Source organism: Methylobacterium sp. BE186 (assembly GCF_031457035.1).
GTDB lineage: Bacteria > Pseudomonadota > Alphaproteobacteria > Rhizobiales > Beijerinckiaceae > Methylobacterium > Methylobacterium segetis.
The window spans coordinates 55,601-219,680 of the sequence record NZ_JAVDVV010000007.1 but is presented as its reverse complement, the minus strand read 5'-3'; the positions used below and the strand labels follow the sequence as shown (position 1 = coordinate 219,680).

Below are 164,080 nucleotides of genomic sequence, written 5' to 3'. Positions count from 1 at the left end.
GATCGGCTCTGGACGGCCGTCGGCGATCTTCTCGACGCCTTCACGCCAGCCGAGTGCGCCAACTACTTCGCCGCCGCCGGTTACGATCCGGAGTAGGTGGAAAGCGCTCTAGTATCTTGATCAGACCAAGCATTTGTTCATCGTTGGAGCGGTCTAACTCGCAGCTCATTTTCCTGCGGGGCGCGCTCAATACTCTGAGCAACGTGGCGCAACCCTCCTCCAAAGTGAGATACTGCTGCAATCCGTCCTTGCGCCAGCCAAGCACAACTGTGTCGCCGCTATGAGACATGAGTTTAGGAGCAGGGACCCCATATAGGGCCAGGAGCATAATGAAGCTTCTCGCGTCTTGCTCGGCCTCGGCGGTAATCGCGAGCTCGTCGCCCTCGGGTAAGGCTGCCATTGCCGCTAAGGTCGAGTACACAGCTTCGTATGACGAACCCTCGGTCCACTCCTGGGCTCGGAATTCAGCGTTGGTGCGGCTGCTCTGATCTTTCCGGAATAGCTTTGGGCGCCGCGTCTGAATGGCGACTCCGCTGGCGGCTGCGCGCATCCACCGGTGTAAGGCCTGGGTAGCGTCATTTGCTTGGTCGGCGATGGCAGGCATGTAGATCTCAGTCGCCTCTATTTCTCCGCTGAAAAGTGGCAGGACCTCGGCCGTTCCGGCAGCCATATCAGTTCTCCAGCGCCTTAAGGGACTGCGATCCGCGAAGCCGCTTCGCTTCCGCGCCCATTTCTCCGATCAACTCCGCCAAGACCCCGGGTTCTATAGGACGGCTGACCGGCATCGTGTTGACGTCTATGTAGTGCGTCGCACCGAACTGCTCCAGCGTGGTTGCGGTCGGGGCGATTGCCATCGGCTGCGCGCCAATCTGCACGTTCAGCATCTGGTATGCGTCTGCGGACCAACGCTGCAGCCTATTCATCTTTTGCCCGCCCTTCGCAAATTCCTTTCTGACATTTGCACTAAATGTTAAATCTGTGGCGCTACGCAAATCTGTAGGAATATTCAACGCCTCACTGACTAAGGAGGCGGCCTCCTCCAATGACGAGGTGGGTTTTACTAGTGTTAAAACGACTGCGCAGCGAACCGCGTCTGGCACAGCACCTGCCGCACCCTGGAAGCGGCTTACCAATTCATCTAGATGCCGTCCGGTGTCGGCTATTGTTGGTAGATCTGCAGTATCTCTCGGCCTCGCGTTCAGGAAAAAATCGACGCGCATCTGCTGCACCTGCACAACGGCGTCGGCATGGTCCAGGGAGCCTTGCGCGATCCCTAAGAAGGGGTTCGTTGGCTGAGGTGCCCGATTGGTTTGAACGCTGTCAGGCTCGCGGCCGGTGAGCGCCTGATAGACCTTCTCTGCGCTCACCTCGCGAGAGCGGGGTGAGAACCACACCACTTGGAGGGTTTGCGCATCCCAGGGTTCATTGTCGGCCATGGGGTCAAACCCACTCAGTCAGGTGGCGAAACATGCGCTACGTGGAGTCGAGCCGTCTAGGAGGCAAAGGGAGGCGGGGGTGTCATTTTGCGGCAGTGGTTAGCAGGCAGAGTGGCTTCGTTGCAAATCAGCTTCACCCTGCGCCATCAGCCACACCGACGCCCGCTCGTGCAACTCGCCGCGCTCACCAGCTCGGCCGCTGTGCCTGCGGGCGCATCGAATGCGCGGTTCCGATCATCATCGCCGCGAACCATCCGCAGCCCGGTAGAACGTCTTCGGCCGCCCGCCCGTCTTCTCGACGAGTTCCTCCAGAGCGCCACTGGTGACGAGGTACTTCATCACCCCGTCGAGTTGCCGCGCGTCGAGCTTGCCGTCGACTCGCCGGTAGATCTCGGATCGCGTCACCGGGCGCCCTACCCCGGCGACGAAGCGCAGGACCAGCTTCAGCCCGGCTTGGTGCTCGTTCTCGGCGAGGTTCTCTCGCAAGCTCGTCATGAACTGGTCGAGCGACCAGTCGACGAGCCGGCGCGCGAAGGCCATGTCGACCTCCTCCACCACCGCCCCGGCGAGCCCGATGTCCGCGTAGCGGCCGCACGCCACGACGAGCGCCACGCGCTTCGTCAGTTCGGCGGCACGGCTCCAGGCTTCGAAGAGGGGATCCGCGTCGGCCCTCGCCAGCATGGCCTCGTCTCGTACCCGGCAGGCGTCGTAGATCGCCTGGGCGCCCGGCGTCATCTCCAGCACGACCATGGGCGGCGGCCGGGTCGGGTCCATCAGCGTGGCGGTCGGCGCGATGTGTCGGCGTGGGTCGACGCCCGCGGGCGGCGCGTCCTGGAACTCGAACAGGCGCTTGGCCGAAGCCACGATGTGGCCTGGGATGTTCTCCTCCGGCGCGACGTGCTCCTGCACCGCCACGCGCTCGTACCGGGGCAGCACGAGGAAGCGATTCAGGAAGCCGTTGGCCAGCATCCTGGCCTTCATGTGCTCGTAGAACGAGACGAAGGTCGTGGCGCCGTAGAGCGACAGGCAGGGCCGGTGCACGAGGAGATCGCCCCGCGTCGTGGTGGCGTTCGGCATGAACGTGCCCATGCCGCGGCCCCAGAGTGTGCAGTAGTCCTGCACGAGCTCGGCCTCCTGCGCGTTCGCCATGCGGCTGCCGGAGCGGCGCAGGATCTTGTCGACCTCGTCGACCACCTGGACCTGCACGGGCCGCTCGGCGAGCCGCAGCGCGAGTGATGAGGCGGAAGCCGCGGCACCGGTGTGCAGGCGATGGCTCGAGGCCGCGTCAAGGATCTGGCGCACGGCCTCCTGCGGCCGTTCCTTGCCGGCGCCGGTGCCCGCGATCGTCATGACGTAGAGGTGCGCGCCGGAGCGCGGCGTGCCGCAGTAGGCGCGCCGGCCGACCAGAGTGCCGACCGTCACGAGCGCGGCCGCCACGGCGAACAGCCGGATCGGCTTCGGCGAGGTCGCCTCGATCCAGTCCGCGATCTCGCCGACGAGACCGGGCACCTGCAGGTGCTCGCGCAGGAAGTCGCGCGCGTCGCCGCGCTCCTCCGCAACTGCATCCTGCAGCACCTCGCCGGTCTCTGCGTCGATCAGGACGCCCTCGCGCATCTCGACCGGGCGGGGCTGCAGATCGAGAGCGACGGTCTCGCCGAACCCGACCCGGCCCGCCAGCCACTCGAAGGCGGCATCGAGATCGCAGTCGCGCGCGCACATCACGAGGTCGAGCGGCGTGTAGGCGCGGTCGCCGTCGTGGAAGTCCCGGATGCCGTCCGGATGGATCTTCAGGTTCGGGCTGCGCTTCTCCAGCGGTCGCCCGCGCTGGGACGGGCGCCAGGAGGCCACGGCTCTGTACCCGTCGCGCGAGCGCCGCAGCTTGTAGAGCCCGAGATCCGGCACCCAGGCGCCGAGATGACCCATGGCGAGGTTGTTGAGGCGTCGGTGCGGGGCCTCGTCGCCGTGCTCCGCCACCTCGCGGCGGGCCGGACGTTCCGGCTCCGGCGCGTAGCCGAAGGGCTTGAGCGCCTCGGCGATGCGCTCGCCGATGTCGTCCTCGATCCAAGGCAGATCCTCGGGCGCGACGCCGTCCAGCGTCTCCGGCCGGGTCCAGCGGTAGGGCTGGCCGGTGTCCGGGTGCAGGGTCGGTGGCAGCACCGTCTGCTTGCCGGGGCCGAGCAGATCGAGCACGCGCACCGGCCTGCCGTCCGGGCCTGGCACGTTGAAGGCGCGCGACGGGAAGCTGTCGCTGCCCCGGTAGAACAGGGTCTCGCCCTTCTGGCCGGCCTTGCCCACCATGGTCTCGGGCAGAACGGAGAGGATCGCAGCGCGAATCGCCGGCTCGTCGGTGTCGATGTCGGCGCTCACCACGCCGCGGGACGGCGGCCCGAGTACGACGCAGACGCCGCCGTCGCTGCCCGACCAGCGGTCGATTTCGGTCTCGATCGGGAGGCGCCCGCGAAACCGAGCCTGCCAGTCGTCCATGCCGATCCAGCCGCCCAGTCCGTTCGGCACGCCGGGTCGCTTCGTGCCCGGGATGATCGGAATCGCGGCGTAGCCCTGCTCGACGAGCTTGGCGCCGATCGAGGCGTATGGGCCAGATGTCGGCATCTCAGAACGGGGCGGCGTTTTCGAGGAACCTGCGGCGCAGGCTCGCCTCGAACCCGACGAGTACTTGATGGAGGAAGGTCTTCCACTCTTCCTCGGTCAGCCTCGCCAGATCGGTCTTGCCGATGCTCTCGAGGTAGGCGCCGGCCATGTCGCCGGCCTCGTCGCGCGCGGCCTGCTCGAACCGGTCCAGGGCTACCTTGGGCATCTCGTACACGCTCCTCGCTAACGTCCCGCACACCGGGCTGTCGCAGAGCCACATCACGGGATGACCCTGCCGTCCGGCCCACCCGAGTCCGATCGCGCGGCGGCGGCAGACCCCGCAGATGACGGGCTCTCGGTCGCCCTTGATGCGCGAGACCGCATTCATCGTGTCGCCTCCAGCCCCTGCTGGTAGGCACGGTTGATGTTCGCCATGGCGGCATGCGAGCCGCCGGTGTCTGGATGATGCTCGCGGGCCAGCCGTCGGAAGGCGGTCTTCACCTCATCCGCGTGCGCGAAGGGGTCGAGGCCGAGCACCCGCCACCACTCCACGTTCTCGCGCGCCTCGACCGGAACGACGACGTAGGCGCGCACGCGCTCCAGCTCGTCGGCCGCGAACCGGCGCCCGACCACGCGGACGTACTGACCGTCCTTCTTCGTGACGATGTCGCTGGGTCGCGCCGTCTCCCCGGCCTCGCAGCGCTCAAGGGCTTCGGCGACGGTGCGCGGCACGGGCATGCGACCGCGCATGTCGCGCCACCACTTCTCGGCCTTGGCCCGCGCCGGCCCGGCGTGCTCGAAGCAGACCCACTCCGATTGGCCCGTGAAGCCGCAGGTGTAGTCGACCCGGAGCGTGGGCGGCGCGCTCGGATCGTTCCGCTTCGTGTGCCGGGCGAACTCGACCGCAGTGACCTTGATCCAAGGGTCCTTGAAGGCAGGGCCTGCGCTGCGCACGCCGGCCATGACGACGCTCTCGGCATCGGCCATGGCCTCGTGCTGCGGCTTGGGGCGCTCCCACTCGTGGCCGCAGCCGGGAGCCGTGCAGGCGAATGCATGCAGGTCGATGAGGGTGCTGCAGTTCGGACAGGCCTTGGCACGCACGGTATCGGGCTTCACCGCAACCTCGACAGGCTTTGCCGCGCGGCGAGCGCCCGGCTCCGACGGCGGCGCGATGGCGTCGACCGGGCCGTGCCGCAGCACGTTGCCCGCGAAGTCGAGCACGAGGCAGTTCGGCTTTGACGAGGCTGCGATCGCGGCGACCCGCTCCTCGGCCGTCGCCGAGTTCGGATCGAACCCGGACGGGTAGACTGGCCGCGTGCCTCGCCCGCACTTCTGGATGTAGAGCCCGGTTGACAGGGTCGGACGCAGCATCGCGATCAGATCGACGCCCACCACGTCGAAGCCGGTGGTCAGCACCATCGCGTTGGTCAGACACCGAATGCGGCCTTCCCGGAACGACTGAATGATCCGGTCGCGCTCCGCGGTCGGCGTCTCGCCCGTGACGGTTTCGCAGGCGACCCCACGGCGGCGCAGGGCGTCCCGCACGTTGAAGGCGTGGTCGACGCCGGAGCAGAAGGCGAGCCAGGACCGCCGTCCCTCGCCCATCGCGACAATCTCGTCGCAGGCGCCATCCGTGACGTCGTCGCGATCAACGGCCCGCTGCAGATCCGCCTCGACGAACTCGCCGCCGCGCCGGGCCACGCCCGATACATCCATGCCGGTCAGTGTCTTCTTGGAGACGAGCGGGGCGAGCCAACCGTCGGCCACGGCGTCGCCGATGCCGTAGCTGTAGACGATGCGCTCGAAGATGCGGCCCTCGCCCTCGTCCAGCCGCCCGGAATCGAGCCGGTAGGGGGTGGCGGTGAAGCCGGCCACGCGTAGATCCGGCACGCGCTCGCGCAGCCTGTCGATCAGCTGCCGGTACATGCCCTCGCCCTTCTTCGGCAGCAGGTGCGCCTCGTCGATCAGGACGAGATCGCGCGGCCCGAGCGAGTAGCCGTCCTCGCGGTAGACGGACTGGATCGACGCGAACAGGATCTTCTGATGCCGATCCCGGCGCCCCAGGCCGGCCGCGTTGATGCCGATGCCGGCGCCGGGCCTCACCCTCAGAAGCGCCTTCACGTTCTGCTCGACGAGCTCGCGGGTGTGCACGAGCGACAGCACCCGCATGTCGGGGTACTCGGCCAAGACCTCGTCGATGAGCCCGGCGATGCAGACGGACTTGCCCGTGCCGGTGGCGAGGTCGACGAGCGGGTTGCCGCCGCCGTCTCGCCAATAGTCGAGCAGCGCTTGAATCGTCTCCAGTTGGTAGGCGCGCGGCTGGATCATCCCCGCGCCTCCATCTCGTCGAGCGCGTGCGTGAGTGCGTCGGCCGCGATCTGCAGGGCGGCGAGCGCCACCTCCTCGGTGGCGTCGGCCAGGATCTCCGCGATGTCGCGCAGGGCGTTCTCGTAGAGCGCCGTGAGCGTGGGATCGGCAGGACGCGTCATGCCGCCCTCCCCGCGCTCTCACCGTCGACCCATGCCGAGCCGTCCGGCATGCGGTAGGTGACGGTGCGGCGCTGTGGGTCGGCGTCGGTCTGCTCGCCCGGCACGACCGCCGGGACGAAGCGATGGTCGGGACAGCCTGCCTGCTGTTCGCTATAGGAGAGCGTCCGGGCGTGCAGGGCGCAGGTCCATTTGGGACCGTCCTGCGGCTCGCTCTCGATGCAGGTGCGGCAGTTCTGCCGCGGGAACGTGCCTTCGTGGCAGAGCGCGCGCGCCGGGCACCACTGGCAGGCGAAGGCCGCCTTGCTCGTCGGGTCGTCGTGCAGGCGAGGCGGCGGGGCCGGCGATGCCACGATCCGCTCGATCCGGTCGACGAGCGCCAGGCAGAAAGCCGGGTCGTACTCGACCCGCTCGACGTAGATCTCGTCGTCGTTCTTGCAGGCCGCGAGATAGAGGCCACGGCGCAGGCCGGTTCCGTGCAGGTAGAGTTGCAGCTGGGCGAAGTGATCCGGCTTCGCCTCTCGCACCGAGCCCGCCTTCGTCAGAGCCTTGAACGCCCGTTCGTTCATGCTCTTGGCTTCGACAACGTGCTCGGCGACGGGCGCCTCCGGCAGACCAGTCACGCGTCCGTCGACCTTGCCGCGGAGGTGCCCGCCGGCGAGCTCGACGCGCAGCTGCTGGCCCGTCGTCTCGTCGATCTCGCGCACCTCGCACCCGATCATGCGAAGCATGTCGAGCAGCCGGCCCTCGTAGATGTTGCCGGTTTCGAAGATGCGCTGGCGCTTGCCGGTCGGCGCCTCCAGCGGCGCGCACCACCGGAATGCGTACCAGAGGGCGCGCTGACACTCGTTGGCGACGCCGGACATCGGCACGCCGGCGCTGTCGCCATCGCGCGCGGCCGCGACGAACGCAGCGTCGATGGCGAGCGCGGTTTGAGAAAGGGGTGGTGGGAGCGCGGCCATCAGGCGGCTCCCTTGTCAGGCAAGGCGGTAGCGTTCATCGAACACGGGCTCCGTGCGATGTGAATCGGGCGGGGAGGAAGGGCGGCCGGTTCAGGAGGGCAAACCGGGGCCGGCCGCCCGGCTACGTCAGGCGGCGCGGTTGCCCCATGGCCGGGTCTGGCCGCCGGACGCAGGTCGCTGCGCGGCGCTCGAAGCCGGCTTCTGTGCCGCGGGCTGAGGTTGCGGCTTGTTGGCCGGGGGAGCGCTGCCGTTCAGTGCCGAGTACTTCTTCACCTCGTTGCGATCGCCATACTGCTCGTCACGCTTGACCACGAGCTGCACCCGCATCGGCCGAAAGTGCAGCACCTCGCTGTCGGTCAGCTGGCCCTGGAAGCCGACCGCGTCGCAGATCTGCTTGATCTGCTCCTGCGCGATGCGCTGAGCGGTCGCATTCGGGTTCCGGAAGTTGAGGTTCGTCCACAGCTTCCGGTTGGCGAACGGCCCGTCCATCACCTCCATGGTGAGCTTCAGAATCAGCCCGGTGCCGGCCTTCGTCTCGGCCACGTCGCTGTCCGTGATCTGGACCATGTACGGGCCGGCCGGCAGCGCCTCGAAGTCGCCGCGCTCCGGGACGATGTTGTCGACGTCGATGCTCTCTCCGAGATGTGCCATGACTCATCACTCCGTAGCGATGCGAGCGGCGTCGGCCGTCGCGAGATGGGGGAAGAAGGGCGCGAGCTCGGCGAAGCCCTTGCCGGGCTCGTAGAGCGTCTTCTCGGGCAGGCCGTAGCGATTGCCGGCGGCGTAGGCCGGGCGCGAGGTGGCATGCATCCAGACAGAGCGGCCGCCCTGCCCGATCGCCCGGGTCTTGTTGAAGCCGGCATCCTCCGACTTCACCGTCACGTCGGGCTTGAGCAGCAGGACGACGTCGGCCTCCCGCTTCAAAAAATCGCGCGCCTTGTCGTGCAGGTCGATCTCGTAGCGCGAGTAGCCGACCGTCTCGGGATCGTCGAAGCGCTCGATCTTGGAGTGCGCGATCAGAATGACCGTCATGCCGCGGTCGCGCCGAAGGGCGTTGAGCCCGTCGAGCACTTCCTGCCAGACGACTAGGGCGTAGACGTAGCCCTTGCCGTAGCCGAAATCCTCGATGCGCTTCTTTTTGTTGCCCTTGTCGTCGCCGCGCTCGCCGGTCTCGGCCCAGACCAGCGCTTGCGCAGCGGTCACGCTGTCGAGCACCACGGTGCCGAACTCGTGCTCGCGCTCGTAGAGCATGCCGATCGCATCCATGAGCTCGCCGAAGCTCTCGATCTTGCCCATGCTCGCGATGTCGAGAATGCCGTCGCCCTCTTCGGTCTGCAGATAGACCGGGTTCGGAAATTCCGAGGCGAGAGTCGTCTTGCCGGCTTTCTCGGGCCCGTAGAGCAGGATGACCGGTGGTCGCGGCCTCTTCTTCTGCGTGAGTTGATCCCAGGAAATAGCCATTCGTTCTCTCCTGTGCGGTCGCCATGTCTTGGGAAGGCCCGGGGGCACCCGGAACAAGACAGGGAATGGCGACCTGACCGCCCGTCGGCGGTGCCCCGGGTGCCCCTCGGCGTTGCTAAGCGGCCAGCTCGGGAGACGACGCCGAAGCGTCGCTCCCGTCGCCGGCGCATCCCGACCGCGCCGCGGTCGTGGAAGGCGGAATTCGATTGGTCTCGAGCAGTCTGACGCGCACGCCGCTCACGTCCGGCGCCCAGGCGGCCTCGACGCGCTGGCAGTCGCAGTCATCGGCAACCGCGCCGGCCAGGACGAGCACGTCGCCGACCGGCTTGATGAGGTTGTCGATGTCGCGGCGACGGCGGTCTGGCCGACCGATGCTGAGCGTCATGGCGTAGGCGCCAGCGAGCCCCTGGCCGCGTGTTTCGAGGCCAATGATCTGCGCGCAGACAGAGCGCCACCGCTCGTACTCGGCCGAGCGCAGCACCTTCTTGCCGACGTGCCGCCACATGCGATTGGCACTCGGCGGATAGGGTAGCGTGACGACTAGAGCGTGCAGGCTCATCGCGCCTGCTCCTCGAACCAGTCGGCGACGCCGTCGCACCAGCGCCCTAGCACTAGGCCGAGGCGTCGGAAGAAGGCTGCGCAGCCAGCGCAGAAAATCCGCCAGAAGCCGCTCATGCGCGCACGCCCTCCAGCTTGGCTTCGAGAGCGGCGATCTCGGCCTTCAGCTGCGCGGCACGCTCCTCGCGCACGGCGCGGTCGAGCCAAGCCGGAGCCGAGGTGAAGACGGCGGAAGCGAATTCTGGCCCGTAGGCTCCCATCAGCCGGAAGACGGCGAAGGCGCTGGGTGCGGACCCGCGATCGAGCCACTTCTGCACGGTACCGGCCGGGATGCCGGTCTCGGCGGACACGTTGTCGGCCGTCTTCAGTGGGTGCGACTGGCGCAGGAAGGCGATGATCCGCTCCGCGACAACTGTCTGGCTCGCGGGAGTCAAATGACTCGCGCGCCGGTGTGAATGTCCCACTCGAACCTCCGATGCTTTGAGCATCGAGGTTGGGGACAGCAGGGGAGCAGAGAGCGCGGATGTGGTCACGCGGCGGACCTTTTGGACAGCGAGATGAGGCAGACGCGCCGCAGACCCTGGCAGCGAGAGCGAGCGCGCGCGAAGGAAGGGCCGGCCGCCCCTGGCAGGGCAGCCGGCAAGTCGAGGAAGAAAGCGCCCACTCGGGCAACGGACGCGCAGATGCGCGAAACGATGAGGCCGCTCATGACCAGACCACCCACGCGAGGGCGGCGCCGTAGAGCGGCAGGATGATGAGGAGACCTAGCCAGACGCCGCGCATTAGGCGGCCTCGTCGGCCTTGACCTCTTCCCGCGGGTAGAGGTCCGGACGAAGCTCGCTGCGTGACACCCCCGAGGCCGCCTCTACGGCCAAGACACGCAGGGGCGGGCAGACATTCCACTGACTGATCGCGGCTGATGAGATGCCGAGCGTGCGACCGAGGGCAGCCGGGCCGCCCGCTTTTTCAATCGCAGATTTAAGAGCCGCTTCGCACATGCGCCGACTTTAAGCATCTCTTAGCGGTGAGTGCAAGCGCGGCTTTGCTTGCGTTTCTGTAAGGCGAGCTTATCGTACTTGTATGGCTACGAAATTAGGTGATGCGCTCAAGGGAGCGCGAGAGGCGAAAGGCCTGAGAAAGGCCGAGGTCGCGCGCAGGCTGAAGATCAGCAGCTCAGCCGTCTCGCAATGGGAGAGCGGCGGCACAAAGCCAGATCTGGATAATTTTCTGAGACTGGCTCAAAGTTATGAGTTGGTTATTTCTAATCCTCCGTTCCGCGAATATTACATCGAAAAGACTGGCGTTGATCCATCAGAAAATAAGGTGAACATCGCGGCAGTATTGGCATTGGAAACAGGGAACGGTGACGCATTCATCGCTGCCGGAGCCGATGAAAACGTTCGCCTCGCGCCGGAAGCCCCCGCGTTCGAGTCCCTCAATATTCTCACCAGAGATATTCCGGTGCTGGGAACCGCAGTCGGTGGCGAAGATGCCGACTTCCAATTGAATGGCCAAGAGACAGACAGGACTGTGCGCCCAGCAGGACTCGCAAACGCGCGCGGCATCTTCGCAATCTATGTCTCTAACGACAGCATGTATCCAGCATGGCGCGAGAATGCTCTTGTGTATGTCACGCCTCACCGGCCTCCAGCAATTGGCGATGATGTCATTATCGAACTTCATCCGATGGAGGATGGAGTGCCCGGCAAGGCATTCCTCAAGCGGTTGAAGGCAAGAACTCCCAGCAAGTATATCGTTGAGCAGTTCAACCCACCCGGCACTCTAGAATTTGAGCGGGATGAAGTGCGGAAAATATATAGGGTCATTCCCTATGAGGAAGCGCTAGGCCTCTCGTAAGCCGCGACTGCACCTGCTTCATCGCAACGGTAGTAGGGCGTGATGGTTACGTTGCGACTGATGCGGCCTTGCTCAGCGCACACCTTGCACCGCAGCTTTCTTCCCAGCTGCTCGACCGTGCCGACGCCTTTTCCGATCAGCCTAGTGATCTGGGTTCGGTTCAAGCGTCGGCGTCGCCCACAGTTCTCGCACTCCACGCCTAGAGCGGTCAGATCATCGAACCCGTCCAAGCGTTGTCCGCTCATTCTGTTCCCCATTTGTTCTCAGAAAGGTAGTGATCGGACGGAGCACGGCACTCTGTCCAGCAGCATTTTCGCAATCCACAGGCATCCACAGATTGCTTACGGAGCGCCGATCGCGCCATGGCAAGCGAACCTTGCAAAGTAGCTCTTGCGGATAAATGTAAGTGATGCTTAAATTAGCTCTATCGCCGCTGCCGCGATGGAGCCCCGCATGTCCTGTGTTCACCCTCTCGACTGGCAGGCCGCGCTACGCGACCTGAAGGCCGATCGATCCGCCCTGCCCGAGGTCCGTGAGGAGCGTTTGCGCACCTCTTCCGTACACCGCGGTCCGTTCGTGCTGCAGCTCAGCGCCTGGCGCGGGCGCTCCGGTCGCCGCTACGTCGTGGGCGTGCACTCGCTGAAGACGCTGCGGGTCGACGACTTCGACAGCTGCGTTGCGGTCGCGGTGCGCCGGAACGGCGACATGATCGCCGAGGTGGAGTTCGTTGCCGAGGTGAGCTGCGAGATGGTGGCTACCGGCTTCATGGCTGTGGCGCGCCGCGCCGGCATCACCGAGGTGCACATCCATCGCCTCGCCGGCAGCTTCGCGGAGCGCGAGGCGATCGCCGCCGATCTGGCGCCTCTCATGGTGAAGGCCGCCTGATGTCCCCGCCCTTCCGCATCTCCGACAACGCCTTCGCGGCGATCCCCGACTTCTCGGTCCCGCCGAGCGACCTGATCCGGCAGAGCCAAGCGGCCCGCGCGCCGAGCTCCGCGCCCTTCGTGTCTCGAGACGAGATGCTGGCCGCCCTGAAAGTGGCTCAGGCGATCCTTGCCATGCTGGTCGAGCCTCGCGAGATCGAAGGCACGTCCGTCTCCAGCGCGTGGGCCGCAGCGGTCGCCGCCGAGAAGGCCCATGGCGCTACCATCCCTGCCACGAGGTCTGCAGCTGCCCATTGCTCTGGAGTTGGAGAGCCATTCGAAGTCTCGGGCATGGTCGTTCCGCGTCGTTCCGCTGTAAGCCGTCGTGGATTCAACCGGGCGTGCTGGCGGGGGTTCGCTTGCATCAGAGCGGCTGGTTCAAGATCGCAGGAGATCGTCACGGCTGAATGCGAAGGGCCAGATCAGGAAGCCGCCGCATGACCCCCGCCAAGCACAGCGCCGGGGGCGGGGGCGAGAGGCTGGCTCAGAGGCGCCTGGAGAGCTCATCCAGCGCGGTAGGCACTCCCGAGTTCGAAGCTGCGGCTCGCGCATCCTTCGTCGCCTCCCGCAGAAGCCTGATAACCTTCTCACGATCGAGTGCGCCTGGAGCGCTGAGGCATTTCACGATGTTTTCCAGGGCGTATTCGATCGCGATGAGGCGTGCCTCCAGCTCGCGCTGCTTCATTTCCATCCCGATCACCATCGTTCTTCTTCTGGTCGGGATGGTAGCTGACGCAGCAGGACGCGTAACCCTCGGCTTCGCCAGCCCTGATCGACCGATCTCCACCCTCACCCGCCCGGCCGGGGCGGCGCGGTCGTGAGCTACCGCGAGCGCACCGGTGCGGGTCTGGCACAGGGCTCGGCCATCCAGGTCGGCACTTATCACAGCGACGCCATGGGCCGCAGCGAGGTCACGCCCGAACTCGGCGTGATGCGCAGCCTCGGCCCGATCTCCACGGACGCCTGGGCCGCACTGACGCCGGCCGAGGCGCGCGAGCTCGCGGACGATCTCTACTGCGTAGCTCGAGAAGCTGAAGGGGAGTCGCGTTGATGATCATCCCGATCCCAGCGCATCGACAGAGGGTTCAACTCGCCGATCTGTGCCTCCCGAAGGACCGCGCAGACGGGCTCAGCCGCCGCCTCGAGCAGCTCAGGGTCGGGAGCGAAATCCGGCTCCACGTCATGGATCGTGCTGAGTCTCAGGACTGTCCGCTGTTCAACGCTGCGCAAAAGTTCGCGGGCCGCTCCCTCCTCGATGCTCAGCAGTCTGTGTGCGAGGTCGATGTAGGCTTCCCGCAGGAGGTCGAAAGAAATTCTGGCTGCGGCGCCATCGTGGACTTGCGGTCGGTCCATCATCGTCTGGACTCCAGAACACACGCTCCCCAGCGCCGGATCAGCTTAGCCGCAGCTGTAGAACGCGGCAAAAGCAACAAATGTTATCACGCTGAGCTAACCTCTTTAGTTCGCTGCTGTGTCGGCTGGCGTACCGGACTGAGATTTTTTCCGCTGTTGCCTCGCCGCTCGGTCGGCCGAGTGCGCGTGGTCGAGCGCAGGCCGCCCTGTGTCGAGCGCCGCCTGGTGCCCCCACTCCATCCCAACGCTGCCCGGGCCGATGCGCCCGCAGAAACTCAGTGCCTGGAGAGGAGGTCGTCGAGCTCGCGTCGCACGGCTTCTAGCCCAGCCTGTCCCGCGACCTCACAGGGCCGAAGCCTCGGGAGACGAAGCTCGAGGCTCTCACGCGGCGGCATAGAAGCGCGCGGCCGGTCTCGCTTCAGCCGAACCGCGACAGCAAATGGCCTGTCCGAGGCGAAGTTGCTCACTGCATCCTCCACGCCGGGAGGGTGCCCGAGCCGCTTTCGTCCTTCCAGAGATCGTGAGGCTTCGCTTCGCCTCAAAAGGCTTAGCGCGCCCAACTCTTTCGGTGAGCTTGCTGCCGCTTCCTTAGCGATTGTGCCGCTCGCCCCCGCCGACGCGCCCGCAGGGAGGCTGTGATGCCCCGACGCCCAGCCACTGTCACGCAGGCGGACGTGGCGCGAATCATCCGCGCTGCGAAGGCTGCCGGGCTGCCAGTCGTCCGCATCGTGGCACGTCCTGACGGGATCTCCGTCGAGACGGCTAGCGAGCAGACGCGGCCCGAGCGATATGACGAGAGGCTTGCCGACGAAGAGCGCGTGGTGGTCCTGTGACCGCCATGCCGAAGCGCCGGCCACCACACCTCACGCGGGAGAAGACCCGTCACGGGACGATGGTCTGGTACGTGCGCGTCGGCCAAGGGCCGCGCATCCGCATGCGAGAGCCCTACGACAGCCCGGAGTTCTGGCGGGACTACCGACTAGCGCTGGAAGGCAAGCTTGAAGCCAAGGGCCAGGGCCCCGCGCCCGGCACACTCTCATGGCTGATCGCTCGATACGTCGAGTCGGCTGAGTGGGCGAACAACATCAAGCCAGCGACTCGCAAGCAGCGGCACGCCTTTTATCGACAGATCGAGAGCACAGCCGGCGGCGAGCCCCTGCGCCTCATCGGCACAAAGGCCATCAAGGCCGGCATCCATCGCCGCAAGGATCGGCCCTTCGCCGCGAACAACTTCCTGAAGGCCATGCGCGGTCTGTTTCAATGGGCCGTGAGCGAGGGGCATGTCCCCAGCGATCCGACGGCCGGCCTGAAGCCTCTCACCCGCTCGGAAGACGACGCCGGCTTTCATGCCTGGACCGAGGAGGAGGTCGCTCTGTTCGAGGCGCACTGGCCCCTCGGCACGCGCCAGCGGCTCGCCTTCGATCTGCTGCTCTACACCGGCTTGCGCCGCGGCGACGTGGTTCGCCTAGGCCGCCCGCACGTTCGCAACGGCGAGTTCACCATCCGCACGGAGAAGACCGGGATGGTGGTGACGGCGCCGATTTTGCCGGCGCTGGCCGCCTCTATCGACGCGTCGAAGACCGGCGAGCTCACCTTCCTCGCGACGGAGCGCGGGCTGCCGTTCGGCAAGGAGAGCTTCGGCAATTGGTTCAGGAAGGCGTGCCAAGCGGCAAAATGCCCCGGCTCGGCGCATGGTCTCAGAAAGGCCGGCGCGCGGCGTGCGGCCGAGGAAGGCGCAACCGAAGCGCAGCTGAATGCCCTGTTCGGCTGGGCCGATGGCAGTCGCGAAAGCGCCGTCTACACGCGCACCGCGAATCGGGCCAAGCTGGCTCGCGCGGCGCGCAAGGCTCCCGCACCCGCCGTTCTGGTGCGGGATTTAGGCGAGAAAGCGTAGACTGTTCAGTGGGTTAAAAAATAGGTGGTGGGCCCGGCAGGACTCGAACCTGCAACCAGACCGTTATGAGCAAACTGGACCCCGGAAATCCTCAATCGTTTCAGCGCAAAGACCTGTCCGTAAACGCGAAGTTCCCGCAAGGGACGCGGTTTGTGCTTTTCGGCGCAGGTTCGTTGGACCTGCGAGCAGTCCGTAAACTGGCGAGGAGGGAAATTTGGGCGAGGGACTTCAGCGTGCATTTGCGGCCACCGCACGGACGCGAGCGGATGCCAGCCTGCGGCGATACTTGGGAGGAGACCGCGACCTTCGACAGCAAGGAGACAGCGGAAGCGCGCATCAACGAACTTCGCTGCAATCAAGAATGCTACCTCGTTGAGCTTTGGCAGCATGACGGTTGCTACCATGCAGTCGGGTAGGAGCCGAACATGACGCTCATCAACCGGCTCATCAAAGAAGCACGCGAGGGAGCCGCCGTGCTTGAAGTGCCTGAGAACCATGTGCGGTCGGTGGCCGAGCACATGCGGCAATCCATCATGATACCAAGCCAGCCGACTTTTGAAGAGTGCGAAGCCGGTCTGCGCTCTGGTGAGGCGAAGCTGATGGGCGTACCGATGAAGGTGGTTCCGAAACGGACCTAACCCCTACCGCCCCTCTCTCCGATCTGTGTGAGAACGGTTCTCAATGGCCTGCTCTCGCTCAATGCGCTCTAGAAGTTCAGTGTGGCGCACGGCCTGCTCCCGCGTGATGCGGGCGCACTCGGCAATCCGGGATAGGTACTCGGATGAGGAGCGCACGCAATCTCGGATCTCGCGCATGTAGTCCAGGGTCTCGCGCGGCCCTTGGGCAAAGATCGGGGGAATGTCGGCGAGGGTGCCGTGAGCAGGCGGCGGCAACTCCTCCTTATCCTGCTTGGCCCTTGTGACCATGTACGCGATCAGAAGGAAAGTTGCCCCCCCAACGAAGACCTGTAGGAATGGCTGCGAAGACAGGATCTCCTTCAGGAACACAAACAACGCTTCCATCACACCGCTTTCTCAAGCTGGTCGAGAGCGCGTCCGAGGCGGGTTCCCCGCCTTTTGGCGGCATCTAGAACCGCGATATAGACTGACAGGGCCTCAAAGCCGGCCGCCGTCCCCAGCACGGGGATGAAGAAGCTGGGGCTCGTGGCGGTGAAGGCGTCGTAGACGAGCGCGAAGGTGAGCTGGCCCATGATGATGCAGCCGCCAGCGGCACAGAAGGCGCGGATGTAGGCGCCTGCCGGGCCGCCCCTGCTGTTGTTTATTTTCCCGTTTAGGAAGAGAGCCAGGACGCGCACGGCGCCCACGGCGGCAAAGAAGGTCGCTAGGTTGGCTTCCGTGAAGCCGGCCGCCACCATCGGCTTGAGGGCTGCGCGCTCCATCGTGTTGCCGGGCAGGGCCAGCGTGAAGGCGATGAGCACCATCGTCACCGCCATGTACCACTCGAACAGGCGATAGGTGCTGTACGGCCCCGCATAAGGCGCGAGGGGTCCATTCATTCCAAGCATCAATCTCGCCACTGCCCCCAGCGGCTTCGGGCGTTTTTCGCTTGCAGGCATGGGGCGTGTCGTACTCTCATGTACGCAGCCATGTGGGGAAACTCGCTTTTCTCTGCATGGTCAGGGGGGATCGGCCGTTCGGCGACCAAACTTAGCGGCTGTCCCCCCGCTGCTTCTGTTTTCAGATTAACCCCTTGTCGGGATTGGTGAAAGGTCAGCGCGGCAGTAGCCACCCGATAAGGCCGCCAGGGCGAGGCCCATCGGGCGCGGTCGTCACAGGCGGGCTCGGCGCAGGGTCGGGCTCGCCATTGTGCAGGCCCGTCCGCTCAGCGAGGACGCGAGCGTTGACGACGCCCTTCGCCAAGAGAGCGTTATAGAGGTTGAAGCCGATCACGAGGACCGGCAGCAGCCACGGCGGCATGAACGGCAGCACGAGGTTGAACGGGAAGGGCAGATCCGGCGTCGCCCCGTTCCAATTCTGGGCCATGTAGACGAACACCCCGCCGATGCTCAGCAGGACCGACCACACGGAGGACCACTGGATGCGGTTGCCGCCAATCGCGATCGTGGAGCCCTGCGCGCGGAGATCCGCCGCCGTCGTCTTGGCGCGGGCCGGGTCGGGCTTGAAGGCGTTGGCGTCATCGAACAGCGCGGCGCGGGTCTGCGGCCCCCAATGCCCGTCCGTCGAGATGCCGGCCTGAAGCTGCAGGGCCTTGATGGCGGCTTCGGTGCGAATGCCCCACTTACCGTCCACTTTTCCAACAATGAAGAAACCCAAATCCCGGAGCCGCTTCTGGATCATCTCCACTTCGGGCTTGAGCAGCACGTCCTCAGCCCACTTGCCGGCAGGGATCGGCGCCATGCGGTCGGATGCCGGCTTGGGCTTGGCGGGCTTTGCCCCCTCGCCCACGCGAGCCCGATCGGTGCTGCGAGCCTTGGGCAGCGCGGCGCTGTAGGGCGTGAGGAACTGATCGCGTTCTGCGGTGCGCCGAGAGACGATCTCAGGCGGCTTGCGCCACTGCATGATCGCCTCCGCGCACCCCGCCCGATCGCCCGCGTTGAGGCGCTTGACGAAGGTGGAGCGGGAGAACGCACCCGGCCCGATGTTGTAGCAGATGGACACGAGGGCATCGCGCTCGTTCTCTGACAGCGGCACCTTCACAGCCTTGTCCACTGCGGCCTCATATTGCGCGAGGTCGCGGGCGAAGATGCTCAGTGCCTCCGCTTCCGTGATGGACAGGCCCGGCGTCACCTTGGGCGCTCCCGCTGCCGAGGTGTGCCCAACGCCGATGGTCCAGACGCCGACGCTATCCTTGTAGGCGGTCGTCTTCAGGGCCTCGCGCGCGACCAGCGCAGCGGTGCCGATGGCGCTCAGTGCCATGTGTAGTCCCTCAGTAAGGCGATGAGAGCGAGCAGGATGCCGCCGACGAAGAAGACGATGCCGATCAGGAGCACGAACAGCCCGGCGCCCTGCTCGCCTACCGTCTCGCCGCGCTCAGACAGGTAGCCGCCCGTGGTCACGAGAAAGAGGCTCGCCGTCATGAAGGCGACGGCGCCCCAAAGCGCGGTCATCCGACGTACACGACATCAAGCATGACGGCGTGACGGGTCGCGAAGGCACCCGCCGAGGTGACGAGCTTGGTGCTCACGGCCTGACCGGCCGTAAAGGGCACGAAACAGGTGGCGCTTCCGCTGAAGGCGCTTGCTCCGCTAGCCGTGATGACCGTAGCCGTATCCACGCCCCCGATGCGCAGCGTGTAGGTGAAGCTCTGCGATGCGCCGGGCGCGTCCGTCGTCACCGTGCGAACGCCCATCACGTAGCCGGCACGGGGCGGGAGGAATGCTAGATCCCCTGCCGACGACGGCAGCGCGCCAGCCGGGCCGAAGAACGTCGTGGACCCGGCCGCGACAGGCGCCGATGCGCCGGACGTGAGCGGAGTGCTGTCCTTCCAGTTCACGGTGCCTTGGGCGAGGAAATTGTAGCTGGGTCCGAACCACTGGCGCGCGTCGATCGAGATTGAAGACGCCGCATCAAGGAAGAAGGCGAGGCCGGTTCCACCCGCGTACGTGTCCGCCGCGGGCGTCCAAGAGGTGTACCAATTCGCTGGCGCCTTGACGTTGGTGCTGGCGATGATGTCCGCGCAGGACGGGGCGTAGCCGAGGAACTTCGGCAGCGTGACATAATCGCAGTTCTCTATGCGGCAGGTCGTAAACTGGCATGTGTCGGAGACGACATCCGTGAGGTCGAGGATCGTCATCTGACGGGCAAAAACGCCGTGCTGGAACGCGATGCTCAAAACGTTTTCGTGGATGTACGTCGAATGCTCGATGGTCCACCCGGTTTGATCGTAGAGCAGGCCAACGGCGCCGGTCTGATAGTAGAAGATTTCGACCAGAGCGCCATTGGCCGGAGCGGTGTTGAATGTAACCTGCGTCGGGCTCGTGAGCGTGTAATCGGTCGTCAGAGCCTTCAAGACCCCGTTCACGTAAACCGTCACGTCCCGCTTGAGGTAAATCGGGTTTGCGCCAAGCGGGTAGTTCGTCGTCGTCCCGTTCCCGGTGAACGTCAGTTTAGGAGTAGATCCACCCCATAGCTGGACCTGATTTAGGAAAACGTTGTGCGTATTGCGCCCAAGGGACAGGGCGACATACTTGCAGCCGTCCACCGTGACGTTTGACAAGAAGCTTTTATTCGTGTCGGTTGCCAGATTGGACGTTACGATACCGAAGGCGCAGTTGACGATGTGCGCGCTATCGACAAGCGCGTAGATTGCATCTCGGATGCTGACGAGCCCGAAGCTCGCGAAAACATCGGCCCCGGTCGCCGCCCCGGAGGGAAGCCCGACCCGAAGGGTAATGACGTTCCCGGCGACAGACAGGATCTCGGACGGGTGCCACCGGCCGGTGGCAAGGCGCACGATGAGGGTCTGTCCCGCCTGGAAGCCCGTCGCGTTCTGGACCGCCAGCGTGTTCGCGCTCGCCGGGGCCGTGAGTTGCGACGCCTTCACCGCCCCGTCGTTGTCCTGAGAGACGAGACCGCGGACGATTGGGCGGTAGCCCGTCAGGCGGATCATCCAGTCGGCGCCCGGCGCCGGGTTGACGATCGCGCCCGAGCAATCAAGGACGCGCTGCCCTGGAACGACGATGTTCTTCGCGGTATAGGTCTTACCCTTCTTCAGGACGACATTTGCCGACGCCGCAAGGGCACGATTGATGGATGGGCCGTCGTCCGTGTCGCCGACCTGATAGAACTGCTCCGGATAGACAGGGAGGCGCTTGAGCGCGGCGGCTACATTGTCCTGAACGGCGCCAGTGCCATCCTGGAAAAAAGTGGTGACGCCGGCAACTTCGGATAGCGGCACGTCCTGCGGCTGCGCGGACGCGTTCGTAGAATTGCCCTTCAGCGTGAGCGCCGGGGCTGCAGCGAGCTTCACATTGCCGACACCGCCGTCCGCGGGGTTGCTGGTCGGCAGATTGCTGAAGTCGATCGCCTGGAACTCGCCCGTGACCGCATCCTGCACCGCGACGAGGCCGGCAGAGGGCGGGCTTTCCGAAGTCTGTAGCGCACGGTATTCCAGCCGAGCGCGGGTCGTGAGCCCGAGCTTATCGACATGGATGCCGGCGCCGTCGCGCTGGTCAGCCGGGTAGGTGCCAAGCGGCGTTCCCCCGAGACGATTGCTCATCCGTGGTTCCTCAAGTCAGCGATGTATGGAGGCCCGTGGTCGGGCTAGGCGGCCTCGTAGATGGCCGTGAAGATCAGGCGCGCCCCGTTTGAACCTGGGTGCGTGCCGTCATAGAAGTAGACGAAGACCTGCGATGCGTTGACCGTCCCACCCAGAGACTTGCCGGTGCTGGCGGCTTCCCGACCAGAAATCGCGGAAAGACTGCTCGTCAGGGCGGCAACGGGCAGCGTAACGACGATGCCGTTGCCGGCGGTGCCGTTCGTCGTGATCGTCACGTCACAGAGCAGGAAAACGATTTTGCCAAGTTGCTGATAGCGACCGGACACGGTCCCCAGCGTCGTGAGCGTGCCGGTCGTTGCCGTGACGGTCGGCGTATAGGTCGTCCAGGCCCCACCGGAGATGTTTGAGATTGAGGGCTGCGCGAACGTCAGAGCGCCCGTGCTGGTGCTGATGCCGGTGACGAACTGATTGGCCGCCCCGGCATTCGCCTGCACCCCGCCCTTGGTCGTCGTCGTGGGATTGGGGAGCTGCGCGGCCGAGGCGGTCCCGGAGATGTCCGTAAAGGCTGGCTGCGCGAAGGTAAGCGCGCCCGTTGCCGTTGAGATCCCCGTTACGAACTGACTTGCCGCGCCGGCGTTCGCCTGAACGCCCCCCTTAGCGCTCGTGGTCGGGTTGGGGAGTTGTGCCGCCGAAGCCGTGCCCGAAATGTCCGTGAACGTCGGCTGCGCGGAAGCCGGGACGCCGGCCGTGCTGATGGCTGTCAGGAACTGGCTTGCGACGGCCGTTTTCGCCTGCACACCGCCGAGGGTCGTCGTGGTCGGGGCTGGCAGCCGGGCGGCAGGGACCGTTCCCGTCGTCAGGTCGGAGGCTGAGCCCGAGGTCGCAATCGCCGCTAGCGTCGGCGCGGTGTAGCTGAGGACGCCCGTCGTGCTGTTGTAGGCGAGCGAACCCGTCGCGCTGATGGACGCGCGAGCACGGGCCTGCGTAAAGTAGAGGTTCGTCGTCCCCTCGGTCAGCCCGTCCGTCGTGCTCGGGATGGTGGGCTTGCCGAGAAGGTCCGCGTACTGGCCCGTGGTTGCCACCGTGGCGAGGGTCGGGGCGGTATAGGAGAGGACGCCGGTCGTGGCGTTATAGGCCAACGAGCCGGTGGCCGAGATGGACGCACGCGCCCGGCTCTGCGTGAAGTAGAGGTTGCTCGTGCCTTCGGGCAGGGCATCCGTGCTGGCAGGGCCAGAGCCGCCGCCTGCGGGCGTGGCATAGGTGATAACGCCATCCGTGCCGATCCCGGTGGCGAACTGCCCCACGCCGGCCGTGGAGGACTTCACCCCGCCGAGCGTCGTGCTGGTCGGCAAGGGCAGTCGGGCCGCCAGCAGGGTGCCCGTGGACAGATCCGAGGCAGAGCCTGACGTGGCAACCGCCGCAAAGGTCGGCTTGCCCGTCAGATCCGCGTAGGCGCCGCTGAATAGCGCGGGCTTGCCGGTCAGGTCGGCATACGCTCCGCTAAAGAGGGCTGGCTTCCCTGTGAGGTCCGCGTAGGAGCCGCTGAACAGGGTGGGGCGCCCAATCAGATCGGCATACTGCCCGCTTGTCGCAACCGTGGCGAGGGTCGGAAGGCTGCCGCCCCCGCTGCCGATGCCGGCGACAAGGGCTTGATATTCCTCCGGCGTGATCAGCCGAGAGATGCGAAGCGTCCCGCTCGTCGTACGCGTGAACAGCAGGCCATCGGCTTCTTGGATGCCCAGCACGGCCTCATCGTCGGCCGCCATCTGCGTGGGCACACGGCCCGAGATCCGAGACCGATAGACCTTGTACGGGTCGGCCATCAGAACTCTTCCACGACGATGGTCTGCGGAGAAGTCGGCGGGGCGACGTTGCCGACGTAGCCCTCACCACCGGCCGGGCTGCTGTCGATCACGAACTCGAAACTCCCGATCTCGCCCGTGTCGTCGCCAATCAGCGCGCCGAGGCTGGCGAAGTAGGCGCCGGGGCGAAGCTGCAGCATCTCGGCGCGCGGAATGCGCCATGCCAGGACGAGCGACTTGTCGGTCGTTACGGGAGCGAGCCGCCCCGTGCCGTCCATGCTGTTCGTGCTGATAACGGCGCGGCAGTTGCGGCCGAGGATGCGCCCATAGTCGCGCACCCAGCCGGCGCCATTCATGGCCCAGACAGTGAAGGTGTAGACGGCGGCCGAGGGGTCCGTGACGCCATCGGCGCTGAACACCTCGAAGGTGTCGTTCCAGTCGCTGCGGCGGGAGACGGGGCCGCGCTGTAGGGTCAGCATGGGCGCCTCACAGCTTCACGTAGGTCGTGACAAGGATGAAGGGCACAAGCGTGCTGAACGCGGCGCCAGAGCCCGTAGCGGTTGCAGACGCCGTGATGTTGTGCGCGTGGTTGCCGACCGAACTTGTCGTGAAGGTGTGGCTGTGCGCGACGCTATCGCGGGTCTGGCCTGTGGCCCCGCCACCGTCGCCGACGCCGCTCGCGCGTGTCGTGCCGCCGGGCGCGGAGGTGCTGTCAAGCGAGTAGTCGATGGCGTGACGGTGAACGCCGCCCGCATCCGTCACGCCCGTGTGATTGTGAGCGCCCTGCGCATCCATGAACGCACTGATCGTGTGCGAGTGGCTGGGCATCTCGTTGAGCGTGATCTGCGACACGGGCGAGCCGCCATAGGCGCCGAGCGTCGTTGCCGTCCCGAAGGAGAACAGGCCGCCGAACAGGCGACCCGAGGGCAAGTTGCCCATGTCCTCAAGCGAGACACGGAAGCGGCCTCGCGCGTCGGGCAGGGTGATTGTCTTGCCGGCCTGCCAGTCGCTCTCGGCGTTCGGGCCGCGCCCGCCGCTGACCGCTAGGTTCCCATCGCGCGTCCAAAGATGCACGAACAGGTCGTGGCAATCGTCGTTGGCGCGTTCGGATGCGGACGACGCCGACGAGCCGATCGTGCGCCCGTTGAACCGCACCCAGCCCTGATGCGTGCCGACATCGTAGCGGTCTTTGATGTCGCCGGTCTGAAAACGGGTCGTCGGGTCGTCGGCGCCACCGCCGCCGCCACCGCCCGATACGGTAATGATCTGCACATCCTCGATCTGATCTAGGACCATGCCGGACGCGTCGGTGATGCGGACGCGATACAACCCGTCTTCCACGTACACGGTCGGGAAGGTGCCGTTGGCACGCGCCGGAACCGGGTAGGCTTGCCGCGTGGACAAGCCGGGCTCATTGTAGGTAGCCACCGGCTGCGTTGTGTTGGCGAGGAAGACGGAGAGACGCGCGTTCATCACGCGGTTTCCGGCTTGATCGTAGGCCGATGTCTGGATCGGGAGTAACAGCCCCATTGGGGTGGGTCTCCACGCGAAAAAGGCCGCCTGTGAGGGCAGCCGGGAGGGTTGATGCGGTTTGTTTGGATGGCGGTTCAGGCCGCCCTGATCGTCGGCCTTTCAGCGGCGATGTATCAGGAGCCCGAACTGCGGAAGAACTTCGGTGCGATGGTGCTGATGAACGTCGTTATCGTGGCGTTCGGAACGGCGCTTGCCGTGAACCTATGGGACTGGCTGCGCCGACCGAGATCCGCTCGCCGCCTGCTCGCCGAGAAACGTAAGGCGCAACGCCAATCCGAGCGCGCGATTGCTGCCGACCGGCGTCCCGGCGAGTTGTTCGAGGAGCGGGCGCGCCGCTGGTTCCGTCAGGATGGACGCAATCTCTGACATGTTGTTGCCGAGGCGGTAGCGCGCGACCCGATCGCTTAGGGCTCGCTTCAAGTTCAGGCCGCCCTGCACAGCCGTGCCGACCGCCTGACCCACCGCGCCCGACGCCTGCCGCGCGTCCTGCTGGATTGCCTGATTGAACGCCGTATCCGACCCCTTGGGCGGGCGGTATCCGGTCGCCTCGAAAATCTCCATCAGCCGATCGAAAGCGGTCGCCCGCGCCTGCCCGCCCGGCAACTGCGTGAGCATGGCGCGGATGTTGTTGCGATCCGCCTCATTCCCATACAGCGACTTGCGGGCTGCGGCGCCTGCGTTCGGGTTTCCGCCCGCCTGAAGGTCGGCCATCGCTCGCTCAAATTTGTCGGCGATGTAGTCTCGCGCGATGGTCTGCGCGGCGCGAGGGTCCTGTCGCACGAGGCGACGGGCTGCCTGCTGCACAACGGCGTCGTAACGGTCGCCCTGGCCCGCTCCTGCCAGCGCCCGCCCCATATTCGCAGAGGCGCCCTCGCTCTCCGGGGCAATGCGCTGAGCGATGCTCCCAAGCGGCCCTTGCTCGGCCGGCGTAACGACGCTCTCCGTGATGTCGGCATACCGCCGCCGGCCGGCCGCCAGATCGGGGCTGTTGGCGACAAGCGTGTCGTTGAGAGAACCAACGCCGCGGTTCGTCAGGCGCCCCGCCTGCCTCTCCGTTGCTGAAATCCCGATAGCGGCGGTGTCGGCCGTGCCGTAGGCGTCGCGCGTGGCCTTCGCAACCGCGTCAAGCTCGCCAACGTTCGTATATGGGCGCTCAGGCACGGCCGGGATCTCCGGGGTGCCGGGCCTCGTCTCATAGCGGATGATTTGCCCGTTCGGCCCCATAACCGGCGTGCGCGTGCCAGGGACGGACGGAACCGCTGCCTGTCCCGGTTCCTCAATCAGACGAGCGCGGAGGTCTCGCAAGCCCGCGACTAGCTCCGGGTTGTTCGCATTGGCCGCGATATCCTGATCAATGCCTGCAATGACCGCCCGCATGTCGGCTTCGGGCACGACATCATTCGCGGCCCGTGCATAGGGCTCGCGAACCTGATCCGTGCGATAGGCCCGAAGGTCGCCCAAGGCGCCCTCTGCCGCGTCCTGCGCGCGTTGGGCGGCCTGATCCGCTGGATAGGGATTAGGGGCGATGCGATCGGTCTCGCCACGCGCAGCGGCCCGCACTTCCTGCGCTCGCCCCGCCGTGATGTCGGCCAGAGGCGCAGCCCCCTCCCCGCCGCTATTCTCGGCCACGCGCCGGATCTGAGAGAGGCGAGCCGCCCGCCCGTTCGTGACTTGGTTCAGGGCCTCATCAAGCGTCAGACGCACCGGATCGGGCCGCCGAGCGGCATCGTCAATCAGGGCGTAGGCTTGTCGCAACTCGCCCTGCGTGATCCGCGCGGACTGCAGGGCTTCGGCCGTCAACGCATTGGCGCCGCGCGGCACTTCGGCGAGCGCCGTGCCTACGCCCCCGACGAGGCCGCCGACGACACGAGCCGCCGTGCCGTACTCAGGCGCGATCTGGTCTGCGATCTGGCCAGAACCCTCGCTGGTGACGGTAGGGACAGCCACGCGGGCGACACGCTGGCCGACAGAGCCGGGCGTGAGGCCGCCCGCGGCGAACTCGCCGGCCACGTTGGCGAACTTGCCTGCCGTGGTCTGCGGCTCATACAGCTTGCCGCCGTAGGTGCTCTCAATGAGGTTCGTTACGCCCTGCGGGGTCGGCAGGGAGATGTTGAAGGGGCCAGCCGCACGGATCGCCTCATCGCGCGCTGCGGTCTCCTCCGCGCTGGGGGCATCAAAGGTGCCCTTCGTCGCATAGTTGCGAATACGACCTGCCGTCTGTCGGGCAAGGAAGCTCATGCCCTCCTGCGCGGCGCCAGGAAGGCCAACGATGCCCGCTACACCGCGAGCCACGCCGGCCGGGAGCGACTGCGCAACGTCATAGGCCGTGCTAGGCGGCGCCTGCTTCTGCTGCCCGCCCGAAAACCCACGGAAGGCCGACAGGGCTGCGCGCTCATCCGGGGCATCCAGTTCGTAGGACGCCCCGTCAGGGCCGGTCAGTTCAAAAGTCGGCATCAGCGAACCCGCTTGATGGTCACGCCGTCGATGACGGTCGAAGCGCCGACGCTGAGGCCGTTGGTCGGGGCCTCGCGGCGGGTGTCGGTGGTCGGCTCAGCCTTGCCCAGCCGTCCGGCCTGCTGAAGCTGCCGCATGCCTGAGGCGAAGCCGGTCTGAACGCTCGGAAGCGCCTTCAGACGCTTAAGCGCCTCCTGCTGCGTGATCCCGCCCTCTTGGTTCGGGCCGAGAAGCGCGGCGTCCGCGATCTCGCCACGGGCCTGCCGATCCTTCGCGACCGCCTCAAGGGTGTCGATGATCAGCTTGTTGCCCTCAGGCGTGTTGATGAGGCGGGGCAGCGACCCTTTGAACATGCGAGCGTCAAAGTCGGAGGTCGCGCCCGCGCCGGGGATGCGCTGCTGAGGCGTCAGACGGTCAAGAAGCGCGTTGTACGCCTCGACCTTGCCCGAGCCCTCCGTCTTGATGCCGTATTCGCCCAAGCGGGCCTGCACGGCGGCTAGCGCGCCTGTGTTGATCTGATCGCCGAGCGCACGCAACTCCCCCAAGAGCGGAAGATCCGCCTGCCCCTGCGCGCCCTGCTCTCCGATCGCCTTGAACCGCTCTGTAAGCACCGTGGAGCCGGCCGCGTCGGTCTTCTCCTGCGGAGTGATGCCCATCTGCCCGGAGCCGGGGAACAGCAACTTGCCGTCCCGATCCAGTTGCGCCGGGCCGCGATAGCTCGCCGGCACACCTGCCGCCGCGCGCTCCTCAGGGGTCAGGAGATTGCGAACCGCGTTGTCGGCGCCGGGCGCCACAAGGCGCGTTTCACCCGTCTGCGGATTGAAGCTGAGTGTCCGGCCTTGATCGTCCTTCACGGTCTGAAGGTTCGGGGCCTTCGGCAGCCCGATCGGTTCGGCCGTCCCGCTCTTGCTCGTGCGGATCAGTTGGCCGTCAACGACCTGAAACCCGTATTCCTGCGGAGCAGTGAGGCGCTGAATGATCGCCTGCGCCTGCGGGGCCGTAACCGGGTTGCCGAGCATCGCGCGAAGCTGCTGCGCCTGCTGAGCACTGATCCGAGGTTGAGCCTGCGTCGGCGCCGCGCCGCTGAGGCCCTGCGCGCCACTGGCGATGGCAGGCGACACGACAGAGCCCGGCGCGTCGGATTGACCCTGCGGGATCTGGAAGCCTGCCGCTTGCGCGCCGGGCATCGGCATGTCGGCAGAAGGCGCCGGCAGCCCCTTGGCGACCGCAAGGACCTTCGCGCCGTACTGCGGATCGGTGGCATAGCCGGACGCCTGCAGGGCCTGAGCCTGCCCTTCAAGCCCCTGTGCGCCCTTCAGGCTGCCGTATCGAGGGTTCTTGTTAATGAAGTCGGCGTATCCCGCCGCGCTCGCGGCCATGCTCGGGAACGCGCGGAAACTGTCGCTGATGCGAACCGGGCTGCCGTTGACAACCTCCGTGGTCGCCATCGTGTTGCCGCCCGGCGCGCCGTGTGACTTGATCCCGAAATAGTTGTTGCCAGGAGCGGACTTGCCCCACCCCGTCTCAATTGCCGACTGCGCGATGATGATGCGAGGGTCAATGCCCGTCGCCTTCGACGCCTCAATCGCATGCGGCATCATCGCCGACACGAAATCCGCATTCGATCCCGCGAGCTTCTTGGACGATGACGGGTTCGCACCGCTCAAGCCGACGAACGTAGGAACGGCCGGGGTCTGTGGCGCGCCCGTCTGGGACGCGTATGCCTGCCCGATGGTGGACAGAGTAGGAGCCGGCGTGGCGCCGACGAGCCCGTCAAGCTGATTGCCCCAAATTTGGCGCGCTTCCTGAAGATTGCGCTCGTCGGCGATAGACTGCCCAAGCTCGGCCAGATAGCCGCCGAGGTTCGTGCGCGGGACGAGAGATACGGTCATCGGTACCCCTTAGGCGAACAGCTTTGCGAAGCCGCTGATGCCGCCGGCCTTGCTAAAGCCCGTGAAGGCACCCCCGAGCGTATCCAACAGGTTAGAACTCGCCTGCGACTGCGAGGCCGCTAGCGTGTTGTTGTTCTCCATGAGGGACTTACCCAAGCCGGTTTGCACGTTGGCAAGGGATTGACCCTGCTGTCCCAAAAGGTTCGCGGCCTGCCCGTAGATGTTGCCGAGGCCGATCCCGAGGCCCGTTCCAAGCCCGCTCAGTCCGTTGCCGTAGGCTTGCGAAGCCGCGCCCTGGCCCGTGATGCCTGCCGCCTGTCCCGCAATCCCCGTCGCATAGCTGTTCGCCGCGTTGCCGAGGTTGCTCGTGTACTGCTGGAACGACTGATCGGCGAGGCCCTGAGAGAACTTCAGGAGGTCGGCCGTCGTGTTCCCGCCCGCGAGGTTGCCGCGAGACGCAGCAAGGCGCTGGATCGTGTCCAACCCCTGCTGCTGCTGGAACTCATAGCCGGGGCCGGCTCGGAACGCCGAGGTCGCGCGGGCCGAGCCCTCCGCACCGTTCGCGCCCGTGGCGTCAAGATACGCGTTGTAGGCGTTGCCGCCGCCCTGAACCATTGGGGCATACAGGCCCTGCAACTGGCCTAGGAAGCCCTGCGTCTGCCCGTACTGGCTGCCAAGGTCGGAGCGTGCGCGGTCGTAGCCCTGGCCTAGCGCCGTCAGGGCGCCGGGGCCGTTCGCATCCGTGAGCGCGTTGACGGCGTTCGTATACCCGCCGTTGATCGCGTTATTGGCCTGTCCAGAGGTGGCCGCGAGCACTGCTTGGTTCTTCCGGGCGGCATTGGAAGCTGCAGCGCCGGTTAGCGCGTCAAAGATGCCCATGTCAGGGGCCTCCTGCGAGTTGGCTCAGGAGCACCATCGCGCGGCGCTTCCACTCATCGTCTCGGTCAAAATACTGCAGCCATGCGGGCGACATGGTGCCATCCGGCCGCATAATCGGCTCTGTGCTCGGAGGCCGGCGTGGCGGATAGGAAAAGTCTACAGGCAGCGCCATTACCCCCGCCTCACGATGACATCAGGCAAATCAGCCCTCTTGAATGCGAAGGACACTGGATCAGAGATCGCGAGACGCAGGCGCAAGCCTTGGTGCTTCGCCCGCCCGAGGCTCGTGACGCCGATTACCCTGGCGTACTGGCCCTGACGGCCGAGAGAGCGGGCTACCGGGACGCTGTAAGCCGCCCCGCCGTTGCCCGACCACGACACAAGCACCTTCGGGTCGGTCTCAATCGGGTCAGTGCCCTCCTCACGCCCCTGTCCGGTTGAGAAGTGCAGGCGAAGGCGTCCAAGGCGTGCCGTTGCCGGCGCCGTCGCCAGATAACCCTCCATGACGCACACAAGCGGGTCGTCGCCCTCGCGCCTAGCAGGCTCGCTGACGGCCATCAGACGGTCGGATAGGGTATCACCCACGATCCAGCGCCCGAAGGCGTTGACGCTCGTCTGAGCGCGCCAGCGAGAAAGCCCGTAGCTCTCCCGCTCGAACCATTCCCCGACGTTGACGTGATACTCCCACGTCCAGTCAGGTCCGCTGAGGCTCAGAACCGAGTTGCCCCCGAAAGTGTACACGCAGGCTGTGAGGGCGTTGCGATTGCTGACGCTAGCGATGGATCGCTCCACAGCGCGGGTTGAGATGGGCGTTGGGGTGTAGCCGTCCCATCGGCGCACCGTGCCATCGGAGGCGACCATGAACCATGCTTTGTCCCATCCGTCCTCGAAACCGGCGACGGCGTGAGATCCGAACAGGCCGGTATCGACAACCTCAGAACGGGCAAGCGGGAAGGGAGTAGATCCAACATCGTCCCAGAACTCCGTAGAGGTCGGACCAAGGGCGATGAACTGGCGCCCCTTCACGATGCCGCGCAGAAGGCCGTCCGGCTTGGCCTCAGCCTTCGCGGTGGCGAGCGTGTTGATGTCGGTGGAGTTGAGGCCCGAGGCGATGATCGTCCCGTCGCCCTTGGTGAAGTAGAACGAGCCGTTGAGAAACGACACGCTATTGACGCTGCCGAGGTCTGGGTCTGGGTAGTCGGAGACCGTCGTCCCATCCGTCGTGAAGGCGTTGCCGTCAGCCACGAACACCACGTCTGGCGTCGGCTGCCGGTTATTGCGGGCCGCCGTGATCAGATCGTCGCCCGGCAGAGCGCCAACCGTCGTGGCAGGCCCGTTCAAGCCCGTCAGGCTGACCAGGGAGCCCGACACGGCCCAATACAGGGTGTTGCCGACGAGAAGCCCGCCTCGAGGACCAGAGCCCACCACGGCGCCCGCCACAAGACCCGGCACAGCGCCGTAAACGATCTCGTCGCCGTCCTTGAAGGCGTAGGTGTTGACCAGCCGCCCCTTGCCCTCGCCAGGACGAGCGCCCGGCGTGGATGAAGTCGGAAACGGGACGCTAACCAAGGCGAGGTTCGCCGTCATAGTATGGCGACGAGTGAGCGCCGAAAGCCTCTAGATGAGCGGCGACGTAGGCTTCTTTAGCCTGCCAATGCCACTCATAGGTGCCGAGGTTGCGGCGCCTCCCCTTCACGTTGATGTAGGCCACCCATTTATCCTTTGTCGGCGACCGACAGACGCCCTTCAGCCCGCTGGTGTTGCGAGTTGGACGGCGCCTATTCGCTTGGTTCTGGGAATTCGTGGCTTCACGCAGGTTTGCGATGGCGTTGTCGGCTTTGTCGCCGTTAACGTGGTCGATGAATGCCACCGGCCACTCCCCGTGCACAAAAAGCCACGCAAGGCGATGGAGCAAATATTCGCGATCCTGAACGCGGACGCGAAGGCATCCGTTGGAGCAGGAACACCCAGCCTTTTCGTTAGGGCGGCACCGGCCTGCATGAACTCGCCAGAAAAAATCACCCGTGGCAGGCTCATATCGCAGCCTTGACATCAGATCGTCGCGGCCAAGGATTGGGCCAATGCCGACCTTGTTTTTGCGAGGCATACAAATCTCCGCTGATGGGCGGAAATTATACCATCAAAGTGGTTTGGCGACCATTAGAAGTAGAGCGCTCGCACGGGCACATCGCTATCGGAGGCGTCCACCATCTGGTGAAACGTCTCCTGCGAAGCCTCGCTCACCGCGGCAAGGGTCTGGTACTCCGCGCTCAGGCTCTCATCCGCCCCGTAGAAGGCGAGGCAGCGGGCAAGCGGGAGGAACCACGCATCCGGCACGATCGGGACGGTATCGCCCACCGTGAGGATGAAGCGCGCATCCACGATACGACGCTCAAACAGCAGTTCGACCACGGGGCCAAGGTCGCCCTTGGCCGCCGTGAAATCCTCAGGCTCGGGGGATTGGCCGGAACCAACCTCCCCCCGAGCCCGCAGAGCGCGAGCGATAAGCTCGGCTTTCGTCTTAGGCATTCTCGGCGCCCGTCACCGCAGCCTCTTCGGCCTTGGCGTCGTCAATCGCCTGCTGCTGAAGCCGAGCGCGCTGCTCAGCATCTGCATCAGCCTTGGCACGCCCGCGGCGAGCTTTCGGGAAGGTTTCCCCGTCCACCTCGTCCGGCTCGTTCTTGCTCTCGAAATGCGGATTGCCCGCAACCTTGAGTGCGAACTTGTCGTCCACCTCGGCCCACTTGCCGGTTTCCAGCGTCACGCCGTAGGCCGTCACGGTGTCGGGCTCGCCCGGCTGAGGAATGTACTTAACCTGCATCAATGCCTCCTCAGTTGGCCGGGAACGGAATGCCCTCAACCTCACGCTTGTTCGCGAAGGTGAGAACGATGGTGGCCTTGCCGGTGGTGGCACCCGTGCCGCCAACTTTCGCGTAGACCACGCGATGGCCCGCGAGCGGGATACCCGTCAGGGCGCCCGAGAGGTTGCCCTTGAAGCCGGTCGTGCCAGGGGCAACGGAGGCCGAAGCCGCGAAGCCCGAGGCGTTGTCGGTGGTGCCGATGTCTAGCGTCGGGGTCGTGCCGTTGAAGGCCGTCTCGATGTAGACATGGACGTAAAGCGGCATGGTGCCGCCTTCCATTGCGCCGATCGGCAGGCCGAGGCCGGTGGTCGCCGCCGCCATGTCGAAGGTCAGCGTGCGGCGAACGTAGCCGATGCCGGTATCCTCAGGATGCCGGACAGAGTTGGTCCAATAATCACCCATGTTCGCGGCTCCTTAGATCGAGGACGCGGCGAAGAAGCCGGTGAAGACACCGCGCTGCTTGCCGTAAACGGTGGTGTCGTTGCCGCCATAGGTCGAGCTATAGACGAGCTTCTTCATGCCCCACTTGCCGATCATGCCGAGACCTTCGACCTGGCCATAATCGTCCTTCTGCTCGCGCGAGGCGTAGCGGGACTTGACCGCCATACCGAGGGCCTCCTGACCGAGCAGGTGCACCGGGTAGACGTTCGTGCCGGCAGCGCCCGCGCCGGTCAGCACGGTCGCATCGTCCATCTCGTGAACGATCACGCCGTCCCACTCGCGATCACCGCCCGAGAACAGCTCCTCGTTCTTCTCGATGATGACCACGCCCGACTGCACGGTCTGGCCGGACTTCTTGAAGTCGCGGAACGGCAGCGGATGGGCGAAGGCGACGAAATACCGGCGGTTCTTGCGCGACTGCACCCGCAGGGGGGTGATGCGCGGAGTGGCCTGCAGCGCCAGCGTCTTCATGTTGGACAGGGCGTCCAGCGTGAAGAGGTCGTTGGTGCTGTCCACGTTGGCGAGCGCCGTCGCCATCGTGGAGGAATAGTTCGTCGTGCTGTTGCCGAAGAGCACGCGATCGGCGTTCGCCGTGACCCACGCATTGCGGTCGGCAGCGGTGGACGTGGCATAGGGAACGTCAGCGTTGGCGCCAACGTCCATGAGGCGATCGATCGCCTCCCACTTCACGTCTTCCTCAGCCCAGGTCTGCAGGGTGCTCTTGGCCGCCTTGCGGAGGTCGATGGCGGCAAGATCGCGATCCAGCTCATGCATGGACACGCCCTTCTTGCGCATCCGCCACATGATCTTGTCGCCGTACTCGCCGAGCACGTCTTCGTGACCGCGCAGGGGCTGGCGGTCGTAGATGGTCCCACGCTTGAAGTTCGTGATGAACTCGAACGTGATGCCGTTGCCGCGCTGGGAGGAGAAATCCTCCTTGACGACGATCGGGTTTGAACGACCCGCGCCCATGTAGGCCGCGAGCGGGTTTGCCTGATAGAACTCGGTGTTAAAGCTGTCGTCCCAAAGGGTAGGCGACAACGCCGAGTTAACGCGGGTTTCGGCCATAGCCGGAGCCTCCTAGGGGCGCCTCAGCGCCCGCCAAAGATTTCTGAGAGTGGCTTCGGCCCCGACGAGGCTGCCGTTCCTCCCCGCGGACCCGCAGAGCGAGCCGTGGCGAAGTTGGAGGGCATGGCCTGAGGAGCGTGAGCCGGCTGCTGTTGAGGAGCGGCCTGTTGCGGCTGGGGCTGGTGGCCCATAGCGGCGAGGCGGCGGGAAACTTCGGCCTCAATGAAGGCGTCAGGGTCGGACCCTACACGCTGCAAGGTGGCCTGCTGCTTGTGCCATTGGACGAGCGCCCCGTAAGGGTGCGGGTCGGCCATGATGCGCTGATAGTCGAACCGGGTTCCGTTCGGATTTGAGCGGACCCGCTGCTCAAGCTCGGCCTGTGCGGCTTGCACCGCCTCAGCGCCGTACTTCTCGACGGCCAGCATCTGAGAGAACCCCTCGCGCTGCGCCTGCAACTGCGTCTGCAGCGGGTCTACCGCCTGCCGAACGTTGTGCTGAAAGGCAGCGTCGGGGTCTTGGAACCAATCTGGCGGGGCTTCCTGCTTCTGCGGCTGCGAGGGCTGCCGCATGAGCCCGATCAACTGCTGGATCTGCTGCTGCTGATCGTTGAAGCGGGCTTCCAGGGTCGTGTACTTCTCCCGGTAGCCCTTGGCCTCCTCTCGCACCGCATGGAGGGCCGAGTGCGGCACCCATCCGTTACGCTCGGAACCCTGTTCTCCCCCTTCAGGCTGTGGCTGCCCCTCGCCTTCGTTCGGCTGCTGCTGCCCACCGGCAAAGCGTCCGCCCTCGTCGCGAGGCTGCCCACCCTCGGGCAAAGCCTGTCCTTCGTCGGCAACGCGCGCGTCAGCGCCCGCGCCGGACAGTTCGTCCAGATCGGTCATGGTGGTTCCTGTTCGTCAGGTTAAAAGCCCGATGCGCCCGGCTTCAGCGTTGGCCCGTTATGGTCGGCCTCACCGTTCAAGCCCGTTGCTTTCGCCCCCGGCTTCGGGATCTCGTTAGGTCGGCGTGTCCTCGCCCGCCATGCAGGCAATCACGCAACCAGCGGCAGAGCCGCCGAACACATCAAACCCCGCCACGGAGGCCAAGAGGTTGATGGCCGGCAACACCTGTTGCCGCTGCCCTCGGATCGTAACGCCCGTCCATTGCCCGGCCGCGTCCTGCGTCCACGAGCCTTTGACGGGAAAGGCGTAGACCGGCCGCCCTCCGTCATCCTCCCATTGGCACCAGATGCCGGGCCGAGTGGCGAAAGGTCGATCAAACTTCCAGACCGCGGAGCCGTTCGCGCCAAGCGTCACGCGCGCCCGCCGAGCGCGAACCTCGTGCGTGTGATCCTCAAGAGCATACCGCGTCGTTTCCGTACCCGTGACGCTCTTGGTCCCCGCCGCGGCCGGCAGCGTCGTTGCGGGCTTCGGCATGATCGCTTGTGCAGCCGCCTCTGCCGCCGCCTGCGCCTCGCTCACAATGCTACGGGGAACGCCGCCCGGTCCCGCCATGTCAGAACGCCATCACCGAGACTGAGCCCCCCTGGGATGCCGCCGCAACGAAAATGGGGCCTGTCATCTTGCCCGCCTCGTCAAAGGTGAAACTCTCACCCACCGGCAGCGGGTGGCCCGTGCCGTAAGCAGCGCCCTTGACCATAACGAGTTCGCAGGCGACCGCACCCACGTTGCGGATCACACGCCGAGCCGTCGTTGGTCCCGACACCAGCACGCCCGTCGTGCCGATCTCATCGGTTTTCTGCACGTCATAGGACGAAGGCATGGCCTACCCAGCGAACGGGATAACGTTGCCGTTGAGTTGCGGCGGCTGGCTGACGGCCTGGAACACGTCCACTTGGCTGCCGACCGCCTCACGGGCTGCTTGGGCCTGCCTGTAAGCGGCATTGGCCGCCTTCTGCGCGGTGTCGGCCTGCTTGTTCTCCATCTCAAGCTGCACAGCCGCTTGCTGCATCGGATCGGGCGGCGGGGGCTGCCGGCTCTCTCTAGCCTGCTGCACCATCCGAAGCGCCTCGCCCTTGTTGCGCAGGTTCGACATGGTGATCCACGCCTCAGCCGGAAGCTGCTGCAGCTCGGGGCTGATCTTGGCGAGTTCCACCATGCCCTGGAACTGCTCGCCTTCGAGCGTCCCAACGTGCGGGGCATCGTCGATGATGATGTCCACGTCGAGATCGGCCACCGAGTTCTGAAGCACGACCTGACCCGTCATTGGGTCCATCGTCGGCTGATTGAGCCCGACCCAACGAAGGTTGCGCTGATCGTCCGTGACGCGGACCCACTCCTCGGCCGTCCAGAACTGACGGATGCGGCGCCAAACCTTCCGGTACACCTCGTGGTCCATGTCGCGCAGGATGTCGAACAACCCTTGCGCCTCGATGCTGCCGCCCTGCTGCTGAGCGAGGATCGACCGGCCTGATGCGGACGAGGCGCCCTTGCCCTGCATCGCAGCGTTCGGGCCAAGCACCGTCATGTCGGCAAGTGCCACGTTCAGCATCTCAAGGTTGCCGGACGTGATGTCGTTGGTGGGCACGACGCCGAAATGCTTCCCGAACTCCTTGCCGGGGCGCATGCTGATATGGCCGTCCGGCTTGGCGAGTTCCTGGCGCATTTGCCGGGTCGTCATGTTGCCGAGAGAGCCTTCCTCGCCGAACGTCTGCCGGGAGTTGATCGCGTGCAGCGCCTTGCTGGCCCGCTTGTTGATCTCGTCCTGAGTGTCGATCATCCCCCGGATTTCGCCGTAAGGGTTGTTCGACCGATCGCGGTAGGCCACGCGCCACGCGAAGCCATGCTCAGGCTGCCCGTCGTCGCCCAGCCACGGCGAGGGACCGGCGTTCAGGATGCCGCCGCCCGTGAACTCACAGAACGACCATACGCCGTCCGCATCGCGGTAATACATCTGCACGACGCGGACGCGATCGCGCTTGCCGCTGCGCCACGTCCACTCGCGGGGCTTGTCGTCGTAGGTGCCGCCGATCTCGCCCGTCAGCACGGTCTCATCGAAGACCTTGCCGGCGTCGTCGCCGTACTGCCTGACGGCCTCCTGTCGATCCATCCAGCGGATCAGGCCCAGATACTCAGCGTCCGAGAAGTCTTGGGCTGCCGAGTGAGGGTCCCAGAACATTCGGTCCCAAGGTGTGCGCTCCACGACGATGCGAGGATTGCGCTCGGGCACGATCTGCCGAACCTGAACCTCGACGCCGCCCCAGCCCGCGTTGGTCACGTCCTTGAAGGCTGCCGAGCGGACCTGATCGAACCGGGCTTGGTCGCACACGAAGCGCAGAGCGTCGGTCGCCGAGTTGGCGTCCTCCTCATGCTGCGGCGTGCGAGGCAGGGCGCGCGGGTCGGTCCGCATACTCTGCTCAAGGCCGAGCAGGTAGTTGACCTTGGCGCGGATCTTGTTGCGGACGATCGGAGGTTGCCCGCGCTTCTTGAGTTCGCGAACCTCCTCCTCGGTCAGTTGCTTGTGGTCGTAATAGTCGATGTCCCGCTCAGCGGCCTCGCGCGTGTAGCGGCTCGCATCCTCGGAGGCGCGGAACTTCTCAACGAGATCGGCGTGCAGGTTGCCCCAATCGGTGGGCTTCGGGTCGCTCACGAAGCCGCCACCGATGGAAGCCGCCAAGGGCTCTACGGACACGGCTAGAGAGCCCGTTGCCGCTACCGGAACGGTCTGAGGCGCGGGCGTGTAGGCCATTAGGCGTCAATCGGCCTTTCTTGGATCTCAATCTCGCCTGGCGCCTCGGCCGCCTTAAGCAGGGCTAGCGCCTTCTCGGCCGCGTTGCTGTCGGCATAGACGCCAAGCACGCGCCACTCGTGGGCATAGTGAGGGTCCTGCATCAGAAGCCAGACGGTCATGCTGCCTTCCAGTTCGTGACGCCCATGTCGTCGTCCTCGTCCTCGCCGTAGTCGCGGCGGCGGCGCTTGGCTTCCTCGGCCTGCGCCCGCGTCGGGGGCTGGATCTGGTCCAGCAACTGCCCAACGAGGCCCAGAGCGTCCACCTGATCATCGTGGACGCCGGCCGGAAAGCGCATCAGCTCGGACACGAAGTCAGACCGCCAAGGCGCCTGCGCGGGGACGTAAAGCCCGCCCATCGACATGCGGGCTCGGATGGACTGTGCCCGAACGCTCTTGTCATGCCGGGACGGGAACTGATGCCGCGTCGTGTAGGCTCGGCGCTCAATCGCGCGTTGCTCAAGGTAAGGCCCGAGCGCCGCGCGGATCTGCCCGCCTTCTTCCGCCCAATCGTAGGGCTGCCACTTCACGACGAGATCGCACCAAGCCTCAATCCAGCCCGAGCTATCCGTCTGCCCCCGCCAGAGATCCAGGACGTAGAGCCGCCCGTCGTAGTCGATGCCGATAACGATATGGACGGTGTAGTCGCCGCCGTCCTTCGTCACCGCGTAATCGCTGGCGCCGTAGACGCGGAGATCGTCGCGGGGCGGGAGGCTTACCGCCGGCTTGATCCAATCCCGCTCGAAATAGGCGCCGCTGTCTGGCGTCGGCTGCTGCTGATAGAGCGCCGACCAAGACCGAGCGTCGGTGTTGGCCTTCTTCTCCCGCAGGCGGTCCGCGTAACCGTACTCGCCTTCCCAAAGCCATTCGCCGGGCTGCCGGCCGAGAGGGTCGCCGGGCAATGCCTCGGCGGCAATTGAGATCACCTCCCAATCGCTTTCGCGCTCAAGGAGACGCCCCGCTAAGTCATCCTCGTGCCAGCGCGTCATCACGAGCGCCTGACGCCCGCCCGGCACCAAGCGGGTGTCCAGATCATCGTTGTACCAATCCCAGACCCGATCGCGGATGAGTTTGCTGTCCGCGTCCTGCCGGGATCGAAAGGGGTCGTCTATCAGCGAGAGCGCCGAGCGGAAGCCTGCGATACCGACGCCGACGCCGGCCGCTAGATACTCGCGCCCCGTCGTCGTCTCCCACCGACCGGCCGCCGAACTCTCGGCCGAGATGCCGTAGCCGAGGAACGTGCTGTGATCCGTGACCAGCCCGCGGACCTTGCGACCGAACCGCTCGGCGAGTTCGGAGCTATGCGAGGCCGCGATCACGTTGCCCGTGCCAGACTGCGCGAGATGCCAAGCCGGGAACAGGATGCTGGTGTACGTGCTCTTTGCCGAGCCGGGAGGCATGAACACCATCAACTTGCGGATTTCGCCGCGTGAAAGGCGCTCAAGCTGCTTTACGAGGATCTTGTGATGCGGCGCAGGCACATAGCCAGCCTGCCGGCAAAACTCAGTGAAACTCCGACGCTTCGCGCGAAGGCTTGCCTCCGCTTCCAGCCTGCCCCTCAGCGTCTCCCGATCGGCCAATGGCATCGAGGAGATCAGAGAGGAGAGCGTCGCTAATGTCGGAGAGGCCCCGACCGTCAAACTTAACCTCCTTGGGCATCAGGGATGCGATGACACGCACGTACTGCGCAGGCTCCTCAATGCGAACCCGCTCAATCGTCTCGGCGCCGTGCTGCTGGAAACTCTCGTGAAGCGCCTCAATGAACGCTTCGCCCAGCTTGTTACGCGACCCCTTCGGCCTACCGGGGCCGCCAGGATTGCCGGGCTGAAATGGTTTAAGACCGCTCGTTTTGGACACGTTACTAAACCCGCAACGCCCGATATGCCTCAACAGCCGCGCGGAACTCCGCAACGCTTCCGTGATACTGCGCCCAATCAGCGTCCGTGTAGGCGCCGAACTGATCCTGCCACTCGCGAAACCCTTCCTCGCCGATCCACGGGCAAGGCGGGCCGAACTGCGGCTTGGCGAGGAGGATAGCTTTCCCCATCGTCGTTACGCAGTGTCTTTCGGCTTGCCATTGATGCGGTGATAGGCTTGTGGGCCACACAACTCCTCAGCAATCGGGAGATGCGCCCGAGACTGGCCGTAATGGCTGCCGAGGGAGTTGAGGCCATTGCGGCCGTAGGCGCCATTAGCGCGAAGGGCTTCAGCCTTCCTCGCCTCTGCGGCTTCGATCTCTTCTCGAAAGGCTGCGCGCAAGGCGTCAAGATCGGCAATGGTGAACGAACGCTGTGCGCTGTCCCATTCGCGCTGTTGGTCCTCGCTGAACCAAGGGAACGCGCTTGCCATCGATTTGATCTCTTCTCGGATGATGGAGCGGAGGCGATCGTCGCTAGAAGGCTGCCGAAGGCCAAGGCTCTCGGAAAGCCTGTGCTCAACCTCAGAACTCAGCGTGCGTCCGTTGGCCTCTGCTGAAGCGTCAAGCGCCTCACGAATGCGGGGCAAAATCTTGAGGTTGAGGACACGGCGGGTTTCTTCGGCCGCCCTTGATCTCCGGCGCATCAGATCCTCCCGAGAATGAGCAGGATCACTAGCACGACGACGAGCAGGCCACCGAGACCCCATCCACCAGCCCGATACGGATAGGTGCCGTCTCCAGGTCCGTAGAAGCCTCCACCGAAGCCGAGGAGGATCAGAACCAGCAGAATGATGAGGATCGCGCTCACTGCTTCGGCTCCTGTCCCATCACGGCCAACACGCTCTCATGCTGGCTGGGATCGCTAGGTGCTTCCATGCCGGCATCATGTCGGATCTGAGCCTCTATGAGCCTGCGGACATGCTCTGCGGCTGAGATGCCGTGAGTGCGGGCCCGCTCCATCAGGGCGATGGCTACGTCCTCAGGGAGGCGGATGGTTGTCGGAGTGAGCCGAGCCATGATGCTATTCCGCAGCCATTAGAAGAGGCATCTGCGCGTCAGCGATGCGCTTCTCCGCAATGGCGAAATAGCCCTCGTCTCGCTCGATGCCGATGAAGCTGAAGCCTTCCAGGGCAGCGGCCTTTCCGGTCGAGCCGGACCCCATGAACGGGTCCAGCACTGTGCCGCCGGGCGGGGTGATCAGTCGGCAGAGGTAGCGCATCAACTCAGTCGGCTTCACGGTCGGGTGCGTGTTGCCCTCGCCGCGGTCGGCCTTGCTCGCTTTCGCGCTGTAGAAGAAGCGAGAGGCGGTGCCAGAGCCGCCAAATCCGACATCCTCTCGGGTCATGCCTGCAGAGCCGCCATAGATCCCGCGGCTGCCGAACTTCTGGCCGCCACCATTGCGCTGAACGGCAACGCCATCCTTCGACGTGCCGAACGCCGCGAACGCCGCCTCGACCTCCTCCGAGCCGTCGTGGATGAGGTTGGCGGGCCAGCGGCCGAGGTTGGACGGGCGCGCATTTGCGACCGTGCCCGTTCTGTATTGCTCGCGGCTGCGATCACCTGCGTGGCGCTCAAAGGTAACTACCTCGTCGCCATCAGCCGCAGTGATCCGACACCCGTCGATGTTCAGCGCCCCCGTGCCGTGCGCGAGCACGCTCTGCGCGATCGTGCCCTGGAGGGGTTTCCTCGCCAGCGTGACGGGCTCCAATGCGGGTTTTAGGCCGGTCCCGAACCCTTCGAACTCTTGTTTGAGTTTGCCACACCGCGGGCACGCGCCACGTCCGTGTAGTGCTCCTCCATCCAGTGCGTCAGATGGTCGGCATACACCTTCAGGTTCTCCTGTCGGTTGTCCGACCGATCCCGGTTGATGTGATGCACTTCCTCGCCCGACCTCAGCGGCCGGCCCAGCATCTGCTCCGCGACCAAGATGTGCTCCAGCACGTACCCGTTCGCGCGTGCCCTCGGGTGCGCCGGGTTGCGGATCATCCGATAGCCCTTCTCGGGCTCGATGTAGCTGCCGCCCCGCCAAGCCGGATTGTTCTCCCCCGCAAGGTTGGGGTTCGGGCCGCGCGTCCCGAAATTCGGGTGCGCCGCATTCCGACAGGCCCGAGAGCAGAACTTCCCCGCGTTTGCCTTCAACGTCGATGGGCGCCGGTACATCGGCGTCTCGCACCTGTCGCAGGTCACATTCGGGTAGCGCCGGGGCTTCGTCATGGCTACATGGTACTGCCTTCCCCCCTCCCGCGCAATCGCACATCGGAGCGCGGCGCAGATTGAAGGACTTGCTAAACCCTACGCCGTAGAGCCAAGCGACCATGTCCCGGATCTCGAAGCCGGCATCCTCGATGGCGACCGTGAGGCGGTGATGCATCCGTGTGCCGCCGAACGCGAGCAAATGCCCGCCCGGCTTCAGAACCCGCAGCACCTCGGCCCAGAAATCAGCCTGGAACGCGATCCCTTCCGGCCCGTCCCAGACCTTGCCCATGAAGTTGATGCCATAGGGCGGGTCGGTCACGACGGCATCAACACTGCGTGAGGCAAGCGTCGGCATCAGGGCGAGGCAATCGCCCTTGAGCAGACGCAGAATGGGCAAGAAGCCTCCGAATAGCAAAAGGGCCGGCAACCCTTCGGTCCCGACCCTCGCGGCGCAATACGCGCGCCTAGCAATTCCGCACATTTTGCACATCGTTCAAGGTGTGTCAAGCGGGCTTTCGGCGGCGGGGCATTTCATACACTGGCGTCCGCGCCGCGTGCGGCATCATTTCGGGAGGGCATACGCACATTCCGTCGTCAGTCGGCTGCGGTACGCTGCTCGCCGCCTTGCGAGGCAAACTGTAATGTTGACGGACAATGAACTCCAACTGAGAACCAATGCTCCGACAATTCGCCTCCGCGTCATCCGCGATGCGGTCGTAAAGCTCAGCAGCGAAACGAACGCCCATCGCTTTATCCTTCCGTGAACTCATCCTCACCTCCACATGCGCGAGAGCGCGTTAAGACCTTCCTTGAGGCTGCCGATCTGTGACGGCAAGCGTATGTCCTCGTCCAGCAGGCAGACGATGGTCAGCATGCGCGACGCCTCTCCGGGCTCTGCCGCGTGGCTGAGGGCGTGCTTGGCGCCGGCCATGTCCTCGCGGATGCGGGCGATGTCGTGATCGTCCGGCCCATCGTCGCAGGCCAGTCCCGCTGCGCGGTTCAGGTCAATGCCCTGGATACGCGGACTGCTGCTGAGTACGAGGCGGGCATACCGGGTCGCCACCATCGTGTACCGGATGCCGATCGCGTGCTGGTCGCGGTCAATCAGCTTCCGCCGGTAGAGGCGGCCGAGGGATGAGCCCAGCAGAGGGTCTTCCGGCTTGCTCTGTCCGCGCCTGTGAGGCTGATTGAGGGCGATGGCGACGACATCGGCCGTTCGTTCTTTGCGGGGCTCGCGCTGATAGTCGCCGTGCGGCTCACGATGCCGGGGACTGATCGCGTGGCGATCCCTTTTGAGACGCTTGCGGGCAGTGGCCATTAGTCCCCCGGCTTGGTTGAAGTGCGCTCAATGGTGCGGCCGCAAGTCGTGCAGACATCGCGGACATACGTACGACGAACCCAATCACGCGGGTCTAAGTGGCTGGCTTTCGTCAGCGACGGGGGGAAAATCGGCTCGCTCTCGTCGTAACGAGGCTCAAAGCGACAGTGCCGAACCCACGCGTCCCGCATTGGGCACTCGTCAGCCATCAGCCCTTCCTCTTCTCTGTGACGTGGAGACGGTAGAGGGGGCGGTATTGCCAAAACCAAATGCAGTCTCCGAAGCCGCCGCAATGGAACTCGCCCTTACGCTCAACTGTCTCAAGCCAGATTGTCTCGCCGTCTAAGCTGACGGGCCGCCAAGCGAACCAGCGATGCCAGTTCGTCAGGCGCTCGTACCGGCGCTCAAGCCAAGCGTGCGAAATGCGCATGGTCAGCACTCTCTCGGCTTCTCAGAGACGGGGGTCATGCGGCCTCCTCAAGCTCAGAGGCGCAGGTCAGGCCGCACTCGGCGTCAAACTCGTCGTCGGGATCGTCAAAGAGGGTCGGAGAGGCGGCGACATGCGCGGCCATCTCAGCGTACGAGCGCGCCCGCTCAAAACGCTTCCCACCGGCCTCCTGCTTCATCCACCAATGGGCCCGGCTGGGGTCATCTCGGATGATGGCCTCTAGGCTGCCGCGCGACTTGAGGAAGCAGAGATCACAGTTCCCCTCATGCCCTTTGAGGGCAAGATCGAACGGTTGGGCCGCCCAAAACTCCATCACATCGCGCTTCGTCACTTTCGCCTTCGCGAGGGGCATGGCCGATTTCCATCGGTGACCGGACTTCTCATTCTCGGCGAGTTTCTTCAAAACCCGCATGCCCTCGTCGTGCCGCAGCCCGATCACGTTCGCCCACCGCTCCCAGCCGAGCGACCGGCAGAACGCCTTTATGGGTTCCACCTTCAACTCACGGCTACAGAAGCGTTGCAGCGGGTTCGGCAGTCGTCCACGCAGCGCAATCAAGCCCTCAAATGGTTCGCCATTACGCGCAGCCGACCGATAGCCGACAACCTCAAATCGCTGCGGCATGGGCCGCCACTCAATCCACGCGATCTCGACACCCCAGCGCACGCCGCAATCGCGCACAAATCGCAACGTCTCCTCGCGCTCCTGCCCCGTGTTGGCGAAAGCCACAACCACGTCATCCGGCAACCGGCCGTCATGCGCGCTCAGGATCTGATGCAGCATGTAGCCGGACGTTCTGCCGCCCGAGAACGAGATCAGCGCCGGCCCCTGGATGAAATACGGGTTCATGCGCTCTCCCTCTCCGCACGGGCTGATGGCTGACGACTGGCCCAGATCGCTAACCATTCGGAAATCGCCGTGGCGTCGTCCGCGTCGAATTCCATGTAGAAGGCAAGGTCATTTCCGCGGACGACAGCGAGATAAGCCCAATCTCCTTCCTCTCCGATCTCTACACGCTCGTCGCCGTGAGTGAATATGAGGACTTCATCGGGCATCATGCGGCGTTCCTTTCCGCTTCCCGGTCATTCAAATCGGCAATCGCTTTCGCAAGGCGCTCTGTCTTAGCCTCACGCAACAGCCGCTCATTCTCAGGCTCACCGTTGCGCATTTCGGCTATCAGCTTGGCGACTGCGGCCACGTTCGCGGCTCGCTCGTCGGCCGTGGTGTCCCGGTCAACGATCTCGGCATCGAGGATCTGGCTGAGGCGGTGCAACTCCGTCTCGATGTCCAGCGTGCCGAGCTTCGCTTCCGCGCGGATCTGCGGCGCGGTCGGTGCCTTATCGGCCTCCCAGCGAACCTGCTGCTTCCCCTTGATGAACCGGCTCGCCGCCGCATTCACTGCCCAGGTCGGGCAATCGTCCAGCGCCCGACACACGAGGCTAGCGTGCTGCTTGGCGCTCTCGGGGCTGATCCCATACGTCGGGAATGCGCTCAGAAGGGCCGTGACGGTCGGCAGCAACGTTTCGGGGCTCGGTGTCAGGCAATCAATCAGATGCCGCCTACGGGCCTCCAATGCGTCGCGTTCAGCATCCGAAGGAGCGATGCCAGCGCTGATCAGCTTATGGCCGGGACGGTCGCCGTCCTCTAGCCGGTTCTGAAACTTGCTGACGAGATCCAGCAGCGGCCTAGTGGCGGGAACCGGCGACGAGCCGGGGGCGGAAGCCGTTTGCGTCAGGGTTCCCATAAAGATCCTCCAGGGCTTCGCGAGTGAGGTCGTGGTACGGGTTGGCGCGGCCTTGCCGGGCAGGAGGCGGCGAAGCGCGCGGGCGGCGACGGCCCACCTCGCGGAGGCGGTTGCGAAGCGTCCGCGGCCAATCCAGCTTCCGGGCTTTCTGACCGCCCTCGGACATCCAGAAATCGCAGAACTCAGCCAGCGCCTCGTCGGCCTCTTGCTCGCCGAGGCCCATCTCGGCGCACACGGCGCGAGCCTCTGGGCTCTGCGCGAAGTCTGCCGGGATGCGGCGGGCCCTCGCCGTGTCGGCTGGCTTCTCAGCCGCGGCAGGGCTTCCGTCAGCCCCCTCGTCACCGGCCCCTTCAGGGGCTGTCGATCCGCTAGGATCGACTGGGGTATCTTCTATCTTGTTAGGGATAGGGATAGGGATAGGGATAGGTGCTTTCGTTTTGCTATCCTGCTGCGAACCGGCTAGGTTCTCGGCATCGTTGTTTTCCAACGACTTAGGCCGCCCACCACGCTTGCCATTCTCGCGCCTGACTTCAGCAAGTTTGCTGACGTGAGCGCGCTCTTTGCTCAACCGCTTCTGCGTCCAGAACCCTCCCTCAAGGGTCCAGAACTCCATCACAACCGGCTTGATGCGGAGCCATGTGCGGCGGTCGAGGCGAGCCCAGCGGGCAAGTTTGTCGTCGTTGTCAGCAAGGCGGCACTCCGGCGAGCGCCACGCCACCATCATCAGCATGAGGTAAGCGCCCGTTTCCTGCGCGGAGAGGTGCCCCGTGTCCGCGATGAACGCGTCGGTAAACAGCGGCAGGTGCGGAAATGCGCTCATTTGCGCTCCAGCTTCTGATAGCGGGCGATGATCGCGCGGCGGGGGATCGCGCCGAACGTGTCGAACTCAGCGAGCGCGGCGGCGCGGCCGGCAGGGTCCGCAATCCGGCCGAGATGAGCGCGCAGGCGCCAGCCCTCGGGAGCCGTCTCGCAAGCCTGAGCGAGCCACTTGCTGCGCTTGGCGCGAAGCTCAGCGCTGATGCCCTCAGCGAACGGACCTAAGCCGCGGAGATCCGGGCCGCTCATGCCGACACCTCTTGCTCTGCGAGAGAGGCGAGGATGGCGTGACCGATCATCTCGGGGATTTGCGGGACGACTGAGTTCCCGCAGCCTTTAAGTCGGTGTGCCCAATCGGAAACCCCATCAACCACTCGGTCAAAGTTGGGTTGATCCATCCCTTGCGCAGAAACTTGAGCGAGAACGGGTGCCACTTGAGGGAAGTGCCGATTTTGGCGCCAGATTTTCGCGTTCCGCCGGCGAGCTTCCGCCGCATCGCGTCGTGTTGGAAAGCTGAATGCCCCAGCGAAGCGTCTGGAGTGGGCAACGATCCAGACCCGATCTCTCGAATGCGGGGCACCAACGGCATCCGCCGTGATGCAATCCCATTCCGCATCGTACCCGAGCGAGGCCAAGTCTCCGAGAACTCGGCCCATTCCGCAACTAAGCAGCGCTGAGACGTTCTCCACGATAATGAAGTTGGGTCGAAGCTCGCCAGAAAGTCGGACGATCTCAGACCATAGACCGCTGCGTTCACCGCCAATGCCGACGTGCTTGCCAGCCGTGCTGATGTCCTGACAGGGGAAGCCGCCGCAGATGACATCCACGGCAATTCCATCTGCGCGGAGACGGTCTGCGGTAAGGGTGCGCACGTCATCGTAGCAAGGAACCTCAGGCCAGGGCTTTGCCAGCACGCGACGGGGAAAGGGTTCGATCTCGCAGAAGGCGACCGTCTTGAAGCCGCCCGTGCGCTCGAGGCCGAGCGAGAAGCCGCCAATTCCTGAAAACAAGTCGAGGACGCGTAGCGGGGTCATGCCGCCACCTTCCTGACCGCCGGAACCGGCTGCGTCGGCAGAGCGAGGACAAAGCAGCCCTCACGGTCAGAGACCCACTGGATCTCAACCCGCTGGCAATCGCTGTCGTCACGGACGGCGCCGACGCGGACAAGCAGATCGCAGATCGGCTTCAGAAGCCCATCAATGTCCCGCTTCCGGTTGTCGGGCTTGCCGACCTTGATCGTGAGAGCGTAGGGGCCTTCAAGGCGCCGGCCGTCCTGGCAGGCGATCTGAACAAGCCACTCGTTCTCAGCGATCCATGCCTTGTAGCGGGGCATTTTCACGCGACCGACGCGGGGCACGTTCCGGTACAGGTTGTTGACCGGCGGCGGCAGGGTGCAGGTGAAGCTAATCACGGCTCGCCTCCACCCACCACCGGCGCAGTCTCTCCCGCTGCCTGTCGAAGAAGAGCACGAGCCTTCGCCACAGAATTGCGGCGAGCCCCGGCGACTTCCTCGGTAACTTTGGTGTCATGGGCGAGCTTCCTAAGCTGGCGTTGGCGCTCGACTTCGTAGGCGTTGGATATTGACGTGAGCACGTCCGCCCAAATGCGCTTGGGCGCGCGATAGCGCAGCGACCAAAGTTGGCCGTACTCTATGCCGTGACGGCGCGCGATGCGCCGCATGGCGTTATCGGTGTCGCCGGGCCCTCGGGTTTCCCAGCGCAGAAGGTCGCCGCACAGGCTCTTGGCCTGCAGCACTTCAGCCGTGACCATTTGCAGATCCCGCAAACAGGTTTTGCACATCGGCAGATCCGTCCGTGTGAGGAATGAACTCACACGGGCAGGAGGCCGAGACGTGAACAGGAAGGGGGACGCGACTTACAACCGTAGACCGGGCGATCCGGTGTTCTTTGACGACGAGTACGTTGACGCCCTTCGGCAGGAGGGCAGGCGGTGGAGACCCGGCAAGGTCCACAACCGCCCTGATGTGACGGAGCGCGGCGGCGGCAACCGCCCGCCCGTACAACTGGAACTGTTCAGTGAAGTGGATCATCGGCCGACCTTCGGCCAATCTGCAGACCAAAGGCGCGCGGTCATCTCGCGAGGATCGGCAACCTCTTCCAGTCCGAGGGCCGCGATCACGCGACCAACGCGCACGTAACCGTGGCGAACCGTGGAATGGTCGAAGCCGCCGAGCCGCTTCCCGATCTTCTCGAAGGACAAACCCGTTTCGCGGCGGGCCAGCCAGAACAGGATATGCCTAGCCCTAGCAAGATCCCATTCGGAGCGACCACCCTGGCTCTGCTCCTCAGCGCGGATCTCAAGAGGCATCAGGCCGACAACCCGGCACACCCTCGCGGTCAGCTTGCTTACGTCGCCGCGGAAGTCGTCTCGGTAACGGGGGCGACCATTGACGAGGCTGTAAACGGCGTTCTGCGAGCACTTCAGTTCGTCGGAGATGCACTTGTACGTCCAGCCCTCACGGCGCCACTGCAGGATCTGCTCTTTCGGCAATCGAGTGGCCTTGCCACCCCGCAGCCAGCCGCCGCGGGGCGGCGGGATGTCGTGAACGTGATCGTGGACCGTGCAGAGGCCGCACCGGAATTTCCGGGCAAGCTCACGCTGCGAAATGCCTTTCGCCCGCAGGCGCCGCATCTCCTTGACCTGAGAGGCGAGCATGGAGCCATCAGGGGCGCGGTCCCAAGGCTGAGCTGGGCGCTTACCCTTCGGCTTCGCGGTGACAAGTTCGCGGTTGACGATCGGCGTGGCGGGCCGGACGTGCGCAAAGCTGGGACGGCTGGTGAGGAAAGGGATGTACCCGGACATCAGGCAGCCGCCTCCGTCTCATTGCTGAGGACGGGGGCAGATGGCGGCGAAACGAAGAACCATTCGTCCCGCCACTTGATGCGGCGCCTGCGAGCCTCCGCACGGATGCGCGCAAGTTCGTCGCGGGACGGCTCGAGAGAGCCCCGCTCCCATTTGGAAACGGTCGATTGGCCGACGCCGGCAATCGCTGCCATCTGCGTCTGCGTGATCTTCAGCACTTGGCTGCGGATGAAGAGAAGCGGCGTCATGAACCTATTCGTAGTCGAATAGGCATGAGCATGTCAATGGCTCATTCGTTTTCGAATTTGCATTCTCGCGGCTACGGTTGCGACATGCACCGCATGGACGTGAAAGAGATCATGAGAGCCCTCCTGGCAGCGCCTGCCACCGGAGGCCGCAAGCCCACGCAAGCGGAAGTTGCAGAGCTTCTAGGCGTGAGCCAGTCCACTGTATCCAAGTGGGCCACCGGCCGGGGCGTCCCCGAGTTCGAGCAGGCGCAGGTGCTGCGTAGGGTCGCGATCGAACGAGGAATTTTAACGGAGGTCACACACGGCCTTGCCACAAACCGTACGGTCGCTATCGTAGGTTGTGTTGGCCTTGGCGAAGAGGTCGAGTGGTTTTCGCAGGGGGATGGCGTGTCCCTGGAACTCGTCGAGCTTCCCTTTCCCGTACCCGAAGGGTGCTTCGCACTAGAGGCTCGCGGAAATTCTATGCACCCCCGCGTGAAAGACGGCGAGGTTATCGTTGCCCGGCAGAACGGCCATACGGTTGAGGACCTAGTAGGCCAGGAGGTCGTGCTGAGGGTGAAGGACGGCCCCTATTTATTCAAGACGCTTCGGCGCGGGATCGGCGCCGGCCGGTACACCCTTGAGAGCTTCAACGCCCCCTCGCGCGAGAACGTCGAGGTAGAGTGGGTCGCCGAGCTTTGGGCGATTGTCCCCAACCGGCGGTGGGTCAAGGTAGGATAACGTCAGGCATAATCGCCATTCGAAAGCGAATAATTGCGCTTGACGGCATATTCCTAGTCGCATAAGAATGGCGGTGTCCACGGAGACACCGCCCCATGTCCATTCGCCCCATCGCCCTGATTGAGGAAGCGCAGAACGCCCGCGTTTCGTCGTTCGCCTCCTTCTCCGACCCTGTTCCTGGAAGTGCCCGGCATTCGGCTGGGGTTGAGCGCCATCTGCGCAAGTTCCGGCCGCTGACGGAGCGCCTTTACGAGGCGACTGGCGACTTGAACCTCGTCGTTGCCGGCCTCGCGGATCGCCAGTTCCTCAGCAATGGCGACATCGCGATCAAGAAGGCTTTCGCTGACTTTCAGTCGCATCTCGTCCTTCTTATGGAAGCCTACTGCGAGGCGACCCGCAGCGACGAGTTCACCAGCAATCCCGCCGACGCGAGCGACATCGAGGACATGCGCCTCGCCATGCTCGACACGTTCGAGGCCATTCGGGAGGGCCGCGCGTCGTGAGGCAGCAGGATCTCCCTCCCTATCGCATTCCTTCCGATGGTCGCAGGGCCATCGTCACGGAAGGCGGGCTGACTGTCGCGACCTTCACCCGGCATGCCGGCGGGACCGACATGCGATCGGCTGAAGACGCGGAGGCGGTCGGCGCCTTCCTCGTCAGAGCCAGCAATGCGCATCGCGACCTCTGCCGAGCGCTGAGCAATTGCCGGGCTCAATTGGCCCTCGTCTCTCAGCTTCTCGCATCGTCCGACAAGAAGCCGAGCGGCGAGCTTCACGCCGAGACGATTGCCATTCTCGAAACCTCTCAGGCCGCCATCGCCAAAGCGGAGCAGCAGCCATGATAGCCTCAGCCTTCATCCTCATGGCCGTCGTCATGGCCGTCTTCGTCGCCCTCTACCTCGTCGTGGTGTCTAAGGACTTCGCGGCGCAGACCGAGGCGGCTCTTTACGACCCGCTCGCTCCCGAGCCTGAGATTGACCAAACGGCTCTCTCGATCTCGGCAGGCGTGCTGATCGCGGCCTTCATCATCGGCTCCTCGCCGCTCTGGCTGGGGCTGTGACCATGAACACGCCACTCAGACATGACGTGCTCATCGGGCAGGCCGTCCTAGACGAGATCCGAGCCGCTGGGATTGACGAGGACGACGCGGATTTCGCCGCCCTTGTCGATGCCGAGTGCGACACGCTGGAACGCCTGCGCCGCATCATCCGCTTTGCGCGCCACACGGAAGCGCAGAGCAAGGCTCTCGGCGAGATCCAGGCCGAGATGCGGGAGCGCAAATGGCGCCTCGACAAGAAGGCCGGGGACCTTCGGGCCGCCGCGCTGTGGGCTCTCGGCGAACTCGGCATGAAGAAGCTTGAGGCTCCCGACTTCACCGCCAGCGTTAGCGAGAGCCGGCCCAAGGTCGTCATCACCGACGAGGCTGCGATCCCCGATCAGTTCTGCCGGATCAAGCGCGAGCCCGACAAGACAGCCCTTCTGGCAGCCCTGCTGCGTGATGAGGTGCCGGGCGCCGATCTCGGTAACGGCGCTCCATCCCTGACTGTGAGGACGCGATGAGCGCCGACCAGACCATCCGTGACGTACTTAAACGCTATGACGTGCCTTACGAGGGCAACGTCTGGCAGGTTCAGAGCGCGCGGGTCATCAAACACGCTGCGCTTGAGCAGGTAGCTGCCAGCGCAGGCATCCGCTTCGACCTTCCGACCATCCTGCGCAATGAGCGCGACGAGGCGGTCATGCTGGTCGCCGGCACGCTCGGCGATGTCCGCGAGTGGTCTATCGGCGAGGCGCTGGTCAACGTCAATTATCGGGTTTCCGGCAAGCAGGCCGCCTACGTCTACGCGATGGCCGAGAAGCGAGCGAAGGATCGAGTGATCCTGAAACTCGTGCAGCTTCATGGCCTCGCCTACAGCGAGGACGAGGCGGACGACTTCAAGCAGGGCGGGCAGGACAAGGCGCAGGCAACCGCCCGGCCGCCGGCCATGTCAGTTGATCACATGCTGCATGAGATCGCCGAATGCCCCGATGAGGCGGCTCTCGCGGCACTCAAGGCCGATCATACCTTCCGGCTTGGCTACAAAGAAGCCGACGAACTCTCACAGCAACGCATCAAGCAGGCCCTCGCCAAGGCAGCAGAGGAGTGCGCAGCATGACTGAGGATCTGTTCAACTGGCAGCCTCCAGAGCAGCCGCCCTTCGTTCGCGGAAGCGACACGTCAGAACGGGCTGCCGACCGCATCGCAGGCTCCGTCTCTCACCTTCGCAAGGTGGTGTTGGACGCGATTGAGCGGGCCTCATCCGGCATGACCTGTGACGAGTGCGAGCACGTCACCGGCCTTCGCCACCAGACCTGCAGCGCCCGTGTCCGTGAGCTGGTCCAACTCGGGCTCATCAAGGACAGCGGCGCTCGTCGCCCTACCCGTTCAGGGCGAAATGCCCGTGTGTATCTGAGGGCTGCGTGATGAGCACACGTCGCAGGCAGGCCATCCTCACTGACAGCTCTGAGAACGTCACGGAAGCGACGTGGCGCGCGACCGACGACGACACCGCTTGGTTTGCCAAGCATCGGCGCCGGACCTTCCGCATCCGCCGTGTCTTCCCCGGTGAGTTCCCCAGCCCTGCAACGCATGTAGTCGCAGCGGCCGTAGAGCCGGGTGTGGTCGTCAAGTCGAGCATCTTCTCACCCGACACGGACCCGCCAAACACCGACATGCTCGGCGAGACGCTTTGGCAGTCGTGGGGACATGAGCCGCTGTCGAAGAAGTGGGGCGAGAAGGTCGCGCTCTTCCGTGCTCAGCCAATGGGGAATGCGTGATGGCCGACGCAATCCAAGCCACCTACGTCAAGATGGCGACCCTTGTAGACGGCACCATGCGGGTCGTCCTTGATGTTGAGCCTAGCGCAGCGGCTGATGCCTTTCGCCTTCTCGGCAGCCCAGGAACGCCTATCGCAGTCGCTAGGCTGACGAACGAGGCTGCACAGGCTGCCACAGGCCCCCTCTCACAAACGAGAGAGGGGGAGCGCAAGCCTCTCAGCCTGCCGCAGAAGGTGGCGCTGACGTGCGAGCGCGGCGACTTCCGCCGCTACCTTGAAGAACGCTTCTCGCGCCGCTGGTCTGCCGAGCAGGGAGATGCCGCCGAGATCGTTCGACAGATCCTCAACGTGAACAGCCGGGCTGAAATAACAGAAGGGTCGGGCGCCTCTTACCGCTGGCGCGACCTTGAGGCCGACTTCCACGACTGGCAGCGGAGGGCCGCGTGATGGCTTCCCGCAAGCGCTGGTCCGCCTCTGCCCGGCTCCGCATCTTCCTCGCCCACAACGGGCACTGCCACGTCTGCGGCGGGAAGATCACGGTCGGAGAGGCGTGGGACCTAGACCACATCATCGCGCTCGCCCTTGGCGGTGACGACGAGGAAGGCAACCTAGCGCCGGCTCACCGGAAGGGCTGCCACGCTGGCAAGACGGCCGCCGAGGACGTGCCCGCGATAGCGAAGGCCAAGCGCCGCGCTCAGCGCCACCTCGGCATCAGGAAGGCCAGCAAGCCCCTGCCGTGTGGCCGCAACAGTCCCTTCAAGAAGCTCTTTTCCGGGGAGGTCGTTCGCCGTGACAATTCCTGAAATCCGCGAGCAGATGCTTGCCGCCGCCGCACAGACCTTCGACCCGGCCATCGCCGAGCAACTGAAGGTTTGGGAGCAGCATCTCCACCGCAGAGCCCCTGTGCGCCGTGCCCCAAGGCATTGCCGGCCGCTCACAGATGCCACCGCAGACGCGATCAAGGAATACGCCGCCGCTCACCCGAGGGCCGGATACCAGATCATGAGCGCCCGGTTCGGGGTTTCTATCGGCAGAGTGTCCGAGGTCCTGGCTGGCAAGAGGATTTGAGGCCGTGACCCTCCCCCCGCACACAGCAGACCGAGGAACCTCAATGTCAGACGTGAGAGAGACGGCCGATCATGAGTTCAAGGCGCATCCCAGTGTGTTCTACCCTGCGAAGCGCGGCGACAAGACCTTCGAGTTCCGCAAGGACGACAGAGGTGGCTTCCACGTCGGGCAGACGGTCCGACTGCGGTGCTACCACCCGGAGGAAGGCTATCTCGACGAGCCCCCGCTGGATCGCGTCATCACTGACATTCTCTACCCCGGCCAGTTCGGCCTGCAGCAGGGCTACTGCATCCTCTCACTGAAGGGTGCAGCCCTCTCAGCACCAGTGGTAGCGGGAGGGGGATCAGGAGTTGCGCCCGTAGTGCCAGAGGGACTGCGAAACCTCCGCACCTATTCAACGGACCACGATCGTAGGCGCGTGTCGTTGATGGTGGTCGGAGGCGACAGCGATAGCGAATGCCTCGCTCGCGTCGTCACAGACGCGCACCTCCTGCATGAGACCATAGAGAGATCCCTCCTCGCCCCTGAGACAGGGAGAGGGGAGTATAGCGCGTCCCCTTCGGGGTCGGACCACTCATCAGAGACCAAGCCCTTCGGTCTTGGCGCTTCGCGTGAGTGTTCCTCGCGCAGAGCCTGCCGGTACTGTGGCGCCACAACTCAAGAGACCTGCACTACAGACGCAGAGCATGCATCGTGCCCCTTCCTGCGCGACATTGAGGCTGATGAGGCTTGGTCGCGCAGATACACCTCCGAGGAGATCCAGTGCGCCCTAGAAGATGTCGCTGGCTGGCTTGAAACGGAGGGCGGCCGGGAGAAGCACGCTCGCACCATCCGCGTCGGTGCCCGGCGGATGCGCGAGGAGGCGAGCATCAGGCGTCACGTCCAGGCATTAGGAGCCGCCATTTCCCGGCGCGAATGGTCTGAGGTCGAGGCTGCACACGCCGCTATCCGCGACGCTGCGAAAGCCTGAGGGGGCAACTATGCGCGCAATAGAATTCGCTGCAACCGTGGGATTTGACGCCTTGCGGGTCGCGATGGGCGGCAGGCCACGACATCACGACGTTGAAACGATCTGCCAGTGGCTCAGGCATGTCGCCGCGCCACGCGATGGAAGCGCCGAAGGCGGCGAGACCGAAGGGCTCGATCCGAAGGACGAGAGCGCGGTGCCCGCGACCAGCGGGCAGGCGCCCGTGGGCATCCCCATGCTCGTCAAGGACGCCCAAGGCTACCACGCGCTAGGCGAAGATGGCACGCGGTTTAATCTTGCCCAGGCGCCCGAACCCCCTCGGACAGGAACAGAAGGTGGGGGCGCGTGATGGTAGGCGGCAAGCTCATTGAGATCATGCCGATGCGGCTTCGTTCGGGTCGCGACGTGCTTCGGCTCTGGGTGGTCGAAACCCAACCCGGCTACGAAGGCGAGTGCGCCGTCTTCTGCGAGCCCACGGACCGTCTGCCGGCCTTGGGCGACACAATCTGGTGGCAGGGCCGCGAGATCCTGTTTGACCGCGACCGGCAGAAGCTTCGCAAGGTCGGATACTCCTTTGACCCGAGCCGCGACAGTGGGGGCGCCTCCCATGACTAATCCCTCAAGCCCCGCCCCCGACACGACAGGGCTGCGGGAAGAGATCGGCGCCTTCTTCCGCAAGAGGCTTGTGGGCTACTGCCCTGACTGGCCTACGCGCGCTGCTGAGTGGACTGATGCTCTCCTCGCTTTGCCGCCCCTCGCATCCCTCTCCGAGAGGCTGAAAGCCGCCGAGGAAGAGCGGGACGCCGCTATCAAAGCGCGAGAGAGCGCGGAGGAATGCGCCAGCCGCTACTACCGCTGCATGGATCGCCGTGCCGACCGCATCATGGAATTGACCGAGGAGAAGGTCGCCGCAGAGGCCCGCGCATCCTCCCTCGCACAGTCGGTAGAGGCTGCCCTGACCGAAGCTCCCAAGCCCGCATCCATCCGTCTCATGGCCGGAGAGATGACCGGCCAAGAAATGCGCACGGCTCAGGCTGTCGCCAATGGGATCGCTGCAAAGGTTCGATCCGCCCTCTCTCAGGAGACTACCGATGCCCAAGGTTGAGAGCGGGGAGATCGTCACGCCTGAGATGCTTGCCGCGGCTTGGGGCGCTTGGCGGTCTCGTCACAAGGACAGGCTAGGGCCTGGGCCAGCATTTCGGGAGGCTCTTGAGGCAGCCCTACAGGTCGCCCTCGCACCCCCTCAGAACACGGGGGAGCGGGAATGAACGCCCGGCCCCTAACTCCTGAACAGGTCGCGGATCGGTGGGGCTGCTCGCCCAACCACGTCCGCAATCTCATCAAGCGCCGTGAGCTTCGCGCTTTCCGGGTAGGCTCCCGCCTGCTTAGAGTGCCCGCAGATGCAGTGACGGACTACGAGCAATGCCAGACTTCAAGATCGGACGCCTCCACGATGGGTTCGTCGTCTCTTGGTGGGCAGACGGCAAGCGACGGCGGTTTCGTCTTAATGCACGCACGCGAAAGGAAGCCGAGAGCGAGGCCCGTGACGTAATCAAGCGGGAGATCCAAGCGCCGGCCGGAAGCACGGTCGCCGATCTCTGGCAGAACTATCGGACGGAGAAGAAGGGTCGGCGCGTGGCGGTCGCGATGGGATTTGAGTGGAAGGCGATGGCGCCCCACTTTGGGCATCTGAGGCCCGACCAGATCACGACGGACGTGTGCCGCGCCTACACGGCCGATCGGCGCAAGGCCGGCAAGCATGACGGCACGATCTGGACCGAGCTGGGCCACCTGCGCACGGTGCTCAAGTGGGCTCTCGGCGATGGGGCTCCACGAGTTGAGCGGCCCGCCAAGCCGGCGCCGAAGGAGCGGTATCTGACACACGAGGAGATCGGCCGGCTGCTCGATGCGCCGGCGCCGCTCCACATCAAGACCGCGATCTATCTCATGCTCGGCACGGCAGCACGCGTCGGGGCGGTGCTGGACCTGACGTGGGATCGAGTGGATTTCACCCGAGAGCAGGTCAATCTTCGCACGAGTGAGGTCGGCCCGCTAAAGGGGCGGGCGATTGTCCCGATGAACGAGGATCTGCGCGCCGTGCTGCAAACAGCGCGAGCCGCCGCCGTCACCGATTATGTGATCGAGTGGGCAGGCCAGCCGGTCGCCAGCATCAAAACCGGGTTCAACGCGACCGTGAAGGCCGCCGGCTTGGAGAAGGTGACGCCGCACGTTCTGCGCCACACGGCAGCCGTCCACATGGTTGAGGGGGGCACCCCGATTGCGGAGGTCGCGCAGTACCTCGGCCACTCAAACCCCAGCATCACGTTCCGGGTCTATGGCCGATATAGCCCGACGCACCTGCGCAAGGCCGCCGCGCTCCTGAACTTCTCGCGGCTGCGTTCTGTGCAGGCTTAGGTTCACGAAACCCGCGAGCAATCCGCTAGTAAAAACCTAAATGTCTGATATGATTGAGAGATAATGGTGGGCCTGGAGGGACTTGAACCCCCAACCAGACCGTTATGAGCGGTCGGCTCTAACCATTGAGCTACAGGCCCGGCCCGAGAGCGCCGCCATGGGCGCCCGCGGTGCCCGCCTGTTTAGCCGGAAGCGGGCGCCGCGTCATCATCTGCAGGGCCGCCTCAGGCCGGCTGTAGGGCCGTGTCGAACAGGAAGCCGTCGACGGCCGGAATCGTCACCGAGAGGCCCGCGCCGTAGGCGGCCTTGCTCAGGCGCCACGGCCGCTCCGCCCGCGCCCGGATCGCCTCGGAGGGGCGCAGGCGCCGGCTCGTGCCGTCCTCGCCCACCTCCTCGATCGTCAGGAAGCCGTAGACCTGGAGCCGCGAGGCGGTCAGCTTGGTGTCGCGGTCGCCCGCCGCCACCGCGAGGCTGCCCGTGGCGTAGACCGCATCCATCAGCGCGCGCTGGTCGCTCCGGCGCTTGGCCTGGCCCTCGCGCAGGCCCGACGGGCGGGGTCCCGCCGTGCCGGCCGGTGGCGAGCGCCGGAAGGGCACGACATTGTCCATCGCCGTCGATACGCGACCCATACGCACTCACCCTCGTGCCCGGCTGCAACAGGGCCGGGCGGTGGCACGCGTCGCTTCGCTGTCCCGGCGGTCGGGAGCATTCGACGAATCGGCTTAATCTTCGCTTAGCCCTGTCGGGGGCCGCCCCGGCGGAAACGTCCCGAAACGGGCCGCCCCGCCGGCTGCGCGTCAGGCGAGCGCGACCGTGTAGGCGGCCTCGGTCTTGGCGCGGATCTCGTCCTCGCTCACGCCGTCGGCGAGCTCGATCAGCCGCATGCCGCCCCCGCCCTTCTTGTCGATCGTGAACACGCCGAGATCGGTGATCACGAGGTCGACGACATGCGTGCCGGTGAGCGGCAGGTCGCAGGCCTTGAGGAGCTTGGCGCTCTCCGAGCCGTCCTTGTTCCTGGCGACGTGCTCCATCACCACGACGACGCGCTTCACGCCCGCCACGAGGTCCATGGCGCCGCCCATCCCCTTCACCATCTTGCCGGGGATCATCCAGTTGGCGAGATCCCCGTTCTCGGCCACCTGCATGGCGCCGAGGATCGACAGGTCGATGTGGCCGCCGCGGATCATCCCGAAGGAATCGGCCGAGGTGAAGTAGCTCGTCGTGGGCAGGGCCGTGATCGTCTGCTTGCCGGCGTTGATCAGGTCCGGGTCCTCCTCGCCCTCGTAGGGAAACGGGCCCATGCCGAGCATGCCGTTCTCCGATTGTAGCTGAACCGACATGCCCTCGGGGATGAAGTTCGACACGAGCGTCGGGATGCCGATGCCGAGATTCACGTAGAAGCCGTCCTCGAGCTCGCGCGCGGCGCGCGCCGCCATCTGGTCGCGGGTCCAGGCCATGATGCGTCTCTCCTTCCCGAACGTCAGACCGCGCCGCCGCCGGCCGCGGCCGGGGCGGCGTCGGCGCGCTTGCGCGTCGTGCGCTGCTCGATGCGCTTCTCGCGGATCGGCACGTGGATGATGCGGCCGACATAGATGCCGGGCGTGTGGATGTGGTCGGGGTCGATCGCGCCCGGCTCGACGAGATGCTCGACCTGCGCCACCGTGACGGCGGCGGCGGTCGCCATCATCGGGTTGAAGTTGCGCGCGGTCTTCCGGTAGGCGAGGTTCCCCTCGGTATCCCCCCGGTAGGCGTGGACGAGGGCGAGGTCGGCCACGAGGCCGCGCTCCATCACGAAGTGCTCGCCGTCGAACTCGCGGACCTCCTTGCCCTCGGCGACCTTGGTGCCGACGCCGGTCTTCGTGAAGAAGGCCGGGATGCCCGCGCCCCCGGCGCGGATGCGCTCGGCGAGCGTGCCCTGCGGGTTGAACTCGATCTCCAGTTCGCCCGCCAGGAATTGCCGGGCGAATTCCTTGTTCTCGCCGACATAGGACGAGATCATCTTGGCGACCTGGCGCGTCTCGAGGAGCTTGCCGAGGCCGACGCCGTCGATGCCGGCATTGTTCGAGATCACGGTCAGACCCTTGACCCCGGAGGCGCGCACCGCGTCGATGAGCTCGTCCGGGATGCCGCAGAGCCCGAAGCCGCCGCACATCAGCGTCATCCCATCGCGCAGGAGATCGGCCAGGGCGGCCGTCGCGTCCGAATAGACCTTCTTCATCAAACCCGTCCTTCCCAGCCGGCGCCCCTCGGCCGGGGCGCCGTGCGGCACCCGCGCCGAGTGGCGGAAGCGCGCGAGTCACAGCTTTGCGGTAGCAGGAAGCGCGCCGTGGAGACAAACCCCGCCGAAGCGTTTAAGGAAATCTCCCGAGTGGACCGAATGGTTACGGCCGGGGGCGGCCTGAAACATCCGGATTCGACGCCGGATCGTCGCGCCAGCCCATCGCGGTCCGCCCGCAACGGCCCATCCGCACGGAGTGCAATGTCGCCGCGCCGTCTCCTGCCCGCCCTCGGCCTCGGAGGGCTCGCGGCCGCCGCCCTCGTCGCGGCCTGCAATCCCTGGCCGGTCGGAACCGCCGCCGCCGCCCGCTTCGTGAGCCGGGGCCTCGGCCCCTACGGGCTCGCCCTCGGCGCGGAGGGAGCGACCGAGATCTCCCTTCTTCCCCTGCCCCACCTGCGCTTCGGCCGCGCCCGCATCGCGGTGGCCGGCGCCGGCGGCCCCGTGCTCGCCGAGGGCGGCCGCCTGACGATCGAGCTGAGCCTCCTGGCCCTGCTCTCGGGCCAGGCCGAGATCGGGGCCATCGCCCTCGACGGCGCGACCCTCCATCTCGATCCCGCGAACGGGGCCTTCGCCGAGCCGATGCGCCGCGTGGGCGAGCGCCTCGCGCAGGGCCGCGCGAGCCACCCGCGCCGCGTCGCGATCAGCCGGGCGACCGTCGTGGGGTCGGTGCCCGCGCAGGACGTCGACCTCGTCCTGTCCTGGCCCGTCTGGAGCGCCAGCCTCGATTGCGCCGGCAGCCTGACCGTCAAGGGCGTGCCGGCCCGCTTCGCCCTGGCGGGGCTCCGCCCGGCCGACCTCGTGGCGGGCTCGGACTCGCCCGTCACCCTCAACGCCTCCTGGGAGGGCGGCAGCCTCGCCGCCGAGGGCATCGGCACCTGGCGGGACGGCCCGCGCCTGTCGGGCCACGGCAGCCTGGAGACGCGCTCCCTGCCCGAGGCGCTCGCCTGGATCGGCGCGGACGTGGCGCTCGCCCCCTTCATCGACCGCTTCGGCCTCGACGGCCCCTTCGAGGCGAGCCGGGCCGGGCTGATGCTCCCCGACGTTCGGGTGAGCGTCGGCAGCAATGCCCTCGAAGGCGCGGTCTCGGCGAGTTTCGGGGAGGCGCGCAGCGCCGTCCAGGCGACGCTCGCCGCCGACAGCCTCAACCTCGCGCCGCTCCTCGGCGGCTTCCTGCGCCTGTTCGGATCCGCCGGCGAGGGCGAGGCCGCGGGCGCGCGGAGCGTCGCCCTGAAGCCGCTGACGGGCGGCGACCTCGACCTGCGCCTCTCGGCCGCCACGAGCCGGCTCGGGCCGGTGGTGCTGCAGGATCTCGCCGCCAGCGTGCTGGTGCGCGGCGACACGATCGAGGCCTCCCTCAACCGGGCGGGGCTCCAGGGCGGCACGCTCAAGGGCCGCGTCGCCCTGGCGCCCTCGGGCGCCGACGGGGCGGAGACGGAGGTGAAGGCCCAGGGCGGGTTCGACCGGCTCGATCTCGGCGCGCTCCTGATCGATCTCGGCCAGTACCGCTGGGTGCTCGGCGGCACGCAGGGCCAGTTCGCCCTCGAGAGCGTGGGCCGGGACGTGGCCTCGCTCACCGAGCACGTCAGCGGGCGGGCCGCCTTCGCCATCGACGACGGCGCCATCGCGGGGCTCGATCTCGCCGACGTGATCCAGCGCAACGGCGGCGTCGCGCAGGGGGCCCTCGCCCGCCGCAACGGACGGACCGCGTTCGAGCGGGCCGCCGTCTCGATCCGCTTCGCGGACGGAGTCGGCGAGATCGGCGAGGGGTTCCTCAGGGCCTCGGCCCTCTCCGCATCGCTGCGCGGCCACGTCTTCCTCACCGAGCGGCGCTTCCGGGCCCGCGCGGAGCTGACGCCCCGCGTCGCGGGCGGCGCCGAGGCGCCGCGGGCCGGCACCCTGTTCGAGATCGCCGGGCCCTGGGACGCCGTGACCGTGCGCCCGGCCGACCGGGAGGAGCCCGCCGCCGCCCCCGACCACCGGGGCGCGCTGCCCTCGCGCGGGCCGCAGCGCCCCCCCGCCGCCGTGGGCCTGCCGCCGGCCGCGCGCGCCTACGCCCCCTGACATCCGCGCGCCCTCTCCGGGACGGGAGGGGTGACCCGCCGCCTCACGCCGCCGCGTCCGGCCGCCCGAGGAGCCGCGAAGCGGCCAGTACGACGAGGCTGACGAGGGCGATCAGCAGCGTCGAGGCGGCGTTGATCTCCGGGTTCACGCCCAGGCGGACCTGGCTGTAGAGGCGCATCGGCAGGGTCGTCGCGCCGGGTCCCGAGACGAAGCTCGCGATCACGAGGTCGTCGAGCGACAGGGTGAAGGCGAGGAGGAAGCCCGCGGCCACGGCCGGCGCGAGCAGCGGCAGGGTGACCGTGCGGAAGACCCGGGCCGGGCCGGCCCCGAGATCGGCCGCGGCCTCCTCCAGGCTCCGGTCGAGGCCCTTGAGCCGCGCCCCGACGACCACCGCCACGAAGCCGGTGCCGAAGGTCGCGTGCGCGATGACGATGGTGGCGAGACCCCGGTCGAGGCCGATCCCGACGAAGAGGAGGAGCAGCGACAGGCCGGTGATCACCTCCGGCATCACCATCGGCGCGTAGACCAGGGCGGTGAACGGGCCGCGCCCGCGGAAGCGCCCGTGCCGCTCGAGAGCCAGCGCCGCGAGCGTGCCGAGGATCGTGGCGACGAGCGCGGCCATCAAGGCCACCCGCAGGCTGACCCAGGCCGCCGCGATCAGCGGCGCGTCGTCGAGGAGCACGCCGTACCAGCGGGTGGAGAAGCCGCCCCAGACGGTGACGAGCGACGAGGCGTTGAACGAGAACACGACGAGCACGAGGATCGGCGCGTAGAGGAAGGCGAGGCCGAGGACGAGCGCCGTGCGGGTGAAGGCGGTCACCGATCCCTCCCCCGCCTCACCGCGCCGCCTCGCCGCGCCGGGTTTCGGCCTCGCGGAACAGCACCACCGGGCCGACCAGGATCACGAGGAGCAGGATCGCCACCGCCGAGGCGAGCGGCCAGTCGCGGTTCGAGAAGAACTCGCTCCACAGGACGCGCCCCAGCATGAGCGTGTCCGAGCCGCCGAGGAGATCGGGGATGATGAACTCGCCGACCATCGGGATGAAGCAGAGGAGCATTCCGGCCACGAGGCCGGGCAGCGAGAGCGGCAGGGTCACGGTCCAGAAGATGCGGGTCGGCGAGGCGCCGAGATCGGAGGCGGCCTCGCGCAGGCTCGGGTCGATCCGGCTCGTCACCGCGTAGAGGGGCAGGACCATGAAGGGCAGGTAGGCGTAGACGAGGCCGATCATCACGGCGGCTTGCGTGTTGAGGAGCTCGAGCGGCTCGCGGATCAGGCCGATCCGCAGGAGGGCGGCGTTCAGGAGGCCCTCCGGCTTGAGGATCGCGATCCAGGCGTAGACGCGGATCAGGAAGCTCGTCCAGAACGGCACCACGAGGAGCGCCACGAGGAGCGGCTGCAGGCGGGCGGGGGCGCGTGCCATCGCGTAGGCGAGCGGCGTGCCGATGCAGGCGAGCAGGCCCGTCGCCGAGAGGGCGAGGAGGAGCGAGGAGAGCGCGGCGTCCCGGTAGAGGGCGTCGCTCGCCAGCATCTCGTAATTCCCGAAATGCAGCGCCTCGAGGAAGCTCGTCCAGCCCTCAACGCCGCCCTGCCAGTCGAGCACCGGCAGGTAGGGCGGCATGGCGGTGGCCGGTTCCGACAGGCTGATCTTCAGCGTGATGGCGAAGGGCACGAGGAAGAAGGCCCCGAGCCAGAGCAGGGGCGGCAGCCGGACGAGGGCGGCGAGGAGGCGCGGCCCACGTGCCGCGGCCGGCTTGGGACGCGCCTCCGTCACGGCGCGAGCACCCGCACGGCCTCGGGCGGTATGGCGAGGCGGACCTCCGCGCCCGGGCCGGCGCCGGGATCGGCCGAGACCGGGCTCGCGGCGCGGATGAGCGTGCCGTCGCGCATCCGCACCTGCCGCCGGATGCGGTCGCCGAGGAAGACGGCGTCCGTGACGGTTCCCTGCAGACCCTCCCCCGGCCCAGCGAGGAGCGCGACGCGCTCGGGGCGGATCGCCGCCACGACCGCCTCGCCCGGCCCGAAGGCCGCCTCGGGAGCGGCCGCGACGAGGGCGCCGAAACCGGTCTCGAGCGTGGCGCGCCCGTCCGGTCCGCGCTCGCCGAGGCGTCCCTCGATCAGGTTGACGTCTCCGAGGAGGCCGGCCACGAAGCGGCTCTCCGGCCGCTCGTAGAGGTCGGCCGCGCTGCCCGCCTGGACGAGGCGGCCCCGGTCCATCACGGCGATCCGGTCGGCCAGGGTCATCGCCTCGGCGGGGTCGTGGGTGACGACGACGAAGGTCGTTGCGAGCCGCCGCTGCAGGGCGCGCAATTCCCCTTGCGTCTCTTCCCGCAGGCCCCGATCGAGGGCGCCCAGCGGCTCGTCGAGGAGGAGCACCCGGGGCTCGCGCGCGAGAGCCCGGGCGAGCGCGACGCGCTGGCGCTGGCCGCCGGAGAGCCGGTCCGGCCGGCGCTCGGACAATCCCTCGAGCCGCACGAGGCGCAGCAGGTCGGCGACGCGCTCGGCGATGGCAGTCCGGCCGAGGCCGAGACCCTGCAGGCCGTAGGCGACGTTCCGGCCCACGCTCATGTGCGGGAAGAGCGCGTAGGACTGGAACATCATGTTGACCGGCCGGCGGTGGGGCGGCAGGCCGGTGACGTCCGCCCCGTCGATCAGGATGCGGCCCGCCTCGGGGCTCTCGAAGCCGGCGAGCAGCCGCAGCAGGGTGCTCTTGCCGCAGCCCGACGGCCCGAGCAGGCAGAGGAAGGACCCGGCCTCCAGGTCGAGGGAGACCCCGTCGACCGCCCTGTGCGCGCCGAAGGTCTTGCTGACCCGGTCGATCCGGACGAGGTGCTCGGGGCGCGGCGGGACGGGTGCGTGCAAGGCTCGGCGAGAGTCAGGAGGGTGGACGCAAGGCTTCGCGGCAGACGCTACAGGCTCTTGGCTCCGCGTGGAACTGGCGGCCTGTGATCTGTCGACGGTGACGCCGAGCGCTTTCCGATGTCTGCAGTGGGTGGGGAGCGGGCATCGTCGACCTCAGTATTTCAAGCCCGTATCGCAGAGCACAGTTGCTGCAATCGTGTCAGCCGGGAGGCGGCCGGAAGACAGCAGCGCAACAGTTGCTGCCACGTTGGCAGCGGCCGAGTAGCCCACGTGCAAGCCCTCCTGAGTTGCAAGTGCCCGACGCCAGCGCTCTACCTCCTCATCGGTCACTGGGATCGACAGATCCATCAGATCGCCATCCCAGTGCGGAGGCACGCTCCCGTAGCTCGTGCCCTGAATGAGATGGCGGTGCTTCGTGACCGGCAATCCCGCCAAAGGCCGACATCCCTCCGGTTCGACGGCAGCGCATATCACGCGGGGATTGCGCTCCTTCAGTGCCGCCGCCACCCCGAGGAAGGTCGCGCCCGTCCCTACGGCAGCCACCCAGGCATCGACCCGGCCAGAGGACTGCTCCCAGATTTCCGGCCCGGTCGCCTCGCGGTGGGTGCGCATACACTCCGGCGCGTGAAACTGGTTAACGTAGTAGCCGCCCCGCTCCGCTGCGATACGCTGCGCCGCGACAGCCGCTGCGCTCACGTCCGCCCCGGTGACTTGCCCCGGTGCCCCATTGATCTGCGGCACCAGAACGACTTCGGCCCCAAGCGCTTCGAGCATACGGGCACGCTGGGGGCTGTTCCCGGCCGACATCGTGACCACCAGGGGATGCTCCAGCGCCGCGCAGGCCACAGCGAGACCGGCACCCATGTTGCCGCTGGTCATCTCCACGACGGGGGCTCCAGGGGCCAAGCGACCGTCTTCACGCGCGGCGAGGACGATGGCGCGGGCAGCCCGATCCTTGACGCTCCCGCCGGGCTGCATGAACTCGGCCTTGGCGAGGATGCGGCCGGGTCCACGATGAACGCGGTCCAGGGCGATCAATGGCGTGTTGCCGATCAGATCGAGGGCGGATGCGATGACCGTGCAGTTGCGAGAGGCGGGGCCGGCGACGACTCGCTCATCGGGTGAACGTAGCAGGCGTGTCACTCCTTCGGCAGGGCAAGAGGTCTGCTCAGGGTTGAAAGCAGCCACCTCCCTCAGACCGATCCGGCTCAAACCCTTAGCTATCCTCGCGCAGGGCCTCGGCGACGCGCGCCTCGAGGAGGTCCGGCCGGCAGATCACGAGGGCGCCGCGGGTGCGGTCGACGAGTCCCTCGCTCGCCATGACGGTGAATTCGCGCGTCACCTGCTCGCGGCGGCAGCCGATGCGGGCAGCGAGCACGTGGTGGTAGGGCGGCGGGGTCACGACCCGCTCCTCGCCGTGGCCGGCCCGCGGCACCGAGAGGCGCAGCAGCTCGGCGTAGAGCCGGTGGCGCAGGTCGAGGAGGGCGTGCTCCATCAGGCGCGTGTTCAACTCGCGCACGCGCTTCGTCAGCAGGCGGAACAGCCGGTCGGCGATCGCCTCCGAGGCGAACACGATCTGCCGGAAGACGGGGGCCGGCACCACGCAGACCTCGCCGCGGGTCAGGGCCGTGACGTTGGCCGAGCGGCCGATCCCGTCGAGGGCGGAGAGCTCGCCGAAGAAGGCGCCGGCCCGCATCTCGCCGAGGATGACCTCCTTGCCCGATTGCGAGCGGTTGAGGATCCGCACCTCGCCGGCGGCCAGGAAGTACACGTCCGTCGAGACGTCGTCGTAATCGACCAGGACCTCGTTCTCGTCGAACCGGCGCCAGTGGCAGCGGGTCTCGTAGGGGCCGAGCTCGATGCCCGGCTCCTTGAAGAACGGTATGGTCCCGAGCCGCCCCATATCTGCCAAGCCCCCAGGAAGCCGACGAGGGTCCGGCCGCGCGGCCCCCTCGCGGGCACCTTCGTCCGTTCCTGCCGTCGTCGTCGCGCTCAAGCCCGCCGACGCCCGGACCCGCGGTTGAACCGGAAAGATGAGATCGTCAAGCTCGGCCGGAGCTTGCCGGCCGGTCCCGGGCGGGTCAAGCCGCCGCCCGAGGTTCGAGGTGGATGGCGGCGAAATCCACCCGCCGGCCCTCGTGCCAGCGCGCATTGATCTGTTCGCCGCAGGGGACAGTCCTTCGGAGGTCTCGGGTTCGGGCGCGCACACTAACGAAGCTTTGATTTTCCTTTCTCACCCGATCCGGCCAGACCAAGCTCCCGGATCCGCCGCGGCGGCGGGCCGGAGCGCGGTCGGGGCTCCTGCGGGGGAGCGGCGGAGGTCGCGCCGGTCCCGCCGCGGCGATCGCGATGCCCACCCCCCTTCCCCTGCCCTCGCCGAGGCTTGCCGCCGGTCCCGCGCTCGGACCCGCGAGCCTTGCCCGCGCCGCCCCGCGCCAGACGACGCTCGCCGCCGCCTTCGACCTCTCGGGCCGCGGCCTGCATACGGGACGGCGCGCCACGGTGCGCGTCTGCCCGGCCGCGGCCGACGGCGGGATCCTGTTCCGCCGCAGGCTGCCGAGGGGCACCTGGACGAGCGTGCCGGCCCTCTGGCAGCACCAGGTCCCGCAGACGCTCTGCACGGCCCTGCAGGCCCCGGATGGTCACCTCGTGCGCACGGTGGAGCACCTGCTCGCGGCGCTCAGCGCGTTCGCGATCGACAACGCCCTCGTCGAGATCGACGCCGAGGAGCTGCCGATCTTCGACGGCAGCGCCCTGCCCTGGTGCGCGGCGATCCGCGCGGCGGGCCGGGCCGAACTCGGCACGCCCCGCCGGCGCATCCGCCTGCGCCGGATCGTCGAGGTGCGCGACGGTCGGCGCTCCCTCAGCATCGCGCCGGCGGACGCCCTCTCGGTAGAGGCGCAGCTGTCCCTCGCCCATCTCGGGGAGATGCGCTGGGAGGGCACGATCACACCCGAGACCTTCGAGGGCGCGCTCGCCCCCGCGCGCAGCTTCGGGCGGCTGAAATGGGCGGTGCCGCTGAAGCTCTACGCGCTCGCGACGGGCCGCCCGATCCTGCGGGGCGCGACGCTCTCCAGCACCGCGGCGATCGTCGGCGGGCGCGTGCTCGGCGGCATGCGCGGCCCCGCCGAGCCGGTGCGCCACCGCGTCCTCGACCTCGTCGGCGATCTCGCGCTGGCCGGACATCCGATCCTCGGCCACGTCCGGGCCGCCCATACCGGCCACGCGCTGAACCACGCCCTCGTGGCCAAGCTGATGCGGGATCCCGGCGCCTGGGAGCTGGTCTGACGGCGTCAGGATTCGTAGCGGCCGACCAGCCAGCGCTCGATCGCGGCGCGCAGGGCCGCAAGCCAGCCTCGGGCGGGCTTCGTGTCGGACAGGGTCGCGAGGAACGGCATCGTCCGGGTCCGCGGGCACGCGAGGCGCGCCCTGAGGGAGCCCCCCCGGAAGCCGCCTTATCGCCTGCCGGAGCGCGTCTCGGCAAGTCGCGGGCCGCACACCGCCGTCATGCGGCGGCCGCGCGCGCCTGTCAGCGTCGGGAGGTCTTGCGCCCCGGCATCTTGAAGTCACCGCGCCACTCGCCGGTGAAGTCCGTCCGCGAGCTGTAGGCCACCGAGAAGCTGCCATTGCCCTTCAGGCCCGCGAAGTCGCCGGTCGATTCGCCCGTCCGGAACTTGCCGCGCGCCGTCACCCGTCCCTGCGGGTCGGTCGTGACCGTGCCGGTGTAAGGGCTGCTCGTGGTGCCGGACGGCGTGATGAAGGTGATGGTGCCCTCGACCGGGCCCTGCCCGTTCGTCAGGGTGACGATCTCGCTCCACTGGACCTTCGCGCCGTCGAGCGGCGTTCCGGGACCGGCATTGAGCCCGTTGGCGGTCTGCTGGACCCGCACCGCGTTGGGTCCGAGCATCTGCGGGGCCTGATTGTCGACCCGGCCGCTGAAGCTGCCCGCCATCGGCATGGCCGCCGCGGGACTCGCGACGGCGAGCGCGAGAAACAGCATCGGCGCGCCCGTGACTTTGAAAGCCATCGTCGCCTCCCTGGATTTTGAGTTTTCGTGTCGGGTTCGGCCACACATCCGAACCGGAGCACAGATGTGCGCTCGAACTATACGGTCGTCAACCGGAGCTCATCTGAATTAGGGCCAGCGCTTGTTACCGCACGCTCTGCGACGGACAGAATCCGCCCGCGCGAAATCGCGGGCCCCGGCGCGGAACCGCGCGACGCGCGAGCGGGCGTCGGGCAAACCCCTGCCGCTGCGGCGCGCCCTCGCGTGCCGTGGCCGCTTGCCTCCGCGCCCGCCTCTCGCCAGAACGCCGCCCATGCTGCGCGTCAACGATCTCACCCACCGCATCGGCGATCGCCTGATCCTCGACCGCGCGACCTTCTCGATCCCGGACGGCGCCCGCGTCGGCCTCGTCGGCCGCAACGGCGCGGGCAAGACGACCCTGTTCCGGGCGATCCTCGGCGACATCCCGACCGATGGCGGCACGATCGGGATGCCGAAGGGCATGCGGATCGGCGCCGTCGCGCAGGAGGCGCCCGCCGGCCCCGAGACGCTGCACGCGGTGGTGCTCGCCGCCGATACCGAGCGCGCCCGCCTGCTGGCGGAGGCCGAGACCGCCGAGGGTCTGCGCCGCGCCGAGATCGAGACCCGCCTCGTCGATATCGGCGCGCATTCCGCGCCGGCCCGCGCGGCGGCGATCCTGCACGGCCTCGGCTTCGACGCGGCGGCGCAAGGACGCCCGTGCTCCGACTTCTCCGGCGGCTGGCGCATGCGCGTGGCGCTCGCCGCGGTGCTGTTCTCGGAGCCCGACCTCCTCCTGCTCGACGAGCCGACCAACTACCTCGACATCGAGGGCACGCTCTGGCTCTACGACTACCTCGAGCGCTATCCCCGCACGGCCGTGATCATCAGCCACGACCGCGACCTCCTCGACACCTGCGTCGACCACATCCTGCATCTCGACCGGGGCCAACTCACCCTCTGGCGGGGGGGCTACACCTCCTTCGCCCGGCAGCTCGCCGAGAAGCGGGTGCTGCAGGCCAAGGCCAAGGCGAAGCAGGAGGCCGAGCGCGCGCACCTTCAGAGCTTCGTCGACCGCTTCAAGGCCAAGGCCACCAAGGCGCGCCAAGCCCAGTCCCGCATGAAGCGGCTCGCCAAGATGGAGCCGATCGCGGCGCTGATCGAGGACGAGCTGCCCGTGATCCACCTGCCGAGCCCGGAGCGGCCGCTCTCGCCGCCGATCGTCGCGATGGAGCGGGTCCAGGCGGGCTATTCCGACCGGATCGTGCTCTCGGGCCTCAACCTGAGCCTCGCCCCCGACGACCGGGTGGCGCTCCTCGGCGCCAACGGCAACGGCAAGTCGACCTTCTGCAAGCTGATCGGCGGGCGCCTGCCGCCGCTGGCGGGCGAGATGAAGCGCTCGTCCAAGATGGAGGTCGCCTATTTCGCGCAGCACCAGCTCGACGAGCTGAACCCCGCCGAGAGCGCCTACGCCCACGTCCGCGCCCGCATGCCGGACGTGCCGGAGGCGCGGGCGCGGGCGGCGACCGCCCGGCTCGGCTTCCCGGCCAACAAGGCCGACACCCCGGTCTCGCAGCTCTCGGGCGGCGAGAAGGCGCGCCTGCTGATGGGGCTCGCCGCCTTCAACGGACCCCACCTCCTCATCCTCGACGAGCCGACGAACCACCTCGACATCGAGAGCCGGCAGGCGCTCGTCGAGGCGATCAACGATTACGAGGGGGCGGTGATCCTCGTCTCCCACGACCGCTTCCTGATCGAGGCCTGCGCCGACCGGCTCTGGCTCGTCTCGGACGGCTCGGTGAAGACCTTCGACGGCGACATGGACGATTACCGCCGCCTCGTCCTCGCGGGTCCCGAGCGGGAGGAGAGCCGCGCGGAGGCGACGGGCGGCCAGAAGGCGGTCGAACGCCGCTCGAATGCCGAGCGGCGGGTGGCGCTGGCCCCGCTCCGCAAGAAGCTCGACGGGATCGAGGCGCGGATGGGCAAGCTCTCGGACGCCATCGCCAAGATCGACGCGGCGCTCGCCGACGGGACCGCCTTCCAGGCGAACGCCGCCAAGGCCGGCGAACTCGCCCGGATGCGCGCCGAGGCTGCGGCCGCCCTGGGCAGCGCCGAGGAGGAGTGGCTCGCGCTCAGCGCCGAGATCGAGGCGGCGAGCTAGCAGATCTCCTCAGGGCACGGCCCGCACGAGCGGGGTCTCGCCCGCCCTCAGGTCAGGCGTTCGAGGACGGGCGTCAGCCCGGAGAGTGCCGCGAGGAGCGCGGCCGAGAGGCCGCGCAGACCCTCGGCCAGGGCGCGGGCCGGGCCGAGGCCGGTCCGCGAGATCCAGCCCCCCAGCCACGCGGCGTGAACGAGCCGGATCTGGACGGGGATGCGGGGAAGGCCGAGGCGCCGCGCGATCGCGGTGCGGTGATGGCCGCCGATCATGCGGATCGGCTCGCCCTCGGCGCCGATCGCGATCCCGATGTCGCGCTCCAGGCGCTCCGCCTTCCGGCTCCGGACGGCCGACCCGGAGAAGGCGCGGGCCGTCCGCGCCGCTACCTCGCTCCGCGGCTTCAGCCCGTCCCGCTCGATGCTCGCCCGGAGTGCCGCGTTGTGGGCGAAATAGGCGCGGATCGTCGCCGCGTCGGCGAGCGCCACGCCGTTGCGGACCTGCGCATGGCCCGCCTCGGCATGGGCGAGGAGCGCGCGGAAGGCCGGTGCCTCCTCCGGCTGCTCCGCGTGGTCGAACACCGCGTCGATCTCGCGGCCGACATCCGAATCGCCGAGCCGCACCAGGGCACCGCTCCAGTCGCCCCGATCGAGGAACCAGTGCGACAGACGCGTCGCCTCGGCGCCCGCCCGCACGGTGTCGATGAGCTGATGCTCCAGGCGCGCCGGGTCGATTCCGATCAAGAGGGCGCTTCCGAACAGGCGCTCGGCCGCCTCGTAGCGCACGGCCCGCTGGGACTGGCCCGCCGCGACCCGAGCATAGGCCCGCCCGAAGGCCGCCTCCTGAAGGCGGCCGGGCCGGACGAGCGGTGCGGCCGCCACGGCGAGCCGGCGCCGGAACGGCATGGCCGGCAAGTCCTCGCTCTGTGTGATGTCGGACAGGGGAACGTATCGCGGGACCGCGGCGGCGGGGCGAGCCTGGGACATGGATGACGGGAATTCCTGTGCGCGAGCCCCCTCCTACGACGAATAGGTGCAACAGGGGAACCGCACGGGCAATGGGCGGAGCACGAGCGGAGCGGCCGTCGCGGGCGACGGCCCGGTCGCCCAGGTGTGAGGCACGCTTCGCGCAACGCGGCCGGACCTCTCCACGTTGTCGCCGCGCAAATGCGAGGATTCCCGATGCCGAGCCGCCCCCACAGCCTACCCTCCTTCATCGCCGGGCGCGCGGCGCGGGGCCTGGGCCTCGCCCTTCTCGGCGGAGCGACGGGCTGGATCGCCTACAGCCGGTTCGGCATCGACCACCGGATGCCGCTGCCCCCGGCGCTTCCCGGCACGCTGCAGCGCCTGCGCACCGCAGCGGGCGCGGTGAACCTCTACGACGACGGGCTGGAGACGGGCGTTCCGCTCCTCCTGATCCACTCCGTCAATGCGGCGGCGAGCGCCTACGAGGTCCGCCCCCTCTACCGGCACTTCGCCCGCTCGCGCCCGGTCTACGCCCTCGACCTGCCCGGCTTCGGCTTCTCGGAGCGGCGCCGGCAGGTCTACACGCCGGGCATCATGGTCGAGGCCATCCACGCGGTCACCGCCGAGATTCGGCGGCGGCACGGGGATGCCCGAATCGACGCGATCGCGCTCTCGCTCTCCGCGGAATATCTCGCGCGGGCGGCGCTGGAGCGGGCGCAGGATTATCGCAGCCTCGGGCTGATCAGCCCGACCGGGTTCGACGCGCGCCTCTCGGGCCGGGGGCCGCTCGGCGGCAACCGCGGCAACGACACCGCGCGCGCGGCCCTCGACCTGCCGGTCTGGGGGCGCCCGATCTTCGATGCGCTGACGAGCCGCCCGAGCATGCGCTTCTTCCTGGAGAAGACCTGGGGCTCGCGCGACATCGATGAGGGGCTTCTCGATTATGGCTACACCTCGGCCCACCAGCCCGGGGCGGAGCACGCCCCCTTCTCCTTCATTGCCGGCCACCTCTTCCCGACCGACGCGACGCGCCTCTACGACGCCCTCTGGCTGCCCGTCTGGATGATCCACGGCACGCGGGGCGATTTCGTGGATTACCGCTACGCCGAGGCCTTCTCCGACCGCCCGAACTGGACGATCGAGACCATGCCGACCGGCGCCTTCCCGCATTTCGAGCGGCTCACCGCGGTCGCGCGGAGCTACGGGCTCTTCCTCGACGAGATCGGCAGGACCCTCCATACCGATCCGGTCCGCGCGCCGGCGAGCGCCTGACCAGGGGACCCGCCGGCATGTGCCGGCGGGGGCCTGATCAGGGAACCCGCCACCGCGTGTAGCCGACGAGCCGGGCGAGCCTGTCCGCGGCGGCTTCGGCGAGATCGGCCGGGATGCTGCGCCAGGCCGAGGGCGGCGCGAGGCCGAAATGCCGGATCGTCTCGGCGACGACGAGGCCGATCTGCGCCTCGATCTCCCTCGGTATCGGCCGGGTCGCGAGCTCGTTGGCGGGTCTGTCCGGGGCTGGGCGGACGATGTCTTCCCAGGGCTGGCCCCACACGGCCTGCGCGAAGCGCTCGTTCGAGGCGCCGTAGGTCTCCTCCAGGCGCGCCCGCATCTCCGGCGCGTCCCCGCGGAACGGCTCGGGATCGAGCCCGCGCGACCAGGCGGCCGCGTCGATGACATGGCCGATCTGGCGCGGGTGCCCGGCCACCTGCCGGTGCGCCCGCAGCCGCCGCAATCGGCGTGAGGCCTCCACCGCCACCGGTCCCGAGCTGCGGTTCGTGACGTACCGGAAGGTCTCGGGCCCCGCGAGGTCGGCGACCCTGTCCGCGAGGCCGAGATCGCGGAACATCCTCTCCAGGAGCGGCGCCTCCGAGCGCAGGTCGCGCAGGGGAATGCCGGTGACCCGCCCGTTCGACGCCTTGAGCCACGGCTCCACGAGGGCGTGGTAGGCGAACCGGCCCGAGCCGCACAGGGCGCCGGCATAGGCGCGGAAGGTCCGGGTCTCCTGCACGAGCTGGGCGCGGTGGGCGTAGGCCGAGTTCATCTGCTCGAGGACGGGCTTGACCACCATCGCCACTTCGAGGGCGAAGCCGTGCCGGCGGAAGACGTCCCGCAAGGTCTCGGGAACGCCGAGCGAGGGCTTCTGGACGGAGAAATCCTCGTAGGAGAGGATCACCGTGTCGGCGCGCGTTCCCGCCAGGGCGCCGGCCAGGCGCGCGAGGCTCGCGCCCCGCTCCACCGCGGGGCGGCGCCCGTCCAAGGCCTCGCCGAGGGGTTGGTGGTTCACCTCCGCGCCCGGCGGGGCGCCCGGCGCCGACAGGTCCGGGTAGAGGATCCCGGCTTCGGCGAGGCGCGGGCGCAGGCCCGTCAGCACCGATTGGAACGAGGTGGACCCGGTCCGCGGCATTCCGATATGGATGATTCCTCGACGCATCGACCCTGCTTTACGCTCCGCCCGATCTCGGCGGCTTGCCACAACCTAAAGCTGCTCTCTAGACGAAGATCCGACCGAAGGTCGTGCAATTCCGCCCTCCGCGAGCCACCGAATGTCAGACCTCTCCCTCGCCGCCGCCCGGACGATCGTCGAGACCGCCCTCGCCACCGCCCGGTCCCGCAGCCTCAAGCCGCTGGCGGTGATCGTCTATGACGGCCGCGGGTCTCTGAAATGTGTCCAGGTGGAGGACGGCGCCTCGCTGCGCCGGGCGGAGGTCGCGCTCGCCAAGGCGAACGGCGCGCTCGCCCTCGGCCTCGGCTCCCGCGCCATCGCCAAGCGCGCCGAGGAGCAGCCGCACTTCGTGGCGGCGGTCAGCCATCTGGTCGGACCGGCGGCCCTGGTTCCGGTGCCGGGCGGCGTGCTGATCCGCGACGGCGAGCGCGTCGTCGGCGCGGTCGGCATCTCCGGCGACACGTCCGACAACGACGAGATCTGCGCGGTCGCCGGCATCGAGGCGGCGGGCTTCAGGCCCGATACCGGCGCCTGAGCCGCATGCGCCCGCGCCGCAGGGACTGCCTCGCGGGCGCCGCCGCCCTCCTCCTCGGGGGCCCGGCCGGCGCGGCGGAGCCCGGCCTCTACCGGCGGGGCAACGATGCCGACCCGGAGACGCTCGATCCCCACAGATCCTCGACGGTGGCCGAGGCGCACATCCTGCGCGACCTCTTCGAGGGGCTGCTGACCTACGACAACCGCGGCGCGATCGTGCCCGGCGCGGCCGGGAGCTGGACCCTCTCGGAGGATGCGCGCACCTACACCTTCGCCCTGCGGGGCGACGGGCGCTGGTCGAACGGCGACCCGGTCACCGCGGCGGATTTCGTGTTCTCCCTGCGGCGCATCCTCAGCCCCGCGACGGCTGCGAAATACGCCGAGGTGCTCTATCCGATCCGGAACGCCGCGGCGGTGAACCGGGGGGAGCTGCCGCCCGACGCCCTCGGTGTCGCGGCCCCGGACGCGGACATCGTGGTGATCGACCTCGCGGAGCCGACCCCCTACTTCCTCGAACTCCTGACGCACCAGACTGCGATCCCCGTCCATCGCGCCAGCGTCGAGCGCTACGGAGACGCCTTCACGCGCCCCGGCAATCTCGTCTCGAACGGCCCGTATCGGCTCCGCGAGATGGTGCCGAACGACCGCATCACCCTCGAGGTCAACCCGCAGCACCGGGATGCCGCCGGCATCTCCATTCGCCGCGTCGCCTTCATCCCGACGCCCGACCTCGCGAGCGCGGTGCGGCGCTACGCGGCCGGCGAGGTGGATTCCCTCGCCGACCTGCCCGGCGACCAGATGCCCTCGCTCAGGAAGCGCTTCGGCGCGCAGGTGGTGCTCGGGCCGGCGCTCGGAGTCTACGCGCTCGCGGTCAACACCCGGAAGAAGCCCTTCGACGACCCGCGCCTGCGCCGGGCCCTCTCGCTCGTGATCGACCGGGAATATCTCGCCGCCGCGATCTGGGGCGAGACCATGGCGCCCGCCTATTCCCTCTGCCCGACGGGCCTCGACCATTACGGCACGCCGCCCGAGACGGGGGGGCGCGAGGCGCTGCCGATCGACAACGAGGAGGAGGCGCGCCGGCTCCTGAAGGAGGCCGGGTACGGGCCCGGCGCCGCGCCCCTGCGCATCGAGTACCGGTTCAACACCACCGACAACAACCGCAACACGGCGATCGCGGTCGCCGAGATGTGGCGCGGCCTCGGGATCGAGACCCGCTTCGTCTACACCGACGCCAAGACCCACTTCGCGCACCTGCGCGACGGGGGGGATTTCGACGTGGCGCGGATGTCGTGGATCGCCGATTATTCCGATCCGCAGAACTTCCTGTTCCTGCTCGCCTCGACGAACGACGGCATGAATGCGGGCCGCTACGCGAATGCCCGCTACGACGCGCTGCTCGCCGGCGCGGCCGCCGAGCGCGACCTGACGCGGCGGGCGGGGCTGCTCGCCGAGGCCGAGGGCATCCTGATGCGGGACCTGCCTTGGATCCCCCTGATGCATTACCGCTCCAAGGCCCTGATCGCCCCGCGGCTCCACGGCTACCACCCGAACCTGCGCAACGCCGCGCCGACCCGCTTCCTGAGGCTCGACGCGTGAGGCGGAGCCGGGTGTCCACATGATCGCCTACGGATTGCGCCGCCTGCTCCAGGCCGTGCCGACGCTGTTCCTCGTCGTCACGCTGAGCTTCTTCCTGATGCGGCTCGCGCCCGGCGGCCCGTTCGACCTGGAGCGGCCGCTGCCGCCGGCCGCCATGGAGAACCTGCGGCGCGTCTACGGCCTCCATCAGCCCCTGCCCGTCCAGTACCTGCGCTACCTCGCGGCGCTGGCGCAGGGCGATCTCGGCCCCTCCTTCTCCTTCCGGGACCTCGGCGTCGCCGACCTCTTCGCCCGCGGGCTGCCCGTCTCGATGACGCTCGGCAGCCTCGCCCTGCTCCTGGCGCTCGGGGCGGGGATCGGCCTCGGCAGCCTCGCGGCCCTCAGCCGGGGCGGGACGGCCGACCGCCTCGTCGGGCTGCTGGCCGCCGCGAGCCTGTCCCTGCCGAGCTTCGTCGTCGCGCCCCTGCTGCAGATCGTGTTCGGCCTCGGCCTCCGCTGGCTCCCCCTAGGCGGCTGGGAGGGCGGCGCCCCGGCCCATCTCGTCCTGCCCGTGATCACCCTCGCGCTCCCGCAGGTCGGCGTGATCGCGCGCCTGACGCGCACCTCGCTCGCCGAGAGCCTCGCCGCACCGCATGTCCGCACCGCGCGGGCCATGGGCCTCGGCCCGGTCCGGGTGCTCGCCCAGGCGCTGCGCGGCGCGCTGCTGCCCGTCGTCGCCATCCTCGGCCCCCTGGCGGCGGCACTGCTCACCGGGTCCGTGGTGGTCGAGACGATCTTCGGCCTGCCCGGCATCGGCCGCTACTTCGTCGATGGGGCGCTCAACCGCGACTACACGCTGGTGATGGGCACCGTCGTCCTCGTCGCCGTGCTCGTGATCCTGTTCAACCTCGCGGCCGATCTCGTCTCGGCGATCCTCGATCCGCGCCTGAGGCTCGGGCGGTGAGCGCGGCGCCGGCGCTCGCTCCCGCCCGGGCGCCCCGGCGGCTCGCTCCCGGGCGCCTCGCCCTGCGCCGGCTGGCGCGGAACCGCGTCGCGCTCGCCGCCCTGGCGCTCCTCGGCCTGATCGCGCTCGCCTGCCTGCTCGGCCCCTTCCTCACCGGGCACGCGCCGGAGCGGAGCTACCCGGACCTGCGCCAGCTGCCGCCCGGCCTCGCGGCCGAGCCGGGGCCGGAGCGCCTGCAAGCGGCCCTCGACCGCCTCGCCTACCGGATGCGGGCGCGCGTGGCGGAGGCCGAGCGGCAGGGCGACACCCTGCACCTCACCCTCACCGCCGACCGGGCGATCGACCCGCGCTCGCTCGCCTACCTGCCCCGCTCGGACCTGTTCGGCGAGCCGCGGATCGTCGCGCGCGAGGCGGAGGGCCGCCGGCTCGTGGCCGAGGTGCCCGTGCGGCGCCTGCACTTCCTCCTCGGCACCGACGTGCACGGGCGCGACCTCCTCACGCGCAGCCTCGTGGCGGGCCGCGTCTCCCTGCTGATCGGGCTCACCGCGACCCTCGTCGCCCTCCTCGTCGGCGTCGCCTACGGGGCGGTCTCCGGGTTCGTGGGCGGGGCGACGGACGCCGTGATGATGCGCCTCGTCGACATCCTCTACGCCCTGCCCTTCGTGTTCTTCGTGATGGTGCTCGTCGTGTTCTTCCGGGCGAGCCTGGCGCTGATCCTGCTCGCCGTCGGCGCCGTCGAGTGGCTCGACATGGCCCGCATCGTGCGCGCCGAGACCCTCCGCCTGCGCCGCCGCGATTTCGTGCGTGCGGCCGAGGCCCTCGGGCTCTCGGCCCTGGCGACGCTGCGCCGGCACATCCTGCCGAATGCGCTCGGCGCGATCGTGGTGGCGGCGACGCTGCTGGTGCCGCGGGTGATCCTGCTCGAGAGCTTCCTCTCCTTCCTCGGCCTCGGCGTGCAGGAGCCGGGCACGAGCTGGGGCGTGCTGGTGGCGGAGGGCGCGCGCGCGATCGAGTCGGCGCCCTGGATGCTCGCCGGCCCGGCGAGCTTCCTCGTCGCGACCCTCGTCGCGCTGAACCTCCTCGGCGACGGCCTCGCCGACGCCCTCGATCCGCGGCAGGCGGGCTGAGCGCCGTCAGCGCGCCTCGACGAGAGCGGGATAGACCATGCGGACGCGGCGCCTCTCCTCGGGGATGTGCGTCGCGGGGCGGTCGCGGGCGGCGCGGGGCGCCGGCACCACGGCGAGGCTCACCTCGGTCGGGCGCAGGGCCCAGATCTCGGCGCCCGACAGCGCCACGGGCGCGCGCTGCCGCGCGAGCGTCGCGTCGGCGCCGTGGGTCGGCACCGCGGCGAGGCCGACGAGCGTTGTCGTCGTCAGCAGGGCGAGCCGGAAGCAGGGATGCAGGGCGGATGTCTTGCGAGCGTTCATGGGGGCGCAGCCGTTCGAGCGCCCTAGATGACCCGCGGACCGGTGAAGCCTCCGGCGTGCGAAGGCGATTCGCACAGGTTCGCCAACAGAGTTCCTGAGGGAGGGTAAACGGTCGATGTCGAGCCGAGCGGAAGGCAAGTCCGGCGCGCTGGCGCCCGAGCGCGTGCCGATGGGCACGGTGATCGACACCGACATCTCGGCGCGCCTCGACCGGCTGCCCTGGGGCCGCTTCCACGTCCTCGTCATCGTGGCGCTCGGCATCACCTGGGTGCTCGACGGGCTGGAGGTGACGCTGGCCGGCTCCCTCGTCGGGGCGCTCCGCCAGCCGCCCATGTCCTTCTCCGAGTTCGACGTGGGGCTCGCCGCGAGCTCCTACCTCGTCGGTGCCGTAACGGGCGCCGTCGGCTTCGGCTGGCTCACCGACCGGATCGGGCGCAAGAAGCTGTTCTTCATCACGCTGGCCCTCTACCTCGCCGCCACCGCCGCGACGGGACTGTCCTGGAATATCTGGAGCTTCTGCCTGTTCCGCTTCCTCACGGGGGCGGGCATCGGCGGCGAGTACACGGCGATCAACTCGACGATCCAGGAACTCGTCCCCGCCCGCGTCCGCGGCTGGACCGACCTCGTCATCAACGGCTCGTTCTGGATCGGGGCGGCGCTCGGCTCCTTCCTGTCGATCGTGGCCCTGCGCCCGGGGCTGATCGACCCGGCCTGGGGCTGGCGCATCGCCTTCTTCGTCGGCGGCGGCATCGGCCTCGTGATCCTGCTCCTGCGCACCTGGATCCCCGAGAGCCCGCGCTGGCTCGTGACGCACGGCTACGCGGCCGAGGCCGACCGCGTCGTCTCAGGCATCGAGAAGCGCTTCACGGACGAGGGCGTCACCCTGCCGCCGATCGACGAGAGCAAGCGCCTCAGGCTCAGGACGCGCAGCCACACGCCCCTCTCCGAGGTGTTCGGGGCGATGTTCCACACGAGCCGGCGCCAGACCTTCGTGGGCCTCGCGCTGATGATCGCGCAGGCCTTCTTCTACAACGCCCTGTTCTTCACCTACGCGCTGGTGCTGGAGCGGTTCTACGGAGTGCCGGGCGACCATGTCGGCTGGTATCTCCTGCCCTTCGCGCTCGGCTCCTTCCTCGGGCCGCTCGTGCTCGGGCGCCTGTTCGACACGGTGGGGCGCCGCCCGATGATCGCCTTCACCTACGGTATCTCGGCCCTGCTGCTCGCGGGCGCCGGCTACCTGTTCCAGATCGGCGTGTTCGGGCCGGTCGGGCAGACGGCGGTCTGGATGGTGGTGTTCTTCTTCGCATCCGCCGCCGCCTCGTCAGCCTACCTGACGGTGGCCGAGACCTTCCCCCTCGAGATCCGGGCGCTCGCCATCGCGGCCTTCTACGCCATCGGCACGGGCATCGGCGGCGTCTCCGGCCCGCTCCTGTTCGGCACGCTGGTCGAGACGGGCTCGCGGGAGATGGTCCTCGTCGGCTACCTGATCGGCGCCGCCCTGATGGCGGTGGCGGCGGTCGTCGGCGGGATCTACGCCACCGCCGCCGAGGGCAAGTCGCTGGAGAGCGTCTCGAAGCCGCTCGCGGCGGCGTGAGGGGACTGCAGGGCCATCTTCCTGTAACATGTTACGGAAGGAGTCGGCATGCCTCAGCGTGACGAGAAGCCACGATCCGCAGCCTCGCGCATGCTCACCTACCGGGAGCGGATGCGCGCCGCTGGTCTGCGGCCTCTCCAGATCTGGGTGCCGGATACCCGCGCACCCGGTTTCGCGGCGACGTGCCGTGCCCAGGCCGAGGCCATCGCGGCCGCCGACCCCGCCGGGGATGAAGCCCTCCGCTTCATCGAGGACACTTATCAGTGGCCGGAGGCGTGATCCGGCGGGGAGACCTGATCACCGTCGTGATCCCGGGTGAGTACGGCAAGCCGCGCCCGGCCGTCGTCGTCCAATCCGACCTCTTCTCGGCGCTGCCCTCGGCAACGATCTGTCCGCTGACGACGACGCTGCGCCCGGACGCAGGCTTGCTTCGCCTGACGATGGAACCGTCGCCGTCGAACGGCTTGCGGCAAACCTCGCAAGTGGTCATCGACAAGATCACGACGATCTCGCAGCAGCGCGTCGGCGGAAGGATCGGGCGGGCCGACGATCATGTCATGGTCGCCGTGAACCGCGCTCTCGCCCTCCACCTCGGCCTGGCTTGAGCCGTCTACTCCGCCCGCCAGACCTGCCCGTGATACACGAAGGCCGCCCCCTCGCTCGCGAGCGCGGCGAGCCCGGTCAGGGCCGGGTCGTGGACCGTGATCACGCTCGTCGGGATCTCGGCCATCATCTGCGCGAACGGCGCCTTGCGCTCGAACGCCTCCCGGAACCCGCCCGCCTGCAGCACCCGCACGATGCGCGGTGCGATGCCGCCGCCGATATACACGCCGCCCGTGGCGAGGAAGGTCAGCGCCAGATCCCCGCAGGCGCGGCCGAGCAGGCGCGCGAACAGGGCGAGCGCCTCGGCCGCGTGCGGGTCCTCGGCCGAAAGCCCGGCCTGGGTGATAGCGGCGGGGTGGAGCTTCTCCCGCGGACTGCCTGAGCGGACGTGGTGGACGGCCGCGTGCAGCCGCGCGAGGCCGGGGCCGGAGAGCAGCGCCTCGACCGTGACGCGCCCCTCGACGCGCTCCACCGCGTGCCAGACCTGCTCCTCGAACGCATCGGTCGGGCCGAATTCGGTGTGCCCGGCCTCCGTCGAGACGATGGCGAGGCGGTCGGCGTAGGGCACGAGCGCCGCGGCGCCGAAGCCGGTGCCGGGGCCGAGCACGAGGCGGGCCCCCTTCGCCTCCTCCCGCGCCGGGCCGATCACGGTGAGGTCGTCGGGGGCGATACCCGCCGCGCCCGCGGCGACCGGCACGTAGTCGTTGACGACGACGGCGCTGGAGAGGGCGAAATCCCGGCCGATCCGCTCGCCCGAGATCACCCAATGGGCATTGGTGAGCTGTACCTCGGGCCCGTCGACCCGGCCCGCGATGGCGAGGATGGCCGAGCGCGGAGCCGGCCCCTCGCCGCCCTTGCCGAGCGCCGCGCGGATCGCGCTCGACGGGTCGGGATGTCCGGCCGTCGCCTCGTGGGACAGAACCCGGGGCGCGGCGCCCTTCTCCGCCACCAGCGCGAAACGCGCGTTGGTGCCGCCGATGTCGCCGACGAGGACCGGAAATTCGAACATGCGCGCGTCGCCCCCTGTTCCGCTCCGCCTCGAGCCTCCGGATGCGGAAGCTTAGTCCCGCGGCCCCACCATCCGGAAGGCCCTCTCAGGCCTCGGGCAGGCCCGAGACGTCCATCGGCGCGCCGTCGGCCCAGGCGTAGAGCAAGGCGCGGACCGCTTCCGGATCGGCCAGCCGCTTGGGCGCCACCGTCTCGCCGGGGCCGACCCGCACGCTGACGCCCCCATCCGCGTTGACGGAGGCGAAGGCGAGTTCGTCCGTGCGGTCGTCGCCCAGGAAGACGGCCCGGCGCCCGGCATAGGGCGGCGCCTCCAACAGGGCGCGGATGGCGTGGCCCTTCGTGGCCGAGGCCGGGACGATCTCGCCGACCGCCTTGCCGAGCTGCAGCCGGTAGGGGCCGTCGAGCTCGGCCGCGATCGCCTTCACCACGGCCTCGGCCCGCCGGGCGTCCTCCGGGTTCGCCAGCCGCCAATGCACCGCGACCGAGGCGCCCTTGTCCTCGATCAGCACGGCATCGAGGTCGGCCACCAGCGCCTGCAGGCGCGGCACCCGGGCGCGCAGGTCCGGATGGTCCTCCGGGCGCCCGCCCGTCACCGCGTCGTTCACGCGCCGCTCGACCCCGTGCAGCCCGGCGACGTCGAACCGGGTTGGCGCCAGGAAATTGTCGATCACGCCGATCGGCCGGCCCGTGACGATGGCGAGCGCTCCCCCGAGCCGCTCCCGCAGCCGCTCCAGGGCGGGCACGAGGCCGGGATCGACCCGCACCGCGTCGGGCCGCGGCGCGATCTCGACGAGGGTGCCGTCGAAGTCGAGGAAGAGGGCGAGGTCGGCCGTCACGGGGCGCTCCTGTCCTGAGGGCGGCCTGCGCTAGCACGCCGCGCGTTCCGGGCAAACGCCGCGATTGCGTGCGGGGATGCGGGCCGGTCTATCCTCCCGTGGCGTTCCCGCGGAGACGTGATGCCGATGCGCCCCCTGCCCCTGCCCGCCGGCCCCGACGAGGAGAGCGTCTGGGACTATCCTCGGCCGCCGCGCCTGGAGCCGGTGCCGCAGCGCCTGCGCGTCGTGCTCGATGCCCGCACCATCGCGGAGACGGGGCGCGGCTGGCGCGTCCTGGAGACGAGCCACCCGCCGACCTATTACTTCCCCCTCGCGGACGTCGCCCCCGGCATCCTCGGACCGCCCCGGCGGGCGGGGATCTGCGAGTGGAAGGGCCGGGCCGTCCTCTTCGACGTGGCGGGTCGCCCCGGCGCCGCCTGGGCCTATCCGGACCCGACGCCACCCTTCCGCTCGATCGCGGGCCACGTCGCCTTCTATGCCGGGCCGATGGATTCCTGCACCGTCGGCGACCAGCGCGCCGAGCCGCAGCCCGGCGCCTTCTACGGCGGCTGGATCACGCCCGGCATCGTCGGCCCCTTCAAGGGCGGCCCCGGGACGATGGGCTGGTGAGAGGGTTTGGCGCGGAGCCCGGCTCCCGCTACATGCCGGGCCGGAACAGGCGAGTGGAGCGGCGCATGCAGGAGACGGACACGGTCGAGCCGGCCTCGGTGGGGTTCAGCGCCGAGCGGCTGGAGCGGATCGACGGCTGGATGCGGCGCCTCGTCGCCGAGGGCAGGCTCGCCGGCCTCTCGGTGAGCGTGATGCGCGGCGGGCAGACCGCCTTCGCCCGCGCGCACGGCCTCGCGGATCTCGCGCGGGAGCGGCCCTTCGCCCTCGACACGATCACCCGCATCTACTCGATGACGAAGCCGCTGACCTCGGTCGCGGTGATGATGCTCTACGAGGAGGGCCGCTTCCAGCTCGACGATCCGGTCGCGCGCTTCCTGCCGGAATTCTCCGAGATGCGGGTGCTGACGGGTGGCAACCGCATCAAGTTCGAGAGCGAGCCGGCCCGCCGGCCGATCACGATCCGCGATCTCCTCACCCACACCTCCGGCCTCACCTATGGCTTCATGGAGGCGACGCTCGTCGACGAGCTCTACCGGCGCAACGGCGTCGACTTCCACCTGAAGGACGCGACGCTCGCCGAGGTGGTGGGACGGGTGGCGGGTCTCCCGCTCCTGTCCCAGCCCGGTGCGCAGTGGAACTACAGCGTGGCGACCGATGTGCTCGGCCACCTCGTCTCGGTCGTGTCGGGGCAGGATTTCGCCGATTTCCTGCGCGAGCGGGTGATCGCGCCGCTCGGCATGACCGACACGGACTTCTTCGTGCCGCCCGAGAAGCTGCCCCGGCTCGCCGCGAACTACACCCTGTTCCGGGACCGCAGCCTGAAGCTCTACGACGATGCGGTCGACACCGCCTTCGCGCGCCCGCCCGCCATCGCGTCCGGCGGGGGCGGCCTCGTCTCGACGGCGGCCGACTACCTGCGCTTCTGCCGCTTCGTGCTGAACCGCGGCGCGCTCGACGGCGTGCGGCTCCTCGGCCGCAAGACGGTCGACCTGATGCTGACGAACCACCTGCCCGGGGATCTCGCCAGCATGGGCACCCCGCGCTTCGCCGAATCCTCCTACACCGGCATCGGCTTCGGGCTCGGCTTCTCGGTGATGCTCGACCCGGCCCGCGCGCAGATCCTCGGCAGCCCGGGCGAGGTCGCCTGGGGAGGCGTGGCGAGCACGGCCTTCTGGATCGACCCGGCGGAGGATCTCGCGGTCGTGCTCCTGACCCAGCTCATCCCGTCCTCGGCGCTGCCGATCCGCCGGGAATTGCGGGTGCTGACCTACGCCGCGCTGGCGGGCTGAGAGGCTTGGCGGGCGCCCTCGCCCCTCCGGGGAGCGGGGCAACCCGCCTCGGGCCTACTCGGCCGGAGCGGCGGCCGGGGCGGCCTTCTTCTCGGCCGCCGGCTTCGGAGCGGCTGGCTTCGGGGCGGCGGTCGCCGTCGCGGTGCCCGTGGTTCCGGGGCCTGCGGCGCCCGCGGCGGCCGGCGCCTTCGGCGCCCACTCGGCGTCGGCGCGGGGGCCGTTGGGGGCGTTCGTCGCACCCGTGAGCTGGCCGGGCAGCACGTCGGTGACGCGGTTCCAGGTCTGCGATCCGCACAGGAAGCCGAGCATGCAGCCGCGCACCGAGAGCTCGGTCGGCTGGTCGGTCCAGATCGTCACGTCGTAGAACTTGCCTTCCTCGGAATTGTAGATCTTGCCCTCGTAGCGGGCATCCGCGTTCGGCTTCAGGCCCATGATGAGCTGGTGGCCGAGCGACGGGCGGGTCTGCTTCTTCGGGTCCGGGTTCTTGAAGTCGACGCGGGGCTGGCCCTTGTCGTTGAGCGGGGTCTTCAGCCAGACCACGTAGCCGCAGACGTTCTTCTCCTGGGGCCCGCACTTCTCGACGCGGATGCGGGCGCGCCCGTCCTCCGTCAGCCAGGTGCCGCTCGGGTCGGCCGGCGCGGCGGCCTGGGCGAGGCCGGAGAGGGCGCCGAGCGCGACGAGCGGCGCGGTAACGCGGCCGGCCCACGATCCGGCACCGCCGCCGATCAGTCGAAACGTCATCCGATCACTCCCATGGCCCCTGCCCTCGCCGGATGGAACGTCCCGGCGGCACGGCCTCGTCTGGATGACCCGCCATTCCTCCCCGAAGGTGTCCGGATCATGACCGCGGCCCTCCCGCCGGGGGAGAAAACGCGCGGGCCTGCGCCCGGCGTGCGGTGGCGGGCCGCCCCGAACGGAGAGAGGGCCGGCGCTCGCGCACCGGCCCTCCCGCAGGTCTCCCTCCTGGCAGGCCTCGCTCCTGGCAGGCCTCGCTCCCGATCGGGCCGATCACTCGGCCGCGGTCATCTCCGGCGTGTAGTGGCCGCACCAATCCTTCGAGGCGACCACCGGCCACAGGCCCTTCGACTCCGGGGCGGGCTGGCTCACCGGCGGGTTGAAGCGGCAGAGGCCCTGGTCCGAGGCGGAGACGCCGCCGTTCAGCTTGTGGTCGTCGAAGAAGCGGCAGCTCTCGCAGGCGCCGTCGTGGGTGCTGGCCATGATGTCTCTCCGATCCTTGTCGGACGGGCTCGAAGCCGCCTCGTCCTCGCAGTTGTTAATTAGAACAAGTCGAATGTAGCGTCAATGCGCGGGCGCCACACCGGTTCCGGAATCGGCGCTCCCGCTGTGGGTCGGGCGGGGGCCGGCGTTGACGGGCGGGCTTGCCAGCGCCTAGCGTGGGTGCTGACGGTTCCCCTCGGGGATCAAAAGGGAACGCGGTGAGGAGCCTGCTCCGAGGCCGCGGCTGCCCCCGCAACTGTCAGCGGCGAGCCCTTCACCACCATGTCACTGGGTCGTGCCCGGGAAGACGGTGCGAGGGCGGCGACCCGTGAGCCAGGAGACCTGCCGTCAGCCGTGGTCACACGCGAAACGCGTCGGGCGGGGTGTCCTGACGGGTGTCGAAGCGCCGTCCATCCCGTGCGGAGACGGCGGCCGAGGCCTCGTTCGCGGTGACGTGCCACACCGAGCGCGCCCGCGTGTCTGCCCCGCCCCCGTCCGCATCTGCCGAAGGCGTCGAGCCGGCGGCCCAGATCCAGGCCGCCGCATTGCACGGCCGCCGGCTCCGGGCCTCCCGCCTCCCGATCCGCCGGCGCATTGATTGTAATGTTATGACATTGCATCAATGGCGGGGAGCGGCCCGGCATCCGGTCGTGCCTCGACCCTCGGACCCGACACGACCATGCCGTCCCCTCCCCTTTCCCTCACCACCCGGCCGCCCGGCCGGACTCGCGCCCGCCTCGCGCGCCGGCTCCTCCTCGCCGCCGCCGGTCTTGCCGGCTGCCCCGAGGGCGCCGAGGCGCAGGAGACCGTCACCCTGGACACGCTCTCGGTGGCGGGCTCCGGCGCGCCCGCCGGCCTCGCCCTGCGGGCGCCGAGCCGCTCGGCGAGCCGCCTGGGCCTGACGCCGCTGGAGACGCCCGCGAGCCTCGACGTGATCGCGGGCGAGACGGCGCGCCTGCGCGGCCAGAATACGGTGGTCGAGGCGGTGACCCAGAACGCCACCGGCATCACCACGATCGCCTCGCCCGGCAACGGCAACGGCGCCTTCACGGCCCGGGGCTTCGCCGGCCCGAACTCGATCCAGCAGCTCTACGACGGCACCCGCCTCTTCGTCGGCGCCGGCACCGTCAACTTCCCCTTCGACACCTGGAACGTGGAGCGCATCGAGGTGCTGCGCGGCCCGGCCTCGGTGCTCTACGGGGACGGCGCCATCGGCGGCATCGTCAACGTGGTGTCGAAGAAGCCGGTCTTCGTGCCCCTGAACGAGGCGCGGCTGGGCCTCGGCACGGACGGGGTGGCGCGGCTCGCCGTCGATTCGGGCGGGCCGATCGGCGAGTCGATGGCCTACCGGCTGAACGTCAGCGGCAACCGCGCGGGCGGCTGGATCACGCCGGACGGCGATCTCCGCAATCTCGCGGTCTCCGGCGCGCTCACGTGGCGGGCGACGCCCGATCTCGACCTCACCGTCAGCCACGATTACGGCTTCCAGGAGCCGGCCCGCTACTGGGGCACGCCGCTCGTCGAGGGCCGTATCCTCGAATCCTTACGCTTCAACAACTACAACATCCGGGATTCCAAGATCCTCTGGCAGGACAACTGGACCCAGGCGCGGGCGGAGTGGCGCCCGAGCGCCGACGTCACGATCCGCAACACCGCCTACCGGCTGCAGAGCCGGCGCCACTGGCGGGACGTCGAGCAATATGCCTTCAACCGGGGCACAGGCCTGATCGACCGCTCGGACTACATCGAGATCTACCACCAGCAGGAACAGGTCGGGAACCGGTTCGACGCCGCCGTCCGGGGCGAGGTCTTCGGCTTCCGCAACGAGTTCCTGGCGGGTTTCGACGTCAACGCGATCCGCTTCCGCCACACGAACAACGCGCCCTATGGCGGCGAGTCGAGCGTGCCGCCGACGGGCTACGATCCGGGCCTGTTCATCAACCTCGCGGGCACGCGGCCCGCCTACGCGACCCGCACGAGCCAGGCCTCGGTCTTCGCCGAGGACCGGCTGATCCTGTCGGATCGGCTCTCGCTCTTGGCGGGCGTGCGCTACGACGCGCCGAGCCTGCACCGGGACGACCTGCGCGCCGGCACGTCCTTCGAGCGGGACTTCCGCTCTGTCAGCTACCGCTTCGGCGCCGTCTACAACCCGACCCCCGACACCGCCCTCTACGCGCAATACGCCACGGCGACCGACCCGGTCGGCAGCTTGATCAGCCTGTCGCAGAGCCTCGCGAATTTCGAGCTCTCCACGGGCCGGCAGGTCGAGGTCGGGGCCAAGGGCCTGTTCTGGGGCGGGCTCGGCGAGTGGACGCTCGCGGGCTACCGCATCGTCAAGGACAACCTGATCTCGGCCGTGCCGGGCCAGCCGGGCGTGAGCACGCAGGTCGGCCAGCAATCCTCCCAAGGGTTCGAGGCGGCCGTCTCGCTCCAGATCACGCCCCTCTGGCGGGTCGACGCGAACCTCGCCCTCCTCCACGCGCAGTACGACGCGTTCAGCCAGACGGTGAACGGCGCCGTCATCTCCTATGCCGGGCGCCAGCCGATCGACGTGCCCGAGCGCGTCGCCAATTTCTGGCTCAACTACGCCTTCGCCCCGTCCTGGGAGGCGCGGGTCGGCGTGCAATATGTGGGCGATACGGTCTCCGATTTCGGCAACACCGCCCGGCGGCCGGATTACGCGCTGGTCAATCTCGGCCTCGACCATCAGGTCACGCCGGCCTCGCGGCTCTCGCTGCGGGTCTACAACCTGTTCGACAAGGTCTACGCGGTGAGCGGCAACGCGGTCGACGGCATCGGCACCAACTGGCTCCTCGGGCGCCCGCGCTCCTTCGAGGTCGCCTACGCGGTGAGCTTCTGACGCGATGCGGGGTTTGAAGCGCGTCAAGCGATGGCTCGTCCTCGGCCACCGCTGGCTCGGCATCGGCACGGGCCTGTTCTTCGCGGTCTGGCTGCTGTCCGGCCTCGTCCTGCTCTACGTGCCGTTCCCGAGCCTGACGGAGGCCGAGCGGCTGGCGGGCCTGCGGCCGCTCGCCCTCGACCGCCTCGGCGTCGAGCCGGCGCGCGCGCTGGCGGCCGCGGGGCTCTCGGCCCGGCCCCGCTCCCTCGACCTGGAGATGCGGGGCGACGAGCCGGTCTACCGGATCGTGACGGCGGAGGGGCGGCCGCTCGCGGTCTCGGCGGTCAGCGGCGAGGTCCTGCCCCCTGTCGCGGCCGGGGCGGCTCTCGCCCTGGTCCGAGCCGGCCCCGAGGCTCGCCTGCGCAGCCTCGCGCGCGACCAGTGGACGGTGGCGGGCCGCTACGACGCCCTGCGCCCCTTCCACGTGGTCGAACTCGGCGACGCTGCGGGCACCGAGCTCTACGTCTCCTCCGTCACCGGCGCCGTCGTGCTCGACACGCGGGCCCGCGAGCGCTTCTGGAACTGGCTCGGGGCGGTGCCGCACTGGCTCTACCCGACGCCGCTGCGCGCCCGCCCCGACCTGTGGCGCGACGTGGTGCTCTGGGTCTCGGGCATCGGGATCGCGGGCGCCGCGAGCGGGCTCGTCCTCGGCATCTGGCGCCTGCGCCCGCGGCGGCGCTACCCCTCGGGCGCCGCCACGCCCTACCAGGGCATCGGCCGCCTGCACCACCTGTTCGGGATCGTAGGGGGCCTGGGGATCCTCACCTTCGTCGTCAGCGGCTGGCTCTCGATGAACCCGAACCGCTGGTTCTCCGGACCCGCGCCGGACCCGCAGATGCGGGCGGCCTATGCCGGGGCGGCGCCGCTGCCGGGCCTTGCCGGGATCCGGGAGGCCGACCGGCCGGACACCGTGGCCCTGCGTTTCCTTGGCCTCGGCGGCGGCAGCCATCTCCTCGCCCTCGACGCGTCGGGCGGCAGCCGCGTCAGCCCGCCGGTCGAGGAGGCGGCGATCCGCGCGGCCGCGCCGGGCCTGATGCAGGGCGCGAGCCTCGCCCGCGTCGAGCGGCTCGCGGCCTACGACGCCTACTGGTACGCCCACCACGACACGAAGCCCCTGCCCGTGCTCCGCCTCGTCTTCGACGACGCCGCCGCGACCTGGTTCCACGTCGATGCGGGGACGGGCGAACTCCTCGACCGGCTCGACCGGAGCGGGCGCGTCCACCGCTGGCTGTTCGCGGGGCTCCACCGCCTCGACTTTCCTCTCCTGATCGGCCACCGGCCGGCCTGGGACCTCGCGCAAGGGCTGCTGAACGGGCTCGGCCTCGTCGTCGCCCTCACCGGCGTGGTGCTCGGCTGGCGCCGGCTGCGCCGTCCCCGCGGCGGGAGCCGGCCATCCGGGGTGCGGAGTCAGGCGGCGTAGCGGTCCACGACGAGGCGCATGAAGGCGAGCACCCGCTCGCCCCCGTCGAGGCCGGCGCGCGCGACGCGGCCCTCGCGCTGGGCGAGCACGTCGTCCCAGCCGGGGAAGCGCTCGAGCGCCCAATGGCCGGCCGCGCTCTTCGAGACGATCGCGCCGGTCTCGATCGTCGCCGCGATGCGGGCCACGCCGAGGGCGCCGGTGGACAGGGCCGCCGCGTCGACATCCCCGTCCGGCCGCCGCGCGGCGATGGTGCCCGCCGCCGCTTCGATCCAGGGCCGCCAGTAGGTGCCGAGATTGTCGCGGACGTAGCGCTCGGCATCGCGGTCGGCCGCGATGCCGAGCGCCGCGACCGGTGGCCCGAACAGGACGAGGCCGTGCTCGACGAGGCATTGCCGCAGCACCGCGTTGAGGCCGTTGCAGCGCCGATCGGTGTGGAGGATGCCGTCGACGGCAAAGGGCGTCGGCAGCGCGTCCTGCTCCGGCCTGCGGAGGCGATCGAGCGTGGCGTAGACGGCGTCGAGATCGGGTTTCCCCCGCTCCGCCATCGCGCGGTGGAGAGATGCGAGCCCCGCGATCGCAGCTTCGTCGGGCGGCTCGGCGAGAACGGCCAGGACGTCGATGTCGCTTTGGCCAGCCTGATAGGCGCCGAGCGCCACCGAGCCGACGAAGTAGAGGCCGTCCAGGCGTGGGGTGCCGGCCCGGGACAGCTCCACCCGGTAGGCGTCGAGGGTCCGCCTCATCGCATCCTCTCGGCATCCTCTCGGCATCCTCCCGCGCGGGCTGGCCCCGTTATCGCCGGAGACCGGAAGCGCAGCCTGCCCCGCAAGGTGGGCGTGGCTGCGGCGGCGTTCTTGGGCTCGTCCTCGTCTCCCGAACCTCAGCCCGCGCGCCGGAACACGAGGGTGAGGTTGTTCGCGGGCATCGCGACGCGCTCCGCCAGGGCGAAGCCGTGCTGCCGGGCGAGATTCGTCACCGCATCGCGGTCGCGCAGGCCCCAGGCCGGGTCGCGGCGGCGCAGGTCCGCGTCGAAGGCACGGTTGCTCTCGGCCGTCTCGATATCCGCCTCCAGGAAGGGGCCGTAGAGGACGAGGGGAGCGCCCGGTGGCAGCAGCCGCTCCGCCCCCGCCATCAGACCTTCCGCCGCGGAAAAGGGCGCGATGTGGATCATGTTGATCGCCAGGACCGCGTCGGCCCGCGCCAGCGGCCAGTCCGCGCTCGCGGCGTCGAGGGGCACGGGCGCGCGCAGGTTGGCGAGCCCGGCAAGGCGCCGGTGTGCCGCGATGCTGGCGAGCGCCTCCCCGCTCGGATCGCTCGGCTGGATCGTGAGGTGCGGCAGGAAGCGGGCGAAATGCACCGCGTGCTCGCCCGAGCCGCTCGCCACTTCCAGCACGAGCCCGGTCGCGGGGAGGATCCGGGCCAGCACCGCGAGGATCGGCTCGCGGTTGCGCAGGGTCGCGGGCGCGTGCAGCGCTCCGTCCGTTCCGTCCCTTTCCTGCATCGCAGCTGCCTCCGCTCCCTCGTCTCAGGCACTTCACGTCCGCGCGAGGCCCTTTTCCCGTCGGCCTCCGGCCCGATCTTCCCTCGGGGGCAGCCCGGAGGCGCCGATGCGGATCGAGACCAACTTCCTGTTCGACCTCGACGGGACCCTCGTCGACAGCGTGTACCAGCACGTGCTGGCCTGGAAGCAGGCGCTCGACGCGGAGGGCATCGCCCTGTCCGTCTGGCGCATCCACCGCAAGATCGGCATGAGCGGCGGCCTGTTCACCAACCAGCTCCTGCGCGAGACGGATCTCGAGATCAGCCCCGAGCGCGTCGACCGGCTGCGCCGCCTCCACGCCGAGGCCTATGCCGGGCTCTCGGGCCAGATCGTGCCGCTGCCGGGCGCGCAGGCGCTGCTCGCCGCCCTCACCGAGGCGGGCATCCCCAGGGCCATCGCCACGAGCGGCCGGATGGAGACGGCCAAGGCCAACCTCGACGCCCTCGGGATCGACCCGGGCGCGGTGCCGGTGGTGACACGGGATAGGGTGAAATATGCGAAACCCGATCCGGACCTGTTCCTGGCGGCGGCCGAGCGGCTCGGCGTGCGCATCGACCATTCGGTGATCGTCGGCGACAGCATCTGGGACATGCTGGCGGCCCGCCGCTGCAAGGGGCTCGGCGTCGGCCTCCTGTCCGGCGGCTACGGCACGGACGAACTGGAGCGCTCGGGCGCGGTGCGGGTCTACGAGGACCCGGCCGACCTTCTCGTCCATCTCGACGAGGTGGGCGGCCGGCGCTGAGCCGGCCTCATTTCGGCTTGCGGCCCGTCCAGGCGGCCAGCATCGGCGCGGTGAAGGTCTCGTACCACCACGTCGCGGGGGAGGCGGGCCAGACCGGGAACGGCGCCAGGGCAAAGGCCGCCGGCGCGGCGCCCGCGCCCGGCCGCGCCGTCTTCCCCTCCACCACGGGCGGGCGGCGGTGCTTGATCAGGAGGTCGTTCAGCGCCTCGACGCCCAGGGCCTCGACCGGGACGCCCCGCTCCTCCGCGAGCCGGCTGAGCTCGGCGAAGCCCGGTGCGTTCACCCAGAGTTGCATCAGCCTCGGGCCCCCGGAGGCGCCGCGCGCCGGTTCGGGCCGCGGCGGCGTCGTCGAGAGCGGCAGCGGCCGCGGATCGGCCACTTGCGGCCGCGGATCGGCCTCTTGCGGCCGCGACTCATGAGGGCGCGCCTCGGGGCGCGGTTCCTGCGGGCGCGGCGTCAGGCTGGTGAGGGAGGGGCGGCTTCTTCGGGCCATGGGCCATCTACCTTCGGGTTCTGCGAGCCTTGGCGGGCCGGACGAGGTCGACCACCGTCGACCACATCGCGCCGACCTCCTCGGCCGCGCGGCTGCCGGGATCGTACTCGCCGACCGACTGGCCGCTGATCAGCGCGTGCGACAGGCTCGCCCGCTGCGAGACCTGCCCGGGCAGCACCGGGGCGCCGAGATCGGTCAGCACCGTGCGGGTCTCGGCGACGATGCTGGTCGGCCGGCCGAGCCGCGTCATCGGGGGCGCGGCGTTGATCAGGCAGGCGATCCGCGCCCCGAGGCTGCGGGCCATGGCGAGCGTCGCGCCGACGGCGTCGAGGTCGAACGGGCCGGGCCGGACGGGGATCAGCGTCAGGCTCGCCCGGCTCATCAGCGAGGAGATCAGGGGCGCGTTGTGCGGCGGGCTGTCGATGACGACCCACTCCGCCCGCTCCGCCTTCGCCCGCTCCAGCGTGTCCGGGACCGCGGCCGCGTCCGCCTGGACGAGCTGCGGCGCCTCGGCGGCGCGCTGGCGGTGCCAGAAGGAGAGCGAGCCCTGCGGGTCGGCATCGACGAGGAGGGTGCGGCCGTCGCGGGCGGCGAGCGCCCCGAAATGCGCGGCGAGCGTGCTCTTGCCCGCCCCGCCCTTCTGCGTCGCGATCAGGATCACCTGCACGGCGGCTCCCCTCCTGCCCGGCCTCGCGCGGAGGTGCCGGCCGTGTCGCATTGCGGCGCGGGTGCCATTTGAGGAGAGATGGCGGGCCCTGGCAAGCCCTCGCTGCCGGAGATCCGCGCCGATGATCGCGATCTACGTCGCGATGTCCGAGTTATGATCGCACGCGATCATCGTCGTGCGTCCCCCTACGCCCCGAAAACGGCCCTCTCCCGCATGTCCCCGAACCCGGCCGGCACCCGGCGCCCCCCCTCCGTCGAGCGCCTGCTCGCGCACGAATCCGCCGCCGCTTCGATCGCCGCCCACGGCCGCAGCGCCGTCGCGGACGCGGTCCGCGCCGTCCTCGACGCCGTCCGCCAGGGCCGCCTCCCCCTCGGCGACGAGGCCGCGCTCCTCGACGCGGCGGCGACGCGCCTCGCCGAGGAGGCCCGGCCCTCGCTGCGCCCGGTCTTCAACCTCACCGGCACGGTGCTCCACACCAATCTCGGCCGGGCGTTGCTGCCGCCGGAAGCCGCGCAGGCGGTCGCCGCGGTCATGACGCGGGCCGCCAACCTCGAATTCGACCTCGACCGCGGCGAGCGGGGCGAGCGCGACAGCCATGTCGAGGCCCTGGTCTGCCGCCTGACCGGGGCCGAGGCGGCGATCGTCGTCAACAACAATGCCGCGGCCGTGCTCCTCGTCCTCAACGCCCTCGCGATGCGCCGGGAGGTCATCGTCTCCCGCGGCGAACTCGTCGAGATCGGCGGGTCCTTCCGAGTGCCCGACGTGATGGCCCGCGCCGGCTGCCGCCTGCGCGAGGTCGGCACCACGAACCGCACGCATCTGAGCGATTACGACGAGGCCATCGGCCCACGCACCGGCCTCGTCCTGAAGGTCCATCCGAGCAATTACGCGATCCGGGGCTTCACGGCGGAGGCCTCCGAGCCCGAGCTCAGCCGCCTCTGCGGCGAGCGGGGCGTCCCCTTCGCGATCGACCTCGGCAGCGGCAACCTCGTCGATCTCGCGGCCTACGGATTGCCGCCGGAACCCACCGTGCAGGCGGCCCTCCGGCATGCCGGCTGCGTCACCTTCTCCGGCGACAAGCTCCTCGGCGCCGTCCAGTGCGGGCTGATCGCGGGGCGCCGGGACCTCCTCGCCCGCATCCGCCGGAATCCACTGAAGCGGGCGCTGCGGGTCGACAAGTTGACCTACGCCGCCCTGGAGGCGACGCTGCGGCTCTACCTCCATCCGGAGCGCCTGCGCGAGCGTCTGCCGACCCTGCGCCTCCTCACCCGGGAGGCCGCCGACATCCGGGCGCAGGCCGAGCGGCTCTCAGGACCCGTCTCCGACCGTCTCCGCGACCGCGCATCGGTCACGGTCGAGCCCTGCCTGAGCCAGATCGGCTCCGGCGCGTTGCCGGTCGAGACGTTGCCGAGCGCCTGCCTCGTGCTGCGCCCGCCACCGGGCGAGCGGAAGGCCGGTGCGTGGCTGAAGGGGCTCGCCGCCACGTTGCGCGGGCTGCCGACGCCGGTGATCGGGCGCGTCAGCGAGGGCGCGCTGCGCCTCGACCTGCGGACGCTGGAGGACGAGGACGGCTTCCTCGCCGCGATGGCCGCCCTCGCCCCGCCCTGAGGCTCACTCCCGGCAGCCGTTGCGCCGCTCCTCGCGCACGATGTCGGCCACCTTCGCCCGGTCGCGGGCCGAGAGCGGTACGTCGCGGATGTCGTCGTAGCGGCATTGCGCATTGCCGAAGGCGGCGATGCCCCGCGGCGTCCGGAAGCAGTAGCCGGCCTCCGCGTAGACGGCGTTGCGTTCGCCCCACAGCTCGTCGCAGGGGAAGGCCGCCCGGGCCGGCGAGGCGCAGACGAGGACGAGGCACAGGATCTGGAGGCGGCGCACGGAATCAGCTCCGGGGAAGGCGGGCGGACCCTGTCACATCCGCAGGCCCCTGCGAAGCGGGGCGGTCTGCGCAAGCCCCGCCTTCGGCACGATGCCGCTACGCCTCGACCCGCAGCCCGGCGGGGCCGGCCTCGACCCGGCCGACGATCGCCGCCGCCGGGTAGCCCGCCGCCCGGATCCGGTCGCGGATCGACGCGGCGCTCCCCGGCGCGCAGGAGACGAGGAGCCCACCCGAGGTCTGCGGATCCGTGAGGAGGTGGCGCCGCCAGTCCGGAAGCCCCTTCGGCAGCGCGACTTCCGCCCCGAAGGCGGCCCAGTTGCGGTGCGACGCGCCGGTGACGAGGCCCTCCCGCGCCAGTCTCTCGGCATGGACGAGCAGGGGCACCGCCCCGGCCTCGATCACGACCGCGAGGCCGGCCCCGCGGGCGAGTTCCAGCCCGTGCCCGATGAGGCCGAAGCCGGTGACGTCGGTCATGGCGTGGACGTCCGGGTCGGCCGCGAGATCCGTGCCGATCCTGTTGAGGAGCGTGGTGGTGGCCAGGAACTCGGCATATCCGCCCTGGGGCAGGCCATCCCGCCGGATCGCCGCCGAGTAGATGCCGACGCCGATGCCCTTGGTCAGGACGAGGGCGTCACCGGTGACGGCGCCGCTGTTGCGCCGGACCTGCTCGCGCCGGGCGAGCCCGATCACGGCGAGGCCGTAGATCGGCTCCGGCGCGTCGATCGAGTGCCCGCCCGCGATCGGGATCCCGGCCTCGGCGCACAGGCCCGCCCCGCCCGCGAGGATCTCGGCCACCGTCTCCGGCGCGATCTTGCCGACCGGCATGCCGAGGATGGCGAGCGCCAGGATCGGCCGGCCGCCCATGGCGTAGACGTCCGAGATCGCGTTCGTGGCGGCGATGCGCCCGAAATCGCGCGGGTCGTCGACCATCGGCGTGAAGAAGTCCGTGGTGGCGATCAGGCAGGTGCCGTCGTCGAGGGCCCAGACGGCCGCGTCGTCGGCGGTCTCGTTGCCGACGAGGAGACGCTCGAAAGGGCCGGCCGCGGGCTGGTTCGCGAGGAGGCCCCGCAGGATCGCCGGGTCGAGCTTGCAGCCGCAGCCGCCCCCGTGGGCGAGGCTCGTGAGGCGGGGCGGTCGCGCGTCCATGATCCCTCCGGAGCATCGTCCGGACCTGCCTAGCAGGGGGAGCACGCCGTGACGACGGCGAACGCGGCGGTCACGCAGTCGCGCGCCGAGCGGCCGTGCCGTCAGGGCTGGGGCCGGCGGCCAGCCGCCGGCCGTCCCGTCACACGTCGAGATTCGCCACGCTCAGCGCGTTCTCCTGGATGAACTCGCGGCGGGGCTCCACCACGTCGCCCATCAGCTTGACGAACAGGTCGTCCGCGTCGGTCGTGTCCTTGACCTTCACCTGCAGGAGCGAGCGCACGTCGCGGTCGAGCGTCGTTTCCCAGAGCTGTTGGGCGGTCATCTCGCCGAGGCCCTTGTAGCGCTGGAGCTGCAGCCCCTTGCGGCCGAAGGCCATCACCGCCTCGAACAGCCCGACGGGCCCGTGCAATTGCGTCTCGTCGCCCTTGCGGGCGAGCGTCACGGGCTCGCCGTAGATCTCGCGGAGCGCGTCGGCCCGCTCCGCGAGGCGGCGGGCCTCCTGCGAGGCGATCAGGGAGGCGTCGAGCGTCGCGACCTGACGCACGCCGCGCAGCGTCCGGCTCAGCACGTAGCCGCCCTCGGCCGCCTCGCCCTGCCAGCCCTGCTCGATCTCGTCGGCGATGATGTCCATGCGCTTGGCCATCATGTCGGCCAGCACCTCGGCCTCGCCCGCGTGCTCGGCGGCCTCCGGCCGGAAGGCGCCCGCGATCACCGCCTGCTCCACCACCGCACGGTCGTAGCGCGTGTGCAGGCCCTGCAGGATCGACCGGAAGCCCCGCGCCTCCTCGACGAGGGCCTTGAGCTGCTCGCCCTGGAATTCGGTGCCGGACGCGAGCCGCAGGATCGCGCCCTCGACGCCCTGGTCGATGAGGTAATCCTCGAGCGCGCGCTCGTCCTTCAGGTAGATCGCCTTGCGCCCGCGCTCGGCTTTGTAGAGGGGCGGCTGCGCGATGTAGAGGTGGCCGCGCTCGATCACCTCCGGCATCTGCCGGAAGAAGAAGGTCAGCAGCAGGGTGCGGATGTGCGAGCCGTCCACGTCCGCATCGGTCATGATGATGATCCGGTGGTAGCGCAGCTTCTCGGGGTTGAAGCCCTCGCGGTCCGTCGACGAGCGGCCGATGCCGGCGCCGAGCGCCGTGATCAGCGTGCCGATCTCGGCCGAGGACAGCATCCGGTCCGCCCGCACGCGCTCGACGTTGAGGATCTTGCCGCGCAGCGGCAGCACCGCCTGGAAGGTGCGGTCGCGACCCTGCTTGGCCGAGCCGCCGGCGGAATCGCCCTCCACCAGCAGGATCTCGCATTTCGTCGGGTCGCGCTCCTGGCAATCGGCGAGCTTGCCGGGCAGCGAGGCGATGTCGAGCGCGCCCTTGCGGGTCACGGTCTCGCGGGCCTTGCGGGCCGCCTCGCGTGCGGAGGCCGCGAGCACAACCTTGCCCATCACGGACCGGGCCTGGCCCGGATTCTCCTCAAGCCAGTTCGAGAGCCCCTCGTTCAGCACGTTCTCGACGGCCGGGCGGACCTCGGAGGAGACGAGCTTGTCCTTCGTCTGCGACGAGAATTTCGGGTCCGGCACCTGGACGGAGATGACCGCGGTCAGGCCCTCCCGGCAATCCTCGCCGGTCAGCGCGACCTTCTCCTTCTTGGCGATGCCCGAGGATTCGGCGTAGCCCGTGATCTGGCGCGTCAGGGCCGCGCGGAAACCCGCCATGTGGGTGCCGCCGTCGCGCTGCGGGATGTTGTTCGTGAAGGGCAGCACGGTCTCGTTGAACGAGTCGTTCCACCAGAACGCCACCTCGACCCGGATGCCGTCGCGCTCTGAGCACACGGTCACCGGCTTCGTCATGCCCTCGATCGGCTTGCGCGAGCGGTCGAGGTAGCGCACGAACGCCTCGATGCCGCCCTGGTAGCAGAGCTCCTCGCGCTTGTGCTCGGCGTGGCGCGCGTCGGTGAGCACGATGCGCACGCCGGAATTCAGGAAGGCGAGCTCCCGCAGGCGCTTCTCCAGCGTCGGGTAGTCGAACTCGACCATCGTGAAGGTCTGAGGCGAGGGCAGGAAGGTCACTTCCGTCCCGCGCCGGCCGCCGGCATCGCCCACGACCTTCAGGGGCGCCACCGCGTCGCCGTGGCGGAACTCCATCATGTGCTCCTGGCCGTTGCGCCAGATGCGCAGGCGGAGCAGCGTCGAGAGGGCGTTCACAACCGAGACGCCGACGCCGTGCAATCCCCCGGAGACCTTGTAGGAATTCTGGTCGAACTTACCGCCCGCGTGCAGCTGGGTCATGATGACCTCGGCCGCCGAGACGCCCTCCTCCTTGTGGATGTCCACCGGGATTCCGCGGCCGTTGTCGGACACGGTGCAGGAGCCGTCGGCGTTCAGCGTCACGGTGACGAGGTCGGCGTGACCCGCCAGCGCCTCGTCGATGGCGTTGTCCACCACCTCGTAGACCATGTGGTGGAGGCCCGAACCGTCATCGGTGTCGCCGATATACATGCCCGGCCGCTTGCGCACGGCATCGAGCCCCTTGAGCACCCGGATCGATTCCGCGCCGTAGGTCTCGGCGTTCTCAGTCTGCGGATTGTCGGCCATGAAGTTCCTCGGGCAGGCGGGTCGCCGCGCGGCCCGCTCTAAAGTCGCCTGGGCCGCGCGCCTGCGATTCGTCTGACCCGCCTGATATAGGGGTTCCGCCTTGAAATTACGATGGTTTCAGGCGCCCGGAGGTCCCTGTGTCTCCCCTTTGTCGCGGCATCGCGTTAATGCCGCGTTAGGGGCATTCCGCCGGGCCTCAATCCTGGAGGAACGGGTTGGTCAATCGCTCCTCGCCGAGCGTTCCCGTCGGGCCGTGGCCGGGGATGAAGGCGAGATCGTCGCCGAGCGGCAGCACCTTCTCCTTGATCGCGCGGATGAGCTCGGCATGGTTGCCCCCCGGCAGGTCCGTGCGGCCGACCGAGCCCTTGAACACCACGTCGCCGACGAGGGCGAAGCGCGCGTCCCGGCTCACGAACACGACGCTGCCCGGCGAGTGGCCGGGGGCGTGCAGGATGTCGAAGGCGAGCGGGCCGACCTCAACCCGGTCGCCCTCATCGAGCCAACGGTCCGGCGTGACGGCGCGCGCACCCGCGATGCCGTAGCCGGCGCCGGTCTCGGGCAGGGAATCGAGCAGGAAACGGTCGGCCTCGTGCGGGCCCTCGACGGGCACGTTGCCGAGGCGCTCGCGCAGCTCCGCCGCGCCGCCTGCGTGGTCGATGTGGCCGTGCGTGAGCAGGATCTTCTCGATCGTGATGCCCTGCTCGCGGATCGCCGCCTCGATCCGGTCGAGGTCGCCGCCCGGATCGACCACGGCGCCGACCTTGGTGGCCTCGTCCCAGATCAGGGTGCAATTCTGCTGGAAGGGCGTGACCGGGATGATTCCGGCGCGGGGCGTGCCTGGCATCGGGACTCGTTTCGGGTTTGTCGCCCGGACGGGGCGGGACGGGCCGGCCCTTCTAGCGCGCCTTCGCGCCCTGCGCGAATCGCCTTCAGGCCGGGCTGCGCTTCAGCAGGGCGTCGAGCCCGCCGACCCGGTACCAGTGATAGCCGTAGCCTTCGAGGCAGAGGACGTGGCGCCCCCTCTCCCCGGCGCTGCGGGCGCCGGTCAGGAGGTCGATCAGGAGATCGCCTTCCGGCGGCTCGATGCCCGTCGCCAACTGGATCTCGATCGGGCGGGCGGCGAGGTTGAACACGCAGAGCACGGCGTTGTTGCGCCAATCGTAGCGCAGGGCGAGCACGGCGCTCTCGCCGGTCTCGAGGGCGGTCACTGCGCCCCAGCCGATCTCGGGCGCCTCCTTGCGAAGGCGGATCATGCTCTGCATCCAGGCGAGCAGCGAATCCTTGTCGTGGCGCTGGTCGGCGACGTTGACGTGCTCGTATCCGTAAGGCCCCTTGCCGATCACCGGCATGGTCGGCCGCTCCGACTTCGTGAAGCCGCCGTTCCTCTCACCCGTCCACTGCATCGGGGTGCGGGCGCAATCGCGCTCCTTCAGTGAGAGATCGTCGCCCATGCCGATCTCGTCGCCGTAGCGCAGGACCGGGGTGCCGGGCAGGCCGAGCATCAGCGCGTAGGCGAGGCGGATCCGGCGGGAATCGCCCTGCAGCATCGGCGCGAGGCGGCGGCGGATGCCGCGCTCGTAGAGCTGCATGTCCTTGTCCGGTCCGAAGGCGTCGAACACGGTCTGGCGCTGCTTCTCGGTCAGCCGCCCGAGGTCCAGCTCGTCGTGATTGCGCAGGAAGGTCGCCCACTGGGCGGAGGCCGGGCGCTGCCAGGTCTTGTCGATGGCCTTGATGAGGGGGCGCGTGTCGCCGGCGGCGAGCGCGTAGAAGGTCGCCTGATTGACCTGGAAGTTGAACATCATGTGCATGCGATCGGCGTCGTCGCCGAAATAGTCGAGGTCCTGCTTCGGGAGGATGTTCGCTTCCGCCAGGATGATCGCGTCGCCCTTCCGCCACTGCAGGAACTCGCGGAAGTCGCGCAGCATGTCGAACTGCTCGACCGGCTCGCCCGTCACGTCGGCACCCTTCTTGGCGATGACGAAGGGGACCGCGTCCATGCGGAAGCCCGAGACGCCGAGCTCGATCCAGAAGCCCATGATCTTCAGGATCTCGGCCTGCACTTCCGGGTTCGCGGTGTTGAGGTCGGGCTGGAAGTCGAAGAAGCGGTGGAAGTAGTAGGCCTTCGCCTTCGCGTCGTAGGTCCAGGTCGTCTTCTGCACGCCGGGAAAGACCATGCCCTCGTCGGCGTTGGCGGGCTTCTCGGCCGACCAGACGTACCAGTCGCGGTGGGGTGAGTCCGGGTCGGAGCGCGCCGACTGGAACCAGCGGTGCCGGTCCGAGGTGTGGTTGACCACGAGATCGATGATGACGCGCAATCCCCGCTGCTTGGCGGCGTGCGTGAAGGCGACGAAGTCGCCGAGCGAGCCGTAATCGGGGTCGACCCCGTAATAATCCGAGATGTCGTAGCCGCCGTCCTTCTTCGGCGAGGGCTGGAACGGCATCAGCCAGATGGCCGTGATCCCGAGTCCTTGCAGGTAGTCGAGCCGCCGCTCCAGACCCGCGAAATCGCCGATCCCGTCGCCGTTCGCATCCATGAAGGTGCGCACCGACAGGCAGTAGATGACGGCGTTCTTGTACCAGAGATCGGTGATCATGCGGTCTCCGAGGGACGGCCCGGGTGGTGCGGCGGCCGAGACCCTAACGCTCAAGGTTGCAACTTGGTCGCGCTGCCATTTCAGATCCGTGCGCGGCGACGGATCCTTCACCTTGACGCCGGAATTCAGCTTCCAGGCGGTTCCGAAGGGCAGAAGGGCGTCGCCGCGGCCCGAAAGTGGGAAGTGGCGTCAATCTTCTTCGATTAAGGGAGGCTCGGGGGCAGATGAGGCGGTCTGCCTGAACTCGAAAAAGGCAGACCATGAGACGTATCCTGATCGGCGCCCTGCTCTGCGCGGCGCTGGCGCTTCCGGCCGAGGCGCGGAATTTCGCGGTGCCTCCGAAGAATCCGGCCATGACGGTCGTCGTGCCCGACAGCTGGAAGGTCCGGGAAATTGATTTCGGCTTCTCCGCCCGATCACCGGACGACGAGGTGGTCTTCTACGTCGAGTATGCGAGCAAGAAGAAGCTCGACGCGATGCTCGAGACGAACCGCGCCTGGATGCGCGAGAACGAGATCGACGACAGCGTGAAGCCGCTCGAGAAGGAGATGGACTTCAACGGCGCCTCCGGCACCGTGCTGCGCTACGACACCAAGGACGCGAACGGGAAGACCATCGTCGACTTCGTGCTCCTCAGCGGCGGCGAGAACCAAGTGATCATGCTCACCCTCTGGGGCTCGGAGGAGGAGCGCGCCTCCCACAAGGCCGAGATCTCGGCGATCATGAACAGCGTGCGGCCGATCAAGTGAGGGAGGGAGAGGCATGATGCGCACCATCCTTGCCGCACCCCTGGCGGCCTGTCTCGCCCTGGGGCCGGCCGCGGCTGCCGACGATTTCTGGTCTGGCGCGAAGGCGAAGGTCGGAGCCGGGCAGAACGCCGCCGCGGGCTCCAGCATCGGCGAGTACGAGGCGGCCGAGCGCGCGGCCTCGGAAGCCTGGGGGCGCCTGCCCTTCTCGACCCGCCGCGCGATGTTCGTCAATCGGAAGGCGGCCCTCTACGGCGACTACGACCGGCGCGGCTCGAATGTCTTCGCGCCGGGCGAGCCGCTCCTCAGCTACGTCGAGCCCATCGGCTTCGGCTATCGCAAGTCCGGCGACCTCCATACCTTCGAGGGAACGATCGACTTCTCGATCCGGACCCGCACCGGCGAGGAACTCGGCAGCCAGAAGGCGTTCCAGAGCTACAGCCTGACAAGCCATGCGCCGGCGCGCGAGTTCTTCCTCAACCTCACGATCACGCTCGACGGGGCGCCGCCCGGCGACTACGTCCTCGTCTTCACGCTCAACGACACGGTCCGCAAGACGAGCACGCCGGTCGAGCAGCCCTTCACGATCCGGGGGGCCGAGGGCCGGGCACCTTAAATCAGCCGCGTTGTCATCCCCATCTGGGGTCGGGACGGCCGCGCTTGATCGGCGCGCCGTCCCGAGCGTTGTGTCAAGCCGGCCGGTGCCCATTCCCTGATGAACACCATCCTGATCAAGCTGTTCGCGACGGCGCTGACGTTGAGCCAGGTCACGACCCGGCCCGACGCGGTCAGGACCCAGTTCGATCCCGGTACCGATGGCGCCGAGGTCGTGCAAATCCTGCGCGACGGCTGCGCGCACATGCGCAAGGCCTTCGACATCGAGGACATCAACCTCGACGAGCTGATCTCGACCGCGATGGAGGATCCGAGCGCGGTGGCGGGCGCGGGCGCGCCGAAGCTCCTGCACGGGCTCGACATCGGGGAGCTCAACACGAGCTACCGCCAGTTCTGCAAGGGCGAGAACCCGAAGGATTCGCCCTTCGACGCCGCGGAGGTGATCGCCTTCTACAACAAGGCCGTCACCGACCTCCCCTCGGCCGAGGCGCTGCGCGATGCGAAGTTGCCCGGCGCCAGCGTCATCCTGGACGGCTCGGGCAAGCCCTACGCCGAGACCTTCGAGGCGAACGGGCGCCGCCTCACGGTGCCGATCGCCTCGGTGCCGCCGCTCGTGCGCCAGGCCTTCGTCGCCGCCGAGGACAAGCGCTTCGAGATCCACCACGGCATCGACGAGCGCGGCGTCATCCGCGCCTTCATCGGCAATCTCGCCTCGCCGGGGCGTCCCCAAGGCGGCTCGACCATCACCCAGCAGGTGGTGAAGAACCTCTCGGTCGGCGACGACGTCACCTACGAGCGCAAGATCCGCGAGATGATCGTGGCTGGGCGGCTCGAGCGGATCCTCACGAAGCCCGAGATCCTCGGCCTCTACCTCAACGGGATCTATCTCGGCCGCGGCGCCTACGGCATCGAGATGGCCGCGCGCAGCTATTTCGGCAAATCGGTTGGCGACCTGACTCTGCCGGAGGCGGCGCTCCTGGCCGGCATGCCGAAGGGCCCGAACTACTACAGCCCCGACAAGTACCCGTACCGTGCCCGCGAGCGGCGCGCCTACGTGCTCTCGCGCCTCAAGGAGGAGGGCGCGATCACCGAGGCGCAGATGGCGCAAGCCGTGACGTCCGATCTCGGATTGAAGCCCGTCGAGACGGCGAGGCGCGATTCCGGCTTCTACGTCGTCGACCACCTCGCCCGCGAGGCGCGCACCTTCGGCGGGCTCGACTCGCTCACGGCCGCCTCCTTCACGGTGCGCTCGACGATCAATGCCGGGCTGCAGCGGGCGACCGAGAGCGTCCTGCAGGACGGCCTCGCGACCTACGAGCGCGCCACCGGCCGGCAGAGCTTCACGGGACCGGAATTCAACCTCGCCGACGCGGTTCGGAAGATCGAGGCCGCTGCCCCTGCGCCCTCGCCAGCGCCGGCCGCCGCGCCGGTGCCTCCCCCCGCGGCCGAGGCGAAGGCGTCGCCCGAGGCCCGCAGGCCGCCGGCCAAGGCCGCGAGCGCCCGGCCGCCCGTCGCGAAGGTCGTGGGCCCGAAGCCGGCCTGGCTCCGGGCACTGGAGAGCGCGCGAGCCCCCCTCTACGACGTGCATTGGCCGCTCGCCGTGGTGCTGGAAGCAGGGCGCGGCCCCGTCAGGGTCGGGCTCGCCGACGGCCGGATCGCGAGCCTCGATCCCGGCATCGCGCGCGGCAAGCTCCAGGTCTACGACGCGGTGCGGGTGAAGCTCCGCGAGGGCAAGGGCGCGCTGCGCGCCGAGATCCGGGTGCGGCCTGCGGTCCAGGGCGCCGCGCTCGTGCTGGAAAACCGCACCGGACGCATCCTCGCGATGTCCGGCGGCTTCTCCTATCCGGTCAGCCAGCTCAACCGCGTGACCCAGGCCGTGCGCCAGCCCGGCTCGACCCTGAAGCCCCTCACCTATCTGGCAGCGCTCAATGCCGGGTTGCAGCCGAACACGCTCGTGATGGATTCCGCCGTGACCCTGCCGCCCATCGGCGGGATCGGCGATTCCTGGTCGCCGAAGAACTACGACGGCGGCGGCTCCGGCGCCACGACCCTGCGGCGGGGCCTCGAATTCTCGAAGAACCTCGTCACGGCCCGCCTCCTTCAGGGCGGCATCGCCGAGAAGGCGCCGGCGAGCCTCCAGCGGGTCTGCGACATCGCCCTCGAGGCCCAGATCTACGCCGAATGCGAGCGCTACTACCCGTTCGTGCTGGGCGCCCAGCCGGTGCGGATGCTCGATCTCGCCGCCTTCTACGCGGCCGTGGCGAACGAGGGCGTCCGCCCTACCCCCTACGCCCTGGAAGGCATCGAGCGGGACGGCAAGGCGATCTACACGCATGCGGCGCGCGACCCGGTGCGGATCGGCTCGGCGGACAGGGTCGCCTTCTACCAGCTCAAGACCATGCTGCAGGGCGTGACGAACCACGGCACCGCCGCGGCGCTCGCCCGCAACTCCGCCTACGTCGCGGGCAAGACCGGCACGTCGGAGAACGAGAACGACGCGTGGTTCGCAGGCTTCACCAACGAGGTCACGGTGGTGGTGTGGGTGGGCTACGACAACGCGGACGGCACCCGCCGCACGCTGGGGCGCGGCCAGACGGGCGGGCACGTCGCGGTTCCGATCGCGGGCTCGATCCTGCAGGCCGCCTGGGCGAACGGGGTGCCGCGCACTCCGCTCAACCCGCCCTCCCAGGAAGCACGGCGCAACCTGATCGACCTGCGGGTCGATCCCCGCAGCGGCGAGCGCGTCGCGGGCGGCGGGTTCCTGGAGCATTTCCGCACGCAGGGCGACGGCCGCATGGCGGACACCCAGTACCGACTCGTGCCGCGCGAGACGCTCTACGCGATGCGGCCGGACGCGGAGGACGGCGACGGCCTCGGCGGCGCCGAGGACGGTGCGGACGTGCGGGGCGACTTCTTCGGCAACCGCGCGCCCGAATCCGACTTCCTCGATCCCTATGGCGGGCGCGGGCAGCAGCCGGGCCGCAGCCGGCGCGCTCAAGGGGACCTCGACGGGTACCAGGACGGATACCGCGCGTGGCCCGGCCAGACGAGCCGCTCGCCCTTCGGAGACGAGGATGTGTCGCGGCCCCGCCGTCGCGATCCGGACTGGCTCTTCGGCGACGATCCGCGCTACTGAGCCGGCATTCCCAGACCATTCCCGAACCTGAGGCCCGAGACGTGCGGACGCATCTGACGGCATCCCTTGCCTACGCGCTTGCCCTCCCCCTCCTCGCCGGGGCAGCGGCCCCGGCGCTCGCCCAGGCGGCGAGGGAGCCCGCTCCGGGCATGGCGGCGCAGGCGCCGGCCGCGCCCGAGCGCATCCAGGAGGTGCCCTCGGTGACCGCCCTCGACCCAGCGCAGATCAAGCCCGGCACGATCCTGTTCACCGACCACCGGGACAACCCGTCCGCGCCCGAGAACGGCCTCACGCCCTATCTCGACTGGGTCCGGAATCGTCCGGCCGAGGCCGCCGCCCTCGCCCCGTTTCCCGGCTACAAGGAGCCGGATTACACCGTGACCGTGAACGGCGTGACCAAGCCCCGGCACGAGACGCTCAAGGTCTACGTGGCGGAGGGACGCTTCGTGGTCGCCCGACCGCCCGAGGCGATCGACCTCGCGGCCTTCGCGAACCTTGCCTTCGTCCAGAGGATGGATCCTGCGATCCGGCACAAGGCGGTCGATCCCGCCGACGTGACGCCGACGAAGGATCCGGCCGCCGCCTTCGCCAAGCGGCCCGACCGGCCCTGGTGCGCGGATGCCGCCGCCTGCATCGAGTCGCGCTACGACCTCGAGGGCAAGCTGCCCCTCGGCGTGAAGCTCGCCAACAAGCTGGAGGAAGGCTCGTCGAAGAAGATCGCCGAGTTCGTCTCCTTCCAGAGCGAGCTGCGAGTCCTCCCGGCCGCGGAGGCCGCGGCCTTGTCGAAGCTCACCCGGGTCGACACCGCGGTGACGGGCGGGCTCGAACAGACGATCTTCTGGGTCAACCAGATCCTGCGCTTCGGCAAGTTTCTGGCCGTGTTCCAACCGATGCCGGGCGATCCGACGAAGACGGTGGTCACGACCTACATGGCGCTCGCCATCAAGGCCGACGTGCTCGACCGGAAGGCGGAGTATGCGCGCGTGCCCGTGCTCAAGAACCTGCTGCCGGCCCAGGTGCTGATGGGCAATTCGAGCTTCAACACGGGCAACTCGATCAGCGCCGGGCTGCCCACCTACGCCCGCAACCGCATCGCCGCCTTCGCGGACGCGCTGGCGAAGCGGTAGCCGGCCGGGCGCGCCGTACGGTCCGATGCGCCAGGGACGCTCTCTCCTCGAGAGGAGGAGCGACCCGTACTCGATACGGAGCAGCGGCCCGGCTCAGTAGCCCCGGTTCGCGATCGAGGGGATCGAGGGCTGCGTGTAGAGGCGGTTCACGTCCCGGCGGGTCTGGGTCCCGTTCGTGTCGTTCGAGCGGCGGAAATTGTCGGTGTTGAAGGTCTCGGACAGTCCGCTGCGGCTGTCGGGACCCTCGACGCTGTTGCAGGCCGCGAGACCGGCGGCGAGAGCCGCGATGAGGGCGAGGGGCTTGAGGCGCATGTCGTCTTCCAGATCTCGTCGCTGAGCGTCGCCGCTCGGGGTCGGGGCGTGGTGGTGCCCGGCGGGCGGCCCCGTCAAGCATGGTTCACGGGGCGTGGACCATTGCCGCCAGGGTGATGCCGGGCGGCCACGAAAAACACACCAATCCGCGTCGAATCGGCCACGCAACCGCGGCAATCGTGTGGAGGATCGGGCGCGGAGTCTGGCGAATCCCCGAGCTTTTGAAGAAGACTGGCGTCGATGAGCAACGTCCTGCCCTTCCGCCAGCGCCAGCCCGCCGCTCAACTTGCGCGGTGCGAGGTCGTGGCCGTCGCCGGTGATCTCCTCGATCTGCTGGAGCAGCTTGAGGGCCTCAGCGCCCGGGCCGCTGCGATGGGCCGACCGCCGCTGGAGGTCGAGCGCACAGTCCAGAATCTCCTCGATGCGGTCAGCGCCGTCGAGCGCGCCCTCGACTGCATCGGTGAGGGCGACGAGGCGGCCCCCGGCTGACCCATCGGTACAGCTCAACCCTAAGATTGTACCGGAACTGTCACGTTAACCCCCCGTTGAAGGTGGGACGTCCCGCCGCAGGTGCGGGAGAGCCTGCCGGAGGGGACCGATGCCGACGACCCAGACCCGCCTCGCCCGTCGTTCACGCAAGCACGGATTCGCGCTGACGCTCGCCGCGGCCGGGATCGTGCTCGGGACGGCGGCCGTCCACGCGCAGGAAGAAGGGCTCGGCGGCTTGTTCCGCCAGCTCTTCTCGCCCGCGCAGCCCACTCCGCAGACGGCTCCTCCCGCCGAGGTCCAGATGCCCAGCGCCGCGCGGTATTACGGCCGCCGCCACGCGCAGGGCGGTCGCGTGCGGCCGAAGGTGCGGTACGCCGCGCTGCCGAAGCCCGAACCCCTCAAGGTCCGCATCACCGACCGGCAGCAGCCCCTCGACATGAAGGCGGGCGCTGCGGCCGCGCTCCTGAGGGACGAGACCCTGCGCCCCGGGGACATCGTCATCCTCAAGGACGGCGCCCGCGTCTTCACGGGCAACCCGGACAAGAAGCACGCGATGCACGAGTTCGAGCCGGTCGACCGCTCGCGGCAAGTGGACAAGAAGACCCGGCGGCTCCTCGCGGGCATGATGGCCCCCGTCGGCGCACTTCCCGCCGACGAGGCGCGGCGCCAGATGGCCCGCCTGAAGCGCGCTGCGACGCCCCGGCACTCCGAGCCGCTTCAGGCCGAGGCGGTGCAGACGGAAGCGGCGGTGCGCGTGATCAATCCCTGGTCGACGAGCCCCTGAGGAGGGCCGCGCTTACGCGGCCGCGGCGCCCGAGACGCTCGCCCACACCGTGCCGTAATGGCATGCGGTGCCCACGAGCACGAAGCCGTGCCAGATCGCGTTCTGGAACGGCAGGCTTCGCCAAACGTGGAAGACGACGCCGAAGGAGTAGAGCAGGCCGCCCAATGCGAGCAGCCAGAGCGCCGTCGGCTGCAGGGCGGCGATCACGGATTCGTAGGCGAGAAGGCCGCTCCAACCCAGCATCAGATAGAGGGCGATGGAGAGGCGGTCGAAGCGGCCGGGCAGGAACAGCTTCACGCCGATGCCGATGCCGGCCACCACCCAGATGAAGGCTAGGAGCCCGTAGGCCGTGGGGCCTGTGCCGACCAGCGTGACGAGCGGCGTGTAGGTCCCCGCGATCATCAGGTAGATCAAGGCGTGGTCGGCCCGCCGCAGCAGCCATTTCCGCGGGTGAACCGGGTGGAGGTTGTAGATCGCCGATACGGCCAGCATTGAGACCAGCACCGCGGAGTAGACGAGGATCGCGGCGCGGGCACCCCAGCCGAGATGGGCCGCGGTCGCCGTCACAACCAGTGCGATTGCGCCGGCGAGACCCAGCACCACGCCGACACAGTGGATCACCCCATCGGCCATGATCTCGCGACGGGTATAGTTCCAAGTCAGGCCAACGGGTCGTCCATCTTCCGCCAGGAACATTTCTGCCTCCAGCACCATGCGGAGGCTAAGCTTTTTCTCTGAAAGTCGTTCCGCAGGAAAAATGCGTATTCCGGGTTACTCCCAGTTATTTGAGCCGGATTGGTAAAGGCTTGTGCACTGCAAGACATTTCGCCGCGCGGCAAAAGCGAGCCGCACCTGAGTTGCTGGCCGGCGATGATGTCGCCTACCCCTCTCCGGTCGAACGAGGTCTCGCGATCATTGAACCCACTGTAGATCAGACCCTTCGTCCGGCCAGGGCCTCGTAGCCGAAGGGAATGCTCGCGGGGCCCAGCGTCGCGGATGCAGGCACCGTGCCGCGGCTGAGGCGGGCGTGGACCACGGCCATCACCAGCACGGCCATCGCGAGGACCTGATGCGCGAGGGCGGCCCAGAGCGGCACAGCGAGGAGGAGCGCGGTGATGCCGAGGGCGGCCTGGAGGAGAGCGAGGCCCGCGATGCCAGCCGCCCGCCGGGCCGCGCCGCCGCCCGCCAGACGTGCGTCGAAGGCGTGGAGCAGGGCGACGGTGAGCAGGAGATAGGCCGTCATGCGGTGGTTGAACTGGACGAGGGTGACGTTGTCGACGAAGTTCTCGATCCAGGGCTTCACGACGAACAGGCCGGACAGGTCGGGCACGAGATCGCCGTTCATCGTGGGCCACGTGTTGTAGACGAGACCGGCATGGGAGCCCGCCACGAGGCCGCCGAGAAAGATCTGCAGCAGCACCAGAAGAGGTAGTGCGTAGGCGGTGCGGCGCAGCCGGGCGCCTGCCGGCCGGCCCGTCGCTCCGCGCAGGCCCGCGGCGAGCCAGACGAGCCCCGCCAGGATGAGGCTCGCCGTCGTCAGGTGCAGGGCGAGCTTGAGCGGCGCCACGGCCGTCATGCCGGGCTGAAGGCCCGAGGCCACCATGATCCAGCCGATCGCCCCTTGCAGGCCGCCCAGAAGCCCGAGCCCGAGCAGGGCGAGCCCGAGGCGAAGGTTCAGGCGTCCGCGCAGCCAGAACACGACGAGGGGCAGGAAGAAGGCGAGGCCGATGATGCGGCCGAGCATCCGGTGACCCCATTCCCAGGCGTAGAGAACCTTGAAGTCCGAGAGGCCGAGCCCCTGGTTCAGGATGCGGTATTGCGGCGTATCCTTGTACCTCTCGAATTCCGCGGCCCAGGCCTCGGCCGTGAGGGGAGGCACGGCGCCCGTCACCGGCCGCCATTCCGTGATCGAGAGGCCCGAGCCGGTCAGCCGCGTCGCGCCGCCGACCGCCACCATCGCGACGACGAGTGCGGCGAGCAGGTAGAGCCAGGTGCGAAGGGCCCTGTTCGCCGGAGGGTTCGCGGTCGCGGCGGAGATCATGCTGTCGGTCGCCTTCGGTCTCGATCGCGCAGGCCCGGCGCCGAGTTCGACGGAGGCGGAGGGCGCGCTCAGGGCAGGCTCTTACGGCAGCGAGGATCGGCGGGGCAACGCCTGCCGATGCCGCAGCGGGGGAAGCCGCGCCGATTGTGCCCCCTCCCGGGCACGCGAGGCGCCCCGCAGGAAGGGGTCGATGCGAGCGACGACGCCGGAGAAGCGGCGGGCAATCGCGGCCAAGGAGTCCTCGGACCGCGTTTCGAGCGGGTCGGTCGGCGCTTCGCACCGGTGCGGCGCCGGGCCGAGTTGCCATCGGCGGATGCGCGCATTAGCCCTCGGCGCGAGCCCGGACGGGGCGCGACTTCGCTGATGAAAGGGACCCGATGGCCCGCCGGACCCGAACCCTGATCGGGACGATCGTGATCCTGGCCTTCGTCATGATCTACGCGCCGCTCGCCATGGCTCTCGCCGACAGCCGCATCGCCGAGGCCCCAGCCCTCGTGCAGACCATCCTCTACTGCCTGCTCGGCATCGCCTGGATCTTCCCGTTGATGCCGGTGATCCGGTGGATGGAGCGCCCCGACCGCTGAGGTGTGGCGCGCATGCCGGCATCGCCCGCGTTTTCGCCGCACTCGCGCGTCAGAAGCGTGACGTCAGCCCTCCCGATCCCGGTCCCACCCCGCTCCATGCCACGCTCTCACTCGCGCCGCCTCGGCCTTGCCGGCTTCCTCTGCCTCATCGCGAGCGGCCCGCTCGGGGCGCAGGAGACCCCTCGCTCGATCGGCGATTGCGAGCGGCTGAAGAACGATCTCGCCTACAACCAGTGCCTGTCGATGTTCGGGCCGGCGGCCAAGAACATCGCCGGCGGCGACGGGGCGGCTTCGCCGGCTCCGGCCCTGGCCGCGGCGGCGATCCCCATGGCCGATGACCCGGCGCCGGAGGCCGGCCGCGGCCGGCGCGGTCGCGCCCGCTACGGGCGCCGCGGGCGCCAAGTCGCCGTCTTCACGGCCGGCGGCTCTGAGGAGACCCGCACCTACCGGCGCCGCCGCAGGCGCTGAGTCGGTTCGTCTCAGGCCACGTCGAGGCGTCGGCCCCTGTTCCAGACGAGGAAGGGAACGCCGGAGAGGAGCCCCTTCAGGGCGGCCCGCGACTGATGGCAGCCGTTGACCGAGATCCGCGGCAGGGCGTGCAGATGGTCGGCATGCTCCGGGAACAGGTGTCCCGGCCGTGTCGTCACCGCCGTGACGAAGCCGAGCTCCCGCGCGAGGGCGAATTCCCGCGGACCCGCCGATGTCCTGTCCCCGACGGGATAGGAGAGATGGCGAACGCGGCGTCCGACCGCCCTCTCGATCCGGGCGCGACCCCCCGCGATCTCCGCTCGCGCGACCTCGACCGCGTGCTTGGCGAGCATGGGATGCGAGCGCGTGTGCGCCCCGATGTCCACGGCGGGATCGCGGGCGAGATCACGCAACTCGTCCCAGCCGAGGCAGAGTTCCGCGGCGATGCTCCCCGCCCCGAACCCTGCCCGCTCGCAGAGCTCGGCGATGGCCGAGAGGAGCCGTTCCTCCGGACCCGCACGCAAGGCCCGGTAGACGGCCTCGAAGGCCACGCTCTTCTGTGCCGCATCGCGCGCGGGCAGGTCGAGCCGCTTCCCTGTCCCGAACGTCACCGCGACCCGGTCAAGACGCCGGATCGCCCGTTCCAGCTCGATCCACCAGAGCCGGCCGCGACCGTCGGCGAAGTCGCTCGTCACGAACAGGGTCCAGGGCGCCCGGTGCCGGGCGAGCACGGGCGCCGCATGGAGCGCGTTGTCGCGATAGCCGTCGTCGAAGGTGAGCGCGGCGAAACGAGCGCCCGGCCTGCGTGCCAGATGGTCGGGCACCGCGTCGAGCGGAACGAGGGTGAAGCCACGCTCGCGCAGGGCCGTCAGCGTCTCGTCGAGGAAGTCCGGCGTGATGCTGAGGAGGCGGTTCGGCGCAAACGGGTCCGGCAATTCGGGCGAGACGTGGTGGAAGGTGAGGATGAGGCCTTGTCCCCGCGCCGCCGGTTCGAGCCAGCGATCGGCTCCGAGCCCGGACACGACACGGAAGCCGGCCTCGAACAGGCGGCGGCGATTGCGGCTGGAGAGCATGACGAGCCTCTGAGCCCGGCTGGTGAGTCGGGGCAGCCTATCCCGGCCCCCGACAAGGTTTCGTTACCCACGCTCGCAGGCCGCCCGACCGGCGACACGGCCCGTTAGGGGCGCCCGCCCCAATCATGCCCGGTCGGGCGCCGGAGCGCCGCGTGGCGATGAGGCTCGGCCGATGTCGGTCATCGTGCAGGATTGGTCCGCGGTGGAGGATGCCGCCGACGGCGCGCGGGGAGAGGCTCGGGGCGGCATGCGAGCGGAGATCTGGTCCGATCTCGAGGCGGTCGAAGCCCTCTGGCGCGATTTGGAAAACGGCGCGGGCTGCCTCGCGACACCCTATCAGCGTTTCGACTGGGTCGCGGCCTACCTCCACGGCGCGACGCCTGGAACGTTGCGGGTCCTCGTCCTGCGGGGCGAGTGCGGCCGACCGCGCCTGCTCCTCCCCCTCGTCGTCACCCGCGAGCACGGCGTGCGGATCGCGCGGGTCGTCGGGGGCACGCACGCGAACTACCACCTCCCCCTCTTCGCGAGCCGCGAAGCCGCGGCCGTGTCGACCGAGGATCTCCTCGGCCTGCTCGTCCGCCTCGCGCCCGCGGCCGGAATCGATCTCTACGTCCTGTCCCATCAACCCCGGACCTGGAATGGGGCGGTGAACCCCCTCGCCATCAGGGCGCGGCCGGGCGCGAACGATGCCTACGGGCTGCAGCTCGGCCCCGACCCGGAGGCGACCGTCCGCCGCGCCTTCAGCGCGGACGCGCGCAAGAAGCTGCGCTCGAAGGAGAAGCGCCTCGTCGAGGCGGTCGGACCCATCGACTACCGTCGCGCCGGCACGAGGGCGGAGGCGGAGGCCTACCTCTCCGGATTCTACGCGCACAAGGCCGCCCGTTTCGCGAGCCAGGGCATCGCCGACCCCTACGCGGCGGAGCCGATCCGCCGCTTCCTCGCAGCGGCGTCCGACCCCGAGACGGGCGCGCCCGCGGTCGAACTTCACGCCCTCGTGGCCCGGGCGAGTGGACGGATCCTCGCAATATTCGGCGGCGCGGTGGACGGTGACCGCTTCAGCGGCATGATGACGGCCTTCGACCCCGACCCAGACCTCGCCCGGTGCAGCCCCGGAGACCTGTTGCTGCATCATCTCGTGCGGGACCAGACGGCGCGCGGCCGCCGCGCCTTCGACCTCGGCGTCGGCGAGGCCCGCTACAAGTCCAGCATCTGCGACGAGACGATCGAGCTCACCGAATTGGTGTTGCCGGTGAGCCTGCGCGGCCATCTCTTCGGCTTCGCGGCGGGTTGCGTCACGGGCTTGCGCGCGCGGATCAAGCGCGATCCGCGCCTCTGGGCCCTCGCCCAGAGAGTGAGGCGGCTCCGGCGGAGCTGACGCCTCGCCCCTTTCACGCCGCCGAGAGGCGCAGCTGCATGTCCTCTCCGCCGATCTCCACGCGGACGGCGACGCTGTCCTGGGCCACGAGGACCTGTCCGGCGCCCGATTCCTCGGCCAGCGCGTAGAGATCGACGAGGTCCGGGTCGTCGGCGGCCGCGTTTGAGACGATGACGACGCTGTCCATGCGGGCGGAGACGGCCGCGAGGAGGGCGCGCGGCCCCTCACCCGACCGGAGGCGCTGGCTGCAGATCACCCAGTCGTAGGTCTCGGCCATCGCGTCGAGGGAGATCGCCAGCGCCTGGGGCTCCTCCAGCAGGACGGCGCTGTCGACGAAGCCGCGGGCGACGCGGTGCAGGCGGGAGCCGGGTACGGGCTGGATCACGTCGAGGAAGGCGGCATCGCCCGCGACGAGATCGGTGAGACCCGGATCGTCCGGGTGGCTCGCCGGCCCGTCGAGGTCGACGGCGAGCGTCCGGCCGCGCCCTGCCAAGGTATCGGCCAGCGTCTCGGCCAAGCTCTTCTCCGGCGATCTCGCCCCGGCCGGTCCCTGTGCGGAGGCAGTGAGGCGGACTGGTCGCCGCGCGGGCACGGTCTCGACCACCAGCACGATGCGGCCCGCCTCCGCCTGCGCTCCTTCGGCGAGGCGCTCGATCAGGAGGTCGAGATCGAACGGTGAGCCGGACTCACTGCGCGGCTCCGGCGCCGGAGCGGGTGGGGCCTCACCCGACACGACGGCGAGGCTCGGCCATGCGGAGGGAGGAGCGGCCTCGGGGAAGCTGAAGCGCGCGGGCTCGGGGCGGGACGCCTCGTCGGCCTGCTCACGCGCGCCCTGGTCCGGACGCGCCGCGCCGCCGGGATCGGCGAGGAGCCGCCGAGCGATGACGGCACCCGCGGAGAACAGAAAGGCGAGGAGCGCCGCAAGCCCGACGATCGGCAGCTTCTTCGGGAATGACGGAAGTTCCGGAATGACGGCCCGCGAGACGATCCGTACATCGGCCGGGCTCGCGCTCTCCGCATCCCGGGCCGCCGCCTCGCGGTAGCGCGAGAGGTAGGATTCGAGTTGCTCGCGCTGGGCCTTGGCCTCGCGCTCGAGAGCCCGCAACTGCACCTCGCTCGAATTTCCCTTCACGACGACGTCGCGCTGCCCGTCCACCGTCGCCTGCAGGCTCTCGACGCGGGCGCCCGCGATCTTGGCATCGTTCTCCAGCGTGCGCCCGATCCGCTCGGCCGCCGACTTGATCTGCGCGTCGAGATCCGCGACCTGCGCGGTCAGCTCCTTGATGCGGGGGTGGGCGGGAAGCAGCGTGCGCGATTCCAGGGCGAGCTGCGCACGGAGGGTGATCCGGCTCTCCACCACCCGGCGGATCAGGTCGTTATTGGCGACGTCCGGGATCTCGAAGGCGCGGCCGTCCTTGATCATCTCCTTGATCAGCTTCACGCGGCCGTCGAGATCCGCCTTGAGCGTGCGCGCGTGGGAGAGTTGGCTCGAGAGCTCGGACAATTGCTGTCCGCTCAGCGGCTGTCCGGCGGTGCCGCCCGCCGCGACGAGGCCGTTCCTGGCCCGGAAGGCCTCGACCTTCGCCTCGGCCTCGGCGACCCGGCTGCGCAGCGTCTCGATGTTGCCGCCGAGCCAGGTCGAGGCGTAGCGCGCGGTGTCGACCTTCGCGGCCTCGAGAGAGGCGATGTAGAGCTCGGAAATGGTGTTGGCGCCCTGCGCCGCGAGCACCGGATCCTTCGAGCGGAACTCGACGCTGAGGATGCGCGACTTGCCGGCCGGGTAGACGAGGAGCCGGTCGAAATAGGCGTCGAGCACGCGGTCTTCGGAGGGACGCTCGAGCGGGTTCTGGGCGAGACCGACGAGCATCAAAGCCCGCTGCACGGGGCCGAACCCCTCAACGCTCGGGTCGAATTCCGGGTTGCCCACGAGCTTGAGCCGGCGGATCGCCTCGCGGGCGAGATCGCGCGACATCACGACCTGTGCCTGGCTCGCCACCGCCTGCTCGTCGATCGGCTGGGGCTGCTCGGCACGCTCCTGCGCGGTGCGGGCGAATCCGGCCTCCCGGCTCTCCAGGAGAAGCTTGGCCTCGCCCGTGAAGCGCGGGGGCACGACCTGCACGAAGGCGACGGCGCCCGCTGCCGCTACGATCGTCGGCAGAGCGATCCAGAGCCAGGACCGGCGCAGGACGCCGCCGACCTGCGAGAGCGCAAGGCTCTCCGTCGGTGCCGCGGCCGGAGCGGAACGGCCGGCTCTCGCGGAGCGGCGGGTATGACGTTCGGTACGCAAGGCCAAAGTATCCGCTGCACGGGACTCGGATCAGCGCGCAGTAGAAACCGTTAAGATTGATCAGCGGTTAAAGCAGGCTGCGGCGGCCCTGCGCCCTTCCGGGACGTCAGTCTTCATTAACCATATCCGCCTACACCGTCGCCGTTGAGGAAAAACACGGCGGCATGGGTGATGAACCGGCGCGCACTCCTTCTGGCTCTCACGTCCAGCCTCGCGCTGGGCGGCTGCCTGCGGCCCGACTTCCGGACCGCTCAGCTCGACGCGACCGGGACCGGCTCGATCGGCGCCCGCTACACCCTGTCCGCGGGGGACCGGTTGCGCGTGATCGTGTTCGGACAGGACAACCTCTCGAACATCTACGCGGTGGATGGAGCCGGCCGGATCGCCATGCCGCTCATCGGCACGGTCTCGATCGGCGGCCAGACCACGGCCGCGGCCGCGCGCACCATCGAGGGCAAGCTCGCGGCAGGTTTCGTGCGCGAGCCGCACGTGACGGTCGAGGTCGATGCCTACCGGCCGTTCTACATCCTCGGCGAAGTCACGACGTCCGGCCAATACCCCTACGTCAACGGCATGACGGTCGAGACGGCGGTCGCCATCGCGGCGGGCTTCGGGCCTCGCGCCGCCCGCGACTACGCCGTGCTGACCCGGGAGGGACCGGGTGGGCTCGTCTCCGGCATCGTGCCGATGACCTATCCCGTCCGGCCGGGCGACACGATCATGGTCAAGGAGCGCTTCTTCTGAAGTCTCGGCTTCACAGCCGCCTGTACATGACGAGGGCATCGACGGCGCCGAGCCGCGGATGCCGGAAGGCGCCGGGAAGGCGGCCGACCGTCTCGAAGCCGAGGCTCTCCCAGAGGCGGATCGCCCCGGCATTCGTGCCGATCACGAAATTGAACTGCATCGCCGCGAAGCCCCGCTCCCGCGCCCGCTCGAGGACATGCTCGCACATTCGGCGGGCAACACCACGGCCGGCGGCTGCGGGCGCCGTCACGAAGCCCGCATTGGCGACGTGGCTGCCGCCCCCGGCCTGGTTCGCGCGCAGATAGGCGGTGCCCACGAGGGCTCCACGATCTTCCGCCACGAAGGTCTCCCGATCAGGCCCGCTCCAGTAGGCGAGCGCCTCGGCCCGCGTCATGTCGCGGGGTAGCGCGTAGGTCTCGCCTGCCTCGATCACCGGCCGCAGGATCTCCCAGACGGCGTCCTGATCCGCTCCTTCGATGAACCTGATCAGCACGCTGCTCCCCTCCCCGCAGCTCGCCCTCCAGGAGAGCCTGCCGTCGCAATCCGAGCGATCTCCTTAGCCCCACTCTAACCCTGCCGGCAGATAGACGGCGCATCTCGCCTCCAGAGCCGCGTCCTTAACCGGCCAGGCAACGGTCGGGCCCTAGCCTCCGGGCCGATTTCCGCGCCGTCGCTGGAGATGCCGCCCGTGCCCGCCGCCATCGCTCACCCGGTCGAATCCCACCGGATCCTCCACATCTTCCGTGCTCCTGTCGGCGGACTGTTCCGGCATGTCGTGGATCTCGCCCGCCTCCAGGCCGCCGCCGGGCACCGGGTCGGCATCGTCTGCGACGCGACGACGGGCGGCGATCGGGCGCAGGCCGCGCTCGCCGAACTGGCCCCCGCCCTGGCCTTCGGGGTGACGCGGGTGCCGATGCGGCGCAATCCGCACCCCTCCGACACCGCGGCGCTGCTCGCCGTGGCGCGGCGGGCCGAGGCCGTCGGTGCCGACGTGCTGCACGGGCACGGCGCCAAAGGCGGCGCCTACGCCCGTCTCTGCCCCGCCCGCGGAGAGTCCATGATTCGCGCCTACACGCCGCACGGCGGAAGCTACAATTATCGGCCCGGCACCCTGATGCACCGGCTCTACATGGCGGCGGAGGGCCTGCTCGCCCGGCGCACCGACGTGTTCCTGTTCGAGAGCGAGTACGTGGCCCGGCGCCATCAGGCTTTCGTGGGCGCCGAGGCGACCCTCGCGCGGATCGTTCACAACGGGATCGGCGCGGCCGAATTCGAGCCGGTCGAGCCGGCTCCCGATCCCTTCGACCTCGTCTACGTGGGCGAGCTTCGGGACGCCAAGGGCCTGCCGGTCCTGCTGGAGGCGCTGGCACAGATGCGCGCCGAGGGCCGGCACCTGCGCCTCCTGATGGTCGGGTCGGGTCCGGACGCCGGGCGCCTCGCGGATCAGGTGCGCGATCTCGGCCTGACCGAGGCGGTCGCCTTCGAGCCGGCCCAGCCGATCCGTCCGATCCTGGCGCGGGGCCGGATCATGGTCGTGCCCTCCTTCGCCGAATCCCTGCCCTACGTGGTGCTGGAGGCCGCGGCGGCGGGCCAACCGCTCGTCGCTACCAATGTCGGCGGTATCCCGGAAATCTTCGGCGCGGCCGCTGACGAGTTGGTGCCACCGCGCGATGCGGCGGCGCTCCGACGCGCGATCCTCCGGGTGCTCGACGAGCCGGCCGAGACCCGTCGAGCGCGTTTTGCGGCCCTGAGCGCTTCCGTACGCCAGCGCTTCTCGATGGAGCGGATGGGCGCCGACGTGCTCTCAGGCTACGCGGCGGCCTTCCGCGCCCGCCTCAGGGAAGGGGTGCCGGAGAGCGTTCCGGCCGCCCCCGCCCTCGCCGGGAGCTCGGGCACGCGCCCAGGCGCTTAAGCTTTCCGAGACGAGATCCTGCAACCTTTCGACCGACGATTCCAAACCGCATCGCGTTTCCGGTGTTTCCCGATGAGTGCCTTCGATGTCCGTGACCTTCTGAAGGTCGCCGGTCAGCCCGGCTCGGCCCTGGCCGCGGCCGGTGACGCCACGGGGCGTGTGCTTCCCGCAGAAGCGAAAGCCGCGCTCCCCGGCCCCCTGATCTCGCCGGTCGTGCTCGCGGGCTGCGTGCGGGCCGCTGAATTCTGCCTTGTCGGCGGGTTCGGCCTCGCCCTGCATCAGATCATGCTGCGGGGCGTCGTACCGCTGGGCCTGTCCTACATCGCCGCGATCCTGGCCGTCGCCGCCATCACGATCACCCTGTTCCAGGCCGGCGGCACCTACCGGATGGGGGCGTTCCGCGCCTTCTTCCCATCCGCGGTGAAGCTGTCGGCCAGCTGGGCCCTCGCCTTCCTGCTCGTCGCGGCCGGCATGGTCCTCGCCAAGGTGGCGGATCATTATTCCCGGCTGTGGCTCGGCGCCTATTTCGCGGGCGGCCTCCTCCTCGTCCTCGCCGGACGCTTCGTGCTGGCGCAGGTCGTCGCCGCGCAGGTCCGCAAGGGGCGTTTCGACCGCCGCACCGCCATCGTCGGGGGTGGCCCGGTGGCCGAGGAACTGATCCGCGCCCTCGAGTCGCAGGGCGATTCCGGGATCCGCATCGTCGGCGTGTTCGACGACCGCAATGACGACCGCTCCTCGGACGTCGTGGCGGGCTACCCGAAACTCGGCACGGTGAGCGACCTCGTCGCCTATGCCCGCCACGCCCGCCTCGATCTCGTCGTGTTCACCCTGCCGATCTCGGCCGAGGGGCGCATCCTGCAGATGCTCGCCAAGCTCTGGGTGCTGCCGATCGACATCCGGCTCTCGGCCCACGCCACCAAGCTGCGTCTGCGCCCGCGCTCCTATTCCTACATCGGGGGCGTGCCGGTGCTCGACGTATTCGACAAGCCGATTGCGGACTGGGACGTCGTCGTGAAGGCGGCCTTCGACCGCACGGTGGGCCTTGCCCTCCTCGTCCTGCTCGCGCCGGTGATGCTCGCCGTGGCCCTCGCCGTGCGCCTCTCGTCACCCGGGCCAATCCTGTTCCGACAGAAGCGGCACGGCTTCAACAACGAGTTGATCGACGTTTTCAAGTTCCGCTCGATGTATGTCGACCAGTGCGACCACGGGGCGGCACGGCAGGTGACGCGGGGCGATCCGCGGGTCACCCCGGTCGGCCGCTTCATCCGCAAGACGAGCCTCGACGAGTTGCCGCAACTCTTCAACGTGATCCGGGGCGATCTCTCCCTCGTCGGCCCCCGGCCACACGCGCTCCAGGCGAAGGCCGCGAACACCCTCTACGATCAGGTCGTCGACGGCTATTTCGCCCGGCACCGGGTCAAGCCCGGCATCACCGGCTGGGCTCAGGTCAATGGCTGGCGCGGCGAGACCGACACCAGCGAGAAGCTCCAGCGCCGCGTCGAGCACGACCTGTACTACATCGAGAACTGGTCGGTTCTCCTCGACCTGCAGATCCTGCTGACGACCCCCTTCGCGCTGTTCAGGACGCAGAACGCCTACTGACCGGCCCCTCCACCCTCGGACCTCGAAGAGAGACCGAGGGCGTGAGAGAGGCGGCAGGGCGCCGGCCCGCGTCGATCGCCCTACGGCAGGGCGCCGGCCTTCTCCTTGGCCTTCAGGATCGTGTCGCGGCAGGCTTCCGCCTGCCCGGCCTTGTCCTCGGTCCTGGCCTTCTGGACGAGATCGCGCGCTTCCTTCACGCCGGCGGCGGTCGGCTGCACGCTCGGATCGCTCGGCTTTCCTGCCGGAGGCTGAGCCAGAGCCTTGTCCGAGTGCGAGGAGGTCGGGCCGCCCGGCGGCTCCTTGCCGGTCACCTTCTCCGCGCCCGCGCTGTCGAGACGACGTTCCAGCGTGGCGATCTCTTCGGAACAGGACGTGGCGAGGGCGGGGCTGGCGGCGAGGGTCGCGAGGGTGGAGGCCGCGAGGACGGCCGGGATCAGGGCGGATATCCGCATCAGACGCTTCTCCCGAATGTGGAATGGGCCGCCGGGGATCGGCGGCCCGCCATCAGAGTGGGGAGAGAAGCGATGTCCGGGAGATCAGTTCCTCCCGCCGAGGTTGCAGACCTACGCCGGTCCATGCGGCGTCCCGGCGCAGGTCGACGCGGATCACCACGTGTAGCGCAGACCCCCGTAGACGGAGAGCGGCTGCACCAGCGTCGTGGTGCGGGGATCGTTCAGGACGAAGCGGTTGGCGAAGTTGGCCTCCCGCTCCAGGAAGGTGCCGAAATTGGCGTAGCGGTTGTTGAAGAGGTTCGTCACGAGCAGGAAGATCTGCGCGTTGTCCGTGATCTGCACGCTGGAGTTGAGATTGACCGTGTAATAGGCGGGCAGCTTGCGGTTCAGGTTCGACTCGTCGCCGCGATAATAGGACGAGGAGAAGGCGGCGAGGTTCGCGCCGAAGCGCCAGATCGGTGTGATCGCGTAGTCGAAGCCGACCTTGAACTGGTGCTCGGGGATGAGCGGCAGCTTGTTGCCGGGGCGGATGTCGATCGAGCCGTCCGGGTTGGCGAGGGGGTTGTTCGGCGAGGAAAGCGTTCCGGTGAACTGGAAGGTCGCGTCGATCAGCGCGTAGTTCGCGTAGACGCTGAGCCCCGGCATCGCGTACTCGGCCTGCACCTCGATGCCCTGGCGCTGGGTGGCCGGCACGTTCACGAAGTAGCCGCGGGCGGCGTTGCCCGGAACGGCGAGCTGCAGGATGTCGTTCGACAGGTCGGTGCGGAAGAAGCCGAGCTTGTAGTTGACGATGCCGTCCTCGTAGACGTTCGGCACCGTGCCGCGGAAGCCGGCCTCGTAGGTCCGGCCCACCACCTGCTCAAGCGGCGGGTCGGCGACGAGCGAGTTCGGCAGGAGGCAGGGGCGCTGCGGGTTGGCGCAGGCGAGCTCGAGCGGGGTCGGCGCGCGGTTCGATTCCGAGTAGCCGCCGTAGAGGGTCATCCACGGGAAGAAGCGGTAGGTCACGCCCGCCACCGGGTTGATCCGGTTGAAATAATGCGTGCCGTTCACGTCCGGCGAGAAGCCCGTGAGGTCCGTCGTCGAGATGCGGGCGAAGTTGAGCCGCGCGCCCGCCGTGATGGACAGGGCGTCGGTCACGTCGAACGTGTCGAGGGCGTAGAGGCCCATGTAGAGGTTCGAGCCGATGACGGAACTCGGCGCGATGCCGAGCGCCGCGGCCGTGCGCAGCTGCGTCGTGCCGACGCCGGGCACGAAGCCGTAGGTCGGGTTGTTCGGGTTCGTCGTGACGCTGAGATCCGGGTTGATGATGCCCAGCGTGCTCTGCGACTTGAAGCCATAATCCGCGACATCGATGCTGCCGCCGACGATGAAGGTGTTCGTGTGGTCGAAGATGCGGTCGCGGTTCGTCGCCTGGAGCGTGCCGCCGTAGCCCGTCGCCTCCGTGCGAACCGTATCGAGGGTGCCGTAGGGCACGCCCGGCGTGAACGGGATGCGCGGCGTGTTCCGGCCCTGCATGAGGAACTGGTTGCGGAAGGCGAGCTGCGACTGGCCCGCCGCGGGGAAGAAGCCGTCATCCTCGAAGCAGAGTGAGCCGCGGAAAGAGGATTGACGGCTGCAATTCTCGAACTCGGCGTCGTTGCCGTCGATGACGAACTGGCTGAAGCGGCGGACATAGGCGTTGCCGGCGAGGTCCCAAGTCGGCGAGATGTTGACCTTACCGTTGACCTGGATCTGGCCCATCTCGGTCGAGATCGACTGCGGATAGGTGAAGATCGCGCGCTCGTCGGTGCGGGTGAAGTCAACCGGGGCGGCGGCGGCCGCGCCGAAGAAGGTCTTGGCGCCCGAAGCGACGATGTGGAACTCGGAATCCAGGGTGCGGTAGCCGAGGTCGGCGTAGACTCTGCCGATCTCGCTCGGCGACTGGTAGCGCCATCCGCGGTCGCGCAGGCCCTCGCCCGCGAAGTAGAAGCTCCAGGGGCCGATCTGTTCGCCGTATTGCAGCGTGCCGGCGATGCGACCGTCCGAACCACCGAAGACCGTCACCTCCTTGCCCTGCCAAGTGAAGCCGTTCTTCATCTCGATGTTGACCGCGCCGCCGAGCGCGTTGAGGCCGAAGATCGGGTTGCCGGTGACGACATCGATTCGGTTGATCGCGACCTGCGGGATCAGGTCCCAGTTCACCACGTCGCCGAAAGCCTCGTTGATGCGCACGCCGTTCTGATAGACGGCCAGGCCCTGGGGCGCGCCCTGCAGTGGCGAGGCGTCGAAGCCGCGGTAGGTCAGCGTCTGCCGGAAGCTGTTGCCCTGGCCGTCGGAGAGGTTCACGCCCGCGGTGCGGCGGGCCAGCGTGAAGGTGGGGTCGAGGGTGGCGCGGTCCTGCGCGATCTCGGCCGCGTTCACGGTCTCGACCGTGAACGGCAGCCGGGATGCGACCTGCCGCCCCGCCGCGGCCGGATCACCCGTGCCGCGCCCGGCCGCGATGCCGCCGATCGGCGACGTCGCCACGACGTCGAGCTCCCCCAGCGTGACGGCCTGCGTGCCGCCCTGCTGCGCCTGCGCGAGGCACGGCAGCATCGCCACCGACGCGATCAGGCTGCCCCGAAGCGCCCGCATACCCATGTCCAACCCCATGATTCCAAGACCCGGCTCCTTGTTGCGGAGCCTTCGGTCCCTTCAATGCTGGGCTTCGCGGACGGGCACAATCGGCGCGGGCGCGCTTTCGCTGAGAATCCGAGTGCCGGGCCGCCCCCGTATCGAGATCGTGGCCCTTCGTGGCGGCATTGCCACAGATTTCTCATACAATTTCAGGATGTTAGGGCAGTTCAGGCAATCAAAAACGGGATAAAGTGGCAAGCTCCCTCAGCCGCGACCGGTCGGAATCAGAACGCCGCCGGGAGAAGCCCGGCGGCGTCGATACAACTCCTGATTTGTAGAACGATCGCCGTTCAGAGCCGGGCCTGGATCTTCCGCGCGATCTCGCCGAGCCGCTGCTCCAGGAGCGTGGGAACCTCGCAGACATAGGTCAGGGATTGGCTGCGCTCCTGGAAGATACGTCGATCCCAGGCGAACTTCGTCTCGATCTCGGACTGGTCCTTGGGAATGTCGCGGGCGTCCTGGGCGCTCGGTGCATCCTTCGTCTGGCTGATCTGGTCCGCCTCCTGGCGGATACGCTCGGCCATGCGCCGCTGCCCCTGGGCATAGCGGGCGATCCCGCTCATCACCCGCGAACGCTCGCCGTTGATCACCTCGAACACGCCGGCGAAGACGCGGGTGAGGTGCTGGGCCTTCTCCGGATCCTTCGCCTCGTCGAGCTTCGCGACGTAGGCGTCGAGGAGCCCGTCGACATCTTTCAGCTCGGTTCGGCGCGAGGCGATCTTCTGGGCAAGCGCCGCCGCCTCGAAATCGTCGCCCCAGGCGCCTGCGCTCTCGAGGTCGGGGCCGGTCCAGACGGTGCCCGCGCTCAGGGTCGGCACCTTGCGCTGCACGCAGGGCCAGTCCGGGTCGGGCCTCGGCTGAGCGAGGGCGGGTCCGGCGAGCAGGCCGAGGGCGGTGAGGGTCAGCAGGGTCTGTCGGATCATGAATTGTCTCCGGCCGGACCGCCGCGCCGGGCCATGATGCCGCGGCCGGGATCGTAGGCGATGACGGCGAGGGTGAAGAAGGCGATCGTGGTGCCCACGACGACGGCGCAGGCGACCGGCTCGAATTGCCCGTAGAGCGCGAAGCGGACGAGCTGGACCGCGTGCGTGAAGGGGTTGCACTCGCAGATCCAGTAGAGGGTCTCGGAGGATTCCCGGATGCGCCAGAGCGGGTAGAGGGCCGAGGAGGCGAAGAACATCGGGAAGATCACGAAGTTCATGACGCTCGCGAAATTCTCGAGTTGCCGCACCATCGAGGAGAGGAGGAGGCCGATCGCCCCGAGCATCAGCCCCGAGGCGACGAAGGCGGGGAGCGCCGCGAGGTATCCGATCGGCGGGATGTCGGTCTCCCAGAACCACGCGATCGCGAGGAAGGCGTAGGCCTGCACCACCGAGACGGTGACGCCGGCGATCAGCTTGGCGAGGAGCAGCGTCCAGCGCGGGTACGGGCTCGTCAGCAGCACCTTCATGGAGCCGACCTCGCGGTCGTAGACCATGGAGAGCGAGGATTGCATGCCGTTGAAGAGCTGGATCATCACGGCGAGGCCCGGCACCACGTAGACCTCGTAGAGCACGTAGGTCTGGTAGGGCGGCTCGATCGAGACGCCGAGCGTGTTGCGGAACCCGGCCGCGAAGATGAACAGCCAGACGAGCGGGCGCACCAGCGCCGAGAAGAACCTCTCCTTCTGGTTGAAGAATCGCAGCAGCTCGCGGCGGACGATGCCGCCGAGGCAGATCAGGTAGCCGACCGCGTCGAGGCGGCCATGGTGGGAGACGCCCGGCATCCGCGTGGGCGCAGCGGTGACGGCGGTGCGGGTTTGGATGCTCATGCGGCCTGACGGCCTCCGTCCTTCGGCTCGGTGACGAGGCGGCGGAAGGCCGCCTCCAGGCTCTCGCCCTCGCTGCCGATGCTGCCCGCCTGTCCGCGGGCGACGATGCGGCCGCGGTGCAGCACCACGGCGTCGTCGCCCGGCTCGATCTCCTCGAAGATATGGGTGGCCCAGAGCACGGAGAGCCCCTCCTCCCGAACGAGCGCTCGCACGATGGCGACGATGTCGGCCCGGGACTCGAGGTCGAGGCCGACGGTGGGCTCGTCGAGCAGCAGCAGGCTCGGCCCATGCACCAGGGAGCGGGCGATCTCGATGCGGCGCGACTGGCCGCCCGAGAGGGTGCGCACCTTGTCGTCCCGCCGGTCGGAGAGTCCGACCCGGTCGAGGAGCGTCGCGATCCGCTCGCGCGCGGCCCTGCGGCCGATGCCGTGCAGGCTCGCGTGGTAGTGGAGGTTCTGTGCGACCGTCAGGTCGGTGTCGAGGGTGCGGGCCTGGAACACGACGCCGAGGCGGGCGAGCGCCCGCGAGGGCTCCCGATCGAGCCCGTGACCGAAGATCGAGACCCGTCCGTCCTGGTTGTTGTAGAGCCGCGTGATCACCGAGAAGAGCGTCGTCTTGCCCGCGCCGTTCGGCCCGAGCAGCGCCATGAACCGGCCCCGCTCGACCCGGATCGAGACGTCAGACAGTGCCGCCCGCGCGCCGAAGCGGTGGCTCACCTGCGCGACGTCGAGGGCCGGCGCCGCCTCCCGCCCCCCCGTCACTTCCCCAGCGCCCGCTTGGCATCGGAGACGGCCTCGACGCACTCGTCGAACTCGCCCTCCCCCTGCTCGCGCTCGGCGACGCGCAGGGCCTTCTTGGCCTTGGCGGCGGCGGCCTCCGCCGGGTTCTGGGCGAGAGCCGTTTTGATGGCCGCGATGCCCTCGGTGCAGGCGGCCTTGTCGTCGGCAAGCGCCGGAGCGGCGGCGAGACAGCCCGCGAGGGCGAGACAGATGAGGCGCATGCGGGGCTCCTACTTCACCGAGATCGTGCCGGTCATGCCCTTCGACTCCAGGCCGCGGGCCTCCCACTTGTACTCGCCCGGCTTGATGGCCACGAACTCGATCGCGATCTCGCCCGGATCGTCGAATTCCAAGTGGTCCGGCGGACCGCCGCCATGGATCTCCAGGTGGTTGATGACGATCTGGTTCAGCCAGATGTACCGGAAGAACTCCGGCGCATAGAATTTGTATTCCTGCCGCCCCTTGGCGACGATGCGCAGCCGATAGGCCTTGCCGGCCTCGAGCTCGATGTCCTTGTTCTCGACGACGAAGTCGTTGCCTTCCTCGTTGCCGAGCACGAGGTCGGGCAGGTTCTGGCGCTTCTTCGTCAGGTCGAGGGCGAGCGCCGGCCCCGCCGCGAGAAGGCCCGCGAGGCCGAGGGCCGCGAGCCGGAATGTCCGCTTCATCGTGTCCGTTCCTCCCCTGCCGCCTCGGGCGGCGTCCCGTCCCCGTCCTGCCCGGAGCTCCGGCTATTGCGGCGAGACCGCCACACCCCAGGGCAGCAGCCCGACGGGAATGCTCTTGACGACCTTGCCCGCCTCCACATCGATCACCGAGACATCGTTCGATGTGCCGTTGGTGGTGAACAGGAGCTTCTGGTCCGGCGTGAAGGCGAGCTGCCAGACCCGCTGACCGACCGGCAGGTACTTTTCGACCTCGTAGGTCTTGGTGTTGATCACCGCGACGCGGTTGGCCGGGCCGAGAGCCACGAAGGCCTTCGCGCCGTCCTTGGTGATGCGGATGCCGACGGGCTGGATCGCCTCGTCGTTCACGCTCGGGATCTTGAAGCTGATCTTCTTCACGACGCGCCGCGAGGCCACGTCGATGACGCTGACCGTTCCACCGACCTCAGCCGAGACCCAGAGGAACTTCCCGTCCGTCGTGAACTCGGCGAAGCGGGGGCGCGCGTCGACGAGCACATTGTCGATCACCTGGAAGGTCTTGGTGTCGATGAAATGGGCCATGTTGGTGGTCTCGGAGGTGTTGACCAGCACCTTCCCGTCCGGCGAGAGGCCCATTCCCTCCGGCTCGACGCCGACCGGCACCTCGGCCAGGATCTTGTTCTTCTCGATGTCGATGATCGTGACTTGGCTGTCGTCCTCGTTGGCGACGTAGAGGGGATTGCCGTCGGGCGCGAGGATGAACTGCTCCGGGTCCGGGCCGGAGCGGAGCGAGCGCACCACCTTGCCGCTCGCGGTGTCGAGCACGTCGATCCGGTCGTCGTCGCTCGCGCAGACGAACAGCTCCTTGCCGTCCTTGCTCGTGGTCACGCCCCGCGGGCGGCGCCCGACCTTCCACGTTCCGGTCACGGCGAGCGTGCTCGTGTCGATGACGCTGACCGAATTGCCCTTCTCGTTCGTGACGTAGACCGTGTAGGCCTCTGCCGAACCCGAGGCCGCGAGCAGGACGGCCGCCAGGGCCGCAACGCTCACACCCGCCTTGACGCAGCGGCTCATAGGATCTCCTCCCCTGGCGCCCGCCGTCTTCGGACGGGCGATTGCGCGCGATTGTAGTGCGTTCCCCGCAGGTTGCGAGGCTCGGAGCCGGCCCGGACCCGATCACGATTGCCGCAGGGCCGCGGGAATCGCCGCCTATCTGAACTTGCAGGCGGTCTCTGGCAGGTCGATGCCGATCGTGTCCAGGGGCGTGCGCTGGTGAAGGTAGCCCGCTTCCGGCGAGACCGAGACCACCGCCTTCGGCTGCACGACGATGAGGGGCTGGCGCAGCTGGTGGTCCCAGGGGCGGTAGGTCAGGGAGACACCCTTGTAGGCGGGCAGGCTGAAGGCCGGATCGGTGAGGAAGGGGCCGATGATGGCGGCATCGTTCGTCTTCTTCGCCGTCACGGCGTCGCCGACCGTGCGGATCGCTGCCCAGGCCTGGTAGTCGAGCGGGCGCATCAGGCGGCCTGCCAGACGCCGGAAGCGGTTCTGCGCCTGCGCGGCGCCCCAGGTCTCCAGCGTCGGGTGCCAGGTCGTCGCGATCAGACCCTGCGTGCCGCCGACGGGGCGCGGATCCACCGTCTTGTAGGGCACGTAGTCGCCCCAGTCGCCCGCCTCGTCGGCCACGATCGCCATGTCGTAGTCGATGCCCCGGGTGAACACCATGGCCTCCGCCCGGGTCGGGGTGTCGCCGCGGGCGCGGGCGAGCGGGCCGAAGGTCCAGGGCTTCTCCGCCTGGATCTTGAGGGCGAATTTCCGGGCGGAGTTCTTCCAGGCCTCCGCGTAGAGCCTGTCCCCCTCGTTGGGCCCGACGATCAGGAAGAGCTTGCGCCAGCGCATGAAGGTGAGGAATTGCGCGAGCGCGTCCGTCTGCATCGCCCGGCTCGGGACGACGTGGAAGACGTTCTGGCGGCACTCCGCCCCGCGCAGGGAATCGTCGGGGGCGGCAGCGTTGAACACGAGGGCGCCGTCCGCCTTCACGGCGTCGGAGACCGCCAGCACCTCGGCGGCGGGCAGCGCCAGGACGAGGTACTTCACGCCCTTGCCGACGAGTCCCTTCGCGGCCTCGACGGCGCTCGGTCCCCCCTCCGCGAGCACGACCTCGTCGAGGGCGTAGGTCTGCTTGGTGAAACGGCCTGTCGTGTTGTTGTCCTGGATGCCCATCCGGGCGCCGGCGACACCCTCGTCCTCCGGCACGGCCTCGGCGTCGTAGGAGGCGGGCGCGGGCTGCGGCCGGTAGAGGATGCCGATGCGCGTCTCGATCGTCTGCGGGGGAGGCGGTGCGCCCGGTTCCTGCGCGCGCGCCGGCCCGGGACCGAGAGGTCCCGCGAGCGACAGGGCGAGGACGGCGAGGAGAGAGCGGGAGGGAACGCGCATGCGGGCGGCACGCTAGCAATATTGTCCCCGCGCACTCAACGGTGGAAGCATAAGGGAAACCTAAGGGGCCGGCTCCGTGCCGCGCGGGCGCTTGAGGGCCTCGGCGTCCTGTCGCGGGCCTCGGCCGTTGCCAAATCCTCCTCCCGCCCGAGGTGTAGGGCCGGGCGCGGCCGGTCGCGGCAGCCGGCGCGCCGCTTCCCCCTCCCGGGCCGCCCGCACGAGACCGACGATCATGTCCCGACGCGCCCCCGCCCTTTCGGCCCTCCTCCTGCCCCTCGCGCTCGCCGCGGCGCCCGCCTGGGCCGCGCCCGAGAAGGCGGCGATCTTCACGATCGAGCTGCTCGATCCCGGCGTCGTCGGAGGCCGCAAGCCGCGCCCCGACGAGACCCGCAAGCTCGCCCTCGTCACCGAGGAATTGCGCAAGGCGCTCCAGACCAACGGGTCGTTGGAACCGGTCGATGTCGGACCGCAATCGGCCGAGATCGCCAAGCAGGCGCCGCTCTACAAATGCGAGGGCTGCGCGGCAGGCATTGCCAAGACGCTGGGTGCGGACCTCGCCGTGACCGGCTATGTGGAGAAGGGGTCGAACCAGATCTTCAACCTGAACGTCGTCATCAGTGACGCGGCCACCGGCAAGGTCGTGCGCGGCGGGCAGGTGGTGATCCGGGCCGATACCGACGATACCTGGGCCCACGCCATGCGTTGGGTCGTCAAGAACCGGCTCCTCGCCGAGCCGCTGCCGAACCGGTCCTGAAGGCCCTGTTGAGCGAAGATCCGAAGCGCGCCGTGTCGAACCAGTCCCTGCCCTCCCCCGCCGCGCCGCGCCTCCTCGTCAGCGTGCGCGACGCCGACGAGGCCGGGCTGGCGGCGGGCGCCGGGGCCGACCTTGTCGACGCGAAGGATCCGGATCGCGGCGCCCTCGGGGCTCTCCCGGAGGCGCGCGTCGCGGCGATCCTCGCGGCGGTGAAGGGTCGCGCCGCCACCAGCGCGGTGGCCGGCGAGCCTGCGGGCGCGGCGGATCTCGCCCGGTGCGTGTCGGCCCTGTCCGGGACGGGTGCCGACTTCCTCAAGGTGGCGGTGCCGCCGGACCTGAGGCGAAGCCCGGCTGCGCTCGCCGCCGTGGCGGGCGCCGCGCCGGGGCGCCTCATCGCCGTGCTCTTCGCCGAGGACGGGGTCGCGCCGGGGGATCCGGCGGCCTTCGCGGCGGCGGGCTTCGTCGGCGCGATGATCGACACCGCGAGCAAGGACGGGCGGCGCCTGACCGATATCCTGGCGCCCGCCACCCTCTCCGCCTTCTGCGCCGGCTGCCGGGCGCAGGGTCTCCTCGCCGGGCTGGCCGGCTCGCTGCGGGTCGAGGACATCGCGGGGCTCGCCGTTCACCGGCCGGATTATCTCGGCTTCCGAGGCGGCCTCTGCCGCGGCGGGGACCGGCGGGGCGCGCTCGACGCCGCCCGCATCGGCGACGCCGTCGCGGCGCTGCGGGCGCTCGGCCGGCGGGACGCCGCGTGAGCGCGCCCGCCCTCAGCGTGGTCAAGCTCGGCGGGAGCCTGCTCGGCGACCGGGCGCGCCTGCGCGCCATCCTCGCCGGCCTCGCCGCGGGGGCGGAGGGGGCCTGCATCGTGGTGCCCGGCGGCGGCCCCTTCGCCGACGCGGTGCGTCGGGAGCAGGCCTCCGCGGGCTTCGACGACGCCACCGCGCACCGCCTCGCCCTTGATGCCATGGGCCGCATGAGCGATCACCTCCGGAGCCTCGAGACGTTGATCGCGATTATCCGGAATCCGGCCGAGGCCGCGCGCCACGCCCGCGCCGGAGGGCTGCCCGTCTGGGATCCGGCGGACCTCCGGTCCGGCCGTCCCGACATCCCCGAATCCTGGTCCGTCACCTCGGACAGCCTCGCCCTCTGGCTCGCCGCCGAGACCGGGGCGGAGCGCTGCCTCCTCGTGAAGGCGGCCCCCTGCCCGCCCGGGGCGAGCCCGACGGAACTGGCCCGGCTCGGCCTCGTCGACGCCGCCTTCCCCGACTTCGCCGCGCGCTACGCCGGCCGCATCGTCGTGCGGGGCGCCGACGAGGCCACGCGCCCGAGGCGGGCCGCGTGAGCGCGCCCGAGCACGGCCCCCGCGAGCACCTCGTCTTCGTGACGGGCAAGCTCGCGCGGGCGCGGCTCGAGAAGGTCGCCGCGAGCCTGCCCGCCGACCGCTTCGCCTGGACGATCGCGGATGCCGGCGTGAAGGTCGCCGCGCTGATGACGGAGGAGATCATCCGCCGCCGGGTCCGGATCCCGGAGGGTGCGACCCGCATCGTCCTGCCCGGCCGCTGCCGGGCGAACCCGGAGGCGCTGAGCCGGCATTTCGGCGTGCCGGTCGAGCGCGGGCCCGACGAGATCGTGGACCTGCCGGCCCATCTCGGGCTCGCCGGCCGCACGGTCGACCTGTCGCGGCACGACCTTCGCATCTTCTCCGAGATCGTCGACGCCTCGAAGATGAGCCCCGACGAGATCCTGGCGAAGGGCCTCGACCTCGCCCGGCGCGGCGCGGACGTGATCGACCTCGGCGGCCTGCCGGACACCGCCTTCCCGCATCTGGAGGAGAGCGTCCGCCTCCTGAAGGGGGCCGGGCTGAGGGTCAGCGTCGATTCCTTCTCCCTCGACGAGCTGCGGCGGGGCGCCGGGGCGGGGGCCGACTACCTCCTCAGCCTCAACGAGGAGACCCTCGACCTTGCCTTCGAGACCGACGCGGTGCCGGTCCTCGTGCCGATGCGCCCCGACGACCTGCCCTCCCTCGACCGGGCCATCGAGCGGATGGAGCGGGCGGGCCGCCCCTACATGGCCGACCCGATCCTGGAGCCGATCCATTTCGGCTTCGTCGATTCGATCGCCCGCTACCGGGAGGTGCGCGCCCGCTACCCCGGCATCGAGATGATGATGGGCACCGGCAACCTGACGGAGCTCACGGAAGCCGACAGCCTCGGCGTCACCGCGCTCCTCCTCGGCATGTGCTCGGAACTCGCGATCCGCAACGTCCTGATCGTGCAGGTCTCGAACCACACGCGCCGCACCGTCGAGGAGCACGACGCGGCCCGGCGCGTCATGTACGCGGCCAAGGCCGATGCCGCCCTGCCCAAGGGCTACGGCCGGGCACTTCTGGCACTTCACGACAAGCGCCCCTTCGTGCAGACACCCGACGAGATCGCGGGCCTCGCCGCCGATGTGCGCGATCCGAACTACCGGATCGCGGTCGCCGAGGACGGGATCCACGTCTACAACCGCGACATCCACAGGGTCGGCACCGACGCCATGGCCTTCTTCCCGGACCTCAACGTGGAGAGCGACGGCGCCCACGCCTTCTACCTGGGAGCCGAGCTCGCCAAGGCCGAGACGGCGTTCCGGCTCGGCAAGCGCTACGTGCAGGACGAGCCCCTGCGCTGGGGCTCGGCCGCCGACGACGAGGCCGAGGACACCACGGCCTTCAAGAAGGCCGGCCACACGAAGCATTCGGGCCCCGGCGGGCCGCCACCCGGCACGCGGGACGCCGCGACTGTGCCGACGGAGGCCGGCGCCGAGCCGCCCGAGACGGTGGATCCCGAGACGGCCCGGGCCGAGGGCGTCGCCGCGACGCCGGCCGAGCGGCCGGCGCGGATCGTTTGCGGCAAGCTCGTGCCGGCGGACGAGGCCTGATCGATGCCGCTGATCCTCGAGACCATCGTGACGACGCTCTCGCCCGCGGGCGAATTGCACCTCGTGCCCTTCGGGCTGATCGAGGACGGCGCGGACTGGATCCTCGCCCCCTTCCGGCCCTCGCCCACGATCCTCAACCTCGACGCGAACCCCGTCTTCGCGGCCTCCTCCCCACGCGACGTGCGCGTCATCGCGGGCTGCGTCACCGGCCGGCGCGACTGGCCGGTCGTGCCCTGCGCCGAGATCCGCGGGATGCGGCTCGCCGACAGCTTCGCCCATGCCGAGCTCGCGGTCGTCTCGGTCGAGGACGACGCGACGCGCCCGCGCTATCGGGGGCGCGTCCTGCGCCAAGAGAGCCACGCCCCCTTCCTCGGCTTCAACCGCGCCCAGAGCGCGGTTCTGGAGGCGGCCATCCTCTCGACGCGCCTCCACATGCTGGAGCCGGAGAAGGTCCTCTCCGAGATGCGCTATCTCGCCATCGCGATATCCAAGACAGCCGGGCCCCGCGAGCGCGAGGCCTGGGGCTGGATCGAGGACAAGGTCTCGGCCGCCCTCGGCACCGACCGAATCCTCGCAAACCCCGACGCCGCCTGAGAAAAGCGGCGCGTGAAGGAGACAGGGACCCCATGAAGATGCTGGCACTCGCGACGGCGGCGGCGCTCGCCGTCGTGTCGTTCTCCGCCGAGGCCCACGGGCCGACGCGCCGGAAGATCTCCGAGAGCGTCGAGATCAACGCCCCCGCCGACAAGGTCTGGGCGGTCGTCGGCAATTTCCAGGACATGAGCTGGCTGCCGCCGGTCGAGAAGACCGAAGGAACGGGCGGCAACGAGGCCAAGGCGACCCGCACCCTGACCCTGAAGGGCGGCGCCACGGTGGTCGAGGAGCTGTCGAAGTACTCCGCCGACAAGAAGAGCTACTCGTACCGGATCGACAAGGTCGACGTGAAGACCCTGCCCGTGAACGACTATTCCTCGACGATCGAGGTCGAGGATGCGGGCGGCAAGTCCAAGGTCACCTGGAAGGGCGCCTTCTACCGCGGCTACATGAACAACGATCCGCCGCCCGAGCTGAACGACGAGAACTCCGAGAAGGCCGTGCGCGGCCTCTACCGGACCGGCCTCGATGCCCTGAAGGCCAAGGTCGAGAAGGGCTCGTAGGCCCCGTGCCACGCCTTGCCAGGGCGGGAGGCCGGCTGCGCGCCGGCCTCTCGGGCCTCGCCCTTCTCGCCGCCCCCTTCGCCACCCTCTTCGACCCCCTGCCCGCTGGCGCGGCCGAGGCGGTGGTGACGGTGCAGGGCGCCAACGCCGTCGTGATCCTCGATCTCGACGCGGGCACGGTGGCGGCGCGCATCCCCGTGCCGGGCTCGCCCGCCGGCATCGCCCTCTCGCCGGACCGCCGGATCGCCTACGTGACGCGGCCGGACGGGCCGGGCCTCGCCATCCTCGACCTCGACGCGCGCAGGGTCACCGGCACGCTGCCCCTGCCCGGCGGCCCGCTCGGCATCGCCTGCAACCCGCGCTCCGGCGCCGTCTACGTCGCCGATTGGTACGGCAAGCGGCTCTTCGTGCTGGTGCCGAAGGAGGGCACGCTGGTGCCGGACGGCGAGATCGCGGTCGGCGCCTCGCCCTCCGGCATCGCGGTGACGCCGGACGGGTCCACCCTGCTCGTGGCCAACCGCGAGGCCGACACGGTCTCGGTGGTCGACGCGGCGAGCCGGCGCGAGACGAAGGCCATCCCGGTCGGCAAACACCCGTTCGGCATCACCCTCGATCCGGATGGAAAGCGCGCCTACACGGCCAACGTCCTCTCGGACGACGTCTCCGTGATCGACCTTGCGGAGGGGCGCGAGATCGGCCGGGTGAACACGGGGGAGCGCCCCTACGTGGTGGCGCTGGCCAAGGGCCGCGGCTTCGTCACCGACCAGTACACGGCTAGCGTGACCGTGTTCGACCTCGCGAGCCTGGAGCGCCTGGCGGCGGTCGACGTCGGCGACCATCCCGAGGGCATCGCGGCGAGCCGCGACGGCACCCGGCTCTACGTGGCGAATTGGGGCGCCAACACGGTGAGCGTGATCGATTCCGGAACGCTCAGTGTCACGAAGGAGATCGCGGTGGGCGACGGGCCGAGGGCGTTCGGGGACTTTCTGCGGTAGGGGCCGGCCTGCGGGACGGGGCGAAGCTGCGCCGAGAGGCGCTCGGCCCGGCTCCGACAGGTATCGAACGCGCCCCCTCGCGCGTTCGGGAGAGGTCGAGTCCGCGGCACGCAGACCGGGTGAGGGATCAGGTCTTTCCGGAGACGTCACACCCCTCACCCCAACCCTCTCCCGAACGGGAGAGGGGGCGCGTCGTGCCTTCGACGCCTGCGTCAGCGCCCGATCGCTCAGAGCGCCACGCCGGCCCGCTCGAAATCCCCGATCTTCTCCGGCGAGAAGCCCCGGCGCCACTCGGCTTCCCGCCCGGGCTCCGGCAGGATGCGGCCGAACTCGATCATCTGCTCGGCGGCGATGTCCTGGACGTAGACCCAGATGTCCTCGCGCCCGATTCCGGCCGCCGCCCCGACGCGGGCGCCGACCGCCTCGATCAGGGCGCGCTTCTGCTCGGCCGTGCGCCCGGCCCTGATCAGCCCGTGGACGAAGACGTGCGGGACCCCGTTCGGCCGTCCGCCGATGAAGTGCAGGCCCGCTGCCGCCGCCTCGAAGAAGACCTGCGCGAGATAGCCCGGCGCGCCGGTCGCCTCGCTGTGCGCGTCCGTGATCGCCGTCGCGATCTGCTGCCGTTGCGCCGCGGTGAGGTCGAGATGGGAGGTCTTGACGGTGTAGGTCGGCATGGCTGTGCTCTCCTCGACGGGCGTCCCGGTCCGCGATGCGGACACGGTGCCGTCGCTCCGGCCGCGTCCGGGCCTGCGCCGATCGAGAGCCGGGTCGCGACGGCGCGAGACTGGAGCATGCCCGCTCCGGATTCCGCAACGGGTCGGCCGCGCAGCGCACCGGCAAGGCCGGAGGGCCCGGGGGCGGTGCGGTGCGGCCGCTCCGCTCGGCTACGCAGCGCGCCAAGCTGTGCTATAGAATGCAACGGAGGGGCGCGCGCCTCTAAGCCGTGGGAGGCGGCGGATCTTGAGCAACCGCCACGAGCACGACCGCATCGACGCCGAGATCTCCAGGATCTCGAAGAGTTCGGATCCCTTCGTTGCTGCCGTCCGGGCGACGCGGATGCCGATGATCATCACCGACCCGAACAAGCCCGACAATCCGATCGTCTTCGTCAACGACGCGTTCTCGAAACTCACCGGTTACGCGCGCGCCGAGATCCTGGGCAACAATTGCCGCTTCCTGCAGGGGCCGGAAACCGATCACCGGGACGTCGCCAGGATCCGCGATGCGATCGAGCGGCGTGTTCCGATCGAGATCGAGCTGCTGAACCACAAGAAGAGCGGCGAGGTCTTCTGGAACAGGCTGCTGATCTCGCCCGTCTTCGATGACGATGGCGCGCTGACCTATTTCTTCGCCTCCCAGTTCGACGTGACGCTGGAGCGCGACCGGATGGTGCGCCTCCAACGCGACCGGGACGCCCTGGAGCAGGAAGTGGAGCGCCGCGCGAGCGACCTCCGCCACAGCGAGGACCGCCTGCGCTTCATGCTCAAGGCGGGCCGGTTCGGCACCTGGACGCTCGATCTCGCCGACCGGCGGCTGGTCGCCTCCGACATGTGCAAGCGGAATTTCGGTCGCTCGGGGCGGGACCCATTCACCTACGAGGATCTCACCGCCGCCATCGTGCCGGAGGACCGCGCACGGATGGAGGCGGCCGTGGCGTCCTCGATCGAGGAGCAGGCGGATTACGACATCGAGTACCGCATCCGCACGCCGCAGGGCGAGATCCGCTGGCTGCAGATCCGGGGCCAGACCTACTACCACGCCGACGGTTCGCCCCTGAGCATGGCCGGCGTCTCGATCGACATCACCGAGCGCAAGCGCGGCGAGGAACACCGGGCGCTATTGGCGGACGAACTCAACCACCGGGTCAAGAACTCGATGGCGACGATGCAGTCGATCGCCCACCAGACCCTGCGCAACGCGTCCTCGCTGGACGAGGCGCGGGACACGCTCGACGCCCGCCTGCAATCCCTGTCGGCCGCCCACGACGTGCTGACGCGCGAGAGCTGGGAGGGGGCGACGCTGGCGGAGATCGTGGACAGTGCCCTCAAACCGTTCCAGTCCGGCGGCGGCCGACGGTTCCATGCGGGCGGGCCCGACCTCCGCCTGCCGCCCCGGCTCGCGCTGGCCTTCGTCATGGCCCTGCACGAGCTCGCGACGAATGCGGTGAAGTACGGTGCCCTCTCGAACGACACGGGCCGCGTCATCCTCAACTGGGACGTGGTGGACGGGTCGAAGCCGGACCGCCTGTGGCTGCGCTGGGAGGAACTCGGTGGGCCGCCCGTCACGCCGCCGAGCCGGACGGGGTTCGGCTCGCGCCTGATCGAGCGGGCGCTGGCCGCCGAACTGGGGGGCACGGCCGAGATCGACTACCGGCCGCGCGGCGTCGTGTTCACGGTGGAAGCGCCCCTGCCGGAGCGGTAGGACATCTTCTTCGGCCGGGCACGATCCAGGCGCCGGCCCACCAACGAACCCGAGGCGAGGTCCCGACCATGGCCGGTGCCATGCTCACCACCCCCGTTCTGCCGCACGAGGCGGGCCGCCGCGCGCCGCCGGCGCCCGTCACGCTCCGGCAGGCCCTGCCGGTCTGGGCGCGGATCGCGGCCCTCTCCTTCGGGGGGCCGGCCGGGCAGATCGCGGTGATGCACCGCGTTCTCGTCGAGGAGAAGCGCTGGGTCTCCGAGAACCGCTTCCTGCACGCGCTGAACTTCTGCACTCTCCTGCCCGGCCCGGAGGCGCAGCAGCTCGCCACCTATATCGGCTGGCTGATGCACGGCACCCGCGGCGGCCTCGTCGCGGGCGGCCTGTTCGTGCTGCCCGGCCTCGTCGCCATCATGGGCCTGAGCTGGATCTACGCCCTCTACGGCAATGTCGGCCTCGTCGCCGGCCTGTTCTTCGGGCTCAAGGCCGCCATCCTCGCCATCGTCGCGCAGGCGGTTCTGCGCATCGGCCGCAAGGCGCTGAAGGGGCCCGTCATGGCGGCGCTCGCGGCCGCCTCCTTCGTCGGCATCTTCGTCCTCGACGTGCCCTTCCCCGTCATCGTCCTCGCGGCCGGATTGATCGGCTATCTCGGAGGTCGCGCGGGCCTGCCCCAGTTCCGGGCCGGCGGCCACGGCGATGCGGCCCGGGACGACGGCGGCCCCTACCTCCTCGGCGACGCGGAGCTCGCGCGGGAGCGGGCCTCGCACGGGCACGCGCTGCGGGTTCTCGGTGTCTGGGGCGCGCTGTGGCTGGCGCCCGTCCTCGCGCTGCTCGTCCTGCTCGGGCCCGGCGACGTCTTCTCCGAGATCGCGGTGTTCTTCTCGAAGATGGCGATGGTCACCTTCGGCGGCGCCTACGCCGTGCTCTCCTACGTCGCCCAGCAGGCGGTGGAGCATTACGGCTGGCTGAGGCCCGGCGAGATGCTCGACGGGCTCGGCATGGCCGAGACCACGCCGGGTCCGCTCATCATGGTCACGCAGTTCGTGGGCTTCCTCGCGGCCTATCGGGCGCCCGGCTCGCTCCCGCCGCTGGTCGCCGGCACGCTCGGGGGCCTGCTCACGACCTGGGTGACCTTCGTGCCCTGCTTCCTCTGGATCTTCCTCGGGGCCCCCTACATCGAGCGGCTGCGGGGCAACCGGGCGCTGGCCGGGGCGCTCTCGGCGATCACGGCGGCGGTGGTCGGCGTGATCCTCAACCTCGCGGTCTGGTTCGCGGTGCACACGATCTTCGCGGAGGTGCGCCCCTTCGCGGCCGGCCCGATCCGCCTCGACGTGCCGGTGCCGGCGAGCCTCGATCCCTGGGCGCTCGTGCTGGCGCTCGCCGCCTTCGTCGCGGTGTTCGGCTTCAAGGCCGGCATGATCGCGACCCTCCTCGCCTGCTCGGCCGCCGGCATGGCCCTGCACCTCGCCGGATGGGTCTGACGGCCGCCTTCCCGCGCCGCCGCCGGCTCCCGTCCCGCGACCGGGGCTAGGTGGCGGATCCGTTGAACACGAGGCGGGTGCCCGTGTAGGCGCGCACCAGAGCCTTGGGCATCTCGGTCTTGGCGATCTCGTAGAAGGTCTCGCCCGTGCAGTGGAGCGGCACCACGAAGTCGGGCCCGATCTCCTTCAGGGTCGCGATCGTCTGGCGGACGTAGTCGGGCGGGTAGGGGGCGAGGTGGAAGCCCCCGATCACCGCGTGCACCTTCTCGATGCCGGACACGGCCTGCGCCTGCCGGATGGCGTTGACCACGCCCCGGTGGCTGCAGGAGGTCAGGATCACGAGGCCGTGCCCCTTCAGGTTGAAGGCGGTGGCGATCTCGTGCCGGAACTGGTCCGGGATCAGCCCCTGGCCGCCCTCGTCCTGCGCCTGGCCGCCCGGGTAGCAGCCCGAGCCGTGCGCGAAGCCGAGCTTCATCGCGCTCGGCGAGAGCAAAGTCTCGAAGCTGCGCTGATCGATCTGGCCCGAGGTGAAGCCGTGATCCGCCACCAGGGCCGGGCGCTCCGTCGAGGTGACGGCGAGGTTCGCCGCCTTGAGGGCCTCGCGATCGATGACGCCGAAATCACCCTTGACCGGAGGCGCCGTCCAGGTGCGGGCGCAGAAGCAATCCTCGCCCCCGACATGGAACGGAAGCCCGGGCCTGAGCTGCCCCCGGGCCTGGCCGAGGAAGCCGGCGAGCCCGCCGAAATGGTCGTAATGGCCGTGGCTGAGCACGAGCGCGTCGATCTCGGAGGGCTGCACGCCGAGGAGCGAGAGGTTGTTGTTGAGCGCCTCCGGCGTGAAGCCGAAATCCACCAGGGTCCGCCGGGTCTCCTCGCCGCGCCGCGAGGTGACGTGCATCGAGAGGCCGAACTCGCTCACCAGGGTGCGGCCCGGCGGACGATCCGGGGCGATGCCCCAGCCGAAATGCTCGACCGAGAGCCCGTCGAGCTTGCGGCCCGGCGCCACCGCGAACTGGTAGCTGTCGGTGACGATCCGCACGGCGACGGCGTCGAGTTCCGGCACCGGCCCCGCCACGGCCTCGGCGAGAGCGGGGCTCGCATCGCCGAGGAGGCCGCCCAGCAGCAGGCTCAGGGCTGCGGCCCCGCCGCCGCAGAGGAGGTCCCGCCGCGCCGGGTCGTCGCAGGTGATGCGCGGGCGCTCGCTGCGTCGAGAGGGGCCGCGCGATGATGATCGGGGATCGACTGAGACAGCCATGGCAACCTCCCGCTGCAGGTCGAAATGCCGACCGAAAGCAGGGGCGCGGGACGGGACGAGCGTGGAGGCGCGTCTCATCGGGCGTCCGAAGCGCGAAGTCTCGCATGGAGCTCGACGGTCGGCAAGCAAGGCGATGTCGGCCGGCGCCTAGCGAGACGACAGGCGGACGCCCGCGATCTCCGACCGGCGGGCGGTCTCGGGCCCGGGACGCCCGCCGAGACAAATTCGCAACAGGCCGCGGGCGGCGTGTCGCCCGCCTCCACCAGCCGTTGCGCGCACGCGGCCCCGCCGTGGCATAGAGGGGACGTGACGCCTCAGGACACCGCCATCCCCTCGATGCGGCAGCTTCGCCTCTCCGACACCGATGCGGTCTGGGCCTGTCCCCTGCTCCGCGGCGCCTCCGTCGCGATCCGGCCCTCCCTGCGGGAGGCCGAGGCGTTCTGGCGCGCGGCGGTGGCGGCCGGAGCCTGCACGCTCTTCCAGAGCTACGAGTGGCTCTCCGCTTGGCAGGAGACGGTCGGCCGGTGCGAGGGGGTGATGCCCTGCATCGTCGAGGTCTCCGGAGCGGACGGAACGCCCTTGCTGCTCCTGCCTCTGGGGATCTACCGGGGCGCCCACGGCCGGGCCCTGCAATTCCTCGGCGGATACTCGACCGACTACAACGCGCCCGTCATCGACCGGCGCCTCGCGGCCGGGATCGCACCCGGCGACGCCCGGCAGCTCTGGGCCGTCATCCTCGATCTCCTGCCCTCCGTCGATCTCGTCTGGCTGCAGCGCCTGCCGCTCACGGTGGACGGCGTGCCCAATCCGCTCGGCGCGCTGCCGAACCTCCGGCACGCGCAGGATGCCTACGCCGCGACGCTGCCGGCGACCTACGAGGCCTTCGCGAAGGCCCGCAGCACCCAGTTCTTCAGCCAGAACCGGCGCAAGCGGCGGAAATTGGAGGGGGCGGGCGCGGTCGAGATCGTGCTCGCCGAAGAGGCGGCCGAACGCGCCGAGATCGTCCGATTCCTCCTCGACCACAAGTCGCGCTGGCAGGTGGCCTCCGGCCTCCCGAACACGCTCGGCGCGCCCGCCCAGCGGGCGCTCTACGAGCGGCTGACGGAGGGACGCTTCGCCGAGGGCGGCGTCCTGGTGGCCGGGCTTCGCGTCGACGGCGAGTGGGTAGCGGCCCTGTGGGGCACGATCTTCCGCGGAAGCTTCGCGATGATCCTCACGACCTACCGCGAGGATTGGGGCTCCTTCTCCGTCGGGCGCCTCCTGATGGAGAGCGTGATCCAGGCGTGCATCGCCCGCGGAGACCTGACCCTGTTCGACCTGACGGTCGGCGAGGAGGGCTACAAGGCGCACTGGTCCGACCGGACGACGCCGCTCTACGAAATCCTGGCGGCACGATCGCTGCGCGGCCGCCTGTATCTTGCCGCGCGCAGCCTGCACAGACGCTGGAAGCGGGTCGACCCCCGCGCGAAGCGGGCCGAGCGGGTCGCGCCGGCCGACACGGGGCGGGTCTGACCGCGGACCGGCAAGCCCGCGAAATCCGTCCGCCTGAGGCCCAGCGGAGCGAGATCGCGACAGATCATGCGCAATCTGCTCAGCGAATAGCAGACGTTGTGTTCGCACGAAGCGTTCGAGATGTCCTGCTTCCGGGTGGAAAAACAGCGGCTTGTGCTGCAAAGTTGATCGAGCAGTCCGACGCGTTGCTTGTTTTTATCTTTTCCAGCCGAGTTCTGCCGGGCTGCGCGCACCTCGCGACCTTCAAGGGAGGCGAGCATGACAGCCACGATCGCGCCGAGCGCGAACCCGAGCGGCGCAACCACCCTCCTCGACCCGGCCTCGCAACCCAGATTCGTCAACGCGCTCCCGAACCTGCCCCGGATCGACGCCACCTGCGGCGGGCGTTTCGTCATCGAGGAGCGCCAGTTCGACCAGTGGCTCGGCCTCGTCGATCCGAGCGGAGCACCGCTCCTCACCCCAGTCTGGGGCTACGGCCTGCGCGGACACGACGCGACCTATCCGGGACCGACGATCGATGCGCAGGAGGGCGTGCCCATCGCGGTGAAGTGGGTGAACAAGCTGCCGGCGACGGGGCCGCTCCTGCCGGTCGACACCAGCATCCACATGAACGACGGCGAGCGTGAGGCGCTCGCGCAAGGGTTGATTCCAACCGTCGTCCACCGGCACGGCGGGCACCATTCCGCGGAGAGCGACGGCTATCCGGAGGCTTGGTTCACCCAAGGGTTCGGAATGACCGGACCCTCCTTCACCTCGCCCTGGGACAGCTTCCCGAACGATCAGCAGGCAGCGACGCTCTGGTACCACGACCACGCGCTCGGACTGACCCGGATCAATGTCGGCTCGGGGCTTGCGGGGCTCTACCGCATCCACGACGCCGGCGAGCAGCGGCTGATCGACGAGGGGGTTCTGCCCGATGCCCGGCACGACATCGAGGCCATCGTTCAGGACAGGGCCTTCACCGCCGACGGCGGCCTCTACCTGCCCGCCTATCCCGACGACCCGATCCCGGGCACGGACCACAGAGTGGCCGACGAGTTGCCGCCCGACTACGCGGGTCCGTTCCCGACGGTGCTGCCCGAATTCTTCGGCGACCACCTGCTGGTCAACGGCATGGCCTGGCCGACCTTCGAGGCGAGGCCCGGCCAGTACGCGTTCCACGCGCTCAACGCGTCCGACTCCCGCACGTATCTGCTCACCCTCGACGACCCGTCCGTGACGGTCACCCTGGTCGGCACCGATGGCGGATTGCTGCCGCAGGCGATCACCGTGATGGACGGGGACGGCGTGCAGGAGCCGGGCGAGGAGATCCTGCTCGCGCCCTCCGACCGCGTCGACCTCGTGTTCGATTTCAGCCACGCGGGCGGCCACAGCGTCACGCTCCGGAATGTCGGCCCGGATTTCAGCCCGTTCCAGGGCTTCAATGCGGACGGGTCGCTCGCCGGCGAGGAGACCAGGGCCGCCACGCCCGACCAGGGTGTCGGTGAGGTCATGCGGTTCGAGATCGCGAACGGGCCGGCGGAGCACGATGCCAGCGTCGCGGACGGGAGCGTGCTCAACCGAGGGTTCGTGCCGCTCGACCCGAACGATGCGGTCGAGACCCGCCAGCTCGGCCTGTTCGAACAGGAGGACGAATTCGGCCGCGTCATGCCGATGCTCGGCGTTGCCCAGGACACCCGCGACATCGCCGGTGATCCGGTGCCGTTCGGGCCGCTGCACTGGGACCACCCGGTCACCGAGGACCCGACGCTCGGCACGACCGAGATCTGGAATTTCTACAACTTCACCGAGGATACCCATCCGGTGCACGTGCATCAGGTCGAGTATCAGGTGCTGGGCAAGTCCAAGATCGTGTTCACGGACGCGGTGAACAACGCCGGTCCGAGCGCGGCCACGCCGGACGGGCTGCCGGACGACCTCAACGGCGACGGCCGGATCACGATCGGGACCATCGGCGAAGCGCCGGGCTCGGCCGACATCCTCGTCGGGGACCCGGTGCCGCTCCGGCCGGAGGAGCTCGGAGCGCAGGATACCGTGACGGTCGGGCCGGGCGAGATGCTGAGCACGATCATGCATTTCGACCTGCCGGGGACCTATGTCTGGCACTGCCACATCCTCTCCCACGAGGACAACGAGATGATGCGGCCCTTCACGGTGGTCGATCCCGGTCTCTTGGCCTGACGGGCGATACGGCCGGAGCCGTCGAGGGGCCGGCCCCCTCGTGACGGTCTCTCAACGCCGCGAGGTAGGTGCGGAGCAGCGTCACGCGCCGGGGCCGGAAGCTCGTCCCGGCCGGCTTCAGCTCGATGATCCGATCGGTGCGGAACATCCGGAAGTCCTCGCGCAGGCAGCACCAGGCGAGCACGGTCAGCGTCCTGTTCGTGTACATCACGGCGAGCGGCAGGATCGTGCGCTCGCTGACCGCGCGGCCCTTGTCGGCATAGCGGATGGCGAGCGCCTCCTCCCGCCAGCAGGCCTCGCGGATCGCCCCCATCTCGTGCACGGCACCGTAGCGCGCGTCCGGCCGGTAGACCTGCGAGATCGCATGGAACAGGTGCTGCTCGCGGTCGTCCGGCAGGGCGGCGGCGACCTTGGCCAGGACGGAGCGGGCCGCCTCGGCGAGCGCGGGATCGCCCATGTGCCGGACCTCGGCCAGTCCCAGCGCGATGGCCTCGATCTCCGCGCGGTCGAAGGTCTGGGGCGGGAGCGCGTAGTCTTCGAGCAGCCGGTAGCCGTAGCCCCGCTCGCCCTCGATCCGCGCGCCCGCGGCGCGGAGGCTGTCGATGTCGCGGTAGAGCGAGCGCAGCGAGACCTCCGTCTCCTTCGCCAGCCGCGCCGCGGTGATCGGCGCGGGCATCACGCGCATCGCCTGGAGAAGCCGGAGCAGGCGATCCGATCGGGCCATCGAGCAACTGCCGGAAAGTGTCAGTTGGCCCGGTCTAGCGTGCTCCCTGTCGCCCGCGAAGAGGAGAGCGCGATGAGCATCAAGACGACCACCCACCTGAATTTCCGCGGCGCTGCCCGCGAAGCCCTCGCGTTCTACCGATCCGTCTTCGGAGGCGATCTGACGGCGTTCACCTACGCCCAGGCGCACGCCGTCTCGGACCCCGCCGAGGCCGATCAGGTCATCTGGGGGCAGGTTCTCGCCGCGGACGGCTTCCACATCATGGCCTACGACGTCCCCTCGGCGAGGGCGTGGGATCCCGGCGAGATCCCCGTCTTCGTCTCGGTGCGCGGCGACGATCCCGAGCAGATCGGCCGCTACTGGGAGGGATTGTCGGAGGGCGCGACCATCGTCCAGCCACTCGGGCCGGCAAGCTTCTCGCCGCTCTACGGCATGGTCCGGGACCGTTTCGGCATCACCTGGGTCTTGGACATCCAGCCCGGCGCGACCCTCCGGGCCGGCTGAGACCGAGGCGGCGCGGGCGCCCTGGGTCTCAGGCGGCGTCCGGCGATCCGCCCGGCCCCTCCTCCGTGGGCGAGTTCAGGATGTCCTCCAATTCGTCCACCAGCATGTCGATCTGCTCCTGCGTGGCGAGGACCTTGAGGGTCTCGCCGGTGGCGGTCGCGATGGCGAGCTCGATCTCCCCGCTGGAGCGGGTGGCCAGGATGCGGGCAAGTCTCTGCGTCGGGCGCATGTGGGACTCCGGGGTCGGGTGAGGAGAACGTTCGAGGCTACGGAAGGTCCGCGGCGCCGAGGAGGGCGACCGCGACGGCGGGGCCGCAGGTCGAGGCCCAGTCCGGGCTGCCCGCGATCCGATCGGCCACGAGGTCGGTGAAGGCCAGGCAGGGTCGCCCGAGGCGGAGCGCCAGCCGCTCGGCCAGGAACGCGCCCGCGCCGCAGGCGACGAGGGGCGCGTCCGCCGCGATGTCCGGGCGCGACAGCAGGGTGGCGGCCGCATCGTGCAGGAGGCGCAGTTGCGCCTCCGCGAAATGCGCGGCGAGCGCCCGCCACTCCGCCGCACTCCCCTCGCCCCGGTCGCGGCCGATGGTGCGGGCAAGCCGAGTCTCGCTCTCGGGTATCGACTTGCCCTTGAGATCGGCGCTGTGCTGCTGGTCCGCCCCCTCGGGCAGGTCGCCGGTGAGCCGGTAGATGTCGGCCGTGTTGGCGAAGGTCTCGGCCATCAGGCGGGTGCGGCGCCCGTGCCAGGGCGCGTCGGGGCCGAGCGCCACGAGGTGGCTGCGCACGACGCCCGTATAGACGATTTCCCCCGTCTCCAGGCGCTCGGCGTCGCTGTAGCCCGTCGCGGCCGGGCGGCCCCCGACGACCGGGATCAGGTCGGCGGTGGTCGAGCCGATATCGACGAGGAGGCCGTCCGCGTAGTGCCGCCCGACGAGGGCGGCGGTGGCGTGCCAGTTGGCCGAGGCGATGTCGGCCGCGCGGGGCTCCGCTTCATCCGGCGCGACGAAGCCGGCGCGGCCGGCGTAGATCGCGACGGGCCCGGGCAGCGCCGCCCGCGCCCAGGCCGAGAGCTTGGCGACGCCGTCCGTGCGGTCGCTGAAGCAATCCGTCAGCTCGCCCGTCATCGTGACCGCGTGGCGGGCCGGCCTGCGGGCCCAGTCGGGCAGGTCCGCGAGGGTCTTGTCGAGGGCGGGCAGGCCGCGCCAGAGGGGGCACGGCGCCTGCACCACCGCCTGCACCCGCCCCTCCGAGACGAGGGCCGCCTTGACATGAACCCCTCCGAGATCCCAGCCGATCGTGGGCTCGGATTGGGGCGCGCCGTCTCGGGTCAAGCGTTCGGTTCCTGGGCACGAGGGAGGTGGGACATGGGGACGTCCTTCGCGGTCATCCCGGTGATCGACCTGCGCCACGGCCGCGTGGTGCGGGCGCGCAGGGGCGAGCGGCATTCCTATGCCCCGATCGAGACGCCCTTGGCAAAGGGATCCGATCCGGGAGCGGTCGCGGCCGCGCTCGTCGACGCAGTCGAGGCGCGGATCCTCTACCTCGCCGACCTCGACGCCATCATGGAAGGGACGCCGCCGGACCTCGCCTCCGTCGCGGACGTGGCCCGCGCCTGCCCGGGCACGACCCTCTGGCTCGACGCGGGTTTCGCGGAGGCGGCGGGCGTCGAGGCGCTTGTCGGAGGCGGCCTCGCCCGGCCCGTCCTCGGCAGCGAGAGCCAGCGGGACGCGGGTCTCGTGCGGACGTGCGGCTCGCGCGCCGTTCTCTCCCTGGACAGCCGGGGGGCGGACCGCCTCGACCCGGCAGGGATCCATGCGCGGCCCGAAATCTGGCCGGACGACGTGATCGTGATGACGCTGGCGCGGATCGGCGCCGATCTGGGGCCGGATCTCGACGGGCTGGCGCAGGTGCGAGCCTCGGCGCCGCGGGCGCGGCTCTACGCGGCGGGCGGGGTGCGCGGGCCGGCGGATCTCGCGGCCCTGCGCGAGGCGGGCGCTGCCGGCGCCCTCGTGGCGTCCGCGATCCACGACGGGCGGATCACGGCGGCGGATCTCGCCGATGGCTGAGACGGCCGCGCACGAAAAAGGTGGGACGGCGTGTGCCGTCCCACCTGAAGGGCCTTAGCGGCCGAGGAAGATGGAAGCCAGTCGCTGGAGCAGGCCCCGCGGTGCGGGCGGAGGCGCGCTCTGCCCAGGACTGTCCCCGATCTACGCGTTGGCGGCGAAGGGGTGCTGAGCGGAGTTGCGCTGCTCGGTGACGGTCGAAGCCTTCGGCTCGCCGTTGACGGCGCGCTGGATCGACAGCTTCGTCGCCTCGTAGTTGTACTTCTGGATCTTGGCGTCGTCGGCCGCTTCCCAGTGGATGAACACGCCGACCAGGATGTACAGGTCGTCGGCCTCGTCGGCCGGGATGATGCCCTCGGCAACCGCGTCCTGGACGGCCTTGGCGACGCCGTGCTGGGCGGGGCCGAACATCTGGACGGCCTGACGGGCGTCGTTGATGGTGACCTTGTTGAACATCAGCGTGTTCGGCTTGCACGGCAGGTTCGGCGCGATCACCGCGAGCAGGCTGGTGAAGCCGTGCTTGTTGTTCACGAGGCCGTTGCAGAAAGCCGTCTCGGCCGGCGAGCCGCGCGGTCCGATGATGAGATCGATGTGGGCGACCTCGTTGCCGTCGCCGACGAGAGCCTCGCCGACCTGCACCTTGTTGATCTTTGCCATTCGGGGTCTCTCCCTGCTAATCGAAAAGATTCGGCCGCCCCGGAATCAGGCACAGCCGATGGCCATCCTTGTTTGCGACGTTCGGCAGGGGGCCGAACCGGTTAGCCCGGATAGCGGCGCGGACCCTACAGCGGCCCCCTGCCCGTAACAACCCTGCACCAAGCTCCGGTCTCGGTAAATTATCGCGGGCATCCCCTGCTCTGCCTGCAGGGCTCCGGCGCCTGCCCGGCTAAGCTCCGTCGAGCCCCGCGCCCGCCTCCGCGAGGGCCTCGTGGAACAGGGTGGCGACGGTGAGGTCGGCGCTCGTGCCGGGATTGAGGCCGGCCGCCTTCATCGCCCGGTCGTGGGCGAGGAGCGCCGCCGCCGCGCCCTCCCCGAGGGCGAGATCGGCCAGCGCGGCCTGCGCCTCCGCGCGGGCGGCCTCGGCGCGCGCCGCCCCGTGCTTGCGGGCGATATGGCTGTCGGGCAGCCGCGTCAGGTAGGCGAGATGCACGGCGGTCGTCGTCCAGGGCGGGACGAGGCCGGACGCGCGGGCAGCCCGCAGCGCCGGCAGGCCGATGGCCCTGAGCTCCGCGTAGTCCGTGACGTAGGCGCGCGCGATGGCGTCGCGATCCGCCGCCTCCTTCATCGCCTCCCGCAGCGGCGGGACGGGGCCCTGCGCCGTCACGTCGTGGTGGGCCGCCTGCCCGAGCCCGCCCGGATTGGCCCGGCGGATCGCGGCGAAGACGCCCTCCGCATCGGCCTGGTCGAGCCCGGCGAGCACGACGGTAAGCGTCTTTCCCCGCTCGGCCGCGACGGCGAGCGGCGCGCAGAGGAGCAGGATGCCGAGATTGGTGTTCTGCCCGACCGCGCGCATCGTCGCGTCCATCGCGCCCGCGACCCGGGCGCCGACGCCGGCGCCGGGCGCCGCGAGGTGGGGGGCCGAGACCTCGGCGCTCGCGACGAAATCGGACACCTGCATCCGGTGGCCGGCACCGTGGACGTGGACGTTGCCCGGCTTGATCGCGTCGAGTTCGGCGAGGCAGGCCGCCCGGTAGAGCGAGGCGATCAGGCCCGGTGCGAGGGCCGCCATCCTCAGCCCTGCGCCGCGATGAGGGCGGGGCGCAGAGCGGGCCGCGCCGCCCGCACCGCGTTGAGGAAGCCGCGGCCGATCGCGCCCGCGATGTCGACCTCGGTGACCCGCTGCAGGCCGGACCAGGCCGGCATGCTGTTGACCTCGAGCACGAGGAAGCCGCCCTCCCCGTCCTCCACCAGATCGACGCCGGTATAGTCGACGCCGACTGCGGCGGCCGCGGCCTCGGCGAGGTCGGCAGCGCGGGCCGGCATCGCCCAGGCGTGCGGGCGCCCGCCCCGGTGGACGTTGGTGATCCAGCCGTCGCCCTCGCGGATCATCCCGGCGATGGCGCGGCCCTCGCAGACGAAGACCCGGTAGTCGCGCCAGAGCCCGTCGCTGCGCGGCACGTAGCGCTGCAGGTAGTAGACGCGGTTGACGGCATCCTCCGGCGGCAGGTCCTCGGGCCGCTCGACGAGTTGCAGCCCCTCGCCCTGCGAGCCGAAGAGCGGCTTCAGCACGAGGGGCCGGCCCGGCGCGGCCTCGCGGGTAACGATCTCGGCCGCAGCCTCCCGCTTCGAGACCACGAACGTGTCGGGCGTCGGCAGGCCGGCGCGGGCGACGAGGAGGGAGGTTGCCCCCTTGTCGACGGAGCGCTCGATGGCGACGGGGCTGTTCCAGACGGTCACGCCCGAAGCGACGAGGGCGTGCAGCACGCCGAGGCGCATCGTCGTGGCCTCGAAGGTGCCGCCCGCGATCGTCCGTAGGAGCACGCCGTCGGGCAGCGCGTCGGAAAATCCGGGCACGCGCAGCGGCTCGCCTCCTCCCGTCACGACGGCGACGTCGGCGAGCGAGAACAGCACCGGCTCGTGCCCGAGCGCGGTGAGCGCCGCCTTCAGGCGGCCTTTGTGCCAGGACCCGTTATCGGCCGCGAGCCCGATGCGCATGGAGGGAGGGTTCCGGTGGAGGACAAAGGGTGATCGCGGGAGGCGCCCGCCCTCTCCCGTTCGGGAGAGGGCTGGGTCGGGGTGTGCGGCATCTCAGGTAGGGCCGCACGCCTCAGCCGGTCCGCGTGCCGCGGACTCGACCTCTCCCGAACGGGAGAGGTGGTCGGAGCCCGCCTTACGCGAACGACGCCTCGACGAGTTCCGGCATCAGGCGGCCGCCGCGGAAGCTCTTGCCGGTGTTGACGGAGGTGACGATCACCTCGGCTGGGCTGAAGAGGGCGCCGTCGATCTTGTAGAAGTCGCCGTTCACGCGGGCGAAGATCTCGGCGAACGGGGAGCCGTGGTCGCTCGAGTTCGTGGAGGGGAGCTGCTCGGCGAGCTGACGCGCATCCGCCTCGTCGGCCTCGACGAAGAGCTGCACCCGGCCGCCATAGATGATGGCGTCGTTGGTGCGGCCCATCGCCTGGATGAAGTCGGGATGCTGCGGCGAGAGCGGGGCCGAGCCGATGCCGTCCACGATCTTGTGGAGGTCGAAGCCGACCGTGTGCGCCTTGTGGAGCGCCACTTCGAGGACGCGGGCGACGACCTGCGTCGAGCCGGCGAGCGACTGCGTCGGCGCGAAGATGAAGGTCACGTCCTCGGGGCTGAGGCCGGCTGCCTCCGCCACCTTGGCCACGACCGAGGCCGGCGGGCCGCTCGCCGCCTCGAGCACGAGGGCGGTCTTCGAGGCGGTGTCGCGGTAGCCGAGTTCCTTGTAGAGATCCTCCACGACCGCGACCGCCCGGCCGGGGCCCGAGCCGAGGGCGAAGAAGCCGGAATCACCCGTCTCGTCGGCGAGGCTCCAGCCCGCGTACTGGCTGCCGAGGCAGGCGATGACGGGGTCGTTGGCGTGCACCACCACGGAATAGGGCCAGGAGGAGACGGGGCCCGAGGGGCTGATCGTCACCGTGCCGAGGCCGCCGAGGCAGATCTCCGCCATGCGCCGGCCGGCCTCGATCGAGCCCCGCACGCTCGCGCCGGCATCCACCATCCGGGCGCCGCCGGGCTCCTGCGTCACCGCGAGCCGCAAGACCTCCGCGTCAGCGACGAGGCGCTCCACCAGGGGCGCCGTCAGCGCGTTGACGCTCGGATACTTCACACTCGTGCTCATCGGTTTCCTCCTGGTCGAGGAGGGCGTGCAGACATGCCGCCCTCTCCCGCAAAGCCGCCCGGGCCGCCGCCCCGTCCCGGCCCGTGGCGAGCAGGGTGCAGAGCGGGGCGTCCCGGGCCACGTCCGTGCCGGCGCGGGGCCGGTCGCGGGCATGATCGGGCCACGCGATCCGCGGCACCGGGCGGTAGTCCCGCGCCCCGTAACAGATCTCGGCGGCCGCCGCATCCACCGGCGGGGCACCGAGCGGCGGCAGACGGCCCTCGCTCGCCGACACATGCGCCAAGAGCAGGCTCTCCCCGCTCCGGTCGAGGATGTCGAGGGTGGCGCCGGGGCGCGGGTTGATCTCGGTGAGCCACCAGCGCTCGCCGTCCGACAGGAGATCGGCGCTGGCGAGCCCGCGCAGGCCGGTCTCGGCGGCGAGCCGCGCGACCGCTCCCGCGATCTCCGCGGTCAGGCGTGCCGGCAGGGCCGGCGTTTCCGTCGCGCCGCGCAGCACCGCCCCGCCGTAGCGGAACGGCCGCAGGCGCGAGGGCGCGCTCCACTGCTCGGTGAACCCCAGGATCGCGATGTCGCGCCCGTCCGCCAGCAGGCTCAGGCCGAGGGCCCGGCCCGGCACCCGGGCCTGGAAATAGGCGCCCTGCGGAGCGCGGCCCCGCGTCGCCGCGCGGATGTGGCTGCCGCCGGAGCCGCCCGCCCGCTTCAGGAGCCAATTGGCCGGATCGTCGACGGCCTCCCGCGCGACGGCCGGGTGCGGGATCGCGAGCCGCGCGCACAGAGCCGCGAAACCGAGCGGGTCCTTCAGCGTCGCCACCGCCTCGGGCGCCGCCCCGATCAGGCGGTGGCGCCGGGCGATCTCCGCCATCAGGTCCGGCGCGCCTTCGAGCCCGGAGCCGAGCACCACCCCGAGGCAGCGCGGCCCCGCGCGCTCCGCCAGCGCCTCGAGGGCGGCGAGCAGCGCGCCGCCGCCGAGGCGCCCGGTGCCGAAGCGGCCGGGCAGCGGCCGATACGCCTCCGCGAGATCGAGGGTATCGGCATCGCCGAACAGGTCGGCGACGAAGGGGCGGAGGCCCGCCCGCCGCGCGCTCTCGGCGAGCGCCCGGCCTGACTGGGCGGCGACGAGGAGGGCCTCCCCGGCCACGACGGACGCGCCTGAGCCTTCGGCGTCAGCCCGCGATCTCGACGGCGAGCGCGTAGGCGTCGCGGAAATCGAGGCAGAGGGGCTCGGAGGAATCGAGCATCCGGCGGAACAGCCGGCACTGCGTCTGGTACTTCACGTTGCCGACGGCGAGCGCCCCGATGCCGAGCCCCTTGCCGGTCGGCAGGGCCACGTCGACGGCGTTGACGTCGATGCCCGCGATGCCCGCGGGCGGCACCGCGTTGACGTCCGAGGCAACCAGCAGCTTCGGGGCGGATTCGAGATCCTCCGCCGACAGGATCGGGATGCCGGCGGGGCCGGCCGAGAGGATCACCTCGGCATCCCGGATCGCGGCGCGGCGCGCCTCGACCGTCGAGCCGTCGACGGCGCCGACCTCGATGCCGAAGCGCCACTTCATCGTGAAGGCGATCTTCGAGACGCGCTCCTCGCCGTCATGGCCGACGAGCACGGACTTGGCCCCTTCGAGCGCGCCGATCACCGCCGCCACGTAGGCGACGACGCCGGCGCCCCCGAAGATGACGATGCGCTTGCCCTTGAGGTCCGTGCCGAACTTCGAGCGGAGCGCCCGGGCGACCTCGGCCACCATGGCGGCCCCGGTGGTGAAGGAGCCGGCCGGGTCCGCGAAGACGTGGTTGGCGAAGGGCGGCACGAACGCCTTCTTCGCCCGGTCCACCATGTCGAGGGCGTCCTCGGCGTTCTTGCCGCCGATGAAGAGGCCGGTGCGCGTGCCGTCCTGCGGCGCGCGGGAGAAGATCGAGTCCTGCGTCAGGGAGACGACGTCGGCGAGGTCGACGCCCGTGTAGGTGACGATGGTCTCGAAGCCGGCATCGACGGCCATGTTCACGTCGAAGGGGCTCATGTGCTTGAGGGGCGTGAGCATGTGCAGGATCGAGCGCGCCATGTTCGGTCTTCTCCTCCGAGATCGGCCGCCGCCGGACGCGCCGTGCCTCGCGACAGGTCAAAAACCCTCCGGCAGGGCCGGGTCAAGCGCCATGTCCCAGGAAAACGTATCGCGCGAGCCGCCATGGGGCGGCCGACAGCCCGGGATCTTCCGGCAATTGCGCATTCGAAATATTCAAATTTCAACGACTGTTTTTCATACCGCGTTGCAAGAATGCACAATCAGGCGGACGCGTCCTCGATAGGTTTGCCCACGGTCCAATTCTGGAGACGACCGTGACGACCTTGTATCCCACCTCGAAGCAGATCATCCTCGGCGCCATCGCGGCCGCCCTGGCGCTGGCCGCGACGGCCTGCGCGCCGAAGCCGCCGCCCGCGCCGGTCGAGCCCGCGCCGATCATCAAGAAGGGCTGACCGGCCCGGATCCACCTCTCCCGTCCGGGAGAGGTCGCGTCCGCCGCAGGCGGACCGGGTGAGGGATCAGGTCATTCCGGAGAGCTCACACCCCTCGCCCCAACCCTCTCCCGAACGGGAGAGGGAGCCCGTCGCGCCGGTCTCAGGTCGCGTCCACGCTCGCGCCCGTGTTGCGGCCCTGCGCGATCACGAAGCGCAGGGGGCCCGGCCGCTCCAGGGAGGCGACCAGGGCGCGGGCCTCCGCCTCGGACGGCAGCAGGGCGAAGCCGGTCGGCCCCCAGGAACTCTGCCCGTAGCCGGCCACGCCGCGATCCGCGATGACGGAGAGCGCCTCGGCAACGGCCGGGCTCGCGTAGCGCCCGCCCTGGTGCGGGGCGAAATGGTCGCCGATCCGGCGCTGGATCGCGGTGATCCCTGCCCCGAACGCGTCGGCATCGGCCACCACCACGGCGGGCATCACCTGCATCAGGACAGTGCGGCAGATCTCGGCGGCCTCGCCCTCGGGGAAGCGCGGCAGATCGCGGAACGCCTCGACCTCGCGCTTGCCGTGCACCCCCGTCATGCTCGCATCGAGGATCAGGATGACGCGCCACGCCTCCGGATAGGGCAGCCGCGCGATGACCGGGGGCGGGCTGCCGCTCGCGTCGCGGCCCCCGTCCACGATCAGGCCGCCCTCCGTGAAGGCGGCCAGCCCGACGCCGGAGCGGTTGCCGCGGTCGAGGGCGTCGGCGAAATCCTGCGGGTCGAAGACCCGGCCGTGGAGCCGGGCGAGCGCGGCCGCCACAGCGAGGGCGAGCTGCGTGCCCGATCCGAAGCCGGCATGGGCGGGGATCGCCTCCTCGACGCGGAAGGCGGCCGCCCCCGGCACGCCGAGATGGCCGGCCGCGGCGCGGGCATAGGCCAGCACCCGCTCCGCCTCCTCGCCCTCGGCCGAGAGGGTGGCGGCATGGCTCGCGACCAGATCGACGGCGGGGGCATCGACGGCGAGCCCGATGCTGCCGAAGCGGCGCCCGAGCCCGCCATGGAGATCGAGGAACCCGAAATGCAGGCGGGCCGGGGCGCGCACGCGCACCGACGCGGCCTCGGCGGGGCCGCTTTCGCCGATCGCGTCCTGCCTCGCACGAAGCGGCCGGTCCGGGAGTGCCGTCACCTCAGATCCTCTCCCGTCCGGGCGCCGCCCCGCCGCATCTGCTGGAATTCGCCCGGTCTTTCTACCGGAGCGCCCGTGCGGGGCAACCTCCGATCCCCAGGGTCCGATCCACCTCGCCCGATCCACATGGCGGATCCCGCGACCCGCGGAAAACCGGCGGCGGCTCTTGCTTGCCGGCTTTGACCGATGCAAACGTGCGCCCCCGTGCATCGGCCGACGAGGACCCCGGGTCCCGACCGGTCGCGCGAGGCCCTGCGGCCTCAGCCGACCCCGCGGTGCTCCAATTCGAATGCGAGGGAGGTCGGATGGCTGCCTGGGTGAAGGGGAGCGCGACGGATGCGGGTACGGCCATCGAGGCGGCCGCCGCGCTCCTCGCCGCGTCACACGCTCCGGTTGTAGCGGGCCTGTCGGCCGACCTCGCGGCGATCCGCGCCGCCTATCATCTGGCGGCGGCCGCCGGCGCCTCGGTCGACACGGCGGGCGCCGCCGGGACCTATGCCGAGCTCGGCTCGCTCAGCCGCACCGGCGCCATGACGACGACGCCCGCCGAGGCCGTTGGACGGGCCGACGTCGTCCTCGTCGTCGGCGAGGCACCCTGGCGCAGCCCCGTCCTCCAGGCCATCGCCGCCGCCGGCCCGAGCCGCGGCCGGGCGGCGGGCGCGGTGCGCAGCCTCCTCGCCCTCGGCGGCCGGGGGAATGCGGCCACCCAGACCTACGCGGCGGAGCCCGGCGGCCTCGCCGTCTCGCTCGGCCAGCTGCGCGCCTTCGCCAAGGGCCATCTTGCGGGCGAGGCACCCTATGCCGACCTCGCCAAGCGCCTCTACGCGGCGCAGTTCGGCGTCGCCCTCTACGATCCGTCCGAGATCGGGGAGATGGGCGTCGAGATGCTCCAGGGCCTCGTCAAGGAGATCAACGAGTCGACGCGCTTCTTCGCGCTGTCCGTCTCCGACGCCCCCGGCCAGGACCGGGCGGTCGTGCAGCTCTCGGCCTGGACGACGGGGCAGGCGCCCCGCGTCGGCTTCGGGCGCGGCCTGCCCGAGCACGATCCCTGGCGCTTCGACGCCGCCCGCCAGGTCGCGGCGGGCGAGGCCGACGCCGCGCTCTGGCTCGGCGCCCTGCCCGCCCCGCTCCCGGACTGGCTCGGCAGCCTGCCCGCGATCGCCCTCGTCGGCGAGGGCAGCCCCGAGGCCGCGGCGGGCACGGCCGAGATCGTCATCGCGGTCGGCGTGCCGGGCGAGAGCGCGGACGGCGTGCTCTGGAACGAGGGCCGCGCCGCCCTGACGTACTTCGCGGCCAAGGATGCCGCCGCGGGCGCGCCGAGCGCCGCGGACGTGCTCGGCCGCATCCGCGACCGCCTCACCGAACAGAAGGGCGCCTGATGCTGATCCGGATCACAGGTGGACGGGTCGTCGATCCGACGGCCGGCCGCGACGCCGTCGGCGACGTCTGGATCGAGAACGGCCGCGTCGTCGCGCCCTCCGAGCGCGCGCCCGACCGCACGGTCAACGCGTCGGGCTGCGTCGTGATGGCGGGCGGCGTCGAGGTCCATTCGCACATCGCGGGCGGCAACGTCGTGCTCTCGCGGCTCCTCCTGCCCGACCTCTACGTCAGCGAGGCCGCCCCCGAAGGCCATCCCTTCGCGCATGCGGGCGGCTCGGCCGCCTGGATCGGCGCGAACTACGCGCGGATGGGCTACACCACCGCCGTCGAGCCCGCGATGCCGCCGGTCAACGCGCTGGCGACCCAGCTCGAACTCGCCGACATCCCGCTCCTCGACCGGGGCGCGCTCTGCGTGATGGGCAACGACGACCACCTGCTCCAGCTCCTGCGCGACCGCGAGGGCAAGGCGGCGGTGCGGGACCTCGTGGCGCTCAACACGGCGACCTCGCGGGCGCTCGGAGTGAAGTGCATCAATGCCGGCGGCGCCTCCGCCTTCAAGGACGGCGCGCTCAAGCTCAGCCTGGACGACGAGATCCCGACCTACGGGCTCTCGACCCGCAAGATCATGAGCGCGCTCCTCGACGCCGTCGAGGAGATCGGCGTGCCGCACCCGCTGCACGTCCATTGCAACAATCTCGGGCTCCCCGGCGCCGACGAGTCCTTCGTGGCGACGCTGGAGGCGGCGGAGGGGCGGCGCATCCACTTCGCCCACGCCCAGTTCTACGCCTACGGCGTGGTCGACCCCGAGAACCCGATGACGGGCGGCTTCCGCTCGGCTGCGGAGCGCCTGACGCAGGCGATGGAGGCGCACCCGAACGCGACCTTCGACGTCGGGCAGGTGGTGTTCGGGCAGACGGTGACGATCTCCCTCGACATCCTGCGCCAGTTCGCGGGCCGGAAGGGCGCCAACCCGAAGAAGTGGATCCTCAACGCGGGCGATGCGGAGGGGGGCGGCGTGGTGCCCTTCCTCTACCGGCCGCGCGGCCCAACGAGCTCGCTGCAATGGGCGATCGGCCTGGAGCTGATGCTGCTCTCGGGCGACCCGGAGCGCACGATCCTGACGACCGACCACCCGAATGGCGGCCCCTTCACGGAATACCCGCGCATCATCCACCTCCTGATGGACAAGGAGGAGCGGGACCGCGAGATCGCGACCCTGCCGAAGGTGGTGGGCGAACGCTCCTCGCTGCCGGGCATCGAGCGGGAATACACGCTCTCCGAGATCGCGAAGCTCACCCGCTCGGGACCGGCCAAGCTGCTGGGCCTCACCGACCGGGGTCACCTGCGCGAGGGCGCGCGGGCCGACGTCGCGATCTACCGCGACGACCGCGACCGCACGGCGATGTTCGCGCGGGCGAAGCTCGTGCTGAAGGACGGCGTGCCGATCGTCGAGGAGGGCGAGATCGTCGACTGGCGCGCCGGACGCACGCTCGAACTCACGGTCGAGTCCGACAAGGCGATGGAGCGGCGCACCGACACCTACCTGCAGGACCGCTACGGCCAGGGGCTCGCCAGCTTCGCCGTGCCGGACGCGGCCTTCCCCGTCGCCGACGTGTTCGAGGAGGTGGCATGCCGCGCCTGAGAACCGCCCTCCGTCCGCAGGACGGCACCCCGCACGACCGGATCGAAGTCTGACGATGGCTGACCTCTCCCTCAACGGCATCCCGGTCGAGGACACCTTCGCCGAGGCGTTCGACGTGGCCGGCACCGCGATCATCGTCACCAACGACACGCCCAAATGGGCGATGATCGCCGCCACCGTGATGACGGGCTTCGCCACCTCGGTGATCGGCTGCGGCGCCGAGGCCGGCATCGACGCCGAACTCTCCCCCGAGGAGACGCCGGACGGGCGCCCGGGCGTGCGCATCCTGCTCTTCGGCTTCGAGCCGAACGGGCTCAAGGAGCAGCTCCTCAAGCGCGTCGGGCAGTGCATCCTCACCTGCCCCGGCACCGCCTGCTACGCCGGCGTCGAGGGGCCGACGAAGATCAAGCTCGGCGGCGCGATCCGCTATTTCGGCGACGGCTTCGCGGTGGCCAAGCGGCTGACCGACGCGCAGGGCAAGGCGCGCCGGTACTGGCGCATCCCGGTCATGGACGGCGAGTTCCTGTGCGAGGATTCGACCCGGGCGGTCGACGGCGCGGTGGGCGGCGGAAACCTCCTGTTCCTCGGCCGCAAGCACGCCGACACGCTCAAGGTCGCCGAGATCGCGGTCGAGGCGGCGAAGTCCGTGCCCGGCGCGATCCTGCCGTTTCCCGGCGGCGTGGTGCGCTCCGGCTCGAAGGTCGGCGGCCGCACCAAGGGGATGATGGCCTCGACCAACGATGCCTATTGCCCGACGCTGAAAGGACGCGCCGGCTCGGCCCTGCCGCCCGATTGCGGCGTGGTGCTGGAGATCGTGATCGACGCGCTCACCTCGCAGGGGGTGGCCGAGTCGATGCGTGCGGCGCTCCACGCGGCGACCGAGGTGGGTGCGAGCCACGGGCTCGTGGCGGTCACGGCCGGCAATTACGGCGGCAATCTCGGGCGCCACCATTACCACCTCCGGGACCTCCTCACGAAACCGGGTGCAGCATGAGCGTCCTGACCTTGCGCGAGGCTCCGCCCGAGCGCCTCGACTTCCACAGCATCAACCCGCTCGCCCTCGCGAAGCTGTCCGAGATCGAGGTGGCCAAGCTCCCGGTCGGAACGAGCCGCCGGGGCCTCACCCTCGGCGATTGTTTCTCGGTGAGCCTCGACGGATCCGACACGCTCACGATCGAGGGCGGTTCGGAGCGGCTCGACCGGGTCGGCGCCGCCCTGTCCGGGGGCACGATCCGCGTCGCGGGCGATGTCGGCCAGCGCCTCGGCGAGGGCATGGCGGGCGGCACGCTCACCGTGGCCGGCAATGCGGGGCCCTTCGCCGGCAGCGGCGCCACCGGCGGCACGATCACGATCGAGGGTGATGCCGGCGACCACGCGGGCGGCGCGGTCTACGCGGCGAAGGCCGGGCTCGACGGGGCGACCCTGGTGATCAAGGGCCGGGCCGGCGACCATCTCGGCGACCGGATGCGGCGCGGCCTCCTCGTCGCGGGTGAGGCGGGACATCACGCCGGCGCACGCATGATCGCGGGCACGATCGCGGCGCTCGCGGTCGGTGATCATCCCGGCTTCGGCATGCGTCGCGGCACGCTGCTCGTCGGCAGCCACGGCGCGATGAGCCCGACCTTCGTCGAGACGGGCAGCCACGACCTCGTCTTCCTGCGCCTCCTCGCCCGCTCGCTGCGGGGCGTGAGCCCGGCCCATGCCGACCTCGCGGCGGGCGCGCTGAAGCGCTACTCGGGCGACCTCGCGACCCTCGGCAAGGGCGAGATCTGGGCCGCGGCTTAGGCCCTGCCGACCTGCCGCGGGGGCTGGCCGGCGCGCCCGGCCGCCTCATTTATGGGCGGCAGAACCTGAGCCGGCTTCGCGCGAAGCACGGGCGCGTCGGGTTCCCTCCGCCCACGACGAGGCCCGCCCATGATGATCCTGCTCTCGATCTGCCTCCTCGCGCAGCCGACCACCTGCCGCGAGGATCGGATCAACCTGTCCTACGAGGCGACGAACCCGTTCATCTGCCTGCGCCACTCGCAGAGCGCGCTCGCCACGTGGCAGGCGGCGCATCCCGAATGGCACGTCGAGCGCTGGCGCTGCGCGGCCCGCGGCAGCCAGCCGAAGGATCTGTGAGGAGCAGCACTCGAATTTCGCTCGAGCGCGTCGGCGCGTCCGGCGGGTCGACACGATCGCGAATTGGGGCGACGCCGGGTTTCGGCGATCGAGCGAGCCGGCGCACCGCCCCGACACCGGGCAACGATCGTTCGGGAATGAAGCTGTCGTCGTCGTGATCCGCCCCTTGGCCTCGCGCGGCGTCGGTGACACTCTCCGGCCGCGCCGCCGGCCCCCGCAAGGTCCGGGCGGCGGGGTATGGGGTCGATGCGCTCGCTCAAGGTCCGTTTCGCGCTGCTGCTGGGCAGCTCCGCCCTGCTCGTCGTCCTCGCGGCCGCCGGCGCGCTCTGGTCGATCGCGGCGACCGAGAGCACCCTCGACCGGACGCTCGCCGCCCAGCACCGGCTCGAACTCCTCGCGGAACTGTCCGGCCGCCTGACCCAGTTCGGCCTCGCCGCCCTCGAGACGGTGAGCGGCTCCGAGGCGCAGCCGGAAACCTTCTCGATCGCCCGCACCAACGTCGACCGGGCGCTGACCGCCGTCGACGAGGCGCTCGCCGCCACGATCATCGCCACGAACGACCCGCTCGACCGGACGCAATACGCGGCCCGCACCCGGCCCATGTCCCAGATCAGGGCCGCCCGGGTGATCCTCGACCGGCAGGTCGCGCAGATCGAGCGGCAACTCGACCCGGAGGCGCGCAAGAACGGCATCAAGGGCGCGCTCAACGGCTTCGGCGCCATGACGGGCCAGCCCCTCTCCTTCCTGATCGAGGCCGAGCGGCGCACCATGGTGCTCGGTTCCGAGCAGGCCCGCGCGCTGTCGCAGCGCCTGCGCCTCGCCGCCGGGGCGGCCGTGCTCGTCGCCTTCGGGATCGTGTTCGTGCTCTACCGCTCGGTGACGCGCCCGACGCTCGCACGCATCGCCGCGATCCGGAAGGCCGCGGGTGCCGTGGGCGGGGGCGAACTCGACACGCGGCTCTCGGTGGCGACCCGCGACGAGCTCGGCCTGCTCGTCGCGAACTTCAACCGCATGGCCGCCCGCCTCTCCCGGCGCGAGGGCCGCCTCGCGGCCGACCGGGCCGCGCTGGAGGACACGGTCGAGGCGCGCACCGCCGATCTGCGCGCCGCCAACGCGCGGCTGGAGGCGGTCGACCGGTCCCGCCGCCGCTTCTTCGCCGACGTCAGCCACGAATTGCGCACGCCGCTCACCGTCATCCTCGGCGAGTGCGACCTCGCCGCCCGGCAGGCCGGGCGCAGCGTCGATTACGGACCCGTCTTCGCCACCATCCGCAAGCGGGCCCAGCGCCTGAAGCTGCGGGTGGAGGATCTGCTGCGGGTCGCCCGCTCGGAATCGGGCCAGATCGAGCTGGAGCGCCGCGCCGTCAGCGTGGCCTCGATCCTCGCCGAGGCCGTGGACAACGCCGCCTCCGAGGCCGCGCGCCGCCGCGTCGCCCTCGACCTGGAGCCGGGCTCGCGGGATTGCGAGGTGCTGGCCGACCGGGAATGGCTGCGGCAGGTGGTGGAGAGCCTGATCGACAACGCCCTGCGGCATGCCACCGGCGCGACGCGCGTCACGGTGGCCCTGCGCGCCGAAGAGGTCGCGCCCGGCCACGCGACCATCACGGTCAGCGACGACGGGCCGGGCTTCGGGGCGTCGGAGGCCGAGCTGTTCGAGCGCTTCCGGCGCGGGGACCGTCCGGCGGAGACGGGTTTCGGCATCGGCTTGGCACTGGCGCGGTGGGTGATTGAGCATCATGATGGGACGATCCGCCTCGGGCGGGGCGAGGGCGGACGGGGCGCGCGGGTGACGCTGACCCTGCCCGCCCTCGACCTCGCCGACGTCGAGAATCAGGGGCGGGACACACGGGAGAGCGCCGCATGACGCGGGTACTGATCGTCGAGGATGACAGCGACATCCGCGCCATGCTGGCCCGCGGTTTGGAGGCCGAGGGCTTCTCCGTCGGCATGGCGGGCTGCGTCGGGGACGCCCTGACCGCCGCCCGGGACGACGCGCCGGAGGCGGTCGTCCTCGACATCACCCTGCCGGACGGGTCCGGCCATGACGTCTGCCGGTCGCTGCGCGAGGGCGGCTATCCCGGCCCGATCCTGTTTCTCAGCGCCCGCGACGAGGTGCGCGACCGCGCGGAGGGACTGGCGCTCGGGGCGGACGACTACATCGTGAAGCCGTTCGTCTTCGACGAGCTCGTCGCCCGGCTCCGCACCCACCTTCTCCGCCGAAAGGAATCGGACGAGCCGCGGACCATCGTCACTGCCGGCAAGCTCACCCTCGACCTCAACACCCGGCAGATGAATTTCGGGGATGCGTCAGCACGCCTCACGCCCCGCGAAGCGGAACTCCTCGCCATGCTGATGGACCAGGCGAACAAACCCGTCTCGCGTGGCGACATCTTCGACAAGCTGTGGGCGAGCCAGGGCGGCCTGTCCCTGAATGTCGTCGATGTCTACGTGGGTTACCTCCGATCCAAGATGGCGGATTTCGTGCGGTTCGGCGGCCCAATCCTGGTCACCGTGCGCGGCCGCGGGTTCATGCTCGACCTGCGCGGGCAGGACTACCGACATTGATCCTCGCGGCCTCGTGACGGTGCATTTCTGGGAGCATCTGGCAATTTAGCGCTTGAAGAGTCGGCCGGAATTGCCGATATAGCTCGCGCAGCAGAAATCACTGCGCCGTCAGTATCTTAGGATCCTCTTAAGGAGGTTTCGAAAGGGATTGGCGATCGAAAAGAACTTGGAGAAACACCATGAAGTGGGCAGCCCCCGTCGTTTCCGAGATCTGCGTCGGCATGGAAGTCACGAGCTACGAGTCGGCCGAGATCGACACCTTCCACTAAGGTGATGCGCCGGACCGAGGGTCGCAGGCTGCGTGAGAGCTTTCCATGCGTGTCGTGATCCTCGGTTCGGCTGCCGGCGGCGGCCTTCCTCAGTGGAATTGCCGCTGCCCCATCTGCTCGCTCGCGCGAGCCGAGCCGGAGCGCGTCAGGCCGCGCACCCAGTCGAGCATCGCGGTCTCCCCTGACGGAACCGACTGGCTCCTGGTGAATGCCTCGCCGGACATCCGGCAGCAACTCTTCGACAATCCCGTGCTGCATCCGCGCGAGGGCCTGCGCCACTCGCCGATCCGCGCCGTCCTCCTCACGAACGGCGACGTCGACCATGTGACCGGGCTGCTGACCCTGCGCGAGGGACAGCCCTTCACCCTCTACGGCACGAACGGGATCCTCGGCTCGGTCAACGACAACCGCGTCTTCGACGTGATGGCGGCCGACGTCGTGAGGCGCGAGGCGATCTCGCTCGATCAGACCTTCGAGCCCGTCGCGGGCCTCTCCGTCACCCTCTTCTCCGTGCCGGGCAAGGTGCCGCTCTGGCTCGAGGACGAGACGATGCAGATCGGCGCCGAGACCGAGACCACGGTCGGCGCCATGATCGAGGCGGGGGGCAAGCGCCTCGCCTACATCCCCGGCTGCGCCCGCGTCACCGACGGCCTGAGGGCGCGGATCGAGGGCGTCGACGCGCTCCTGTTCGACGGCACCGTGCTGCACGACGACGACATGATCCGGGCCGGCGTCGGCACCAAGACGGGGTGGCGCATGGGCCACGTGCCGATGCGCGGCGAGGGTGGCTCCGTGGAGGCGCTCGCTCCGGTCGCCATCGGCCGACGCATCTTCGTGCACATCAACAACACGAACCCGGTCCTGGTCGAGGGCTCGTCCGAGCGCGCGGACGTCGAGTCCGCTGGCTGGACGGTTGGCCATGACGGGCTCGCGCTGACGCTCTGAATCATCCGTCCGGCGAGTGCCGGATTGGAATTTTAGTGCAGAAGGTTTATATTGGACGCGATATAATCGCGCGGATGAGGCGGTGGCTCATCGGCCCGCCCCGCCCCATCTTGATAACGGTTCCAGGAAACGCGACTCGAAGACGGACGCTTGGATACGCCATGACCGCAGCCTTCCCGACCCCCGCTGCCGACGAGACCCAGCGGCTGCTCAGCCCCGAGGAACTGGAGGCGGCGCTCCGCGACATCGGCGCCAAGCGCTACCACAACTTGCACCCGTTCCATCGTCTTCTTCACGACGGCAAATTGAACGAGGATCAGGTCCGGGCCTGGGCTCTCAACCGCTACTATTATCAGGCGATGATCCCGGTGAAGGACGCCGCGGTGCTCGCCCGGATGACGGACGCGTCCCTGCGCCGCGTGTGGCGCCAGCGCATCGTCG

178 protein-coding genes, 1 tRNA gene, 3 pseudogenes and 1 riboswitch (1 of these 183 only partly in view) are annotated in these 164,080 nt (G+C 69.3%); of the genes and pseudogenes, 76 read left to right on the top strand and 106 right to left on the bottom strand.

Annotated features, from left to right (window positions below):
• Positions 1-671: 671 nt before the first annotated feature.
• From J2X36_RS10675 to J2X36_RS10625, 11 genes are all read right to left on the bottom strand, one after another.
• Positions 672-1,436 carry a hypothetical protein gene (locus J2X36_RS10675; protein WP_310349376.1) on the bottom strand — a complete coding sequence of 255 codons (765 nt, stop codon included), beginning with the start codon at positions 1,434-1,436 and terminating at the stop codon, positions 672-674.
• 237 nt (positions 1,437-1,673) lie between these two features.
• The gene (locus J2X36_RS10670; protein ID WP_310349373.1) at positions 1,674-4,046 is read right to left on the bottom strand and encodes a DUF3987 domain-containing protein; all 2,373 of its coding nucleotides are present in this window, start codon (positions 4,044-4,046) and stop codon (positions 1,674-1,676) included.
• A gap of 1 nt (position 4,047) precedes the next feature.
• Positions 4,048-4,413, bottom strand: a complete 366-nt coding sequence (locus J2X36_RS10665) for a DUF6511 domain-containing protein (protein WP_310349370.1) — start codon at positions 4,411-4,413, stop codon at positions 4,048-4,050.
• The gene (locus tag J2X36_RS10660; protein WP_310349367.1) at positions 4,410-6,353 is read right to left on the bottom strand and encodes a DEAD/DEAH box helicase family protein; all 1,944 of its coding nucleotides are present in this window, start codon (positions 6,351-6,353) and stop codon (positions 4,410-4,412) included. Before J2X36_RS10660 ends, J2X36_RS10665 begins: the two co-directional genes overlap by 4 nt.
• Positions 6,350-6,514 carry a hypothetical protein gene (locus tag J2X36_RS10655; RefSeq protein ID WP_310349364.1) on the bottom strand — a complete coding sequence of 55 codons (165 nt, stop codon included), beginning with the start codon at positions 6,512-6,514 and terminating at the stop codon, positions 6,350-6,352. Before J2X36_RS10655 ends, J2X36_RS10660 begins: the two co-directional genes overlap by 4 nt.
• Positions 6,511-7,473 (bottom strand): oxidoreductase, encoded by a 963-nt coding sequence (locus J2X36_RS10650; RefSeq protein ID WP_310349361.1) that lies wholly within the window; start codon positions 7,471-7,473, stop codon positions 6,511-6,513. The genes J2X36_RS10655 and J2X36_RS10650 overlap by 4 nt, the downstream gene beginning before the upstream one ends.
• A gap of 126 nt (positions 7,474-7,599) precedes the next feature.
• On the bottom strand, positions 7,600-8,124 hold the full coding sequence (locus tag J2X36_RS10645; protein ID WP_310349357.1) for a DUF669 domain-containing protein: 525 nt from the start codon (positions 8,122-8,124) through the stop codon (positions 7,600-7,602).
• A gap of 6 nt (positions 8,125-8,130) precedes the next feature.
• Entirely contained in the window at positions 8,131-8,934 is an 804-nt protein-coding gene (locus J2X36_RS10640) for an ATP-binding protein (protein ID WP_310349355.1), read from the bottom strand.
• 115 nt (positions 8,935-9,049) lie between these two features.
• Complete coding sequence (locus tag J2X36_RS10635) at positions 9,050-9,493, bottom strand: RusA family crossover junction endodeoxyribonuclease (RefSeq protein ID WP_310349352.1); 444 nt, start codon at positions 9,491-9,493, stop codon at positions 9,050-9,052.
• A 112-nt stretch (positions 9,494-9,605) separates the two neighbouring features.
• Positions 9,606-9,926, bottom strand: a complete 321-nt coding sequence (locus tag J2X36_RS10630; protein ID WP_310349349.1) for a hypothetical protein — start codon at positions 9,924-9,926, stop codon at positions 9,606-9,608.
• Between the two features lie 348 nt (positions 9,927-10,274).
• Positions 10,275-10,490, bottom strand: coding sequence for a Cro/CI family transcriptional regulator (locus J2X36_RS10625; RefSeq protein WP_310349346.1), 216 nt, complete (start codon positions 10,488-10,490; stop codon positions 10,275-10,277).
• Between the two features lie 82 nt (positions 10,491-10,572).
• Between J2X36_RS10625 and J2X36_RS10620 the strand changes: the two genes are divergently transcribed.
• The 3 genes from J2X36_RS10620 to J2X36_RS10610 all read left to right on the top strand — a co-directional run bounded on the left by J2X36_RS10620 (position 10,573) and on the right by J2X36_RS10610 (position 12,713).
• A complete protein-coding gene (locus tag J2X36_RS10620) occupies positions 10,573-11,349 on the top strand; it encodes a helix-turn-helix domain-containing protein (protein WP_310349344.1) in 777 nt (258 codons plus the stop codon).
• A 441-nt stretch (positions 11,350-11,790) separates the two neighbouring features.
• The gene (locus J2X36_RS10615; RefSeq protein WP_310349341.1) at positions 11,791-12,234 is read left to right on the top strand and encodes a hypothetical protein; all 444 of its coding nucleotides are present in this window, start codon (positions 11,791-11,793) and stop codon (positions 12,232-12,234) included.
• Positions 12,234-12,713, top strand: a complete 480-nt coding sequence (locus J2X36_RS10610) for a hypothetical protein (RefSeq protein WP_310349339.1) — start codon at positions 12,234-12,236, stop codon at positions 12,711-12,713. The genes J2X36_RS10615 and J2X36_RS10610 overlap by 1 nt, the downstream gene beginning before the upstream one ends.
• A gap of 43 nt (positions 12,714-12,756) precedes the next feature.
• Here the strand turns inward: J2X36_RS10610 and J2X36_RS10605 are convergent, their stop codons facing one another.
• On the bottom strand, positions 12,757-12,975 hold the full coding sequence (locus J2X36_RS10605) for a hypothetical protein (protein WP_310349336.1): 219 nt from the start codon (positions 12,973-12,975) through the stop codon (positions 12,757-12,759).
• A 114-nt stretch (positions 12,976-13,089) separates the two neighbouring features.
• Here J2X36_RS10605 and J2X36_RS10600 point away from each other — a divergent pair, with 114 nt between their 5' ends.
• From J2X36_RS10600 to J2X36_RS10590, 3 genes are all read left to right on the top strand, one after another.
• Entirely contained in the window at positions 13,090-13,323 is a 234-nt protein-coding gene (locus J2X36_RS10600; RefSeq protein WP_310349332.1) for a hypothetical protein, read from the top strand.
• A 1,194-nt stretch (positions 13,324-14,517) separates the two neighbouring features.
• Positions 14,518-15,519, top strand: coding sequence for a tyrosine-type recombinase/integrase (locus J2X36_RS10595; protein ID WP_310349331.1), 1,002 nt, complete (start codon positions 14,518-14,520; stop codon positions 15,517-15,519).
• Between the two features lie 425 nt (positions 15,520-15,944).
• Positions 15,945-16,157, top strand: coding sequence for a hypothetical protein (locus J2X36_RS10590; protein ID WP_310349329.1), 213 nt, complete (start codon positions 15,945-15,947; stop codon positions 16,155-16,157).
• A 3-nt stretch (positions 16,158-16,160) separates the two neighbouring features.
• On the opposite strand, the gene J2X36_RS10585 is transcribed toward J2X36_RS10590, so the two are convergent.
• The 41 genes and pseudogenes from J2X36_RS10585 to J2X36_RS10405 all read right to left on the bottom strand — a co-directional run bounded on the left by J2X36_RS10585 (position 16,161) and on the right by J2X36_RS10405 (position 48,882).
• Positions 16,161-16,541 (bottom strand): hypothetical protein, encoded by a 381-nt coding sequence (locus J2X36_RS10585; RefSeq protein WP_310349327.1) that lies wholly within the window; start codon positions 16,539-16,541, stop codon positions 16,161-16,163.
• Complete coding sequence (locus tag J2X36_RS10580) at positions 16,541-17,095, bottom strand: hypothetical protein (RefSeq protein WP_310349324.1); 555 nt, start codon at positions 17,093-17,095, stop codon at positions 16,541-16,543. The genes J2X36_RS10585 and J2X36_RS10580 overlap by 1 nt, the downstream gene beginning before the upstream one ends.
• Before the next feature lie 154 nt (positions 17,096-17,249).
• Complete coding sequence (locus tag J2X36_RS10575) at positions 17,250-18,416, bottom strand: glycoside hydrolase family protein (protein ID WP_310349321.1); 1,167 nt, start codon at positions 18,414-18,416, stop codon at positions 17,250-17,252.
• Positions 18,407-18,607 carry a hypothetical protein gene (locus J2X36_RS10570; protein WP_310349319.1) on the bottom strand — a complete coding sequence of 67 codons (201 nt, stop codon included), beginning with the start codon at positions 18,605-18,607 and terminating at the stop codon, positions 18,407-18,409. Before J2X36_RS10570 ends, J2X36_RS10575 begins: the two co-directional genes overlap by 10 nt.
• Positions 18,604-20,718 (bottom strand): hypothetical protein, encoded by a 2,115-nt coding sequence (locus J2X36_RS10565; protein ID WP_310349316.1) that lies wholly within the window; start codon positions 20,716-20,718, stop codon positions 18,604-18,606. The genes J2X36_RS10570 and J2X36_RS10565 overlap by 4 nt, the downstream gene beginning before the upstream one ends.
• A gap of 44 nt (positions 20,719-20,762) precedes the next feature.
• Positions 20,763-22,541: a hypothetical protein gene (locus J2X36_RS10560; RefSeq protein ID WP_310349314.1), complete on the bottom strand. Its 1,779-nt coding sequence runs from the start codon at positions 22,539-22,541 to the stop codon at positions 20,763-20,765.
• Positions 22,541-22,999 carry a hypothetical protein gene (locus J2X36_RS10555; RefSeq protein WP_310349312.1) on the bottom strand — a complete coding sequence of 153 codons (459 nt, stop codon included), beginning with the start codon at positions 22,997-22,999 and terminating at the stop codon, positions 22,541-22,543. Before J2X36_RS10555 ends, J2X36_RS10560 begins: the two co-directional genes overlap by 1 nt.
• A 7-nt stretch (positions 23,000-23,006) precedes the next feature.
• A complete protein-coding gene (locus J2X36_RS10550) occupies positions 23,007-23,993 on the bottom strand; it encodes a hypothetical protein (RefSeq protein ID WP_310349309.1) in 987 nt (328 codons plus the stop codon).
• Between the two features lie 261 nt (positions 23,994-24,254).
• Positions 24,255-26,507, bottom strand: coding sequence for a hypothetical protein (locus J2X36_RS10545; protein ID WP_310349307.1), 2,253 nt, complete (start codon positions 26,505-26,507; stop codon positions 24,255-24,257).
• Positions 26,507-28,399, bottom strand: a complete 1,893-nt coding sequence (locus J2X36_RS10540; RefSeq protein WP_310349305.1) for a glucosaminidase domain-containing protein — start codon at positions 28,397-28,399, stop codon at positions 26,507-26,509. Before J2X36_RS10540 ends, J2X36_RS10545 begins: the two co-directional genes overlap by 1 nt.
• Before the next feature lie 9 nt (positions 28,400-28,408).
• Entirely contained in the window at positions 28,409-29,278 is an 870-nt protein-coding gene (locus J2X36_RS10535; RefSeq protein WP_310349302.1) for a hypothetical protein, read from the bottom strand.
• A gap of 171 nt (positions 29,279-29,449) precedes the next feature.
• A complete protein-coding gene (locus J2X36_RS10530) occupies positions 29,450-30,865 on the bottom strand; it encodes a hypothetical protein (RefSeq protein ID WP_310349299.1) in 1,416 nt (471 codons plus the stop codon).
• Positions 30,840-31,331, bottom strand: coding sequence for an HNH endonuclease (locus J2X36_RS10525; RefSeq protein ID WP_310349405.1), 492 nt, complete (start codon positions 31,329-31,331; stop codon positions 30,840-30,842). The genes J2X36_RS10530 and J2X36_RS10525 overlap by 26 nt, the downstream gene beginning before the upstream one ends.
• A 107-nt stretch (positions 31,332-31,438) precedes the next feature.
• The gene (locus J2X36_RS10520; protein WP_310349296.1) at positions 31,439-31,690 is read right to left on the bottom strand and encodes a hypothetical protein; all 252 of its coding nucleotides are present in this window, start codon (positions 31,688-31,690) and stop codon (positions 31,439-31,441) included.
• Between the two features lie 109 nt (positions 31,691-31,799).
• Positions 31,800-32,099 (bottom strand): hypothetical protein, encoded by a 300-nt coding sequence (locus J2X36_RS10515; RefSeq protein WP_310349293.1) that lies wholly within the window; start codon positions 32,097-32,099, stop codon positions 31,800-31,802.
• A 10-nt stretch (positions 32,100-32,109) separates the two neighbouring features.
• Positions 32,110-32,541, bottom strand: a complete 432-nt coding sequence (locus J2X36_RS10510) for a hypothetical protein (RefSeq protein ID WP_310349290.1) — start codon at positions 32,539-32,541, stop codon at positions 32,110-32,112.
• 12 nt (positions 32,542-32,553) lie between these two features.
• Positions 32,554-33,648: a DUF4043 family protein gene (locus tag J2X36_RS10505; RefSeq protein WP_310349287.1), complete on the bottom strand. Its 1,095-nt coding sequence runs from the start codon at positions 33,646-33,648 to the stop codon at positions 32,554-32,556.
• A 23-nt stretch (positions 33,649-33,671) separates the two neighbouring features.
• On the bottom strand, positions 33,672-34,529 hold the full coding sequence (locus tag J2X36_RS10500; protein ID WP_310349284.1) for a hypothetical protein: 858 nt from the start codon (positions 34,527-34,529) through the stop codon (positions 33,672-33,674).
• 114 nt (positions 34,530-34,643) lie between these two features.
• Positions 34,644-35,141 (bottom strand): hypothetical protein, encoded by a 498-nt coding sequence (locus J2X36_RS10495; protein ID WP_310349281.1) that lies wholly within the window; start codon positions 35,139-35,141, stop codon positions 34,644-34,646.
• A 1-nt stretch (position 35,142) separates the two neighbouring features.
• The gene (locus J2X36_RS10490) at positions 35,143-35,409 is read right to left on the bottom strand and encodes a hypothetical protein (protein WP_310349277.1); all 267 of its coding nucleotides are present in this window, start codon (positions 35,407-35,409) and stop codon (positions 35,143-35,145) included.
• Positions 35,410-35,412: 3 nt separating this feature from the next.
• The gene (locus J2X36_RS10485) at positions 35,413-37,236 is read right to left on the bottom strand and encodes a hypothetical protein (RefSeq protein ID WP_310349273.1); all 1,824 of its coding nucleotides are present in this window, start codon (positions 37,234-37,236) and stop codon (positions 35,413-35,415) included.
• 98 nt (positions 37,237-37,334) lie between these two features.
• On the bottom strand, positions 37,335-37,496 hold the full coding sequence (locus J2X36_RS10480) for a hypothetical protein (RefSeq protein ID WP_310349270.1): 162 nt from the start codon (positions 37,494-37,496) through the stop codon (positions 37,335-37,337).
• On the bottom strand, positions 37,493-39,013 hold the full coding sequence (gene terL / locus J2X36_RS10475) for a phage terminase large subunit (protein ID WP_310349267.1): 1,521 nt from the start codon (positions 39,011-39,013) through the stop codon (positions 37,493-37,495). The genes J2X36_RS10480 and terL overlap by 4 nt, the downstream gene beginning before the upstream one ends.
• A 412-nt stretch (positions 39,014-39,425) precedes the next feature.
• Positions 39,426-39,935 carry a hypothetical protein gene (locus J2X36_RS10470; protein ID WP_310349263.1) on the bottom strand — a complete coding sequence of 170 codons (510 nt, stop codon included), beginning with the start codon at positions 39,933-39,935 and terminating at the stop codon, positions 39,426-39,428.
• A complete protein-coding gene (locus tag J2X36_RS10465; RefSeq protein WP_310349261.1) occupies positions 39,935-40,099 on the bottom strand; it encodes a DUF3309 domain-containing protein in 165 nt (54 codons plus the stop codon). Before J2X36_RS10465 ends, J2X36_RS10470 begins: the two co-directional genes overlap by 1 nt.
• Positions 40,096-40,308 (bottom strand): ribbon-helix-helix protein, CopG family, encoded by a 213-nt coding sequence (locus J2X36_RS26875; protein ID WP_405029766.1) that lies wholly within the window; start codon positions 40,306-40,308, stop codon positions 40,096-40,098. The genes J2X36_RS10465 and J2X36_RS26875 overlap by 4 nt, the downstream gene beginning before the upstream one ends.
• A 4-nt stretch (positions 40,309-40,312) precedes the next feature.
• Positions 40,313-40,576, bottom strand: a pseudogene (locus J2X36_RS26870) (DNA methyltransferase); the annotation flags it as partial.
• A 431-nt stretch (positions 40,577-41,007) separates the two neighbouring features.
• Positions 41,008-41,202: an HNH endonuclease gene (locus J2X36_RS26865; RefSeq protein ID WP_405029770.1), complete on the bottom strand. Its 195-nt coding sequence runs from the start codon at positions 41,200-41,202 to the stop codon at positions 41,008-41,010.
• Positions 41,203-41,602: 400 nt separating this feature from the next.
• Positions 41,603-41,842 (bottom strand): annotated as a pseudogene (locus tag J2X36_RS26860) (DNA methyltransferase); the annotation flags it as partial.
• A 148-nt stretch (positions 41,843-41,990) separates the two neighbouring features.
• The gene (locus J2X36_RS26855; RefSeq protein WP_405029765.1) at positions 41,991-42,233 is read right to left on the bottom strand and encodes a TA system antitoxin ParD family protein; all 243 of its coding nucleotides are present in this window, start codon (positions 42,231-42,233) and stop codon (positions 41,991-41,993) included.
• A gap of 26 nt (positions 42,234-42,259) precedes the next feature.
• Positions 42,260-42,805, bottom strand: coding sequence for a hypothetical protein (locus J2X36_RS10455; RefSeq protein ID WP_310349257.1), 546 nt, complete (start codon positions 42,803-42,805; stop codon positions 42,260-42,262).
• Positions 42,806-43,269: 464 nt separating this feature from the next.
• Positions 43,270-44,100, bottom strand: a complete 831-nt coding sequence (locus J2X36_RS10450) for a phosphoadenosine phosphosulfate reductase family protein (RefSeq protein WP_310349254.1) — start codon at positions 44,098-44,100, stop codon at positions 43,270-43,272.
• A complete protein-coding gene (locus J2X36_RS10445; RefSeq protein ID WP_310349252.1) occupies positions 44,097-44,309 on the bottom strand; it encodes a hypothetical protein in 213 nt (70 codons plus the stop codon). Before J2X36_RS10445 ends, J2X36_RS10450 begins: the two co-directional genes overlap by 4 nt.
• A complete protein-coding gene (locus tag J2X36_RS10440; RefSeq protein ID WP_310349250.1) occupies positions 44,306-44,995 on the bottom strand; it encodes a hypothetical protein in 690 nt (229 codons plus the stop codon). The genes J2X36_RS10445 and J2X36_RS10440 overlap by 4 nt, the downstream gene beginning before the upstream one ends.
• Positions 44,937-45,815 (bottom strand): DUF1376 domain-containing protein, encoded by an 879-nt coding sequence (locus tag J2X36_RS10435; RefSeq protein WP_310349248.1) that lies wholly within the window; start codon positions 45,813-45,815, stop codon positions 44,937-44,939. Before J2X36_RS10435 ends, J2X36_RS10440 begins: the two co-directional genes overlap by 59 nt.
• Entirely contained in the window at positions 45,812-46,060 is a 249-nt protein-coding gene (locus J2X36_RS10430; RefSeq protein ID WP_310349245.1) for a hypothetical protein, read from the bottom strand. The genes J2X36_RS10435 and J2X36_RS10430 overlap by 4 nt, the downstream gene beginning before the upstream one ends.
• The gene (locus J2X36_RS10425; protein WP_310349242.1) at positions 46,057-46,845 is read right to left on the bottom strand and encodes a DNA cytosine methyltransferase; all 789 of its coding nucleotides are present in this window, start codon (positions 46,843-46,845) and stop codon (positions 46,057-46,059) included. The genes J2X36_RS10430 and J2X36_RS10425 overlap by 4 nt, the downstream gene beginning before the upstream one ends.
• Positions 46,842-47,222, bottom strand: a complete 381-nt coding sequence (locus J2X36_RS10420; RefSeq protein ID WP_310349239.1) for a RusA family crossover junction endodeoxyribonuclease — start codon at positions 47,220-47,222, stop codon at positions 46,842-46,844. The genes J2X36_RS10425 and J2X36_RS10420 overlap by 4 nt, the downstream gene beginning before the upstream one ends.
• Entirely contained in the window at positions 47,219-47,581 is a 363-nt protein-coding gene (locus J2X36_RS10415) for a hypothetical protein (RefSeq protein WP_310349237.1), read from the bottom strand. Before J2X36_RS10415 ends, J2X36_RS10420 begins: the two co-directional genes overlap by 4 nt.
• A gap of 276 nt (positions 47,582-47,857) precedes the next feature.
• Positions 47,858-48,634: a helix-turn-helix domain-containing protein gene (locus J2X36_RS10410; RefSeq protein ID WP_310349234.1), complete on the bottom strand. Its 777-nt coding sequence runs from the start codon at positions 48,632-48,634 to the stop codon at positions 47,858-47,860.
• Positions 48,634-48,882 carry a helix-turn-helix transcriptional regulator gene (locus J2X36_RS10405; RefSeq protein ID WP_310349231.1) on the bottom strand — a complete coding sequence of 83 codons (249 nt, stop codon included), beginning with the start codon at positions 48,880-48,882 and terminating at the stop codon, positions 48,634-48,636. Before J2X36_RS10405 ends, J2X36_RS10410 begins: the two co-directional genes overlap by 1 nt.
• 93 nt (positions 48,883-48,975) lie before the next feature.
• Between J2X36_RS10405 and J2X36_RS10400 the strand changes: the two genes are divergently transcribed.
• From J2X36_RS10400 to J2X36_RS10325, 17 genes and pseudogenes are all read left to right on the top strand, one after another.
• A complete protein-coding gene (locus J2X36_RS10400; protein WP_310349229.1) occupies positions 48,976-49,602 on the top strand; it encodes an XRE family transcriptional regulator in 627 nt (208 codons plus the stop codon).
• A gap of 95 nt (positions 49,603-49,697) precedes the next feature.
• Positions 49,698-50,105: a hypothetical protein gene (locus J2X36_RS10395; RefSeq protein ID WP_310349226.1), complete on the top strand. Its 408-nt coding sequence runs from the start codon at positions 49,698-49,700 to the stop codon at positions 50,103-50,105.
• Positions 50,102-50,443 carry a hypothetical protein gene (locus J2X36_RS10390; protein WP_310349224.1) on the top strand — a complete coding sequence of 114 codons (342 nt, stop codon included), beginning with the start codon at positions 50,102-50,104 and terminating at the stop codon, positions 50,441-50,443. Before J2X36_RS10395 ends, J2X36_RS10390 begins: the two co-directional genes overlap by 4 nt.
• Positions 50,440-50,661, top strand: a complete 222-nt coding sequence (locus J2X36_RS10385; protein ID WP_310349221.1) for a hypothetical protein — start codon at positions 50,440-50,442, stop codon at positions 50,659-50,661. The genes J2X36_RS10390 and J2X36_RS10385 overlap by 4 nt, the downstream gene beginning before the upstream one ends.
• 2 nt (positions 50,662-50,663) lie before the next feature.
• On the top strand, positions 50,664-51,161 hold the full coding sequence (locus J2X36_RS10380; RefSeq protein ID WP_310349218.1) for a siphovirus Gp157 family protein: 498 nt from the start codon (positions 50,664-50,666) through the stop codon (positions 51,159-51,161).
• On the top strand, positions 51,158-51,757 hold the full coding sequence (locus J2X36_RS10375) for a hypothetical protein (RefSeq protein WP_310349215.1): 600 nt from the start codon (positions 51,158-51,160) through the stop codon (positions 51,755-51,757). Before J2X36_RS10380 ends, J2X36_RS10375 begins: the two co-directional genes overlap by 4 nt.
• Positions 51,754-52,065 (top strand): hypothetical protein, encoded by a 312-nt coding sequence (locus J2X36_RS10370; RefSeq protein WP_310349212.1) that lies wholly within the window; start codon positions 51,754-51,756, stop codon positions 52,063-52,065. Before J2X36_RS10375 ends, J2X36_RS10370 begins: the two co-directional genes overlap by 4 nt.
• The gene (locus J2X36_RS10365) at positions 52,065-52,418 is read left to right on the top strand and encodes a hypothetical protein (protein WP_310349210.1); all 354 of its coding nucleotides are present in this window, start codon (positions 52,065-52,067) and stop codon (positions 52,416-52,418) included. The genes J2X36_RS10370 and J2X36_RS10365 overlap by 1 nt, the downstream gene beginning before the upstream one ends.
• Positions 52,418-52,864: a hypothetical protein gene (locus tag J2X36_RS10360; RefSeq protein ID WP_310349208.1), complete on the top strand. Its 447-nt coding sequence runs from the start codon at positions 52,418-52,420 to the stop codon at positions 52,862-52,864. The genes J2X36_RS10365 and J2X36_RS10360 overlap by 1 nt, the downstream gene beginning before the upstream one ends.
• Positions 52,864-53,220: an HNH endonuclease signature motif containing protein gene (locus tag J2X36_RS10355; RefSeq protein WP_310349205.1), complete on the top strand. Its 357-nt coding sequence runs from the start codon at positions 52,864-52,866 to the stop codon at positions 53,218-53,220. Before J2X36_RS10360 ends, J2X36_RS10355 begins: the two co-directional genes overlap by 1 nt.
• Positions 53,207-53,485, top strand: a complete 279-nt coding sequence (locus J2X36_RS10350; protein WP_310349203.1) for a hypothetical protein — start codon at positions 53,207-53,209, stop codon at positions 53,483-53,485. Before J2X36_RS10355 ends, J2X36_RS10350 begins: the two co-directional genes overlap by 14 nt.
• A gap of 43 nt (positions 53,486-53,528) precedes the next feature.
• The gene (locus tag J2X36_RS10345; protein WP_310349201.1) at positions 53,529-54,455 is read left to right on the top strand and encodes a DUF3850 domain-containing protein; all 927 of its coding nucleotides are present in this window, start codon (positions 53,529-53,531) and stop codon (positions 54,453-54,455) included.
• Positions 54,456-54,507: 52 nt separating this feature from the next.
• A complete protein-coding gene (locus J2X36_RS10340; RefSeq protein WP_310349199.1) occupies positions 54,508-54,801 on the top strand; it encodes a hypothetical protein in 294 nt (97 codons plus the stop codon).
• On the top strand, positions 54,801-55,067 hold the full coding sequence (locus tag J2X36_RS10335) for a hypothetical protein (RefSeq protein ID WP_310349198.1): 267 nt from the start codon (positions 54,801-54,803) through the stop codon (positions 55,065-55,067). Before J2X36_RS10340 ends, J2X36_RS10335 begins: the two co-directional genes overlap by 1 nt.
• On the top strand, positions 55,060-55,557 hold the full coding sequence (locus J2X36_RS10330; protein ID WP_310349195.1) for a hypothetical protein: 498 nt from the start codon (positions 55,060-55,062) through the stop codon (positions 55,555-55,557). Before J2X36_RS10335 ends, J2X36_RS10330 begins: the two co-directional genes overlap by 8 nt.
• A 159-nt stretch (positions 55,558-55,716) precedes the next feature.
• Positions 55,717-55,857 (top strand): annotated as a pseudogene (locus J2X36_RS26850) (helix-turn-helix domain-containing protein); the annotation flags it as partial.
• Between the two features lie 17 nt (positions 55,858-55,874).
• Complete coding sequence (locus tag J2X36_RS10325) at positions 55,875-56,867, top strand: site-specific integrase (RefSeq protein ID WP_310349193.1); 993 nt, start codon at positions 55,875-55,877, stop codon at positions 56,865-56,867.
• 64 nt (positions 56,868-56,931) lie between these two features.
• Here J2X36_RS10325 and J2X36_RS10320 read toward each other — a convergent pair.
• The 4 genes from J2X36_RS10320 to J2X36_RS10305 form a co-directional block, all read right to left on the bottom strand.
• Positions 56,932-57,007, bottom strand: a tRNA-Ile gene (locus J2X36_RS10320).
• A gap of 84 nt (positions 57,008-57,091) precedes the next feature.
• Entirely contained in the window at positions 57,092-57,496 is a 405-nt protein-coding gene (locus J2X36_RS10315) for a hypothetical protein (RefSeq protein WP_132255942.1), read from the bottom strand.
• A 168-nt stretch (positions 57,497-57,664) separates the two neighbouring features.
• Positions 57,665-58,324, bottom strand: a complete 660-nt coding sequence (locus tag J2X36_RS10310; RefSeq protein ID WP_310349191.1) for a 3-oxoacid CoA-transferase subunit B — start codon at positions 58,322-58,324, stop codon at positions 57,665-57,667.
• A 23-nt stretch (positions 58,325-58,347) separates the two neighbouring features.
• A complete protein-coding gene (locus J2X36_RS10305) occupies positions 58,348-59,085 on the bottom strand; it encodes a CoA transferase subunit A (RefSeq protein ID WP_132255560.1) in 738 nt (245 codons plus the stop codon).
• 261 nt (positions 59,086-59,346) lie between these two features.
• Between J2X36_RS10305 and J2X36_RS10300 the strand changes: the two genes are divergently transcribed.
• Positions 59,347-61,206: an AsmA family protein gene (locus J2X36_RS10300; protein WP_310349187.1), complete on the top strand. Its 1,860-nt coding sequence runs from the start codon at positions 59,347-59,349 to the stop codon at positions 61,204-61,206.
• 43 nt (positions 61,207-61,249) lie between these two features.
• Here J2X36_RS10300 and J2X36_RS10295 read toward each other — a convergent pair whose 3' ends face one another.
• From J2X36_RS10295 to J2X36_RS10275, 5 genes are all read right to left on the bottom strand, one after another.
• Positions 61,250-62,026 (bottom strand): ABC transporter permease, encoded by a 777-nt coding sequence (locus tag J2X36_RS10295; RefSeq protein ID WP_132255558.1) that lies wholly within the window; start codon positions 62,024-62,026, stop codon positions 61,250-61,252.
• 16 nt (positions 62,027-62,042) lie between these two features.
• A complete protein-coding gene (locus J2X36_RS10290) occupies positions 62,043-62,978 on the bottom strand; it encodes an ABC transporter permease subunit (protein ID WP_310349184.1) in 936 nt (311 codons plus the stop codon).
• Entirely contained in the window at positions 62,975-64,066 is a 1,092-nt protein-coding gene (locus J2X36_RS10285; protein WP_310349182.1) for an ABC transporter ATP-binding protein, read from the bottom strand. Before J2X36_RS10285 ends, J2X36_RS10290 begins: the two co-directional genes overlap by 4 nt.
• Before the next feature lie 153 nt (positions 64,067-64,219).
• Positions 64,220-65,278: a cysteine synthase family protein gene (locus J2X36_RS10280; protein ID WP_310349179.1), complete on the bottom strand. Its 1,059-nt coding sequence runs from the start codon at positions 65,276-65,278 to the stop codon at positions 64,220-64,222.
• A gap of 4 nt (positions 65,279-65,282) precedes the next feature.
• The gene (locus J2X36_RS10275) at positions 65,283-65,969 is read right to left on the bottom strand and encodes a Crp/Fnr family transcriptional regulator (protein ID WP_310349176.1); all 687 of its coding nucleotides are present in this window, start codon (positions 65,967-65,969) and stop codon (positions 65,283-65,285) included.
• 446 nt (positions 65,970-66,415) lie between these two features.
• Here J2X36_RS10275 and J2X36_RS10270 point away from each other — a divergent pair, with 446 nt between their 5' ends.
• Complete coding sequence (locus J2X36_RS10270) at positions 66,416-67,354, top strand: UDP-3-O-acyl-N-acetylglucosamine deacetylase (RefSeq protein ID WP_310349174.1); 939 nt, start codon at positions 66,416-66,418, stop codon at positions 67,352-67,354.
• Positions 67,355-67,595: 241 nt separating this feature from the next.
• On the opposite strand, the gene J2X36_RS10265 is transcribed toward J2X36_RS10270, so the two are convergent.
• Positions 67,596-68,093, bottom strand: coding sequence for a hypothetical protein (locus tag J2X36_RS10265; RefSeq protein WP_132255554.1), 498 nt, complete (start codon positions 68,091-68,093; stop codon positions 67,596-67,598).
• 292 nt (positions 68,094-68,385) lie between these two features.
• Between J2X36_RS10265 and J2X36_RS10260 the strand changes: the two genes are divergently transcribed.
• Positions 68,386-70,251, top strand: a complete 1,866-nt coding sequence (locus J2X36_RS10260) for an ABC-F family ATP-binding cassette domain-containing protein (protein ID WP_310349173.1) — start codon at positions 68,386-68,388, stop codon at positions 70,249-70,251.
• 47 nt (positions 70,252-70,298) lie between these two features.
• Here J2X36_RS10260 and J2X36_RS10255 read toward each other — a convergent pair whose 3' ends face one another.
• Positions 70,299-71,228 (bottom strand): hypothetical protein, encoded by a 930-nt coding sequence (locus tag J2X36_RS10255; RefSeq protein WP_310349170.1) that lies wholly within the window; start codon positions 71,226-71,228, stop codon positions 70,299-70,301.
• Positions 71,229-71,423: 195 nt separating this feature from the next.
• Here J2X36_RS10255 and J2X36_RS10250 point away from each other — a divergent pair, with 195 nt between their 5' ends.
• Positions 71,424-72,479 carry an alpha/beta fold hydrolase gene (locus J2X36_RS10250; RefSeq protein ID WP_132255551.1) on the top strand — a complete coding sequence of 352 codons (1,056 nt, stop codon included), beginning with the start codon at positions 71,424-71,426 and terminating at the stop codon, positions 72,477-72,479.
• Between the two features lie 37 nt (positions 72,480-72,516).
• On the opposite strand, the gene J2X36_RS10245 is transcribed toward J2X36_RS10250, so the two are convergent.
• A complete protein-coding gene (locus J2X36_RS10245) occupies positions 72,517-73,611 on the bottom strand; it encodes a hypothetical protein (RefSeq protein ID WP_310349167.1) in 1,095 nt (364 codons plus the stop codon).
• Positions 73,612-73,750: 139 nt separating this feature from the next.
• Between J2X36_RS10245 and J2X36_RS10240 the strand changes: the two genes are divergently transcribed.
• The 4 genes from J2X36_RS10240 to J2X36_RS10225 are packed head-to-tail and all read left to right on the top strand — an operon-like array spanning position 73,751 to position 77,853.
• Positions 73,751-74,185, top strand: coding sequence for a heme-binding protein (locus J2X36_RS10240; protein ID WP_132255549.1), 435 nt, complete (start codon positions 73,751-73,753; stop codon positions 74,183-74,185).
• A 5-nt stretch (positions 74,186-74,190) separates the two neighbouring features.
• Positions 74,191-75,783, top strand: coding sequence for a peptide ABC transporter substrate-binding protein (locus J2X36_RS10235; protein ID WP_310349164.1), 1,593 nt, complete (start codon positions 74,191-74,193; stop codon positions 75,781-75,783).
• 19 nt (positions 75,784-75,802) lie between these two features.
• Positions 75,803-76,726: an ABC transporter permease subunit gene (locus J2X36_RS10230; protein WP_310349162.1), complete on the top strand. Its 924-nt coding sequence runs from the start codon at positions 75,803-75,805 to the stop codon at positions 76,724-76,726.
• A complete protein-coding gene (locus J2X36_RS10225; protein WP_310349160.1) occupies positions 76,723-77,853 on the top strand; it encodes an ABC transporter permease in 1,131 nt (376 codons plus the stop codon). The genes J2X36_RS10230 and J2X36_RS10225 overlap by 4 nt, the downstream gene beginning before the upstream one ends.
• Positions 77,854-77,859: 6 nt before the next feature.
• Here J2X36_RS10225 and J2X36_RS10220 read toward each other — a convergent pair whose 3' ends face one another.
• Positions 77,860-78,153, bottom strand: a complete 294-nt coding sequence (locus J2X36_RS10220) for a hypothetical protein (RefSeq protein WP_245516662.1) — start codon at positions 78,151-78,153, stop codon at positions 77,860-77,862.
• 115 nt (positions 78,154-78,268) lie between these two features.
• Here J2X36_RS10220 and J2X36_RS10215 point away from each other — a divergent pair, with 115 nt between their 5' ends.
• Genes J2X36_RS10215 through J2X36_RS10205 form a run of 3 tightly spaced genes read left to right on the top strand, consistent with a single transcriptional unit; the run spans position 78,269 to position 80,352 of the window.
• Positions 78,269-79,747, top strand: coding sequence for an MFS transporter (locus J2X36_RS10215; protein WP_310349156.1), 1,479 nt, complete (start codon positions 78,269-78,271; stop codon positions 79,745-79,747).
• A gap of 48 nt (positions 79,748-79,795) precedes the next feature.
• Positions 79,796-80,026, top strand: a complete 231-nt coding sequence (locus J2X36_RS10210; protein WP_245516757.1) for an antitoxin MazE family protein — start codon at positions 79,796-79,798, stop codon at positions 80,024-80,026.
• Positions 80,011-80,352, top strand: a complete 342-nt coding sequence (locus J2X36_RS10205) for a type II toxin-antitoxin system PemK/MazF family toxin (protein ID WP_310349152.1) — start codon at positions 80,011-80,013, stop codon at positions 80,350-80,352. Before J2X36_RS10210 ends, J2X36_RS10205 begins: the two co-directional genes overlap by 16 nt.
• A gap of 5 nt (positions 80,353-80,357) precedes the next feature.
• On the opposite strand, the gene glk is transcribed toward J2X36_RS10205, so the two are convergent.
• Together glk and otsB are read right to left on the bottom strand one after the other, a co-directional pair.
• Entirely contained in the window at positions 80,358-81,359 is a 1,002-nt protein-coding gene (gene glk, locus J2X36_RS10200; RefSeq protein WP_310349150.1) for a glucokinase, read from the bottom strand.
• A gap of 85 nt (positions 81,360-81,444) precedes the next feature.
• Complete coding sequence (gene otsB / locus J2X36_RS10195; RefSeq protein ID WP_310349146.1) at positions 81,445-82,194, bottom strand: trehalose-phosphatase; 750 nt, start codon at positions 82,192-82,194, stop codon at positions 81,445-81,447.
• Positions 82,195-82,320: 126 nt separating this feature from the next.
• Here otsB and J2X36_RS10190 point away from each other — a divergent pair, with 126 nt between their 5' ends.
• On the top strand, positions 82,321-82,803 hold the full coding sequence (locus J2X36_RS10190; protein ID WP_310349401.1) for a DUF427 domain-containing protein: 483 nt from the start codon (positions 82,321-82,323) through the stop codon (positions 82,801-82,803).
• A 65-nt stretch (positions 82,804-82,868) separates the two neighbouring features.
• Positions 82,869-84,092 (top strand): serine hydrolase domain-containing protein, encoded by a 1,224-nt coding sequence (locus J2X36_RS10185; protein ID WP_310349143.1) that lies wholly within the window; start codon positions 82,869-82,871, stop codon positions 84,090-84,092.
• A gap of 54 nt (positions 84,093-84,146) precedes the next feature.
• Here J2X36_RS10185 and J2X36_RS10180 read toward each other — a convergent pair whose 3' ends face one another.
• Both J2X36_RS10180 and J2X36_RS10175 read right to left on the bottom strand, forming a co-directional pair.
• Positions 84,147-84,833 (bottom strand): DUF2147 domain-containing protein, encoded by a 687-nt coding sequence (locus J2X36_RS10180; protein ID WP_310349141.1) that lies wholly within the window; start codon positions 84,831-84,833, stop codon positions 84,147-84,149.
• Positions 84,834-85,100: 267 nt separating this feature from the next.
• Positions 85,101-85,310, bottom strand: coding sequence for a hypothetical protein (locus tag J2X36_RS10175; protein ID WP_310349139.1), 210 nt, complete (start codon positions 85,308-85,310; stop codon positions 85,101-85,103).
• 170 nt (positions 85,311-85,480) lie between these two features.
• A riboswitch (cobalamin riboswitch) is annotated at positions 85,481-85,675 on the top strand.
• Positions 85,676-85,989: 314 nt separating this feature from the next.
• Here J2X36_RS10175 and J2X36_RS10170 point away from each other — a divergent pair.
• Together J2X36_RS10170 and J2X36_RS10165 are read left to right on the top strand one after the other, a co-directional pair.
• Positions 85,990-88,170, top strand: a complete 2,181-nt coding sequence (locus J2X36_RS10170) for a TonB-dependent siderophore receptor (protein ID WP_310349137.1) — start codon at positions 85,990-85,992, stop codon at positions 88,168-88,170.
• Between the two features lie 4 nt (positions 88,171-88,174).
• Positions 88,175-89,629 carry a PepSY domain-containing protein gene (locus tag J2X36_RS10165; RefSeq protein WP_310349135.1) on the top strand — a complete coding sequence of 485 codons (1,455 nt, stop codon included), beginning with the start codon at positions 88,175-88,177 and terminating at the stop codon, positions 89,627-89,629.
• Here J2X36_RS10165 and J2X36_RS10160 read toward each other — a convergent pair.
• A complete protein-coding gene (locus J2X36_RS10160; RefSeq protein WP_310349134.1) occupies positions 89,617-90,369 on the bottom strand; it encodes an aminoglycoside adenylyltransferase domain-containing protein in 753 nt (250 codons plus the stop codon). The genes J2X36_RS10165 and J2X36_RS10160 overlap by 13 nt on opposite strands.
• 137 nt (positions 90,370-90,506) lie before the next feature.
• On the bottom strand, positions 90,507-91,127 hold the full coding sequence (locus tag J2X36_RS10155; protein WP_310349132.1) for a DUF938 domain-containing protein: 621 nt from the start codon (positions 91,125-91,127) through the stop codon (positions 90,507-90,509).
• Positions 91,128-91,233: 106 nt separating this feature from the next.
• Between J2X36_RS10155 and J2X36_RS10150 the strand changes: the two genes are divergently transcribed.
• Complete coding sequence (locus tag J2X36_RS10150; protein ID WP_310349130.1) at positions 91,234-91,908, top strand: HAD family hydrolase; 675 nt, start codon at positions 91,234-91,236, stop codon at positions 91,906-91,908.
• A gap of 7 nt (positions 91,909-91,915) precedes the next feature.
• Here the strand turns inward: J2X36_RS10150 and J2X36_RS10145 are convergent, their stop codons facing one another.
• On the bottom strand, positions 91,916-92,203 hold the full coding sequence (locus tag J2X36_RS10145; RefSeq protein WP_310349128.1) for a hypothetical protein: 288 nt from the start codon (positions 92,201-92,203) through the stop codon (positions 91,916-91,918).
• A 205-nt stretch (positions 92,204-92,408) separates the two neighbouring features.
• The gene (locus J2X36_RS10140; RefSeq protein ID WP_310349127.1) at positions 92,409-93,068 is read right to left on the bottom strand and encodes a ParA family protein; all 660 of its coding nucleotides are present in this window, start codon (positions 93,066-93,068) and stop codon (positions 92,409-92,411) included.
• A 213-nt stretch (positions 93,069-93,281) separates the two neighbouring features.
• Between J2X36_RS10140 and selA the strand changes: the two genes are divergently transcribed.
• On the top strand, positions 93,282-94,676 hold the full coding sequence (gene selA, locus J2X36_RS10135) for an L-seryl-tRNA(Sec) selenium transferase (RefSeq protein WP_310349125.1): 1,395 nt from the start codon (positions 93,282-93,284) through the stop codon (positions 94,674-94,676).
• Between the two features lie 3 nt (positions 94,677-94,679).
• Here the strand turns inward: selA and J2X36_RS10130 are convergent, their stop codons facing one another.
• From J2X36_RS10130 to J2X36_RS10110, 5 genes are all read right to left on the bottom strand, one after another.
• A complete protein-coding gene (locus J2X36_RS10130; RefSeq protein WP_310349124.1) occupies positions 94,680-94,943 on the bottom strand; it encodes a YARHG domain-containing protein in 264 nt (87 codons plus the stop codon).
• Positions 94,944-95,040: 97 nt separating this feature from the next.
• Positions 95,041-96,090 (bottom strand): selenide, water dikinase SelD, encoded by a 1,050-nt coding sequence (gene selD, locus J2X36_RS10125; protein ID WP_310349122.1) that lies wholly within the window; start codon positions 96,088-96,090, stop codon positions 95,041-95,043.
• Positions 96,091-96,229: 139 nt separating this feature from the next.
• Positions 96,230-98,677 carry a DNA topoisomerase (ATP-hydrolyzing) subunit B gene (gene gyrB, locus J2X36_RS10120; RefSeq protein WP_310349120.1) on the bottom strand — a complete coding sequence of 816 codons (2,448 nt, stop codon included), beginning with the start codon at positions 98,675-98,677 and terminating at the stop codon, positions 96,230-96,232.
• Between the two features lie 196 nt (positions 98,678-98,873).
• Positions 98,874-99,521 (bottom strand): MBL fold metallo-hydrolase, encoded by a 648-nt coding sequence (locus tag J2X36_RS10115; RefSeq protein ID WP_132251582.1) that lies wholly within the window; start codon positions 99,519-99,521, stop codon positions 98,874-98,876.
• 85 nt (positions 99,522-99,606) lie between these two features.
• Positions 99,607-101,271, bottom strand: a complete 1,665-nt coding sequence (locus J2X36_RS10110; RefSeq protein WP_310349117.1) for an alpha-amylase family protein — start codon at positions 101,269-101,271, stop codon at positions 99,607-99,609.
• A gap of 260 nt (positions 101,272-101,531) precedes the next feature.
• On the opposite strand from J2X36_RS10110, the gene J2X36_RS10105 reads away from it, so the two are divergent.
• The 4 genes from J2X36_RS10105 (at position 101,532) to J2X36_RS10090 (ending at position 106,895) form a co-directional block, all read left to right on the top strand.
• A complete protein-coding gene (locus J2X36_RS10105) occupies positions 101,532-102,020 on the top strand; it encodes a hypothetical protein (protein WP_132251587.1) in 489 nt (162 codons plus the stop codon).
• Positions 102,021-102,033: 13 nt separating this feature from the next.
• On the top strand, positions 102,034-102,633 hold the full coding sequence (locus tag J2X36_RS10100) for a hypothetical protein (RefSeq protein ID WP_310349114.1): 600 nt from the start codon (positions 102,034-102,036) through the stop codon (positions 102,631-102,633).
• A gap of 99 nt (positions 102,634-102,732) precedes the next feature.
• Positions 102,733-105,768, top strand: coding sequence for a transglycosylase domain-containing protein (locus J2X36_RS10095; RefSeq protein WP_310349111.1), 3,036 nt, complete (start codon positions 102,733-102,735; stop codon positions 105,766-105,768).
• Positions 105,769-105,809: 41 nt separating this feature from the next.
• Positions 105,810-106,895, top strand: coding sequence for a hypothetical protein (locus tag J2X36_RS10090; RefSeq protein WP_310349108.1), 1,086 nt, complete (start codon positions 105,810-105,812; stop codon positions 106,893-106,895).
• Positions 106,896-106,988: 93 nt separating this feature from the next.
• Here J2X36_RS10090 and J2X36_RS10085 read toward each other — a convergent pair whose 3' ends face one another.
• Positions 106,989-107,207, bottom strand: coding sequence for a hypothetical protein (locus tag J2X36_RS10085; RefSeq protein ID WP_132251598.1), 219 nt, complete (start codon positions 107,205-107,207; stop codon positions 106,989-106,991).
• A 240-nt stretch (positions 107,208-107,447) separates the two neighbouring features.
• Between J2X36_RS10085 and J2X36_RS10080 the strand changes: the two genes are divergently transcribed.
• On the top strand, positions 107,448-107,696 hold the full coding sequence (locus J2X36_RS10080) for a hypothetical protein (RefSeq protein ID WP_132251601.1): 249 nt from the start codon (positions 107,448-107,450) through the stop codon (positions 107,694-107,696).
• Between the two features lie 109 nt (positions 107,697-107,805).
• Positions 107,806-108,480, top strand: a complete 675-nt coding sequence (locus J2X36_RS10075) for a hypothetical protein (protein ID WP_132251603.1) — start codon at positions 107,806-107,808, stop codon at positions 108,478-108,480.
• Between the two features lie 12 nt (positions 108,481-108,492).
• On the opposite strand, the gene J2X36_RS10070 is transcribed toward J2X36_RS10075, so the two are convergent.
• Together J2X36_RS10070 and J2X36_RS10065 are read right to left on the bottom strand one after the other, a co-directional pair.
• Positions 108,493-109,176, bottom strand: coding sequence for a hemolysin III family protein (locus J2X36_RS10070; protein ID WP_132251606.1), 684 nt, complete (start codon positions 109,174-109,176; stop codon positions 108,493-108,495).
• 235 nt (positions 109,177-109,411) lie between these two features.
• The gene (locus tag J2X36_RS10065) at positions 109,412-110,521 is read right to left on the bottom strand and encodes a COX15/CtaA family protein (RefSeq protein ID WP_310349104.1); all 1,110 of its coding nucleotides are present in this window, start codon (positions 110,519-110,521) and stop codon (positions 109,412-109,414) included.
• A 377-nt stretch (positions 110,522-110,898) separates the two neighbouring features.
• Between J2X36_RS10065 and J2X36_RS10060 the strand changes: the two genes are divergently transcribed.
• Positions 110,899-111,105, top strand: a complete 207-nt coding sequence (locus tag J2X36_RS10060) for a DUF2842 domain-containing protein (protein WP_132251611.1) — start codon at positions 110,899-110,901, stop codon at positions 111,103-111,105.
• A gap of 96 nt (positions 111,106-111,201) precedes the next feature.
• Positions 111,202-111,573: a hypothetical protein gene (locus J2X36_RS10055; RefSeq protein ID WP_310349100.1), complete on the top strand. Its 372-nt coding sequence runs from the start codon at positions 111,202-111,204 to the stop codon at positions 111,571-111,573.
• An 11-nt stretch (positions 111,574-111,584) separates the two neighbouring features.
• Here J2X36_RS10055 and J2X36_RS10050 read toward each other — a convergent pair whose 3' ends face one another.
• Positions 111,585-112,646 (bottom strand): polysaccharide deacetylase family protein, encoded by a 1,062-nt coding sequence (locus J2X36_RS10050; protein WP_310349096.1) that lies wholly within the window; start codon positions 112,644-112,646, stop codon positions 111,585-111,587.
• Between the two features lie 172 nt (positions 112,647-112,818).
• Between J2X36_RS10050 and J2X36_RS10045 the strand changes: the two genes are divergently transcribed.
• Positions 112,819-114,021, top strand: a complete 1,203-nt coding sequence (locus J2X36_RS10045) for a GNAT family N-acetyltransferase (RefSeq protein WP_405029764.1) — start codon at positions 112,819-112,821, stop codon at positions 114,019-114,021.
• Positions 114,022-114,034: 13 nt separating this feature from the next.
• Here the strand turns inward: J2X36_RS10045 and J2X36_RS10040 are convergent, their stop codons facing one another.
• A complete protein-coding gene (locus J2X36_RS10040) occupies positions 114,035-116,308 on the bottom strand; it encodes an exopolysaccharide transport family protein (RefSeq protein WP_310349093.1) in 2,274 nt (757 codons plus the stop codon).
• 171 nt (positions 116,309-116,479) lie between these two features.
• On the opposite strand from J2X36_RS10040, the gene J2X36_RS10035 reads away from it, so the two are divergent.
• Positions 116,480-117,052 (top strand): polysaccharide biosynthesis/export family protein, encoded by a 573-nt coding sequence (locus tag J2X36_RS10035; RefSeq protein ID WP_310349090.1) that lies wholly within the window; start codon positions 116,480-116,482, stop codon positions 117,050-117,052.
• 10 nt (positions 117,053-117,062) lie between these two features.
• Here the strand turns inward: J2X36_RS10035 and J2X36_RS10030 are convergent, their stop codons facing one another.
• A complete protein-coding gene (locus J2X36_RS10030; RefSeq protein ID WP_310349088.1) occupies positions 117,063-117,545 on the bottom strand; it encodes a GNAT family N-acetyltransferase in 483 nt (160 codons plus the stop codon).
• 186 nt (positions 117,546-117,731) lie between these two features.
• Here J2X36_RS10030 and J2X36_RS10025 point away from each other — a divergent pair, with 186 nt between their 5' ends.
• Both J2X36_RS10025 and J2X36_RS10020 read left to right on the top strand, forming a co-directional pair.
• Positions 117,732-118,964, top strand: a complete 1,233-nt coding sequence (locus J2X36_RS10025) for a glycosyltransferase family 4 protein (protein WP_405029763.1) — start codon at positions 117,732-117,734, stop codon at positions 118,962-118,964.
• 72 nt (positions 118,965-119,036) lie between these two features.
• Entirely contained in the window at positions 119,037-120,566 is a 1,530-nt protein-coding gene (locus J2X36_RS10020; RefSeq protein WP_310349079.1) for an undecaprenyl-phosphate glucose phosphotransferase, read from the top strand.
• Between the two features lie 80 nt (positions 120,567-120,646).
• Here J2X36_RS10020 and J2X36_RS10015 read toward each other — a convergent pair whose 3' ends face one another.
• From J2X36_RS10015 to J2X36_RS09975, 9 genes are all read right to left on the bottom strand, one after another.
• Positions 120,647-121,018, bottom strand: a complete 372-nt coding sequence (locus J2X36_RS10015) for a hypothetical protein (protein ID WP_310349076.1) — start codon at positions 121,016-121,018, stop codon at positions 120,647-120,649.
• Between the two features lie 153 nt (positions 121,019-121,171).
• Complete coding sequence (locus J2X36_RS10010; RefSeq protein ID WP_405029769.1) at positions 121,172-123,637, bottom strand: TonB-dependent receptor; 2,466 nt, start codon at positions 123,635-123,637, stop codon at positions 121,172-121,174.
• A gap of 326 nt (positions 123,638-123,963) precedes the next feature.
• Entirely contained in the window at positions 123,964-124,596 is a 633-nt protein-coding gene (locus J2X36_RS10005) for a hypothetical protein (RefSeq protein ID WP_310349070.1), read from the bottom strand.
• Positions 124,593-125,438, bottom strand: a complete 846-nt coding sequence (locus tag J2X36_RS10000; RefSeq protein ID WP_132251705.1) for an ABC transporter permease — start codon at positions 125,436-125,438, stop codon at positions 124,593-124,595. The genes J2X36_RS10005 and J2X36_RS10000 overlap by 4 nt, the downstream gene beginning before the upstream one ends.
• Before the next feature lie 41 nt (positions 125,439-125,479).
• Positions 125,480-126,244 (bottom strand): ABC transporter ATP-binding protein, encoded by a 765-nt coding sequence (locus J2X36_RS09995; protein ID WP_132251634.1) that lies wholly within the window; start codon positions 126,242-126,244, stop codon positions 125,480-125,482.
• Positions 126,241-126,483 (bottom strand): hypothetical protein, encoded by a 243-nt coding sequence (locus tag J2X36_RS09990; RefSeq protein ID WP_310349066.1) that lies wholly within the window; start codon positions 126,481-126,483, stop codon positions 126,241-126,243. The genes J2X36_RS09995 and J2X36_RS09990 overlap by 4 nt, the downstream gene beginning before the upstream one ends.
• A gap of 9 nt (positions 126,484-126,492) precedes the next feature.
• Positions 126,493-126,927, bottom strand: coding sequence for a hypothetical protein (locus J2X36_RS09985; RefSeq protein WP_132251638.1), 435 nt, complete (start codon positions 126,925-126,927; stop codon positions 126,493-126,495).
• Between the two features lie 63 nt (positions 126,928-126,990).
• Positions 126,991-127,977, bottom strand: coding sequence for a YVTN family beta-propeller repeat protein (locus J2X36_RS09980; RefSeq protein WP_310349062.1), 987 nt, complete (start codon positions 127,975-127,977; stop codon positions 126,991-126,993).
• Between the two features lie 135 nt (positions 127,978-128,112).
• Complete coding sequence (locus tag J2X36_RS09975; RefSeq protein WP_310349060.1) at positions 128,113-129,336, bottom strand: ABC transporter substrate-binding protein; 1,224 nt, start codon at positions 129,334-129,336, stop codon at positions 128,113-128,115.
• A gap of 232 nt (positions 129,337-129,568) precedes the next feature.
• On the opposite strand from J2X36_RS09975, the gene J2X36_RS09970 reads away from it, so the two are divergent.
• From J2X36_RS09970 to J2X36_RS09940, 7 genes are read left to right on the top strand one after another with little or no spacing between them, the layout of a single operon-like run.
• Positions 129,569-130,090 (top strand): DUF3280 domain-containing protein, encoded by a 522-nt coding sequence (locus J2X36_RS09970; protein WP_310349057.1) that lies wholly within the window; start codon positions 129,569-129,571, stop codon positions 130,088-130,090.
• A gap of 8 nt (positions 130,091-130,098) precedes the next feature.
• Positions 130,099-130,845 carry a (5-formylfuran-3-yl)methyl phosphate synthase gene (locus tag J2X36_RS09965; RefSeq protein ID WP_310349055.1) on the top strand — a complete coding sequence of 249 codons (747 nt, stop codon included), beginning with the start codon at positions 130,099-130,101 and terminating at the stop codon, positions 130,843-130,845.
• Positions 130,842-131,432 carry a uridylate kinase gene (locus tag J2X36_RS09960; protein WP_310349053.1) on the top strand — a complete coding sequence of 197 codons (591 nt, stop codon included), beginning with the start codon at positions 130,842-130,844 and terminating at the stop codon, positions 131,430-131,432. Before J2X36_RS09965 ends, J2X36_RS09960 begins: the two co-directional genes overlap by 4 nt.
• Positions 131,429-133,009, top strand: coding sequence for a DUF6513 domain-containing protein (locus J2X36_RS09955; RefSeq protein ID WP_310349051.1), 1,581 nt, complete (start codon positions 131,429-131,431; stop codon positions 133,007-133,009). The genes J2X36_RS09960 and J2X36_RS09955 overlap by 4 nt, the downstream gene beginning before the upstream one ends.
• Positions 133,010-133,012: 3 nt before the next feature.
• Positions 133,013-133,603 carry a DUF447 domain-containing protein gene (locus tag J2X36_RS09950; RefSeq protein WP_132251653.1) on the top strand — a complete coding sequence of 197 codons (591 nt, stop codon included), beginning with the start codon at positions 133,013-133,015 and terminating at the stop codon, positions 133,601-133,603.
• A 32-nt stretch (positions 133,604-133,635) separates the two neighbouring features.
• Positions 133,636-134,166, top strand: coding sequence for an SRPBCC family protein (locus tag J2X36_RS09945; protein ID WP_132251655.1), 531 nt, complete (start codon positions 133,636-133,638; stop codon positions 134,164-134,166).
• 35 nt (positions 134,167-134,201) lie between these two features.
• Complete coding sequence (locus J2X36_RS09940; RefSeq protein ID WP_405029768.1) at positions 134,202-135,161, top strand: beta-propeller fold lactonase family protein; 960 nt, start codon at positions 134,202-134,204, stop codon at positions 135,159-135,161.
• Between the two features lie 227 nt (positions 135,162-135,388).
• Here the strand turns inward: J2X36_RS09940 and J2X36_RS09935 are convergent, their stop codons facing one another.
• Positions 135,389-135,835 (bottom strand): tautomerase family protein, encoded by a 447-nt coding sequence (locus tag J2X36_RS09935; protein ID WP_310349046.1) that lies wholly within the window; start codon positions 135,833-135,835, stop codon positions 135,389-135,391.
• A gap of 286 nt (positions 135,836-136,121) precedes the next feature.
• On the opposite strand from J2X36_RS09935, the gene J2X36_RS09930 reads away from it, so the two are divergent.
• Positions 136,122-137,582, top strand: a complete 1,461-nt coding sequence (locus J2X36_RS09930) for an HWE histidine kinase domain-containing protein (protein WP_132251659.1) — start codon at positions 136,122-136,124, stop codon at positions 137,580-137,582.
• A gap of 68 nt (positions 137,583-137,650) precedes the next feature.
• Positions 137,651-139,060, top strand: coding sequence for a chromate efflux transporter (gene chrA, locus J2X36_RS09925; protein WP_405029762.1), 1,410 nt, complete (start codon positions 137,651-137,653; stop codon positions 139,058-139,060).
• 46 nt (positions 139,061-139,106) lie between these two features.
• On the opposite strand, the gene J2X36_RS09920 is transcribed toward chrA, so the two are convergent.
• Positions 139,107-140,315, bottom strand: coding sequence for an MBL fold metallo-hydrolase (locus J2X36_RS09920; RefSeq protein ID WP_310349041.1), 1,209 nt, complete (start codon positions 140,313-140,315; stop codon positions 139,107-139,109).
• 306 nt (positions 140,316-140,621) lie between these two features.
• Between J2X36_RS09920 and J2X36_RS09915 the strand changes: the two genes are divergently transcribed.
• Both J2X36_RS09915 and J2X36_RS09910 read left to right on the top strand, forming a co-directional pair.
• Positions 140,622-141,827: a GNAT family N-acetyltransferase gene (locus J2X36_RS09915; RefSeq protein ID WP_310349038.1), complete on the top strand. Its 1,206-nt coding sequence runs from the start codon at positions 140,622-140,624 to the stop codon at positions 141,825-141,827.
• A 258-nt stretch (positions 141,828-142,085) separates the two neighbouring features.
• Complete coding sequence (locus tag J2X36_RS09910) at positions 142,086-144,008, top strand: multicopper oxidase domain-containing protein (protein ID WP_310349033.1); 1,923 nt, start codon at positions 142,086-142,088, stop codon at positions 144,006-144,008.
• On the opposite strand, the gene J2X36_RS09905 is transcribed toward J2X36_RS09910, so the two are convergent.
• The gene (locus J2X36_RS09905; RefSeq protein ID WP_310349030.1) at positions 143,977-144,732 is read right to left on the bottom strand and encodes a YafY family protein; all 756 of its coding nucleotides are present in this window, start codon (positions 144,730-144,732) and stop codon (positions 143,977-143,979) included. The genes J2X36_RS09910 and J2X36_RS09905 overlap by 32 nt on opposite strands.
• Before the next feature lie 72 nt (positions 144,733-144,804).
• Here J2X36_RS09905 and J2X36_RS09900 point away from each other — a divergent pair, with 72 nt between their 5' ends.
• Complete coding sequence (locus J2X36_RS09900; RefSeq protein WP_310349027.1) at positions 144,805-145,236, top strand: VOC family protein; 432 nt, start codon at positions 144,805-144,807, stop codon at positions 145,234-145,236.
• Between the two features lie 28 nt (positions 145,237-145,264).
• Here J2X36_RS09900 and J2X36_RS09895 read toward each other — a convergent pair whose 3' ends face one another.
• Together J2X36_RS09895 and J2X36_RS09890 are read right to left on the bottom strand one after the other, a co-directional pair.
• Positions 145,265-145,465, bottom strand: a complete 201-nt coding sequence (locus J2X36_RS09895; protein ID WP_132251673.1) for a hypothetical protein — start codon at positions 145,463-145,465, stop codon at positions 145,265-145,267.
• A 37-nt stretch (positions 145,466-145,502) separates the two neighbouring features.
• Positions 145,503-146,561 (bottom strand): hydantoinase/oxoprolinase family protein, encoded by a 1,059-nt coding sequence (locus J2X36_RS09890; protein ID WP_310349023.1) that lies wholly within the window; start codon positions 146,559-146,561, stop codon positions 145,503-145,505.
• Positions 146,562-146,594: 33 nt separating this feature from the next.
• Between J2X36_RS09890 and J2X36_RS09885 the strand changes: the two genes are divergently transcribed.
• Positions 146,595-147,296 carry a HisA/HisF-related TIM barrel protein gene (locus J2X36_RS09885; protein WP_310349020.1) on the top strand — a complete coding sequence of 234 codons (702 nt, stop codon included), beginning with the start codon at positions 146,595-146,597 and terminating at the stop codon, positions 147,294-147,296.
• 141 nt (positions 147,297-147,437) lie between these two features.
• Here J2X36_RS09885 and fae read toward each other — a convergent pair whose 3' ends face one another.
• From fae to J2X36_RS09855, 6 genes are all read right to left on the bottom strand, one after another.
• Positions 147,438-147,950, bottom strand: coding sequence for a 5,6,7,8-tetrahydromethanopterin hydro-lyase (gene fae, locus J2X36_RS09880; protein WP_132251680.1), 513 nt, complete (start codon positions 147,948-147,950; stop codon positions 147,438-147,440).
• Positions 147,951-148,179: 229 nt separating this feature from the next.
• Positions 148,180-149,022, bottom strand: a complete 843-nt coding sequence (locus J2X36_RS09875) for a triphosphoribosyl-dephospho-CoA synthase (protein WP_310349017.1) — start codon at positions 149,020-149,022, stop codon at positions 148,180-148,182.
• A 2-nt stretch (positions 149,023-149,024) separates the two neighbouring features.
• Complete coding sequence (locus J2X36_RS09870) at positions 149,025-149,948, bottom strand: RimK family alpha-L-glutamate ligase (protein WP_310349015.1); 924 nt, start codon at positions 149,946-149,948, stop codon at positions 149,025-149,027.
• 175 nt (positions 149,949-150,123) lie between these two features.
• Positions 150,124-151,098 (bottom strand): methenyltetrahydromethanopterin cyclohydrolase, encoded by a 975-nt coding sequence (mch, locus tag J2X36_RS09865; protein WP_132251688.1) that lies wholly within the window; start codon positions 151,096-151,098, stop codon positions 150,124-150,126.
• Positions 151,028-152,236 carry an ATP-grasp domain-containing protein gene (locus J2X36_RS09860; RefSeq protein ID WP_310349012.1) on the bottom strand — a complete coding sequence of 403 codons (1,209 nt, stop codon included), beginning with the start codon at positions 152,234-152,236 and terminating at the stop codon, positions 151,028-151,030. Before J2X36_RS09860 ends, mch begins: the two co-directional genes overlap by 71 nt.
• Positions 152,237-152,261: 25 nt before the next feature.
• Positions 152,262-153,155: an NADP-dependent methylenetetrahydromethanopterin/methylenetetrahydrofolate dehydrogenase gene (locus J2X36_RS09855; RefSeq protein WP_132251692.1), complete on the bottom strand. Its 894-nt coding sequence runs from the start codon at positions 153,153-153,155 to the stop codon at positions 152,262-152,264.
• Between the two features lie 275 nt (positions 153,156-153,430).
• On the opposite strand from J2X36_RS09855, the gene J2X36_RS09850 reads away from it, so the two are divergent.
• Positions 153,431-153,568 (top strand): hypothetical protein, encoded by a 138-nt coding sequence (locus J2X36_RS09850; protein WP_165937802.1) that lies wholly within the window; start codon positions 153,431-153,433, stop codon positions 153,566-153,568.
• 142 nt (positions 153,569-153,710) lie between these two features.
• On the opposite strand, the gene J2X36_RS09845 is transcribed toward J2X36_RS09850, so the two are convergent.
• Positions 153,711-154,673, bottom strand: coding sequence for a beta-ribofuranosylaminobenzene 5'-phosphate synthase family protein (locus J2X36_RS09845; RefSeq protein WP_310349385.1), 963 nt, complete (start codon positions 154,671-154,673; stop codon positions 153,711-153,713).
• Between the two features lie 350 nt (positions 154,674-155,023).
• Here J2X36_RS09845 and J2X36_RS09840 point away from each other — a divergent pair, with 350 nt between their 5' ends.
• From J2X36_RS09840 to pqqC, 10 genes are all read left to right on the top strand, one after another.
• On the top strand, positions 155,024-156,097 hold the full coding sequence (locus J2X36_RS09840) for a formyltransferase (RefSeq protein ID WP_310349007.1): 1,074 nt from the start codon (positions 155,024-155,026) through the stop codon (positions 156,095-156,097).
• The gene (locus J2X36_RS09835; protein ID WP_310349004.1) at positions 156,097-157,740 is read left to right on the top strand and encodes a formylmethanofuran dehydrogenase subunit A; all 1,644 of its coding nucleotides are present in this window, start codon (positions 156,097-156,099) and stop codon (positions 157,738-157,740) included. The genes J2X36_RS09840 and J2X36_RS09835 overlap by 1 nt, the downstream gene beginning before the upstream one ends.
• 55 nt (positions 157,741-157,795) lie before the next feature.
• Positions 157,796-158,734, top strand: a complete 939-nt coding sequence (gene fhcD / locus J2X36_RS09830; RefSeq protein ID WP_132255925.1) for a formylmethanofuran--tetrahydromethanopterin N-formyltransferase — start codon at positions 157,796-157,798, stop codon at positions 158,732-158,734.
• Complete coding sequence (locus J2X36_RS09825; RefSeq protein WP_310348999.1) at positions 158,731-159,525, top strand: formylmethanofuran dehydrogenase subunit C; 795 nt, start codon at positions 158,731-158,733, stop codon at positions 159,523-159,525. The genes fhcD and J2X36_RS09825 overlap by 4 nt, the downstream gene beginning before the upstream one ends.
• Positions 159,526-159,654: 129 nt before the next feature.
• A complete protein-coding gene (locus J2X36_RS09820) occupies positions 159,655-159,861 on the top strand; it encodes a hypothetical protein (RefSeq protein ID WP_132255927.1) in 207 nt (68 codons plus the stop codon).
• Between the two features lie 246 nt (positions 159,862-160,107).
• On the top strand, positions 160,108-161,724 hold the full coding sequence (locus tag J2X36_RS09815) for an ATP-binding protein (RefSeq protein ID WP_132255928.1): 1,617 nt from the start codon (positions 160,108-160,110) through the stop codon (positions 161,722-161,724).
• Positions 161,721-162,425 carry a response regulator transcription factor gene (locus J2X36_RS09810; protein WP_109892360.1) on the top strand — a complete coding sequence of 235 codons (705 nt, stop codon included), beginning with the start codon at positions 161,721-161,723 and terminating at the stop codon, positions 162,423-162,425. Before J2X36_RS09815 ends, J2X36_RS09810 begins: the two co-directional genes overlap by 4 nt.
• Positions 162,426-162,604: 179 nt before the next feature.
• The gene (gene pqqA, locus J2X36_RS09805) at positions 162,605-162,694 is read left to right on the top strand and encodes a pyrroloquinoline quinone precursor peptide PqqA (RefSeq protein ID WP_109896664.1); all 90 of its coding nucleotides are present in this window, start codon (positions 162,605-162,607) and stop codon (positions 162,692-162,694) included.
• A gap of 45 nt (positions 162,695-162,739) precedes the next feature.
• On the top strand, positions 162,740-163,639 hold the full coding sequence (gene pqqB / locus J2X36_RS09800; RefSeq protein WP_310348992.1) for a pyrroloquinoline quinone biosynthesis protein PqqB: 900 nt from the start codon (positions 162,740-162,742) through the stop codon (positions 163,637-163,639).
• A gap of 161 nt (positions 163,640-163,800) precedes the next feature.
• Positions 163,801-164,080, top strand: partial view of a pyrroloquinoline-quinone synthase PqqC gene (gene pqqC / locus J2X36_RS09795; protein ID WP_310348989.1) — the beginning only. Its footprint extends 806 nt past the window's final position; only the first 280 of its 1,086 coding nucleotides appear in the window; it begins with the start codon at positions 163,801-163,803; its stop codon lies beyond the right edge, outside the window.

Bases quoted from the DNA above. Each gene is read 5' to 3' on its own strand.
- J2X36_RS10675 (WP_310349376.1), bottom strand. From the start codon at position 1,436: ATGGCCGACAATGAACCCTGGGATGCGCAAACCCTCCAAGTGGTGTGG.
- J2X36_RS10670 (WP_310349373.1), bottom strand. From the start codon at position 4,046: ATGCCGACATCTGGCCCATACGCCTCGATCGGCGCCAAGCTCGTCGAG.
- J2X36_RS10665 (WP_310349370.1), bottom strand. From the start codon at position 4,413: ATGAATGCGGTCTCGCGCATCAAGGGCGACCGAGAGCCCGTCATCTGC.
- J2X36_RS10660 (WP_310349367.1), bottom strand. From the start codon at position 6,353: ATGATCCAGCCGCGCGCCTACCAACTGGAGACGATTCAAGCGCTGCTC.
- J2X36_RS10655 (WP_310349364.1), bottom strand. From the start codon at position 6,514: ATGACGCGTCCTGCCGATCCCACGCTCACGGCGCTCTACGAGAACGCC.
- J2X36_RS10650 (WP_310349361.1), bottom strand. From the start codon at position 7,473: ATGGCCGCGCTCCCACCACCCCTTTCTCAAACCGCGCTCGCCATCGAC.
- J2X36_RS10645 (WP_310349357.1), bottom strand. From the start codon at position 8,124: ATGGCACATCTCGGAGAGAGCATCGACGTCGACAACATCGTCCCGGAG.
- J2X36_RS10640 (WP_310349355.1), bottom strand. From the start codon at position 8,934: ATGGCTATTTCCTGGGATCAACTCACGCAGAAGAAGAGGCCGCGACCA.
- J2X36_RS10635 (WP_310349352.1), bottom strand. From the start codon at position 9,493: ATGAGCCTGCACGCTCTAGTCGTCACGCTACCCTATCCGCCGAGTGCC.
- J2X36_RS10625 (WP_310349346.1), bottom strand. From the start codon at position 10,490: ATGTGCGAAGCGGCTCTTAAATCTGCGATTGAAAAAGCGGGCGGCCCG.
- J2X36_RS10620 (WP_310349344.1), top strand. From the start codon at position 10,573: ATGGCTACGAAATTAGGTGATGCGCTCAAGGGAGCGCGAGAGGCGAAA.
- J2X36_RS10615 (WP_310349341.1), top strand. From the start codon at position 11,791: ATGGAGCCCCGCATGTCCTGTGTTCACCCTCTCGACTGGCAGGCCGCG.
- J2X36_RS10610 (WP_310349339.1), top strand. From the start codon at position 12,234: ATGTCCCCGCCCTTCCGCATCTCCGACAACGCCTTCGCGGCGATCCCC.
- J2X36_RS10605 (WP_310349336.1), bottom strand. From the start codon at position 12,975: ATGGTGATCGGGATGGAAATGAAGCAGCGCGAGCTGGAGGCACGCCTC.
- J2X36_RS10595 (WP_310349331.1), top strand. From the start codon at position 14,518: ATGGTCTGGTACGTGCGCGTCGGCCAAGGGCCGCGCATCCGCATGCGA.
- J2X36_RS10590 (WP_310349329.1), top strand. From the start codon at position 15,945: ATGACGCTCATCAACCGGCTCATCAAAGAAGCACGCGAGGGAGCCGCC.
- J2X36_RS10585 (WP_310349327.1), bottom strand. From the start codon at position 16,541: ATGGAAGCGTTGTTTGTGTTCCTGAAGGAGATCCTGTCTTCGCAGCCA.
- J2X36_RS10580 (WP_310349324.1), bottom strand. From the start codon at position 17,095: ATGCCTGCAAGCGAAAAACGCCCGAAGCCGCTGGGGGCAGTGGCGAGA.
- J2X36_RS10575 (WP_310349321.1), bottom strand. From the start codon at position 18,416: ATGGCACTGAGCGCCATCGGCACCGCTGCGCTGGTCGCGCGCGAGGCC.
- J2X36_RS10570 (WP_310349319.1), bottom strand. From the start codon at position 18,607: ATGACCGCGCTTTGGGGCGCCGTCGCCTTCATGACGGCGAGCCTCTTT.
- J2X36_RS10565 (WP_310349316.1), bottom strand. From the start codon at position 20,718: ATGAGCAATCGTCTCGGGGGAACGCCGCTTGGCACCTACCCGGCTGAC.
- J2X36_RS10560 (WP_310349314.1), bottom strand. From the start codon at position 22,541: ATGGCCGACCCGTACAAGGTCTATCGGTCTCGGATCTCGGGCCGTGTG.
- J2X36_RS10555 (WP_310349312.1), bottom strand. From the start codon at position 22,999: ATGCTGACCCTACAGCGCGGCCCCGTCTCCCGCCGCAGCGACTGGAAC.
- J2X36_RS10550 (WP_310349309.1), bottom strand. From the start codon at position 23,993: ATGAACGCGCGTCTCTCCGTCTTCCTCGCCAACACAACGCAGCCGGTG.
- J2X36_RS10545 (WP_310349307.1), bottom strand. From the start codon at position 26,507: ATGCCGACTTTTGAACTGACCGGCCCTGACGGGGCGTCCTACGAACTG.
- J2X36_RS10540 (WP_310349305.1), bottom strand. From the start codon at position 28,399: ATGACCGTATCTCTCGTCCCGCGCACGAACCTCGGCGGCTATCTGGCC.
- J2X36_RS10535 (WP_310349302.1), bottom strand. From the start codon at position 29,278: ATGGGCATCTTTGACGCGCTAACCGGCGCTGCAGCTTCCAATGCCGCC.
- J2X36_RS10530 (WP_310349299.1), bottom strand. From the start codon at position 30,865: ATGACGGCGAACCTCGCCTTGGTTAGCGTCCCGTTTCCGACTTCATCC.
- J2X36_RS10525 (WP_310349405.1), bottom strand. From the start codon at position 31,331: ATGTCAAGGCTGCGATATGAGCCTGCCACGGGTGATTTTTTCTGGCGA.
- J2X36_RS10515 (WP_310349293.1), bottom strand. From the start codon at position 32,099: ATGCAGGTTAAGTACATTCCTCAGCCGGGCGAGCCCGACACCGTGACG.
- J2X36_RS10510 (WP_310349290.1), bottom strand. From the start codon at position 32,541: ATGGGTGATTATTGGACCAACTCTGTCCGGCATCCTGAGGATACCGGC.
- J2X36_RS10505 (WP_310349287.1), bottom strand. From the start codon at position 33,648: ATGGCCGAAACCCGCGTTAACTCGGCGTTGTCGCCTACCCTTTGGGAC.
- J2X36_RS10500 (WP_310349284.1), bottom strand. From the start codon at position 34,529: ATGACCGATCTGGACGAACTGTCCGGCGCGGGCGCTGACGCGCGCGTT.
- J2X36_RS10495 (WP_310349281.1), bottom strand. From the start codon at position 35,141: ATGGCGGGACCGGGCGGCGTTCCCCGTAGCATTGTGAGCGAGGCGCAG.
- J2X36_RS10490 (WP_310349277.1), bottom strand. From the start codon at position 35,409: ATGCCTTCGTCCTATGACGTGCAGAAAACCGATGAGATCGGCACGACG.
- J2X36_RS10480 (WP_310349270.1), bottom strand. From the start codon at position 37,496: ATGACCGTCTGGCTTCTGATGCAGGACCCTCACTATGCCCACGAGTGG.
- J2X36_RS10470 (WP_310349263.1), bottom strand. From the start codon at position 39,935: ATGCGCCGGAGATCAAGGGCGGCCGAAGAAACCCGCCGTGTCCTCAAC.
- J2X36_RS26875 (WP_405029766.1), bottom strand. From the start codon at position 40,308: ATGGCTCGGCTCACTCCGACAACCATCCGCCTCCCTGAGGACGTAGCC.
- J2X36_RS26865 (WP_405029770.1), bottom strand. From the start codon at position 41,202: ATGCTGGGCCGGCCGCTGAGGTCGGGCGAGGAAGTGCATCACATCAAC.
- J2X36_RS26855 (WP_405029765.1), bottom strand. From the start codon at position 42,233: ATGGGCGTTCGTTTCGCTGCTGAGCTTTACGACCGCATCGCGGATGAC.
- J2X36_RS10455 (WP_310349257.1), bottom strand. From the start codon at position 42,805: ATGGCCACTGCCCGCAAGCGTCTCAAAAGGGATCGCCACGCGATCAGT.
- J2X36_RS10450 (WP_310349254.1), bottom strand. From the start codon at position 44,100: ATGAACCCGTATTTCATCCAGGGGCCGGCGCTGATCTCGTTCTCGGGC.
- J2X36_RS10445 (WP_310349252.1), bottom strand. From the start codon at position 44,309: ATGATGCCCGATGAAGTCCTCATATTCACTCACGGCGACGAGCGTGTA.
- J2X36_RS10440 (WP_310349250.1), bottom strand. From the start codon at position 44,995: ATGGGAACCCTGACGCAAACGGCTTCCGCCCCCGGCTCGTCGCCGGTT.
- J2X36_RS10435 (WP_310349248.1), bottom strand. From the start codon at position 45,815: ATGAGCGCATTTCCGCACCTGCCGCTGTTTACCGACGCGTTCATCGCG.
- J2X36_RS10430 (WP_310349245.1), bottom strand. From the start codon at position 46,060: ATGAGCGGCCCGGATCTCCGCGGCTTAGGTCCGTTCGCTGAGGGCATC.
- J2X36_RS10425 (WP_310349242.1), bottom strand. From the start codon at position 46,845: ATGACCCCGCTACGCGTCCTCGACTTGTTTTCAGGAATTGGCGGCTTC.
- J2X36_RS10415 (WP_310349237.1), bottom strand. From the start codon at position 47,581: ATGGTCACGGCTGAAGTGCTGCAGGCCAAGAGCCTGTGCGGCGACCTT.
- J2X36_RS10410 (WP_310349234.1), bottom strand. From the start codon at position 48,634: ATGTCCGGGTACATCCCTTTCCTCACCAGCCGTCCCAGCTTTGCGCAC.
- J2X36_RS10405 (WP_310349231.1), bottom strand. From the start codon at position 48,882: ATGACGCCGCTTCTCTTCATCCGCAGCCAAGTGCTGAAGATCACGCAG.
- J2X36_RS10400 (WP_310349229.1), top strand. From the start codon at position 48,976: ATGGACGTGAAAGAGATCATGAGAGCCCTCCTGGCAGCGCCTGCCACC.
- J2X36_RS10395 (WP_310349226.1), top strand. From the start codon at position 49,698: ATGTCCATTCGCCCCATCGCCCTGATTGAGGAAGCGCAGAACGCCCGC.
- J2X36_RS10385 (WP_310349221.1), top strand. From the start codon at position 50,440: ATGATAGCCTCAGCCTTCATCCTCATGGCCGTCGTCATGGCCGTCTTC.
- J2X36_RS10380 (WP_310349218.1), top strand. From the start codon at position 50,664: ATGAACACGCCACTCAGACATGACGTGCTCATCGGGCAGGCCGTCCTA.
- J2X36_RS10375 (WP_310349215.1), top strand. From the start codon at position 51,158: ATGAGCGCCGACCAGACCATCCGTGACGTACTTAAACGCTATGACGTG.
- J2X36_RS10370 (WP_310349212.1), top strand. From the start codon at position 51,754: ATGACTGAGGATCTGTTCAACTGGCAGCCTCCAGAGCAGCCGCCCTTC.
- J2X36_RS10365 (WP_310349210.1), top strand. From the start codon at position 52,065: ATGAGCACACGTCGCAGGCAGGCCATCCTCACTGACAGCTCTGAGAAC.
- J2X36_RS10360 (WP_310349208.1), top strand. From the start codon at position 52,418: ATGGCCGACGCAATCCAAGCCACCTACGTCAAGATGGCGACCCTTGTA.
- J2X36_RS10355 (WP_310349205.1), top strand. From the start codon at position 52,864: ATGGCTTCCCGCAAGCGCTGGTCCGCCTCTGCCCGGCTCCGCATCTTC.
- J2X36_RS10345 (WP_310349201.1), top strand. From the start codon at position 53,529: ATGTCAGACGTGAGAGAGACGGCCGATCATGAGTTCAAGGCGCATCCC.
- J2X36_RS10335 (WP_310349198.1), top strand. From the start codon at position 54,801: ATGGTAGGCGGCAAGCTCATTGAGATCATGCCGATGCGGCTTCGTTCG.
- J2X36_RS10330 (WP_310349195.1), top strand. From the start codon at position 55,060: ATGACTAATCCCTCAAGCCCCGCCCCCGACACGACAGGGCTGCGGGAA.
- J2X36_RS10325 (WP_310349193.1), top strand. From the start codon at position 55,875: ATGCCAGACTTCAAGATCGGACGCCTCCACGATGGGTTCGTCGTCTCT.
- J2X36_RS10315 (WP_132255942.1), bottom strand. From the start codon at position 57,496: ATGGGTCGCGTATCGACGGCGATGGACAATGTCGTGCCCTTCCGGCGC.
- J2X36_RS10310 (WP_310349191.1), bottom strand. From the start codon at position 58,324: ATGGCCTGGACCCGCGACCAGATGGCGGCGCGCGCCGCGCGCGAGCTC.
- J2X36_RS10305 (WP_132255560.1), bottom strand. From the start codon at position 59,085: ATGAAGAAGGTCTATTCGGACGCGACGGCCGCCCTGGCCGATCTCCTG.
- J2X36_RS10300 (WP_310349187.1), top strand. From the start codon at position 59,347: ATGTCGCCGCGCCGTCTCCTGCCCGCCCTCGGCCTCGGAGGGCTCGCG.
- J2X36_RS10275 (WP_310349176.1), bottom strand. From the start codon at position 65,969: ATGGGGCGGCTCGGGACCATACCGTTCTTCAAGGAGCCGGGCATCGAG.
- J2X36_RS10270 (WP_310349174.1), top strand. From the start codon at position 66,416: ATGCCCACCCCCCTTCCCCTGCCCTCGCCGAGGCTTGCCGCCGGTCCC.
- J2X36_RS10265 (WP_132255554.1), bottom strand. From the start codon at position 68,093: ATGGCTTTCAAAGTCACGGGCGCGCCGATGCTGTTTCTCGCGCTCGCC.
- J2X36_RS10260 (WP_310349173.1), top strand. From the start codon at position 68,386: ATGCTGCGCGTCAACGATCTCACCCACCGCATCGGCGATCGCCTGATC.
- J2X36_RS10255 (WP_310349170.1), bottom strand. From the start codon at position 71,228: ATGTCCCAGGCTCGCCCCGCCGCCGCGGTCCCGCGATACGTTCCCCTG.
- J2X36_RS10250 (WP_132255551.1), top strand. From the start codon at position 71,424: ATGCCGAGCCGCCCCCACAGCCTACCCTCCTTCATCGCCGGGCGCGCG.
- J2X36_RS10245 (WP_310349167.1), bottom strand. From the start codon at position 73,611: ATGCCGCGGACCGGGTCCACCTCGTTCCAATCGGTGCTGACGGGCCTG.
- J2X36_RS10240 (WP_132255549.1), top strand. From the start codon at position 73,751: ATGTCAGACCTCTCCCTCGCCGCCGCCCGGACGATCGTCGAGACCGCC.
- J2X36_RS10235 (WP_310349164.1), top strand. From the start codon at position 74,191: ATGCGCCCGCGCCGCAGGGACTGCCTCGCGGGCGCCGCCGCCCTCCTC.
- J2X36_RS10230 (WP_310349162.1), top strand. From the start codon at position 75,803: ATGATCGCCTACGGATTGCGCCGCCTGCTCCAGGCCGTGCCGACGCTG.
- J2X36_RS10220 (WP_245516662.1), bottom strand. From the start codon at position 78,153: ATGAACGCTCGCAAGACATCCGCCCTGCATCCCTGCTTCCGGCTCGCC.
- J2X36_RS10215 (WP_310349156.1), top strand. From the start codon at position 78,269: ATGTCGAGCCGAGCGGAAGGCAAGTCCGGCGCGCTGGCGCCCGAGCGC.
- J2X36_RS10210 (WP_245516757.1), top strand. From the start codon at position 79,796: ATGCCTCAGCGTGACGAGAAGCCACGATCCGCAGCCTCGCGCATGCTC.
- glk (WP_310349150.1), bottom strand. From the start codon at position 81,359: ATGTTCGAATTTCCGGTCCTCGTCGGCGACATCGGCGGCACCAACGCG.
- J2X36_RS10190 (WP_310349401.1), top strand. From the start codon at position 82,321: ATGCGCCCCCTGCCCCTGCCCGCCGGCCCCGACGAGGAGAGCGTCTGG.
- J2X36_RS10185 (WP_310349143.1), top strand. From the start codon at position 82,869: ATGCAGGAGACGGACACGGTCGAGCCGGCCTCGGTGGGGTTCAGCGCC.
- J2X36_RS10180 (WP_310349141.1), bottom strand. From the start codon at position 84,833: ATGACGTTTCGACTGATCGGCGGCGGTGCCGGATCGTGGGCCGGCCGC.
- J2X36_RS10175 (WP_310349139.1), bottom strand. From the start codon at position 85,310: ATGGCCAGCACCCACGACGGCGCCTGCGAGAGCTGCCGCTTCTTCGAC.
- J2X36_RS10170 (WP_310349137.1), top strand. From the start codon at position 85,990: ATGCCGTCCCCTCCCCTTTCCCTCACCACCCGGCCGCCCGGCCGGACT.
- J2X36_RS10165 (WP_310349135.1), top strand. From the start codon at position 88,175: ATGCGGGGTTTGAAGCGCGTCAAGCGATGGCTCGTCCTCGGCCACCGC.
- J2X36_RS10160 (WP_310349134.1), bottom strand. From the start codon at position 90,369: ATGAGGCGGACCCTCGACGCCTACCGGGTGGAGCTGTCCCGGGCCGGC.
- J2X36_RS10155 (WP_310349132.1), bottom strand. From the start codon at position 91,127: ATGCAGGAAAGGGACGGAACGGACGGAGCGCTGCACGCGCCCGCGACC.
- J2X36_RS10150 (WP_310349130.1), top strand. From the start codon at position 91,234: ATGCGGATCGAGACCAACTTCCTGTTCGACCTCGACGGGACCCTCGTC.
- J2X36_RS10145 (WP_310349128.1), bottom strand. From the start codon at position 92,203: ATGCAACTCTGGGTGAACGCACCGGGCTTCGCCGAGCTCAGCCGGCTC.
- selA (WP_310349125.1), top strand. From the start codon at position 93,282: ATGTCCCCGAACCCGGCCGGCACCCGGCGCCCCCCCTCCGTCGAGCGC.
- selD (WP_310349122.1), bottom strand. From the start codon at position 96,090: ATGGACGCGCGACCGCCCCGCCTCACGAGCCTCGCCCACGGGGGCGGC.
- gyrB (WP_310349120.1), bottom strand. From the start codon at position 98,677: ATGGCCGACAATCCGCAGACTGAGAACGCCGAGACCTACGGCGCGGAA.
- J2X36_RS10115 (WP_132251582.1), bottom strand. From the start codon at position 99,521: ATGCCAGGCACGCCCCGCGCCGGAATCATCCCGGTCACGCCCTTCCAG.
- J2X36_RS10110 (WP_310349117.1), bottom strand. From the start codon at position 101,271: ATGATCACCGATCTCTGGTACAAGAACGCCGTCATCTACTGCCTGTCG.
- J2X36_RS10105 (WP_132251587.1), top strand. From the start codon at position 101,532: ATGAGACGTATCCTGATCGGCGCCCTGCTCTGCGCGGCGCTGGCGCTT.
- J2X36_RS10100 (WP_310349114.1), top strand. From the start codon at position 102,034: ATGATGCGCACCATCCTTGCCGCACCCCTGGCGGCCTGTCTCGCCCTG.
- J2X36_RS10095 (WP_310349111.1), top strand. From the start codon at position 102,733: ATGAACACCATCCTGATCAAGCTGTTCGCGACGGCGCTGACGTTGAGC.
- J2X36_RS10085 (WP_132251598.1), bottom strand. From the start codon at position 107,207: ATGCGCCTCAAGCCCCTCGCCCTCATCGCGGCTCTCGCCGCCGGTCTC.
- J2X36_RS10080 (WP_132251601.1), top strand. From the start codon at position 107,448: ATGAGCAACGTCCTGCCCTTCCGCCAGCGCCAGCCCGCCGCTCAACTT.
- J2X36_RS10075 (WP_132251603.1), top strand. From the start codon at position 107,806: ATGCCGACGACCCAGACCCGCCTCGCCCGTCGTTCACGCAAGCACGGA.
- J2X36_RS10070 (WP_132251606.1), bottom strand. From the start codon at position 109,176: ATGTTCCTGGCGGAAGATGGACGACCCGTTGGCCTGACTTGGAACTAT.
- J2X36_RS10065 (WP_310349104.1), bottom strand. From the start codon at position 110,521: ATGATCTCCGCCGCGACCGCGAACCCTCCGGCGAACAGGGCCCTTCGC.
- J2X36_RS10060 (WP_132251611.1), top strand. From the start codon at position 110,899: ATGGCCCGCCGGACCCGAACCCTGATCGGGACGATCGTGATCCTGGCC.
- J2X36_RS10055 (WP_310349100.1), top strand. From the start codon at position 111,202: ATGCCACGCTCTCACTCGCGCCGCCTCGGCCTTGCCGGCTTCCTCTGC.
- J2X36_RS10050 (WP_310349096.1), bottom strand. From the start codon at position 112,646: ATGCTCTCCAGCCGCAATCGCCGCCGCCTGTTCGAGGCCGGCTTCCGT.
- J2X36_RS10045 (WP_405029764.1), top strand. From the start codon at position 112,819: ATGTCGGTCATCGTGCAGGATTGGTCCGCGGTGGAGGATGCCGCCGAC.
- J2X36_RS10035 (WP_310349090.1), top strand. From the start codon at position 116,480: ATGAACCGGCGCGCACTCCTTCTGGCTCTCACGTCCAGCCTCGCGCTG.
- J2X36_RS10025 (WP_405029763.1), top strand. From the start codon at position 117,732: ATGCCGCCCGTGCCCGCCGCCATCGCTCACCCGGTCGAATCCCACCGG.
- J2X36_RS10020 (WP_310349079.1), top strand. From the start codon at position 119,037: ATGAGTGCCTTCGATGTCCGTGACCTTCTGAAGGTCGCCGGTCAGCCC.
- J2X36_RS10015 (WP_310349076.1), bottom strand. From the start codon at position 121,018: ATGCGGATATCCGCCCTGATCCCGGCCGTCCTCGCGGCCTCCACCCTC.
- J2X36_RS10010 (WP_405029769.1), bottom strand. From the start codon at position 123,637: ATGGGTATGCGGGCGCTTCGGGGCAGCCTGATCGCGTCGGTGGCGATG.
- J2X36_RS10005 (WP_310349070.1), bottom strand. From the start codon at position 124,596: ATGATCCGACAGACCCTGCTGACCCTCACCGCCCTCGGCCTGCTCGCC.
- J2X36_RS10000 (WP_132251705.1), bottom strand. From the start codon at position 125,438: ATGCCGGGCGTCTCCCACCATGGCCGCCTCGACGCGGTCGGCTACCTG.
- J2X36_RS09990 (WP_310349066.1), bottom strand. From the start codon at position 126,483: ATGCGCCTCATCTGTCTCGCCCTCGCGGGCTGTCTCGCCGCCGCTCCG.
- J2X36_RS09985 (WP_132251638.1), bottom strand. From the start codon at position 126,927: ATGAAGCGGACATTCCGGCTCGCGGCCCTCGGCCTCGCGGGCCTTCTC.
- J2X36_RS09980 (WP_310349062.1), bottom strand. From the start codon at position 127,977: ATGAGCCGCTGCGTCAAGGCGGGTGTGAGCGTTGCGGCCCTGGCGGCC.
- J2X36_RS09975 (WP_310349060.1), bottom strand. From the start codon at position 129,336: ATGCGCGTTCCCTCCCGCTCTCTCCTCGCCGTCCTCGCCCTGTCGCTC.
- J2X36_RS09970 (WP_310349057.1), top strand. From the start codon at position 129,569: ATGTCCCGACGCGCCCCCGCCCTTTCGGCCCTCCTCCTGCCCCTCGCG.
- J2X36_RS09950 (WP_132251653.1), top strand. From the start codon at position 133,013: ATGCCGCTGATCCTCGAGACCATCGTGACGACGCTCTCGCCCGCGGGC.
- J2X36_RS09945 (WP_132251655.1), top strand. From the start codon at position 133,636: ATGAAGATGCTGGCACTCGCGACGGCGGCGGCGCTCGCCGTCGTGTCG.
- J2X36_RS09935 (WP_310349046.1), bottom strand. From the start codon at position 135,835: ATGCCGACCTACACCGTCAAGACCTCCCATCTCGACCTCACCGCGGCG.
- chrA (WP_405029762.1), top strand. From the start codon at position 137,651: ATGGCCGGTGCCATGCTCACCACCCCCGTTCTGCCGCACGAGGCGGGC.
- J2X36_RS09920 (WP_310349041.1), bottom strand. From the start codon at position 140,315: ATGGCTGTCTCAGTCGATCCCCGATCATCATCGCGCGGCCCCTCTCGA.
- J2X36_RS09910 (WP_310349033.1), top strand. From the start codon at position 142,086: ATGACAGCCACGATCGCGCCGAGCGCGAACCCGAGCGGCGCAACCACC.
- J2X36_RS09905 (WP_310349030.1), bottom strand. From the start codon at position 144,732: ATGGCCCGATCGGATCGCCTGCTCCGGCTTCTCCAGGCGATGCGCGTG.
- J2X36_RS09900 (WP_310349027.1), top strand. From the start codon at position 144,805: ATGAGCATCAAGACGACCACCCACCTGAATTTCCGCGGCGCTGCCCGC.
- J2X36_RS09895 (WP_132251673.1), bottom strand. From the start codon at position 145,465: ATGCGCCCGACGCAGAGACTTGCCCGCATCCTGGCCACCCGCTCCAGC.
- J2X36_RS09885 (WP_310349020.1), top strand. From the start codon at position 146,595: ATGGGGACGTCCTTCGCGGTCATCCCGGTGATCGACCTGCGCCACGGC.
- fae (WP_132251680.1), bottom strand. From the start codon at position 147,950: ATGGCAAAGATCAACAAGGTGCAGGTCGGCGAGGCTCTCGTCGGCGAC.
- J2X36_RS09875 (WP_310349017.1), bottom strand. From the start codon at position 149,022: ATGGCGGCCCTCGCACCGGGCCTGATCGCCTCGCTCTACCGGGCGGCC.
- J2X36_RS09870 (WP_310349015.1), bottom strand. From the start codon at position 149,948: ATGCGCATCGGGCTCGCGGCCGATAACGGGTCCTGGCACAAAGGCCGC.
- mch (WP_132251688.1), bottom strand. From the start codon at position 151,098: ATGAGCACGAGTGTGAAGTATCCGAGCGTCAACGCGCTGACGGCGCCC.
- J2X36_RS09855 (WP_132251692.1), bottom strand. From the start codon at position 153,155: ATGGCGCGCTCGATCCTGCACATGCTCACGCCCCTCAAGCACATGAGC.
- J2X36_RS09840 (WP_310349007.1), top strand. From the start codon at position 155,024: ATGGCTGCCTGGGTGAAGGGGAGCGCGACGGATGCGGGTACGGCCATC.
- J2X36_RS09835 (WP_310349004.1), top strand. From the start codon at position 156,097: ATGCTGATCCGGATCACAGGTGGACGGGTCGTCGATCCGACGGCCGGC.
- fhcD (WP_132255925.1), top strand. From the start codon at position 157,796: ATGGCTGACCTCTCCCTCAACGGCATCCCGGTCGAGGACACCTTCGCC.
- J2X36_RS09825 (WP_310348999.1), top strand. From the start codon at position 158,731: ATGAGCGTCCTGACCTTGCGCGAGGCTCCGCCCGAGCGCCTCGACTTC.
- J2X36_RS09820 (WP_132255927.1), top strand. From the start codon at position 159,655: ATGATGATCCTGCTCTCGATCTGCCTCCTCGCGCAGCCGACCACCTGC.
- J2X36_RS09815 (WP_132255928.1), top strand. From the start codon at position 160,108: ATGCGCTCGCTCAAGGTCCGTTTCGCGCTGCTGCTGGGCAGCTCCGCC.
- J2X36_RS09810 (WP_109892360.1), top strand. From the start codon at position 161,721: ATGACGCGGGTACTGATCGTCGAGGATGACAGCGACATCCGCGCCATG.
- pqqA (WP_109896664.1), top strand. From the start codon at position 162,605: ATGAAGTGGGCAGCCCCCGTCGTTTCCGAGATCTGCGTCGGCATGGAA.
- pqqB (WP_310348992.1), top strand. From the start codon at position 162,740: ATGCGTGTCGTGATCCTCGGTTCGGCTGCCGGCGGCGGCCTTCCTCAG.